The sequence below is a fragment of the Xanthomonas sacchari genome, from assembly GCF_040529065.1.
Lineage (GTDB): Bacteria > Pseudomonadota > Gammaproteobacteria > Xanthomonadales > Xanthomonadaceae > Xanthomonas_A > Xanthomonas_A sacchari.
The window spans coordinates 1,881,222-2,111,907 of sequence record NZ_CP132343.1 but is presented as its reverse complement, the minus strand read 5'-3'; the positions used below and the strand labels follow the sequence as shown (position 1 = coordinate 2,111,907).

General features: G+C 69.0%; 186 protein-coding genes, 1 tRNA gene and 1 pseudogene (1 of these 188 running past the window's edge). 88 read left to right on the top strand and 100 right to left on the bottom strand.

The features are described from left to right. The 4 genes from glk to RAB71_RS08855 form a co-directional block, all read left to right on the top strand. Positions 1-42 carry the 3' end of a glucokinase gene (gene glk / locus RAB71_RS08870; protein ID WP_010342662.1) on the top strand. 966 nt of this gene lie to the left of the window's left edge, so 42 of the gene's 1,008 nt are visible here — the last part of the coding sequence; its start codon lies off the left edge, out of view; its stop codon occupies positions 40-42. Further along, complete coding sequence (pgl, locus tag RAB71_RS08865) at positions 39-758, top strand: 6-phosphogluconolactonase (RefSeq protein WP_010342663.1); 720 nt, start codon at positions 39-41, stop codon at positions 756-758. The genes glk and pgl overlap by 4 nt, the downstream gene beginning before the upstream one ends. Before the next feature lie 141 nt (positions 759-899). Then, positions 900-2,816, top strand: coding sequence for a phosphogluconate dehydratase (edd, locus tag RAB71_RS08860; RefSeq protein ID WP_010342664.1), 1,917 nt, complete (start codon positions 900-902; stop codon positions 2,814-2,816). A gap of 72 nt (positions 2,817-2,888) precedes the next feature. After that, positions 2,889-3,569, top strand: a complete 681-nt coding sequence (locus RAB71_RS08855) for a bifunctional 4-hydroxy-2-oxoglutarate aldolase/2-dehydro-3-deoxy-phosphogluconate aldolase (RefSeq protein WP_010342665.1) — start codon at positions 2,889-2,891, stop codon at positions 3,567-3,569. 116 nt (positions 3,570-3,685) lie between these two features. Here the strand turns inward: RAB71_RS08855 and RAB71_RS08850 are convergent, their stop codons facing one another. From RAB71_RS08850 to RAB71_RS08810, 9 genes are all read right to left on the bottom strand, one after another. Continuing rightward, positions 3,686-6,802 carry a discoidin domain-containing protein gene (locus RAB71_RS08850; RefSeq protein WP_029562043.1) on the bottom strand — a complete coding sequence of 1,039 codons (3,117 nt, stop codon included), beginning with the start codon at positions 6,800-6,802 and terminating at the stop codon, positions 3,686-3,688. 376 nt (positions 6,803-7,178) lie between these two features. After that, the gene (locus RAB71_RS08845) at positions 7,179-8,015 is read right to left on the bottom strand and encodes a carbohydrate ABC transporter permease (protein WP_010342667.1); all 837 of its coding nucleotides are present in this window, start codon (positions 8,013-8,015) and stop codon (positions 7,179-7,181) included. Further along, on the bottom strand, positions 8,012-8,893 hold the full coding sequence (locus tag RAB71_RS08840; protein ID WP_010342668.1) for a carbohydrate ABC transporter permease: 882 nt from the start codon (positions 8,891-8,893) through the stop codon (positions 8,012-8,014). Before RAB71_RS08840 ends, RAB71_RS08845 begins: the two co-directional genes overlap by 4 nt. After that, complete coding sequence (locus tag RAB71_RS08835) at positions 8,890-10,152, bottom strand: sugar ABC transporter substrate-binding protein (protein WP_234006651.1); 1,263 nt, start codon at positions 10,150-10,152, stop codon at positions 8,890-8,892. Before RAB71_RS08835 ends, RAB71_RS08840 begins: the two co-directional genes overlap by 4 nt. 44 nt (positions 10,153-10,196) lie before the next feature. Beyond that, positions 10,197-11,822 (bottom strand): glucoamylase family protein, encoded by a 1,626-nt coding sequence (locus RAB71_RS08830; protein WP_010342670.1) that lies wholly within the window; start codon positions 11,820-11,822, stop codon positions 10,197-10,199. Positions 11,823-11,916: 94 nt separating this feature from the next. Continuing rightward, positions 11,917-14,889 (bottom strand): TonB-dependent receptor, encoded by a 2,973-nt coding sequence (locus RAB71_RS08825; RefSeq protein WP_010342671.1) that lies wholly within the window; start codon positions 14,887-14,889, stop codon positions 11,917-11,919. Positions 14,890-14,994: 105 nt separating this feature from the next. Next, positions 14,995-16,008 carry a LacI family DNA-binding transcriptional regulator gene (locus tag RAB71_RS08820; protein WP_010342672.1) on the bottom strand — a complete coding sequence of 338 codons (1,014 nt, stop codon included), beginning with the start codon at positions 16,006-16,008 and terminating at the stop codon, positions 14,995-14,997. A 236-nt stretch (positions 16,009-16,244) separates the two neighbouring features. Next, positions 16,245-16,529, bottom strand: coding sequence for a BolA family transcriptional regulator (locus RAB71_RS08815; RefSeq protein ID WP_010342674.1), 285 nt, complete (start codon positions 16,527-16,529; stop codon positions 16,245-16,247). Further along, positions 16,526-16,825: a YciI family protein gene (locus RAB71_RS08810; protein WP_010342675.1), complete on the bottom strand. Its 300-nt coding sequence runs from the start codon at positions 16,823-16,825 to the stop codon at positions 16,526-16,528. Before RAB71_RS08810 ends, RAB71_RS08815 begins: the two co-directional genes overlap by 4 nt. 373 nt (positions 16,826-17,198) lie before the next feature. Here RAB71_RS08810 and RAB71_RS08805 point away from each other — a divergent pair, with 373 nt between their 5' ends. Genes RAB71_RS08805 through RAB71_RS08795 form a run of 3 tightly spaced genes read left to right on the top strand, consistent with a single transcriptional unit; the run spans position 17,199 to position 20,672 of the window. Further along, positions 17,199-18,140: a ScpA family protein gene (locus RAB71_RS08805; protein ID WP_010342676.1), complete on the top strand. Its 942-nt coding sequence runs from the start codon at positions 17,199-17,201 to the stop codon at positions 18,138-18,140. Positions 18,141-18,163: 23 nt separating this feature from the next. Continuing rightward, entirely contained in the window at positions 18,164-19,135 is a 972-nt protein-coding gene (scpB, locus tag RAB71_RS08800) for an SMC-Scp complex subunit ScpB (RefSeq protein ID WP_010342677.1), read from the top strand. Beyond that, entirely contained in the window at positions 19,128-20,672 is a 1,545-nt protein-coding gene (locus tag RAB71_RS08795; protein WP_104609561.1) for a pseudouridine synthase, read from the top strand. Before scpB ends, RAB71_RS08795 begins: the two co-directional genes overlap by 8 nt. A gap of 175 nt (positions 20,673-20,847) precedes the next feature. Here RAB71_RS08795 and RAB71_RS08790 read toward each other — a convergent pair whose 3' ends face one another. Continuing rightward, complete coding sequence (locus RAB71_RS08790) at positions 20,848-21,294, bottom strand: pesticin immunity protein (protein ID WP_029562212.1); 447 nt, start codon at positions 21,292-21,294, stop codon at positions 20,848-20,850. A 259-nt stretch (positions 21,295-21,553) separates the two neighbouring features. Here RAB71_RS08790 and RAB71_RS08785 point away from each other — a divergent pair, with 259 nt between their 5' ends. Then, the gene (locus tag RAB71_RS08785) at positions 21,554-22,249 is read left to right on the top strand and encodes a hypothetical protein (protein WP_010343787.1); all 696 of its coding nucleotides are present in this window, start codon (positions 21,554-21,556) and stop codon (positions 22,247-22,249) included. 206 nt (positions 22,250-22,455) lie between these two features. Here RAB71_RS08785 and RAB71_RS08780 read toward each other — a convergent pair whose 3' ends face one another. The 4 genes from RAB71_RS08780 to RAB71_RS08765 form a co-directional block, all read right to left on the bottom strand. Then, the gene (locus tag RAB71_RS08780; protein WP_010343786.1) at positions 22,456-22,893 is read right to left on the bottom strand and encodes a hypothetical protein; all 438 of its coding nucleotides are present in this window, start codon (positions 22,891-22,893) and stop codon (positions 22,456-22,458) included. A 472-nt stretch (positions 22,894-23,365) separates the two neighbouring features. Next, positions 23,366-24,193, bottom strand: a complete 828-nt coding sequence (locus RAB71_RS08775; RefSeq protein ID WP_010343785.1) for an amidohydrolase — start codon at positions 24,191-24,193, stop codon at positions 23,366-23,368. Next, positions 24,190-24,498, bottom strand: coding sequence for a hypothetical protein (locus RAB71_RS08770; protein WP_010343783.1), 309 nt, complete (start codon positions 24,496-24,498; stop codon positions 24,190-24,192). Before RAB71_RS08770 ends, RAB71_RS08775 begins: the two co-directional genes overlap by 4 nt. Positions 24,499-24,566: 68 nt before the next feature. After that, positions 24,567-25,715 carry a pyridoxal phosphate-dependent aminotransferase gene (locus RAB71_RS08765; protein WP_010343782.1) on the bottom strand — a complete coding sequence of 383 codons (1,149 nt, stop codon included), beginning with the start codon at positions 25,713-25,715 and terminating at the stop codon, positions 24,567-24,569. A gap of 203 nt (positions 25,716-25,918) precedes the next feature. On the opposite strand from RAB71_RS08765, the gene ccmA reads away from it, so the two are divergent. From ccmA to RAB71_RS08715, 10 genes are all read left to right on the top strand, one after another. Then, the gene (ccmA, locus tag RAB71_RS08760; RefSeq protein WP_010343781.1) at positions 25,919-26,566 is read left to right on the top strand and encodes a heme ABC exporter ATP-binding protein CcmA; all 648 of its coding nucleotides are present in this window, start codon (positions 25,919-25,921) and stop codon (positions 26,564-26,566) included. Beyond that, complete coding sequence (ccmB, locus tag RAB71_RS08755; protein ID WP_041500134.1) at positions 26,563-27,258, top strand: heme exporter protein CcmB; 696 nt, start codon at positions 26,563-26,565, stop codon at positions 27,256-27,258. The genes ccmA and ccmB overlap by 4 nt, the downstream gene beginning before the upstream one ends. A gap of 128 nt (positions 27,259-27,386) precedes the next feature. After that, the gene (ccmC, locus tag RAB71_RS08750; protein WP_010343777.1) at positions 27,387-28,136 is read left to right on the top strand and encodes a heme ABC transporter permease CcmC; all 750 of its coding nucleotides are present in this window, start codon (positions 27,387-27,389) and stop codon (positions 28,134-28,136) included. Beyond that, the gene (locus RAB71_RS08745; RefSeq protein WP_010343776.1) at positions 28,133-28,309 is read left to right on the top strand and encodes a heme exporter protein CcmD; all 177 of its coding nucleotides are present in this window, start codon (positions 28,133-28,135) and stop codon (positions 28,307-28,309) included. Before ccmC ends, RAB71_RS08745 begins: the two co-directional genes overlap by 4 nt. Further along, the gene (gene ccmE / locus RAB71_RS08740) at positions 28,306-28,755 is read left to right on the top strand and encodes a cytochrome c maturation protein CcmE (protein ID WP_010343775.1); all 450 of its coding nucleotides are present in this window, start codon (positions 28,306-28,308) and stop codon (positions 28,753-28,755) included. Before RAB71_RS08745 ends, ccmE begins: the two co-directional genes overlap by 4 nt. A gap of 171 nt (positions 28,756-28,926) precedes the next feature. Continuing rightward, the gene (locus RAB71_RS08735) at positions 28,927-30,861 is read left to right on the top strand and encodes a heme lyase CcmF/NrfE family subunit (RefSeq protein WP_010343774.1); all 1,935 of its coding nucleotides are present in this window, start codon (positions 28,927-28,929) and stop codon (positions 30,859-30,861) included. Further along, on the top strand, positions 30,858-31,466 hold the full coding sequence (locus tag RAB71_RS08730) for a DsbE family thiol:disulfide interchange protein (RefSeq protein WP_175300610.1): 609 nt from the start codon (positions 30,858-30,860) through the stop codon (positions 31,464-31,466). Before RAB71_RS08735 ends, RAB71_RS08730 begins: the two co-directional genes overlap by 4 nt. Then, positions 31,463-31,921, top strand: coding sequence for a cytochrome c-type biogenesis protein (locus RAB71_RS08725; protein WP_017907310.1), 459 nt, complete (start codon positions 31,463-31,465; stop codon positions 31,919-31,921). Before RAB71_RS08730 ends, RAB71_RS08725 begins: the two co-directional genes overlap by 4 nt. Before the next feature lie 4 nt (positions 31,922-31,925). Further along, positions 31,926-32,945: a tetratricopeptide repeat protein gene (locus tag RAB71_RS08720; protein ID WP_010343771.1), complete on the top strand. Its 1,020-nt coding sequence runs from the start codon at positions 31,926-31,928 to the stop codon at positions 32,943-32,945. Between the two features lie 265 nt (positions 32,946-33,210). After that, positions 33,211-34,323: a homoserine O-acetyltransferase gene (locus tag RAB71_RS08715; protein WP_010343770.1), complete on the top strand. Its 1,113-nt coding sequence runs from the start codon at positions 33,211-33,213 to the stop codon at positions 34,321-34,323. 264 nt (positions 34,324-34,587) lie between these two features. Here RAB71_RS08715 and cydC read toward each other — a convergent pair whose 3' ends face one another. Both cydC and cydD read right to left on the bottom strand, forming a co-directional pair. Then, positions 34,588-36,264, bottom strand: coding sequence for a thiol reductant ABC exporter subunit CydC (gene cydC, locus RAB71_RS08710; RefSeq protein ID WP_104609560.1), 1,677 nt, complete (start codon positions 36,262-36,264; stop codon positions 34,588-34,590). After that, positions 36,261-38,003, bottom strand: a complete 1,743-nt coding sequence (gene cydD, locus RAB71_RS08705; protein WP_081481986.1) for a thiol reductant ABC exporter subunit CydD — start codon at positions 38,001-38,003, stop codon at positions 36,261-36,263. The genes cydC and cydD overlap by 4 nt, the downstream gene beginning before the upstream one ends. Positions 38,004-38,276: 273 nt before the next feature. Between cydD and RAB71_RS08700 the strand changes: the two genes are divergently transcribed. The 5 genes from RAB71_RS08700 to RAB71_RS08680 all read left to right on the top strand — a co-directional run bounded on the left by RAB71_RS08700 (position 38,277) and on the right by RAB71_RS08680 (position 41,915). Then, on the top strand, positions 38,277-39,866 hold the full coding sequence (locus RAB71_RS08700; protein ID WP_010343448.1) for a cytochrome ubiquinol oxidase subunit I: 1,590 nt from the start codon (positions 38,277-38,279) through the stop codon (positions 39,864-39,866). Between the two features lie 19 nt (positions 39,867-39,885). Beyond that, positions 39,886-41,037, top strand: a complete 1,152-nt coding sequence (cydB, locus tag RAB71_RS08695) for a cytochrome d ubiquinol oxidase subunit II (RefSeq protein ID WP_010343449.1) — start codon at positions 39,886-39,888, stop codon at positions 41,035-41,037. A 23-nt stretch (positions 41,038-41,060) separates the two neighbouring features. Continuing rightward, complete coding sequence (cydX, locus tag RAB71_RS08690) at positions 41,061-41,189, top strand: cytochrome bd-I oxidase subunit CydX (protein ID WP_010343450.1); 129 nt, start codon at positions 41,061-41,063, stop codon at positions 41,187-41,189. 60 nt (positions 41,190-41,249) lie between these two features. Continuing rightward, positions 41,250-41,326, top strand: a tRNA-Pro gene (locus RAB71_RS08685). A gap of 226 nt (positions 41,327-41,552) precedes the next feature. Further along, positions 41,553-41,915: a hypothetical protein gene (locus tag RAB71_RS08680; protein ID WP_232760350.1), complete on the top strand. Its 363-nt coding sequence runs from the start codon at positions 41,553-41,555 to the stop codon at positions 41,913-41,915. Positions 41,916-41,936: 21 nt separating this feature from the next. Here the strand turns inward: RAB71_RS08680 and RAB71_RS08675 are convergent, their stop codons facing one another. From RAB71_RS08675 to RAB71_RS08650, 6 genes are all read right to left on the bottom strand, one after another. Then, positions 41,937-43,121: an HlyD family efflux transporter periplasmic adaptor subunit gene (locus tag RAB71_RS08675; protein ID WP_010343452.1), complete on the bottom strand. Its 1,185-nt coding sequence runs from the start codon at positions 43,119-43,121 to the stop codon at positions 41,937-41,939. Next, positions 43,114-45,252, bottom strand: a complete 2,139-nt coding sequence (locus RAB71_RS08670) for a type I secretion system permease/ATPase (RefSeq protein ID WP_029562154.1) — start codon at positions 45,250-45,252, stop codon at positions 43,114-43,116. The genes RAB71_RS08675 and RAB71_RS08670 overlap by 8 nt, the downstream gene beginning before the upstream one ends. A 19-nt stretch (positions 45,253-45,271) precedes the next feature. Continuing rightward, positions 45,272-46,540 (bottom strand): TolC family protein, encoded by a 1,269-nt coding sequence (locus RAB71_RS08665; protein WP_010343454.1) that lies wholly within the window; start codon positions 46,538-46,540, stop codon positions 45,272-45,274. Further along, positions 46,540-51,750: an Ig-like domain-containing protein gene (locus RAB71_RS08660; RefSeq protein WP_010343455.1), complete on the bottom strand. Its 5,211-nt coding sequence runs from the start codon at positions 51,748-51,750 to the stop codon at positions 46,540-46,542. Before RAB71_RS08660 ends, RAB71_RS08665 begins: the two co-directional genes overlap by 1 nt. A gap of 890 nt (positions 51,751-52,640) precedes the next feature. Continuing rightward, on the bottom strand, positions 52,641-52,865 hold the full coding sequence (locus tag RAB71_RS08655; protein WP_138985763.1) for a hypothetical protein: 225 nt from the start codon (positions 52,863-52,865) through the stop codon (positions 52,641-52,643). 296 nt (positions 52,866-53,161) lie between these two features. Next, positions 53,162-55,078 carry a CocE/NonD family hydrolase gene (locus RAB71_RS08650; RefSeq protein WP_010343456.1) on the bottom strand — a complete coding sequence of 639 codons (1,917 nt, stop codon included), beginning with the start codon at positions 55,076-55,078 and terminating at the stop codon, positions 53,162-53,164. Positions 55,079-55,383: 305 nt separating this feature from the next. Between RAB71_RS08650 and RAB71_RS08645 the strand changes: the two genes are divergently transcribed. Continuing rightward, positions 55,384-57,792 carry a glycoside hydrolase N-terminal domain-containing protein gene (locus RAB71_RS08645; protein WP_010343457.1) on the top strand — a complete coding sequence of 803 codons (2,409 nt, stop codon included), beginning with the start codon at positions 55,384-55,386 and terminating at the stop codon, positions 57,790-57,792. Positions 57,793-57,834: 42 nt separating this feature from the next. On the opposite strand, the gene RAB71_RS08640 is transcribed toward RAB71_RS08645, so the two are convergent. The 14 genes from RAB71_RS08640 to RAB71_RS08575 all read right to left on the bottom strand — a co-directional run bounded on the left by RAB71_RS08640 (position 57,835) and on the right by RAB71_RS08575 (position 71,797). Then, entirely contained in the window at positions 57,835-58,806 is a 972-nt protein-coding gene (locus RAB71_RS08640; protein ID WP_353940057.1) for an IS110 family transposase, read from the bottom strand. A 457-nt stretch (positions 58,807-59,263) separates the two neighbouring features. Beyond that, positions 59,264-60,511 carry a glutamate-5-semialdehyde dehydrogenase gene (locus tag RAB71_RS08635; RefSeq protein ID WP_010343572.1) on the bottom strand — a complete coding sequence of 416 codons (1,248 nt, stop codon included), beginning with the start codon at positions 60,509-60,511 and terminating at the stop codon, positions 59,264-59,266. Between the two features lie 152 nt (positions 60,512-60,663). Next, positions 60,664-61,854 carry a glutamate 5-kinase gene (proB, locus tag RAB71_RS08630; protein ID WP_010343571.1) on the bottom strand — a complete coding sequence of 397 codons (1,191 nt, stop codon included), beginning with the start codon at positions 61,852-61,854 and terminating at the stop codon, positions 60,664-60,666. A 10-nt stretch (positions 61,855-61,864) separates the two neighbouring features. Next, a complete protein-coding gene (locus RAB71_RS08625; RefSeq protein ID WP_010343570.1) occupies positions 61,865-62,125 on the bottom strand; it encodes a YciI family protein in 261 nt (86 codons plus the stop codon). Further along, positions 62,122-62,481: a cupin domain-containing protein gene (locus RAB71_RS08620; protein ID WP_010343569.1), complete on the bottom strand. Its 360-nt coding sequence runs from the start codon at positions 62,479-62,481 to the stop codon at positions 62,122-62,124. The genes RAB71_RS08625 and RAB71_RS08620 overlap by 4 nt, the downstream gene beginning before the upstream one ends. Next, entirely contained in the window at positions 62,478-63,776 is a 1,299-nt protein-coding gene (gene argH, locus RAB71_RS08615; protein WP_010343568.1) for an argininosuccinate lyase, read from the bottom strand. Before argH ends, RAB71_RS08620 begins: the two co-directional genes overlap by 4 nt. Before the next feature lie 86 nt (positions 63,777-63,862). Next, positions 63,863-64,843 (bottom strand): N-acetyl-gamma-glutamyl-phosphate reductase, encoded by a 981-nt coding sequence (gene argC, locus RAB71_RS08610; RefSeq protein WP_029562173.1) that lies wholly within the window; start codon positions 64,841-64,843, stop codon positions 63,863-63,865. After that, positions 64,840-65,457 (bottom strand): GNAT family N-acetyltransferase, encoded by a 618-nt coding sequence (locus RAB71_RS08605; protein WP_010343566.1) that lies wholly within the window; start codon positions 65,455-65,457, stop codon positions 64,840-64,842. The genes argC and RAB71_RS08605 overlap by 4 nt, the downstream gene beginning before the upstream one ends. Positions 65,458-65,483: 26 nt before the next feature. Further along, positions 65,484-66,800, bottom strand: coding sequence for an acetylglutamate kinase (locus RAB71_RS08600; RefSeq protein ID WP_010343565.1), 1,317 nt, complete (start codon positions 66,798-66,800; stop codon positions 65,484-65,486). Positions 66,801-66,878: 78 nt separating this feature from the next. Then, complete coding sequence (locus RAB71_RS08595) at positions 66,879-67,976, bottom strand: acetylornithine deacetylase (protein WP_010343564.1); 1,098 nt, start codon at positions 67,974-67,976, stop codon at positions 66,879-66,881. Between the two features lie 11 nt (positions 67,977-67,987). Continuing rightward, positions 67,988-68,440, bottom strand: a complete 453-nt coding sequence (locus RAB71_RS08590) for a GNAT family N-acetyltransferase (protein ID WP_010343563.1) — start codon at positions 68,438-68,440, stop codon at positions 67,988-67,990. Positions 68,441-68,627: 187 nt separating this feature from the next. Next, entirely contained in the window at positions 68,628-69,869 is a 1,242-nt protein-coding gene (locus tag RAB71_RS08585) for an argininosuccinate synthase (RefSeq protein WP_010343562.1), read from the bottom strand. 73 nt (positions 69,870-69,942) lie between these two features. Then, a complete protein-coding gene (locus RAB71_RS08580; RefSeq protein ID WP_010343561.1) occupies positions 69,943-70,968 on the bottom strand; it encodes an N-acetylornithine carbamoyltransferase in 1,026 nt (341 codons plus the stop codon). 298 nt (positions 70,969-71,266) lie between these two features. After that, positions 71,267-71,797: a hypothetical protein gene (locus tag RAB71_RS08575; protein WP_010343560.1), complete on the bottom strand. Its 531-nt coding sequence runs from the start codon at positions 71,795-71,797 to the stop codon at positions 71,267-71,269. A gap of 142 nt (positions 71,798-71,939) precedes the next feature. Between RAB71_RS08575 and cysS the strand changes: the two genes are divergently transcribed. From cysS to RAB71_RS08560, 3 genes are all read left to right on the top strand, one after another. Beyond that, entirely contained in the window at positions 71,940-73,355 is a 1,416-nt protein-coding gene (cysS, locus tag RAB71_RS08570; RefSeq protein ID WP_010343558.1) for a cysteine--tRNA ligase, read from the top strand. A gap of 324 nt (positions 73,356-73,679) precedes the next feature. Then, a complete protein-coding gene (locus RAB71_RS08565; protein WP_010343556.1) occupies positions 73,680-74,120 on the top strand; it encodes a SufE family protein in 441 nt (146 codons plus the stop codon). Then, a complete protein-coding gene (locus RAB71_RS08560; protein ID WP_010343555.1) occupies positions 74,117-75,367 on the top strand; it encodes an MFS transporter in 1,251 nt (416 codons plus the stop codon). Before RAB71_RS08565 ends, RAB71_RS08560 begins: the two co-directional genes overlap by 4 nt. 134 nt (positions 75,368-75,501) lie before the next feature. Here RAB71_RS08560 and RAB71_RS08555 read toward each other — a convergent pair whose 3' ends face one another. After that, the gene (locus tag RAB71_RS08555; RefSeq protein WP_234006656.1) at positions 75,502-76,554 is read right to left on the bottom strand and encodes a carboxylesterase; all 1,053 of its coding nucleotides are present in this window, start codon (positions 76,552-76,554) and stop codon (positions 75,502-75,504) included. Positions 76,555-77,117: 563 nt separating this feature from the next. Here RAB71_RS08555 and RAB71_RS08550 point away from each other — a divergent pair. From RAB71_RS08550 to RAB71_RS08510, 9 genes are all read left to right on the top strand, one after another. Next, positions 77,118-78,275, top strand: a complete 1,158-nt coding sequence (locus RAB71_RS08550; RefSeq protein ID WP_010343553.1) for an HlyD family efflux transporter periplasmic adaptor subunit — start codon at positions 77,118-77,120, stop codon at positions 78,273-78,275. Further along, entirely contained in the window at positions 78,272-80,464 is a 2,193-nt protein-coding gene (locus RAB71_RS08545) for a peptidase domain-containing ABC transporter (RefSeq protein WP_010343552.1), read from the top strand. The genes RAB71_RS08550 and RAB71_RS08545 overlap by 4 nt, the downstream gene beginning before the upstream one ends. Before the next feature lie 80 nt (positions 80,465-80,544). Beyond that, entirely contained in the window at positions 80,545-81,120 is a 576-nt protein-coding gene (locus tag RAB71_RS08540) for a hypothetical protein (protein WP_010343551.1), read from the top strand. A 52-nt stretch (positions 81,121-81,172) separates the two neighbouring features. Continuing rightward, the gene (locus tag RAB71_RS08535; RefSeq protein ID WP_010343550.1) at positions 81,173-82,051 is read left to right on the top strand and encodes a dienelactone hydrolase family protein; all 879 of its coding nucleotides are present in this window, start codon (positions 81,173-81,175) and stop codon (positions 82,049-82,051) included. Beyond that, positions 81,978-83,759, top strand: coding sequence for a PQQ-binding-like beta-propeller repeat protein (locus RAB71_RS08530; protein WP_236614901.1), 1,782 nt, complete (start codon positions 81,978-81,980; stop codon positions 83,757-83,759). The genes RAB71_RS08535 and RAB71_RS08530 overlap by 74 nt, the downstream gene beginning before the upstream one ends. A gap of 111 nt (positions 83,760-83,870) precedes the next feature. Continuing rightward, positions 83,871-84,719 carry a hypothetical protein gene (locus tag RAB71_RS08525; protein ID WP_234006580.1) on the top strand — a complete coding sequence of 283 codons (849 nt, stop codon included), beginning with the start codon at positions 83,871-83,873 and terminating at the stop codon, positions 84,717-84,719. A gap of 70 nt (positions 84,720-84,789) precedes the next feature. Further along, positions 84,790-85,173, top strand: coding sequence for a hypothetical protein (locus RAB71_RS08520; RefSeq protein ID WP_010343546.1), 384 nt, complete (start codon positions 84,790-84,792; stop codon positions 85,171-85,173). 163 nt (positions 85,174-85,336) lie between these two features. Next, positions 85,337-86,344 carry a hypothetical protein gene (locus RAB71_RS08515; RefSeq protein ID WP_156148518.1) on the top strand — a complete coding sequence of 336 codons (1,008 nt, stop codon included), beginning with the start codon at positions 85,337-85,339 and terminating at the stop codon, positions 86,342-86,344. Between the two features lie 66 nt (positions 86,345-86,410). Continuing rightward, a complete protein-coding gene (locus tag RAB71_RS08510) occupies positions 86,411-87,085 on the top strand; it encodes a hypothetical protein (RefSeq protein WP_010343543.1) in 675 nt (224 codons plus the stop codon). Positions 87,086-87,321: 236 nt separating this feature from the next. Here RAB71_RS08510 and dksA read toward each other — a convergent pair whose 3' ends face one another. After that, positions 87,322-88,455: an RNA polymerase-binding protein DksA gene (gene dksA, locus RAB71_RS08505; RefSeq protein WP_081481989.1), complete on the bottom strand. Its 1,134-nt coding sequence runs from the start codon at positions 88,453-88,455 to the stop codon at positions 87,322-87,324. A gap of 114 nt (positions 88,456-88,569) precedes the next feature. Between dksA and yidD the strand changes: the two genes are divergently transcribed. Genes yidD through RAB71_RS08490 form a run of 3 tightly spaced genes read left to right on the top strand, consistent with a single transcriptional unit; the run spans position 88,570 to position 91,039 of the window. Beyond that, a complete protein-coding gene (yidD, locus tag RAB71_RS08500) occupies positions 88,570-88,842 on the top strand; it encodes a membrane protein insertion efficiency factor YidD (protein ID WP_010343540.1) in 273 nt (90 codons plus the stop codon). Continuing rightward, positions 88,842-90,176, top strand: a complete 1,335-nt coding sequence (locus tag RAB71_RS08495; protein ID WP_029562169.1) for a dihydroorotase — start codon at positions 88,842-88,844, stop codon at positions 90,174-90,176. Before yidD ends, RAB71_RS08495 begins: the two co-directional genes overlap by 1 nt. Beyond that, the gene (locus RAB71_RS08490; protein WP_041500299.1) at positions 90,176-91,039 is read left to right on the top strand and encodes a M23 family metallopeptidase; all 864 of its coding nucleotides are present in this window, start codon (positions 90,176-90,178) and stop codon (positions 91,037-91,039) included. The genes RAB71_RS08495 and RAB71_RS08490 overlap by 1 nt, the downstream gene beginning before the upstream one ends. Before the next feature lie 313 nt (positions 91,040-91,352). Here RAB71_RS08490 and RAB71_RS08485 read toward each other — a convergent pair whose 3' ends face one another. Next, entirely contained in the window at positions 91,353-92,309 is a 957-nt protein-coding gene (locus RAB71_RS08485; RefSeq protein WP_010343537.1) for a hypothetical protein, read from the bottom strand. Beyond that, a complete protein-coding gene (locus RAB71_RS08480; protein WP_010343536.1) occupies positions 92,306-93,988 on the bottom strand; it encodes a diguanylate cyclase in 1,683 nt (560 codons plus the stop codon). The genes RAB71_RS08485 and RAB71_RS08480 overlap by 4 nt, the downstream gene beginning before the upstream one ends. A 412-nt stretch (positions 93,989-94,400) precedes the next feature. Here RAB71_RS08480 and RAB71_RS08475 point away from each other — a divergent pair, with 412 nt between their 5' ends. After that, positions 94,401-95,582 carry a putative acyl-CoA thioester hydrolase gene (locus RAB71_RS08475; RefSeq protein ID WP_010343535.1) on the top strand — a complete coding sequence of 394 codons (1,182 nt, stop codon included), beginning with the start codon at positions 94,401-94,403 and terminating at the stop codon, positions 95,580-95,582. A gap of 31 nt (positions 95,583-95,613) precedes the next feature. Here RAB71_RS08475 and RAB71_RS08470 read toward each other — a convergent pair whose 3' ends face one another. The 6 genes from RAB71_RS08470 to efp form a co-directional block, all read right to left on the bottom strand. Then, on the bottom strand, positions 95,614-96,318 hold the full coding sequence (locus tag RAB71_RS08470; RefSeq protein WP_104609588.1) for a phytoene/squalene synthase family protein: 705 nt from the start codon (positions 96,316-96,318) through the stop codon (positions 95,614-95,616). A gap of 163 nt (positions 96,319-96,481) precedes the next feature. Then, positions 96,482-97,189, bottom strand: coding sequence for a phosphoglycolate phosphatase (locus RAB71_RS08465; protein ID WP_040902146.1), 708 nt, complete (start codon positions 97,187-97,189; stop codon positions 96,482-96,484). Continuing rightward, positions 97,179-97,916: a bifunctional 2-polyprenyl-6-hydroxyphenol methylase/3-demethylubiquinol 3-O-methyltransferase UbiG gene (gene ubiG / locus RAB71_RS08460; protein WP_010343531.1), complete on the bottom strand. Its 738-nt coding sequence runs from the start codon at positions 97,914-97,916 to the stop codon at positions 97,179-97,181. Before ubiG ends, RAB71_RS08465 begins: the two co-directional genes overlap by 11 nt. Before the next feature lie 53 nt (positions 97,917-97,969). Beyond that, a complete protein-coding gene (locus RAB71_RS08455) occupies positions 97,970-99,304 on the bottom strand; it encodes a TRZ/ATZ family hydrolase (protein ID WP_010343530.1) in 1,335 nt (444 codons plus the stop codon). Between the two features lie 25 nt (positions 99,305-99,329). Continuing rightward, entirely contained in the window at positions 99,330-99,989 is a 660-nt protein-coding gene (locus RAB71_RS08450) for a TMEM175 family protein (protein WP_010343529.1), read from the bottom strand. A gap of 125 nt (positions 99,990-100,114) precedes the next feature. Then, positions 100,115-100,681: an elongation factor P gene (gene efp, locus RAB71_RS08445; protein WP_010343528.1), complete on the bottom strand. Its 567-nt coding sequence runs from the start codon at positions 100,679-100,681 to the stop codon at positions 100,115-100,117. Positions 100,682-100,780: 99 nt separating this feature from the next. On the opposite strand from efp, the gene epmB reads away from it, so the two are divergent. After that, complete coding sequence (epmB, locus tag RAB71_RS08440) at positions 100,781-101,818, top strand: EF-P beta-lysylation protein EpmB (RefSeq protein ID WP_010343527.1); 1,038 nt, start codon at positions 100,781-100,783, stop codon at positions 101,816-101,818. Between the two features lie 60 nt (positions 101,819-101,878). Here epmB and RAB71_RS08435 read toward each other — a convergent pair whose 3' ends face one another. From RAB71_RS08435 to RAB71_RS08425, 3 genes are all read right to left on the bottom strand, one after another. After that, positions 101,879-104,023, bottom strand: coding sequence for a bifunctional diguanylate cyclase/phosphodiesterase (locus RAB71_RS08435; protein ID WP_019802257.1), 2,145 nt, complete (start codon positions 104,021-104,023; stop codon positions 101,879-101,881). Then, positions 104,020-104,910, bottom strand: a complete 891-nt coding sequence (locus RAB71_RS08430; RefSeq protein ID WP_029562164.1) for a phosphate/phosphite/phosphonate ABC transporter substrate-binding protein — start codon at positions 104,908-104,910, stop codon at positions 104,020-104,022. The genes RAB71_RS08435 and RAB71_RS08430 overlap by 4 nt, the downstream gene beginning before the upstream one ends. Before the next feature lie 178 nt (positions 104,911-105,088). After that, a complete protein-coding gene (locus RAB71_RS08425; protein ID WP_010343522.1) occupies positions 105,089-105,847 on the bottom strand; it encodes an RNA methyltransferase in 759 nt (252 codons plus the stop codon). A gap of 118 nt (positions 105,848-105,965) precedes the next feature. Between RAB71_RS08425 and RAB71_RS08420 the strand changes: the two genes are divergently transcribed. Together RAB71_RS08420 and RAB71_RS08415 are read left to right on the top strand one after the other, a co-directional pair. Beyond that, complete coding sequence (locus tag RAB71_RS08420; RefSeq protein ID WP_010343521.1) at positions 105,966-106,793, top strand: inositol monophosphatase family protein; 828 nt, start codon at positions 105,966-105,968, stop codon at positions 106,791-106,793. A 467-nt stretch (positions 106,794-107,260) separates the two neighbouring features. After that, positions 107,261-109,408 carry a methyl-accepting chemotaxis protein gene (locus RAB71_RS08415; protein ID WP_041500305.1) on the top strand — a complete coding sequence of 716 codons (2,148 nt, stop codon included), beginning with the start codon at positions 107,261-107,263 and terminating at the stop codon, positions 109,406-109,408. 291 nt (positions 109,409-109,699) lie between these two features. Here RAB71_RS08415 and secF read toward each other — a convergent pair whose 3' ends face one another. The 6 genes from secF to RAB71_RS08385 form a co-directional block, all read right to left on the bottom strand. Next, positions 109,700-110,665: a protein translocase subunit SecF gene (secF, locus tag RAB71_RS08410; protein WP_010343517.1), complete on the bottom strand. Its 966-nt coding sequence runs from the start codon at positions 110,663-110,665 to the stop codon at positions 109,700-109,702. A 73-nt stretch (positions 110,666-110,738) separates the two neighbouring features. Continuing rightward, positions 110,739-112,583: a protein translocase subunit SecD gene (secD, locus tag RAB71_RS08405; RefSeq protein WP_010343516.1), complete on the bottom strand. Its 1,845-nt coding sequence runs from the start codon at positions 112,581-112,583 to the stop codon at positions 110,739-110,741. 56 nt (positions 112,584-112,639) lie between these two features. Further along, positions 112,640-112,984, bottom strand: a complete 345-nt coding sequence (gene yajC, locus RAB71_RS08400; RefSeq protein ID WP_010343515.1) for a preprotein translocase subunit YajC — start codon at positions 112,982-112,984, stop codon at positions 112,640-112,642. 322 nt (positions 112,985-113,306) lie between these two features. Then, the gene (gene tgt / locus RAB71_RS08395) at positions 113,307-114,452 is read right to left on the bottom strand and encodes a tRNA guanosine(34) transglycosylase Tgt (protein WP_029562162.1); all 1,146 of its coding nucleotides are present in this window, start codon (positions 114,450-114,452) and stop codon (positions 113,307-113,309) included. Between the two features lie 151 nt (positions 114,453-114,603). Next, complete coding sequence (locus tag RAB71_RS08390; protein ID WP_010343513.1) at positions 114,604-116,433, bottom strand: ABC transporter ATP-binding protein; 1,830 nt, start codon at positions 116,431-116,433, stop codon at positions 114,604-114,606. A gap of 225 nt (positions 116,434-116,658) precedes the next feature. Beyond that, complete coding sequence (locus tag RAB71_RS08385) at positions 116,659-118,272, bottom strand: serine hydrolase (RefSeq protein ID WP_010343512.1); 1,614 nt, start codon at positions 118,270-118,272, stop codon at positions 116,659-116,661. A gap of 360 nt (positions 118,273-118,632) precedes the next feature. On the opposite strand from RAB71_RS08385, the gene RAB71_RS08380 reads away from it, so the two are divergent. The 3 genes from RAB71_RS08380 to RAB71_RS08370 all read left to right on the top strand — a co-directional run bounded on the left by RAB71_RS08380 (position 118,633) and on the right by RAB71_RS08370 (position 121,647). Continuing rightward, positions 118,633-119,472 carry a DUF72 domain-containing protein gene (locus tag RAB71_RS08380; RefSeq protein ID WP_010343510.1) on the top strand — a complete coding sequence of 280 codons (840 nt, stop codon included), beginning with the start codon at positions 118,633-118,635 and terminating at the stop codon, positions 119,470-119,472. A gap of 200 nt (positions 119,473-119,672) precedes the next feature. Continuing rightward, the gene (locus RAB71_RS08375; protein WP_010343509.1) at positions 119,673-120,647 is read left to right on the top strand and encodes a 2-keto-3-deoxygluconate permease; all 975 of its coding nucleotides are present in this window, start codon (positions 119,673-119,675) and stop codon (positions 120,645-120,647) included. 52 nt (positions 120,648-120,699) lie between these two features. Beyond that, positions 120,700-121,647 carry a DMT family transporter gene (locus RAB71_RS08370; protein ID WP_010343508.1) on the top strand — a complete coding sequence of 316 codons (948 nt, stop codon included), beginning with the start codon at positions 120,700-120,702 and terminating at the stop codon, positions 121,645-121,647. 198 nt (positions 121,648-121,845) lie between these two features. On the opposite strand, the gene RAB71_RS08365 is transcribed toward RAB71_RS08370, so the two are convergent. The 3 genes from RAB71_RS08365 to RAB71_RS08355 all read right to left on the bottom strand — a co-directional run bounded on the left by RAB71_RS08365 (position 121,846) and on the right by RAB71_RS08355 (position 125,871). After that, positions 121,846-122,913 carry a sensor domain-containing diguanylate cyclase gene (locus tag RAB71_RS08365; RefSeq protein WP_010343507.1) on the bottom strand — a complete coding sequence of 356 codons (1,068 nt, stop codon included), beginning with the start codon at positions 122,911-122,913 and terminating at the stop codon, positions 121,846-121,848. Between the two features lie 133 nt (positions 122,914-123,046). Beyond that, positions 123,047-123,766 (bottom strand): pseudouridine synthase, encoded by a 720-nt coding sequence (locus RAB71_RS08360; RefSeq protein ID WP_010343505.1) that lies wholly within the window; start codon positions 123,764-123,766, stop codon positions 123,047-123,049. A gap of 146 nt (positions 123,767-123,912) precedes the next feature. Further along, a complete protein-coding gene (locus tag RAB71_RS08355) occupies positions 123,913-125,871 on the bottom strand; it encodes a DEAD/DEAH box helicase (protein ID WP_104609589.1) in 1,959 nt (652 codons plus the stop codon). A 265-nt stretch (positions 125,872-126,136) separates the two neighbouring features. Between RAB71_RS08355 and RAB71_RS08350 the strand changes: the two genes are divergently transcribed. Further along, positions 126,137-126,358, top strand: a complete 222-nt coding sequence (locus RAB71_RS08350) for an RNA-binding S4 domain-containing protein (protein ID WP_010343502.1) — start codon at positions 126,137-126,139, stop codon at positions 126,356-126,358. A gap of 67 nt (positions 126,359-126,425) precedes the next feature. Further along, positions 126,426-126,749 carry a hypothetical protein gene (locus RAB71_RS08345; RefSeq protein WP_010343501.1) on the top strand — a complete coding sequence of 108 codons (324 nt, stop codon included), beginning with the start codon at positions 126,426-126,428 and terminating at the stop codon, positions 126,747-126,749. Between the two features lie 185 nt (positions 126,750-126,934). Here RAB71_RS08345 and ubiM read toward each other — a convergent pair whose 3' ends face one another. From ubiM to RAB71_RS08320, 5 genes are all read right to left on the bottom strand, one after another. Continuing rightward, positions 126,935-128,122 carry a 5-demethoxyubiquinol-8 5-hydroxylase UbiM gene (ubiM, locus tag RAB71_RS08340; RefSeq protein WP_010343500.1) on the bottom strand — a complete coding sequence of 396 codons (1,188 nt, stop codon included), beginning with the start codon at positions 128,120-128,122 and terminating at the stop codon, positions 126,935-126,937. Between the two features lie 99 nt (positions 128,123-128,221). Then, the gene (locus RAB71_RS08335; protein WP_010343499.1) at positions 128,222-128,611 is read right to left on the bottom strand and encodes an MAPEG family protein; all 390 of its coding nucleotides are present in this window, start codon (positions 128,609-128,611) and stop codon (positions 128,222-128,224) included. A gap of 43 nt (positions 128,612-128,654) precedes the next feature. Further along, entirely contained in the window at positions 128,655-129,242 is a 588-nt protein-coding gene (locus RAB71_RS08330) for a DUF4019 domain-containing protein (RefSeq protein ID WP_050946591.1), read from the bottom strand. Positions 129,243-129,305: 63 nt separating this feature from the next. Beyond that, a complete protein-coding gene (locus RAB71_RS08325; RefSeq protein WP_010343497.1) occupies positions 129,306-129,593 on the bottom strand; it encodes a hypothetical protein in 288 nt (95 codons plus the stop codon). An 86-nt stretch (positions 129,594-129,679) separates the two neighbouring features. Continuing rightward, positions 129,680-130,723, bottom strand: a complete 1,044-nt coding sequence (locus RAB71_RS08320; RefSeq protein WP_010343496.1) for a hypothetical protein — start codon at positions 130,721-130,723, stop codon at positions 129,680-129,682. 208 nt (positions 130,724-130,931) lie between these two features. Between RAB71_RS08320 and RAB71_RS08315 the strand changes: the two genes are divergently transcribed. From RAB71_RS08315 to RAB71_RS08305, 3 genes are all read left to right on the top strand, one after another. Then, a complete protein-coding gene (locus RAB71_RS08315; RefSeq protein WP_010343495.1) occupies positions 130,932-132,404 on the top strand; it encodes a DNA-3-methyladenine glycosylase 2 family protein in 1,473 nt (490 codons plus the stop codon). Further along, positions 132,401-132,928, top strand: coding sequence for a methylated-DNA--[protein]-cysteine S-methyltransferase (locus RAB71_RS08310; RefSeq protein ID WP_010343494.1), 528 nt, complete (start codon positions 132,401-132,403; stop codon positions 132,926-132,928). Before RAB71_RS08315 ends, RAB71_RS08310 begins: the two co-directional genes overlap by 4 nt. A 171-nt stretch (positions 132,929-133,099) precedes the next feature. After that, the gene (locus RAB71_RS08305; protein WP_010343493.1) at positions 133,100-134,536 is read left to right on the top strand and encodes a chloride channel protein; all 1,437 of its coding nucleotides are present in this window, start codon (positions 133,100-133,102) and stop codon (positions 134,534-134,536) included. Positions 134,537-134,699: 163 nt separating this feature from the next. Here RAB71_RS08305 and RAB71_RS08300 read toward each other — a convergent pair whose 3' ends face one another. Beyond that, a complete protein-coding gene (locus RAB71_RS08300; protein ID WP_010343492.1) occupies positions 134,700-134,885 on the bottom strand; it encodes a 30S ribosomal protein THX in 186 nt (61 codons plus the stop codon). Positions 134,886-134,996: 111 nt separating this feature from the next. Continuing rightward, complete coding sequence (locus RAB71_RS08295; RefSeq protein ID WP_010343491.1) at positions 134,997-135,410, bottom strand: MerC domain-containing protein; 414 nt, start codon at positions 135,408-135,410, stop codon at positions 134,997-134,999. Between the two features lie 154 nt (positions 135,411-135,564). Between RAB71_RS08295 and RAB71_RS08290 the strand changes: the two genes are divergently transcribed. Further along, the gene (locus RAB71_RS08290) at positions 135,565-137,637 is read left to right on the top strand and encodes a TonB-dependent receptor (protein ID WP_010343490.1); all 2,073 of its coding nucleotides are present in this window, start codon (positions 135,565-135,567) and stop codon (positions 137,635-137,637) included. 104 nt (positions 137,638-137,741) lie between these two features. Here RAB71_RS08290 and RAB71_RS08285 read toward each other — a convergent pair whose 3' ends face one another. Next, positions 137,742-138,926 (bottom strand): hypothetical protein, encoded by a 1,185-nt coding sequence (locus RAB71_RS08285; RefSeq protein WP_138985765.1) that lies wholly within the window; start codon positions 138,924-138,926, stop codon positions 137,742-137,744. Positions 138,927-139,133: 207 nt separating this feature from the next. After that, positions 139,134-139,466 carry a multidrug efflux SMR transporter gene (locus tag RAB71_RS08280; protein ID WP_010343489.1) on the bottom strand — a complete coding sequence of 111 codons (333 nt, stop codon included), beginning with the start codon at positions 139,464-139,466 and terminating at the stop codon, positions 139,134-139,136. 349 nt (positions 139,467-139,815) lie between these two features. Between RAB71_RS08280 and RAB71_RS08275 the strand changes: the two genes are divergently transcribed. From RAB71_RS08275 to RAB71_RS08260, 4 genes are all read left to right on the top strand, one after another. Then, complete coding sequence (locus RAB71_RS08275) at positions 139,816-142,206, top strand: TonB-dependent siderophore receptor (protein ID WP_010343488.1); 2,391 nt, start codon at positions 139,816-139,818, stop codon at positions 142,204-142,206. Positions 142,207-142,551: 345 nt separating this feature from the next. Further along, positions 142,552-143,385, top strand: a complete 834-nt coding sequence (locus tag RAB71_RS08270) for a 2Fe-2S iron-sulfur cluster-binding protein (RefSeq protein ID WP_010343487.1) — start codon at positions 142,552-142,554, stop codon at positions 143,383-143,385. Beyond that, the gene (locus RAB71_RS08265; protein ID WP_010343486.1) at positions 143,372-144,373 is read left to right on the top strand and encodes a xanthine dehydrogenase family protein subunit M; all 1,002 of its coding nucleotides are present in this window, start codon (positions 143,372-143,374) and stop codon (positions 144,371-144,373) included. Before RAB71_RS08270 ends, RAB71_RS08265 begins: the two co-directional genes overlap by 14 nt. A 22-nt stretch (positions 144,374-144,395) precedes the next feature. After that, positions 144,396-146,591, top strand: a complete 2,196-nt coding sequence (locus RAB71_RS08260) for a xanthine dehydrogenase family protein molybdopterin-binding subunit (RefSeq protein ID WP_010343485.1) — start codon at positions 144,396-144,398, stop codon at positions 146,589-146,591. A 143-nt stretch (positions 146,592-146,734) separates the two neighbouring features. Here the strand turns inward: RAB71_RS08260 and RAB71_RS08255 are convergent, their stop codons facing one another. The 7 genes from RAB71_RS08255 to RAB71_RS08225 form a co-directional block, all read right to left on the bottom strand. Next, positions 146,735-147,340 carry a nucleotidyltransferase family protein gene (locus RAB71_RS08255; protein WP_010343484.1) on the bottom strand — a complete coding sequence of 202 codons (606 nt, stop codon included), beginning with the start codon at positions 147,338-147,340 and terminating at the stop codon, positions 146,735-146,737. Then, complete coding sequence (locus RAB71_RS08250; RefSeq protein WP_010343483.1) at positions 147,340-148,395, bottom strand: XdhC family protein; 1,056 nt, start codon at positions 148,393-148,395, stop codon at positions 147,340-147,342. The genes RAB71_RS08255 and RAB71_RS08250 overlap by 1 nt, the downstream gene beginning before the upstream one ends. Positions 148,396-148,594: 199 nt before the next feature. Continuing rightward, complete coding sequence (locus RAB71_RS08245) at positions 148,595-149,743, bottom strand: winged helix-turn-helix domain-containing protein (RefSeq protein ID WP_010343482.1); 1,149 nt, start codon at positions 149,741-149,743, stop codon at positions 148,595-148,597. 167 nt (positions 149,744-149,910) lie between these two features. Next, the gene (locus RAB71_RS08240; protein WP_010343481.1) at positions 149,911-151,035 is read right to left on the bottom strand and encodes a hypothetical protein; all 1,125 of its coding nucleotides are present in this window, start codon (positions 151,033-151,035) and stop codon (positions 149,911-149,913) included. A 200-nt stretch (positions 151,036-151,235) separates the two neighbouring features. Beyond that, positions 151,236-152,255, bottom strand: coding sequence for an RNA 3'-terminal phosphate cyclase (rtcA, locus tag RAB71_RS08235; RefSeq protein WP_010343480.1), 1,020 nt, complete (start codon positions 152,253-152,255; stop codon positions 151,236-151,238). Between the two features lie 97 nt (positions 152,256-152,352). Next, positions 152,353-153,573, bottom strand: a complete 1,221-nt coding sequence (locus RAB71_RS08230) for an RtcB family protein (RefSeq protein WP_010343479.1) — start codon at positions 153,571-153,573, stop codon at positions 152,353-152,355. 806 nt (positions 153,574-154,379) lie between these two features. Continuing rightward, on the bottom strand, positions 154,380-155,927 hold the full coding sequence (locus RAB71_RS08225; RefSeq protein WP_010343478.1) for a VWA domain-containing protein: 1,548 nt from the start codon (positions 155,925-155,927) through the stop codon (positions 154,380-154,382). A gap of 184 nt (positions 155,928-156,111) precedes the next feature. On the opposite strand from RAB71_RS08225, the gene rtcR reads away from it, so the two are divergent. Continuing rightward, positions 156,112-157,722, top strand: a complete 1,611-nt coding sequence (rtcR, locus tag RAB71_RS08220) for an RNA repair transcriptional activator RtcR (protein WP_029562159.1) — start codon at positions 156,112-156,114, stop codon at positions 157,720-157,722. A 133-nt stretch (positions 157,723-157,855) separates the two neighbouring features. Here rtcR and RAB71_RS08215 read toward each other — a convergent pair whose 3' ends face one another. From RAB71_RS08215 to RAB71_RS08175, 9 genes are all read right to left on the bottom strand, one after another. Then, positions 157,856-158,344, bottom strand: coding sequence for a transcriptional repressor (locus RAB71_RS08215; protein ID WP_010343476.1), 489 nt, complete (start codon positions 158,342-158,344; stop codon positions 157,856-157,858). Positions 158,345-158,360: 16 nt separating this feature from the next. Next, entirely contained in the window at positions 158,361-159,767 is a 1,407-nt protein-coding gene (gene gltX / locus RAB71_RS08210) for a glutamate--tRNA ligase (protein ID WP_010343475.1), read from the bottom strand. Positions 159,768-159,930: 163 nt separating this feature from the next. Then, the gene (locus RAB71_RS08205) at positions 159,931-160,815 is read right to left on the bottom strand and encodes a carbon-nitrogen hydrolase family protein (protein ID WP_010343474.1); all 885 of its coding nucleotides are present in this window, start codon (positions 160,813-160,815) and stop codon (positions 159,931-159,933) included. Then, on the bottom strand, positions 160,812-161,417 hold the full coding sequence (locus tag RAB71_RS08200; protein WP_010343473.1) for a GNAT family acetyltransferase: 606 nt from the start codon (positions 161,415-161,417) through the stop codon (positions 160,812-160,814). The genes RAB71_RS08205 and RAB71_RS08200 overlap by 4 nt, the downstream gene beginning before the upstream one ends. A gap of 288 nt (positions 161,418-161,705) precedes the next feature. Next, entirely contained in the window at positions 161,706-162,137 is a 432-nt protein-coding gene (locus tag RAB71_RS08195) for a hypothetical protein (RefSeq protein WP_010343472.1), read from the bottom strand. 21 nt (positions 162,138-162,158) lie between these two features. Continuing rightward, the gene (creD, locus tag RAB71_RS08190; protein WP_041500348.1) at positions 162,159-163,478 is read right to left on the bottom strand and encodes a cell envelope integrity protein CreD; all 1,320 of its coding nucleotides are present in this window, start codon (positions 163,476-163,478) and stop codon (positions 162,159-162,161) included. Positions 163,479-163,706: 228 nt separating this feature from the next. Beyond that, positions 163,707-165,149 (bottom strand): two-component system sensor histidine kinase CreC, encoded by a 1,443-nt coding sequence (gene creC, locus RAB71_RS08185; RefSeq protein WP_010343468.1) that lies wholly within the window; start codon positions 165,147-165,149, stop codon positions 163,707-163,709. 1 nt (position 165,150) lies between these two features. Next, the gene (gene creB / locus RAB71_RS08180) at positions 165,151-165,861 is read right to left on the bottom strand and encodes a two-component system response regulator CreB (protein ID WP_081481987.1); all 711 of its coding nucleotides are present in this window, start codon (positions 165,859-165,861) and stop codon (positions 165,151-165,153) included. 88 nt (positions 165,862-165,949) lie between these two features. After that, on the bottom strand, positions 165,950-167,890 hold the full coding sequence (locus tag RAB71_RS08175; RefSeq protein ID WP_158255554.1) for a diguanylate cyclase: 1,941 nt from the start codon (positions 167,888-167,890) through the stop codon (positions 165,950-165,952). A gap of 241 nt (positions 167,891-168,131) precedes the next feature. Between RAB71_RS08175 and rlmJ the strand changes: the two genes are divergently transcribed. Beyond that, positions 168,132-168,989 carry a 23S rRNA (adenine(2030)-N(6))-methyltransferase RlmJ gene (rlmJ, locus tag RAB71_RS08170; protein WP_010343465.1) on the top strand — a complete coding sequence of 286 codons (858 nt, stop codon included), beginning with the start codon at positions 168,132-168,134 and terminating at the stop codon, positions 168,987-168,989. A 27-nt stretch (positions 168,990-169,016) separates the two neighbouring features. Here the strand turns inward: rlmJ and RAB71_RS08165 are convergent, their stop codons facing one another. After that, entirely contained in the window at positions 169,017-169,979 is a 963-nt protein-coding gene (locus RAB71_RS08165; RefSeq protein ID WP_010343464.1) for a YwqG family protein, read from the bottom strand. 132 nt (positions 169,980-170,111) lie between these two features. On the opposite strand from RAB71_RS08165, the gene RAB71_RS08160 reads away from it, so the two are divergent. The 11 genes from RAB71_RS08160 to RAB71_RS08110 all read left to right on the top strand — a co-directional run bounded on the left by RAB71_RS08160 (position 170,112) and on the right by RAB71_RS08110 (position 187,281). Beyond that, entirely contained in the window at positions 170,112-170,654 is a 543-nt protein-coding gene (locus RAB71_RS08160) for a GNAT family N-acetyltransferase (RefSeq protein ID WP_010343463.1), read from the top strand. Positions 170,655-170,772: 118 nt separating this feature from the next. Next, entirely contained in the window at positions 170,773-174,441 is a 3,669-nt protein-coding gene (mfd, locus tag RAB71_RS08155) for a transcription-repair coupling factor (protein ID WP_010343462.1), read from the top strand. A gap of 425 nt (positions 174,442-174,866) precedes the next feature. After that, complete coding sequence (locus tag RAB71_RS08150) at positions 174,867-175,187, top strand: lipid asymmetry maintenance protein MlaB (RefSeq protein ID WP_010343460.1); 321 nt, start codon at positions 174,867-174,869, stop codon at positions 175,185-175,187. 13 nt (positions 175,188-175,200) lie between these two features. Continuing rightward, positions 175,201-177,276 carry a chemotaxis protein CheA gene (locus RAB71_RS08145; protein WP_104609590.1) on the top strand — a complete coding sequence of 692 codons (2,076 nt, stop codon included), beginning with the start codon at positions 175,201-175,203 and terminating at the stop codon, positions 177,274-177,276. 57 nt (positions 177,277-177,333) lie between these two features. Then, positions 177,334-179,472, top strand: coding sequence for a methyl-accepting chemotaxis protein (locus RAB71_RS08140; protein WP_104609591.1), 2,139 nt, complete (start codon positions 177,334-177,336; stop codon positions 179,470-179,472). A gap of 58 nt (positions 179,473-179,530) precedes the next feature. Further along, positions 179,531-181,528: a methyl-accepting chemotaxis protein gene (locus RAB71_RS08135; RefSeq protein WP_010341208.1), complete on the top strand. Its 1,998-nt coding sequence runs from the start codon at positions 179,531-179,533 to the stop codon at positions 181,526-181,528. A gap of 48 nt (positions 181,529-181,576) precedes the next feature. Beyond that, on the top strand, positions 181,577-183,493 hold the full coding sequence (locus tag RAB71_RS08130) for a methyl-accepting chemotaxis protein (RefSeq protein ID WP_010341209.1): 1,917 nt from the start codon (positions 181,577-181,579) through the stop codon (positions 183,491-183,493). A gap of 9 nt (positions 183,494-183,502) precedes the next feature. Further along, positions 183,503-184,036, top strand: a complete 534-nt coding sequence (locus tag RAB71_RS08125; protein ID WP_026143817.1) for a chemotaxis protein CheW — start codon at positions 183,503-183,505, stop codon at positions 184,034-184,036. A 49-nt stretch (positions 184,037-184,085) separates the two neighbouring features. Beyond that, on the top strand, positions 184,086-185,357 hold the full coding sequence (locus tag RAB71_RS08120) for an EAL domain-containing response regulator (protein ID WP_010341211.1): 1,272 nt from the start codon (positions 184,086-184,088) through the stop codon (positions 185,355-185,357). 12 nt (positions 185,358-185,369) lie between these two features. Next, complete coding sequence (locus RAB71_RS08115; protein WP_010341212.1) at positions 185,370-186,176, top strand: protein-glutamate O-methyltransferase CheR; 807 nt, start codon at positions 185,370-185,372, stop codon at positions 186,174-186,176. A 28-nt stretch (positions 186,177-186,204) separates the two neighbouring features. Continuing rightward, the gene (locus tag RAB71_RS08110) at positions 186,205-187,281 is read left to right on the top strand and encodes a chemotaxis response regulator protein-glutamate methylesterase (protein WP_010341213.1); all 1,077 of its coding nucleotides are present in this window, start codon (positions 186,205-186,207) and stop codon (positions 187,279-187,281) included. 236 nt (positions 187,282-187,517) lie between these two features. Here the strand turns inward: RAB71_RS08110 and RAB71_RS08105 are convergent, their stop codons facing one another. Then, complete coding sequence (locus tag RAB71_RS08105) at positions 187,518-188,336, bottom strand: AraC family transcriptional regulator (protein WP_010341214.1); 819 nt, start codon at positions 188,334-188,336, stop codon at positions 187,518-187,520. Positions 188,337-188,524: 188 nt separating this feature from the next. Between RAB71_RS08105 and RAB71_RS08100 the strand changes: the two genes are divergently transcribed. After that, positions 188,525-189,928 carry an MFS transporter gene (locus RAB71_RS08100; RefSeq protein WP_010341215.1) on the top strand — a complete coding sequence of 468 codons (1,404 nt, stop codon included), beginning with the start codon at positions 188,525-188,527 and terminating at the stop codon, positions 189,926-189,928. A gap of 29 nt (positions 189,929-189,957) precedes the next feature. Next, positions 189,958-191,940, top strand: coding sequence for a glycoside hydrolase family 127 protein (locus RAB71_RS08095; RefSeq protein WP_010341216.1), 1,983 nt, complete (start codon positions 189,958-189,960; stop codon positions 191,938-191,940). Between the two features lie 43 nt (positions 191,941-191,983). Here the strand turns inward: RAB71_RS08095 and RAB71_RS08090 are convergent, their stop codons facing one another. Then, on the bottom strand, positions 191,984-192,955 hold the full coding sequence (locus tag RAB71_RS08090) for an IS110 family transposase (protein ID WP_353940057.1): 972 nt from the start codon (positions 192,953-192,955) through the stop codon (positions 191,984-191,986). Between the two features lie 439 nt (positions 192,956-193,394). Between RAB71_RS08090 and RAB71_RS08085 the strand changes: the two genes are divergently transcribed. Then, positions 193,395-194,117, top strand: a complete 723-nt coding sequence (locus RAB71_RS08085) for a 4'-phosphopantetheinyl transferase (protein ID WP_010342086.1) — start codon at positions 193,395-193,397, stop codon at positions 194,115-194,117. 146 nt (positions 194,118-194,263) lie between these two features. Here the strand turns inward: RAB71_RS08085 and RAB71_RS08080 are convergent, their stop codons facing one another. Next, on the bottom strand, positions 194,264-194,515 hold the full coding sequence (locus RAB71_RS08080; protein WP_010342085.1) for an SHOCT domain-containing protein: 252 nt from the start codon (positions 194,513-194,515) through the stop codon (positions 194,264-194,266). Positions 194,516-194,551: 36 nt separating this feature from the next. Next, a complete protein-coding gene (gene gpmA, locus RAB71_RS08075; protein WP_010342084.1) occupies positions 194,552-195,301 on the bottom strand; it encodes a 2,3-diphosphoglycerate-dependent phosphoglycerate mutase in 750 nt (249 codons plus the stop codon). Between the two features lie 224 nt (positions 195,302-195,525). On the opposite strand from gpmA, the gene nfi reads away from it, so the two are divergent. The 3 genes from nfi (at position 195,526) to RAB71_RS08060 (ending at position 198,265) form a co-directional block, all read left to right on the top strand. Then, positions 195,526-196,242: a deoxyribonuclease V gene (nfi, locus tag RAB71_RS08070; protein WP_029561970.1), complete on the top strand. Its 717-nt coding sequence runs from the start codon at positions 195,526-195,528 to the stop codon at positions 196,240-196,242. Positions 196,243-196,563: 321 nt separating this feature from the next. Beyond that, positions 196,564-197,433 carry a pirin family protein gene (locus RAB71_RS08065; RefSeq protein ID WP_010342082.1) on the top strand — a complete coding sequence of 290 codons (870 nt, stop codon included), beginning with the start codon at positions 196,564-196,566 and terminating at the stop codon, positions 197,431-197,433. A 364-nt stretch (positions 197,434-197,797) separates the two neighbouring features. Then, complete coding sequence (locus tag RAB71_RS08060; protein WP_010342081.1) at positions 197,798-198,265, top strand: hypothetical protein; 468 nt, start codon at positions 197,798-197,800, stop codon at positions 198,263-198,265. A gap of 110 nt (positions 198,266-198,375) precedes the next feature. Here RAB71_RS08060 and RAB71_RS08055 read toward each other — a convergent pair. Further along, positions 198,376-198,564: pseudogene (locus tag RAB71_RS08055) on the bottom strand (hypothetical protein); the annotation flags it as partial. 746 nt (positions 198,565-199,310) lie between these two features. Here RAB71_RS08055 and RAB71_RS08050 point away from each other — a divergent pair. Both RAB71_RS08050 and RAB71_RS08045 read left to right on the top strand, forming a co-directional pair. Continuing rightward, on the top strand, positions 199,311-201,392 hold the full coding sequence (locus RAB71_RS08050; RefSeq protein WP_010341968.1) for a carbon starvation CstA family protein: 2,082 nt from the start codon (positions 199,311-199,313) through the stop codon (positions 201,390-201,392). Next, positions 201,392-201,616, top strand: a complete 225-nt coding sequence (locus RAB71_RS08045) for a YbdD/YjiX family protein (protein WP_010341969.1) — start codon at positions 201,392-201,394, stop codon at positions 201,614-201,616. The genes RAB71_RS08050 and RAB71_RS08045 overlap by 1 nt, the downstream gene beginning before the upstream one ends. A 272-nt stretch (positions 201,617-201,888) precedes the next feature. Here RAB71_RS08045 and RAB71_RS08040 read toward each other — a convergent pair whose 3' ends face one another. Further along, complete coding sequence (locus RAB71_RS08040; RefSeq protein WP_010341970.1) at positions 201,889-202,575, bottom strand: HAD-IA family hydrolase; 687 nt, start codon at positions 202,573-202,575, stop codon at positions 201,889-201,891. 371 nt (positions 202,576-202,946) lie between these two features. On the opposite strand from RAB71_RS08040, the gene RAB71_RS08035 reads away from it, so the two are divergent. Continuing rightward, positions 202,947-203,714, top strand: a complete 768-nt coding sequence (locus tag RAB71_RS08035) for an ankyrin repeat domain-containing protein (protein WP_040901509.1) — start codon at positions 202,947-202,949, stop codon at positions 203,712-203,714. A 34-nt stretch (positions 203,715-203,748) separates the two neighbouring features. Then, positions 203,749-204,942, top strand: coding sequence for an XVIPCD domain-containing protein (locus tag RAB71_RS08030; protein WP_010341972.1), 1,194 nt, complete (start codon positions 203,749-203,751; stop codon positions 204,940-204,942). A gap of 210 nt (positions 204,943-205,152) precedes the next feature. Here RAB71_RS08030 and RAB71_RS08025 read toward each other — a convergent pair whose 3' ends face one another. From RAB71_RS08025 to RAB71_RS08015, 3 genes are all read right to left on the bottom strand, one after another. Continuing rightward, the gene (locus tag RAB71_RS08025; protein WP_010341973.1) at positions 205,153-206,397 is read right to left on the bottom strand and encodes a DUF819 domain-containing protein; all 1,245 of its coding nucleotides are present in this window, start codon (positions 206,395-206,397) and stop codon (positions 205,153-205,155) included. Between the two features lie 321 nt (positions 206,398-206,718). Further along, the gene (locus RAB71_RS08020) at positions 206,719-208,788 is read right to left on the bottom strand and encodes a S9 family peptidase (protein WP_010341974.1); all 2,070 of its coding nucleotides are present in this window, start codon (positions 208,786-208,788) and stop codon (positions 206,719-206,721) included. 471 nt (positions 208,789-209,259) lie between these two features. Then, positions 209,260-211,218 carry an OPT family oligopeptide transporter gene (locus tag RAB71_RS08015; RefSeq protein WP_010341975.1) on the bottom strand — a complete coding sequence of 653 codons (1,959 nt, stop codon included), beginning with the start codon at positions 211,216-211,218 and terminating at the stop codon, positions 209,260-209,262. A gap of 598 nt (positions 211,219-211,816) precedes the next feature. Here RAB71_RS08015 and RAB71_RS08010 point away from each other — a divergent pair. The 3 genes from RAB71_RS08010 to RAB71_RS08000 all read left to right on the top strand — a co-directional run bounded on the left by RAB71_RS08010 (position 211,817) and on the right by RAB71_RS08000 (position 215,928). Continuing rightward, complete coding sequence (locus RAB71_RS08010; RefSeq protein WP_029561952.1) at positions 211,817-213,577, top strand: peptide MFS transporter; 1,761 nt, start codon at positions 211,817-211,819, stop codon at positions 213,575-213,577. Positions 213,578-214,084: 507 nt separating this feature from the next. After that, positions 214,085-214,249, top strand: a complete 165-nt coding sequence (locus RAB71_RS08005; RefSeq protein ID WP_153751906.1) for a hypothetical protein — start codon at positions 214,085-214,087, stop codon at positions 214,247-214,249. Positions 214,250-214,362: 113 nt separating this feature from the next. After that, on the top strand, positions 214,363-215,928 hold the full coding sequence (locus tag RAB71_RS08000; protein ID WP_040901514.1) for an asparagine synthase-related protein: 1,566 nt from the start codon (positions 214,363-214,365) through the stop codon (positions 215,926-215,928). 320 nt (positions 215,929-216,248) lie between these two features. Here the strand turns inward: RAB71_RS08000 and RAB71_RS07995 are convergent, their stop codons facing one another. Both RAB71_RS07995 and RAB71_RS07990 read right to left on the bottom strand, forming a co-directional pair. Further along, positions 216,249-218,231, bottom strand: coding sequence for a S9 family peptidase (locus tag RAB71_RS07995; protein ID WP_029561954.1), 1,983 nt, complete (start codon positions 218,229-218,231; stop codon positions 216,249-216,251). A 97-nt stretch (positions 218,232-218,328) separates the two neighbouring features. Continuing rightward, on the bottom strand, positions 218,329-219,336 hold the full coding sequence (locus RAB71_RS07990; RefSeq protein ID WP_010341979.1) for a LacI family DNA-binding transcriptional regulator: 1,008 nt from the start codon (positions 219,334-219,336) through the stop codon (positions 218,329-218,331). A 99-nt stretch (positions 219,337-219,435) separates the two neighbouring features. Here RAB71_RS07990 and RAB71_RS07985 point away from each other — a divergent pair, with 99 nt between their 5' ends. Genes RAB71_RS07985 through RAB71_RS07965 form a run of 5 tightly spaced genes read left to right on the top strand, consistent with a single transcriptional unit; the run spans position 219,436 to position 224,058 of the window. Continuing rightward, positions 219,436-220,488, top strand: coding sequence for a sugar phosphate isomerase/epimerase (locus RAB71_RS07985; protein WP_010341980.1), 1,053 nt, complete (start codon positions 219,436-219,438; stop codon positions 220,486-220,488). Between the two features lie 27 nt (positions 220,489-220,515). Continuing rightward, complete coding sequence (locus RAB71_RS07980) at positions 220,516-221,733, top strand: nucleoside permease (protein ID WP_010341981.1); 1,218 nt, start codon at positions 220,516-220,518, stop codon at positions 221,731-221,733. Positions 221,734-221,744: 11 nt separating this feature from the next. Beyond that, the gene (locus RAB71_RS07975) at positions 221,745-222,869 is read left to right on the top strand and encodes a Gfo/Idh/MocA family protein (protein ID WP_010341982.1); all 1,125 of its coding nucleotides are present in this window, start codon (positions 221,745-221,747) and stop codon (positions 222,867-222,869) included. 19 nt (positions 222,870-222,888) lie between these two features. Continuing rightward, positions 222,889-223,743 (top strand): sugar phosphate isomerase/epimerase, encoded by an 855-nt coding sequence (locus tag RAB71_RS07970; RefSeq protein WP_029561955.1) that lies wholly within the window; start codon positions 222,889-222,891, stop codon positions 223,741-223,743. A 36-nt stretch (positions 223,744-223,779) separates the two neighbouring features. Then, complete coding sequence (locus RAB71_RS07965; protein WP_029561956.1) at positions 223,780-224,058, top strand: cytochrome c; 279 nt, start codon at positions 223,780-223,782, stop codon at positions 224,056-224,058. 27 nt (positions 224,059-224,085) lie between these two features. Here the strand turns inward: RAB71_RS07965 and RAB71_RS07960 are convergent, their stop codons facing one another. The 5 genes from RAB71_RS07960 to RAB71_RS07940 form a co-directional block, all read right to left on the bottom strand. Beyond that, entirely contained in the window at positions 224,086-224,829 is a 744-nt protein-coding gene (locus tag RAB71_RS07960) for a DUF1080 domain-containing protein (RefSeq protein WP_010341986.1), read from the bottom strand. 43 nt (positions 224,830-224,872) lie between these two features. Then, positions 224,873-225,445, bottom strand: a complete 573-nt coding sequence (locus RAB71_RS07955; RefSeq protein WP_010341987.1) for a gluconate 2-dehydrogenase subunit 3 family protein — start codon at positions 225,443-225,445, stop codon at positions 224,873-224,875. Beyond that, a complete protein-coding gene (locus RAB71_RS07950) occupies positions 225,445-227,130 on the bottom strand; it encodes a GMC oxidoreductase (protein WP_010341988.1) in 1,686 nt (561 codons plus the stop codon). Before RAB71_RS07950 ends, RAB71_RS07955 begins: the two co-directional genes overlap by 1 nt. A gap of 30 nt (positions 227,131-227,160) precedes the next feature. Continuing rightward, complete coding sequence (locus RAB71_RS07945) at positions 227,161-228,057, bottom strand: hydroxypyruvate isomerase family protein (RefSeq protein ID WP_029561957.1); 897 nt, start codon at positions 228,055-228,057, stop codon at positions 227,161-227,163. Between the two features lie 810 nt (positions 228,058-228,867). Further along, a complete protein-coding gene (locus RAB71_RS07940; protein WP_010341990.1) occupies positions 228,868-229,392 on the bottom strand; it encodes a single-stranded DNA-binding protein in 525 nt (174 codons plus the stop codon). Positions 229,393-229,673: 281 nt separating this feature from the next. On the opposite strand from RAB71_RS07940, the gene RAB71_RS07935 reads away from it, so the two are divergent. Next, entirely contained in the window at positions 229,674-230,672 is a 999-nt protein-coding gene (locus RAB71_RS07935) for a polyprenyl synthetase family protein (protein WP_041500070.1), read from the top strand. Positions 230,673-230,686: the final 14 nt, after the last annotated feature.

Below are 230,686 nucleotides of genomic sequence, written 5' to 3'. Positions count from 1 at the left end.
GCGGTGGACGCCGCGCGGCAATCCCCAGGAGCCATCGCATGAGCCCCACGCTGTCCGACCGCATCACGCTGATCCGCTACGACGATCCGGACGAATGGATCGACGCGGCGGCGGCCGAGATCGGCACCGCGCTGCGCGAGGAGATCCAGCGCCGCGGCGGCGCGCGCCTGCTGCTGTCCGGCGGCACCACCCCGGCGCCGGTGTACCAGGCACTGGCCGAGTTGCCGCTGGACTGGTCGAAGCTGGAAGTCGGCCTGGTCGACGAGCGCTGGCTGTCGCCGCAGGACAGCGACAGCAACGCCTACCTGGTCCGGCACAGCCTGCTGGACCGCGCCGAGGAGGCGCGTTTCGAACCGCTGGTGCGGGTCGGCAAGCCGCTGCAGGAGAGCGTGCACGCCGCCAACCTGCACGCGCAGCACGCCCCGGCCGCGTGCATGGCGGTGCTGGGCATGGGCGGCGACGGCCACACCGCCTCGCTGTTCCCCGGCGCCACCGACCTGAACAAGGCGCTGACCAACCCGCTGCCCTACGCCGCGCTCGACGCCACCGGTTGCCCCGGCGCCAACACCTGGCCGCTGCGCATCACCCTGACCCCGGCCGGCCTGGCGCCGATCGGCCAGCGCATGCTGCTGTTGCGCGGCAAGCAGAAGCTGGAGGTGCTGGAGCGCGCGCTGGCCGGCACCGATCCGCACGAGTATCCGATCCGCGTCGCCTTCGATACGCCGGGTGCGCGCCTGCGCGTGCATTGGTGCGAGTGATGAGGCCGGGATTGGGGATTGGGGATTGGGGATTCGCAACAGCTGCGCGCTGATGCGTTCCTGCTCTTCCGATTTCCGATTCCCGCTCTTTCGATTCCCGATTCCCGATTCCCGATTCCCCCTTCATAGCCATTTCCGCCAATGAGCCTGCATCCGACCCTCCACGCGATCACCGAACGCATCCGCCAGCGCAGTGCGCCGTCGCGGCGCGCCTACCTGGCCGGCATCGACGCCGCGCTGCGCGACGGTCCGTTCCGTAGCCGCCTGAGCTGCGGCAACCTCGCCCACGGCTTCGCCGCCTGCGGCCCCACCGACAAGAGCCGGCTGGAAGGCGGGATCACCCCCAACCTCGGCATCATCACCGCCTACAACGACATGCTCTCGGCGCACCAGCCGTTCGAGCACTACCCAGAGATCATCCGCAGCACCGCGCGCGCGCTCGGCGCCACCGCGCAGGTGGCCGGCGGCGTGCCGGCGATGTGCGACGGCGTGACCCAGGGCCGGCCTGGCATGGAACTGTCGCTGTTCTCCCGCGACGTGATCGCCCAGGCCACCGCGATCGGCCTCAGCCACGACATGTTCGACACCAGCCTGTACCTGGGCGTGTGCGACAAGATCGTGCCGGGCCTGCTGATCGGCGCGCTGGCCTTCGGCCACCTGCCGGCGGTGTTCGTGCCGGCCGGGCCGATGACCCCGGGCATCCCCAACAAGCAGAAGGCCGAGGTGCGCGAGCGCTACGCCGCCGGCCAGGCCACCCGCGAGGAACTGCTGGCCGCCGAATCGGCGTCCTACCACGCTCCCGGCACCTGCACCTTCTACGGCACCGCCAACTCCAACCAGGTCCTGCTGGAAGCGATGGGCGTGCAGTTGCCGGGCGCCTCCTTCGTCAACCCCGGCACCCCGCTGCGCGAGGCGCTGACCCAGCAGGCGACCGAGCGCGCGCTGCGCATTACCGCCCTGGGCAACGACTTCCGCCCGCTGGGCCGCTTGATCGACGAGCGCGCCATCGTCAACGCGGTGGTCGCGCTGATGGCCACCGGCGGCTCCACCAACCACACCATCCACTGGCTGGCGGTGGCGCGCGCGGCCGGCATCGTGCTGACCTGGGACGACCTGGACGCGCTGTCGCAGCTGGTGCCGCTGCTGGCGCGGGTGTATCCGAACGGCGAGGCCGACGTGAACCACTTCGCCGCCGCCGGTGGCATCGGCTTCGTGTTCCGCGAGCTGATGGACGCCGGGCTGATGCACGACGACCTGGCCACCATCGTCCCCGGCGGCATGCGCGCCTACGGCGACGAGCCGTGCCTGCAGGACGGCAAGCTGAGCTACGTGCCGAGCCCGGCCAAGAGCGCCGACGAGGCGGTGGTGCGCCCGGCGTCCAACCCGTTCGAGGCGCAGGGCGGCCTGCGCCTGCTGCGCGGCAACCTCGGCCGCTCGCTGATCAAGCTGTCGGCGGTGAAGCCGCAGTTCCGCACTATCGAAGCGCCGGCCGTGGTGATCGACGCGCCGCAGGCGCTGAACAAGCTGCACGCCGCCGGCGCGCTGCCGCACGACTTCGTGGTGGTGCTGCGCTACCAGGGCCCGCAGGCCAACGGCATGCCGGAACTGCATTCGCTGGCGCCGTTGCTGGGCCTGCTGCAGAACCAGGGCCGGCGCGTGGCGCTGGTCACCGACGGACGCCTGTCCGGTGCATCCGGCAAGTTCCCCGCGGCCATCCACGTGACCCCGGAAGCGGCACGCGGCGGCCCCCTGGCGCGGGTGCGCGAAGGCGACATCGTGCGCCTGGACGGCGAGGCCGGCACCCTGGAAGTGCTGGTGGACGCCGCCGAGTGGGCCGCGCGCCCGCTGGCGCCGAACACCGCGCCGGCCGCGCACGACCTGGGCCGCAACCTGTTCGGACTCAACCGCCGCATGGTCGGCCCCGCCGACCAGGGCGCGCTGTCGATCTCCTGCGGCCCGCCGGCCGCCGACGGCGACCTGTGGAACTACGACGCCGAGTACGACCTGGGCCGCGACGCCGAGGCCGCCGCCGCGCCGCACGAATCCAAGGACGCCTGAGCCGCCGCCTGCCTCACCCTGCCCTGGCCGTGCGCGGCCGGGGCCTCGCCCTCCTTCGCAACCGAGACGCCCATGACCATCGCCGAACACCAGACCAAGGCCGAGCAGCTGCTGCGCGCGGCCGGCATCCTGCCCGTCGTCACCGTCCACACCCTGGAAGAAGCGCGCCGCGTGTCGGCCGCGCTGCTCGAAGGCGGCCTGCCGGCGATCGAGTTGACCCTGCGCACGCCGGTGGCGATGGAAGCGCTGGCGATGCTCAAGCGCGAACTGCCGGACATCGTGATCGGCGCCGGCACCGTGCTCAACGCCACCCAGCTGCAGCAGTCGATCGACGCCGGCGCCGACTTCATCGTCACCCCTGGCACCACCCCGACCCTGGCCGACGCCCTGGCGCAGGCGCCGCTGCCGGTGGTGCCGGGCGCGGCCACCCCCAGCGAGCTGCTGGCGCTGATGGAGCGCGGCTTCCGCGTGTGCAAGCTGTTCCCCGCCTCCGCCGTCGGCGGCCTGGCGATGCTCAAGGGCCTGGCCGGCCCCCTGGCCGAGCTCAAGCTGTGCCCCACCGGCGGCATCGGCGAAAGCACCGCCGCCGAGTACCTGGCCCAGCCCAACGTGGTCTGCATCGGCGGCTCGTGGATGGTGCCCAAGGACTGGCTGGCCGACGGCGCCTGGGACAAGGTGCGCGAGAGCTCGGCGAAGGCGGCCGCGATCGTGCGTGAAGCCGGGAATCGGGAGTCGGGAATCGGGAATCGGTAAAAGCCCGAACCTCGGCTCTCACAGCTCAGGACTCCAGAAGCAAAAAAAGCGCCGGCATGCCGGCGCTTTTTCTTTTGCTGTTGCGATTCCCTATTCCCGACTCCCGATTCCCAGCTTCAACGCACCTCAATCTGCACATCCGCCGGCAACGCGTGGATGCGCAGTTCGCCGTGCTCCCACTGCGCGGTTTCGCCGTTGACCAGGGTGCGGCCCGGTTCGCCCGGGTATGGCCACGGCAGCACCAGGCCGCCGCTGGGCATGTGCAGGCCGTCGGGAATGTTCAGCAGCAGGCGGTTCTTCTGCCGCCGCAGCTGGTAGCTCAGCGGGCCCTGCGGGGTGCGCAACTGCTCGATCGCCACGCCCTTGCCGTCGAGCCAGTCGGCGGGGATGCCAGCGGCCAGCACCAGGCTGTCGTCGACGTCGCGGGCGTAGGCGAACATGTCCAGCACCGAGCGCACGAAGTCCGAGGCGACCCAGGCATGCGGCAGGTCGCCCAGGAAGAACGGCTTGCGCGGCGTGCGCGAGACCACCTCGGCCCACTGGTTCCATGGCTGCGGGGTGCGGTCCTTGAAGAAGAACTGCGTCGCCTCCCAGGCGCGCTCGCGCCAGCCCAGGCGCACGAACGCGGACACGTTGCGCCACTCGTAGGGGGTGTAGTCCTTCCACTCGCGGGTGCCGTCGCGGCGGCCGACGAATTCGCTCCAGTAGCGCTCGAAGGTGTTGTCGAGCAGCGCCTGCGGCAGCCGGCCCTGCTCGCCGCCCGGCGCCAGCGCGATGGTGGTCGAGGTCGGATCGAAATCGCCCAACTCCGCCGAGCCCGGCAGGAAATTGATGTGGTGCTGCTGGGTGGCCGCGTCCAGCGAGGCGTACAGGTCCTGGCGGAACTGATCGCGCGAGGCGGCGAAACGCGCGGCATCGTCGATGCGGCCCAGTTCGGCGGCGATGCTCACCGCGTCCTTGTAGCCGCGCAGCGCCCAGAAGTTGTCCCAGTAAGAGTGCATCGGCTTGGCCGAATAGCCCTCGTGGCTGATCGACACCGGCATCATCCCGTAGAAGGCCGCATTGCGGGCGCGGTTCTCGTCGGTGCGCTCGCTCAGCCGCAACTGCTCCATGTAGGTGTACGCACCGAGGACGTGCGGCCACATCTGTTCCAGGAAAGCGCGGTCGCCGCTGTAGCGGTAGTAATCGGCGACGCTGTAGATCAGTTCGCCATGGCTGTCGTTCTCCGGCACCGGGTCGCTGCCGCGGTCGTCGACGCAGCACGGCACCATGCCGTTGGCGAACTGGTAAGGCGCGTACCACTCCACATACTCGCGGACCACGTCGGCGCGGCCCAGCCGTAGCAGGCCTTCGGAGATCATCGCGCCGTCGCGGATCCAGCTGCGCGAATACGAGCGCGTGCCCGGCTGCAGGCGCGGGCCGATCCGCGAGATCAGCATGTGCGCCAGCGCTGTGCGCAGCGTGTCGGTGACCGCCTTGCCCTGCGCCGGCACATGCAACTGCACGCGGTCCAGCTTCTCGTGCCACTGCGCGGCGACCTGCTGCTGCGCGCGTGCCGCATCGAACCCGGCTGGCAGCGCGGCGTTGCCGGTCTGCGGGATCACCAGCGCCACCTCGCGCACCTCGCCCGGGGCCAGCCGCCCGCGGTACAGCAAGGCGCCGGAGGCCAATCCGTCCGGATCCTGCGCCTGCTGCGGCAGGCCGCTGGCGTCGGTGCTTAGCCGTTCGACATCGATGCCGGCATCGAACGCGCTGGCGTAGGCGGCATCCGGCTTCTGCACCGCGAACACCCGCGGCTGGCCGTTGACCTGCACCTGTGTCCCGGCGAAGGCCAGCGAGCGGATCGGGCTGACCCCGCCGACGGTGTTGAGGAACTGGCTGGGCGGATTGACCTGGAACGGACGCACCGCCAGCGCCAGGGTGTAGTCGTGCGGCTGCTTGCTCGGATTGCTGAGCCGGTAGCGCGCCACCAGTTGCGCCTGCTCCGGCTCGCCCTGCACGAACGCGGTCACGCGCAGCGCGGCGTTGTCGTGGCTCCAGTCCACGCTGGGAATCGGCAGGTAGTCGTCCTGCAGGCTTTGCGCGGTCTTGACGTCGGCCCAGCTCAGGCGCTTGCCGTCCAGCAGCAGGAACGGCTCGATGCTGAAGCCGCCCTTGCCCACCTCGATCGCGCCATCCTCGCCGACCAGGCCCTGCTCGCGGCCGCCGTCCAGGCCGATGATGGTCCAGTACGGCTGCTCGCCGCTGAAGCCGCGCGGGAACCAGCCACGGGTGGACTGCGCCGCCACCGACTTGATGAAGTCGTTCTGGGTCGCGGCGAAGGCCAGCGGCTGCAACGCGATGTCGGCGATGCCGTAGCGGAAGCTGGGGCCGTCCTGCAGGTCGAAGCGCACGTAGCGCGCCTCGGTCTCCGGCAGCGCCAGCCAGTCGGTGCCGCCGTTGCCGGCGGTCACGGTACGCAACTCGCGCCAGCTACGGCCGTCGGCCGAGCCCTGCACGGTGTAGCGCGAGGCGTACACGCCCGGCGCCCACTGCACCTTGGCGCCGCCGAACTCGCGCACCTTGCCCAGGTCCAGCATGATCGTCTGGTTCTTGGCGTTGCCGCTGTACCAGACCGTGTCCGGCTTGCCGTCGGCGATGCGCTGCTCCAACGCCGGCGCGGTATCGGCGCTGACCTTGACCGTCAGCGGCGAGGTGTCCTGCGGCGGCAACGGGGTCAGGGTCAGCTGGTCGAAGCACACCGTGCCGGCGCCGCCCACCTGGTTGTAGATGGTGAACTCGATCTGCGCGCTGCGGGTCAGCTCCTTTTCCGGGCTCGGCCCCCAGGCCTTGTCGATCTGCCGCTTCTTGTAGGTGACCGTGCTCCACTGCGTGGGGAAGTCGTAGCGCGGACGGTTGACCCACCACACGTTGTCGCCGCTGGCGTCGACCAGCTTGAACTGCAGGTCGTTGCTCGGCGAATCGCCGCGCAGCTGGAACGCGAACTGGTAGTTGTCCGGGTAGTCGATCGGCACGCTGCGGCGGATCCCGGCGTAGCCGGACACGCCGTTGAAGTCGTAGTCCAGGCACAGCGCCTTGGCGCGGCCGCCGCTGGGCGCCTGCACCAGCCGGGTGGAGGCTGTGACCTGGTTGGAGACGACGATCTGCCACTTGTCCAGATCGTTGAAGCTGTCCAGCGTCACCGTGGAGGTCGGCGGCGCGGCGACGGCCTGGGCGGCCGCCAGTCCCAGCATCGCCAGCATTGCGCGTGCGCACGTCGTCGCCATCCCGTCCCTCATCGTGTTCCCCGTTCGTTGCCTTGCGTGTTTGCTGCTGCGTCTCTGCTGGTGCCAAGGTCGGTAGCCCGACTGCGGTCGCGGCTGAAGCCGCTCCTACGCTTCAGGACCCGCCATCCCTGGCGTAAACAATCCCACACCAGATCGTCCGGCCTGACCATCCATGGCCACGCGTTCGCGAACGCGCGAGCCCGTGGCCCGCAAGCGCGTCGCCGCACTCGCCTCTTTCCCATGCCGTCCCTGGCGCAACCGATCGGCTCCGGACGACCCGGCCCGGCCATCCATGGCCGGGCGTTCGGCGCAACGCGCGCCAGTGGCGCGCAAGCGTTGCGCCTCACCCCTTCACGCTGCCGAGCAGCAGGCCCTGGATGTAGTAGCGCTGCAGCGCCAGGAACAGCGCCAGCACCGGGATCACCGTGACCACCGCGCCGGCCATCATCATCTCCACGTCCATGATGTGCTCGCGCGACAGCGCCGCCAGCGCCACCGGCAAGGTGTAGTGCTCCTGATCGGTCAGCACGATCAGCGGCCACATGAAGTCGTTCCACGCCGCCATGAAGGTGAAGATGGTCAGCGTCACCAGCACCGGCTTGAGCATCGGCAGCACGATCTGGAAGAAGATCCGCAGCTCGCCGGCACCGTCGATACGGGCGGCCTCCAGCAGCTCGTCCGGGATCGAACGCGCGTACTGGCGCACCAGGAAGATGCCGAACACCGTCGCCAGCGCCGGCACGACCACCCCGCCGAAGTTGTTGACCAGATGCAGCTGCTTCATCAGCAGGAACAGCGGCAGCATCGCCACCTGCGCCGGGATCACCAGCGCCGCCAGCAGGATCTGGAAGATCCGTTCCTTGCCGACGAAGCGCAGCTTGGCGAAGGCATAGCCGGCCATGGTGTTGATCAGCAGCGAGCCGAAGGTGATCGCGCACGACACCAGCAGGCTGTTGGCGAAGTTGCGGGCCATGCCGGTGCGCGAGAAAAGCTCGCCGTAGTTGGCCAGGGTGGCGCCGGTGGGCAGCATCGGCGGCGGGAAGCGGCTGGCCTGCCCCGCCGGCATGAACGACACCGACACCATCCACAACAGCGGCGCCAGGCTGATCACGGCGAGCAGCAGCAGCCCGCCGTTGACCAGCAGCGTGTTCCAGCGCGAGGCGCCGATCTCCCGGCTCATACCAGGTCCCTCTTGCGGCCGAAGCGCAGCATCACCGTCGTCACTCCCAGGATGATCAGGAACAGCAGGAACGCCACCGCCGAGGCACGGCCGAGGTTCCACCACTTGAAGCCTTCCTCGAACATGTAATACAGCACGCTGACCGTGCTCTGCAGGGGGTCGCCACGGGTCATCACGTAGGGTTCGGCGAACAGCTGGAAGTAGCCGGACACGGTGATCACCCCGACCACCAGCAGCACCGGTCCCAGCATCGGCAGGGTGATGTGCAGGAACTGCCGCCACTTGGAGGCGCCGTCGATGCGCGCGGCCTCGTACAGGTCCTGCGGGATCGCCTGCAGGCCGGCGAGGAAGATCACCATGTTGTAGCCGAAGTTCTTCCACACCGCGAACAGCATGATGGTCGGCATCGCCCAGTGCGGGTCGCCGAGCCAGTCGATCGGGCCGATGCCCAGGTGCGCCAGCCCGTAGTTGACCAGGCCGTAGCTGGTGTGGAACAGGTAGCGCCAGATCACCGCCACCGCCACCAGCGTGGTCACCACCGGCGCGAACAGCGCGGTGCGGAACAGCGCCTTGAAGCGCGCCACCGGCGCGTTCAGCAGCAGCGCCGCGCCCAGCGAGGCGCCGATGGACAGCGGCACGCCGACGATCACGAAGTACGTGGTGTTCCACAGCGACTTCCAGAACATCGGCGTCTGCAGCAATTCGATGTAGTTGCCGAAGCCGACGAAGCGCAGATTGTGGCGGTCGGCCAGCGAATACAGGTCGAAGTCGGTGACGCTCAGCGCCAGCGCCGACAGCACCGGCAGGCCGAAGAACACGCCGATCACGATCAGCGCCGGGCCGGCGAACAGCCAGCCGATCAGGGAACCGCGCTTCATGGCGCCGCTCCCGCGGCCGGCGCCGCCGTGCCTTCGCGGTGCTGCTGGTGGATCCAGCGACGTTTCTCCAGGATCTCGTCGACCCGCTTGTCCAGTTCCCGCATCGCCTTCTCCTGCGGCTCACCGCCGCGCACCACGCGCTCGGTGGCCAGCCGCATCTCCTGCACGATGCGCTCCCACTCCAGCACCTTCGGTGCCGGCTTGACCCGTTCCAGCTGATCGCGGAACGCATGCGCCAGCGGATCCTCGGCCAGCGACGGATACGCCCAGGTGCTGCGCCGCGGCGGCATGTCGCCGATCAGCGCGTGGAAGCGCGCCTGGATCTGCGGCCGCGACAGGAACTCGATCAGCTTCCACGCCGCGTCCTTGTGCTCGGACTTGCGGAAGATCACCAGGCTGGTGCCGCCGGCGATGCCGGCGCCGGGGCCGTCCGGGCCGGGCAGCGGCATGGTACCCCACTGGTCCTTGAGCGCGGCCGGCTGCACCTTGCGGAACTCGCGGATGTTCCACGGGCCGGAGATGTAGAACGCGTAGAAGCCGTTGAAGAACTCGTCCCAGACGTTGGAGATCTGCGTCTCCGACATCTTCGGCGCCCAGCCCTGGTCGAACATGTTGGCGTAGAACGCCAGCGCCTTGCGGAAGCCGGGGCTGTTGAAGTTGCCGTAGTTGTCGTGGTCGCGCAGCAGCGGATCGGGCATCTGCAGGCCCAGCGACAACTGCTGCTCGAACTCGTTGAGCGGCATCAGGATGGCGTAGCGCTTCGGCCCGACGTGCTTCTTCACCGCCGCCATCGCCTGCTCCCACTCGGCCCAGGTCTGCGGCAGCTTGGTCACCCCGGCGTCGCGCAGCATGTCCTTGCGATAGAACAGCAGGCGCGTGTCCACGTACCAGGGGATGCCGTAGAGGTGGCCATCGATGACGCTGGTGTCCCAGATGCCCGGGAAGTAGTCCTTCGGATCGACCACCTTGGAGCGGTCGACGTAGGGCTGCAGCGGCTGCAGCGTGCCCAGTTCGGCGAATTCCGGGATCCAGGTGTTGCCCAACTGGCACACGTCCGGCAGGCCGTCGGCGGCGAAGGCGGTGAGCAGCTTCTCGTGCGCGGCGGTCCACGGGATGTTCTGGATGTCCACGTGGATGCCGGGATTCTCCTTCTCGAACTGCGGGATCAGCTCGGCCACCACCTCGGCCTCGCGGCCCATCGCCCAGAACCGCACCACCTCGCCCTGCGGCGCGCGTGCGCAGCCGCACACAACCAACATCAGCACACCCAGCGAAAGCCAACGACCGATCATGCGTGCTGTGCTCATTCCGGTTGCTGCGGCTGGCGCTGGGCGGGGTTGGACTGCGCCTCGGCGGCGGCGGCACGCGACTCGGCGATGCCCAGCGCACGTGCATTGGCCGCCTGCTCGTCCTTCTTGGGCAGCGGCTGGGCCTCGCCCTCCGGGGTCAGCCAGCCGCCGGTGAAGCCGGCGCGTTCCAACCCGGTGCGCAGGTACTTGTTTTTCTTCATCACGTTCCAGACGAACTCGTTGCGGTAGTTGGCGATCATGGTGACGATCGCACCCTGGTCGATGCCGATGTAGTCGCCGGCCACCCAGCCGCGGTTGGGAATCATGCGGCCGGTCTTGAGCGGAATATCGTAGTTGAAGCTGGGGTTGAACGAATCCAGGAAGCCGTAGCTCGAATACAGGAAGTCGCCGAAGCGCTTGTGCATTTCCTGGGTCGCCGGAATCACCACCTCCGGCGCGAACACGATCGAGGACACTGCCGCGGTCGGCGCGATGGTGCCGTCGTCGAAGGCCTCGAACAGGCCGGCGCCGCGGGTGCGGTAGTGGAAGAACTGGCGCTGCTCGCCGCGGTACTCCTGGGTGGTGTTCTGCGGACCGTCGCTGGCGGTCAGGCCCCACACGTTCTCGCCGTACTCCTTCCACTTCATCGGATTGTCGATGGCGTACTCGCGCTGCGCCAGTGTGGCGCGGCGGCTGTTGAGGAAGTAGTCGATGCCATGCTCGCGCATGTACTGGTCCTGGATGTCGCGGAAGTCGATCCAGACGTGGTTGTACTGGTGCGCGAACAGCGGACCGAACGCCAGGTATTCCTGGCCGTAGTACACGCCCCAGTCCTTGTTGTAGGTGCGGGTCCATTCCTGCCACGCGTCCGGCTCGATCGGATGGGTGGGCGAACCCAACGCCAGCAGATACACCATCATGCCTTCGTTGTAGCCCATCCAGTCGTGCTGGATGAAGCCGCGCTCGGGATACCAGCCCATCGTGATCAGCGGCTTGCGCTGCTGCATCCACGGCCAGTCCACCCGCCGGTACAGGGTGTCGGCGATCTGGCGGATCTCCTTCTCGTCGGCGGTGTCGCCGTCGTAGTAGGACTGGGCGAACAGCACGCCCATCATCAGCAGCGCGGTATCGATGGTCGACAACTCCACCCACTGGTCGTAGCGCAGCCCCTTCTGCATGTCCAGGAAGTGGTAATAGAAGCCCTTGTAGCCGGCGCGGCCGGAACGCTGCGGGCCGACCGGCACGTCGCGCAGGAAGCGCAGCGTGGTCAGGGTGCGCTGCACCGCCTGCTCGCGGCTGATCCAGCCGTTTTCATAACCGATCGGATACACGGTCAGGGCGAAGCCGATCGAGGCGATGGAGGCGAACGGGCGCGACGGATAGCGGTCCACCGCCATGCCGTTCTGCTCGTTGGTGGTGTCCCAGAAGAACTGGAAGGTACGGCGTTCGATGTCCTCGAACAGCGGGGGCAGTTCCGGCTTCAGCAGCTTCGGCGGCAACTCGGCCTCCACCAGGATGACCTTGACCGGCTTCTTCTCCACCGCCTTCGGCTCCTCGTCGGTCTTCTTGCACGCCGTCAGCAGCACCCCTGCTGCCATCAGCATCAGCGAAAACCTGATGAAACTGCGCTGCTTCTTCATCCTGCCCCCCGTGAAATCGTTTACACGCCCGCAAAAAATAACCCACTTCCGCATCGCCGCGGCCCCCGTCCGAGGGGAGCCGCGGCGACCTTGCTTACCAGTTCAAGCCGAACGACAGCTTGAACGTCCGCATCGGCGAGGCCAGCACGCCGCTCGGCGAACCAAACGCCGTATTCAGGTCGGCATAGGTGCCGGTATCGGTGTTGTAGTCCGCGTAGTTGGTCCAGTTGAACAGGTTGATGACATCGGCGCGCACATTGAACTTGATGCCCGACCCGGTGTCCCATTCCTTGTTCGCCGCCAGGCTGAATTCCTTGTAGCCCAGCGTGGCGTCCGGCTTGTACTGGATGATATAGCACTGGTCGTTGCCCGCCAGGCAGTTGGTGCCGTAGCGCGGGGTCTGGCTGGCCAGCGACAGCTTGGCCGACAGGGTGATGTCGTACGGCAGGTCGTAGATGCCGGTGACCACCAGGCGGTTCTTCGGAATGCCGCCGGCCTCACGCCAGCCGTAGCCGGCCATCGACGGCTGGTCCAGCGCGTAATGCTCGCCGTACTGACGGTTCTCCTTCGCATCGGAGAAGGTGTAGGCCACGGTCAGGCCCCAGCCCGATTCCTTGTCGTAGGGCTTGTCCAGCTTCAGCGCCAGCTGGTTGTTGCGCGTCTTCAGGCCGTTGGTGCCGAGCACGATCGCGCTGTAGCCGTTGGGCGAGTCGGTGGGCACGCCGGAGGTGGTGCCGGGCAGGAAGAACGAACCGTCGGCACGGCGATTGCCGCGCAGGAACACGAAGCCGTCCTCGCTGACGATGCGGCTCAGGGTCACGTCCGTGTACCAGTCGTTGCCCCAGAAATGCACCATGTTGCGCATGCCCAGGCTGAACTGGTCGGAGTACGGCACCTTGATGTTGTTGTCGATCAGGTACACCTCGCGGCCGCCGCCGGTGCCGGCGCTGGTGGAGGCGGCCAGCCCGTTCAGGCCGGCCTGGGTCGCATAGCTCGGGTCCCAGGCCACGCACGGCTGGCCGAGGCACGGCGTGTTGGCGCTGCTGAAGTAGTAGCTGTAGGAGCGGAAGTTGTTGTTGAGCTGCTCCAGCGCCAGGTAGTCGAACAGGTTGCGGTCGTAGGCGCGGCCGGCACCGCCGTAGATCACGTGCGCCTGGTCGCCGAACAGGTCGTAGGAGAAGCCCAGGCGCGGCTGCCAGGCGTCCTTGAACGCCTTGCGGTTGTTGCCGGTGCTGATGTAGTTGGCGATGTCGTAGTTGGCGTTGTCCAGGTTGCGCCAGGTCAGCAGCGCGCTGGCGACGTCGGCCGGGGTGACGAAGTCGAGGAACGACGGGGTCTTCTCGTAGTCGTAGCGCACGCCCAGGTTCAGGGTCAGGTGCTCGTTGACCTCCCAGTCGTCCTGCAGGTAGATGCCGTACTGCTTGTTCTGCGACTGCACCGAACCGCCATCGCCGGTGTCGCCGAAGCGCACCCGGTACGGCGTGTCGACGTCGCTGAGGATGTTGTAGTAGTACTGCGGATTGGCCGGATTGATCTGGGTCGAATCGAGCTGGATGTCCTTGTACTTCACACCCATCTTGATGGTGTGGCTGCCGTGCCACTCGAGGCTGTTGAGGGTCAGGTCGTCCTGCAGGGTCCAGCCCTTCTGGCCCTTGTTCTGGAAGCTGCTGCCGGCGCCGGCGCTGAGGATGGTGGTCTCGTTGCCGGCCTGCGGCACGTAGGACAGCACGTAGCCGTTGCCGTCGTTGAGCGGGGTCTGGGTCCAGAACGCGCTCTCGTAGCTCAGGTTCAGATCGTTGAGGAAGGCCTCGCCGCTGTACTGCCAGCGCAGGTTGGCGCGCTTTTCCTTCTGCCCGTTGCTGCTGCCGTGCTGGTAGGTGGTGGTTTCACCGATGTCCGACAGCTCGTCTTCCTTGCGGTACTTGCCGGTCAGCTCGAACAGGTTGTTGTCGCCCAGGGTCCAGTCGATCTTGCCGAAGTACAGGTCTTCCTTGAACGGGGTGCTGTAGGTGGCGACCAGCGGCTGCAGCTGCGCCGGCAACTGGTCGACGCGGTCGGCGTAGATGCCGCCCGGGATCACCGTGTTCGGCGTGGTGTATTCCTTGGCCTCGTAGGCCACGAAGAAGTGCGCGCGGTCCTTGAGGATCGGGCCGCTGAAGGTGGCGCCGTACTGGGTCTCGGAGAAGTCGTCGCGCTGGCCGGCCTTGCGCTCAAGCGGGCTTTCGGCGCGCCAGTCGTCGTTGGTCGTATCCCAGAAGAAGCTGCCGTGGAAATCGTTGGTGCCGGACTTGGTCGAGGCCACGATCGCCGCGCTGCTGACCTGGTCGAACTCGGCCTTGTAGTTGGAGGTGATGACCTTGTACTCGCCGATCGCCGACTGCGGGAACGGGTTGCCGCGGCTGGAATCCTGGCCGCTGACGCCACCGGTCAGCACGTAGTTCTTCTGGCTGATGCCGTCGATGTAGACGTTGGTGCCGTTGGCCGAGGTCGCGCCGGAGCGAACCGTGGTGTTGCCCTTGGCGTCGCGCTGGAACTGCACGCTCGGCACGCTGTCGGCCAGCTCCAGGAAGTTGCGCGTGGCCTGCGGCAGCTTCTCGATCTGCACGTTGGAAATATAGGTGGCGTTCTCCGAGGTGCGGGTTTCCACCAGCACCGGCGGCGCCTGCACCTGCACCGCGTCCAGCGTGGTCGCGCCCTGCCCGTTGGCGGTGGCCGCTTCGCCGCCCACGCCCAGATCCAGGGTCGCGGTCTGGCCGACCTGCACGGTGACGTTCTGCGAGGTGGTCTTGCCGTCGGCGGTGACGTCGATGCGGTAGGAGCCCGGCGGCAGGCCGCCGACCGAGTACACGCCGTTGTTGGCCTGCACGCTGCGGCTCAGACCGGTGGCCAGGTTGGTGGCGGTGACCTGCGCGGACACGGCCAGCGCCGAATCGACCTTGACCTGGCCGCGGATAGTGGCGCCGGTGCTTTGCGCGAACGCCGGCGCGGCGCCCAGCAGCAGGCAACTGGCGAGGGCGCAGCTCAACAGCTTGCGCGTGGGCCGGGCGGAGTGCGGGGTGTGTTGCATGTGGGGTTTTCCCTCCAGGAAGACGTGATGCTCGTTATGGGTGGTGCGTGGTGCTTCGATGGAACGAAGTGGAACAAGCGATGCGGCGCGGAACACCGCGTCGCATCAGGAACGGGCCGTGCTGGAATCGCGCACGACCAACGTAGGAACCAGGGTCTGCCGCTGCCGGTCGTCGGCGTCGGGCCGATCGATCAGTTGCAGCAGGCGATGCATCGCCTGCTCACCAAGCCCGGCGATGCTGACGCGCATGGTGGTGAGAGACGGGTGAACGAAACGCGCCAGCGGAATGTCGTCGAAGCCGGCCAGCGCGATGTCGTCGGGCACGCGCACGCCGCTCTGGGTGAAGGCGTAAAGGCAGCCGAGCGCGGTCATGTCGTTGGCAGCGAACACCGCATCGGGCAGCGTGCCGGCCTGCAGCATCGCCTGCCCCGCGCGATAGCCGGAGGCTTCGTCGAAGTCGCCCGGAAACTCCTGGCCGTGCGCTTCGCCGGAATGACGTGCGATGGCGTCGCGGAAGCCGCGCAGGCGTTCGCGCGCATCGAAGTTCAATTCCGGGCCGCCGATGAAGGCGATGCGGCGATGCCCCATCTCCAGCAGGTGTTCGGTCATCGCCACCGCGCCGGCATGGTCGTCGATGCTCAGCACCGGGTACTCGGTGCCCGGCAGGTGGGTGTTGATCAACACCGTCGGCAACGCCTGCGGCAGGTTGTCGGTGAGGAAGCCAGGGCGCTCGGCGTACGGCGACAGCACCAGCAGGCCGTCGACGCGGCCGCGCATCGCCCGCAGCGCCCGCCCCTGCTCTTCCGGGTCGCCGTGGTAGCTGGACACCAGCAGGTGCTGGCGGCGCGCGCGGGCGGCGCCGTCGATGCCGCGGATCAGTTCGGAGAAGAATTCGCCGTACAGGTCGGGCAGCACCACCCCCAGGGTCTGGGTGCGGCGGCTGCTGAGGCTGCGCGCGGCCGCATGCGGGCTGTAGCGCAGGCGCTCGGCCACTTCCAGGACCAGGGTCCGGACCGGCGCGGCCACGTTCTCGTGGCCGTTGAGCGCACGCGACACGGTGGCCACGGAGACCCGGGCCTCGCGTGCGACATCTTTGATGGTGACCGCGCTCTTCGCCATCGTGCCGCCCTCCGCGGCAGAGACCTTGAGAAACTGGCGCGGACTGTAATCGTTTTCAGCGCAAGGCAGAAGCCTTTTGTTATTTTCCCAATAAAATCATTGCTTTTCAGTCACTTGGATAATGCGAAAGCGGCCGGAATCGTACCGCAGTGCAACATAATCCAGGTGCAGATTCCGGTTCTGCACGGGGTGCCCACCCCGTTTTCGGGCCAGCGGCACCCCACCCGCCGCGCGCGTCAGCCGCCCGTGCCCGGCACCTCGGCGCGGATCGACAGCGCATGAATATCGGTCTGCATCATCTCGCCCAGCGCCGCGTAGACGGCGCGGTGTCGGGCGAGCGGCCCCATGCCGGCAAAGGCCGCACTGACCACGCGGACATTGAAATGTCCGCGGCCATCGCGCGCGCCGGCGTGGCCGGCATGACGATGGCTGTCGTCCTCCACCTCCAGCGCCTGCGGCGCGAACGCCGCCTCCAGCGCGGCGCGGATCCGCGCCACCCGCTCGGCGCCGACCTGGCTCATGGCAGCACCTTGCGGAACGGCCGCACCTCGACCCGCGCATAGACGCCGGCGTCGACATACGGGTCGGCCTCGGCCCAGGCCCACGCATCGGCCAGCGAGTCGAATGCAGCCACCACCAGGCTGCCGCTGAAGCCGGCCGGACCCGGATCCTCGGCGTCGATCGCCGGGCACGGCCCGGCCAGCAACAGCCGTCCGGCCTCCTGCAACTGGGTCAGCCGCTGCAGATGCGCCGGCCGCGCCGCCGCCCGCCGCGGCAGCGCATCGGCCACGTCGTACCCCTCGATCACGTACCACATCGCGTCTCCGCCCTCATACCTTATCTATGGACATGGCATTGTAGGACCTGGCCCGGCACGGCGGCGCTGGACACCGACCCCGCCGGCGCATTACCCTTGGATCCATTGCACGCGGCCGGATGCAGCGGCCCGTCGGTGATCGGCGACCCCAAGCCCCTTCCGACGACCGATTCGCTGCCTGACACCGCCCGCGCAGACGTCCTCCTCCGTAGGTCCCGCCGCCGCGACACGCGTGGCGTGCGTCGTGTGTCTTGTTGAAGTACCGAGCGCGTTGCGGGGACGACGCGCCCTTGAACCGCAGCACTGTCGGCAAGGAGCCGCGCCGGGTCGCGCCTGCCCGGCCCTTCGCCACCGCAACACCGATGTCCAACCGATGACTTCCGAACTCGCGCTCGACGCGAACCCGCCAACCCAGACGACCCCGCCACAGCAGCAGGAAATGCCGCTGGCGGTCGTGCATGGGCAGCCGGTGCTGCAGATCCCGCAGGATCTTTACATCCCGCCGGATGCGCTGGAAGTGATCCTGGACGCGTTCGAAGGCCCGCTGGACCTGCTGCTGTACCTGATCCGCCGGCAGAACCTGGACATCCTGGACATCCCCGTCGCCGAGATCACCCGGCAGTACGTGGACTACATCAACGTGATGCAGGAGCTGCGCTTCGAACTGGCGGCCGAATACCTGGTGATGGCCGCGATCCTGGCCGAGATCAAGTCGCGGATGCTGCTGCCGCGGCCGCCGGCCGAAGACGGCGAGGAAGTGGACCCGCGCGCGGAACTGGTCCGCCGCTTGCAGGAGTACGAGCGCTTCAAGCAAGCGGCCGAAGACATCGACGCGCTGCCGCGGCAGGACCGCGACACCACCCCGGTGCACGCCCACGTGCCGGACCGTGCCGCGGTCAAGCTGCCGCCGCCGGTGGAGCTCAAGGAAATGCTGCTGGCGCTGTACGACGTGCTCAAGCGCGCCGAACTGTTCAGCGGCCACGCGATCAAGCGCGAGGCGCTGAGCGTGCGCCAGCGCATGGGCGATGTGCTGGGCCGTCTGGACGATGGCAAGTTCCACCGTTTCGAATCGCTGTTCAGTGCCGAGGAAGGCAAGCTCGGCGTGCTGGTCACCTTCCTGGCACTGCTGGAACTGGCCAAGGAGCAGTTGCTGGACATCGTCCAGGAGCCGCTGGCGCACGTCCCCGCCGAGGCCACCGAGCGGCCGCCGATGCCACCGATCTACGTCAAATCGCTGGCGCTGGGCAACACCAACGCGCCGCTGCAGTTCAACAGCGAGTTCGACGACAGCGACGCCGCCGACGCCACCACCTGAGTCCACCGAGAACCCGCCCCCGCATGGATCAAGCGCTGATCAACCGCATCGTCGAGGCCGCCCTGCTCGCCGCCAACCAGCCGTTGCCGCTGGCGCAGTTGCACGGCCTGTTCCCGGAGGAGGAACCCGCGCCGCCGGGCAGCATCGAGCGCGCGCTGGAACTACTGCGCGAGGCCTGCGAGGGCCGCGGTGTGGAACTGGTCGAAGTGGCCTCCGGGTTCCGCTACCAGGTGCGCAGCGACGTGCACGCCTGGGTGGCGCGGCTGTGGACCGAGCGCAAGACCCGCTACACCCGCGCCACGCTGGAGACCCTGGCGCTGATCGCCTACCGGCAGCCGATCACCCGCGGCGAGATCGAACAGGTGCGCGGCGTGGCGGTCAGCAGCAACATCATTCAGGCGCTGGAAGAGCGCGAGTGGATCCGCGTGGTCGGGCACCGCGACGTGCCGGGCAAGCCGGCGCTGTTCGGCACCACCAAGACCTTCCTGGACTATTTCGGGCTCAAGCGCCTGGACGAACTGCCGCCGCTGTCCGAACTTAAGGACATCGGCGAACTGGAACCGCAGCTGCCGCTGGACCGCGACGCGCTGCCGGTCGGCGACATGGCCCAGGCCGACGCCGCACCGGGCGAGGCCGCCGATCAGGGCGACCCGGGCGACACCACGGCGCAGGCCGCAGCCGCTGGCGACGCCGCCGAGCCTGCCGCGATGGCGCAGGCAGACGCGGCCGTGGCCACAGACACCGACACCGCCACCGCCACCAGCGACACCGCAACACCGCACACCCCCGCGACCGACGACGCCCACGCGCCGACGGCCACGGATTCCACGACCGCCCCGACGGGCGAACCCGAAGCCGCGCCGGGAGAGCGCGCGGCGGATGCGAACGAAGCCGAAGACAACGCCGTCGCGACGACGACCGTGGCTGTTGACGATGCCGATTCCGAACCACAGGCCGACGCGCAACGCGCCGGCCGGAGCCAAGTAAATGAGTGACACCTCCCGCAAGCTGTCGTTGAACAAGCTCTCGCTCAAGCGCGACGCCGCTGCCGCCGAGCAGCCGAAACTGGAAGAACGCCTGCACAAGGTCCTGGCCCAGGCCGGACTGGGCTCGCGCCGGGCGCTGGAACAGCGCATCGCCGACGGCCTGGTCAAGGTCAACGGCGAGGTCGCGCAGACCGGCATGTCGATCCGCAGCGGCGACAAGATCGAGCTGGACGGCCGCAGCTTCGTCGCCAGCGCGCTGACCGAGCCCTCGCGCGTGCTGATCTACAACAAGCCCGAAGGCGAAGTGACCACGCGCGAAGATCCCGAAGGCCGCCCGACCATCTTCGAGGCACTGCCGGCGCTGAAGGGCGCGCGCTGGATCGCGATCGGCCGCCTGGACATCAACACCACCGGCCTGCTGCTGCTCACCACCGACGGCGAGCTGGCCAACGCGATGATGCATCCCTCCTACGAGATCGAGCGCGAGTACGTGGTGCGCGTGCGCGCCCCGGAAGGCGAAGAGACCGTGCCCGACAGCATGATCGAGCGGCTCTCGCGCGGCGTGCTGCTGGAGGACGGCGGCGCCAAGTTCGACGAGATCGAACGCATCGGCGGCACCGACTCGCACGACTGGTTCCGGGTGGTGGTCAAGGAAGGCCGCAACCGCGAAGTGCGGCGCCTGTGGGAATCGCAGGGCTGCCAGGTCAGCCGGCTCAAGCGCACCCGCTACGGCAAGATCGCGCTGCCGCGCGAACTGCTGCGCGGGCATTCGGTCGAGCTGGCGCAGGACAAGGTCGAGGCGCTGCGCGCCGAACTGAAGCTGGAGGAAGGCACCCCGTCGGCGCTGACCCTGCAGCCGGTGATCGGCCAGCGCAAGGCGGCCAAGGCCACCGTGCAGGTCGGCCGCGGCGGCAACGCCTACGTCAACGGCCACAACACCGCCGACGAAGGCCGCGAGCTGCGTCGCTTCGACACCTTCAGCGAGGACCGCGGCCGCGGCCGCGGCGGCAAGAAGCCGCATGGCGGCCTGACCGTGAGCGGCGAAATGGCCGCCAAGCAATCGCAGAAGCCGTTCAAGCAGCGCACGCCGAAGGGCCCCAAGCCGCTGCCGGACGGCAACCCGGCCGCGTTCCGCACCTGGTACGTGCCCGATGGCGTCAGCACCGGCCCGACCGGCCACCGCAACGCCGGTCCCGGCGGTCGTGGCCAGGGTCAGGGCCAGGGACGTCCCTACGCCAAGCCGCGTCCGGCCGGCGCCGGCGCCGGTGCGGGCGCCGGCCAGGGCCGCGGTCCGGGCCAGGGCCAGCAGCGCAAGGCGCATCCCTACGGGCATCCGGGCAACGCGCCGAGCTTCCCCTCCGACCACGCCACCCCGGGCTTCAACCCCTACGGCGCCGCGCCGCGCGCCGCGCGCCCGGCCGGCGGCCAGAAGCGCGGCCCGGGTCCGGGTGGACGTCCCGGCGGCGGCAATCGCCCGGCCGGTGGCCGCCCGGGTGGCGGTGGCCGTCCCGGTGGCGGCGGCAACCGCGGTCCGCGCGGCGGCTGAGTCGCGGCGCCGGCGCATCGCGCGTCGGCGCGCACCGTACCCGACAGGGCGCCTGCGCAAGGGGCGCCCTGTTTTTTTAGGGACGCTATCGACAACGGGGACCGCTTGCGCCGTCAGGCTGCGGCAGCCCCCTCACGCAGGTGGTGCGACGGCCCGCATCGCGGCCGCCGTGCACTCACGCGCCGGCGGGCGCGTTCTTGCAGTCCGCAAACCCCGCAGGGACCTGCCTGGCGGTCCACATGCCCTGAGACGCTGTCGAAACCAGCAACGCCGAGGTTGCGTTGTAGCTGGGCGCGCGTGGCTCGCCGGGCTTGGCCAATCCCGTGTCATGGAAGCACAGGCGCACGGACGTGGCATCGGCCGACAGCACCTCGAAGCGCATCATCCAGCCCTTGTCGGTCTGGAGCAGGCGCGCGCCATCGGCGGTTTTCGTGACATCCACGAAGCCATAGTCCGCGAACGTCGTCTTCCCCGGCAGGCGGCGCGGGCCGAGCGAGTTGGGAAACGAGGTCAGGTCCAGATGCTGGATGACCGCGTCCGTGATGCCCGCCTGCGGCGGCGCGGCCGGGGACGAAGCGCCGAGGCCAAGCGCGACAAGGCCAACAAGCATTCCGGAGTTCATGCGGACGATCTCGCGTGCAGAGGCAGGATCGGATGATAGGCGCCGGGAACGCCGGCACTCAATGGAAAGGGCCGTGACGGCTGCAGCCGAAGCGGCCCCCGACGGTGTCCCCGCCATTTGCACGGAATGCGTGTGGCGATACCAGGGCGACCGGCATCGCGCCGTTCGCCCTGCGCGAACGAAGCCGATATCCTGACGCATCCGGCGGCCGCCGCGGGTGGCCGCCCCTCACCGACCAGGAATCCCGATGACACGGAAGATGAAGATCGCCCTGCCGCTGCTGATCGCCGGCGTGCTGAGCCTCGGCGCCTGCCAGAAGGCGCAGCAGAAGGCCCAGGAAGAGATCGCCGCGGCGCAGAACCCCTACCCTGCCAGTTCGCCGCTGCACGCACCGTTCGATCGCATGCTGCGCAAGCTGGCCAACGATCCGCGCTACGTGGCGCTGCTCAAGCAGAGCGGCCCGCAGGCGCAGCAGGCCGGGTTCCAACTGGCGCAGAACGGCATCGCGCGGCTGGACCACGCCACGCTGGAACAGCGCCTGGAGATCCTGTCGCAGGTCAGCGACAAGGTCGACGTGCCGCAGTGCGCGGTGCTGGCCCGCGGCGGCAATCCCAACGACGCGCAGGCGTTGAGCGCAGCGATGCTGTCGGGCCTGGAAAAGCTGCCGCAGGCGCAGATCGACCGCTGGTTCGACGTCTCGCTGAAGGCCACCGATGCGGAGTTGAACAAGACCCCGGCCCAGCCGGTGGCGCCGCAGCAGATCCAGGCGGCGATGGGCACCCTGGTGAAATCGCTGCCCGCCGACCAGCAGCAACGCCTGATGCGGGTGTTGCCGCAGATCGCCACGGCCAACGACGAGGACGCCTGCTGGACCGCACGTACCCTGTATCGCCAAGCACTGGCGACGCCGGAGCCGGTGCGCGGCCAGTTGGCCTGGGTGTTCGCGCAGCAGTAAGCGCGCAGCGCGCGCGAAGCGCGTCCTCGTCCAGGGCGCGCTTTGCCGGGTCGCATCGCACATCTGCCCCACGGCCGGCATCGGCGCGCGGCTGCGGAACCCGTTGACCTAAAAAAAGAATCCAGGCGCGATGCGCCTGGATTCTTTGCTTTCTTCGCCTTTTTGTCGGTTCTGCCTGCGCCGCAGCGCAAGCAGAACGTGGCGCCTTACCGACGGCGCTCGATCACGAAGTTGCCGACGTTGACGCCGAGGTCGACGCCCTCGCCGGTGCCGGCCAGGGCCAGCGAGATGTCTCCCTTGGTGACGACCTGCGCGGTGCTGGACTTCACCACGCCCGCATGGGCTTCGGCGGCGGCATAGGTGCCGAACAGGTCGTTGAGGCTGTAGGCGCCGCTGAAGGTGCCGCGGCCGCCGACGATCTTCGACTTGCCGACCGTCAGGCCACCGCCCTTGCTGCTGATCTTGACTGGGATCACCGCGCCGTCGTTGCAGGTGATGGTGCCGGTGCCCTTGGCGGTCTTGTAGAACACCGACCAGCCGGACAGGTTGAAGGACAGCTTGCAATCGATGTTGCCGGCGGCCTGGGCCTGCGGCGCCAGGGCGGCCGCGCCCAGCAGTGCGAGCAGAGAAAGCGACTTGATCATGTGGGCATTACCGGTGGGAGGACGAGGCGCGAGCGTAGCAACGGGGGTGTGGTGGCCGCGACAAGGCTGCCAGGGCGCCGCGGGTGCGTTCAGCAGGCATTGCCACTCGCGGCGGGCACGGCCGGCCCCGGTCTGGTGCGAGCACAGGCAGGACGCGAGGCCGGCGCCAAGCATCCCCAGCACTCGTCTGCGGCGGCGTGGTCTCACTGGCTTGGTGCTTTGTGAGCATCAACGCGCATGCAGCGGCGACGTGCGAGGTGTTTTCTGATGGCGCAATGCGTCGGGACTGAAGTCCCTCCCACAGTGCACCCGCCACGCTTGCCGCAACATGCTGCGGGAGGGGGTCTTGCCGCGTTTTCGAATCAGCCGCAACAGGGGTGCCGGGAACGCCCGTCGCGGCTGAAGCCGCTCCTACAACAGGGGCCTTCAGCGGTAGCAAAGGTGAGCCTTCCGGCGTCACTGGAGCCGCAGGCTAGTCATCCAGGCTGAAGGCGTCCGCGTCGAGCATGGCCGGGAAGCGCGCGCGATGCGCCGCCAGCGCCGCGGCGGAGATGGTGGTGGTGGCGACCTGCTCGCGCTCGCGGATTTCCAGTTGCGGCTGGCCGAGGAAATCGATCACCGCGCTGTCGCCGGCATAGTGCAGGTCGTTGCCGTCCACGCCGACACGGTTGACCGCGGCCACGAAGCACAGGTTCTCGATCGCGCGGGCGCGCAGCAGCGTGCGCCAGGCGTAGGCGCGCGCCGACGGCCAATTGGCGACGAACAGCTGCAGGTCGAAATCCAGCTGACCCGGGCGTTCGACGTCGTAGCGGTTGCGGCAGAACACCGGAAAGCGCAGGTCGTAGCAGACCTGCGGATTGATCCGCCAGCCCTTCCACTCCACGCACAGGCGCGCGCGCCCGGCGGCATAGCGCAGGTGCTCGTTGCCATAGCGGAACAGATGCCGCTTGTCGTAATGCTGCAATGCGCCGTCCGGCGTGGCCCACAGCAGGCGGTTGAACACCTTGGCCTCGCCAGCGGCGTCGGGCACGCGCAACTGCACGCTGCCGGTCACCGCCGCACCCAGCCGCGCCGCCTGCTCGCGGATCCACGCCACCGTCGGCCCGTCCATGTCCTCGGCCTGCGCCAGCGCATCGTTGGAGAAGCCGCTGGTGAAGGTCTCCGGCAGGACCACCAGGTCGGTGACGCCGGCCAGCGGCGCCAGCAATTCGGCGTAATGCGCGCGGTTGCCGGCCGGATCGTGCCAGCGGGTATCGCCCTGGACCAACGAGATCCTCAGATCCTGTGCCACCTGTGTCATCCCCAACGTACTCCGATGCAGATCGTGCCGACCAGGCACAGCAGGCCCAGTGTAGGCGTTACCCATGGCAGGTGCCGCACCAGCCGGTTGGCGAGCGTGCCCCGCTCCTGCGGCGTCAGCAGCGCGAGGTAGCGGTCCACATAGGCCTGCCGCCGGAACGGCACCACGCTGAAATCCATCCCCACCCGCTGGCCGCGATCAGCCAGACCGGTCAGCACATGCCCGTAGAACAGCGCCCCGTCGACCACCGCGCAGACCGCCGCCAGCCCAAACGTCACGCCGAAATAGATGCCTGCCACCGACATGCCCCACCCCACACCAGGAACCCGCTTCTACGAATCCCAAATCCCGAATCCCCAATCCCGGCGGCTCGTCAGAGCCGCTGCAAGCGCTCGATCGCCGCATCCAGCGTCGCCTCGTTCTTGGCGAAGCACAGCCGCGCAAGGCGCTGGGTGGGCGGCGGGTCCTGGTAGAACGGCGACAGCGGGATCGCCGCCACGCCCTTCTCGATGGTCAGCCACTTCACGAACTCGGTGTCGGGCAGGTCGCTGACCGCCGAATAGTCCACGAGCTGGAAATAGCCGCCCGGCACCGGCAGCGGCTTCAGCCGGGTACCCAGCAATTGTTCGCGGAAGCGGTCGCGCTTGGCCTGGTAGAACGCGCCGAGTTGCTCGTCGTGCTCCGGCTCCTCGCGGATCATCGCGGCGAAGGCGTGCTGGGCCGGGCCGAAGCTGGCGAAGGTGTTGTACTGGTGGACCTTGCGAAACTCGGCGCTGAGCGCCGGTGGCGCGATCGCGTAGCCGATCTTCCAGCCGGTGCAGTGGTAGGTCTTGCCGAAGCTGGAGACGACGAAGGCGCGCGCGCGCAGTTCCGGCCAGCGCAGCACCGACTCGTGGCGGCGGCCGTCGAACACGATGTGCTCGTAGACCTCGTCGGAGATCAGGAAGATGTCGCTGCCGCGCAGCAGCTCGGTCACCGCCTGCAGGTCGTCGGCACCGAACATCGCCCCGGACGGGTTGTGCGGGCTGTTGAGCATCAGCAGGCGGGTGCGCGGGGTGATCGCCGCGCGCACGCGCTCCCAGTCCACCGCGAACGTCTGCGGGTCCAGCGGCACGTGCACCGCGCGTGCGCCGGCCAGGTCGATCGCCGGCTCGTAGCTGTCGTAGGCCGGATCCAGCACGATCACTTCCTCGCCCGGGCGCACCACCGCGTGGATGGCGTTGAACAGGGCCTCGGTGGCGCCGCTGGTGACGGTGACCTCGGTGTCGGCGTCGACCTGGGCGCCGTAGCAGCGCAGCGCCTTCTCGGCGATCGCCTGGCGCAGCGCCGGCACGCCGGTCATCGGCGGGTACTGGTTGTGGCCGTCGCGCATCGCCCGGTCCAGCGCCTCGATCAGCCGCGGCGGCACCGGGAAGTCGGGAAAGCCCTGACCCAGGTTGACCGCGCCGTGCTCGGCGGCCAGTTGCGACATCACGGTGAAGATGGTGGTGCCCACCTTGGGCAGCTTGGTCTGCGGATGCATGCGGGGATCTGCGGGCAGCGGGAAAACGCCGAGTGTACGCAAAGCCGCTTGCCGGCGATGCGGCAACGGCCCGCTGCCCTTGCCGCAGTGCGCGCACATCGCCGCACATGGCCGCCGCCGGCATCCGCCGGACGCCCGCATGCCGATACAATGCGCGCCTTCCCTTGCCGCCCGCCGCCGCGCCATCGCCGCGGCCTTCGCCGATGACCGATCCGCTGTACACCCCGCCGCCGCTGCTGGCCGCGCACGGGCTCACGTTCGCCCGCGACGACGCCGCGGTGTTCGGTCCGCTGGACTTCCACCTGGATGCCGGCGAGGCGCTGCTGGTGCAGGGCGACAACGGCGCCGGCAAGACCACCCTGCTGCGGGTGCTGGTCGGCCTGCTGCGCGCCGAGGCCGGGCGCATCGAGATCGACGGCCACCCGGTGCGGCGCGGCGACCGCGCCCGTTTCATGGCCTACCTGGGCCACCTGGGCGCGCTGAAGGCCGACCTGAGCACCCTGGAGAACCTGCACTATCTGTGCGGGTTGCAGGGGCGCCGCGCCAAGCAGATGCCCGGCAGCGCCCTGGCCATCGTCGGCCTGGCCGGCTACGAGGACACCCTGGTGCGGCAGTTGTCGGCCGGGCAGAAGAAGCGCCTGGCACTGGCGCGGATGTGGCTCTCGCCGGCGCCGCTGTGGCTGCTCGACGAGCCCTACGCCAACCTCGACCTGGACGGCATCACCCTGGTCAACCGCATGATCGCCGCGCACCTGCGCAGCGGCGGCGCGGCCCTGGTCACCACCCATGGCGCCTACGCCGCCCCACCCGTGCGCACGCGCATGCTGACCCTGAGCGGAGTCGCCGCATGAGCCTGGCCACGCCCGTTCCCTCGCTGTGGCAGGCCACCCGGGCGCTGCTGCTGCGCGACCTGCGCCTGCTGTGGCGTCGCCGCGGCGACGCGCTGCAGCCGGCGCTGTTCGCCCTGCTGATCGTGGCCCTGTTCGCGCTGGCGCTGGGCAACCAGCCGCGCCTGCTCGGCGAGGTGGCCGGTGCCGCGCTGTGGCTGGCGGTGCTGCTGGCCGGCCTGCTGGCGCTGGACAGCCTGTTCCGCAGCGATGCCGAGGACGGTTCACTGGAGCAATGGCTGCTGGCACCGGTGCCGCTGGCCTGGCTGGTGCTGGTGCGGGTGCTGCTGCACTGGGCCACCACCGCCTTGCCGCTGATCGTAGCCGCGCCGCTGCTCGGCGAATTGCTGCACCTGCCGCATGACCGCATGCCGGTGCTGCTGGCATCGTTGGCGCTGGGGACCCCGCTGCTGAGCTTGCTCGGCGCGGTGGTCGCGGCGCTGACGGTGGGCATGAAGCGCGCCGGCATCCTGGTCGCGCTGCTGGCCTTGCCGCTGTACGTGCCGGTGCTGGTGTTCGGCGCCGGCAGCGTGGCCGCGGCGGCGCAGGGCCTGGATCCGGCCGGCGGCCTGCTGTTGCTGGCCGCGGGCCTGGTGGCGGGGCTGGTGCTGGCGCCATTGGCGGCGGCGGCGGCGATCCGCATCTCGCTGAGCTGAGCCATTGGCGCAGCGCGGGCGCGGCGGCGGACGTACCATGCAAGCGCAGTGCTCCCTCGCCGTTCCGTCGTTGTCGCATCGAAAGTTGTCGCATCGAAGCCCGCCTTCCGCCAGCTAGAATCGTCCGCATGGCCTCTCTCGTCCGCTGGTTCCACCAACTCGGTTCGCCGCCGACCTTCGATCGCTTCGCGGCGCGCTGGACCCCGTGGTGCTACCTGGCGGCGCTGCTGCTGGCCGGGGTGGGCATCTGGCAGGCGCTGTTCGTGGTGCCGGCCGACCGCCTGCAGAGCGACGCCTTCCGCATCCTCTACATCCATGTGCCCAGCGCCTGGATGAGCCTGTTCGTGTTCGGCCTGATGGCCGTATACGCCGCCATCGCCCAGGTGTGGCGGATCAAGCTGTGCGAGATCCTGGCGATGGCCTGCGCGCCGATCGGCGCCGCCTTCACCCTGATCACCCTGCTGACCGGCAGCATCTGGGGCAAGCCGATGTGGGGCGCCTGGTGGGACTGGGACCCGCGCCTGACCACCGAACTGATCCTGCTGTTCCTGTACATCGGCGTGATGGGCCTGTACCTGGCCATCGAGGACCGACGCACCGCCGCACGCGCGGCCGGGCTGCTGGCCATCGTCGGCGTGGTGCTGCTGCCGGTGATCCGCTATTCGGTGGTGTGGTGGAACTCGCTGCACCAGGGCCAGACCATCCGCCTGTTCGGCCAGTCCAGCATGGACCCGAGCATGCTGCCGCCGCTGTGGCTGATGGTGGCCGCGACCAAGTTCTGGTTCGCCGGCTCGCTGCTGGCGCGCGCGCGCGCCGACAATCTGCGCCGCGAGGCCGGCAAGGACTGGGTGACGCAACTGGCGGAGGCGCGCGGATGAACTACCTGCCGTATGTGGTCGGCGCGTATGCGGTATTCGCCGGGGTGCTGCTGGCCGATTTCGTGCTGGCGCGGCTGCAGGTGCGCAACGCCCTGCGCGCGGCGCGGCTGCGCGCGCAACGCAAGCGCCAGGCCAAGGCCGAGCCGGCGCCGCCGCTGGAGCTGAGCCGATGAACCCGCAGCGCAAGCGCCGCCTGCTGTGGCTGATGCTGCTGGTGCTGGCCGCCGGCCTGACCACCACCCTGGTGGCGATGGCGCTGCAGCGCAATGCCGCCTACCTGTACACGCCGGCCGAGGTGCTGGCCGGCAAGACCGGCGCGCACGCGCGCTTCCGCCTCGGCGGCATGGTCGAGAAAGGCTCGTTCCAGCGCGCGCCCGGTTCGCTGCAGTCGCACTTCCGGGTCACCGACGGCGATGCGCAACTGACCGTGCGCTACGACCGGATCCTGCCCGACCTGTTCCGCGAGGGCCAGGCGGTGGTGGCCACCGGCAGCATGCACGACGGCGTGTTCGTCGCCGAGGACGTGCTGGCCAAGCACGACGAGACCTACATGCCGAAGGAACTGGCGGACAAGATGGGCAGCGCGCATCGCAAGCACGATGTGGGGGCGATGCAGTGAGGGGCGGGAACCGGGATTGGGGAATGGGGAATCGTCGAAGCAACAGCGCTGGCACGATCATTGGCACCACCAAGCAGCGGCGACGGAACCCCGGGGAGCAATCTCGCGCCACGTGTATCCCGCAATCCGCTGCGCGTCCCGCCCTACCCGCTCGCGCGTTCCGCAAGCGCCATGCTGCCTGAGGTCGGTCAGCTTCTGCTGATCCTCGCCCTGCTCACCGCGGTGTTGCAGGCGGCGCTGCCGCTGGCCGGCGCGCAGCGCGGCGATGCGCGCTGGATGGGCGTGGCGCGGCCGGCCGCGTTCGCGCAACTGGCGCTGGTCGCCGGCGCGTTCGCGATCCTTACCCACGCCTTCGTGGCCCAGGATTTCTCGGTGGCCTACGTCGCCGAGAACTCCAACTCGCTGCTGCCGCTGGTGTACCGCTACTCCGCGGTGTGGGGCGCGCACGAGGGCTCGCTGCTGCTGTGGACGCTGATCCTGGCGCTGTGGACCGGCGCGGTGGCACTGTACTCGCGGCGCCTGCCGGCGCACGTCGTCGCGCGGGTGATCGGCACCCTGGCGCTGGTCAGCATCGGCTTCCTGGCGTTCCTGCTGTTCACCTCCAACCCGTTCGCGCGGCTGCTGCCGGCGCCGCTGGAAGGGCGCGATCTCAATCCGCTGCTGCAGGATCCCGGCCTGGTGATCCATCCGCCGCTGCTGTACGCCGGCTATGTCGGCTTCGCGGTGCCGTTCGCCTTCGCCATCGCCGCGCTGCTGGACGGCCAGGTGGATGCGCGCTGGTTGCGCTGGACGCGGCCGTGGACCAACGTGGCCTGGGGCTTTTTGACCATCGGCATCGCGCTGGGCAGTTGGTGGGCGTACTACGAACTGGGCTGGGGCGGCTGGTGGTTCTGGGACCCGGTGGAGAACGCCAGCTTCATGCCCTGGCTGGCCGGCGCGGCGCTGCTGCATTCGCAGGCGGTCACCGAGAAACGCGGCAGCTTCGGCGCCTGGACCCTGCTGCTGGCGATCGCCGCGTTCTCGCTGTCGCTGCTCGGCACCTTCCTGGTGCGCTCGGGCGTGCTGACCAGCGTGCACTCGTTTGCCGCCGACCCGGCCCGCGGCCTGTTCATCCTGGTGTTCCTGAGCCTGCTGTGCGGCGGCGCGCTGCTGCTGTACGCACTGCGCGGCGGCCGCGTGGCGGCGGCGGCCGACGAGGCGCGGCAACGTTTCGCCCCGGCCTCGCGCGAGACCTTGCTGCTGGCCAACAACCTGCTGCTGACCTGCGCCTGCGCCATGGTGCTGCTGGGCACGCTGTATCCGCTGCTGGCCGATGCGCTGGACCTGGGCAAGCTGTCGGTGGGGCCGCCCTACTTCGGCACCTTGTTCATCGTGCTGATGGCGCCGCTGGTCGCGTTGCTGCCGTTCGGTCCGCTGACCCGCTGGCAGCGCGAACAGGCGTCGCGGCCGCTGGCGCTGCTGGCGCCGTGGGCAGGCCTGGCGCTGCTGGCCGGGGCGATCGGCTTCTTCCTGGCGCCGCAGGGTGCGTGGAAGACCGCTGCCGGCGTCGCCGCCGCGACCTGGGTGCTGCTGGGCACCGCGCGCTTCGTGTGGAGCCGGCGCCAGCTCAAGGGCAGCCGCTTCACCGCCGAGATGCTGGGCATGACCCTGGCCCACACCGGCATCGCGGTGTTCCTGGCCGGCGCGCTGCTGGTCGAGGCGCTGGAACAGCAGCGCGAAGTGGCGCTGGCGCCGGGGCAGCATCTGGACCTGGGCCGCTACCGCTTCGAGCTGCAGGGCCTGGACCAGCGCAAGGGACCCAACTACGTGGCCGAGCGCGCGCACGTGCAGGTGCTGCGCGACGATCGCCCGCTGGCGCTGCTGCACCCGGAAAAGCGCCTGTACGCCAGCGGCGGCCAGAACATGACCGAGGCCGGCATCCACCCCGGCCTGTTCGGCGATGTGTACGTCGCCCTCGGTGAGCCGCTGGGCGGCAACGCCTGGGCGATGCGCGTGCACGTCAAACCTTTCGTGCGCTGGATCTGGCTTGGCGCGGCGCTGATGGCGCTGGGCGGTTTCGTCACCGCCGCCGACCGGCGCTTCCGTCGTTCTCCGGAGACCCCCTGATGTCCGCTCCCGCTCCACGTCGCCTGCCGCTGCCCGCCATCGTCCTGGGCGCGCTGTTCTTCCTCGGCCTGCTGGCGTTGATGGTGTATGCGGTGCAACGCTCCGGCAGCGCCGATCGCGACGCGCTGCCGTCGGCGCTGATCGGCAAGCCGGCACCGGCGTTCGCACTGCCGTTGCTGCACGATGCCTCGATCCGCGTGCGCAGCAGCGAGCTGCTCGGCGCGCCGTACGTGCTCAACGTGTGGGGCAGTTGGTGCCCGGCCTGCCGCGAGGAGCACCCGGTGTTGACCCGCTTCGCGCTGAGCAAGCGCGTGCGGGTGATCGGCTACGACTGGAAGGACAGCCGCGAGGACGCGTTGCGCTGGCTGGAGCAGTTGGGCAATCCGTTCCTGGCGGTGCTGTTCGATCCCGACGGGCGCACCGCGATCGACTGGGGCGTGGCCGCGGCGCCGGAGACCTTCCTGGTCGATGCGCGCGGCGTGGTGCGCTGGAAGCACGCCGGCCCGCTGACCGACGCGATCATCCGCGACGAACTGCTGCCGGCGTTGGAAAAGGCTGAGCGCGACGCCCCGCCGACGCGCGCCCAGGGCAAGGCCACGCCATGAGCCAGCACCGCCGGCCTGCGCTGCGGCTGGGCCTGCTGGCGCTGCTGGCGTGGTCCACGCTGGCCGGCGCCGAACCGGTGTCCGATCCGACGCCGCTGGCCTACCGCTCCGCCGCCGAGGAGGCGCGCTTCCATGCGCTGACCGCGGAACTGCGCTGCGTGCAATGCCAGAACCAGTCGCTGGCCGACTCGCACGCACAGATCGCCATGGACCTGCGCCGCGAAGTGCTGGAACTGATGCACCAGGGCAAGTCGGATGCGCAGATCAAGCAGTTCCTGGTCGATCGCTACGGCGAGTTCGTGCTGTACCGGCCGCAGTTGGAAGCGCGCACCTGGCTGCTGTGGTTCGGCCCCTTGTTGCTGCTGGCCGGCGGCGCCGTGGTGCTGATCCGGATGGTGCGGCGACGCGCGCCGGCAGCGACCGCGCTGCCGCTGCAGGACGAACAGGAATGGTGAGGCGATGCTGAGTTGGGGCATGTCGGCCGCGGCGGTGGCGCTGGCGGCGCTGGTGTTCGCGGTGGTGCTGTGGCCGCTGCGCAGCCGCGGCCGCAAGGGCGCGGTGCTGGCGGTGGCGATCCTGGCGCTGGGCGTGGCGACGGCGGCGCTGTATGCGTTGGTCGGCACCCCGCGCGCGCTGCAGGCGCAGAACCGCGAGGCACCACGCACGCTCGAGGACGGCGTGAAGCAATTGCAGGCGGCACTGGCGAAGGATCCCAACCGGGCCGACGGCTGGGCCTTGCTCGGCCGCAGCCAGATGTCGCTGGGTCACCACGCCGAGGCCGCGGCCGCATTCGCGCGAGCGGTGCGCCTGGCGCCGGAGCAGGCGCCGCTGCTGATCGAAGCAGCCGAGGCGCGGGCGATGGCCAACCCGCAACGGCAGTTCGACGACCAGGCGCTGGCCTGGCTGCAGCACGCCCTGCAATTGGCGCCGGGCAGCGAACGTGGCGCCTGGTTCCTGGGCATCGCCCAGCGCCAACGCGGCCAGGACGCCGCCGCAGCAGCCACCTGGGAAGCGCTGTTGCCGCGCGTGGACGCGGCCACCGCCGCGGCGCTGCGGCCACAGATCGATGCGGCGCGCAGCGCGGCCGGCCTGCCGGCGCTGCCCGCGGCGCAGGATGCGCAGGCGCCGGCGAGCACCGGCCTGACCGTGGCCGTGTCGCTGGACCCGGCTTTCGCCGCTCGCGTGCGCCTGCGCGGCGACGCCAGCGTGTTCGTGATCGCGCGCGTGCCGGGCGGCCCGCCGATGCCGGTGGCGGTGCAGAAGCATCCGCTGCAGGCGCTGCCGTTGCGGGTGACGCTGAGCGACGCGGACAGCCCGATGCCGACGCAGAAACTCTCGCAACTGCAGCAGGTGCAGGTGGTCGCGCGGCTGTCGGCCAGCGGCAACGCGATGCGCCAGGAGGGCGATCTGGAATCGGCACCGGTGACGGTGAACCTGCCGGCGACCGCGCCGGTGGAGCTGGTGATCGGCAAGCCCTGACCACTGCGACCTCGTGCAGACGCGGTGGATGTCGACCGCCGCCAGAGGCGCCTCCCGCAACGGCGGGAGCGTCGCGTAGGAGCGGCTTCAGCCGCGACGCGCGCTACCTGCAATGCCGTCGCGGCTGAAGCAGCTCCTACGCGGCATAAACGGTTCGTACAAGCCGGGCCAGCGTCTGCGCACCAGCGGCGGCCATCGCCATCGGCATGCTGCATCTCGCACCACGCATACGCCGGATGCGCGATGGCGCGGCTAGAATCGGCGCATGACCGAATTCATCCCGCCCGGCAGCCGCTTCCACGCCCTGCCCTCGCCGTTCCCGATGAAGCGTGGCGGCCAATTGCACGGCGCGCGGGTCGCCTACGAGACCTGGGGCACGCTGTCGGCCGCACGCGACAACGCGATCCTGATCGTCACCGGGCTCTCGCCCGACGCGCATGCCGCGGCCAATGCCGACGATCCCACGCCCGGCTGGTGGGAAGGCATGCTCGGACCGGACAAGCCGATCGACACGCAGCGCTGGTTCGTGATCTGCGTGAACTCGCTGGGCAGTTGCAAGGGCTCGACCGGCCCGGCCTCGCCGCATCCGGACGACGGCCAGCCGTACCGGCTGCGCTTCCCGGAGTTGTCGATCGAGGACGGCGCCGACGCCGCCGCGCAGGTGGTGCGGGCACTGGACATCGCGCAACTGGCCTGCGTGATCGGCAACTCGATGGGCGGCATGACCGCACTGGCGCTGCTGCACCGGCATCCCGGTCTGGCGCGCAGCCACATCAACATCTCCGGCAGTGCGCAGGCGCTGCCGTTCTCGATCGCGATCCGCTCGCTGCAACGCGAGGCGATCCGGCTGGACCCGAACTGGAACGGCGGCGACTACGACGAGGCCACCTATCCCGAGTCGGGCATGCGCATGGCGCGCAAGCTCGGCGTGATCACCTACCGTTCGGCGCTGGAGTGGGACGGCCGCTTCGGCCGCGTGCGCCTGGATTCGGACCAGACCGACGACGATCCGTTCGGCCTGGAATTCCAGGTCGAGAGCTACCTGGAAGGCCATGCCCGCCGCTTCGTGCGCCGCTTCGATCCGAACTGCTATCTGTACCTGAGCCGCTCGATGGACTGGTTCGACCTGGCCGAACCTGCCGGCGGCGACGTGCTCGCCGGTATCGCCACGATCCGCATCGAGCGCGCCCTGGCGATGGGCGCCAACACCGACATCCTGTTCCCGGTGCAACAGCAGCAACAGATCGCCGACGGCCTGCGCGCCGGCGGCGCACAGGCGCAGTTCCTGGGGCTGGATTCGCCGCAGGGCCACGATGCGTTCCTGGTGGATTTCGCGCGGTTCGGACCGGCGGTGCGGGCATTTCTGGACGCGCTGTAGCGGCTGCGCGCAATTGTACGTCCGCCATGGCGCGAGAGTGATGACGCATTTCGCTCGCCGTGGCTGATTCCACGCAAGGGAACACGCTCCGCTCCTGCACGCGCAATGGTGCGAAAAGCCAGGGGCGTGCATCCCTGATTCCATCTCAGACCTCGGCCTGAAAGGCGCCAGATGGCGCTGTAGGAGCGGCTTCAGCCGCGACCGGCGTTCCCGGTCAGGCGGGTCGCGGCTGAAGCCGCTCCTACAAAGCGCTGCGCAGTAGCGCTAGGTTTCGACCTGCAGCCGCCCCTCCTGCAACCGATAACGCACATGCACCACGCCCTCGGGCAGCGCGTCGTGGCTGATCAGCAGCAGACTGCGCGGGCCCAGCGCCTGCGCCAGGTCGCGCAGCAACGCTTGCGCGGTGTCCACGTCCAGGCCTTCGGTGGGTTCGTCCAGCACCAGCAGCGGCGCCTCGCGCAGCAGGGCGCGGGCCAGGGCCAGGCGCCGCGCCTGGCCGGCGGACATGGTGGCGCCGTTCTCGCCGAGCCAGGCGTCGAGGCCGCCGACTTCGTGCAGCCAGGCGTCGAGCCGCACGTCGGCCAGCACCCGCTGCAGGCGCGCATCGTCGGCCGCGGGATCGCCCAGGCGCAAGTTGTCGCGCACGCTGCCGGCGAACACCGGCGCGCCCTGCGGCAACCAGGCGATGCGGCGGTGCCACTGCGCCTCGGCGACCTCGCGCAGGTCGACGCCGGCGTAGCGGACGCTGCCCTGTTGCGGATCCCACAGCCGCAGCAGCAAGGCCGACAGGGTGGTCTTGCCGCTGCCGCTGTCGCCGGAGAGGGCGATGCGCTCGCCCGGCGCGATGCGCAGGGTCACACCGTCGAGCACGCGCCGGGTCTCGCCCGGCCAGGCGAAGACGACGTGGTCGAACTGCACCTCGCCCGTGGCCGGCAGCGCCTGCGGCTGCGCCGGGTCGAGCACCGGCGGCGCCTGCCCGGCGATCGCCTGCAGGCGCCGCGCGGCGACGCGGCCGGACTGCAGCGCCTGCCAGGCCAGGCCGGCGCCGGCCCAGACCTCGAGCAGGGCCACGGTCAGGAACACCAGGCCCGCGGCCTGTTCGGCGCTGATCGCATCGGCGCGCGCCGCACCCAGCGCCACCCACAGCATCGCCAGCAAGCCCAGCGCCGCGCACAGCGCGTGCAGCGCGTTGCCGCCGATCAACCGCTGCCGCTGGCGCCGATCTTCGCTGCGCAGCGCCTGCGCGCTGGCGTCCACGCGCGCGATCCAGGCGGCCTGCGCCTCGAGCGCGGCCAGGTCAGCGGCGCCTTCCAGGCCTTCGTAGGCCAGCGTGCGCAGGGCTTCGCGCTGCTGCGCGCGTGCGCGTTCGCGGGCTTCGCCGCCGCGCGCCACCACCCACGGCACGCCGACGCCGATCGCCAGCGCCAGCGCGGCCAGCACCAGCGCCGCCGGCCAGTGGATCGCCGCCGCCGCGGCGATGCCGATCGCGCCGACGCCGAGCAGCGCCGCCAGCGGCGCCAGCGCGCGCACCACCAGGCCGTCGACCTCGCCGATGTCCGACATCAGCCGCGCCAGCAACTCGCCGGTGCGGCTGGCGCCGAGCCGCGCCGGCGCCAGCGGCAGCGCGCGGCGGAAGAACCACACGCGCAGGTCGCGGGCGATGCGCAGGGTGGCGTCGTGCCCGACCAGCTTTTCGCCATAGCGCGAGGCGATGCGGGCAAAGGTCAGTGCGCGGATGCCCGCCGAGGGCGAGAAGAAATTGAACCCGCTGCCCATGCCGACCGCGCCGGCCAGCGCCGCGGCGGTGAGGAAGCCGCCGGACAGGCCGAGCAGCCCGACGCCGGCCAGCATCGTGCACAGCACCAGCAGTGCGGTCAGCAGCAGCCGGCCGAGATGGCGGCCGAACACGCCGCGCAAGGTGTCGCGAGTGCCGCCGCTCATGACAGCGTCTCCTGCGTCGCGGTGGACGCGTCGCGCGCCGGCAGCCGCAGCACCGCATCGGCCCAGCGCATCGCCGCTTCGCTGTGGGTGGCGACGATCACGCTGCGGCCGCGGGCGAACTCCGCCAACGTGCGCAGCAGGTCCGCTTCGGTGTCCGCATCCAGGAACGCGGTCGGTTCGTCCAGCAACAGCAGTTCCGGATCGCGCAGCAACAGCCGGGCCAGGCCGATACGGCGCGCTTCGCCGCCGGACAGGCCGAAACCGCGCTCACCGATCGGCGTGTCCAGGCCCTGCGGCAGGCGTGCGGCGAAACGCAGCACCTGCGCCGCCTCGGCCGCCGCACGCACCTGCGCATCGCTGGCCTGCGGATCGGCCAGGCGCAGGTTGTCGGCGATGCTGCCGTGGAACAGATACGGGCGCTGCCCCGCGTAGCCGATGCGCAGCCCTGCGCGCACCTGCAAGGCGCCGGCACGCGGCGGCAACCACCCCGCCAACGCTTCCAGCAGCGTGCTCTTGCCGCTGCCGCTGGGCCCGACCAGGGCCAGGCGCTGGCCAGCGTGCAATGCGAAGTTCAGCTCTTGCACCGCATCGCAGCGCGCGCCCAGCGGGCGCAGATGCAGCGCGCGTGCACGCAGCAATGGCTCGGTACGCGCTGCGCCCGCTGCGGGCACGGAAAACGTCGCTGCAGTGGTATCGGTCTCGATGGGCGTCACCGCGGCAACATCGTTCGGTACGGCCACGCCCGCGTCGCGCGCGACCGGCGTATCCGCATCCTGCGGCAGCCCCTCCAGCAGGCGCTCCACCTCCGCCGCCGCGGCCAAGGCATTGGCGCGGTCGTGGTAATGCGCGGCCAGGCGCCGCAGCGGCGCATAGAACTCCGGCGCCAGCAGCAGGCAGAACACGCCGGTACCCAGGGTCGGCACGCTGCCGTGCAGGGCGATCATGCCGAGGTAGCTCAGGCCCAGGTACAACGCGACGATCGCCACGCTGACCGAGGCGAAGAACTCCAGCACGGTGGACGACAGGAACGCGATGCGCAGCACTTTCAGCGTGCGCTCGCGCACGCCTTCGGCGGCGGCGGCGATGCCGCGCAGTTCGTCCTCGCCACGCCCGTACAGGCGCAACAGGCCCAGGCCCTTGAGGCGGTCGGCGAAGTGTCCGCCCATCCGCGCCAGTTCGCGCAACTGGCGGCGGCCGGCGGCCTCGGCGCCCCAGCCCACCAGCATCATGAAGATCGGCACCAGCGGTGCGGTGAACAGCAGGATCAGGCCGACCACCCAGTCGCTCCACGCCACCGCCAGCACGATCAGCAGCGGCACCACGCTCACTTCCCAGCGCGCGGGCCGGTAGCCGGCGTAGTAACCGTCCAGCGCATCGCCATGCGCCAGCAGCAGCTCGCCCAGTTCGCCGTTGCGCTGCCCGCGCAGCCACAGCGGCCCGCGCTGCAGAAGTTGCCGGTACACGCGCCGACGCAGCGCGAGTTTGGCCGCATCGGCGACATCGCCGGCGGCACGCTGCGCGGCGGCGCCGAGCCCGGCGCGCAGGACCAGCATCAGCGCCAGCAGGCCGAAGGCCGGCAGCGCCTGCGCCAGCTCGCGCCGCTCGACCAGCAGCGCCTGTACCAGCCAGGCGATGGCGCCGGCCTGCACGATCAGCAGCGCGCCGGACACGCTGATCGCCGCCGCGGCCAGGCGCTGGCGGCCACGCGCCGCGGCAGCCAGGGTCTCCAGCCAACGCATGCGCTGCTGCCGCTGCTGCGGCGTGTCGGCGGGCAGTGCGGCGGACGGCTCGGCGGAATCGGTCAAAACGGGCTCGGCGCGGCGAACGAAGCCGCCAGTTTAGCGGGGAAGGCGCTTCCGGGCCGGAACCACCGTGGCCGCCACGATGCCGGGCACGCCGGTTTCGCACATTGATCTGAATCAAGGTCGAACGCGCCACAGCGGCGGAAGATCGCCTCCAATCTCCCGCCACTCGGCCACCCAGATGCACATTTTCCACGAGGTAGCACAGCCATGATCGACACCACTGTCGTAGAGCTGTCGCGGCTGCAGTTCGCCATGACCGCGATGTACCACTTCCTGTTCGTCCCGCTCACCCTGGGCCTGTCCTTCATGATCGCGATCATGGAGAGCGTATACGTCATGACCCGCAAGGACGTGTGGCGGCGCATGACCCTGTTCTGGGGCGTGCTGTTCGGCATCAACTTCGCGATGGGCGTGGCCACCGGCATCGTGATGGAGTTCCAGTTCGGCATGAACTGGTCCTACTACAGCCACTACGTCGGCGACATCTTCGGCGCGCCGCTGGCGATCGAAGGGCTGATGGCGTTCTTCCTGGAAGCGACCTTCATCGGCCTGTTCTTCTTCGGCTGGAGCAAGCTCACGCCGGTCAAGCACCTGATGGTGACCTGGCTGATGGCGCTGGGCACCAACCTGTCGGCGGTGTGGATCCTGATCGCCAACGGCTGGATGCAGAACCCGACCGGCGCGGTGTTCAATCCGGACACCATGCGCATGGAAGTGGTCGACTTCATGGCGGTGGTATTCAACCCGGTGGCGCAGGCCAAGTTCGTGCACACCGTCAGCGCCGGCTACGTGACCGGCGCGGTGTTCGTGATGTCGATCAGCGCGCTGTACCTTCTGCGCGGCAAGCACCGCGACATCGCGCGGCGCTCGTTCGCGGTGGCCGCCGCGTTCGGCCTGGCGTCCTCGCTGTCGGTGGTGGTGCTGGGCGACGAGAGCGGCTACGCCGCCAACGAACACCAGAAGATGAAGCTGGCCGCGATCGAGGCGATGTGGGAAACCGAGCAGGCGCCGGCCGACTTCACCGCCTTCGGCATCCCCAACCAGGCCACGGGCAAGAACGACTACGCGATCAAGGTGCCGTACCTGATGGGCCTGATCGCCACGCGCTCGCTGCACACGCCGGTGCCGGGCATCCTGGAGCTGGTCAAGCGCGCCGAGCACCGCGTGCGTGGCGGGCAGATCGCCTACGGCGCGCTGCAGCGGCTCAAGGCCAACCGCAACGACGCCGAGGCGCGCGCGGTGTTCGACCGCCACTGGCAGGACCTGGGCCACGGCCTGCTGCTCAAGCGCTACCGCGAGGACATCCTCAACGCCACCCCGGAGGAAATCGCCAAGGCCGCGCTGGACACCGTGCCGCGCGTACTGCCGCTGTTCTGGACGTTCCGGGTGATGGCCGGCCTGGGCTTCTACCTGATCGCCTTCTTCGCCGCCGCACTGTGGTTCTCGTGCAAGCACAACTTCGAGGACAAGCGCTGGTTCCTGAAGCTGACGGTATGGACTCTGCCGGCGCCGTGGATCGCGATCGAGTGCGGCTGGTTCGTCGCCGAGTACGGCCGCCAGCCGTGGGCGGTGGAAGGCGTGCTGCCGACCTTCTATGCCGCCTCCGGCCTGGCCCTGCACGACATCCTGATCACCCTCGCCGGCTTCGTGGCGATCTACACCACGCTGCTGATCATCGAGATCAAGCTGATGCTCAAGGCGATCCGCAAGGGGCCGGACGACCTGCCCGCCCTGCTGCAACCCGCCCCGCGTCCCGTCACCCCGATCGCCGCACCTGCGGCCGCCGGCCACCTCTGATTCCGGCAGGAGACACACCATGGACTTCATTGCATTGGACTACACCACGCTGCGCGTGATCTGGTGGCTGCTGCTGGGCATCCTGCTGATCGGCTTCGCGGTGATGGACGGATTCGACCTGGGCGTCGGCGCGCTGCTGCCGTTCGTGGCCAGGAACGACGCCGAACGCCGGCTGGTGGTCAACACCATCGGCCCGGTCTGGGAGGGCAACCAGGTCTGGTTGATCCTGGGCGGCGGCGCGATCTTCGCTGCTTTCCCGCCGCTGTACGCTGTCAGCTTCTCCGGCTTCTACCTGGCCATGTTCGTGATCCTGTTCGCGCTGATCCTGCGCCCGGTCGGGTTCAAGTTTCGCGGCAAGCTGCCCGGCCAGCGCTGGCGCAACGGCTGGGACTGGGCGCTGTTCCTCGGCGGCTTCATCCCGGCGCTGATCATGGGCGTGGCGGTGGGCAACGTGCTGCTGGGCGTGCCGTTCCACTTCGACGACACCCTGCGGGTGTTCTACACCGGCAGCTTCTTCGGCCTGCTGATGCCGTTCGCCCTGCTCGCCGGCCTGCTCAGCGTGAGCATGCTGGTGGCGCACGGCGCGGCGATGCTGGTGCTGAAGACCGACGGCCCGGTGGCCGAGCGCGCGGCGCGCTACGGCAGCGTCGCCGCCCTGGTGGCCTGTGCACTGTTCGCCGGCGCCGGGGTGTGGGTGGCCACCGGCCTGCCCGGCTACGCGGTCACCTCGCAGGTGGTCACCGACGGCGCCACCAACCCGCTGCTGAAGACCGCCGTGCTCGGCGAGGTCGGCGGCTGGATGCACAACTACCAGACCATGCCGCTGACCGCCCTGGCCCCGGCCGCCGGCCTGCTCGGCCTGCTGCTCAGCGCGGTGCTGCTGCGCAAGCGCCGCGGCGGCCTGGCCTTCATCGCCTCCGGTGCGGCCATCGCCGGCATCATCCTGACCGTGGGCTTTGCGATCTTCCCGTTCCTGCTGCCGTCCTCCAGCCAGCCGGGCTCCAGCCTGACCGTGTGGGACGCCTCCAGCAGCCACCTGACCCTGTGGATCATGCTGCTGGCCACCGTGGTGTTCCTGCCCATCATCCTCGGCTACACCACCTGGGTGTACCGCGTGCTGAAGGGCAAGGTCACCGCCGCTTCCCTGGACGACAACCCCAACGCGTACTGACGCGCCCGCAAGGAGAAACGATCATGTGGTACTTCGCCTGGATTCTCGGTGTGGGCCTGGCCTCCACCGCCGCCATCCTCAACGGCATGTGGTTCGAGGCGCGCGAGCGCAACGCGGCGGATGCCGCGGACGCGGCCGCCGCGGGGGACTGAAATTTTTTTGCAAAGGCGCTTGCCGAATGCGGAAGACCTCCGTATCATGTGCGGCTCCTTCGGGGTGTAGCTCAGTCTGGTAGAGCGCTACGTTCGGGACGTAGAGGTCGCAGGTTCGAATCCTGTCTCCCCGACCAGTTTCAAGGTCACAAGAAGCCTGGAAAACCATCGTTTTCCGGGTTTTTTTGTGCCCGCAATCCGGCAGCGGCCGCGCCCGTTCGCGCCGGCCTGCACCCATTTTCTCCAGCAGCCGGTCCTTGACGCCGTGGCCTGGCGTCTCGCCACAATGGCGACGGGGGAACCGGCGCATTCATCACGACCTGCGTCTTCGGCAACGATACGTGCCGAAGCAAGGCGGCGGGCATGTCCGTTTCGACGCTCACCACTCAGACAAACGGACACGACACCATGAAACTGCAAGCGACGCTCTGTCTCTCATTGATCGCGCTCTACTGCGCGCCGGCGGCCGCGGTGACCGAAACCGACAAGTCGGTGGACCGCCTCGGCGTGCAGGGCGGCACCGCCTACTTCAGCATCAAGGATCCGTTTTCCACCAACTGCAAGTTCGACGTCGTCTATTTCAGCATCGGCGACGATTTCGGCAAGGCCGCCTATGCGAGCCTGCTCGCCGCACAGACCTCGGGCAAGAAGCTTTCGCGCTTCGACTACGCGCAATCCGCTCCCGGCGAAACCTGCACCCTCTCGCTGGTCGAATCGCGCAGCTGAGCGGCGCCACCGCGGTTGCGTTCAGCGCAACCGCGCCTTCAACAGCGGCCGCAGCAGGTAGTTCAGCACGCTGCGCTTGCCGGTCAGGATGTCGACCTCGGCGACCATGCCGGGAATGATCGGCAGCGTGTCGCCGTTGCGGCGCAACTGGCTGCCGTCGGTGCGGATCAGCACCTGGTAGAACGACTCCTTGCCGTGCGCGGTCTGCTCCTCGATGGTGTCGGCGCTGATCTGCTCGACGGTGCCGTTCAACTCGCCGTAGATGGTGTAGTCGTAGGCGGTGATCTTGACCCGGGCCTGCATGCCCGGCACCAGGAACGCCACGTCGCGCGGCTTGATCCGCGCCTCCACCAGCAACCGCTCCTCCACCGGGATGATCTCCATGATCGGCTCGCCCGGCGGGATCACCCCGCCGCGGGTATTGATCAGCACCGTGTTCACCCGCCCGCGCACCGGCGACAGGATCTCGGTGCGGCGCAGCTGGTCGTGGCGCTGTTGCACGATCGGCTCCAGCGCGCTGAGATCGGCCTTGCGCTTGGCCAGTTCGGTGTAGGCCTCCTGGAAATAGCTGTTGCGCAGTTCGCCCAGGCGCCCACGCAGGGTGGCGATGTCCTGGCTGAGCTTGAGCGCCTCGACCTGGCTGACCGCGCCCTTGGCCACCAGCGGGCGCACGATGTTCAACTGGTCCTGGGCCAGGCCGATCTGGTGCTGGATCGCCTGGGTGCCTTCGGCCAGCTTGCTGCGCCGCGAGTCGAACAGGTCGCGCTCGGACCGCAGCAGGGCGCTCTCGCCGGCGATCTGCGCCGGGAAGACGATGCTGGTCTTGCCCAGCACTTCCGCCTCCAGCCGCGCGATCGCCGCATGCAGCACCTGCGCCTGGTTGACCGATTCCTGGTAGTTGGTCAGGAAGTGGGTGCGCTCCAGCCGCACCAGCGGCTGCCCCGGCTTGACCAGTTCGCCCTCCTGCACCAGCAACCGATCGAGGATGCCGCCCTCCAGGCTCTGGATCTTCTGAATGCGGCTGTACGGCACCACCCGGCCGTCGCCGCGGGTGACTTCGTCCAGCTCGGCCCAGACCGCCCAGCCCAGGAACAGCGCCACCGTCGCCAGCACCGTCCACAGCAGCGGCCGGTACCAGGGATGGGTGGACGCCAGCAGCGGGTCGCCCAGCCGCCGCCGCACCGCCACTGCCGCGCGCTCAGCCATGGCTGCCCGCCAATGCCGTCGCCGGCACCTGCACCCGGTTGCCCTGCAGCACCTGCTCCACCGGCCCGTCCACCACCACCCGCCCCTGCCGCAGCACCACCGCGCGCTGCGCCAGTTCCAGCATGCTGCGCTTGTGTGTGCTGACGATCAGCGTGCGCGTGCCCAGCCAGCGCTGCAGGTAGGCGATGAACACGTGTTCGCTGTGCTGATCGAAGGCCGCGGTGGGCTCGTCGAGCAGCACAACGCTGGGGTCCTGCAGCAACAGCCGCGCCAGTCCCAGCGCCTGGCGCTGTCCGCCGGACAGGCTGGCATTGCCCTGGATCGGCAGGTCCAGCCCGAACGGATGCGCGCGCACGAACGTGCCCAGCCCGACCCCGTCCAGCGCCGCATACAGTTCCTCGTCGCCGAGCGCGGCGCCGTGCAGGTTGAGGTTGTCGCGCAAGCTGCCATGGAAAAGCGCCACGTCCTGCGGCAGGTAGCCGATGTTGCGCATGCGGTCGGCCGGGTCGATCTGCGCGATCGCCACGTCGTCCAGCAACAGCCGCCCCGCGTGCGGATCCAGCAGGCCGGCCAGCACCCGCAGCAGCGTGGACTTGCCGGCGCCGTTGCCTCCCAGCAGCGCCACGCGCTCGCCGGCGCCGATGCGCAGCGCCTGCACGTCCAGCACCGGCGGCTGCTCGCCGTAGCGCAGGCTCAGCGCCTCCAGGCGGTAGTCGCCGCGCACGCGCAGCTTGTGCACGAAGCGCTTGCCCGGCGGCCGCTCCTGTTCGGCCCCCAGCAACTGGTCCAGGCCCTCCATGGCCACGCGGGTGTGCTGCCAGCGCCCCAGCACCGCCGCGGCCTGCCCCAGCGGCGCGATCGCGCGGGAGGCCAGCAGCGAACAGGCCACCAGCGCACCCACGCTCATCTCGCCCTGCTGGATGCGGTAGACGCCGAACACCACCACCCCGACATAGGCCAGTTGCTGCACCACCGATGCGGCATAGCTGAGCGCGGTGGTCAGCGCGTAGGTCCGCATCGCCGAGGCGGACAACTGCGCGGTCAGCGCTTCCCACAGCCCCTGGCAGCGGCCTTCGCCGCGCGCGGCCTTGATCGACTCCAGATGCTCGAAGGCCTCCAGCAGCAGGCCGTTCTTCATCGCCCCCTCGCGCAGGTTCTGTCGCGACAACTCGCCCAGCAGTCGCTGCGCCAGCAGCCCCGGCAACACCATCAGCACGCAGGCGACCAGCGGCACCCAGACCACATGGCCGCCGATCAGGGCGATGATCCCCAGGAAGATCGCCACGAACGGCAGGTCGCTGATCAGCGCCGCGCTGGAACTGGTGAAGAACTCGCGCACCGATTCGAACTCGCGCACCTGGGTGCTGAACGCGCCCATCGAGGCCGGCTTGGCGGCCATGCGCATGGCCAGCACGCGCGAGAACAGCAGTGTGGACAGTTGCAGGTCCAGGCGCTTGCCCAGCACCGCCAGCAACTGCCCGCGCAGGGTGCGCAGCACGCCTTCCATCACGATCGCCAGGACCACGCCGCTGGCCAGGATCCACAGCGTGTCGAAGGCGGCGTTGGGCACCACGCGGTCGTAGACCTGCATGGCGAACAGCGCGGTGGCGATGGCCAGCAGGTTGGCGACCATCGCCGCCAGCGCCACTTCCGCATAGGAGCGCCACAGCTTCTTCAGCGGCCCGTAGAACCAATGCTCCGACGCGCTGCCGGCGTACCCGCCGATGCGCCCGTCGTCGCGGAAGCGCGGTTTGGCGAAGACCGCCGATCCGCTGTACAGCGCCTCCAGCTCCGCCACCGGCACCGCCTGCTCGCCACCGCCGGCATGCGGCAGCAGCAGCCGCGCCTGCCCCGCCTCGACCGCCTCCAGCAGCACCGTGCGCCCATCGTGCAACAGCAGCAGCGCCGGCAGCAGGTAGCGGTCCATGCCGTCCAGCGGATACGCCAGCACCTCGGCCGTGAGCTCGGCACGGCGCAGCGCGCGCGGCACCAGGTGCAGCGGCAGGCGTCCCTGCACCAGGGCGATGCCGTCCACCAGTTCGGCATCGCTCAACGGCCGTCCCAGGCGCTGGCACAACAGCAGCAGGCCTTCGCGCAGTCCGTCCGCGGCGCCAGCCCGCGGCGTCGCCACGGATGCCTCGATCCCCCCTTCACCCTGCATGCGTCGTCTCCTGGAACAGCGCGTGCAATGCGCCGATCTGTGCCGCCGCGCGGTAGCGCAGGCGCTTGCGTTCGATCCGCAGGCTGATCAATTGCCGCTCGGCTTCCAGGCGTTCGCGCTGCACGTTCAGCAGCTCGATCACCTCGCGCCGGCCCACGCTCAACTGCTCGCGGTACAACTCGGCCACTTCCACCGCCTGCTGCGCCTGCCGCAGCAGCGCCTGCTCGCGCCCGCGCAAGGCCTCGCCGCTGTCGGCGAGGGTCTGTACGGTGCGCCGCACCTCGCGGCGCATCGCCTCCAGGTTCCACTGCGCCGCTTCCAGGCGCTGGCGCGCGGCCTGCGGGCGCAGGAACGTGGACATGCCCTGGAACACGTCCATGCTCAGCCGCAGCGAAATGGTCGAATCGTTCTGCAGGCGGCCGCCGACGTCGCGACGCAGCGCGGCGGCCTCCAGATTGAGTTGCGGCTTCATCGCCGCGCGCGCCTCGCGTACTTCGGCCTCGGCCGCGCGTACCTGTTCGCCAGCCTTGCGCAGCAGCGGCGAGGCGTCCACCGCCTGCGCCAGCAACGGCGGCGCCAGTTGCGGCAATTCCAGCGTCTCCGGTTCGACCAGATCCTCGGCCTCGACCCCGACCAGCAGCAGGAACTGGTTGCGCAACTCCTGCAGCGCGCCCTGCTCGGTCGCCAACTGGTCCTGGCCGCGGGCCAGTTCCAGCCGCGTACGCTCCAGTTCGCTGCGATCGGCATAGCCGCCGCTGCGCGCCTCGCTGAGGTCGGCGATCACCTGCAGGCGTTGCAGATGCGCCTGCACCGCCTGCAGCCGCTGCTGCGCCGCCAACACGTCCAGATACACCTCCACGATCTGCAGCGCGGCGTCGTCGGCGGCCACCTCCACCGCCGCGTCCTGCCCGCGCTGCTGCGCGCGTGCATTCGCCACCCGGCTCGACACGCGCCCCCAGTCGTACAGCATCTGCGAGAGATTGACGTCGTAGACCATCTCGCCCGGGTCCAGCGCCTTGGGCCCGGCGGCGACCGATAACGCCGGGTAGTAGCCGCTGCGGGCGATGCGCACGTCGGTGGCGGCGCGCGCCGCGTCCGCCATCGCCGCGCGCAACTGCGGCTCGATCGCCAATCCGCGCTGCACGGCCTGCGTCAGCGACATCGCGCAGGCGCACGCCGGCAGCGCCAGCCACAGCCCGACGGCCAGCGCCGGGCCGGACCGGCGCGTGCGCCGGTCCCCATCCCCCTTCCTCGCCATCAGGCCGTCACCACCGCGAGCGTGTTGTCCTCCACCAGCAAGGTCGCGGTGCCGAAGCTGTAGACGTGATAGGTGATGCCGTCGATCGCCTGGGTGGTGCCGCTGTCCACCGCGCCGATCACGTTGAGCACATCCGCCCCGTCGCCGGTGATCTGCAGGGTGTCGTTGCTGTCGGTGATCGCCAGCACTTCCGACGCGGTCAAGGTCAGCGTGCTGCCGGAATCGCCCTTGCCGAGGTCCACGCGCTCGATGTTGCTCAGGGTGCCGATGCCCGCGGCGTTGTAGTCCAGATCGATGCCGTTGGCGAACAGCAGCGTGTCGAAGCCGGCGCCACCGTCGATGCTGACGAACGTGTTGCCGGTGATCTGGATGGTGTCGTCGCCGTTGCCGGCCGACACCTGATCGCCGCTACCGACGTTGAAGATCAAGTCGCTACCGTCGCCGGCGAGGATGCGTTCGCTGCTGCCGTCGGCGCCGGACAGGATGTCGTTGGCGGCGGTGCCGAACACGCTGATCTCGCCGATGCCGAGGCTGGCCCCGCTGTTGGACAGGGTGATGCCGTAGCGGGCGCTGTCGTTGCCCTGGGTATCGGTGCCCACCACCTCGAACGACACCTGGGTTCCCAGGTTGAGCAGGCCCGAGGCGGTGAGCCCGAGCTGGTTCAGCACGCTGGAACTGAGCAGGTTCAGGGCGAAGTCGCCGCTGGCATCGGCCTGGATCGGCGTGAGTTCGACATTGAGCGTAGGCGTGATGACCCGGATCGCCAGGCTCGCGTTCGGCTCGGCCTGCCCGCTGAAGCCGAACGTCGCCGGCAGCAGCGAGAAGTTCACGCCGAAGTCGCCGAGCGTCAGCGGCTGCGCGATGTTGGTGCCCACGCCCAGCGAGACGACAGGGCTGGGATTGCCGGCCGGGTCGGCGCCGACCACCGAGACCTGTGCGTTCAACAGCTGCGCCCAGCTCAGATCGATGTTCAGGCCGGTCAGCAGGTCCAGCGAGGCCAGGCCGCTGTTGTCGGCGGCGAGCGTGGCGGTCGCCTGCACGCCGCCGACGTCGACGTTGACCGTCAGCGCCAGGCCCGGCTCGCTGGAAATCGTCAGCAGGCTGCCGACCAGCGACAGCACCGGCGTCGCCGGCGCGACCGTGTCGATGGTGAAGCCGACCGAGGACGACAGCGGGCCGCCGTTGAGGTCGGCCGTGACTGTCGCCGCCCCTTGCGGCAATGCCGCGCCGCCGCTCGGCGGCAGCACCGACACCAACACGTTGCCGGCGCTCAGGTCGGCGCTGGTCAAGGTGTGGCTGACGTCGACCTCGTAACCGTTCTGGCCGGCGAAGTGCACGGTGACCACCTGCCCGACCAGCATGTTCGGCCGCAGTTGCACCGCCACCTGGATGCCGTCGCCGATTTCCGCGGCGTTGATCCAGGTATCGCTCGCCTCCGCCACGCTGAGCAGCGGCGGCGACAGGTCCGGCGCAGTGAGTAGCGAAGGCGCGCTGACATTGCCGGCGGCGTCGACCGCCACCACCGACAGCGCCTGACCGATCACCAGTGGCGGCGACAGCGGCAAGCTGAAGCTGCCGTTGCCATCCACCTGGATCAGCAGCGGATTGGCGGTATCACCGTTCACCACCACGCGCAGTTGCGCATTGGCCTCGGCGGTGCCACTGAGCAAGGTGCCATCCAGGCTGATCGACACCACCGGCGCCGCCGGCGCCAGCGCATCCACGGTCAAGGTCGCCGGCGGGCTGGCGTTGCCGGCCGCGTCGGTGGCGATGGCGCTGATCACGGTGCCGTTCGGCAATGCGGCCCCCGGCGTCACGCTCCAGTTGCCGGAGGCGTCGGCCGTGGCTTGGCCGATCAGCGTACCGTTGCCGTCGCTGACGGTAATGGTGGCACCGGCTTCGGCGGTGCCGACGATGGCCACGCCATTGCTCGCCTGCAGGATCGGGGCGGCCGGGGCCACGGCATCGACGATCAGCGTCGCCGGCGCACTGGCATTGCCGGCCGCATCGGTCGCGATGGCCGTCACCACGGTACCGTTCGGCAATGCGGCCCCCGGGGTGACGCTCCAGTTGCCGGACGCATCGGCAGTGGCCTGGCCGATCAGCGTGCCGTTGCCGTCGGTGACGGTGATCGTCGCACCCGCTTCCGCGCTGCCGACGATGGCCACGCCATTGCTCGCCTGAAGGATCGGCGCCGCCGGCGCCAGCGCATCCACGATCAACGTCGCCGGCGCGCTGGCGTTGCCGGCGGCATCGGTGGCGATGGCCGTCACCACGGTGCCGTCGGGCAACGCCGCCCCCGGCGTGATGCTCCAGTTGCCCGACGCATCGGCCGTGGCCTGGCCGATCAGTGTGCCGTTGCCATCGGTGACGGTGATGGCCGCACCCGCTTCGGCGGTGCCGACAATCGCCACGCCATTGCTGACCTGCAGGATCGGGGCGGCCGGGGCCACGGCATCGACGATCAGCGTCGCCGGCGCACTGGCGTTGCCGGCGGCATCAGTGGCGATGGCCGTCACCACGGTGCCGTCAGGCAACGCGGCGCCCGGCGTGACGCTCCAGTTGCCGGACGCATCCGCCGTGGCCTGGCCGATCAGCGTGCCGTTGCCATCGGTCACGGTAATGGTCGTACCGGCCTCCGCCGTGCCGACGATCGCGCTGCCATTGCTCGGCTGCAACACCGGCGCCGCCGGCGCCAGCGCGTCGATGGTCGTCGTCGCCGGCGCGCTGGCATTGCCGGCCACGTCGGTGGCGATGGCGCTGATCACGCTGCCGTCGGGCAATGCCGCCCCCGGGGTGATGCTCCAGTTGCCGGACGCATCGGCCGTGGCCTGGCCGATCAGCGTGCCGTTGCCGTCGGTCACGGTGACCGTCGCCCCGGCTTCCGCCGAGCCGACGATCGTCAGGCCATTGCTCGGCTGCAAGATCGGCGCCGACGGTGCCGTCGCATCCACGGTGGTGGTGGCCGGCGCACTGACGTTGCCGGTCGCGTCGGTGGCCACGGCGTTGATCACCGTGCCATCGGGCAGCGGGGTTCCGGGGGTCACGCTCCAGTTGCCGGATGCATCGGCCGTGGTCTGGCCGATCAGCGTGCCATTGCCGTCGGTCACGGTGACGGTCGCCCCGGCTTCGGCGGCGCCGACGATCGCGGTGCCGTTGCTCGGCTGCAGCACCGGCGCCGCCGGCGCCACGGCATCGACGGTCAGCGTGGCCGCTGCGCTGGCGTTGCCAGCCGCGTCGGCGGCCACGGCGTTGACCACCGTGCCGTCGGGCAGCGCCGTGCCGGGCGTGATGCTCCAGTTGCCGGACGCATCGGCGGTGGTCTGGCCGATCAGCGTGCCGTTGCCGTCGGTGACGGTGACCGTCGCGCCGGCTTCGGCGGTGCCGACGATCGCACTGCCGTTGCTCGGCTGCAGTACCGGGGTGGCCGGTGCCACGGCGTCCACCGTGGTCGTCGCCGGCGCACTGGCATTGCCGGCCGCGTCGGTGGCGATGGCGCTCAGCACGGTGCCGTCGGGCAGCGGAGTGGCTGGGGTCAGGCTCCAGGTGCCGGAGGCATCGGCGGTCGCCTGGCCGATCAACGTGCCGTTGCTGTCGGTGACGGTGACGGTCGCGCCGGCCTCGGCGTTTCCGGCGACGACGCTCCCGTTGCTCGGCTGCAGCACCGGCGCCGCCGGCGCCACCGCGTCCACGGTGGTGGTCGCCGGCGGACTGACCGTGCCTGCGGCATTGCTGGCGACTGCGGTGATCACCGTGCCGTCCGGCAGCGGCGTGGCCGGGGTAAAGCTCCAGTTGCCGGCGGCATCGACGACGGCCTGGCCAATCGGCGCGCCATTGCCGTCGCTCAGCGTGATGGTGGCGCCCGCTTCGGAGGTGCCGGCGATCACGCTGCCGTTGGTCGCCTGGATGATCGGTGCCGCCAGCAGATCCGGCGCCTGCACGCTGGTCGGTGGGCTGTTGTTGCCGGCCGGATCGGTCACCACCACGGTCAGCGTCTGGCCGTCGGTCAGCGGCGGCTGTAGCGGCACGCTGAAGCTGCCGTCGCCGCCCACCACGACGGTGAAGTCGGGCACGCCGTCGCCATTCGCATCGACACCCACCGTCGCGCCCGCCTCGGCGGTGCCGGTGAGGGTGCCGCCATCGGCCGAGACCTGCAGATTGCCGGCCGCCGCCGGCGGCGTGGTGTCGGGCGCGTTGACGCTGGCGCCGGGGCCGGTGTTGCCGGCGGGATCGGTCACCACCACGGTCACGGTCTCGCCGTTGGTCAGCGGCGGCTGCAGCGGCACGCTGAAGCTGCCGTCGCTGCCGACCACGGCGGTCACGTCCGGCACGCCATCGCCATTGGTGTCCACACCGACCGTCGCACCCGCCTCCGCGGTGCCGATGAGGCTGCTGCCGTCCGCCGCGACCTGCAGGTTGCCGGCCGCGCCAGGCGGCGTGACGTCCGGCGCCTGCACCATGGCCGGTGGGCTGGACAACCCATCGGGGCTGGTGACCACCACGCCCACCATCTGGCCACCGAGCACCGGCGCCGGCAGCGTCACGGTGAAGCTGCCGTCGTTGCCGACCACGACCACCGTGTCCACCTGTCCGTCCCCATCGACATCGATGCCGACCGAGTGGCCGGGAGGCGCGTTACCGGTGATCTGGGTGCCGTCCGGGGAGATTTGCAGATTGCTCGCCACGGCTGGCGCCGACGGCTGCGGTTGCGGTTGTTGCGGCTGCGGCTGCACGATCTGGTTGCGCTCGTCCTCGCTGCCCATGCTGGCCAGCGCACCCGCGCCGAGTGCGACGCCACCCGCCATCAGCCAGGGCGCAGCCAGCCCACCGGCCGCGCCACCCGCGCCGGCCGCGGTCAAGGATTCGAATCCGGCCTCGCTCCCGACCGGCGCATAGCTGGCCAGCAACACCGCCCCTTCGCCGGCGCCGGCGAACTGCACCGCCAGCAGGTGCTCCTCCTGCGTCAGGAACAACGCGCTCGGCTCTGGCACAGCATCGAAGAAATGGACGATGCGAACCGTCTCGCCGTTCTTCATCCGCACCAGCAGATCGTCGCCTTCGCGGGCGTAGGCGGCGACCCTGTCGGGCGGCACATCCAGCACGACCTGGCTGGCCTGGGTCAGTCGGACCACGCCGTCGGCCGGCAGCGGAACGGCATGGGCACGGGCGATGTCGGTACCGTGCGGGACAACCTTGACCTGGATACTCATGGCGAACACTCCTATCGCGAAATGGGACGGCAGCGTGCGAGCGCAAGCCAAAGGCGTTGGGCGGTCGGCGCGACAGCACGCCGTGCCGGCCGCTGCGCAGGCAAGACCTCACCTGCGCGGCCCGATTGGTCCACGACAAGCATTGGGATTGACGATCAGGCGACGCGGGAGGCGACGAATGCGCTACCGCGACACGTCTGCAGGCAGAACGCGCCTAGCGTCGACAGCGTGGGGATGCCCGATCAGGCGGGCGGCGGCAGTGCAATGCAAGGCAGCGCAGACGGGACCAACCGGCGGTATCGATAGACATCACGAACCCTCCTTCCTTGAGACGCACACAGTTCGAACAGCGGTGCAGCAACACGCGTGCAAAAGCATTGCGCCTGGCTCCCCCTGGCCGCCTTGGCAGAACCGCAGATGATGCCGGCCCCGCCTTTCACTACTGAAGCGATCACGCACATATGGATGCTGGCAACAGCGCCGACGTCGTGTGCGATGCACCTCCGTCTGCACGCGGCGATCTTTGCCAACGACGCCACACGATGGCAAGAAACCGTTACGCGCTGTTTCTGAAAATGTGTTGATGACCAACAAAGACGACGGATTTTTCACCAAGTCGTCTACGCGATCTGCGGCGTGTTTGCGCAAGTCAGCGCGGCGTTGACGCAATGACGACGCACGCGGTGCGCGGCGGGCAACGCAGTATCCGCGCGCCGCACCATCGCCATCGACGCAAGCTACAAACGATTGCACGCGTGTCGAAGCGGCGCCGTACCTGTGCGTACGCAGCCCGTGCATTCGATGAGGCCCGCGACCGGCCATCGCCTTGGTCGAACAGGTGACCCGACATTCGATCGAGGTTGCGCCCGTCGACAGCATGGCGGTGATCTTCATCGGCCTGACTTCCAGCGTCGGCATGACGCCTTCATCGCCGGCGACAACGCGACCGGGATGGTGCCGGAAAAGCTGTTGCGGATCTTCCGCAGCGTCGTCTTCGACCCGATCGAGGCGGTCGCACTCGACGCGCTCGCGCTGAGCAGCCGCAGCACGCTTCGGGTCTCTCTCGGTCCGACAATGCCGAGCACGCCCGCATCGCGCGGACGACCCTCGCCCATGCCAGCGCACAGAGCGATGTGGAATGGTCGCGAGAGCGATGCGAACGGGTGCACCGCCTGCCCGCCCCCAGCAGCGAGTTCCTGCGGTTCATTTGGTCGGCCATCGTCACTGGCATGAATACGCGTTTCGCGCCATCCCGGCGATCGCCCGCCATCCTGGCCACGGCCAGGCGCCGCTCGACGCGCGCAGTCCCGACGAGGACCTGCACGCGCCGGCGTGGCTTGTGGCGCTGTCCCGCCTGCGCCAGGCGATGGCAACGGCAGCCGCGACGGCGCATGCAGCACCAGTCGCGCGTTCAGTCCACCGGCAAACTGATGTAGCTCGCCTGCTGCGGCGTGTGCCAGATCCGCTGCGTCGCCTTCTGGTAGTCGCCCGGCTTGGCGAAGTAGATGTTCGGCACGTAGGTCTGCGGGTTGCGGTCGTACAGCGGGAACAGCGTGGACTGCACCTGCACCATGATCCGGTGGCCGCGTTCGAAGGTGTGGTTGGCCGTCGGCAGGCCGAAGCGGTAGGCCAGCGGCTGGTTCGGGGTCAGCGGTGCCGGATGCTCGAAGCTTTCGCGGTAGCGGCCGCGGAAGATCGCCAGCGACACCGGCAGCTCGTAGCCGCCCAGCTTCGGCTCGGAGGCCATCTGGTCCGGGTACACATCGATCAGCTTCACCACCCAGTCGCTGTCGCTGCCGCTGGTGGACGCCTGCAGGTGCACTTCCGGCGCGCCGGCGATGCGCAGCGGCGCCTGCAGCGGTTCGCTGACGAAGGTCAGCACGTCCGGGCGGCCGTCGACGAAGCGCTGGTCGTGCACCAGCCAGGTGGTCCACATGTCGCGGTCGCCGAACACCACCGGGCGCGGCACGAACGGCACCGGCTTGGCCGGGTCGGACACGTACTCGGTGTACTCGCCCTGCCCGGCCTTGGGCGCCTCGAACGAGACGCGGCCGCCGGCCTCCAGGTACAACGGCTTGCTCTGCGCCGGGCAGCCCTGCGCGCAGCTCAGCGGCCAGCGCTGCAGGCGGTCCCAGTGGTTGGCGCCGGTGTCGTAGATCAGCACCGGCGGCGTGTCGGCCTTGGGCGCGCCATCGACCAGGTACTGGTCGAAGAACGGCTTGAGCACGTCGCGACGGAACTGCAGCGCGGTGTCGCCGTCGAACTGCAGGGCGCCCAGCGAGGCACCCTCGTAGTTCACCTGGCTGTGCCGCCACGGCCCCATCACCAGGTAGTTCTTGTCGTTGCCGGTGTCGCGCGGCTCCATCGCCTCGTAGCTGTGGATCGCGCCCCACATGTCTTCCTGGTCCCACAGCCCCTGCAGCCACATCGTCGGCACCTTCAGCGGAGTGCGCGCCATCACCTTGTCCAGCGCCTGCTCCTGCCAGAACGCATCGTAGGCCGGGTGCTCGGTGAGCTTGCGCCACCACGGCAGCTGCTCCAGCCCGGCGGCCTTGGCATAGTCGCCGGCCGAGCCGGCGCGCAGGAAGTTGCTGTAGTCGTCGTAGCCCTGGCGCGGGATGCCCTCACCCTTGCCGCGCCGGGTCATCTGCCCGGTGAAGTAGTCCAGGTTGACCTGGCGGAAGGCGCCGTAGTTGAGCCAGTCGTCGCCCATCCAGCCGTCGATCATCGGGCTCTCCGGCGCGGCTACCTTCAGCGCCGGATGCGGATCGGCCAGCGCCATCACCACGGTGAAGCCCTCGTAGGACGAACCGATCATGCCGACCTTGCCGTTGGATTCGGGCACGTGCTTGACCAGCCAGTCGATGGTGTCCCAGGCGTCGGTGGCGTGGTCGACCTTGGTCGGGTTGAGCGGCCCGCGCAGCGGTCGGGTCACCACATAGTCGCCCTCCGAGCCGTACTTGCCGCGGATGTCCTGGAACACGCGGATGTAGCCGCCGTCGACGAACACCTCGTCGCCCTGCGGCAGCAGATCGCGCATGTGCGGCGAGGCCAGCCGGCTGGCGCGGCCGCTGGCGTCGTAGGGCGTACGGGTCAGCAGCATCGGCGCGCCGTGCGCGCCCTTGGGCAGCACGATCACGGTGTGCAGCTTGACCCCGTCGCGCATCGGGATCATCACCTCGCGCTTGACGTAGTCGTTGGCCGCCGTCGGCGCGACGAACGGCTTGCCGGTGATGTCCGGGGTCATCGGCGCGGTCTGCGCGTGGGCGGCCGTGGCCAGCACGGTGGCGACGACGGTGGCGAGCAAACGGGTGGCGATGGGGCGCATGAAACCTCCGGGCAGTCAGACCCCGACTGTAGGCGCAACCGCGGCCCGGGCGGAAGTGTCGCCGAGCGGCGGTATCCGCACGCCGTCGCCGTGCGGCTGCATCCAGGACAGGACGCGGAGGAATCGGAGCGCGCAACGGCCAGGCGGCCGCCAAGGTTGCGCAGGTTTGCGGACACGCCGAACGCCATCTGCGGAAACGCGCCGGACACTGCACGCAACGCCTTCCCTGCAACACGCACGGCAGGTACAACGGTGCTTCTGCCCATCGCCGCGGCCACGCGCGGGGCGCCGTCGAGACCCGCCCGATGACCAGCTCCGATCACCCGCCTGGCGATGCCGGCCGCCGCGCATTCCTGAAGCAAGGCGGCGCCCTGGCCGCCATGCTGCCGTTGCTCGGCCTGCCGGCGTTCGGCCGCGCGCTGGCCGCGCCGCTGCGTCCGGCCAGCTCGCCGCTGGTGCCGCCGGCCCAGGCGCTGCGGATGCGGTACGCCAACGTGGCGAGCGAGGCCGAGGTGTTGCGGCAAGGTCTGCCGATCGGCAACGGCCGGCTCGGCGCCCTGGTCGGCGGCGCGCCCGATCGCGACTTCCTGTACCTCTCCGACGCCAGCCTGTGGACCGGAGGACGCAACGACACGCTCGACGCGCAGGGCCAGTTCGGCTACGAAAAGGACAGCTTCGGCAGCTTCGTGCTGCTCGCCAGGCTGTATCTGGAACTGGACGGCCATGCGCCGGCGCAACTGCGCGACTACACGCGCGAGCTGGACCTGAGCAACGGCTGCGTGCACGTGCGCTACGCGCTGGGCGCTGCGCAGTTCACCCGCACCATCTTCGCCAGCCACCCCGATGATGCCATCGTGATCCACCTGGAGCAGCGCGGTGGCGGTCTGCACAGCGGCCGGCTGCGCCTGGTCAGCGCACACGGTGCGCCCGTGCACGGCGATGCGGACGGCGGACTTGGCTGTTCCGGCGCACTGGCCAACGGCCTGCGCCACGGGGCGCACGTGCGGCTGATCGCCTCCGACGGCAGTGTGGAACTGCAGGGCGATACGCTGCACTTCCGTGACTGCCGCGCGCTGCGCATCGTGATCTGCGGCGGCAGCAACTACGTGCCCGACCTGGCCAGGAACTACCGCGATCCGGCACTGGATCCGCAGGCGCTGGCCAGGCAGCGCTGCGCGGCGGCGGCGCAACTACCGCCCGAGACGCTGCTGTACACGCACGTGGCCGACCACCGCACGCTGTTCGACACCATGCAGGTGGCGTTGGGCCGCTCCAGCCCGGCGCAACGCCGGCTCGCCATCGCCGAGCGGCTGCAGGCGCGCGCCGCGACGGACACCCCCGACCCGGAACTGGAAGCGCTGTACCTGCAGTTCGGCCGCTACCTGACCATCGCCGCCTCGCGCGACGCGCTGCCGATCAATCTGCAGGGGCTCTGGCTGGAGAACAACGATCCGCCGTGGATGAGCGATTACCACAGCGACGTCAATGTGCAGATGAACTATTGGCTGACCGACGCGGCCGGGCTGGGGCCGTGCTTCGACGCCCTCGCCCGCTACTGTCTGGCGCAACTGCCATCGTGGACGCAGATCACCCAGGCGCACTTCAACGACCCGCGCAACCGCTTCCGCAACACCTCCGGCAAGGTCGCCGGCTGGGCCGTGGCGTTCTCGACCAATCCGTTCGGCGGCTGCGGCTGGTACTGGCATCCGGCCGGCAACGCCTGGCTGTGCGACAGCCTGTTCCAGCACTACGAATACAGCCAGGACCGTGCCTACCTGCAACGGATCCATCCGCTGCTCAAGGGCGCCTGCGAGTTCTGGGAGGCCCGGCTGATCGAACTGGAGGTCGTGGCTGCCGACGGATCTCGGCAGACGCGCCTGGTCGACGACCACGACTGGTCGCCCGAACACGGCCCCGAGAACGCGCGTGGCATCGCCTATGCGCAGGAACTGGTGTGGAATCTGTTCGGGCAGTATTGCCAGGCCTGCGCGCTGCTCGATGTCGATGCGGCCCATGCCGCGACCGTCGCCGGACTGCGGCAGCGCCTGTACCTGCCGCAGATCAGCCCGCGCAGCGGGCAATTGCAGGAATGGATGTCGCCCGACGAGCTGGGCGAGGCGCACCACCGCCACCTGTCGCCGCTGATGGGCCTGTATCCGGGCCATCGCCTGCATCCCGACCTGGCCCCGCCCGCGCAGGTCGCCGCCGCGCGCGCGCTGCTGGAGGCGCGCGGCATGCACAGCTTCGGCTGGGCCTGCGCCTGGCGCGCGCTGTGCTGGGCGCGGCTGGGCGAGGCCGAGCGCGCCTATGCGCTGATCGCAACCAACCTCAAACCGTCGATCGTGCACAGCAACGGCACCGCGCCGAACTTCTTCGACATCTACGACCTCAGCCAGCACGGCGACCCCACGCTGGGCGGCGTGTTCCAGATCGACGCCAACTTCGGCACGCCCACCGCGATGCTGGAAATGCTGCTGTATTCGCGGCCCGGCCACATCGCAGTGCTACCGGCGCTGCCCAAGGCCTGGGCTGCACGCGGCAAGGTCAGCGGCATCGGCGCGCGCGGCGGCTTCGTGGTGGACCTGGCATGGCGCGACGGCAAGGCGACGCGGATCGTGCTGCGCAGCGTCGGCGGCACGCGTACCGAGCTCGCCTTCAACGGCACGCGGCGCACGCTGGAGCTGGCACCCGGCGAGCGTGTGCGGGTGCGGTGAGCGTCGAGACGACGGCAGACCTCGTAGATACCGTCTTACCCCCTAGCAGGCAAGTCCCCTTTTCGGATCGAACGCCGTACCCGATTTGAGAACCCCGTAGGCCAGGTGCAGGAGCTTGCGCATGGCGGCGCACACGATCTGCTTGCCGGCTTTGCCGCGTTCGCTCAGCCGCTGTTTCAGCGTCCGGATGATCGGGTTGTGGGTCATGGCCACCAGGGCCGGCATGAACAGGCCCGCACGCAGGCGGGGCGAGCCGGTGCGCGAGATGCAGACGTGGCCTTTGCGGTCGCCCGACTGCTGCAGGCACGGATTCAGGCCCGCGAAGGCGGTCACCGCCGCGGCATCGGCGAAGCGCCTCACATCGCCAAGCTCGGCCAGCATCAAGGCCGCGCTGGTGTCGGCAATCCCCTGGATGCTCACCAGCAGCTCGCGCTGCCCACGCAAGGTCGGATCCTGGTCGATGTGGTCATCGATGGCCTGCTCGATCTGGGCGATGTGGTGTTGCAGATCGGCCAAATGGACCTGGATCGAGTCCTTCACCTGGGCCGGAGCGACGTCCAGCCGGTTGCGCTCCATCTGCAGCATCTGTTGCAGATCCTGGCGCCGGCGCACCAGCGCTTTGAGCTGCTTGAGCGCCGGCGGATCAGGGTGCCAACGGCGTAACTGCTCGCGGTGACGCAGGGCATAACTGGCGATCAGCTTGGCATCGCTGCGATCGGTCTTGACCCGGCTGAGCTGGCTGCGTGCGTACGCGGCCGTCTGCGCAGGGTTGAGCACGCACACCTGATAGCCTCGTGCGTGGAGGAACTCGGCCAGCGCCTGGTGATATGTGCCGGTGGCCTCCATGGCGATCCAGCTATCGGGCTGCGCATGCGTCTGCAGCCATGCCTGCAGGGCCTGGAAGCCCTTGGCATCGTTGGACAACTTGGCCTTGGTACGGTGCTTGCCATTGGTCAGATCGATGGCCGCATCGAAACTGCGTTTGGCGACGTCGATGCCGATGACGGGAGACATACGCGATTCCTCCATCGTGTCAGGGTCATGATCGGCGCTGGGCCCGGTCCTGCCTTGTCGATGCGAGTTCACGCCCGGGAGCGGACTCTGGATACCGTTCGGACACACAAGGGCCAGCATGTGGAGGGCGGAGCCGATCTACGATGCAAGCTCGAAGCTTTAGGAGCGACTGGGCCTCCCACACCTCCTCCGATGATCAGTCGGAAGACATGACGCCTGTTTAGGGGCGACATGTCCAGATACAAGGAGCGGCTTCAGCCGCGACGGGCGATACCGGGAAGGCGCGTCGCGGCTGAAGCCGCTCCTACAGGAACTAGCGGCGAGCTCGCCGGGTGCCGGATGCACTGTGGGAGGGACTTCAGTCCCGACGCATTATCCGGTCAGAAAGTACGCCACTTCGTGCGTCGCGGCTGCATGCCAGTTCACTCCCACAGGAACATCGCCGGGATCGGCGGGATCAGTGCCGCACCTGCCCCTCGCCGCGCACCACGAAGCGCTCGACGGTCAGCGCTTCCAGGCCCATCGGGCCGTAGGCGTGCAGGCGCGTGGTGGAGATGCCGATCTCCGCGCCCAGGCCCAGTTCGCCGCCGTCGGAGAAGCGCGAGGAGGCGTTGACCATCACCACCGCCGCGCGCAGCGCCTGCACGAACGCCTCCGCGTTGGCCGCATCCGCGGTGGCGATGACTTCGGTGTGGTCCGAGCCGTAGCGGCGGATGTGCGCGATCGCCGCGTCCAGGTCGGGCACCACCGCGACTGCCAGGATCAGGTCCAGGTACTCGGCGGCGTAGTCGTCGTCGCTGGCACTGTCGATGTCCGGCAGCACGGCGCGGGTAGCGGCATCGCCGCGCAGGGCGACACCGCGTTCGCGCAGCGCCTGCGCGGCCAGCGGCAGGAAGCGCGCGGCGACGTCGGCGTGCACCAGCAGCGTTTCCAGGGAATTGCAGGCGGCAGGCCGCGTGGTCTTGCCGTCGAGGAGCAGCTTCACCGCCAGGTCCAGGTCCGCCGAGGCGTCCACGAACAGATGGCACACGCCCTTGTAGTGCTTGATCACCGGCACCCGCGCGTGTTCGGCGACGAAACGGATCAGACCTTCGCCGCCGCGCGGGATCGCCAGGTCGACGATGTCGTGGAGCTGCAGCAGTTCCAGCATGGTCTCGCGGCGCAGATCCTCGACCAGGGTCAACGCGGCCTCGCCGATGCAGGCTTCGCGCAACGCACGGCGTAGCGCCGCGGCGATGGCGGTGTTGGAGTGGATCGCCTCGGAACCGCCGCGCAGGATCACCCCGTTGCCGGCCTTGATGCACAGCGCCGCGGCGTCGGCGGTGACGTTGGGGCGCGCCTCGTAGATCATCGCCACCACGCCCAGCGGCACGCGGATCTTCTGCACGCGGATGCCGTTGGGGCGCACGTCGTCGCGGGTGACCTGCCCCACCGGGTCGGGTAGGCCCGCCACCTCGCGTAGCGCCGCGGCGATGCCGTCCAGGCGCTTGCGGTCCAGCGCCAGCCGATCGAGCATCGCGCTGCCGACGTCCTTGGCCCGCGCCGCCTCCAGATCGCGCGCATTGGCGGCGAGGATCGCTTCGGCATCCGCCTCCAGCGCCGCCGCCATCGCCTCCAGCAGCGCCTGTTTGGCCGGCGACGACAACTGCGCCAGCGCTTGCGCGGCATCGCGGCAGTGCAGGGCCTGGGTGCGGATGGAGGTCATTGGGCGGCTCCGGTGGATTCGGGATTCGGGATTCGGGATTCGGGATTCGAAAAGGCTACGCGCAGCATCGGGAAATCAGAAGCGGCGAGCGCGAGGCGCGATGCAGGTGCCGGCCTTGCGCCGCCTTCGTGGCCGGCGCGGGGCTGGCGCGCTTACGCCGATTCCCCATTGCCGACTCCCGATTCCCGCACCACCACCAGATCGTCGCGATGGATCACGTTCTCGCCGTAGTTGTAGCCCAGGATCGCCTCGATGTCGCGCGAGTGGCGGCCGGCGATGCGGCGGATGTCCACCGCCGCGTACTGGCTGACCCCGCGCGCCAGGCAGCGTTCCCCGGCCGCGTCGCGCAGACGCACCTCCACCATGTCGCCGCGGCGGAACTCGCCCACGGCGCCGGCGACGCCGCCCGGCAGCAGCGAGGCACCCTTGTCGAGCAGTGCGGCGGCAGCGCCAGCATCGATCAGGATCGCCCCCGGTTCCACCGGCACGTGGCGCAGCCAGTACTTGCGCGCGGCGATGCGGGTGCGCGCGGCATGGATGCGGGTGCCGCGCAGGCTGTCCTGGGCCAGGCCGCGCACCACCTCGGCACTGCGGCCGTTGAACAGATAGGTCTCGATGCCGGCGGCGCCGGCCTTGGCCGCGGCCTCCAGCTTGGTGCGCATGCCGCCGGTGCCCACGCCGCTGCCGCTGCCGCCGGCCATGGCCAGCACCGCCGCGCTCAGTTCCTGCACCTCGTGCAGCGGCTGTGCCTGCGGGTCGCGGCGCGGGTCGGCGGTGTACAGGCCATCGATGTCGGTGGCGATGAACAGCGCATCGGCGTCGACCAGGGCGGCGACGATCGCGGCGAGATTGTCGTTGTCGCCGAGCTTGAGCTCGTCCACCGACACGGTGTCGTTCTCGTTCACCACGGGCAGCGCGCCCAGCCGCAACAGTTCGCCAAGGGTGGCGCGCGCGTTGAGATAGCGGCGGCGGTTGCGCAGGTCGTCGTGGGTCAGCAGCACCTGCGCCACCGGCCGCTCGAAGAAGCGCTGCCACAGCGCGATCAGCTGCGCCTGGCCGAGCGCGGCCAGCGCCTGCCGCGCGGCCAGCGCCGCACCGGCCTCGGCGGCCTTGGGCACGATGGCACGGCCGGCGGCGACCGCGCCGGAGGACACGATCACCAGTTCGCGCCCGGCCGCCAGGTTGGCCGAGACGAACTGCGCCAGGCCCAGCGCGAAGCGCGGCGTGAGGCCACCGCCGTCGGCGGCCAGCAGGCTGCTGCCGACCTTGAGCACCGCGCGCCGCCACGGCGGCAGCGGTTGCTCGGGGAACGGCGACGCTGGGATGGTGACATGCGAGGTCATCCGGACGGCCTCAGCGCACGTTCCATTCGTGCACGGTCAGCTCGGACGCCTGCATCGTCACCAACGGATCGGTGGCGACGATGGCCTGGGCCTCGGCCAGGCTCGCGACATTGCAAAGCACGTAGGCGCCGCCGCTGCCGTCGGCGAATCCGCCGGTCAGCTGCAGCCGGCCCTGCGCACGCAGCGCATCGAGGAAGGCAAGATGCGGCTGCACGGCCGCAGCATCGAAATCGGGCCGGCGCATGGCCAGCACCAGGTAGACGGTCGTCATTGCGGGGTCTCCAATGCAGCGGGTTCGCGGTCGCCGTGGCTGTGCGGGGCCGATATCACCAGGAAGCGGACGTCGGCGTTGGAGGCATTACGCAGTTGGTGCGCGGCGCCCGGCGGCACGTGCAAGCCCTCGCCGGCATGCAGCACATGCACGACGCCCTCCATCTCCAGCGCCGCCTCGCCTTCCAGCACCCGGAAGAACTGGCGCGCACGCAGGTGCAGGTGGCGCGCCTCGGCGGTACCGGGCGGCATGCGCTCTTCGATCACACTCAGGTCCGCCATGTCCAGCAGATGCCAGCCATCGCAGTTCCCGCCCCAGACGTAATGCCGCGCCGAGGCGATGTTGACCGTGCTCATCCGGCCAGCGCCTGCCAGCGCGCCTGCAGCTCGTCCAGGCGCAGATCGGCGGCGGCGCCGGGCGAGACCCGCGCGGCGAGGCTGCCTTCCGGCGTGCGCCCCTGCCCTGCGCTGTCGGCGGACGCGGCGGCGGCCTGGTAGGCCTCGCGGAACGGCACACCGGCCACTGCGGCTTCCACCGCCACGTCGGTGGCGTACATGCCCGAATCGATCGCCGCGCGCAGCCTGTCTTCGCGCCACTCCAGGTTGGCCAGCAGCGCCGGCAGCAGCTCCAGCGCGGCCAGACCGCGGCCGAAGCCATGGAAGATCGCACCCTTGCTGCTCTGCAGGTCGCGGTGATAGCCCGACGGCAACGACAGCAACTGCTCGATCTCGGTGCGCGCGGCGGCCACGCTGGCGTGGGTGGCGCGCATCAGCTCGATCACGTCCGGGTTGCGCTTGTTGGGCATGATCGAGCTGCCGGTGGTGTACTGCGCCGGCAACGCGACGAAGCCGAATTCGCCGCTGGTGAACAGCGACAGGTCCCAGGCCAGGCGGCGCAGGTCCAGGGTGGCGCTGCCCAGCGCTTCCAGCGCGGCCATCTCGAACTTGCCGCGCGAGAGCTGCGCGTAGATCGGGCTGACCTGCAGCCGCGCGAAGCCCAGCGCGGCGGTGGTGTGGGCGCGGTCCAGCGGCAGGTTGACGCCGTAGCCGGCGGCGGTGCCGAGCGGATTGCAGTCGACCAGGCGCAGGGTGTCGCGGGCGCGCACGGCATCGTCGAGGAAGGCCTCGGCCCAGCCGGCCCACCACATGCCGGCCGAGGACACCACGGCACGCTGGATGTGGGTGTAGCCGGGCACCGGCAGGTCGCGCTCGGCCTGCGCACGGTCCAGCGCCACCTTGGCGATCTCCGCGCTGAGCTGCGCCAGCCGCGCCAGCCTGTCCTTCAGCCACAGCCGGGTCGCGACCAGGATCTGGTCGTTGCGGCTGCGTCCGGTGTGGATCTTGCGCCCGGCATCGCCCAGGCGTTCGGTCAGCCGCGCCTCGATCGCCGAGTGGCCGTCCTCGAAGCGCGCATCCAGCACGAACGCGCCGCCGCGGAAATCCTCGGCCAGCACCGCCAGCTCGCGCTGCAGCCCGGCCAGTTCGTCGGCGGACAGGATGCCGATGCGATGCAGGCCCTCGGCGTGCGCGCCGCTGGCGGCGATGTCGTGCAGGAAGAACTCGCGGTCCAGGAGCACGTCGTCGCCGGCCAGGAAGGCCTGGATCTGCGTGTCGACGGCGACGCCGGGTTTCTGCCAGAGGAGGTTGGTCATTGGGGAGCCGGGAATGGGGAATGGGGAATGGGGATTCGGAAAGCGGTGCGCTGCGGCGGTGATGGATGCCGTGCTGACATGGCGCTCTAGTCCGGGGTGTCCATCCGTGGGATCGAGGTCAGTTCGTCCACGCCCAGCGCCAAGTTGAGGTTCTGCATCGCCTGGGTCGCCGCGCCCTTGAGCAGGTTGTCCAGCGTCGCCACCAGCACCAGCCGCTTGTTGCCCGGGGCCAGGGTGAAGCCGCCGAGCTGCACGCCGTGGCGGCCGGCGATGCGGCTGACCCACGGCGCCTCGTCGACTACCTCGATCAGCGGCTCATCCGCATAGCGGGCGCGATACAACTGCTGCACCGCCTCCAACTTCAGCGGCTGCTGCAGCCACAGGTTCACGGTCATGGTGATGCCGCGGAAATGCGGCGCCACGTGCGGCATGAACTCCACCGGCACGCCGAGCTGCGCGGACACCTCGCGCTCGTGCATGTGGTCGGTCAACGCGTACGGCATCAGGTTGTCGAGCAGAAGCGCCGGGTTGTTCTTGTCCGACGGCGTGGTGCCGGCACCGGAATAGCCGGACACGCCGAAGCACTGCGGCGGCCCGGCGAGCTGCTCGCGCAGCGGCGCGATCGCCAGCTGCATCGCGGTGGCGTAGCAGCCCGGGTTGCTGATGCGGCGCTGCCCGGCATAGCCGGCGCGGGTCAGTTCCGGCAGGCCGTAATACCAGGCCGGGTCGAAGCGGTAGTCCGCGGACAGATCGACCACGATCGGGTCGGGCGCGCCGGCGGCGACCGCCGCATCCAGCGCCGCCACGTAGGGCGCGGCCTTGCCGTTGGGCAGCGCCAGCACCACCACGTCGGCACGCTTGGCCGCCACCGCCTCCGGGTCGAGATTCTCGTAGCGCAGTTCGCCCTGGTAAGCGTCGTGGTGGGCGTCGACGCGCTGCCCGTCCAGTTCGCGCGAAGACAGGAAGGCCAGCCGCAACTGCGGATGCGCGGCGATCAGGCGGATCAGTTCGGCGCCGGTATGGCCACGGGCGCCAACGATGCCGATGGAATACATGGGAGTGTTCATGCGTGCGAATCCAGGCGGAACTGCAGGTGGCGTTTCACCCCGGCCCATTCCGTATCGATGATGGAGAAGATGACGGTGTCGCGTGGGGTGCCGTCGGCGTGGCGCTTGTGGTTGCGCAGCACACCGTCCTGCTTGGCCCCCAGCCGCGCGATCGCGGTGCGCGAGGCGTGGTTGAACCAACTGGTCTCGAACACCACGCTGAGGCAGCCGAGCGTCTCGAAGGCATGCCCGAGCAGCAGCAGCTTGGCCTCGGTGTTCAGGCCGCTGCGCTGCACCCGCGGCGCATACCAGGTGTAGCCGATCGACAGCGTCGGCACCTGCGGATCCAGGCCGTAGAAGCGCGTGCTGCCGACGATCTCGCCCTGCGCATCGCGCACCACGAACGGCAGCACCCGGCCCAGCGCCTGCACCTCCAGCGCGGCGGCGACGTAGACGTCCACCCGCTCCGGCGCTGGCACGTTGGTGTACCACAGCGCCTCCAGGCCGCTGCCGCGTACGGCGTTGCGCAAGCCCTCGGCGTGCGCCGACTGCAGCGGCTCCAGGCTGACGTGGCGGCCGCGCAGCGTCGGCACCTGGCGCCAGGATTCGGGAAGCTCGGGATCGATGCTGGACATGGCCTGGGTTCTCTGAACGATTCCGCTCAACCCTGCAGGGTCGGCGTGCGCGTCGCGCAATGCGCCACGCAGTGCTGGATCTGCTCGAAGGTCTCCAGGCCGTACCAGAACACCTTCCACTTCTCCTGCTTGAAGCAGCCGTCGGATTCGGCGTAGTAGAAGATGTTGACCTGGTTGTTGTGGCGCGAGCGCCAGAACAGTTGCGGTGTCTCCTCGCGCATCACGTTCCACACCGCGCGGCCCAGGCCCTCGCCCTGCGCGTCGTCGAGCACCGCGAACTTGTCCAGGTAGGTGTAGCCACCCTCGTCGGTCAGGATCACCGCGGTGCGGTAGTTCTCGCTGACGTAGGCGCGCAGCAGCTTGGTGGTGTCGAAATAGTCGGGCACCAGAGTGCGGCCGAAACTGGATTCGATCAGGGTCTTCAGCCGCGGCAGGTCCAGTTCGCTCCACGCCGTGGCGCGCAGCACCTTCTCGCCGCGCCGCACCAGGGTGCCCGAGCCCTTGTGGGTGAACAGTTCCTTGGCCAAGTCGGCCGGACGCGTGATCGACACCGACGACTCCAGCGGCAGCCGGTCCAGCAGGTCCTTGATCTGCTCGATCTTCACCTTCATGCCGCCATGGATCCACGGCTGCGCGATCAGGTGGTCGTACTCGGTGGACAGGTTGATCGAATCGATCACCCGGCCCTGTTCGTCGAGCAGGCCGCCGGTGCCGGTGAGGAAGATGATCTTGTACGGCTGCAGTTCCTGCACCAGTTCGTTGGCGGCGAAGTCGGCGTTGATGTTGAGGATCTGCCCGCTGGGGGTCTCGCCCAGGCTGGTGATGACCGGGATCGAGCCCGCCTGCAGGCTGGCCTCGATCGGCGCCAGATTCACCGCGGTGACCTCGCCGACCAGCCCGTAGGTGTCGCGGTCCAGGTACTGCGCTTCGAACACGCCGCCGGTGATCGAGGTGGCGCGCGCGCCGTTCTGCTGCAGCGCCTCGACCAGCTTGAGGTTGGAGGCCTGGAACACCCGGCGCACGATCGCCAGCGCTTCCGGCGAGGTCACCCGCAGGCCGTTGACGGTCTGCTTCTCGATGCCGGCGGCGGACAGTTCCGTATCCAGCTGCGGGCCGGCGCCGTGCAGCACGATCGGGGTCAGGCCCACTTCCTGCAGGAACGACAGCGAGGAGGTCAGCGCCTCCAGGTCGTCGCGCAACACCGCGCCGCCGACCTTGACCACGGCGAAGCGCTTGGCGTCCAGTTGCGAGAAGCGCTTGAGGTACTGGCTGATCTCCTTCGCGCTGGCCATGCTCGAGAGCAGGCGCACGATGGTCTGGCGGGTTTGGCGATTGGCGTGCATGGCGTGGGGCGGTGTCCGAAGGAATCCAGGGTGAGCCGATCGCGGGATCGGTCCGGGCGACGTGGGAAGGCGCGCGGCTCAGCGCGCGCCGTTGATGATGCGGTGCACCGAGTCGGCGTAGCGCTGCAGTTGCTCCAGCGTCACGAACTCGTCGGCGGTATGCGCCTGGGCGATGTCGCCCGGGCCGTAGACCAGCGCGGTGTAGCCGCCGGCAGAGAACAGCGAGGCCTCGGTCCAGAAGTCCACCGCGTTGCCGATCGGCAGCTCCAGCGCATCGGCGACGTCGCGGGCGGCCAGGCGCTTGTCCTCGGCGCGCGCGATGTCGCCCGACGGCAAGCTAGGACCACGGAACGTCTCTTCGAAATGCGCCGCGGCCGGCTCGGCGAAGCCAGCGAAGGTCGCCAGCAAGGCATCCACGTCCATCGACGGCAGCGGCCGGAAGCCGAAGCGCAGCTCCGCCGCCGGCGCGATCATGTTGGCCTTGATCCCGCCCTCGACCCGACCGATATTGAAGCGCAGCCCGGTCAACCCGCCGAAGCGCGCGTGCGCCAGCGACTCCACATGGTCCAGTGCACGGCCGCCCCAGCGCATCGCCTGGTGCAGCGCGCTGGCCGCGGCGTCCTGCTTGCCGGAGGCATGCCCGGCACGGCCGGCGAAACGCATCAGCACCGAACTGATGCCGCGATGCGCCAGCACCGCCTCGCTCATGGTCGGCTCGGCCACCAGCACCGCCTCGTAGGCGATACCGCGGGCCAGGAACGCGGCGATGCAGCGCGGGTCGTTCGCTTCCTCGTCGCTGGAGAACAGGAACGCGGCATCGCCGTCGCCGGCATTGGCCGCGGCCAGCAGCGCCGCCGCCGCGCCCTTGATGTCGCACACGCCCAGGCCGACCACGCGATCGTCCAGGCGCCGCATGACGTGCGGATCGGCGCTCCAGTGCGGCGAATCCGGCACCGTGTCCAGGTGCACGTTGAACAGGTACTTCGGCGCGCCGCGCACCGCATACAGGCTGACCGCGCCGGCGCCGTGGTCGATCACCTCCACCGCGAAGCCAGGCAGCTGCGCGCGGATGTAGTCGAAGATGCCATCGGTACCGATCGCCCGCGGCGGATTGCGGGTGTCGAAGGACACCAGTTCTTTCAGGTGGGTCAGGGTGGATTCGAGCAGGTCGGTCATGGCGGATCGGATCAGGCGGCCGTCGCCGCGGCCTGGTAGATGTCGGGACGCAGCACTTCCATCAGCGTCTGCGGCCGCGCCGGCGCGGCGAAGCCGTACTGCGCATACAGCGCATGCGCATCGGAAGTGGCGAGCATGAAGCGACGCAGGCCTTGCAGCTGCGGGTGGGACATCACCGCCGCCACCAACTGCTTGCCGTAGCCGCGGCCGCGATAGGCGTCGAGCACGAACACGTCGGCGAGATAGGCGAAGGTCGCGCCGTCGGTGATCACCCGGGCAAACGCCACCTGCCCGACGCCGTCGAGATGGCCGCCGAAGCACAGCGAACCGGCGATCGCCCGCTGCACCGTGTCCAGCGGCATGCCCAGGCTCCAGTAGGCCTGCTCGCTGAGGAAGCGATGGATCAACGGCAGATCCAGTTCCTGCTTGTCGGTGCTGATGCGCAGTGCGTGCATGGGGTCCATCAGACAGTTCCTTCTCCCTTCGGGAGAAGGTGCCCCGCAGGGGCGGATGAGGGTACGGGCGAAGCCTGGTGAAGCCAATCGCGCTAGCAGGTGAAGATCCTGGCGAAGCTCGCGCAACCAACGATTGCGAGGCTTCGCCCGGACCCTCACCCCAACCCCTCTCCCGGGGGGAGAGGGGCTTTGCTCTTCAGCGATTCACTTGCGCGTACAGCGTCGAGCTCATCCCGAACAGCTTGATGAAGCCCTCCGCCTCGGCCACGCCCCAATCCGCCGACTGCGCATAGGTCGCGCCCTTGGCGTTGAGCAGGTGCGGCGACTTCACCGCCACCGCATCGACGCGGCCGCCGCGGGTCTCCAGCGTCACTTCGCCGTTGACCATCGCCTGCGACGACTTCAGGAACGCCTCCAGGTCGGTCTTCAGCGGGTCGTGGTAGAACCCCTCGTACACCAGCTCCACCCACTTGCGCGCCACGTCCGGCTTGAAGCGGTTCTGCTGCTTGGTCAGCACCGCGTCCTCCAGCGCGCGGTGCGCGGCCAGCAGCGACACCAGGCCCGGCGCCTCGAACACGATGCGGCCCTTCAGGCCGATCACGGTGTCGCCGGTATACACGCCACGGCCCACGCCGTAGGGCGCGAACAGCTTGTTGAGCTTGGCCAGGATCTGTTCGCCCGGCAGCGCCTTGCCGTCGAGTTCGACCGCCTCGCCCTGCACGAACTTCAGCTTCACCGTCAGCGGCTCGGTCGGCCACGCGCTGCGCGGCGCGCACCAGCCGCGGGCGCCCTCGCCCGGCGCTTCCCAGCGGTCGATCTCGCCGCCGGACATGGTCAGGCCGAGCAGGTTCTCGTTGATGGTGTAGGCCTGCTGCTTGGCGCGCACGCCGAAGCCACGCTCCTCCAGGTACTTCTGCTCGTAGGCGCGGGTCTGGGTGTGTTCCTTCTGGATCTCGCGGATCGGCGCGACGATCTCGTAGTCGCCCAGCGCCTTGACCGCCAGGTCGAAGCGCACCTGGTCGTTGCCCATGCCGGTGCAGCCGTGCGCGATAGTCTTGGTGCCCAACTCCTCGGCGCGCTTGAGCGCGGCATCGACGATCAGGTAGCGGTCGGACACCAGCAGCGGGTACTGGCCCTGGTAGCCCTCGCCGGCCCACACGAACGGCTTGACGAAGCCGGCCCAGATCGCCGGGCCACCGTCCACGGTGACGTGGCTGGCCGCGCCCAGTTCCGCGGCGCGCTTCTCGATGAAATCGCGCTCCTCGGCATCCACGCCGCCGGTGTCGGCGAACACGGTGTGCACCGCATAGCCCTTGGCCTGCAGGTAGGGAATGCAGAAGCTGGTGTCGAGGCCGCCGGAGAAGGCGAGGACGATGTCCTTGAGGCCGGGATTCGGGATTGGGGAGTCGGGATTCGTGGAAGCGGATTGCTGCGACATGGGGGAGTCTCTCTGCGGTTGACTAAAGTAAGAACGGATAGGGAAGCCGATGTTGCGAATCCCCAATCCCGAATCACGAATCCCGGCGGCCCTGGCCCACCAGCGCCGCCATGATCGCCTTCTGCACATGCAGGCGGTTCTCGGCCTCGTCGATGGCGATGCAGTTGGGCGAATCCATCACCGCGTCGGTGGCCTTGACGTTGCGGCGCAGCGGCAGGCAGTGCGAGAACACGCCGTTGTTGGTCAGCGCCATCTTGCGTTCGTCGACGATGAAGTGCTGGTACTGGTCGCGGATCGGCTTTTCCGGGCCCCAGTTGCCGAAGAACGGCAGCGCGCCCCAGCTCTTGGCGTAGACCACGTCGGCGCCGGCGTAGGCGCTGTCGATGTCGTGGCTGACGGTCAGCGAGCCGCCGCTCTCCTGCACGTTCTGCGCTGCCCAGCCCATATAGCGCTCGTCGAGCACGTAGTCCGGGGTCGGGCACAGCAGGGTCACGTCCATGCCCAGGCGGGTGGCGATGGTCAGCGCGGAATTGGCCACCGCGGTGTTCAGCGGCTTGGGATGGTAGGTCCAGGTCAGCACGTACTTCTTGCCGCGCAGGTCGCGGGTGCCGAAGTGCTCCTGCAGGGCCAGCGCGTGCGCCAGTTCCTGGCACGGATGGGTGATGGTCTCCATGTTGATCACCGGCACCGGCGAATATTTGGCGAAGCTCTTCAGCACCACGTCCTCGCGGTCCTTGGCCCAGTCGACGAACTTCGGGAAGGCACGCACGCCGATCAGGTCCACATAGCGGCCCAGCACCCGCGCCACCTCGGCGATGTGCTCTTCGGTGTCGCCGTCCATCACCGTGCCCAGGTCGAACTCGATCGGCCACGCGTCCTTGCCCGGCTGCAGCACCACCGCGTGGCCGCCCAACTGGAACGCGCCCAGCTCGAAGCTGGTGCGGGTACGCATGGACGGGTTGAAGAACACCAGCGCGATCGACTTGCCCTTCAGCTCGCTGCCGAGGCGGTTGCGCTTGAACAGCGCCGCCTGGGTCAGCAGCGCGTCGAGCTCGGCGCGGCTCCAGTCCTGGGTGTTCAAGAAGTGCTTCAGAGACATCGATCGATCCTTTGCAGCGGTGGGGACGCGGGACGCGCGGGAGGTGCTGTGGGGTTGTTCTTTACGGGTGAAACTTTTCCGGCCGATGAAAACGAAAAAACCCAGCCTCGGGCTGGGTTTTCAGAACGAACGGCACGACGCTCCGGTTACCCAGCGAGAATGTGGGATTCCGGTCGACGCGCGCGCGACGTCATGCCCGAGGCCATGCGTGCGGCGCTGAGATCGTGCTGGGGCAGGTTCGCTTTCATCGGCGCGCATCCTCGCACGCGCACGCCACAGGCGCAAGCGCACGCGGCGCTCAGCGCGGCGGCACCACCACCGCGTCGGGCACGTACGGAGCCACCGAGACGCGGATGCGCAGCCGGTTGCCCGGATCTTCCGGCAGCCGCGAGCGGTACTTGGTGCCCTTGTAGACATAGTCCACGTCATAGGCGATGGGCCGGCGGAACTCGCGGCCGACCTCGACCATGCGGCAGTTGCGTCCGCCGTTCGGCGCCGTGGCCGGCGCAGCGGCCGGGGCCGGCTCCTCGTGGCGGCGGCTGAAGATGTCCTTCACCGAATCCATCAACCGGTTCAAGCGGCTGTCGTCCTCGGCCGGCTTGGGCGCCGGCGCCGCCGGGGCCGGCGCGGGGGCCGGGTCGCATTGCTGCTCGGTGCGGGTGGCGCGCAGGGTCTGGTACACCGGCTCCACGTTCAGGACCTGGGCGTAGTCCAGCTTGACGTTTTCGATCACCACCACCCGGTTGCGCGCCTCGGAGTCCTGCGCCCAGGCCGGCGCCGCGGCGCAGGCAAGGAGGCCGACCAGCGGCAACAACGGGTTCAGGCGCATCGGCAGCAGCTTCGCAAGGGCAGACCCACGAGTGTAGGCATGGCGGCTTGCGTCGGGCTGAACGCGAGCCGAAAGGCGCTCCCCGCGCCCGCCCCGGGACGGCTGCCGGTAGAATCGGGCGGTTTCCCCACCGCCGATGCCGATGAGCCTGCGCCTGCACAACAACCTGACCCGCCGGGTCGACGCCTTCGAACCGCTCGATCCGGCGGCCGGCCCGACGCTCTACGTCTGCGGCCCCACCGTCTACAACTACGCGCACATCGGCAACGCCCGCGGCCCGGTGGTGTTCGACGTGCTGGCGGCGTTGCTGCGGCGCCGCTACGGCAAGCTGCGCTACGCCCGCAACATCACCGACGTGGACGACAAGATCAACGCCGCCGCGCAGGCGCAGGGCGTGCCGATCTCGGCCATCACCGATCGCTTCGCCGCCATCTACCGCCAGGACATGGCCGCGCTGGGCGTGACTCCGCCGGATATCGAGCCGGCGGCCACCGCACACATCCCGCACATCGTGGCGATGATCGAGCGGCTGATCGCCAGCGGCCACGCCTACGCGGCCGAAGGCCACGTGCTGTTCGCGGTGGCCAGCTTCGCCGACTACGGCAAGCTGTCGCGGCGCGATCCCGAGGAAATGCTGGCCGGTGCCCGCGTCGAGGTGGCCCCGTACAAGCGCGACCCGGGCGACTTCGTGCTGTGGAAGCCCTCCAGCGACGATCTGCCCGGCTGGGACTCGCCGTGGGGCCGCGGCCGCCCCGGCTGGCACATCGAGTGCTCGGCGATGGCCGCCGCGCATCTGGGCGAGACCATCGACATCCACGCCGGCGGCGTCGACCTGCAGTTCCCGCACCACGAGAACGAGATCGCACAGAGCGAATGCGCCCACGGCGGCGCGACCTTCGCCCGCGTGTGGCTGCACAACGGCATGCTGACCTTCAGCGGCGCCAAGATGAGCAAGTCGCTTGGCAACATCGAGACCGTGCACGACCTGATCGAGCGGCATCGGCCGGAGGCCCTGCGCTGCGCGCTGCTGAGCGCGCACTACCGGCAGCCGCTGGACTGGTCCGACGCCCTGATCCAGGCCCAGGTCGCCCGGCTCGACGGCCTCTATGGCACGCTGCGCGATCTGCAGGCCATCGACGCCGAGGCCATCATTCCGGCCGAGATCGAAGAAGCACTGGACGACGACCTCAACACGCCGCTGGCGCTGTCGGTGCTGTCGAGCCTGGCCACGCAGGCGCGGCAGGCACTGCGCGAGGCGGCGCCGGCGGGCGGCCCCGATCCGGCCGATGCCGCGCAACGTGCCGACGCACTGCGCCAGGCCAAGGCCCGCCTGCTCGGCGCCGGCCTCGCCCTGGGCCTGCTGCAGCAGGATCCGCAGGTCTGGTTCCAGGGCGCCGGCAGCGACGACGACGCCCGCATCCAGGCGCTGATCGACGCCCGCAGCGACGCCAAGCAGGCCCGCGACTTCGCCCGCGCCGACGCCATCCGCCAGGAACTGGCCGACGCCGGCATTGTCCTGGAGGACACGCCGCAGGGCGTACGTTGGAAGCGTGGGTGATTGAGCCCTAGTAGAAAAAGGGCGCACGGCTGTTCCCTTCTCCCTCCGGGAGAAGGTGCCCCGAAGGGGCGGATGAGGGTACGGGCGCCGGATGAGGGCACGACGCGAAGCGACTCGCATGGACAAGTTCACGAGGCTGCGCCCGGACCCTCACCCCAACCCCTCTCCCGGGGGGAGAGGGGCTTTACAAGATGCCCGAAGGGGCGGATGAGGGTACGGCGCGAAGCGACTCGCATGGACAAGTCACGAAGCTGCGCCCGTACCCTCACCCCAACCCCTCTCCCGGAGGGAGAGGGGCTTTACATCGCTTGATCTTGGATTGCTATGACCGATACCGACTTTCCGCTCGAACCCACGCCCGCCGACGCCCAGGCCGCCATCGCCGAGGAATTCGGCTTCTTCGGCGACTGGTCCGAGCGCTACCAGTACCTGATCGACCTCGGCCGCAAGCTGCCCGCCTTCCCCGAGCACTGGAAGACCGAAGAGCATCGCCTGCACGGCTGCCAGTCGATGGTGTGGATCGTGCCCGAGGGCAATGCCGAACGCCTGGTGTTCCATGCGATCAGCGACTCGGCGATCGTCTCCGGGCTGATCTACCTGGCGCTGCGGGTCTATTCCGGACGCAGCGCCGCGGACATCCTCGCCACCGCGCCGGACTTCGTCACCGCCATCGGCCTGGGCAAGCATCTGTCGCCGACCCGCAGCAACGGCCTGGCCGCGCTGCTGGCCTTCATCCAGGACACCGCACGCGCCCAGCAGGCATGAGCGCGCCGCTGCCCACCCCACCGCAGACCTTGCGCACGCTGCTGGCGCACCCCGGCTTCGCCTTGGTGCTGGCCTACCGCATCCTGGCGATGCTGTCCTACCAGGTCGTCGCGGTCACGGTCGGCTGGCACATCTACGAGATCACCCGCGATCCGTTCTCGCTGGGCCTGATCGGACTGGCCGAGATCCTGCCGTTCTTCTGCATTGCCCCGTTCGCCGGCTACCTGGTCGACCACCTGCCGCGACGCTACCTGGGCATGCTCGCCAGCGTCGGCCTGGTCGCCACCGCCGCGGTACTGCTGGCGGTGAGCCGCGGCTGGCTGGCGGCGCAGGGCGTGTGGCCGATCTACGCGGCGATCGCGCTGACCGGCGCCGCGCGCGCGTTCCTGTCGCCGGTGTACAACGCGCTGTTCGCCCGCGTCCTGCCCCGCGAGGCCTATGCGCGCGGCGCCAGCGTCGGCAGCGTCGCGTTCCAGGCCGGCATGGTGATCGGCCCGGCGCTGGGCGGCCTGCTGGTCGGCTGGGGCGGCAAGAGCCTGGCCTACGGCACTGCCATCGGCGCCTCGAGCGCGGCGCTGCTGGCGCTGTGGCTGCTGCGCGTGTCCGAGCCGGTGCACGACGGCCCGCGCGCACCGATCTTCCGCAGCATCGCCGAAGGTGCGCAGTTCGTGTTCTCCAACCAGATCATGCTCGGCGCGATGGCCCTGGACATGTTCTCGGTGCTGCTGGGCGGCGCGGTGTCGATGCTGCCGGCCTTCATCCACGACATCCTGCATTACGGCCCCGAGGGGCTGGGCATCCTGCGCGGCGCGCCGGCGCTGGGTTCGATCCTGGTCGGCGTGTGGCTGGCGCGGCACCCGCTGCAGCGCAATGCCGGACGCGTGCTGCTGCTGGCAGTGGCCGGCTTCGGCCTGTGCACCATCGCCTTCGGCCTGTCGCGGCATTTCTGGCTGTCGGCGGCGATCCTGCTGGCCTACGGCATGTGCGACGGCGTCTCGGTGATCGTGCGTTCGACCATCCTGCAGTTGGCCACGCCGGACGCGATGCGCGGCCGCGTGTCCTCGATCAACGGCATCTTCATCGGCTCGTCGAACGAACTGGGCGCGTTCTACGACGGCGTCATGGCGCGACTGATCGGACTGGTGCCGGCGGTGGTGCTCGGTGGCTGCGTGACGCTAGGCGTGGTCGGCGTTACCAGTTGGAAAGCGCCCAAGTTGCGCAACCTGGATCTGCGCGACCTGCAGTAGGCCCGGCCGACGGCGCGCGTGCGCGTCGTCGCCTCTTGGGCGCGAAACGACTCGGCCCCTGATGCATCACGCGCCCTGGCGCCGATGCATGATCCCCACCGCGCTGCTCCCTCGATTCGCCACAACGACCACGCTCAGCGCGCGGCCGCCACCGCGCGCGCCTGCGCCTCGTCGTCGGCCCAGGCATGCGCACAATCCGGCACGCCGGCCGGCTGCACCAGGCCGCCCTTCCCCGCCAGGAACCGGCAGGTGGCGGCGAACACGGCCGGCACGGCGTGCGAGCGGATCGGCGAGGCCAGCACGTGATTGTCCGCCCCAGGAAAGTCCACTGCCTGACGCAAGGCCGGTGGCGTTCCCAGCTGCTTGAACATCGCCTGCAGCGCCGCTACCGACACCGTACGGTCCTGATGCTGCGGATCGCGATAGTAGTAGCCCAGGAACACCGGCACATGGATGCGCGCATAGGTCGCCGACTGCATGCCGCCGCGGGTCAGCGCTGCCAGCGCGCGGTAGCCGTCCAGGTGCGTGGCGTCGGCCCAGTAGGCGCTGTCGACCGGATAGCGCAGGATCGGATCGCCGCCGTTGTGCGTCCACGCCAACAGTTGCGCGCCCCACGGCCACAGCATCGGCTGCAACTGATCGCCATACTCGCGTACCAGCGGCGACCACAGCACCAGCGCCTGCACCTGGCGCGGATTCGCCGCCACCGCCTGCACCGCCAGCGCGCCGCCCATCGAATTGCCGATCACCACCACTCGATCGCCGAGCACCCGCGCCACCGCCAGCGCCTCGGCCGCACCGGCGAGCAGGCGCCCGGCATCGACCCCACGCAGCGCATCGGCCGCGACCAAACCGTGCCCTGGCAGGCGCGGCAGATACAGATTGCAGCCGAAGCTGCGCGCCAGCCGCTCATGCGTGGGCGCGCCCTCGCCCTGGCTGGCGGTAAAGCCGTGCAGATAGACCATGGCGCACGCGCGGCGCCCCGGATGCGCCGGATCGGCCCAGACGATCCGCGCCTGGTTGTCAGGGCGCAGCCCCGGCGTGGCGCGCTCGCGCGCATCGATCCAGGCCTGCAGCGCCAGCGGATCCTGCGGCACCGCCGGCGCCGCCACCTGCGGCAGGGCCACGCTGACCCGTGGACCCAGCGCAATGACCGCGAGCAACAACAAGGCGATCAGGATCGGCAAGCGCCAGCGACGGCGGCGCGTGGGCACGGATGACTCGGCCAGGTCGGCATTGCGGTTCAAGGACGGCACTCCATTATCGACGCAACCCCGGATACATGATTGAAATAATTTGCACGCAATGACATTGATTGCCAGCATCGACACGGCGACATACCACTTGCCGCATTATGCGACACCGTCATGACAGGCACATTTAAAACCTTTCTACCGCTATCGAAGACGCTGCAATTCCTGCACTAAACAGCTGAATTTCAAGATCAAATCAGCAACCCGCCAACACCACGATAGCGCAATTTGTAGACAAGATAAAAAGCCATCAAATACGGAAAGGATGACGAAAGAAGCCGCCGAAATTATCTCCCACGAATTAAGTTTCAACCCGCTTTTCGGAATGGACGCGCATCGAACGCGCGACTCCTATATGAAACACGGATGGAATCAGCCGAATGGAACATTCGCTTTTTCGTGACGAGGCAGTGGACGCCCGGAGCCAGGCATGGCTGGGGACGGTACGACTGGCAACGCCGCTTTCGACCCGGGCCTGGACCTTCGTCGCCCTCGTCATGGCCACCGCCATTGTGCTGTGGCTGTTCTTTGGCCATTACACCCAGCGCGTCCATGTCACCGGACTCCTGGTCCCGCGCGCGGGCTTGATCAGCCTGACCGCCAATACGCTCGGCGTGATCGATCACGTCGGCGTCGCCGAAGGCGATCGGGTCGCGAGCGGACAGGTCCTGGTCTCGCTGTCGGGCGAGCACACCAGCAAGGCGCTCGGCAACACGGCGGCCAGCGTCAGCGCGCAGCTGCAACGCCAGGCCGGCAGCCTGCGCCAGGACATCGGCGATACCCAGCAGTTGCAGGACAAGCAGGCGGAAGACAACCGCACGCAGCAATCCGCGCTGAAGGAGCAACTGGTTCAAATCGATGCGCAGATCGCGATCGAGAAGAAGCAGATGCAGTTGGTGCAGGAGCTGGTGGACAAGTGGTCGGGCCTGGTCGCCGGTGGCTACATCCCGGCGTTGCAAGTCGAGCAGGAGCAATCGGCGTTGCTCGCCGACGAGTCGCAGCTGCGTTCGTTGCAGCAGCAACGCGCCAGTACGCAGCAGCAACTGAGCGTGCTCAACGATCAACTGACCCAACTGCCACTGGCCGTTTCCGCCAAGCTTAACGACTTGCGCCGGCAACTCGCGCAGGTCGAACAGACCCTTGCGCAGAACGAAGCGGCACGCGCCAGCGAACTGCGTGCGCCGGCCAGCGGCACCGTCTCCACCTTGCTGGTCAAACCCGGCGCTTCGGTCGCACTTGGCCAACCGCTGCTCGCCATCGTCCCGGACGGTTCGACCCTGCAGGCGCAGATCCTGGTTCCCAGTCAGGCGGTCGGCTTCGTCCATCCGGGCATCCAGGTCACCCTGCATTACCAGGCATTCCCTTACCAGAAATTCGGCCTGCACCACGGCGTGGTGCGCAGCGTCTCGCGCAGCGCACTGACGCCGGGCGAAGTCACCTTGCTGCTCGGCGGCGGCAATCCGCCCTCCTCCGATCCCCTGTACCTGGCCCGCGTGGACCTGGCGGATCAGAACGTCGAAGCATACGGACGCAAGGAACCCTTGCGCCCGGGCATGGCGCTGGACGCGGACATGTTGCTGGACCGGCGCCGGATCGTCGAATGGATCTTCGAGCCGCTGTACGGCATGGGTCATCGCTGGAGCAGTGGCGCATGAACGCGGCCCCCACGCATCACGGCACGACGGCACAGACTGCGAGCGCGCAGGACGCGCGCACCGCGAAACTGCGCTTCTGGCGTACGCGCGTCCTGCCGAACGTGCTGCAGGCCGAAGCCGCAGAGTGCGGCCTGGCCTGCATCGCGATGATCGCCGGTTATCACGGTCACCATACCGATCTGCCCGCGCTGCGGCGCCGCTTCAGTCTCTCGCTGAAGGGCATGACCGCGCGACGCCTGATCGAGATCGCGCATGCGCTTGGGCTGCAATGCCGGCCACTTCGGCTGGACCTGGAAGAGCTCGGTCAGTTACAGACGCCCTGCGTGCTGCACTGGGACATGGATCACTTCGTGGTGCTGCGCAGCGTCGGCAAGCACGGGATCGTCGTGCACGACCCAGCGGTGGGCGTGCGCAACTTGAGCATGAGCGACGTCGGCAGGCACTTCACCGGCGTGGCGATCGAGTTTTCCAGAGGGCCGACCTTCCAGCGCCAGCGCGAGACGCCGCCGGTGTCGCTGCGCGCGCTCGCCGGCTCGGTGCAGGGCCTGGGCCGCGGACTGGCGCAGATCTTCGGGCTGGCCCTGGTCCTGGAAGTCTTCGCGCTCCTGGCGCCCTTGTTCATGCAACTTGTGGTGGATCAGGTGATCGCCGATGGCGACCACGATCTGCTCACGTTCCTCGGCCTGAGCTTCGCACTGCTGATCGTGCTCGAAACACTCGTCTCGGCCTTGCGCAGCTGGACCGTGATGTGGCTCAGCACGCACTTCAACCTCGGCTGGACCGGCAACGTGTTCCAGCATCTGATGCGCCTGCCGCATTCCTACTTCGGCACGCGCCATCTCGGCGACATCGTGTCCCGCTTCGGTGCGATCGACACGATCCAGCAGACGCTCACCACCCGCTTCGTCGAGATCCTGCTCGACGGGCTGCTCGCCAGCGTCACCCTGGTCGTGCTGTTCGTCTACAGCCCCTTGCTGTCGGCCATCGTCCTCGGCGCGGTCGCCGTGTATGCGGCACTTCGGCTGCTGTACTTCCGCGTCTACCGCGAGGCCAACCTCAGCCAGATCACCGTCACCGCCAAGCAGCACAGCCGATTCCTGGAGGCGGTACGCGGCGTGCAGACGATCCGCCTGAACAACCAGGAGGCCGAGCAGACCGCGCGCTACCTCAACGCTGCGACCGACACGCTGAACACGTCCATCGCCGTGCAACGCCTGGACATGCTGTTCACCGCATTGCAGAACCTGGCGGCAGGGGCCCAGCGCCTGGGCGTGCTCTGGCTGGGTGCGTGGCTGGGATTGAAAGGCCAGTTCACCGTCGGCATGTTGACCGCCTTCGTGGCCTACGGAGACCAGTTCAGCAGCCGCGTCGCCAGCCTGGTCGACTATGCGATCGAACTGCGCATGCTGCGTCTGCAGGCCGAAAGACTGGCCGACATCGTACTGACACCACCCGAGGCGCACACCACCAGCGAACACGCGGGTCCGTTGCCACAGCCCAGCATCACCTTCAACAAGGTCAGCTTCCGCTATGCCGAAGGCGAGCCCTGGATCCTGCGCGAGTGCAGCTTTGCGGTGCAAGCGGGCGAATCTGTCGCCATCGTCGGCCCATCGGGGTGCGGCAAGAGCACCCTGGTGAGGGTGCTGCTCGGCCTGCTCGACCCGCAGCAGGGCGCGATCGAGATCGGCGGACTCGATCTGCGCCGCCTCGGCAAGTCCCGCTACCGCGCGATCACCGGCAGCGTGATGCAGGACGACCACCTGTTCACCGGGTCGATCGCCGAGAACATCAGCATGTTCGACGTCCTCGCCACACCGCAGGACATCGAGGACGCGGCCAGCCTGGCCGGCATACACGAGGACATCATGGCCATGCCGATGGGCTACCACAGCCTGGTCGGCGACATGGGATCCTCGCTCTCCGGAGGCCAGCAGCAACGCCTGTTCCTGGCGCGCGCACTGTACCGGCGCCCGCACATCCTGGTGCTCGACGAGGCGACCAGCCATCTCGATCTCGCGCTGGAGCGCCAGCTCAACCAGGCGATCAAGGCCCTGAACATCACGCGCATCGTCATCGCGCACCGCCCCGAAACGATCGCGCATGCCGATCGCGTCATCGAATTGCACGAAGGAGCAGTCCGCACGCGCCAGCCTGCGGCGCATGCGCCAGCCGTCCCCGTCACCTCCTAGCTCGCCGCCGGCGCGACAGCCAGCTCGTCGCGTCGCCTGGTCCCCGTCCCATCCCGTATCGCCAACGTGAGGTCGCCATCGTGTCAGCGTCGGAAGCGTCGTCCCTGCAAGTCGTCAACAACTTCGTCGAAGTCCAGCATCTGCCGGAACTGCTGCGCGGCCGCGGCGGCTGGTCCTACGGCCTCTATCCAGGATTGCTCGGCGACGCAGCGCCGTCCTGGCATATCCATCTGTGCGGCAGCCGCAAAGCGCACGAGCGTGCGATCCACGACGACGTCCTCGCCGCAACCCCGGGCATGGAACCGCTGCATGAACTCTGGACGCAGATCAAGGACAACCTGGCGCAGGACTACGGCCTGGTCCGCGCCTACGTCACCGGTCACACGCATGGACAGGACGGCGTGGCGCACCACTACGCCAAGCCGTCGGATCAGGAGCGTGTCGCCCTGCTCTACGCCAGCACCGAATGGAAGGACGACTGGGCCGGCGAAACCGTGTTCTACGACACCGCGCGCGAGTGCATCTCGATCCGCCCGCGTCCTGGCCGGCTGGTGTTGTTCGACGGCGCCGTCACCCGTGCCTCGCGTGCCCCGGCACGGGAGTGCCCGACGTTGTGCTCGACCATCACCTTCCACATGCGGCGCGTCCGTCGCTGAGACCGACGAACTGGGGAACTCCACCATGTCATCCGCCTGCCGACGTTGCCTGTTGGCCTCGACTGTCCTGCTGCTCTTCTGCGGCATGGCGCCCTGCATCGCCTCGGCGCGCGGCTTCGGCGGCACGCATGCCGACCTCGGCGAGCCACTGCAGATTCCCATCGCCGATCCGGACGGACACCCCTGGACCTTACAGGGACGGCTGTGCCGCCCTGCCGGTGTCAGCCGCCCACGTGTGGTGGTGATCGCGCACGGCTCACCGGCGAAGGCCTCCGACCGACCCGGCATGACCCTGGAAACCTGCGATGGCGAATCGGCACGCTGGTTCCTGCGACACCACTATGCGGTGGCATTGGTCCTGCGCCTCGGCTACGGCGCCACCGGCGGCCCCTGGAGCGAGGGCTACGACGGCTGCGACCGCGCCGACTATGTCAAGGCCGGATTGGAGACCGCACGCCAACTCAAGCGTATCGTGGACGCCCTGACCGCACTGCCCGACTACAGTCCGACCGGCGCCATCGTGGTCGGACAGTCGGCCGGCGGCTGGGGCACGCTGGCATACGACAGCCTGCCGCATCCCAACGTCAGCGCATTCGTCAACATGGCCGGCGGCCGCGGCGGCCACTTCCACGATCGGCCCAACAGCAATTGCCATGCCGACAGGTTGATCGCGGCAGCCGCCACCTTCGGCCGACAGGCCACCACCCCGATGCTGTGGATCTATACGGCCAACGACAGCTTCTTCGGACCTGACCTTGCAGCGTCGTTGCATCGCGCCTTTACCGACGCAGGCGGCCACGCGGTTCTGGTGACGCCGGCCGCTTTCGGCGACGACGGTCACCATCTGTTCTTCGGCCATGGCGGTTCCGCGATCTGGGGACCGGCCGTGGACCGCTATCTCGGCTCGATGGACGCCCCGGCGTCTCCTTGACCCACCGTCACCCACCTCCTCCCATTCCCAGCAGGGCTGCACGATGACCATGCAATCGCTTCGGGACCTGATCCAGACCGTCGGCCTGCACACCAGCGCCGAGAACATCCCCCTCATCACCAAGAAGGGCGGCTCCTACCTCTGGCTGTTCGATCTGCGCCGGGTGTTCATGCGCCGCGCTGCGCTCGAGCAGATCGCCGCAGCGTTCTGGGAGCGCAATGCCGCACGCCCGCCTTTCCAGCTCGGCGGCCTGGAAACCGCGGCGATCCCGCTACTCACCGCGTTGCTGTTGACCGCCCCGAAAGAACGCGGTCCGGTCAACGGCTTCATCATTCGCAAGGATCGCAAGACCACGGGGATGGGCAACGCCATCGAGGGCGATGTGCTCGACCTGCCCATCGTGCTGGTCGACGACTCGCTCAATTCCGGCAATAGCGCCGAGAAGGCGCGTGCGGTGATTGCCGCGGCCGGACACGCGCTCGACGAGGTGTTCGTGGTGGTCGATTTTCTGTCCAAGGCCGGCATGCAGTGGCGCAAGACGCACGCGATCTCGGTGCAAACGCTGTTCACGCTCAAGGACTTCGACCTGCCGCCGGAACAAAGCGCGCCGCCTCCCACCCAGGCGTATCGCGAACTGTGGCGGACGGCGACGCCGGGAGGCTTCGCCTTCCACGTGGTCCCCAAGTCCGCGCCGCTGCTGGTCGGCGACATGATCTACCGCGGCTGCGACGCCGCCAAGATGCAGGCGTTCTCCGCCGAGACCGGCGGACTGGTCTGGGAATACCCGGTGACCGGTGCGGCGTACACCAAGAAGGGCATCTGGTCATGCCCGGCGTACCACGACGGACGCCTGTACTTCGGCGCATACAACGGCACCGTCTACTGCCTGGATGCGGCCAGCGGCGAGGAGATCTGGACACATCCGGATGGCGACTGGGTCGGGGCTTCGCCGCTGCTGGTGCCGCGCCACAAGCTGATGTACGTGGGCATCGAATATGTCCGCCCATGGGCGCAGGGCAGCCTCGCCGCCTATGCGATGGATACCGGCGAAAAGATCTGGGAGCACCAGGTGCAGAAGCTGCAGCACGGATCGCCTGGTTACTGGGAAGGCGGCGACCTGGTGATCTGGGGCAGCGCGGACCATGAGACGCTCGCGCTCGACGCCAGGACAGGACGCATCGCCTGGCGCTTCAAGACGCGGCGCTCGGTGAAGTACGCGCCCGCAGTGGACGAGCGTCGCGGGCTCACCGCCTTTGCCTCGTTCGACAAGTCCATCTACGTGCTGGATGTCGCCACCGGCGAAAAGCGTGGCGAGTGGCAGACAGACGAAATCTGCTACACCACGCCGCTGTTCGCCGGCAACAAGCTGTTCTGTGGCTCGGGCGATCGCCATCTGTACGTGATCGACATCGACACGATGCAACTGATCAAGAAGATCAACCTGCGCTCGCGCGTGTACGCCTCGCCCAAGCGGATCGGCAACCGGGTGATCGTCGGCAGCAACGGCGGCCGCGTCGTCGAGATCGACATCGACACGCTCGAAACCGTGGGCGTGCTGCAGTTGCCCGACGCGGTGACCAACGGTGTCGCGATCTCGCCTGACGAACGGCGCATCTACGTGTCCACCTACATGAACCATCTCTATGCCTTCGAGCGCCTGAGCGACGCGCACGCGCAGTCCGCGCGCCCCGCCCTCGTCGCATCCTGACGTGCGGCACGCGTGAACGGGATCGGTCCACGCCTGCGGCGCCTTCGTCGCATGCGCGGATCAGCCGAAGCGAGGACGGCCTCTTCCCCGCATACCTGTTCGAGGATCACCATGAGAACGCTCGATATCATCGAAATCGATCTGGTCGCAGGCGGAACGCGCACATCGATCGGCGCACACCCGCTGTCCAGTTCGATCCACCATGCCAAGGCGCACAACAAGACGCATCACGCCAAAGCCAAGCTCCATCACCACCACGCCGCGATGCACAAGTCCGCGGCCGCGCAGATGGCGCGGATGGAAGAGGTCGAACCGATCGGTGAAGGCGGTGAGGGGGGCGAAGGCGGTGAGGGCGGTGAAGGTGGTGAGGGAGGAGAAGGTGGTGAGGGCGGCGAAGGCGGTGAGGGCGGTGAGGGCGGCGAAGGGGGCGAAGGAGGAGAAGGAGGAGAAGGAGGAGAAGGTGACGGCAGCGGCGGTTACGACGACGGCAACGATGCCGACGGCAACGGCCCGGCCGATACCTCGATAGGCAGCAGCCATACCACGTCCGATGGCAGGACGGTCTCGATCACCTACCAGAACACCCAGGACGGTGCGAGCAGCAACAACCCGGTCACGTCCAAGATGGCCTCGACCCTGGGCTCGGTGCTCGACGGCGATCAGAGCGTCGACAGCATCGACATCTCGGCCACGACCAACGGCAGCCACAACCCCAATTCCGCCCACTACACGGGCAACGCCGTCGACATCAACATCATCAACGACGTCCATGTCGGGACGAGCGGCGAAGGCTTCCAGAACGCCCAGGCGCTGGAGAATGCGGCGATGGCCAATCCCAACGTCAGCTACGTGGAAGGACCCGCCGGCAATTTCATCCGGTCCAGTCCCACCGCGGACTGGACCCAGGCCAGCCGGGAAAGCGGCGATACCACCCACGTCCACATCAGCGTCTTCAAGTAACACGCACCCCACCCTCTCCCGGGCCGGCGCACGCCAGCCCGGGAGATACTCGCCTATCGGAGCTCTCCGCATGACGTCTTTCTGGTTACCGCGCATCTGCACGGCCTTGGCGCTCACCGTCGCCGCGCAAGGATCGTCGCAGGCGAAGCAAGTCCCTTCCCAAGCCGGCGGAGAACAGGCGATCGCCTATGTGCTGAAGAACGACATCGCCCTGTCGAGGTTGTTCGGCGACTGTCCTGCGCTGAAATTCACCCGCACCGGCGCCGAAGCCGGCAAGGCCTTTCTGATCGAAGGCAACTGCGACATCAAGAACAACCCGGAGGAAGACGCGGACTGCCCCGCCTACCACGTCCATGCGACCGGGACGATGGACACGCCGTCGCATTGGACGGTCCGTCGCCTGGACCTGACCTTGGTGTGCTCCAGCGAGGGGGCGACGACGCAGCGGATGTAGCCACCGGATCGGCGCTTGCGCCATTGCTGCGGGACGCAGTGCGGGAAACCGCACGGTGCCTGCTCACGCGGTTCGACCCCGTGTGCGCAGTCCACGCGCAGCGCAGCGTGCGACATGGCGGTGCTGTCCGTGTCGCTTGGCGCAGCAGCATGCCCCAAGTTCCATGCGTTCGAACACGTCGCCACGCGCGGCACCGGGGCCGTACGCCCTGCCCGCGCCCTGGGACGTGCCGCACGCAGCCCGAACCGATCCGATCGTCGGCCACGCCGCGCGCACCGGATCAGCCGAAGCGGGGACGGCGCTTTTCCCGCACCTCTGTTCAAGGATCAACATGAGAACGCTCGATATCATCGAAATCGATATGGTTGCAGGCGGTACGCGCACATCCATCGGCGCGCATCCGTTGTCCAGTTCGATTCACCACGCCAAGGCGCACAAGAAGACCCACCACGCCAAAACCAAGACCCATCACCATCACCACATGGCGATGCACAAGACTGCGACGGCCCAGATGGCCATCAGCGACGAAATCGCACCGGTCGAATCGGAGGGCGGTGGCGAGGGCGGTGAGGGAGGTGAAGGCGGTGAAGGTGGTGAGGGAGGCGAAGGCGGTGAAGGTGGCGAAGGCGGTGAGGGCGACGGTGGAGAGGGCGACGGTGGTGATGGTGACGGCGGCGACGGCGACGGTGGCGACGGTGATGGCAGCGATGGCGACGGTGCCGGCAGCAACGACAAGCCCGCGACGTCCGCGTCGGCCAGCGGCACCACGGTGACCTATACCGCGGCCGATGGCACCACGCAGGAAGTCACCGGCACACACCCCAACCGCGACAACAACCCGCTCGACATCCGCTCCGGCACGTTCGCGGACAATCACGGCACGCTCGGCGACGACCGCGGCTTTGCGATCTTCTCCAGCCCGCAAGCCGGTCTGGACGCCGCGGCGGCCAACATGGACCGCCTCAACAACAACGCCGGTGGCACCGCCACGCTGAGTGACCTCATCACCAGCTGGTCGCCGCCGAGCGAAAATCCGACCTCGGAGATGATCACCACGATCACCACCAATTCGGGCCTGAATCCGTCCGATCAGTGGTCATCGTTGAACAGCGACCAGCGCAACGCGTTCATCACCGCCTACGGGCACCGCGAAGGCTGGCACGGCAACTAACTCACGTTGTGGCGAGGACGGGAGCGCTCCCGTCCTCGCCACGCACTACCGTCACGGAGATTTCTCATGGCATCCCGGCTCTTTCCGCTGTTCGGCCTGCTCGCTCTCTGCATGGCCTACCCGCAGGCGCATGCCGCCGGCAGCGATGCGGCGGCCTGCACGCATGCGCTGCATCAGGCCCTTGCAGGCACCAGCAGCGCCGCCACCCTGCCCCCGCCGTGCGCGCGTCTCGGACCCGTCGCGCTCGGCATGCGCAGACAACAGGTGCTGGCCGCACTGGGCCAGCCGGACATCACCCGCAGCGATGCGGCACATCCGGACACGCTCAGTGTGGTGTATCTGTACCCGCGCGGGTTCAATGCGCAACTGGCGCAGCAACCGCAGCCGGCAACCGCTCTCCGCTACAGCCAGTTGGCGGTGCGCTTTCGCAACGACCGGGTCACCAACCTGATCGCCTTCGCCAATGCAGATGCCCCGTTGCCGTTCGATCTGCTCGGCCAGCCAGCCGGCACGCACATCGACCGGGTCTTGCAGGCCATCGGCGGGCAGCCGCAATGGAACGCCAGCCGCGACTACGTGCAGTTCGCCGCGATGCCGCTGGGCCTGGAGGTCGATCCGGAGACGTCGGCGATCGTCGGGCTGGACCTCGCAGCCACCAAGCAGGACCTGGACAGTTTCGCCCTCCCCGGCTTGCAGATCAGCAAGGACGCGCAAAGCGGGTTGGTCAACGGCGTGCGCTAAAGGGCGCCGTCGCTCACGCCGCGGTGTAGCCACCACGCGACGCCCCATTCACGCAGAGGAAGGCGGCTCGTCGCGCAGGATCGGCCCGCGGCCGAGCATCACGTCGATGCCGCGGCGCCGGTTTCCACAGGCGGCATCGCCGACAGGCGAACGGCCTGGACCGGCGATGAGGTGACCAAAACGCAAAGCCCCGCGCGAGCGGGGCCTTGCCTTGACGCATTGAAGGCGGTGATCGCTCAGTCGCCCTGCTGCTTCTGCAGGTGCTCCCAGCGCTCCTGCGCGTCGATGGTGCGCTCGGCGGTCAGGCGCGCCTCCAGGCGCTCCAGGCCGATCTCTTCGCCGGTATCGACGCAATAGCCGTAATCGCCGGCGTCCAGGCGCTTGAGCGTGCTGTCGATCTTGCCGATCAGCTTGCGGTAGCGGTCGCGGGTCCGCAGTTCCAGCGAGTTCTCGGTCTCGCGAGTCGCACGCTCGGCTTCGTCGCCGATGTCGCGGACTTCGTCGCGCAGGTTCTCGATGGTCTGCTTGGATTCCTCGACCAGGTCGGCGCGCCAGGTGAGCAGGCGCTGGCGGAAGTACTCCTGCTGCAGCGCGCTCATGTACTCCTCGTCCGCTGCCGGCTTGTAGCCCTTGGGCAGGATCGGGCGGCCGGTGGCGTCGTCGGTCTTGTACTCGACCACCTTGTACTTGGCCGGCTTGGCCGGCGCATTCGACTTGGCGGTCACGGCCACGGCGACCTTGCCGGTGGGCTTGGCGACCGGCGCCTTCGGGGTGGATTCGGACTTGGTGGGGGTTTTCGCGGAGGATTTCGAAACGGACACGGGATTCTTTTGTGGCGGGGTCGACGGCGCGGCGGACTTGGCGGCAACGGGCTTGGGGGCCGGTGCTGCGGCAGGCGCGGCGGGCTTGACCGGGACAGGCTTGGCCGCAGCCGGCTTGGGCGCCGACTTCGGTACGGAGGTGGTCACCGCGGGTACAACGGGGGCGGTGGCCGGTTTGGATTTGGCAGGAGCGGTCGAGGCCTTGGCCACGGGCTTGGGCGCCGGTGTTTTCTTCGCTGCCGGCTTGGCGGCGGACGCGGGCTTGGCCGAGGCCTTGGCCACTGCAACCGGCTTGGCGGGCGCCTTCTTGGCCGGGGCTTTCTTGGCGGGAGCGGACTTGGCCGGCGCCGCCGCTACCGGCTTGGCCGCCGGCTTCTTGGCCACGGCCTTGCTGGCCGACTTGGCCGGGGCGACCTTGGCCGCCGGCTTCGCAGGCGCGGCTTTCTTCGGCGGTTTGCTGGCGGCGGACACCGTCGCTTTCTTGGCGACGGGCTTGGCAGGCTTCTTGGCGGCCTGGACGGCCTTCTTTGCAGGTTTTTTAGCAGCCACGAACGCTCTTCCTTGGTCTTCCCGGGGCCCGGGAAAGCGGGCCTTTATAGCCTACCCTACCCCCCGCGGCAACAACGCGGCGTATACGCCGAGCGACCCGCCTAGTCGAGCACAGTGGCATATCATGGTGGCGTGATCGCCCGCGCTCTCATCGCCCTGCTGCGCCTGTACCAGCGCTTCATCAGCCCGCTGCTCGGGCCACGCTGCCGTTTCGTGCCCAGTTGCTCGGCGTACGCGGTAACCGCCATCGCCCGTTTCGGCGCAGTGCGCGGCGGCTGGATGGCCGCCCGTCGCGTCGGCCGCTGCCACCCCTTCCATCCTGGCGGGTTCGACCCGGTGCCCGACCCCACGGCGCCGCCACCCTGCCGCTGCCAAGGAAAACACTGATGTCCGCTTCCACATTGATCGTCAACGCGCGCCTGGTCAACGAAGGCCGCGAAACCCAGGGCGACCTGCGCATCGCCAACGGCCGCATCGCCGCGATCGCCCCGCAACTGGCCGCGCGCGAGGGCGAGACCGTGGTCGACGCCGCCGGGCGCTGGCTGCTGCCCGGGATGATCGACGACCAGGTGCACTTCCGCGAACCCGGCCTGACCCACAAGGGCGACATCGCCACCGAATCGGCCGCGGCGGTGGCCGGCGGCCTGACCAGCTTCATGGACATGCCCAACACCAACCCGCCGACGCTCGACGCCGTCGCGCTGCAGGCCAAGTACGACGCCGCGCACGGTCGCGCCTGGGGCAACTACGGCTTCTACCTGGGCGCCAGCAACGACAACCTGGCCGCGATCCAGACCCTGGACCCGAAGACCGCGCCCGGCATCAAGGTGTTCATGGGCGCCTCCACCGGCAACATGCTGGTCGACAACCCACAGACCCTGGATGCGATCTTCCGCGACGCGCCGACACCCATCATCACCCACTGCGAAGACACCCCGACCATCGACGCGACCCTGGCCGCGTTCAAGGAAAAGTATGGCGAGGCGCTGACCCCGGACATGCACCCGGACATCCGTTCGCGCGAGGCCTGCCTGAAATCCTCGCAGCTGGCGGTGTCGCTGGCGAAGAAGCACGGCACCCGCCTGCACGTGTTGCACATCTCCACCGCCGACGAGCTGGCGCTGTTCGCGCCCGGCCCGATCCAGGGCAAGCGCATCACCGCCGAGACCTGCATCCATTTCCTGCGCTTCGACCGCGCCGACTACGCCACGCTCGGCAACCTGATCAAGTGCAACCCGGCGATCAAGGACGCCAGCGACCGCGAGGCACTGATCCGCGCGATCGCCGAGGACGTGATCGACGTGCTCGCCACCGACCACGCCCCGCACACCTGGGAAGAGAAGAGCAAGCCGTACGCGCAGGCGCCGTCCGGCCTGCCGCTGGTGCAGTACGCGCTGGTCGCGGCGCTGGAACTGGTCCATGAAGGCCGGCTCAGCGTGGCCCAGGTGGTGCACAAGTTCGCGCACGCGCCCGCGCTGCTGTTCGACGTGCACGAGCGCGGCTTCCTGCGCGAGGGCTACCACGCTGACCTGGTGCTGATCGACGACACCACGTTCACCGTGCGCCGCGAGGACGTGCTGTCCAAGTGCGGCTGGTCGCCGTTCGAAGGCCGCAGCTTCCGCTCCAGGATCGCCGCGACCTGGGTCAACGGCGTGCTGGCCTGGGACGGCACCCGCCTGGTCGGCAGCCCCAACGGGCAGCGCCTGGCTTTCGACCGCTGATGCGCGGCGCCCTGGTGTCCGGCGCCGCACTGGCGCTGGTCCTGCTGACCGCACCGCTCGCCCCGGCGTTGCATGCCCAGACGCCGGCCGTGGCCGGCGCCGAGGCGCGCAGCGTGTTCCCGCAAAGCGCCTCGCAGGGCGCGCTGGTGATCGGCAAGGTGGCGCCGGGCAGCCGCGTGCAGTATGCCGGCCGCACCCTGCGGGTCAGCGATTACGGCAGCGTGGTGTTCGGCATCGGCCGCGACGAGCGCGGACCGCTGCGCATCGCCGTGCAGCGCCCGGATGGCAGCAGCGAGACCATCGAGATCGCGGTGACGCCGCGCGACTGGCCGCTGGAACAGGTCAACGGCGTGCCGCCGAAGACGGTGAACCCGCCACCGGCGATCGCCGAGCGGATCAAGCGCGAACAGGCCCAGGTCACCGCCGCACGCGACCGCGACGACCCGCGCACCGATTTCGCCGCACCGTTCATCTGGCCGGTGCAGGGCCGCATCAGCGGCCGCTTCGGCAACGCCCGCGTCTACAACGGCCAGCCCGGCGCCGGGCATTCGGGCATGGACATCGCCGTGCCGACCGGCACCCCGGTCAAGGCCCCGGCCGCCGGCGTCGTCACCTTCGCCGCTCCCGACCTGTACCTGACCGGCGGCACCGTGCTGCTGGATCACGGCTACGGCGTCAGTTCCAACTTCCTGCATTTGTCGCGAATCGACGTGAAGGTCGGCGATCGCATCGCCCAGGGCCAGGTCATCGGCGCGGTCGGCGCCACCGGGCGCGCGACCGGGCCGCATCTGCATTGGGGGATGAATTGGTTCGATGTGCGCATCGATCCGTTGTTGGTGCTGGAGCGCACGAAGCAGCCGTAGAGCGCTGGTGGGTCAGGTGCGTTGGCGCGCGGCGGCGCGTTCCTCATCAGGGTGGCCGATGCGTTCGCCTGGCGCGGTTCGATGTGCGCATCGATCCGTTGTTGGTGCTGGAGCGCACGAAGCAGCAGTAAAGCGCTGGTGGGTCAGGTGCGTTGGCGCGCGTGGCCGGGAGGCCGCACCCTCACCCCCGCCCCCTCTCCCAATGGGAGAGGGGCAAGCGCTCTCCCTTCTCCCCTCGGGAGAAGGTGCCCCGAAGGGGCGGATGAGGGTACGGGCGCAGCCTCGCGCACTGCGGTGGCGCGCAGCCTTTCAGCTACGCTGACGTGGGCACCTCCAACAAGCGCCCCAGCACCACGTGCGAGGGGCTGTTGGCCAGGTCCAGCGGCATCACCAGCTTGGGATTGGGCTTCGGCAAGGGCGTTCCCGGCGCTTCTTCGCCGGCTTCGCGCAGCAGACTGCCGTTGTCTTTCACCTGATCGGTAACCGGAGCCAGCGGCGGCAGGCCCAGGCCGGCGCGGACCGCGTTGGCGCGGCTGAGCAAGTCGTCGTCGGCGACCGTGGTCAGCGCCGAGGCCGCCAGGCTGGCCGGTGCGCCCTCCACCGCCGCCAGGCGCTGCGCAATATCGCCCAGCGCCTGCTGCCGCTGCGGATGCAGCAGTTGCCACACTTCCTGCCACAGCGCCTTCCAGTCCAGGTGCGGGAACGGCATGTGGGTCGGCCCGCTGAGCACGATCTGCGGCGCCAGCCGGCCCGGCGGCGTCGCATCGCATTCGGCCAGCGCGCGGTACACCACTTCGCTGCACACCATGTGCGAGGGGTTGTCGCGGACCAGATGGTCCAGCGCCTCGCGCACCACGATCCGCGCCAGCCAGTGCTGCGGCCACTTGCCGCGTATGGCGACCAGCAGACCGAGCGTGGCCAGGCTGTCCAGCGGGTACGGGACGCCCAGCAGCGACTGCGCCTTGGCCAGCACGCTGGCGCGATCGGCATCGTCCAGCGCCACGCAGGCGTAGCTGAGCGGCCGGTAGGCGTCGATGATCAGGTAGTTGGTGGTGTCGGTCAGCCGCTGCGACAGCGGATAGCGGCGCACACCGCTGGCCGCCGCCTCGATCAGGTCGCCCTGATCGGCGACGATGGCGGCATGGCTGTAGATGCTGTCGCCGCACCAGGCGATCAGTTCGGAGACCGGGCCGCAGCCCAGTTGCAACAGGATGTCGCCGACCTGCAACTGATCGGGAGCGAACGCGGGCAAAGCGGGCTGTGCAGTCATGGCTGAGGCTCCTTGGTGGGTGACGCGGTGGATGCGGAAACGCTGACGCGGTTGCGGCCGGCGGCCTTGCTGGCGTAGAGCGCGGCATCGGCCCGCTGCAACAGCGCCGCGGCGCTCTCGCCGCGCTGCCATTGCGCCACGCCGACGCTCAGCGTGCATGACAGCGCCTGGCCCTCGCGCGGCAGCGGCTGCGCGGCGATGTGCTGGCGGATGTCCTCGGCCACGCGCCGCGCGGCCTCCAGGGTGGCGCCGGGCATCAGCAGCAGCATCTCGTCGCCGCCCTGGCGGCCGAGCGTGTCGCTGCTGCGCAGGCGCGCCCGCGCGCAGGCGGCGACCCAGCGCAGGCAGGCGTCGCCGCCGGCGTGGCCATGGAGGTCGTTGATGCGCTTGAAATCGTCGATGTCGATGTAGGCCAGCGCCAGCGGCTGCGCGTGGCGCGCGGCGTCCTCCAGCGCCTCGGCCAGGCGCTGCTGCAGCGCCGCGCGGGTCAGCAGGCCGGTGAGTTCGTCCACCATCGCCAGGCGGCTGGCGCGGTCGCGGTCGCGCCGCAGTTCCAGGATCTGCTCGGCCAGACCGAAGGTCACCAGCAGGCAGGAGATCGCCAGCGCCAGGCTGATGCCGTGCGCCAGTACCGGCGCGGCCAGGTCCAGGCGCAACCACCCGGTCAGCTCCAGGCAGCGCAGCACGCACAGCATCCACAGCGGCGTCCACGAGGCCAGCAATGGCCAGGCGTAGCGCTGCCCGCGCAAGGCCAGCAACAGGCAGCACGGGAGCAGCAGTGCGGCGCCGACGATCAGCCCGAGGTTGCCGAGCACGCTCAGCACCGCCGCATCCGACAGCAGGCAGGCCACGGCGATGCCGAGCAGGAACAGCGCGCACAGCCGCAGCACCCAGTCCAACCGCGGCAGTTGCCGCTGCATTTCCAGTTGCCGGCGCTGGAAGGTGATGATGAAGAAGCCGCCGAGCGCGGCAACGATGCGCATCGGCGTCGGCGAGGATGCGAACACACTGGCCAGGCCCGGCACCGCGCGCGCCTCGCCGCCGAGGCCGAGCAGGTACAGCAGCACGCACATCACGTTGGCGGTGAAGTAGCCGTAGATCGGCTCGCGCAGGCGCGCCCACAGCGCGATCGCCAGGATCGCCAGCACCGCGGTCGAGCCGAGGATGAAGGCACGCCAGCCGACGTAGCGCAGGTCCTCGCGCTGCACCTGGGCCAGCGGCACGATGCCCACCGGCATCGGCATCGCCGCCGGCGCATGCACCCGCAGCCAGATCGAGGCGCCGGCCGGCAGTCCGCGCGGCAAGGCGATCACCAGGGCGCGGGTCGAGTAGCGCAGGTCCGCGTCGGCGCCGTAGATCGCGTGCCGGGTCGGCGCGGTGCGGCCCGGCACCCAGGCCTCGACCCGGGTCAGGTAGGGCGCCTGCAGCACCAGTTGCGGCTGGCCTTCGCTGCCGATCGCGCGATCGGCGCGAATGCGCCACCAGGTCGGTCGCTTGCTGCGCTCGTACAGGGTCGCGCCGTGGCCGGCATCGGCGAACGCGGCATCGTGGCGCCCGGCCACCACCTCCGGCGCCGGCGGGTCGGCGGCCAGCCGTTGCAACAGCAGCTCCTGCCCCAATGCCGACCCGACCATCCCCAGGCACAGCAGCAGGCAGCACCAACGGCACAGGCGCTTCAATCGATGGGCTTCCAAATGAGATCCGCATCGAGCGTAGCGCACGCCGCGGCGGCGCTCGTATCCAAATTCACGGTGCCATCACGCACGCAACACGCTCGCGAAGGTTTGCGCAGGTGCATGCCGCAGTGCCGCGAAGGCGTGGCCGCCAAGGTCCTGAAGCGTCGCATCCTTGGCCCTTTCGCCCCTGGAATGAGCGTGTACGCCCCCGTCGCCACGCGCTCGGCAGCGGCGGAGGATCCGTGATCGTGATGGAAACGACACAACCGCCCTCTGGCTGCAAGGTCGGCCGACATCGGCACGCGAACGCCCCTACTATCGCCGGTCCGCGAACGGCACCGGATCGCACGAGCGAATGACACCGGTATCATACCAAGCGCCGCCGCGGATCCCTATCCTTGAGCGGAGGCTTCCCATGACCGTATCGCGCTGGTTGCTGCTTTCCTCCACCCTCGCCCTGGCCGGCGGGGTCGTCGCCGATGCCCCGGCCCTGACCGGCACTGCGTCGCGCCCGCAACTGACCAGCAGCGAGGCGGCCAACCAGACCGTCGCCCGCCACCTGGCCCAGGCCGGCCCGATCGGCGCGCTGGTCACCGACAACTGGGATCCGAGCGCCGGCGTCGCGTTGCTGCAGGCCGATTACGCGGTGGCGGCCGACGGCAGCACCCGCTACCGCACCGTGCAGGCGGCGGTGGACGCGGCGGTCGCCGCCGGCGGCAGCATGCGCCGCTACATCAGCGTGGCGCCGGGCACCTACACCGAAGTGGTCTGCGTTCCCGCCGCGGCGCCGCCGCTGACCCTGTTCGGCCTGGGCGGCAGCCCGGCCAGCACCACGATCCGCTTCGGCAACGCCAACCCGACGCCCAAGCCCACCGGCAGCGCCACCCACCCCTGCGCCAGCAACGCCGCCAGCAGCACCGTCGGCACCTCCGACAGCGGCACCGTGACCGTGCGCGCCGCGCAGTTCCAGGCGCGCAACCTGGCGATCGTCAACAGCTACGTCGAGGGCACCTACAGCGGCAGCAACCAGTCGGCGGTGGCGCTGGCGTTGCGCGGCGACAAGGCGGTGCTGGAGAACGTGGTGCTGACCGGCAACCAGGACACCCTGCTGGTCAGCGCCGGCAGCGCCAACACGGTGATCCGCGCCTATTTCAAGGGCGGCACCATCGAGGGCGACACCGACTTCATCTTCGGCTCGGGCGTGGCGGTGTTCGCCGGCAGCACCATCCGCTATACCGCCGCGCGCCGCGGCGCCAACGACGGCGGGGTGATCTTCGCACCCAGCACCCGCCCAGGCAGCAGCTACGGCTTCCTGGCCATCGGCAGCACCTTCGATGCGATCGGCAGTCCCGGCAGCGGCACGGTGTGGCTGGGGCGGGCCTGGGACGAGAGCGTGGGCAGCCTGTCCAACTACGTCGACGGCACCTCGCCCAACGGCAAGGTGGTGATCCGCGACTCGGCGCTGGGCGGGCACATCCGCAAGAGCGCGCCGTGGAACGCCTCGACCATCGGCCGGCCGTACTGCAGCAGCAACTGCAGCAATTCGGCCAATCGCTTCTACGAGTACGCCAACAGCGGCGCCGGCAGCGCGCCCTGAGGCATGCCCGCGCGGTGGGCGAACGGGCTCATCAGCCCAACCCGGCCCACCAAGCGCGCCACAGCGTCGCCATCTGTCCCGGTGGCTTCGGTGTGGCGGCGGCCTGCTGCACGGTCCGCGCACGCGCCAGCGCCGACAGGATGCGCCGCGGACGCGGGCCACGCACACGGCGCGGCCACGCCTTCAGCAGCGCCTGCGCCCAGCGCTGGCGCTGCTGTGGCTCCTCGCCGCCGCGCAGCGCCAGCGGCGCGGTCGCGGCGCCGCCCTCGGCCAAGCGCTGCGCCAGCACCTGCAGCGCGACCGGCACTGCGGCGCCCTCGGCCGGAGCCTCGAACAGTGCGCGCTCGACCGCGACCACCGCCTGCGCGAACGGCTCCAGCCGCTCCAGCGCATGCGCCGTGTCCGCCGCCGCCGCGCGCGCCAGCGGCAGGCTCGGCAGGGCCTCGGCCAGTTGCGTCCACGGCGCGGCCACCGGCTCCAGCACCCGGCCCAGCGGATGCCGCGAGCGCTGCCCGGCCCAACTGCGCAGTTCCTCGCCCCACCACGCCAGCTTGGCGTCGGCCGGCAGCGGATCGCCGGCGATGTTGAGGATGTCGTCGAACTCCTGCAGCAGGGCGAACCAGGCGACGGTGCGGGCGCGCTGCGGCGCCGGCACGAAGGCCTCGGCCACGGCCCATTCCGGCCAGCGGCGGCGCCATTTGTCGAGGAAGGCATCCAGGGCGGACGAACTGCTCATGCGATCGGTGGATCCGGATTCAGGCGCGCGCAACAGAGAGGTCGCGCAACGCGGGAGTGAGCGCGTTGTCGCGCAGAACGCGCAGTTTACGTGCGTGATAGATAGATGCCGAGCGGTGTCGGCGCGTCGGCAGCGACATGGCGGTCGCGGCTTCCGTGCGGCGTCAGGGAACGGCGACGCTGACCGGCCAGGCCGCAGCGGGATACAGCTCGGCCGGCGCGGCGACCATCGCATCGGCGCGCCAGGCCAGCGGATCGTCCTCGTCCAGCCGGTAGCCCCACAGCACCGCCACCGAGGCCATGCCGGCGGCGCGCGCGGCGAGGATGTCGCGTTCGTCGTCGCCGACGTAGGCCACCTCGTGCGGCGCCACGCCCAGCCGCTGCACGGCGACCTGCAGCGGCAACGGATGCGGCTTGCGCTCGGGCAGCGTGTCGCCGCCGATCAGCACCGCGCAGCGCCGTTCCCACTGCAGCTGCGGCAGGATCAACCGGGCCAGCGCCTCGGGCTTGTTGGTGACGATGCCCCACACGCTGCCGGCGTCTTCCAGGCGTTGCAGCAGTTCCGGGATGCCGTCGAACGGCTGCGAATGGCGGCCGATCAGCGCCTCGTAGTGGCGCAGGAACGCCGGGATCAGCGCATCGCGCTCGGTCGCGGGCAGATCCGGGAAAGCGACGCCGAGCATCGCCCGCGAGCCCTTGGACACCACCGGCCGCAACTGCGCCAGGTCGAGCGCAGGACGCCCGTGCTCGGCCAGCAGCGCATTGGCCGCGGCCAGCAGATCCGGCGCACTGTCCAGCAACGTGCCATCCAGATCGAACAGCACCACCCGCGGATACCCTCGCCGCGGCAGCGGCGCTTCCCTATTCCCCATTCCCGATTCCCGGCTTTGCCGCACACGCCAGGTAATTCACCTCGGTCCGCGACGACAACCGCGCACGATTGCGCCACGGCTCGTAGGCCAGGCCGCTGACGTCGCGCAACTGCAGTTCGGCCTGACGCAACCAGGCGGCCAGTTCCGCCGGCTTGATGAAATCCTGGTAGCGGTGGGTGCCGGTGGGCAGCAGCCGCGCCACGTATTCGGCGCCGACGATGGCCAGGGCGAACGCGGCCGGGGTGCGGTTGAGGGTGGACAGAAACAACTGTCCGCCCGGCTTGAGCAGGGTTGCGCAGGCCCGCACGATCGCCGCCGGATCGGGCACGTGCTCGAGCATCTCCATGCAGGTGATGGCGTCGAAACTGCCCGGCTGCGCCGCCGCCAGGTCCTCGACCGACTGCACGCGGTAGTCGACCTCGACCCCGGATTCGAACTGGTGCAGGCGCGCGACCTTGATCAGTTCCGGCGACAGGTCGATGGCGGTGACCTGCGCGCCCTCCTTGGCCAGCGCCTCGCTGAGCAGGCCGCCGCCGCAGCCCACGTCCAGCACCGTCGCCCCGCGCAGCGGCAGGCGCTCGGCGACGTAGCGCAGGCGCACTGGGTTGAGCGCGTGCAGCGGCTTCTGCGGGCCGTCGGCATCCCACCAGCGGGTGGCCAGGGCGCCGAACTTGTCCAGTTCGGCCTGATCGAAATTGGCGGAGGCGTTGGCGGCGGAAGCAGTCATGGCGAATTCTCGTTAGGGCCGCGCGTACGGCGCGACACGGCGAACATAGCGGATCAGGCGTGGACGCTGCGGATACGTTCGCGCCATTCGCGCGCATTGGCGACCAGCGCGTCGACATCCATGTCCACCAGCACGCGCTGGCTGAGCTTGGGCTGGCCGGCGATCCACACATCGCTGACCTGCTGCCGGCCGGTGGCGTACACCAGTTGCGACAGCACGTTGTGCAGCGGCTGGGTCTCCAGCGCCGACAGATCCACGCAGATCAGGTCGGCCTGCTTGCCTGGCTCGATCGAGCCGATCGTCTCGCCGAAGCCAAGCGCGCGCGCGCCGCCCAGGGTGGCCGCGCGCAGCGTGCTGGCCGCGTCCAGCGCGGTGGCGTCGTTGGCCACCGCCTTGGCCAGGATCGCCGCGGTGCGGTTCTCGCTGAACATGTCCAGGTCGTTGTTGCTGGCGCAGCCGTCGGTGCCGATCGCCAGGTTCACTCCTGCCCTCTGCAGCGCGCAGGCCGGGCAGAACCCGGAAGCGAGCTTGAGGTTGGATTCGGGGCAATGCACCACGCTGACCCCGCGCTCGGCGCACAGGTGGATCTCCGCGTCGGTGAGCTGGGTCATGTGCACCGCGATCAGGCGGTCGTTGACCAGGCCCAGCCGGTCCAGCCGCGCAAGCGGGCGCTGCCCGTACTGCTTGAGCGAATCGGCGATTTCCTGCGCGGTCTCGTGGGTGTGCAGGTGCACCGGCACCTCGAGCTGGTCGGACAGCATCCGCACCCGCTCGAAGTTGGCGTCGTTGACCGTGTACGGCGCATGCGGAGCGAAGGCGATGCCGACCAGCGGATCGTCGCGCCACTGGTCGTGCACCTCGCAGGCGCGGGCGAAGTATTCGTCGGAGGTCTTGGCCCAGGCGGTCGGGAAATCGATGATCACCGTGCCGACCCGCGCGCGGAAGCCGTGCTGCTTGTACACCGCGGCCTGCACGTCGGCGAAGAAGTAGTTCTCGTTGGCACAGGTGGTGCCGCCGCGCAGCATCTCGGCGATGGCCAGCGCGGTGCCGTCGGCGACGAACTCCGGGCCGATCACCGCGGTCTCCACCGGCCAGATGTGCTGCTGCAGCCACACCATCAGCGGCAGGTCGTCGGCGATGCCGCGCAGCAGGGTCATCGGGTTGTGCGTGTGCGCGTTGACCAGGCCTGGCAGCAGCGCCGCGTCCGGGCGCGAGACGGTGCGCGCGGCGGCGAAACGCGTGCGCGCCTCGGCGGTCGGTAGCACCGCGACGATCTCGCTGCCGCGCACCGCCACCGCGTGGTCTTCCAGCACCACCGCATGCGGCTCGATCGGGACCACGTAGCCGGCTTCGATCAGCAGGTCGCAGGATTCGGGAATGGAGGTCATCGCAGGGACTCTGGAAAAGAAAGGATCACGGTGCCGGTGCCGCCTGGGCCTGGCGGATGCGCCGCTGGTACACACGCAGCACCAGCCACTGCAGCAGGAAGATCGCCAGGAAGCCGAAGCGGCCCAGCCAGGGCGCGACCATGCCCACCGGAATGCACAACGCGAACACAACCGGCGACACCGCCGCGCGCAGCTTCATCGCCTGCGCCTGCAGCGGGCCCAGCCGCTGCGCCAGGCCTTCCTTGCGCACCGCATAGGCATGCAGCCAGTACCCGGCCAGGCCGATCGCGGCCAGGTGCGCGCAGTACACCGAGAAGGCCTCGTGGCTGCCGAAATAGTCCGAATACAGCGCAGTGGAGAACGGCAGCAGGCCGATCAGCAGCAACTGCAGCACGTTGAGCCAGATCAATCGGTCGTCGAACTGGCGGATGTGCCGGCACAGCTGCAGGTGCGATTTCCAGAACAACGCGGTGACCAGGAAGCTGACCGCGAAGCCGATGAACAGCGGCAGCATCCGGTGCAGCGCGGCCAGGATGCCGCCGGCGGCCTCGACCTCGGCATGCCCCGGCACCTTGATCTCCACCGCCAGCAAGGTGATGGCGATGGCGAACACCGCATCGCTGAAGAACACGACGCGGTCGTGCGGATACTTGCTGTCGACGCTGTCGGCGTGGCTGGTCGTCACGGGAATTCCTGGGAGCGAGGTGGTCCTTCACCGCCGCGCGGCGCTCCGGCGCTTGGCGCTGCCTGGCCGCCGCACGCCAGCGCGTGCGCATGCCCGCGGCCGGCGGCGGCCGCGGGCGTGCCGGCTTACTTGACGCGCGAGACGTATTCGCCCGAACGTGTGTCGACGCGGATCACTTCTTCCTGGCCGACGAACAGCGGCACGCGCACCACTGCACCGGTCTCCAGGGTGGCCGGCTTGCCGCCGCCGCCGGAGGTATCGCCACGCACGCCCGGGTCGGTCTCGACGATCTTCAGTTCGACGAAGTTCGGCGGGGTGACCTGGATCGGCGTGCCGTTCCACAGCGTCACCACGCAATCTTCCTCGCCCTTGATCCACTTGGCGGCGTCGCCGACGCCGGCCTTGTCGGCCTGCACCTGCTCGAAGGTTTCCTGCTGCATGAAGTGCCAGTACTCGCCGTCGCTGTACAGGTACTGCATGTCGGTGTCGACCACATCGGCCGCTTCCACGCTGTCGGTCGCCTTCATGGTCATTTCGACCACGCGCCCGGACTTGATGAAGCGGTACTTGACGCGGGTGAACGCCTGGCCCTTGCCGGGCTTGACGTATTCGGTATCGGTGATGATCGCAGGCTCGCTGTTGACCAGGATCTTCATCCCGTTCTTGACGTCGTTCATGCCGTAGCTGGCCATCTGAAACTCCTCGGGTAAGGCAAACCCGCCGCGTTCGGCGGCCGGCCGGATAGAATGGAAGCTCCGCCGCAACGGCGGGCGCTCGTGTGATGACCGCCTATGATAACCGCAGCCCCCCGCCCGATGCAGCCGTCCCCGCCCCTGCCCGCCGCCGCGCCGCCGCGCTGGCAGCAGGCCTGGCGCGATGCCGTGCGCGATCCGCGCGAACTGCTGGCCTTGCTGGACCTGGATCCGCAGGCGCTGGGCGTCTCCGAACAGGCTGCGACGCAGTTCGCGCTGCGCGTGCCGCGCAGCTTCGTCGCCCGCATGCGTCCGGGCGACCCGCACGATCCGCTGCTGCGCCAGGTGCTGCCGATCGACGACGAGCAGCGCCTGGTCGCCGGCTTTGCCCTGGATGCGGTTGGCGACACCGCGGCCAAGAAGGCCGACGGGGTGATCCACAAATACCGCGGCCGCGCCTTGCTGGTGGCCACCGGCAGTTGCGCCGTGCACTGCCGCTACTGCTTCCGCCGGCATTTCCCGTATGCCGACGAGACCGCGGCGCGCGATGGCTGGCGCACGGCGGTGGCGGCGATCGCGGCCGACCCCAGCATCGAGGAAGTGATCCTGTCCGGCGGCGATCCGCTGTCGCTGGCCACGCCGAAACTGGTCGAACTCACCGAGGCGCTTGCGGCGCTGCCGCAGCTCAAGCGCCTGCGCATCCACAGCCGCCTGCCGGTGGTGCTGCCCGAACGCGTCGACGCGCCGTTGCTGGCCTGGCTGCGCACACTGCCGTGGCCGCTGGCGTTCGTGATCCACGCCAACCACGCCAACGAATTCGATGCCGGCGTCGATGCCGCGCTGGCGCGCCTGCGCGAGGCCGGTGCGCACCTGCTCAACCAGGCGGTGCTGCTGCGCGGGGTCAACGACAGCGTGGAGGCGCTGGCCGCACTGAGCGAGCGCAGCTTCGCCGCCGGCGTGCTGCCCTACTACCTGCACCAGTTGGACCGGGTACAGGGCGTGGCCCATTTCGAAGTGGACGATGCCACGGCGCTGGCGCTGCACCAGGCGCTGGCCGCGCGCCTGTCCGGTTATCTCGTGCCGAAGCTGGTGCGCGAGATCGCCGGCGACACCGGCAAGCGTCCATTGATGCCCTGACCCGCGCGATGGCGACCGCCACGCGAGCGGCGGCCGCAGGCCGCGGCGCCGCGGCAACCCTCAGGCATCGGCCGGCGACGCATCCTCGCTGGCCAGCAACTGGCGGAACTCCTCGGCGCTGAGCGGGCGGCTGAGCCAGAAGCCCTGCCCCAGTTCGCAGCCGCGCTCGCGCAACAGCTCGAACTGCGCCTCCTGCTCGATGCCCTCGGCGACCACGGTGATGTCCAGCGAATGCGCCATCGCGATGATCGCGGTGGTCAGCGCCAGATCGTCCGGATCGCGCTGCAGGTCGGCGACGAAACTCTTGTCGATCTTGACCCCGTCCACCGGCACCTGGCGCAGGTGGCTCAGGCCGGAGAAGCCGGTACCGAAGTCGTCCAGCCAGACCTTGACCCCGGTGCGGTGCAGCCGCGCCAGCATGCTTGCCGCCTGCAGCTCATCGCCGATCACCGCGGTCTCGGTCAGCTCCAGGTGCAGTTGCGCTGCCGGCAGCCCGGACTCGCGCAGGCAGTCGGCCACCACTTCGGGCAGATCGCCGCTGCGCAACTGCCGCGGCGAGACGTTGACCGAGACGAACAGGTCGGCGCTGCCGTCGGCGCGGCGCCACTGGGTGGCCTCGCTGCAGGCCGCGCGCAGCACCTTCGGGCCGATGCTTTCGATCAGCCCGCTCTGTTCGGCCACGTCGATGAACACCGTCGGCGAGATCGTGCCCATCGCCGGATGCTGCCAGCGCAACAACACTTCCACGCCGACCATGCGCCGGTCTTGGGTGCGGAAGATCGGCTGATAGGCCAGCTTCAGCTCGTCGCGCTCCCAGGCGCCGCGCAGCTCGTGCTCCATGTGCACGCGCCGCTCCACCGCATAGTCCATCGCGCGGCTGTAGAAGCGGTGGCAGTTCTTGCCGGCCAGCTTGGCCTGGTACATGGCGATGTCGCCATTCTTCAACAGCGCCGACGCATCCTCGGCATCGCCCGGATAGACGGTGATGCCGATCGAGGTGCCCATGAATACCTCGCGGCCCTGGATCCGCAGTGGCTCGCGCAGTTCCTGCACCAGCCGCTGCGCCAGGGCGGTGGCGACCTTGGCCGCCTGCGCGTCCTCCACCAGGATCACGAACTCGTCGCCACCGAAGCGCGCCAGCAGCGCGTCGTCGCCGCCCAGTTGCTCGACGGCCAACTGGATGCGCCGCGCGAACTGCAGCAGGGCTTCGTCGCCGGCCTCGTGACCGAGGGTGTCGTTGATCCGCTTGAAGTCGTCGATGTCGGCGAACAGCAGCGCCAGCCGGCGTTGCGAGGCGCGTGCCGACAGCATGCGGTGGTCCAGCGCCTCGCGGAACGCGAGCCGGTTGGTCAGCCCGGTCAACGCATCGGTGTAGGCCATGTGGCGCACGTCGCGATCGTGGCGGGCGATCGCCTCGCTCATCCGCCCGAACGCGCGCAGCAATTCGCTGACCTCGTCGTGGCGGCCGCTGTCGCGGCGCTCCACCGCGTAGTTGCCGGCCTCGATCTGGCGCGCGGCCGCCGCCATCCAGCGCAACGGCGCCACCAACGTGCGCTGCACGTAGACCGTCACCATCGCCGCAGTCAGGCCCAGGGCCGCCAGCAACAGCAGCAACCAGCCGAGATGGCGCTTGCCCAGTTCGCCCAGGCGCTGGTCGAGGTTCTGCCCGGCCTTGCGCTCGTATTCCTGCGCACGCGTCCAGGACATGCCCACCCGGACCCCGCCCACGCGCTGGTCGCCGATCATGATCGGCATCGACACGTCGAGGAACTCCGGCGACTCCTGGGCCAGCAGCCCCTTTGCGCGGATCGCGGCCTCGGCCATCGGCCCGCGCATGCGCTGTCCGTACCCCGCCATGCCCTCGCTGCCGTCGTGGATCAGCCGCCCATCGGCGTCGTAGACCAGCACATAGGCCACCGCGACATAGCCCAGCGCGCCGCGCACCTGCGTGCCGATCGCGTCCAGGTCGGAGTAGTACACCGGATTGGCGAGCGAATCGGCCAGCTGCCGCGCCAGCGACTCGCCGCGGGTGCGCATGCTGCTGTCGAACAGGCTGTGGATGGCGTTGCCGCTGAGCGTGCGCACCTCGCGCTGCATCGCCGCCTGGCGTTCCAGCAGCAAAGCCAGGATCGCCATCACCAGCAGCGCAGCCACGCCCATGGCCAGCAGGAACCTGGCCTGCAACCCGAAACGCATGCTCTTCATTCCACTTCCAGCCTCACCCGCGCCACGCCGGCGCGCAGGGTGTCCAGGCGCTTTTGCGACGCCGGATCGATCGGATAGAACCCGGAGGTCCCGAAGAACTGGCGCAGCGCCGCGCGCCCCTGGGGATCGTCGGCGGCATGCAGCAGGACCTCGCGCAAGCGCGTCTCCACCTCCGTGGGCAGGTCGCTGCGCACCATCTCCACCGCGCGCGGATACGGCTCGCTGCGGTAGATCACCCGGAAATCGCGCAGGAACGCCGGCGGAATGCGGCGCTCGTCGTCCCAGTCGAGGTTGCTGAACGCCCCCGCATCCACCAGATGCTTGTGCACGAAGGCAGCGATGTTCAGCTCCGAGCGCGCGAACACATAGCCGACCGTGTCCGCCGAGGGCTGGTCCTTGGTCGAGAGCAGGATCTCCGGGTGCAGATCGTGCTCGAACAGCGTCATCATCGGCACCAGATAGGCGCTGGTGGACAGCGCGCTCTGCAGGGCCAGCGTATGTCCCTTCAGGTCCGAAAGGTCATGCACGGGCCCGTCGCGGCGCACGAAGAACACGGTGTGGTACTGGCGCACACCGTTGCGCTCGGTCAGCAGCAGCGGCTTGGCGCCGCCGCGCTGTTCCAGCGCCATGGCGGTGGCGGCGGTCTCGGTGACCCAGTCGACCCGGCCACGGCGCAGGTAACTGCTCATCTGCTGGCTGTCGCGGGCCATCAGGATCTGGCCGGAAGTGATGCCGACCTCGCGCATGCGCGGCACCACGTAGTCCAGCAGCGGCTTGAGTTGCTCGTAATGGGCCTTGGGGTTGTCGCTGATGCGCCCCAGCACCAGGACCGAGGGCCGCGCGTGCACGGACGCGGGCCAGCAGATCGCCAGCGCCAGCCACACCACGACCACCCGCCAACGCGAACTGGACAAACCGCGATCCCCAAATAGACCTTGCAAAGCCTAGCCGAAAGCGCATGCCGGTGACAGCGTCACAGAATGGCGCCCGCCGCGACCGCGCCCCTCGCCCGGCCCGTGCCTCGCGACAGGTGCCGCGCTCGTCGCCTTCGCGCCTTGACGGGCCTCAGTTTCCAGCCTGTCCGGCCAGCCGCGCCATGCGCTGCGCATCGGACAGCACGCCGCGCAGCAGGCGCACCTCCTGTTCGGTCAGCTCGGTGCGCAGGAACAGCCGGCGCAGCTTGCGCATCGCCGAATCCGGGGCGCGCCCCTTGTGGAAGTCGATGTCGTCCAGGGTCTCGGCCAACTGCCCGAACAGGCCTTCCACCTGCGCATGACTGGCCGGCGCCTCGCGGAAGCCCGGTGCCGGCGCAGGCGCCGGGGCGACGCCGCGCAAGTGCGCTAGGCGCAGCTCGTAGGCCAGCACCTGCACCGCCGCGGCCAGATTGAGCGAGCTGAACGCCGGATCGGAAGGAATGTGCACGGCCGCATGGCACAGTTGCAGTTCCTCGTTGGTCAGGCCGGTGCGCTCGCGGCCGAACACCAGCGCCACTTCCGCCGGCTCGGCGCTGGTCGCGGTCAGGCGCTGCGCGGCATCGGCCGGCAGCAGTTCCTCCAGCGACACGCGGCGGCTGCGTGCGGTGCAGCCCAGCACCAGCCGGCAATCGGCCACCGCATCGCTGAGCGCGGGCAACACCGGCGCCTGCTGCAGCAGGTCCTCGGCCCCGGCAGAACGCCGGTAGGCCTCGGTCTCGAGTTCGCACTCCGGCGCCACCAGCACCAGCCGCGACAGCCCCATGGTCTTCATCGCGCGCGCGGCCGCACCAATGTTGCCGGGATGCTGGGTCCCGACCAGGACGAAGCGGATACGGGTGGAATCGGTCATGGCAGCACGGCAGGCGAAGCGAACGGGGGCGTAGATGGTAAACTGTGCGGCCGGCCTTGGCGCCGGACTGCTCTTTTCCTCCTCCAGACCCACCTCCGCCTTCTCGGGAGCGCTTGCCATGCAAAAACCCGCCGTCACCGTCATGGTCAAGGCCGCCCGCCTCGCCGGCAACGTCCTGTTGCGCCACATCAACCGCCTGGAAGCGCTGAACGTGGTGCAGAAGGACCGCATGGACTACGCCAGCGAAGTCGATGCCGATGCGGAAAAGGTGATCGTCAAGGAGCTGCGCCGCGCCTATCCCGACTACGGCGTGATGGGCGAGGAAGGCGGCGTGCAGGGCGGCGGCCGCTACATGTGGGTGATCGACCCGCTCGACGGCACCAGCAACTACCTGCGCGGCTTCCCGCACTACTGCGTGTCGATCGCCCTGGTCGAGAACGGCGAGCCGGTCGACGCGGTGATCTTCGATCCGCTCCGCAACGAACTGTTCACCGCCAGCCGCGGCAACGGCGCGGTGCTCAACGACCGCCGCATCCGCGTCAGCGAGCGCAAGGAACTCAACGGCGCCATGGTCCACACCGGCTTCGCCCCGCGCGAGCGCAAGCGTGCCAGCCCGCAGCTCAAGTGCGTGGATGCGCTGCTGGTGCAGGCCGAGGACATCCGCCGCACCGGCTCGGCGGCGCTGGATCTGGCCTATGTCGCCTGCGGCCGCAGCGACGCCTACTTCGAAGCCGGGGTGAAGGCCTGGGACATCGCCGCCGGCGTGCTGCTGGTGCGCGAGGCCGGCGGCCGCGTCACCGATTTCAAGGGCGGCACCCTGGGCCGCATCGACGACCGCGGCCCACAGCAGTTCCAGGTGGTGGCCGGCAACCTCAAGGTCGGCGACGCGCTGCAGAAGCTGATCGTCAACACCGGCTTCGCCGGCGAGTTCGACGCGAAGTTCTGAGCGAAGCGACCGGCGCTGCGCCGGCGCAGCGACATCGACACAGCAGAAAGCCGCGCACTTGCGCGGCTTTTTTTGTGCCCGGCATTCGCAGATCACGCACCCGGGCATTCCCGGCGATCGCCGCGCGCAATGCCGGCCGCGTCCTGCGAGAAAGGCATCTCCACCGAGGCGGCACACGGCGCGCCAGACGCCTCACGCCATGCTCACGCACTGCACGTCGTTCGCTTCACCGCTGCTTGATTGGCGCTTGCGTAGAAGAACGCGTTACGACGTGCGCCATGCAGGCACCGCGGCCTGGGGCGATGCGCACGCTGAGATCGGCAAAAAACCCCTAAAGATCCCGAAGACGCGGCCGATAAAGATGCGGGTTTCTGCCCGAATTTCCCCCGCTGATCCGTGCCTGCGTTGCCGCCCCTGCGGCAATGGAGCCGGTAGCGCCGCTCTCTCGCATCTATCGGAGATCTCGCGTGTCCTTCCATCATCTCACCGTCACCAAGCGCCTGGCAATCGGCTTCTGCGGCGTGATCGCCATGTTGTTGCTGGTGGGCATCACCAGCCTGATCGGGTTCCGCAAGTTCACCAGCGCCGCCGCGCTGGACGCACATACCTACAAGGTCATCACCCTCGGCGACCGCATGCTGGTGAGCCTGCTCAACATCGAAAGCGGCGCACGCGGCTTCGCGCTGACCCGCGATAAGTCCTACCTGGAGCCGTTCGAGCTCGGCGAACGCGAGTTCCAGGCGCAATGGCAGGAGTCCAAGCAACTGACCGCCGACAACGCGTCGCAACAGGCGCGCCTGCAGACCCTGATGCAGGACTACACGCAGTTCATGGCCACCAAGCGCAAGGCGGTGGAGCATATGCGCAACACCGTCGCCGACAGCGACGACGCCCAACTGGAAGCGTTCCGGACCGTCGGCAAGCAGCAGATGGACGGGCTGCGCGCCACCATCGGCCAGTACGAGAACGCCGAACGCGCACTGCTGCAGGTGCGCAAGGCCGAGAGCGAGGCGCGCGCGCAGTCCGGCGAATGGACCAGCCTGGGCGGCATGCTGGTCGGCATCGTCGCCGCGATCCTGCTCGGCCTGCTGGTACGCAACAGCCTGATGCGCCAACTCGGCGGCGAGCCCGCCTACGCGGCCGACGTGGTCCGCCGCATCGCCAGCGGCGACCTGTCGCAGGACGTGCGCCTGCGCACCCAGGCGCCATCGCTGCTCAACGACATGCGGCAGATGCAGGAGGAACTGCGCACGGTGATCCAGGCGCAGACCGAGATGGCCCGGCAGCACGCCGCCGGCCAGATCAGCTTCCGCATGGACGAAGCGCGTTTCCCCGGCGACTATGGGCGCATGGTGCGCGACACCAATGCCCTGGTGCACAGCCACATCGCGGTCAACCAGCGGGTGATCGCACTGATGGGCGAGTACGCCGAAGGCGACCTCAGCCGCGACCTGGAGCAGTTTCCCGGCGAGATGGCGATCCTGACCGAGACCATGGCCAAGGTGAAGCGCAACCTCGGCGCGATCAATCACGAAATCGACCTGCTGGTGCGCGCCGCCGCGCAGGGCGACTTCTCGCGCCGCGGCGAAGCGCAGCGCTTCCGCCACGCCTTCCACGACATGGTCGCCAACCTCAACACGATGATGACCGGCACCGAGACCAACCTGGCGGCGCTGTCGCAGTTGCTGCGCGCCATCGCCGCCGGCGACCTGACCCAGACCATGCAGGGCGAGTTCCACGGCGTGTTCGCACGGATGCGCGACGACGCCAACGCCACCGTCGCGCAGCTGACCGACATGGTCGGCCGCATCCAGCAGGCCGCGGCCAGCATCGACACCGCCGCCGGCGAGATCGCCAGCGGCAACGACGACCTGTCGCGCCGCACCGAGCAGCAGGCCGCCAGCCTGGAGGAAACCGCCGCCTCGATGGAGGAACTGACCGCCACGGTGAAGCAGAACGCCGAACACGCGCGCCAGGCCAATCAACTCGCCGCCGGCGCCGCCGCGGTCGCCTCGCAGGGCGGCAGCGTGGTCGGCCAGGTGGTCACCACCATGGACGGCATCGAGGTCGCCTCCAAGAAGATCGCCGACATCATCGGCGTCATCGACGGCATCGCCTTCCAGACCAACATCCTGGCCTTGAATGCCGCGGTGGAAGCGGCCCGTGCGGGCGAACAGGGCCGCGGCTTCGCCGTGGTCGCCAGCGAGGTCCGCACCCTCGCCCAGCGCTCGGCCAGCGCCGCCAAGGAAATCAAGACGCTGATCGACGACTCGGTCGAGCGCGTGAGCGCGGGATCGGCACTGGTCGCCCAGGCCGGCACGACGATGCAGGACATCGTGGCCTCGGTGCAGCGCGTCACCGACATCATGGGCGAGATCGCCGCCGCCTCGCAGGAGCAGTCGGCGGGCATCGAGCAGGTCAACCAGACCGTCACCCAGATGGACGAGACCACCCAGCAGAACGCCGCCTTGGTCGAGGAAGCCACCGCCGCGGCACGCGCGATGGAGCAGCAGGCCGGCGACCTGGTGGAGATCGTCGGCCAGTTCCAGGTGCGCAGCGAGACCTACCCGATGGTGGCGCAACTGGTCGCCCGTGCGACTGCCAACGCGGCCTAGTCGGAACGCCCCACGCGGCACGAACGCTGCAGAGGGACTGGGCCGTCACGCGCTGCAACCCTGCAGACGTTCCTGTAGGAGCGGCTTCAGCCGCGATGCCTTACCGGTAACGCGTCGCGGCTGAAGCCGCTCCTACAAAAAGCGGAAATCGCCCCCCACTAAAGCCCCGGCATCCACACAAAGAAAAAGCCGCGCATCCGCGCGGCTTTTTTGTCACAGAAGGAGGTGCTTCAGGCCCAGGAAATCACGCTTCTACGAATCCCCAATCCCGAATCCCCACTCCCAGCCCCATCACGGCCGACGCGCCAGCGCCTCCACATCCTTGGCCTTCGGCAGCAGGTCCTGCTTGGTGACCTGGAACGGACCGATCGACAGCAGCGGCACCGCCACGATCACCGAGGAGACCACCACGATCACCGCACCGATCATGTGGGTCAGCGCCAGGCCTTCCATCGACTCGCCGCCGTACAGGTACAGCGCCAGCGCCGACAGGAAGAACATCACCGCGGTGATCACCGTACGCGACAGGGTCTGGTTGATCGAACGGTTCAGCACCTCGATCGGCTCCACGCGCAGGCTGCGGAAGTTCTCGCGCACGCGGTCGAACACCACGATGATGTCGTTGATCGCAAAGCCCATCACCGACAGCAGGCCGGCCAGCACGGTGAGGTCGAACTCGCGGCCGGTCACCGACACGTAGGCCACCGTCACCAGCAGGTCGAACAGCGCGGTCAGGCTGGCCACCACAGCAAACTTCCACTCGAAGCGGAAGGCGATGTAGATCAGGAAGCCGACCAGCATGAACACCGTGGCGTAGACGCCGTTCAGCGCCAGGTCCTTGCCGACCTGCGGGCCGACGAACTCGCCCGGCTTGACCGTGGCCGGGTTCTGCGGCGTGCTCACCGCCTTGCGCACCTGCTCGGCGAGGTTCTTGGTGATGTCCTCGTTGTTGTGCTCGCCCTGCGGCTGCAGGCGGATCACCACCTCGTTGCCGCTGCCGACGTTCTGCACCTGCGCGTTCTCGAAGCCGGCCTTGGCCAGCTGCTCGCGCACCTGGTCCACGTCGACCGGCTTCTGGAAGCTGGTCTGCACCAGTGCGCCGCCGGTGAACTCCAGCGCGTAGTTGAAGCCCTTGGCGAAGATCACCGCGAACGAGGCCAGCGCCAGGACCAGCATCAGCACCAGGGTCGGGTGCCGCCAGCGCATGAAGTCGATCTTGGTGTCGTTGGGGATCAGGTGAAGCGGGAAGATTTTCATTGGAGACCGCTCTGCGATTTTTTGGACCCCGCGCCTGCCGGCGCGGAGACGTGCGGAAGGTGGCGTGCGTGGCTCAGATCGCCACGGACTTGATCTTCTTGCGACGGCCGTAGATCAGCACCGCCAGCGCGCGCGACACGGTGATCGCGGTGAACATCGAGGCGAAGATGCCGATGATCATGGTCAGCGCGAAGCCCTTCAGCGGACCGGTGCCGAACGCGTACAGCGCCACGCCGACGATCAGACCGGTGAGGTTGGCGTCGAGGATGGTGCCGCCGGCCTTCTCGTAACCGGCCGCGATCGCCGACTTGGGCGGCACGCCCAGGCGCAACTCTTCGCGGATACGCTCGTTGATCAGCACGTTGGCGTCCACCGATAGGCCCACCGACAGCGCCAGGCCGGCGAAACCCGGCAGGGTCATGGTGGCGCCGAACAGCGACATCACCGAGACCACGATCAGCAGGTTCATCAGCAGCGCGACCGAGGTGATCAGGCCGAACATGCGGTAGTACACGCTGAAGAACACCAGGGTGAACAGGAACGCGTAGACCACCGCGGTGATGCCGCGCTCCACGTTTTCCGCGCCCAGACTCGGGCCGATCACGTATTCCTCGACGAAGTCCATCGGCGCGGCCAGCGAACCGGCGCGCAGCAGCTTGGCCAGGTTCTCGGCCTCGGTCTTCTCCAGGCCGGTGGTCTGGAAGTTCTTGCCGAACACGCCGGCGATGCGGGTCGGCGCCAGCGCCTCCTCGTTGACGCGCACGCTGCGCACTTCCTTGCCGTCGACCATGGTCACGGTGGGGATGCGCTCGATGTAGACCACCGACATCAGCTTGCCGGTATTGGCGCTGGTGTAGTCGAACATGCGCTGGCCGGCGGCGTTGTTGAGCGTCACCGCCACGGCCGGCATGCCGTTCTGGTCGGTGCTGACGGTGGCGTTGACCATCTGGTCGCCGGACACCAGCACGCGCTTGCTCAGCAGCACCGGGGCGCCGCTGTCGCGCAGGCGGTAGACCTTGGCGTCGGGCGGGATGTTGCCGCTGCGCACCGCGTCCTCGGCATTGCCGTCGACCACGCCGCGGAACTCCAGCGTGGCGGTGGCGCCGATCATGCGCTTGGCCTCGGCGGTGTCCTGCACGCCCGGCAGCTCGACCACGATGCGGTCGTCGCCCTGGCGCTGGATGATCGGCTCGGCCACGCCCAGCTGGTTGACGCGGTTACGCAGCGTGGTGAGGTTCTGCTCGATGGCGCCGGCGGCGATCTGCTTCAGCTCCGCCTCCGGCACGGTGACGGTGATGGTCTGCCCGGACACCGCGTAGCTCAGGGTCGGCTGCGCCTTGGCGATGGCGGCGCGCGCGGCGCTGGCGTCGACGCCCTCGCCCAGGCTGACCTGGATGCTGTTGTCCGGACGGCGCTCGACCGAACGGTAGGCCAGACGGCCGTCGCGCAAGGTGGTGCGGATGTCCTCGGCGAAGGCGTCCAGGCGCTTTTCCAGCGCCGCCTTCTGGTCGACCTGCAGCGCGAAGTGCACGCCGCCGACCAGGTCAAGGCCCAGCACCATCGGCTTGCCGCCCAGCCGCGACAGCCAGTCCGGCACGGTCGAGGCCAGGTTCAGCGCCACCGTGTAGTTCTCGCCCGCCTGCTGGCGCAGCACGTCGTTGGCACGGGTCTGCGCCTGCAGATTCGGCAGGCGCACCATCAGGCTGTCGCCTTCCTTGTCGACCCGCTTCGGGGTGATCCCGGCCGTCTTGAGGTCGGCGAGAACACGCTCGCGCAGGGCGTCGTCGATCTTGCCGCCACGGCTGGCGGTGATCTGGACCGACGGATCCTTCTGGTACACGTTGGGCAGCGCGTACAACGCGCTCAACGCCAGCACGATCAGGATGAGGACATACTTCCAGCGCGGAAACTCGAGCATTGCGGGACCCCGCACGACGCCACGCCGGCGTCGCGCCTAGCAGTAGGAGAAATGGATCAGGCGGACTTCAGCGTGCCCTTCGGCAGGACATTGCCGACGGCGCCCTTCTGCACGCGGATGCGCACGTTGTCGGCCACTTCGATGGTGATGAAGTTGTCGCCGATGTCGGTGACCACGCCGGCCACGCCGCCGGAGGTGATGACCTCGTCGCCACGGCCGAGCTTGTCCAGCATCGACTTGTGTTCCTTCTGGCGCTTCATCTGCGGCCGGATCATCACGAAATACATCACCGCGATCAGGATGATGGGCAGCAGGAACATCTGCAGGCCGCCACCGGCTGGGGCGGTGCCGCCGGCGGTCTGGGCCTGGGCGACGGGGATCAGGAAATCGAGCGGATTCATCGGGTGCGTCCTATGGTTTGGGCAGCCCGCCGCCCTGGGGGGGCACGGACCGCTGGTTTGCCTTGAGGCGGCAAGCAGCCGCCGATTATGCCACGATCTTCCCCTTGCCCCCGGAACGGCCGCGACGCCCCTCCCTTCTCCCTTCGGGACCCACGGCCCCCTTCTCGGGGGAAGGTGCCGCGCAGCGGCGGATGAGGGGACGGGCGAAGCCTCGCGTCCTTTCGACTGCATGAGGCTGCGCCCGGACCCTCGTGTCACTTGGACTGCACGAGGCTGCGCCCGGACCCTCACCCCCAACCCCTCTCCCAATGGGAGAGGGGCTTCAGCCTTGCTCCGAGGGGAGTGGCGTGGCTTCGACGCCGCGCGCCGCATAGAAGGACCGCCGGAACTGGGCAAAGGTTCCCGCGGCGATCGCCGCGCGCATGTCGGCCATCAGCTTCTGGTAGTACCAGAGGTTGTGCAGGGTGCCGAGCATCGGCGCCAGCATCTCGTTGCAGCGGTCCAGGTGGCGCAGGTAGGCGCGGGTATAGCCGCTGCTGCAGGCGTGGCAGCCGCAGCCCGGCTCGATCGGGTCGAGGTCGCGCTCATACTTGGCGTTGCGGATGCGCACCGTGCCGAACGAGGTGAAATAGTGGCCGTTGCGCGCGTTGCGGGTCGGCATCACGCAGTCGAACATGTCCACGCCGCGGGCCACGCCCTCGACCAGGTCCTCCGGCCGGCCCACGCCCATCAGGTAGCGCGGGCGGTCGCCGGGCAGGCGCGGATGCAGGTGCTCGAGCATCGCGTTGCGCTCGTGCTCCCGCTCGCCCACCGCCAGGCCGCCGATCGCGTAGCCGTCGAAGCCGATCGCCTGCAGCCCCTCGATCGAGCGGCTGCGCAGGTCCGCATGCACGCCGCCCTGGACGATGCCGAACAGCGCCGCATCGTTGCCCAGCGCGTCGTGCGCGTCGCGCGAGCGCTGCGCCCAGCGCAGGCTCAGTTCCATCGAGCGCCGCGCCACGTCCTCGGTGGCCGGGTATGGGGTGCACTCGTCGAAGATCATCACGATGTCCGAATCGAGCACCCGCTGGATCTTCATGCTCTCCTCCGGCCCCAGGAACACCTTGGCGCCGTCGGTCGGCGAGGCGAAGGTGACGCCCTGCTCGCTGATCTTGCGCCGGTGCGCCAGCGAGAACACCTGGAAACCGCCGGAATCGGTGAGGATCGGCCCGTCCCAGCGGGCAAAGCCGTGCAGGCCGCCATGGTCGCCGATCACATCCAGGCCCGGACGCAGGTACAGGTGGAAGGTGTTGCCGAGGATGATCTGCGCGCCCAGCGCCTTGATCTGCTCGGGCAGCACGCCCTTGACCGAGCCGTAGGTGCCCACCGGCATGAACGCGGGGGTCTCGACCGTCCCGCGCGGGAAGGTCAGGCGGCCGCGACGGGCGGCGCCGTCGGTGGTGTAGAGCTGGAACTGCAATCGGGACATGGTCTGGCGAACGTCGGTAAGCCGCACATTGTCGCATTGCCGGGCGGCGGGCGCCGCCCCTGGGCCAGGCACGGCGTCTCGCCGCCCGCCGGGAGCGCCGCCAGGCGCGCCCTGCCCCGCTGCGCCGCAGCCGCCTGGCGCGGCGCCGTCTTCAGTCCGCCGCGACGAAGCCGCCGGTCTGGCGCGCCCACAGCCGCGCGTACAGGCCGCCGCGGGCGACCAGCTCGGCGTGGGTGCCGGTCTCGACGATGGCGCCGCGGTCCATCACCACCAGCCGATCCATCCGCGCGATGGTCGAGAGCCGGTGGGCGATCGCGATCACCGTCTTGCCCGCCATCAGTTCGTCCAGGCTGTCCTGGATCGCCGCCTCCACTTCCGAATCCAGCGCCGAGGTGGCCTCGTCCAGGATCAGGATCGGCGCGTCCTTGAGCAGCACGCGGGCGATGGCGATGCGCTGGCGCTGGCCGCCGGACAGCTTGACCCCGCGCTCGCCCACCTGCGCGTCGTAGCCGCGCTGGCCCTCGCCGTCCTGCAACTGCTCGATGAACTCGTCGGCGCGCGCCTTGGCCACGGCGGCGCGCAATTGCGCCTCGCTGGCATCGGGGCGGCCGTACAGCAGGTTGTCGCGGATCGAGCGATGCAGCAGCGAAGTGTCCTGGGTGACCAGGCCGATCTGCTGGCGCAGGCTCTCCTGGGTGACGCCGGCGATGTCCTGCCCGTCGATCAGGATGCGGCCCTGCTCCAGGTCGTACAGCCGCAGCAGCACGTTGACCAGGGTCGACTTGCCGGCACCGGATGGCCCGACCAGGCCGATCTTCTCGCCCGCGCGCACCTGCAGGTCGAGCCCGGCGATGACCCCGCCGCGCTTGCCGTAGTGGAAGTGGATGTGCTCGAAGCGCACCTCGCCCCGCTCCACGCGCAGCGGCACCGCGTCGGCGCGGTCCTGCACCTGCGCCGGCTGCGCGATGGTCTCCATGCCGTCCTGCACCGCGCCGATGTCCTCGAAGATGCCGTTGACGGTCCACATGATCCAGCCGGACATGTTGTGGATGCGGATCACCAGGCCGGTGGCCAGGGTGATCGCGCCGACGCTGATCTGGCCGCGGCTCCACAGCCACAGCGCCAGCCCGCAGGTCACCGCGATCAGGAAGCCGTTGACGATGGCGATGGCGCTGTCCATCGCCGTGGTCATGCGGGTCTGCCCGCGGTGCTTGACCGCCAGCTCGTCGATCGCCTCGCGCACGTAGGCCTGCTCGCGCCCGGCGTGCGAGAACAGCTTGAGCGTGGCGATGTTGGTGTAGCCGTCGACGATGCGGCCCATCGCCTTGGAGCGCGCGTCCGAGGCGATCCAGGCGCGCTGCTTCATCCGCGGCACGAAGTAGACCATCAGCCCCACGTAGACCAGCACCCACACCAGCAGCGGCGCCATCAGCCAGGGATCGGCCTGCGCGAACAGGTACAGCGCGCTGCCGGTATAGACCACGATGTACCAGAGCGCATCGACCATCTGCACCGCCGACTCGCGCAGCGAGGTGCCGGTCTGCATCACCCGGTTGGCGATGCGCCCGGCGAAATCGTTCTGGAAGAAGCCCAGACTCTGCCGCACCACGTAGTTGTGCATCAGCCAGCGCGCGCGGTTGCTCAGGCCAGGCACGATCGCCTGGTTCACCAGCAGGTTGTGCAGGGCCACAAACAGCGGCCGCGCCACCAGCACGATGAAGGCCATCCACAGCAGCTCGCCGGCATGGCGCTGGAAGAAGTCCGGCCCCGGCTGCTCGGCGACCATGTCGACGATGCGGCCGAGGAAGTCGAACATCGCCACTTCCACCAGCGCCAGCGCCAGACCGGCCAGCAGCGTGGCCAGCAGCAGCGGCCACAGCGGACGCAGGTAATGCAGATAGAAGCGCACCACCCCACGCGGCGGCATCTGCGTCTCGATCTTCGGGAAGACCTCGATCAGGGACTCGAACCAGCGGAACATCGCCACGTCATGCCTGAAAAGGGGCGTCAGGGTAGCGTATCTGGCGTCACGGACCGTGACGCTGGGATTGGGGATTCGGGATTGGGGATTCGCAAAAGCGGCTCCCTGCGCGCTTCATCCACCTGTAGGAGCGGCTTCAGCCGCGACCGGGCCTTCTCGGTAAAGCCCGGTCGCGGCTGAAGCCGCTCCTACGAATCCCGAATCCCCACTCCCCAATCCCGGCCTTCACTCTGGCGTCAGCACCAGATCCTGGAAATCGAAGCTGAAATCGGTCAGCGGCGAGATCGCCTGCATGCGCGCCTCGCGCACCTTGCTGTCGGGCGTGAGCGCGAAATTGATGAAGGCGTCGGCGTTGAGCGAGCGGTCGCGCCAGCGGACGATGAAGGTGTCGTGCTGCCAGTGCTCCAGGGTGCCGACCAGTTGCGCGGTCTTGCTGAACTGCAGTTCCAGGCGCTTGCCCTGCTGGCGCACCACCACGTCGCCGTACCACGGGTCGCGGTAGGTGCCGGCATAGCCGGACAGCGGCAGCGACGGGGTGGACTTGGCGTCCCGGGCCGCGACGTGCTTGGCCCAGTCCTCGTCGGCGTTGGCGTCGGCCTTGGCCACGGCCTTGGCGTAGGCGGCGGTCCAGTCGGTCGCCGGCGCGCCCAGGTAGGCGTCCAGCACGCGCAGGGTGATCGCGTTGAAGGCGGCGCCGACTTCCTGGTTGGTCAGCACGATCACACCGAGCTTGCGCTCCGGCACCAGGGTCAGCCGCGAGACCATGCCCGGCCAGCCGCCGGTGTGCCAGACCAGCTTGGCGCCGCGGTAGTCGCTCAGGCTCCAGCCCTCGCCGTAACCGGCGAAGTTGGGCCTGGCCGGCAGCAATTCCGGCACGCTCGGCTCGGAGATCGCGATCGGCGTGATCATCTGCCACATCTCCTGCTGGCGCTGCGCACTGAACAACTGCCGCGTCTGGCTGTCGGCCGCCGGCAGGCGGCCGCCGTCGAGCTGCACCTGCATCCACTTGGCCATGTCGTGCACGTTGGCGTAGATGCCGCCGGCGCCGGAATTGTTGGACCAGGTCAGCGGCGCCACCGTGCGCAGCTCGCGGAAATCGAACTTCGCATGGCCGACCGCAGTTGCATCGCCCGGCTGAAGATGGTCGCTGTTGATGCGTGCGCCGGTCATGCCCACCGGCACGAAGATGCGCTGGCGCACGAACTCGGCGTAGCTCTGCCCGGACACCTGCTCGATCAGCTTCTGCGCCACTGCGTACAGAATGTTGTCGTAGGCGTAGCGGTCGCGGAAACCGCCCTTCAGCGGCACGTGCGCCAGGCGCCGCACCACTTCCTCGTTGCTGTAACTGGTGGCCGGCCAGAACAGCAGGTCACCCGCCCCCAGGCTCAGGCCGCTGCGGTGGCTGAGCAGGTCGCGCACGCGCATCTCGCGGGTGACGTAGGCATCGGACATCTGGAACCACGGCAGGTGATCCACCACCCGGTCCTCCAGCTTGAGCTTGCCCTCGTCGGCCAGGATCGACAGCGCCGCGGCGGTGAAGGCCTTGGTGTTGGAGGCGATGGCGAACAGGGTCTGCGCATCCACCGGTTCCGGCTTGCCGAGTTCGCGCACGCCATAGCCGCGCTCCAGCACCACCTGCCCGTCCTTGACGATGGCGATGGCGATGCCCGGCACGTCGAACTGCTTGCGCACGCGCTCCACCTGCGCGTCCAGATCCTGCAGCCCCGGCGGCAATGCGGCCGGCGCCGGTGCGGGAACCGCGGTGGGGGCCGGCGCCTGCGCCTGCACGGTGGCGCTCATCGCCAGCAACAGGCCGCAGCCCATCGAGATGCTCTTCAACTGCGTCGCTCCTGAAGAAGGGAAACCGAAGCCGCACGTTACCGCGCGCGCACCTGGCGAGTGTAGAGCCTGCCAGGCACTTGCGGCAGGCCCACAAGGACGGCGGCGAGCGCCGTCGTGGCGGCTGCCGCTCCGACCGGTGCCTGCGCTACGGCCCACGTCGAAAAACCGGGCAGCGCAACGCCACAACCACGTCCCATCTTCGTCCGCGCAGGACACCACACGCCAGCGCGCACGCCTCGCCCCTCATACAGGCCATCGCCGCCGTCATGACGCGCCCAGCCCCTGCGTCCCGCGACGACACCCCGCAACGCCACGCTGCGGCACAATCGCCCCCCGCCCGCAGCCGGACACGCCCGCATGAACGACCTCTTCGACTCCGCCCCGGCCACGCCGGAGGGCATCCGCGTCGGCATCGGCGGCTGGACCTACGCGCCATGGCGTGGCGGCATGTTCTATCCGCAGGGCCTGGTGCAGCGACGCGAGCTGGAATACGCCAGCCGCCACGTCACCAGCATCGAGATCAACGGCACCTACTACGGCGCGCAGAAGCCGGAGACCTATGCGCGCTGGCGCGACGAGACGCCGCCGGGCTTCCTGTTCTCGGCCAAGGCGCCCAAGCGCATCACCGCCTTGCGGCGGCTGGCCGGCGCCGGCACGCAGATCGAGGACTTCGTCGGCGGCATCGCCAGCCTCGGCGACCGCCTCGGCCCGCTGCTGTGGCAATTCGAACACGGCTATCGCCTGGACCTGGACGACCTGGCCGCGTTCCTCGACCTGCTGCCGCGCAAGGTCGGCGGACACCGGCTGCGCCACGTGCTTGAAGTGCGCGATCCGGCTTGCGTCGGTCCGGAACTGCTGCACCTGACCCGGCGGCACGGCGTGGCCACGGTGTTCACCGATTCGCCCGAATTCCCCTCCTTCGCCGACCTGAGTACCGACTTCGTCTATGCACGGCTGATGCGCAGCCGCGCCGACCTCGCCCATGGCTACCCGCCCAAGGAACTGCAGGCCTGGGCCGCGCACGCGCAAGCCTGGCGCCGCGGCGAGGATCCGCAGGCGCTGCCGCACGCGGATACGACGGTGGCCAAGACCACGCCGCGCGAGGTCTTCGTCTACTTCATCAGCGCCGCCAAGGAACACAATCCCGCCGCGGCGATGGCCTTGCTGAAGCTGCTGGGGTCCGCCGCACAGGCGTGACGCGTTCGGCCGCGCCCACGCGACGTGGCGCACGGCGCAAGCGCGACCGGCGACGCCACGGCCGCAACACGACTGAACCGAGCCTCGCGCGCGCACGCCCGGCGACACCCGCCGGTCGCCGCGCTGCGGTACAACACCGCCCGTCCGGCGCCGTCGCCGGGCCGCGGCCGCGCGCCGCGCCTCCACACGCGGAGCCCTCGATGCGCATCAAGCACACGCTCGAACGTCTTCCCGGCGGCATGATGCTGGCACCGCTGCTGCTCGGCGCCCTCTGCCACACGCTGTGGCCGCAGGCCGGCGCCTGGTTCGGCTCGTTCACCCAGGGCCTGATCGGCGGGTTGGTGCCGATCCTGGCGGTGTGGTGCTTCTGCCTGGGCGCCTCGATCCGGCTGCGCAGCGGCGGCCGCGTGCTGCGCGCCTCCGGCGTGCTGGTGCTGACCAAGATCGCGGTGGCGTGGCTGACCGCGGTGATTGCCGCGCGCCTGTTGCCGCCAGGCGGCATCGTCGCCGGCCTGTGGAGTGGCATGTCGGTGCTGGCGCTGGTCGCGGCGATGGACATGACCAACGCCGGCCTGTTCGCCGCGCTGATGCAGCAGTACGGCCGCCGCGGCGAGGCCGGGGCGATGGCGCTGATGTCGCTGGAATCCGGGCCGCTGGTGACCATGCTGATCCTCGGCACTGCCGGCGTCGCCAGCTTCGAGCCACGCCTTCTGCTGGGCGCGGTGCTGCCGCTGCTGGCCGGTTTCGCGCTCGGCAACCTGGACCCCGCGCTGCGCGCGCTGTTCGCGCGGGCGGTGCCGGCACTGATCCCGTTCTTCGCCTTCGCCCTTGGCAACACCCTGGACCTGCGCATGGTCGCCCATGCCGGCGTGGCCGGGATCGCACTCGGCCTGGGGGTGATCGTGGCGACCGGGATCCCGCTGCTGCTGGCCGATCGCTGGCTGGCCGGCGGCAACGGCAGCGCCGGCCTCGCCGCCTCCAGTACCGCTGGCGCGGCGGTGGCCACGCCCGCACTGGTGGCCGCGGTGGCGCCGCAGTTCCGGGCCACTGCGCCGGCCGCGACCGCGCTGGTGGCGACCTCGGTGGTGGTGACGGCACTGCTGGTGCCGCCGCTCACCGCCGCGTATGCGCGCAGGATGGCGCGGGCCGGATCGCCACCGGCGCCAGACGCCTGACCCGCGTGCCGATCCGCGACCGTCGCGGCGCGCTTTGCGCGACAATACGCGGATGCCGATGCACCCCGCCACCAAAGCCCAGCTGCAAATCCATTTCTGCGTCCTGCTGTGGGGGATCACCGCTATTCTCGGCAAGCTGATCACCCTGCCCGCGCTGCCGCTGGTGTGGTGGCGCATGCTGATGGTGGTGGCGGCGCTGGCGCTGCTGCCGCGAGTGTGGCGCGGACTGGCGGCGCTGACGCCGAAACTGGCGCTGGGCTATGCCATCGTCGGCGCCCTGGTCGGCCTGCACTGGCTCACGTTCTACGGCGCGATCAAGCTGGCCAATGCCTCGGTGGCGGCGACCTGCATCGCGCTGGCGCCGGTGTTCACCGCAGTGATCGAACCTTGGGTGGCGAAGCGGCCATTCCGCCCCAGCGAACTGGCCTTCGGCCTGGCGGTGCTGCCCGGCGTGGCGCTGGTGGTCGGCGGGGTACCGCACGGCATGCGCGCCGGCGTAGCGGTCGGCGCGGTGTCGGCGTTGCTGGTGGCGGCGTTCGGCTCGCTCAACAAGCGCCTGGTCGACCATGCCGATCCGCTGACCGTGACCGCGCTGGAACTGGGCGCCGGCACCCTAACCCTGACCGCGCTGGCACCATTGCTGCCATTCGTGCTGCCGGCGCTGAGCGGGCCCTTGCTGGTGCTGCCCAGCCTGCACGACACCGCGCTGCTGCTGGCGCTGGCGCTGCTGTGCACGCTGCTGCCGTTCGCCCTGGCCCTGGTCGCGCTGCGCCGGCTCAGCGCCTATGCGGTGCAACTGGTCACCAACCTGGAACCGGTCTACGCGATCGTGTTCGCGATCGTGCTGCTGGACGAGCAACGCCAGCTCACCGGGCTGTTCTACCTCGGCGTGGCGGTGATCCTGGGCGCGGTGTTCCTGCATCCGCTGCTGACCCGCACGCGGCCGGTCCAGCACCCGGAACTGCTGGCGACCTGCGAGGCGAAGAACGTGGTGGAGTGAGCGCTGGGGCGTTCACTCCGGGATTGGGGATCGGGGAGTCGGGATTGGCCCCGCCCCGTGCAGTTGCGGCATCACCGCAGGCCAGCGCGAAGGGCGCGGCATGCTCGGGAAGTAGCCCCTCTCCCCCCGGGAGAGGGGTCGGGGTGAGGGTACGGCGCGAAGGCGTCTTGCTTCGTCCGAGTTCGCGAGGTGGCGTGCCTACGCCGCCAGCGACACGCAATCACGGCCGGCACGCTTGGCCTGGAACAGGCCCTGGTCGGCACGCTTGAGCAGGTCTTCGGCGCTCTCGTGGTCCTGCAGCGTGGCCACGCCGATGCTGGCGGTCAGCGGGATGCCGAGTTGCAGCAGGCTGGTGTCCTGGCGCAGGCGCTCGCAGGTGCGCATGGCCTGTACCGCATCCATACCGGGCAGCAACAGCGCGAATTCGCCGCCGCCGTAACGCGCCACGACGCTGTCCGGCGGCAGGCGCGCGCGCAGCATGTCGGCCAGCGCCAACAGCGCCTCGTCGCCCTTGTCGTGGCCGTGCAGGTCGTTGACGCTCTTGAAGTAGTCCAGATCCAAGATCGCCACGCTCAGCGGCGCCGAACCCGGCTGCGCCGCCTCGGCGTGGATCATCAACGCGGTGGCGAAGGCACGGCGATTGAGCAGGCCGGTCAGCGGATCGGTGCGTGCCTGCTCCAGCAACTCGGCGTTGAGCGATTCCAGCGACTCCTGGTACTGCAGCAGCTGTTGCTCGTACCAGGCGCGTTCGCGCAGCTGCAGCGCCAGCGCATGGCTGCTGCGGCGCAGTTCGATCAGTTGCATCACCTGCCGCGACAGCGCCTGCAATGCCGCCAGTTGTTCCGGCTCCAGGGTGCGCGGACGATTGTCGAGCACGCACACCGTGCCGACCGGCAGGCCCTCGCGGGTCAGCAGCGGCGCGCCGGCGTAGAACCGCACCCCGCCCTCGGTGACCAGCGGATTGTGCTGGAAGCGCGCATCGGCGGTGGCGTCGGCGACCACCATGACCTGCTCCGGGGTCAGGATGGTGTGCCCGCAGAACGACTCGTCGCGCGCATTGCTCAACAGGCAGACGTTGCGCTGCGCCTTCAGCCATTGGCGTTCGGCGTCCACCAGCGAGATCAGCGCCGAGGGCGTGTCGCACAGCTTGGCGGCGATGCCGACCAGATCGTCGTAGGACGCTTCCGGTTCGGTATCGAGGATCTGCAACGCATGCAGCGCCTGCAGGCGTGCGGCTTCGTTGGCGGGCTTGCGAGGCTTGATCACGGAGTACCCGGTGGAAGCGACGGTTGGCGTTGCGCAGTATGGCCAAATCCGTGGCGGACGCCAGCCCCGGCAGGTACGGCGCCCGTGCCGCCAGCCCGCGCGGCGGCGGCCGGCCGCCGGTACCGGGACGCGGTTACCACTCCTGCCGCTGCGGCAGCAGGCCGCGCAGTTCCTGCTCGGTGAGATTGCGCCATTGGCCCGGCTTCAGCGCGCCGAGCTTGATGTTGTCGATACGCACGCGGCGCAACTGGGTGACCCGGTAGTCGAACGCGGCGGCCATCAAGCGGATCTGCCGGTTGAGGCCCTGCTCCAACACGATGCGAAAGCCGAACTTGGCGATGCGCGCGGTGCGGCACGGCAGGGTCATCTGGTCGTGCACGCGCACCCCGCGCGCCATGCCGCGCAGGAATTCGTCGGTGACCGGCTTGTTCACCGCCACCAGATATTCCTTCTGGTGGCGGTTCTCGGCGCGCAGGATCTCGTTAACGATGTCGCCGTTGCTGGTCATCAGGATCAGCCCCTCGGACTCCTTGTCCAGGCGCCCGATCGGGAAGATGCGCTGCTCGTGGCCGACGAAGTCGACGATGTTGCCCTTGACCGCGCTCTCGGTGGTACAGGTCACCCCGACCGGCTTGTTCAGCGCGATATAGACGTGGCGGCGCCCGCTCTTGGCCTTGGCCCGCGCGCGCAGCGGCTGTCCGTCGACCTTGACCTCGTCGCCCTCGCCCACCACCGAACCGACCCCGCCCGGCTGGCCGTTGACGGTCACACGGCGCGCGGCGATCAGCCGATCGGCCTCGCGGCGCGAGCAAAACCCGGTCTCGGCGATGTGCTTGTTGAGGCGGACTGACATGAGCTGGGAATGGGGAAACGGGAATGGGGAATGGCAACAGCGGGCTGCTGCCAGCTTGGCCAATGGCTAGCTTCGGAAAAGAAGGCAGGTATCGGCAGCGGGGAAGCCCCCCCATTCCCGATTCCCTACTCCCTGTTCCCAGCCTCTCAGCGCTTCGGCGGCCCCTTGCGCGGCGGGCGGTCGGCGGCGAAGCGGCCGGCCGGGCGCGGGCCGGCGGCGTTGGGCTTGCCGCCGGGCTTGCCGGTACGGGCGAACTTCGGCTTGAACGGTGCGCCGCCGGCATCGTCGCCGTCGAGCTTGCGCATCTGCAGTTGCTGGCCGGACACCCAGACCTTCTTCAGGTGCGTCAGCAACTCGCGCGGCATGTCTGCCGGCAGGTCCAGCACCGAATGGTCGTCGTGGATGTCGATGCGGCCGATGTACTTGCTCTCCAGCCCAGCCTCGTTGGCGATCGCGCCGACGATGTTGGCCGGCTTGACCCCGTGCTGGTGGCCGACCTCGATGCGGTAGGTCTCCATGCCCACTTCCGGCGCGCCGCGCGGCGCTTTCGGCGCCTTGTCGCGGCGCGGTGCCTCGAAGCTGCCGACGTCGCGGTGGTAGTCGAAATCCTCGCCGCGCGCAGCCGGCGCCGGACGCGCGGGCCGCTCGCCATCGTCGCGGCGCGGCGCACGCGGTTCGCGCTCGAACTTCGGCTCGAAGCGGGGGCGCTCGGGGCGCTCGCCACGCTCGGGCCGCTCGCGCCGCTCGAAGCGCTCGCCCTGCGGCGGGCGCGGACGGTCCGGGGCCAGCAGCAGCGGCGTCTCGCCCTGCAGCAGACGCGCCAGCGCCGCGGCCACTTCCACCATCGGCACGTTCTTCTCGGCCTCGAACTTCTGCAGCAGGTCGCGGTACATGTCGATGCCGCCGCCGGCGATGGTCTCGCTGATCTTCTCCATGAAGCGGCTCACGCGCTGGTCGTTGACCGCGTCGACGCTCGGCAGCTGCATTTCCTCGATCGGCTGGCGGGTGGCGCGCTCGATCGCGCGCAGCATGCCGCGCTCGCGCGGGCTGACGAACAGGATCGCCTCGCCGCTGCGCCCGGCCCGGCCGGTGCGGCCGATGCGGTGCACGTAGCTTTCGGTGTCGTACGGGATGTCGTAGTTCAGCACGTGGCTGATCCGCTCCACGTCCAGGCCGCGCGCGGCCACGTCGGTGGCGACCAGGACGTCGAGCTTGCCGTCCTTGAGCTGCTGGATCACCCGCTCGCGCTGCGCCTGCTGGATGTCGCCGTTGATCGCCGCCGCGGCCAGGCCGCGCGCCTGCAGCTTCTGCGCCAGCTCGTCGGTGCCAGCCTTGGTACGGGCGAAGATGATCATCGCGTCGAACGGCTCGACCTCCAGGATCCGGGTCAGCGCGTCGAGCTTGTGCAGCCCGCTCACCGCCCAGTAGCGCTGGCGGATGTTGGCCGAGGTGGTGGTCTTGGAGGCGATGATCACCTCGGCCGGGTCGTTCAGATAGGTCTGCGCGATGCGCTTGATCGCCGGCGGCATGGTCGCCGAGAACAGCGCCACCTGGCGCGATTCCGGCAGCTTCTTCAGCACCGCCTCGACGTCGTCGATGAAGCCCATGCGCAGCATTTCGTCCGCTTCGTCGAGCACCAGCGTCTTCAGTTCGGACAGGTCCAGGGTGCCGCGGTCCAGGTGATCGATCACCCGCCCCGGGGTACCCACCACCACGTGCACGCCGCGCTTGAGCGCCGACAGCTGCTGCACGTACGGCTGGCCGCCGTACACCGGCAGCACCTGGAAGCCGGGGATCGCCGCGGCATAGCGATGGAACGCCTCGGCCACCTGGATCGCCAGTTCGCGGGTGGGGGCCAGCACCAGCGCCTGCGGCTTGCGCTGGGCGAAATCCAGCCGCGACAGGATCGGCAGCGCGAACGCGGCGGTCTTGCCGGTGCCGGTCTGCGCCTGGCCGAGCAGGTCGCGGCCGGTCAGCAGCGCCGGGATGGTGGCGGCCTGGATCGGCGACGGCGACTCGTAGCCGACGTCGGCGACCGCCTTCATCACAGCAGGGGAGAGGCCGAGATCTGCGAACAGCAGCGGCGCGGGGGTATCTTGGGACATGGGAGACTCCGGGGGCGCCGCAGAGAACCGGCAGGCGCAAAGAAGCCCCTATTGTGCGCCCTGACGGGCCGCATGTCGAAAGCAGGTGAAGGGCACCGTTCAGGCGTGACCCGCTCCGCACTGCCCGGAGGACGGCCTTGGCGCGGTGTCCACAAGGCCCAACGCAGCGGCCCGCCGCGGCGGCAGCAGCCTGCGGTCAGCGACACGTCGGGCGTTTTGTCCGCGAATGACCGACAATGGGCGCCGATTTCCGAGCAAGCCCCCAATGCAGACCATCGATCTCCAGCTAGAAAGCGACTATGTGGAACTCAAGCACCTGTTGAAACTGACCGGCCTGTGCGACAGCGGCGGCGCGGCCAAGGCCGTGATCAGCGAAGGCCAGGTGCGCGTGGACGGCGAGGTCGAACTGCGCAAGGCCTGCAAGGTGCGCGCGGGCCAGGTGGTGCAACTGGGCGATGTGCAGGTGCAGGTGCTCGGCAAGCTGTGACCGCCCTCGGTGCGCCCGACCTGCCACGCAACGGCCTACGGTGGCGGGCAACGCGGGCTGCCGAACGATGCTGATCGAACTCGGCGCCCGCAACATCGCGCCGTCCGCGGAACATGCGCGCCACGACGTGTACATCGTGCAGCTCGATCCGGACGCGGCGCGTCCGTTCTGTCTCGGCCAGTCCATCTGCGGCGGGCATGCCGAGCGCGGCGGCTCCATCCACCTGGCGCTGGACGAACTGGAGGCCTGGCCCGGCGACTGGCGCCAGCACCTGCGCCACGCCGGCTGCGCGTGGGCCATCGCCCCGATCGAAGCGGCGCAGCGCGGCGGCGACCTGCAAGCCGCCCTCGCCGAGCTCGTCGCCGGTGCGGCGCAACCGCGCTCACCCTGAGGTTGCAGGCCCGCAGATGCATGCCCTCCGCCCCTCGTAGGAGCGGCTTCAGCCGCGACCACGCCTTACCAGGAAAGCCGGGTCGCGGCTGAAGCCGCTCCTACGAGGAAGCGCACAACAGGCTCAGCCCCGGCGACAACCACCACAGCGCACGCGCCGCCCGTCGCTCCTCCGCTGCCGGAACCTCAGCGCCCCATCGCCGCCACGCGCTGGGTCAGGTGCGCGGCGATCGCACGCTTGAACGGCGCCACCCGGTCGGCCACGCGCAGCGCCGCGCTGCGCAGGGCGCGCGCAGGCAGGCGGTCGTCGGTGTACAGCGCGGCGATCGCATTGGTCGCCTCGTACAGCGGCCGCGTGGCCAGGCGGTGTCCGCGCTGGTAGCCGGCCAGCAAGGCCGGCGCGGCGATGTCGCCGCCGCGCGCGACCGCGTCGTGCAGCGCGCGCGCCAGCCGCGCCTGGCTCTGCAGGCCGAAGTTGAAGCCGTGCGCGGTCACCGGATGCATGCCCACCGCGGCGTCGCCGATCAAGGCATAGCGCTCGGCAACGAAGCGCTGCGCGTACACCGCCACCAGCGGATACGCCTGCGGCCGCACCAGCGGCGTCATCGCCCCGAGGCGATGCTCGAAGCAGGCGCCGATCTCCGCTCCCAACGCTGCCTCGTCCATCTGCAGCAGCGCCTGCGCGCGCTCCGGCGGCAGGGTCAGCACCGCCGAGGCCTCGTTGCCTTGCAGCGGCAGCAGCGCCATGGTGCGGCCGTAGCCGAACCACTCCCAAGCCGTTTGATGGTGCGGACGTTCGTGGCGCACCCGGCACACCAGCATGGTGCGGCCGAAATCGCGCAGCTGCGCGCCGATCCCGCTCATGCGCCGCGTGCTGGAAAAACGGCTGTCGGCCGCCACCACCAGCCGCGCGGCCACGCTACGGCCGTCGGAGAGCTGCACCTGCGCCTGGCGCGCATCGCGGCGCAGCGCCTGCACCGACACGCCGTCGAGCAGGGTCAGGCCGGGCTGGTCCTGCACCGCGGCGAACGCGGCGCGGCGGAGCAGGTGATTGGGCACGAGCCAGCCCAGGTCGCCATGATCGCCCTCGCCCGCAGCGAAGGTCAGCGCGAACGGCGAGGAACCGTTCATCACCCGCGCATCGCGCAGCGGCGCGATCGCCTGCGGATCGATCCGCGCCCACAGGTCCAGCTGTTCCAGCAACGCCCGCGAGGCATGGGTCAGGGCGATTTCGCGGCCATCGAAGGCGGCCTCGGCCAAAGCCGCGCGCGGCTGCGGCTCGATCAGCGCCAGCGACAGGCCGCTGCCGGCCAGCGAGCGGGCGAAGCACAGGCCGGCAGGGCCGGCCCCGACGATGGCGATATCCACTTGCATGCGGCGACTCTGTGATCGGACCCGGCCAGGATACGACCGCCGCGCACCGCGTCCTTGATCTGGATCAGCGCTGCGACGATCGGTCGCAGTACACCGCGCTCAGAACAGCGCCCACACCAGTTGCAGGATCGCCCACAGCGACACCACCCACACCAGGCTGCGCACGTACGGCACGCCGGCCGCGTACAGCGGCACATAGGCCACCCGCGCCCACAGATAGATTTGCGCCGACAGCGCAGTGTGCGCATCGCCCCTGCCCAACGCGGCCACCGCCACCGCGGCGGCGGCGAAGAACGGGAAGGTCTCCAAAAAATTGCGCAGCGCGCGATCCAGGCGCCCGGCCACGCCGGCCGGCGGCGGTTGCGGCGCATCGCGCGCGCCGGCGTTCCACTTCAAGCCGCGTTGTGCGGTGACGAAGGCGGAGGCGAGCAGCAGTTGCGCGATCCCGAGCAGGATCGCCCAGGCCAGCATGCGGATTTCGGTGGGCATCGGAGCCTCGTCGGGAACGGGAAGATGGCGCGCAGCATGCCGCTCAATCGGGCATGGCGACGTGATAACCGACCAGGCGCCAGGTCTTGTCCTCGTCCAGCCGCAACGACACCAGCTCGCGCACCGGCTGCGGCGCATTGGCGAAGCGGCTGGGGAAGCTGATGTTGACGTAGGTGCCCGGCGGCACCTGCGAGCCGGCGGCGTACTGCACCCGCGCCACGCTGGCGACGCCGCGGCCGAGCAGCGTACCCAACCGCGCACGCGCGGCGTCGATTTCGCGCACGAACACCGCGCGCGTCACCGCCTTCTTCGCCACCGCCGAGGCGCCGTCCCACAACTCGCCGGTGCGCCCGGCATCCACAAGTTGCGCGGCGCGCAGGCCGGCCTGTGCCATCTGTGCGTCCTGCTTGGCCAGCGGTCCAGGCGCTGGCGCGGCGGGGCCGGCATGGCGCGGCGCCGGTTTGGGTGCCGCAGCGGGCGCGGCAGCAGGTGCGGCGGGTGCCGCTGGCGGGGCAGTCGTCGGCGCGGGCGCAGGCGATGCCGGGGGCGCGTTCTGCGCGGAAGCGACGCCAGCGACGAGCGCCAGCAGGACGAGCGTGAGGCGGAACGGGACGGAGATGGACAAGGACATCGCTCGGCAGCGGCGGTGGCAAGGGCCGCAGTCTACGCGGCCTGTGCGGACCAGCGCAGCGGCCTACGGCGTCTCTTCGCCCGCCACGACCGCAGTCTCGCTCGCCACTGCCGCAGCCGCGGTCGGGGCGGCGTAGCGCTGCCGGTGCCAGGCGCGCCAGCTGGCCCACAGCGCCCAGGCGGTCGCCGCCAGCAGGGCGAGCAGACTCAGCAGCGAGCCGGTCCGCGCCAGCCAGGGCGCGTGCAGGCCGTTGGCGAGGTGCAGCAGCACTTCGGCGATCACGAAGCCGCCCAACGCCAGCAACGCCGGGGGCAGATACAGCCGCAGCATCAAGCGGGTTCCGGCGGCCATGCGCGCGCTCCGGGATGGAATGTGGCGACGCTAGCCCCGCGTCCATGCCCGCCACGTGAATGGGCAGCACGCGCACCAGCAGCCGTTCAGGCGCCGGGCGAGGCCAGCGGCAGCGTCGCCACGTCGATCTCCGACAGCGGACTTTCCGCCGGACAGGCCTGGTCCGGGAACCCGAAGCGCTGCTTCAGCGCCTGGCCGCAGGCGGTCAGGCTCTCCAGATCCACGTCTTTTTTGGTCTTGCACTCCTGGTCGAAGGCGACCAGGAACGCATCCTTGCGCCGCACGAAATCGTCGCCGCACTTGCGCAACTGCTTGATCCGCTCCAGGTCGTCCTGTACCGCGTTGGTGCCGTCGAGCCCGTACTGCTTGAGTTCGTCGCTGCTGAGCAGGCGCAGGCTGCGGTTGGGCACGGTCATCATCAGATCGGCCACCGCCACCGCCACACCGTTGCGCTCCAGGTAGTCCTTGACGTTGCCATAGACCTCCTGCAACTCGCGGTTGAGTTCGGCGCGCGAGGTCGCAGTGGAGCTGATCCGCATCATCCGGTGGATGCCGACCTTGCCGGAGATCAGCCGGTTGTCGCCGGCGGCCAGCACGAACACGCAGGCGCTGTGGCAGACCGAACCTTCGCGCACCCACACGGTCCAGCCGGATTCGCCGATCGCATCGCCGGCGCGGATCGCCGCCTCGACCTGGCCGCCGCTGGAATCGAGGTCGAGCACGCGCTTGCCGATGCCGGTCTGCCTGGCCACCTCGGCCAGGCGCCGCACCATCTCGGCGAAGCCGGCGTTGATCTTGCCGACATAGCGCACCCGCATCAGCCCGCGCTCGCGGCACTGCGCCAGCGCCGCTTCCACCGCTGGCCGATCCAGCCCGGCCAGCGGCTGGCCGTCGCCTGCCTCGGCGGCGTAGTCGGTGTCGCAACTGACGAAGGCCTCGCCGTTCTCCAGGGTGGCCTCATCCCAGGCCTGCGGGTCGCGCTTGGGCGCGACCGCGTGCGGTGGCGGCGTCGGCGGCGCGCCGATCGAGACCATGTGCTCGCCGTCGGCGGAGGGGCTGTCGGCGACGGTGCGCGGTGCCGACGCCGGCTGCTGCCCGCAGGCCAACAGACCCAGGCAACACAGCGACAACCAGCAGAGTCTGAACGAAGCAGCCAAGCGCAGGATCCACGGCGAACACGGAACGCAGGCGCCAGGCGCCCGCCGACCTAGTCTAGTGCCGCAGCGCGGAGCGTCCCCAACTGCGCCTAAACCGCGGGCGTCGCGGCCACGCGAGTGCGACGGCATAGCTGTCCGAAAACGGCCAGTGCGCCGCGCCGGAGCCGACTAGACTGGCGCCATGCCTGCCCTCGCCGCCACCGATCACGCCCTCTACGACCGCGCCCGCCAGTCGCGCGATGCGCGCTTCGACGGTGTGTTCTTCACTGCGGTGCGCAGCACCGGCATCTACTGCCGGCCGGTCTGCCCGGCACCGCCGCCCAAGCGCAGCAACGTGCGCTACTACCCCAGCGCCGCGGCCGCCGCGGCGGCCGGTTACCGGCCGTGCCTGCGCTGCCGTCCCGAACTGTCGCCGGAAGCGCAGCAGCAGGTGGGCGAAGAGGTGGTGCGGCGCGCGCTGGCGCTGATCGCCGAGGGCGCGCTGCAAGACGCCAGCGTCGCCACGCTGGCCACCGAACTGGGGATCAGCGCGCGCCAGTTGCAGCGCCTGTTCGTGGCCCAGCTCGGCGCCACCCCGGCGGCGGTGCACGCCACCCGGCGTCTGTTGCTGGCCAAGCAACTGCTCACCGAGACCGCGCTGCCGATCACCCAGGTGGCGCTGGCGGCCGGCTTCAACAGCCTGCGCCGCTTCAACGCCGCGTTCCTTGACGGCTGCGGCATGCCGCCCTCTGCGATCCGCAAGCAGCGCACCGAGAGTCCCGGCGGCGACCTGGTGCTGCGCCTGGGCTACCGGCCGCCGCTGGACTTCCCGGCGATGCTGGCGTTCCTGCGCAAACGCGCGATCCCCGGCATCGAACGCATCGGCGAGGCCAGCTACGAGCGCGTGCTCGGCCCCTGCGAGGCCTCCACCCGCATCCGGGTCGAGGCCGATCCGCAGCGCCACGAACTGCGCCTGCACATCGCCGCGGCCGATCCGCGCGCCATTCCCGACATCGTGCGGCGGGTACGCCGGGTGTTCGACCTGGATGCCGACCTGCGCGCGGTACACGCCACGCTCGGCGAGGATCCGCTGCTGGCGCGCGCCATCGCCCGGCGTCCCGGATTACGTGTGCCAGGCGGTTGGGACGGGTTCGAAGTGGCGGTGCGCGCGGTGCTCGGCCAACAGGTCAGCGTCGCCGGCGCCGCGACCCTGGCCGCGCGCCTGGTCGATCGCCATGGCGCGGCGCGGCCCGGCCAGCCGCCGGGACTGGACCGCGCCTTCCCGACGCCGCAGGCGCTGCGCGACGCGCCGCTGGAGGCGATCGGCCTGCCGCGCTCGCGGGCGGCGACGATCCGTGCGCTGGCGCAGGCGGTGCTGGACGGCCGCCTGTCCTTCCGCGCCGGCCAGCGCCTGGACGACTTCGTCGCCCACGCCATCACCTTGCCCGGCATCGGCGCCTGGACCGCGCAGTACATCGCCCTGCGTGCGCTCGGCCAGCCCGACGCCTTCCCCGCCGGCGACCTGGTGCTGCAACGCATGCTCGGCGAAGGCGGCGCACGCCTGAGCGAACGCGCCACCGAGGCGCGCGCGCAGGCCTGGCGCCCCTGGCGCGCCTACGCGGTGCTGCACCTGTGGCACCTGGCCAACGATCCTCCCGAGGAGACCCGCGCATGACCGCGTCCCCGCTGTCCTACGACCGTTTCGACACCCCGATCGGCATGCTCACCGTCGCCGTCGGCGCCGATGGCGTGCGCCACATCCTGTTCCCGGAGAACCGCTACGACGCCCGCGGCCGCGCCGACTGGGTGCACGATCCGGCGCCGGTGCGCGCCGCGCGCGAGCAACTGCTGGCCTACTTCGCCGGCGAGCGCGACCATTTCGACCTGCCGCTGGCGCCGCACGGCACCGACTTCCAGAAGCGGGTGTGGCTGGCGCTGGCCGAGATCCCGTTCGGCGCGACCTGGAGCTACGCGCAACTGGCGCAGCATCTCGGCCAGCCGCGCGCGGTGCGCGCCGTGGGCGCCGCCAACGGGCGCAACCCGCTGCCGATCGTGCTGCCCTGCCATCGGGTGATCGGCGCCAACGGCGCGCTCACCGGCTTCGGTGGTGGCCTGCCGACCAAGGCCGCACTGCTGGCGCTGGAGCAGCGCGAGGGTGGCGCGGCCGCCGCCGGCACCATGGCGCCGCTGTTCGGCTGAGCGTGTCGGCCATGCGGCGGCGCAGATCGACGTCCATTCCTCGCTTGAACCACCTACTCGGTCTCCCTGCCGCGCCCGACGACGTCGATCCGCCAGCGCTGCGCTGAGCGCCACGGCAACGGCCGCGGCGCGCCGGCGTCCTGCCAAGGCAACGCGTGCGACAATAGGCCGATGCACTCGCCCGATTCCGCGCAACCGCCGCGCCTGCGCCATCGTCTGCGCCCGCTGATCTCGCAGGAGAGCTGGAAGCAGCGCGCCGTGCTGTGGGGCGGCGCGGTGGCGGTGGCGCTGGTCTCCATCGTCTTCGCCAAGGCCAGCGACGCCGCCTTCCATCTGTTCCAGCGGATCATCGGGCATTCGCCGTGGTGGGCGCTGCTGCTGACCCCGAGCGTGTTCGCCCTGCTGGCCTGGCTGACCAACGGCGCACTTCGCCCCACACGCGGCAGCGGCATCCCGCAGGTGATCGCCGCGCTGGAACGTCCCGACGACGGCTTTCGCCAGGCCAATCTGTCGCTGCGCGTGTCCGCGGGCAAGCTGATGCTGACCACCATGGCCCTGTTCGGCGGCGCCTCGATCGGCCGCGAAGGCCCGACCGTGCACGTCGGCGCCAGCCTGATGTACGTGTTCGGGCGCTGGTTCGGCTTTCGCGATGCGCGCCAGGCCAGCCATTTCCTGCTGGCCGGCGGCGCCGCCGGCATCGCCGCGGCGTTCAACACACCGCTGGCCGGCGTGGTGTTCGCCATCGAGGAACTGAGCGGACGCTTCGAGCACCACTTCTCCGGCACCTTGCTGACCGCGGTGATCGTCGGCGGCGTGATTTCGCTGGGCCTGCTCGGCGACTACACCTACTTCGGCCGGGTCGCCACCGCCGGCCTGCCGCTGGGCAAGGCGTGGCTGGCGATCCTGCTGTGCGGCGTGGTCGCCGGCCTGCTCGGCGGCGCCTTCGCGCGCATGGTGCTGCTCACCGTCGCCGGCAAGCCGCGCTGGCTGGGCGAGCTGCGCCGGCGCCAGCCGGTGCTGCTGGCCGCGCTGTGCGGCCTGGCGCTGGTGCTGCTGGGCCTGATCTTCGGCACCGGCGCGTTCGGCACCGGCTACGAGCAGGCGCGCAGCCTGGTGCAGGGGCACGCCAGCGTCGGCCACGAATTCGGCCTAATGAAGCTGCTGGCGAACCTGGTGTCCTACGTCGCCGGCATCCCTGGCGGCCTGTTCTCGCCGGCCCTGGCGGTCGGCGCCGGGCTGGGCCACAACCTGGCCGTGCTGATGCCGGGCGTGGACCCGCGCATCTTCGTGCTGCTGGGCATGTGCGCCTATCTCACCGGCGTCACCCAGGCACCGCTGACCTCGGCGGTGATCTCGCTGGAACTCACCGACAGCAGCGACATGCTGCTGCCGATCCTGGCGACGGTGCTGATCGCCCGCGGCGCTTCGGCGCTGGTCTGCCGCACGCCGATCTACCGCGGCCTGGCCGAGCTGTTGCTGGTGGCGCCGCCGCCGGCGCCCACGCCGCCCGCGGAAGAGGAAACGCCGACCTCGCTGGTGGCCGACCTGGCCGGCAGCGACCACGACGACGATCGCGACGACCACCCCACCGCGCCACGCCCGCACTGACTGGCGGCGCGTGCCCGGCGCTGGTGCGATCGGAAAGCGCTCTGCCACTGCCGCTTCCGCGGCAAGACCGCCACCGGCCGCCTGGCGGCGACGGTCAGGGATCACACGGACATAAAAAAACGCGGCGCAAGCGCCGCGTTCTTCGTCGCACCCGGTGGCTGGCTCAGCCAGCCTTGGCGACCGTCTTCTTGGCCACGGCCTTCTTCACCGCCGGCGCCTTGACCACCGACTTCTTCGCGGCCGGCGCGGCAGCGCCCACGGCCACCTTGCTCACGCTGTGCGAGCGCGAATTGCCGTAGCTGGCGTTGTAGCGCTTGCCCTTGGCGGTCTTGCGGTCACCCTTACCCATGCTCATCGACTCCTGAATGTATGTGCGAAAACCCCCGCGCGATGCACGGGGTTTGGCGAGGCCAACGCGGTCGGCGCCCTCGCGCAAGGGCGGCAAGCCTACCACGTGCGCTCAATGGACGCAGCTTGCGTCGTGCACGTGGCCGTGGTTCAGGCGCAGGTTGAGCAGGTGGGCCAGGCCCACCAGGGTGCCGCCGAAGGTCATGATCGCCGCGTGCGGCGCCACGGCATGATGCAGCGCCGGCACCAGCAGGCCGGCCCACAGTGCCAGCAAGCCGAGGATGAGCAATCCCAGCGCCTGCCACACGCGATGCCGGCGATAGCCAAGCACCAGGCTGAACAGGCCCAGGCAGGTCACGAACAGCACCAGGGTGCGCTCCACGCCCTCGCCCAACCACATCGCCAGGCCCAGCGAGGGCAACACCGCCAAGGCCAACGGCAGCACCGCGCAATGCACCGCGCACAGCAGCGAACCGGTGGCGCCAAGGCGGTCGAGCGCGGCGCGCAGATCGAACGGTGAGGACATGACGGTCGCCACGGGTTGAAAGTGTTACGGAATAATATAACATTCGGCCGCCGGCGACCAGCGCGTCCCGTGCCTCTTCCTCGACCGTCCGCCGCCATTGCGCGGCGCCGGTGGTGCGCGCGTCGCCCCGAATGTCCCTCCTGATGGAATGCCCATGCCCGCTCCCCGTCCTGCCCTGCTCCGCCGTTCCGCCCTGTCCCTGGCCCTGCTTGGCCTGCTGAGTCCGTCGCTGGCCCTGGCTGCCGACCCTACCGCCACGACGACCGCGGCCGATGCCACGCCGCCGGCCAGCGACAGCCGCCACGGCGCCGGCCACACGCAGGACCGGCACGTGAAGGACATGGACCAGGTGGTGGTGACCGCCAGCCCGCTGCGCGATGCCGCCGGCGCGCTGAGCCAGCCGGTGGACGTGCTGGCCGGCGAGCGCCTTGACGAGAGCCGCGGCGCCAGCATCGGCGAGACCGTGGCCAGTCTGCCGGGCGTGCAGAGCTCCAATTTCGGCCCCGGCGTGGGCCGGCCGATCATCCGCGGCCTCGACGGCCCGCGCGTGGCGGTGCTCAACGACGGCCTGTCCTCGCAGGACGTGTCCACCGTCAGCCAGGACCATTCGCCGGCGGTGGAGTCGTTCCTGGCCGACCAGATCGAAGTACTGAAAGGTCCGTCCACCCTGCTGTACGGCTCCGGCGCCATCGGCGGCGTGGTCAACGTGGTCGACGGGCGCATCGCCGAGACCCCGGTCGACGGCGTGCACGGCCGTGCCGAGGCGCGCTGGGAAGGCGGCGACAAGAGCGGCAACACCGACATGTTCCGCGTCGATGCCGGCAACGGCAGCGGCCTGTCGATCCACGCCGACGGCGTGTACCGCAACCTGAAGGACTACGACACGCCGGAAGGCCCGCAGCTCAACTCGTTCGTCAAGTCCAAGGTCGGCTCGATCGGCAGCTCGCTGGCCGGCGACTGGGGCTTCGTCGGCGTGTCGGTCTCGCGCTTCCGCGACAACTACGGCAACCCAGGCGAACCCGGCGACCCGGCTGCCGGCGAGCGCGGCGTGTCGCTGCAGCTGCACCAGGACCGTTTCGAGCTCAAGGGCGCGCTGAACGACCCGTGGGGCGACGGCAGCGCGCTGCGCTACAGCTTCGGCCACACCGCCTACACCCACACCGAATTCGAGGGCGCGGAGGTCGGCACCAAGTTCGACAAGCGCGCCAACGAAGGCCGCGTGGAGGCCTCCTTCGGCCTGGGCGGCGGCTGGCAGACCGCGGTCGGCGTGCAGGGCAGCGACTCGACCTTCCAGGCTATCGGCGAAGAAGCTTTCGTGCCGAAGACCGATACCCGCGCCATCGGCGTGTTCGCGCTGGCGCGCAACAGCTGGGACCGCGTGCAGGCCGAAGTCGGCGCGCGCGTGGACAAGACCAAGTACGAGACCGACACCGGCGTGGACCGCGACTTCACCCCGAAGAGCCTGTCGCTGAGCGGCGGTTTCCGCTTCAACGAGCAGTGGCGCCTGACCGCCAACCTCGACCACGCCGAGCGCGCCCCGGCCGAGGAAGAACTGTTCGCCAACGGCCCGCACATCGCCACCCTCGCCTACGAGATCGGCAACCCCGACCTGAAGACCGAGAAGGCCAACCAGGCCGAGCTGGGGCTGATCTTCAAGAACGACTGGGTGGATGCGAAGGTCTCCGGCTACTACAACCGCTACGACGACTTCATCTACATCGTCGACACCGGCGGCCAGTGGTACCACGAGGAAGACAACGACTTCCTGCCGATCCGCCAGTGGACCCAGGCCGATGCGATCTTCCATGGCTTCGAAGGCGAGGCCACCTTCCACCTGGCCGACAACGACAGCGGTGCCTGGGACCTGCGCGTGTTCGGCGACACCGTGCGCGCGCGGCTGAAGGACGGCGGCAACCTGCCGCGCATCGCGCCGGCGCGCTACGGCGCGCAGCTGCGCTGGGACGCCAGCCACTGGCGCGCCGCGCTGGGCGCCACCCGCTACCAGAAGCAGGACAAGGTGGCGGTCAACGAGACCCCGACCGCCGGCTACACCCTGGTCGATGCGCACCTGGCGTATCACGTCGATGCCGGCAGCACCGCCTGGGAAGTGTTCCTGGACGGCAACAACCTGACCAACCAGGACGCGCGCGTGCACACCTCGTTCCTCAAGGACGAGGTCATGCTGCCCGGCCGCAGCGCCTCGTTCGGCGTGCGCCTGTTCTTCTGATCGGCACGTTTGCCGCAGCGTGAGGAGGCCGCCTTCGGGCGGCTTTTTTTTTGGCTGATCGCCATGAGGCGCAATTGCCCTTCCCGGCCCAGCCAACTCTCTGTCTAGGCCTCGACATTCAATGAGAGCGGGTTCAAAAAATTGAGCTCAGCCAGCAAAAGAAGTGTCGTCTCTTGCCGTGGCCCACCATGTTGGCAAAGACACCCAAGGGTATTCATTGATCGAAACGGTTCCGTTAGAAATGGCAGAACACGCCTCACAATACGGTCAAGCTCTGCAAGCTTCCAAGGATCTTGACTCGGAGGTACAAGCTGATGAAGGTAGTTATTTCGCATCGTGTTTACCTCAAACATCATCGAGAGGAACTCCTTAAATTCCGCGCCTTGCAATTCAGGCTCCGTTTCAGCTGAAACTATTTTCCCGATCAATTCGAGGTGCTGTCGGTGTCCCTGCGCTTGGACCTTATTTTCAGCGATGGGATCAATCGCAACGGCAAGCACAAGATAACGCTCAACCACGACTTCAAAGGCTGCGTTTGCGAGAACTAAAGCCTCCATCGCAAACCCCGATTGGAAAAGCCTCTCAATCCGCGAAGAAACGAATTGAAGATTGACCGCTTTACGGCGCTGTTCATCGGACACAATTGCCAGAGCCACTCCGCCTTCCCAATGCCCTTGAACCTGAAACGAATGATCACTTTGGCGCTTAAATTGCCAAAGTCTTATCGCGCCGTCGTCATGTCGTGCAAAGGTGAGATGAGCTCGTAAAAGTGCATCCTCGGTCACGTGTCCAGGAGCGTTGCCTCCATATTCGAGCGCGAACGCTTGAAGCGCAACATTGGCGGTGTCGGCCACGACGTAAGTCAGGTAATTAGGAGCCATTTGGATGAGCCAATCGATTGATGGCCCTCTGGATTTACTTCTACCTGATCGAATCAAATGCCGCTCCAGCTGATCAGTTACGAAGGATGCAATCCGCTCGTCAATGCGCGCAATTTCACCTCTAAAAATCTTTAATAAATGCATCACAGAAATCTCGACCTCGATCATCGCCACCCTTAGGTATTCCAGCGAAATCGGATGCTGCGGCGGCTCGGCTGCCAAGGCTTCGCAGATCAAGGGAAATACATCACCCCCTTCGGCCGGAAGATTTTGAAGCCGTACCTGCAAAGCCACTGGAGCACTGTCAGGATTGGCTCGATACTCAAACGATCTCTCTAGCCGACCTGCTAGATGCTGCCAACCCCGATCCAGAACTATGCAAAAAATAAGGCTATTGATCTTCGACATACCCTCGCCAATTCCTCTCGAGTTCCTCGACCTGAAAAATTTCAGATTCGATTACGGCGCGAAGTAGCCGAAGCAAACGACTCTGAAGGGCATGAAGAGTAAAGCAACACTCCCAGTCACATCCGCCAAGTCGCTCTTGCTTGCATGACCCCACCGTATCTCAGCACCTATCGGATTTCCTTGGGCAAGTGCGCTCTCATGGCGTGGCTAATGCGGCGCGCTGCGCGAGAACACGTTGATCACCACCACGCCGGCGACGATCAGTGCCATGCCGACGATCGCCGGCGGATCCAGCGCCTGGCCGAACCGCCACCACGCCAGCAGCGAGATCAACACGATGCCGATGCCCGACCAGAGCGCATAGGCCACCCCCACCGGCACGCTGCGCAGGGTCAGCGACAGCAGATAGAAGGCGATGCCATAGCCGCACAGTGCCAGCAGCGTCGGCCACAGCCGGGTGAAGCCTTCGCTGGCCTTCAGCGCCGAGGTCGCGACCACCTCGGCGAGGATGGCCACCAGCAGGAACAGCCAGTTTTTCATTGCAACACGCTCTTGCATACACGCGCGCCACGATAGCAAGTGGCGCGTGGTGACGATGGCGACGGCGTTCTCCCGATTGCCCACGTGCAACCGTGCATGCACAGGCAACGCCACGCTGCGCAGCGCACGCCATGCATGGCAGTGCGATGGCGGCCTGCGTGGGCAACCTGTCACGCAAACTTCGCCCTTACCGCGCTGCACAACAGCCCAAGCGCTGGACGGCGTTACAAAGGGCGCCGCGCGTCGCCCCCTGCTTCGCGCCGTACCGGCCGATACGACGCGGCCGCGCGCTGCACGCGCGTGCCGCATCCCGGCCGATCGTTCCGAATGAAGAAAGGAGAGATTCTTCATGCATCTTGCGCCGCTTCGTCATCTGCTGCCCCTGTCCATCGCCGCCGCCCTGCTCGCGTCCCCCGCGCTGGCGCAGACCGCCGACGCACCCGCTGCGCCGGCCACGCAACCCGACGCCACCACCCTGGATACCGTGGTCGTCAGCGGCACTGCGCGCTTCAGCGGCTTGCGCAAGCGCGATGCGAGCTTCTCGATCACCACCGCCACACCCGAACAGATCCAGCAGGCGGTGCCGCAGAGCAGCGCCGACCTGCTGAAGATCGTGCCGGGCGTGTGGGCCGAGCCCAGCGGCGGCGGCACCGGCGCCAACATCTTCGTGCGCGGCATGCCGTCGGAAGGCGATGCGCCGTTCGTCACCTTCCAGCTCGATGGCGCGCCGCTGTTCCCGCCGCCGACCCTGTCGTTCCTGGAAAACTCCACGCTGTTCCGCACCGACGACACCATCGAACGCATGGAAGTGCTGCGCGGCGGTTCCAGCCCGATCTTCTCCAACGGCCAGGCCGGCATCACCGTCAACTTCATCCAGAAGAAGGGCCAGGACGAGCCGGAGGGCAGCGTGCGCCTCACCGGCGGCAGCGACGCCCTGCGCCGCATCGATCTGTTCAACAGCGGGCCGATGGGCAACGGCTGGTACTACAGCATCGGCGGCTTCTTCCGCGAGACCGACGGCGTGCGCGACCCGCAGTTCCCCGCCGACAAGGGCGGCCAGTTCAGCGCCACCCTGAGCAAGCGCTGGGACAGCGGCGAACTGTCGTTCTATGCGCGCCATACCGACGACAACAACGCCTTCTACACCGCGATCCCGCTGCTGTCGCGCAACAACGGCAGCGACCTGTCCAGCTTTCCCGGCCTCGACGCGCAGCACGGCACGCTGCTGAGCAACGACTTCCGCACCGTCACCCTGCCGGTCGGCCCCAACGGCCAGACCATCCGGCGCGACCTCGGCGACGGCCGCGGCGTCAACATCGACGTGTTCGGCGGCGAGCTGAACTGGCAGCTGGGCGACTGGACCCTGGCCGACCGTTTCAACGTGATGGGTGGCACCGCGCCGACCTATGCGTTGTTCACCGGCGACGCGCCGCAGCGGCTGGGCGACTTCATCGCCGGCTACGGCAGCACCGGCAGCGCACGCTATACCAATGGCGGCGGCGCGGTCGATCCGGACCAGCAGGTGCTGGAAGCCGGCTGGTGGTCGGTGGACAAGCGCCTGAACTCCTTCACCAACGACCTGCGCCTGAGCCGCACGCTGTTCGCCGGCAACACGCTCACCGTGGGCAGCTACTACGCCAGGTACACCTCCAACGACACCTGGTACCTCGGCAACACCATGCTGCTGACCGCGCGGAACCATGCGCGGCGCATCGACGTGACGCTGGACGACGGCCGCCAGCCGACGCGCGATGGCTTCACCAGCACCGCCTTCCTGGCGCTGCGCGCGCATTACGAAGGCGAGAACGCTGCGGTGTTCGTCGCCGACGAATGGGAACTGGACGAGCGCCTGCGCCTGGACCTGGGCGTGCGCTACGAGCGCCAACGCGTCACCGGCACCGTGCACGACACCGCCACCGTGGACCTGGACGGCAATCCGTCCACGCTCTACGACAACGCCACCTCGATCTCGCTGCCGAGCGCGCGGCGCATCGACCAGGACGACAACGCGCTGTCGTGGACGGCCGGACTGAACGTCAAGCTCGACGCGCACAACAGCGTGTTCGCGCGGGTAAATTCCGGGGTCAAGTTTCCCGGCTTCGACAACCTGCGCGACGGCCAGACCAAGGTGCAGGACATCCGGCAATACGAACTGGGGTTGAAGTCGGGTGCGGCCAACTACGATCTGTACCTCACGGCGTTCTACAACACCTTCAAGAATTCGCCGTTCCAGGCCTTCCTGGCCAACGGCAGCAACTTCACCACGGTCGGCGATTCGCGCGCCTACGGCCTGGAGGTGGAAGGCGCGATCCGCCCGTTCGGCGGCTTCGAACTGGCCGGGACGGGGGTGTGGCTGGACGCGAAGTACCGCAATTACCGCGAATACACCGGCAACCAGGTCATGCGCCAGCCCAAGCGCCAGTTCCGGCTGACGCCGAGCTACTACTGGATGTTGCCGTTCGGCGACCTGCGCGTGTTCGCGACCTATTCCTACATCGGCGAACGCTACGCCGACCTGGCCAACAGCCAGCGCCTGCCGTCCTACGACATGCTCGACGTCGGTGCCAGCCTGCACAGCGGCGAGCACTGGGAGTTCACCGTCAGCGGCAGCAACGTGACCGACACCCTGGGCCTGACCGAAGGCAATGTGCGCGTACCCGGCGCGGCCACCGGCGGCGTGTTCATGGGCCGCCCGATCGCCGGCCGCCAGTATCAGGTGTCGGTGGCGTATCGCTGGTAGCGCCTGCCGCACCGCAGGCGCACGCGACGCCATCGCTGCACCGGCATCGCGTGGCGCCGGCCACGACAGGCGCAATCGGGCGCCTGTCGCGGCGGCAATCGCATCGGCAGGAGCGCATGCACGCGCATCCCGATCCGGCACGCCCACCCGTCCGCATCACTGCCCCGACACCCTCCCTTCGCGTTCTCTTCGCAGTCCCTTCGCGGTCCCGCCGCGATGCTCGCGCTCGGGTGCCGATGCGTGCCCGCACGTCGGCGTCGCGATGGCGGCGCCGCTACCCAGGTCGATTCGCTCCATGCTGCGCCACGGCGCGCGCGGTGGCGGTCCCCCAGGCAGGAGAGACCGATGCAGCATGACCCTCACCATTCCGAGGCCGCGTCCGGCGCTGCCGACAGCGCGCGCGACACCCCATTGAGCGCGGACGAGGCCGCGCTGGCGCGCCGGCTCGGCATCAACGGCCTCTCGCGCCGCGAATTCCTCGCCCTGCTCTCGGCCGCCGGCCTCAGCAGCGCCGGTGGGCAGATCCTCTTCAGCGAGGCCGCGTTCGCCGCCCCCGTCGCCAAGGCCGCGCCGCCACAGAACGCGTTGCCGGTGGTCCTCGAGGTCAATGGCCAGCGCCACGCGCTGCAGCTGGATCCGCGGACCACCTTGCTGGATGCGCTGCGCGAACACCTGGCGCTGACCGGCACCAAGAAGGGCTGCGACCACGGCCAGTGCGGTGCCTGCACGGTGATCGTCGATGGCGAGCGCCGGCTGTCCTGCCTGACTCTGGCGGCGCAGGCCGAAGACACGCAGATCACCACCATCGAGGGCCTGGCCGACGGCGAGCGACTGCATCCGATGCAGGCCGCGTTCGTGCAGCACGACGGGTTCCAGTGCGGCTACTGCACGCCTGGGCAGATCTGCTCGGCGGTGGCGTTATTGAACGAGATCAAGCGCGGCGATGCCAGCCACGTCAGCACCGACGTCAGCCGGCCGGTCACCGAACTCAGCGACGCCGAGGTGCGTGAGCGCATGAGCGGCAACATCTGCCGCTGCGGCGCCTACCCGAAGATCGTCGCCGCCATCCAGGACGTGCACAGCGGCGGTGCGCCGCGGCCGCTGAGCTGGCGCTATGTCGACCAGTCCGAACTGACCGCCCTGAAGATGGCGAAGGAGGTGGCCGATGACGCCGTTTAAGTACCAGCGCGCGACCTCGGCGGAGGACGCGGTGCGCCGCGTCGCCGCCAACCCGAACGCACGCTTCCTCGGCGGTGGTACCAACCTGCTCGACCTGATGAAGGAAGGGGTGACCGGTGCCGACGAGATCGTCGACCTGACCCGGCTCAAGGGCCTGGCCGAGATCGCCGAGACCGCCGACGGCGGCCTGCGCCTGGGCGCGCTCGCCAATAACACGCAGACCGCCAACCATCCGCTGGTGCGCCAGCGCTATCCGCTGCTGAGCCAGGCGATCCTGGCCGGGGCCACGATGCAGCTGCGCAACATGGCCAGCAACGGCGGCAACCTGCTGCAGCGCACGCGCTGCGGCTATTTCTACGACACCGCCCTGCCCTGCAACAAGCGCGAACCAGGCAGCGGTTGCGGCGCCCGCGAGGGGCTCAACCGCACCCACGCGATCTTCGGTCACAGCCCGCACTGCGTGGCCGTGCACCCGTCGGACATGTGCGTGGCGCTGGCCGCACTGGACGCGACGGTGCAGGTGCGTACGCCGACCGGCACCCAGCGCGAGATCCCGTTCGCCGAATTCCACCTGCTGCCCGAGACACGCGCCGATGTCGACAACCAGCTCGCGCACGGCGAATTGATCGAGTCGATCACCCTGCCGGCGCCGGGGTTCGCCGCGCACAGCCATTACCTGAAGGTGCGCGACCGGGCCAGCTACGCGTTCGCCCTGATTTCGGTAGCCGCGGCGCTGGCGCTGGAACCGGACGGGCGCATCCGCGAAGCGCGCATCGCCATGGGCGGGGTGGCGCACAAACCCTGGCGCGCGCGCGCCGCCGAACGCGCGCTGGCGGGCCATCACGTCGGCGAGGCCGCCTTCGCCGCCGCCGCGCAGGCGGAGATGGCCGCGGCGCAGCCGCTGGCGCACAACGCCTACAAGATCCCGATGGGCACGCACGCGATGATCCGCGCCCTGCACCGTGCCAGCGGCAGCGATGCCGCGTGAGCGGCCAACCGGAGAACCGGCAATGAACTACATCGGCAAGGAAATGCGCCGCGTCGACGGCTTCGCCAAGGTCACCGGCAAAGCGCGCTATGCGGCGGAGTTCCAGATCCCGCATCTGGTCCACGGCTACATCCTCACCAGCACCATCGCCAAGGGCCGCATCGTACGCATCGACACCCGCGCCGCCGAGACCGCGCCGGGCGTGATCAAGGTGCTGACGCACCTCAACGCGATCAAGCCGGTCTCCGACGCGGTCAAGAAGAAGGGCGAAGACCTGTCGTTCCGCGCCCTGGTCGACGACCGCATCCACTTCAATGCGCAACCGATCGCGGTGGTGGTGGCCGCCACCTTCGAGCAGGCGCGGCATGCGTCGCGGCTGATCCAGGTGGAGTACGCCACCGAGGCCGCGCAGACCGATTTCGACGCGCTGCTCGGCCAGGCGCACGATCCGACCCCGGAAGAGTCGCCGAAGCCGCGCGGCAACCCGGCTGCCGCGTTCGCCGCCGCGCCGGTGAAGCTGGAAGCCGCGTACACGATGCCGGTGGAGCACCACAACCCGATGGAACCGCACGGCGGCATCGGCTACTGGATCGGCGACACCCTGACCGTGGTCAACAAGAGCCAGAACGTCTACCAGGACCGCGAACAGTTGGCCGGCTACTTCGGCATTCCGATGGACAAGGTCAACGTGGTCTCGCTGTTCGTCGGCGGCGCGTTCGGCTCGTGCCTGCGTCCCAACTACTACACCTTCCTGCTCGGTGCGGTGTCCAAGGCGGTCGGCCTGCCGGTGAAGATCGTCTACACCCGGCGGCAGATGTTCAGCGGCCATGGCTACCGCCCCTACTACCGCGTGGAACTGGGGCTGGGCGCCGACGCCGCCGGCGCGCTGCAGGCGATACGCTACCGGCACGTGCTCAACACCTCGCGCATCGAGGCGTTCAACGAGGCCTTCTTCCGCAATGCGCGCTCGCTGTACGCCTGCCCCAACGTGGAGGATCGCTTCGAGGTGGTGGAGACCGACCTGCCGACGCCGCAGGCGATGCGCGCGCCCGGCACCATCAGCCAGATGTTCGGCATCGAGTGCGCGATGGACGAACTGGCCTATGCGCTGAAGATGGACCCGTTGCAACTGCGCCTGGCCAACTACGCCGAGACCGATCCGGAAACCGGCAAGCCGTTTTCGAGCAAGGCGCTGCGCGAGTGCTACGCGCTCGCCGCCGAGACCTTCGGCTGGAGCAAGCGCACGCCCGAGCCGCGTTCCATGCGCGACGGCCGCCTGCTGGTCGGCTGGGGCATGGCCACCGGCACCTGGGCGTCGATGCAGATGCCGGCGCTGGCGCGGGTGGTGCTGAAGGCCGACGGCAGCGCCCGGGTCGGCAGTGCCACCTCCGACATCGGCCCCGGCACCTACACGGTGATGACCCTGATCGCCGCCGAGTATCTGGGCATCGACGCCAAGCGCGTGCAGTTCGAACTGGGCGACACGCGCCTGCCGAAGGCGCCGGCGCAGGGCGGCTCGTGGACCACCGCCAGCGTCGGCAGCGCGATTCACGGCGCGGCGCGCGAGATCCGCGGCAAGCTACTGGAACTGGCCAGACAGGATGGGCAGGCCGCATTCAGCGGGCTGGACATGGATGCGGTGGAACTGGTTGATGGCCAGCTGCGCCCGACCGGTAAGCCCGAGGCCGGCCTGGAGGTCGCCAAGTTGATGCGCCAGCACGGCCTGCAGGAACTGGAGGTGGTGCACGAATCCAAGCCCTCGGCCGAGCGCAAGCAGTACGCCACCGCCGCGCACGGCGCGCAGTTCATCGAGGTCAAGGTCGATCCCGACACGGGCATGGTGCAGGTGACGCGGGTCATCGAAGCCACCGCCTGCGGCAAGATCATGAATCCGCTGACCTCACACAGCCAGGAAATCGGCGGCGTGGTGATGGGCATCGGCATGGCGCTCAGCGAAGGCACCGAGATCGACCACCGCTACAGGCGCATGCTCAACGCCTCGCTGGCCGACTATCACGTGCCGGTCAACGCCGACGTGCACGAGATCCAGACCATGTTCGTCGAAGAGGACGACACCATCGTCAACCCGCTCGGGGTCAAGGGCATGGGCGAGCTGGGCATGGTCGGCATCCCCGCGGCCATCGCCAATGCCGTGTTCCACGCCACCGGCAAGCGCATCCGCGACCTGCCGATCACCCCGGACAAGTTGATCGGCTGAGTGCGATCGCCGCGTTTGCGCGCAGTTTGCTCTCGTAGGAGCGGCTTCAGCCGCGACAGGCATTCCCGATAACGCCTGTCGCGGCTGAAGCCGCTCCTACAAGGCGAGCGTCGGTCGCCGCAACACCGCGCCCGACGCAACCGCTACGGATCCAGCCACCCCTTCGCCACCGCCGCCTGCACGTCCTCCGGCGTGTCCAGGTCCAGCGCCAACGCCGGCGCGACGATGCAACCCAGGCTGTCCGGCGCCAGCGTCGCGAACAGCGCGCGCAAGCCCTGGTCGCCGCCCAATGGCAGCGTGCGCCAGCGCTGTTGCGCCACCACCGCTGGCATGCCGCGCACGCCGGCGTAGGCACTGACCGCACAACCGGAGGTCGCCCGCGCGGCCGCCGCCAACAGGTCCTGCAGATGCACTGATGTCAGGGCCGGCTGGTCGCAGCCGAGCACCAGGCTGCGGGCGATCGACGCATCGTCGCGTACCGCCGCGCGCAGGCAGTCGAGACTGCCGCCCATGCCGGTGTCCCATTGCGGATTGCGCACGCACTCCACCGAAAGCCCCTCCAGCAGCGGCTGCAGCGCTTCGGCCTGCGCGCCCAGCACCACCACGCAGCGCGCCGGTGCCGTGGACAGCGCCAGACGCACGACCCGACGCAGCAGCGGCTCGCCATCGCTGGTCAGCGTCTGCTTGGCGCGGCCCAGGCGGCGGCTGGCGCCGGCGGCCAGGATCAACGCCGCGTGCGCCTGCGCCATCAGCTGCTGCCTTCGGCCAGCAATGGCCGCACCATCGCCACCGCATCGCGCGGCGATCGCCGCAGCGACCTGTCGCCTGCCTGCGCGACCGCACCTAACCGTGGCGGCGCCGCCCGGCTGGCCTGCAATTGCGCGGCGATGCTCAACGCGATCGCCTCCGCACCATTCCCTCCCAGGCGCAGCCCGATCGGCGAATGCAGGCGCGGCAAGAGCTGCGCGCGTTGCGTCGGGCCCAACAGGCGGAACAGGTCCTCGCGCCGCCGTACCGGTCCCAGCAGGCCGAGGAACGGGATGGCGCTGCCGGCCAGCGCATCCAGCGCTTCGCGATCCAGTTCGAAATGGTGGTGCATCACCAGCGCCGCGTCGCTGTCGGCGCAGTCGGCCAGCCCGCGCGTCGGCGTGCAGGCGAGCGCGCGGTCGGCCAGCGCCGCCAATGCGACCCAGCGCGGCCGCTGCTCGACCAGGGTGGTCATCCAGCCCAACTGCCGCAGCAAGGGCAGCAGCACGGTGGTTTCCGGACCGGCGCCGAAGACGCTGACCCGCGGCGGCGGCGGCACGTGCACCTCGCCAAAGCGCGGCGACGTCGCGGACACCATGCGCCACGGCAGGCGCCACCGCAACGTCTGCCCGGCCACACTGGCGACAAAATCGCCATCGGCCTCCAGCGCCAGGGTCAAGCCACCGCGTCCCTGCAGCCAGGCCTGAGCCAATGCGTCGAAACCGGGCAAGGCGTGCAGCGGCAACAAGGCCAGGTACAAGCGCCCTCGGCAGCCCGCTGCCGAGCCGGACAGCAGGTCTTCGTCCTCGCGCGTATCGATCTCCATCCACGCCGGCGTCGCGGCGTCGGCGGCCTCCGCGGCGCAGCGCGCGATCTCCGGCTCCAGGCAACCGCCGCTCAGCCAGCCCTGCTGCGCACCATCGGCGCCGAACAAGGCTATCGCGCCGGCATGCGCGTAGGTGGAGCCTTCGCGGGCCATCGCCACGGCCAACACCGCGGGCGCACCGCGGCGGCAGGCGTCGAGCGCATCTTGCAGACAGTGACGGGCAGCGGACATACGGCGGCCAGGCTAAGGGGAATCCGGAGCCTAAGCGGCTGCCTGTGGTCGCGAGGTGACCCCGACGATTGTTCGCGGCGCCGGCAGCGCAAGGAAATCGGGGATGCCCAACACAATGCCTGCAACCGACGCTGTTTGGCGGACGCAGGTGCGGCCGGCATGCGCCGTCCGCAGGCGACACGTCCGCGACGACGAGCCGCTACGCCAGATGAAAGCGCTCGAAGCGCTGCAAGGCCGCGTCGATCGTCGCCTGCAGCGCCGCGCGACGCGGCACCAGCCAGGTCCATTGCTGGATCAGCAGGCGGCCGGCGCGACGGTCCATCTTCAGGTCGAGCGCGGCGACGATGCGGTCGCCGACCAGCACCGGCAACGCGAAGTAGCCCAGCACCCGCTGCGGCGCCGGCACATAGGCTTCGAAGCGGTGGGTGTAGCTGAAGAACTGCTGCAGCCGCTTGCGCTGGATCACCAGCGGATCGAACGGCGACAGCAGCAGCGCCCGCGTCGGATCCGGCGGTGGCGGCACACTGTCCAGCAGCTCCGGCTCGGCCCACAGGGCCACGCCTTCCTGCCCCTGCAGATGCACCGGGATCAGGCGCTTGCGCGCCACTTCCGCGGCGATCAACGCCCGCACCGCCGGCTTGGCGGCGGTCTCGCCATAGCAGATCGACTCCACGCCGACGATGCCCTGCGCACGCAGCGCACGCTGCAGCAGGTAGCGCGCGTACTGCGCGTCGCTGACCGGGCGCGGCCGCTGCCGCCAGCCGAAATGCCGCGCCGCCAGCTCGTAGGTCTTGAGCATGCCGCTGCGCTGGCTGATCACCAGGTCGCCACTGAAGAAACCGTACTGCAACGCAGCCCGCGACGGCTTGCGGCTGCCCCACGGGTGGGTCTTCTCGACCAGCACGTCGTCGTCGATGTCGCGGATCGACAACGGCCCCTCGCTGCGGATGCGGCGCAACAGCCGCGCATAGTCCTGCGCATCCACCGCGCCCCTGGCGTCGGCCTGCGCCCGTCGGCGCGCCATCTGCGCCACGTACATGCGGTAGTCGGCGACCGGCACGTAGGCCAAGGCATGGGTCCAGTACTCGAACAGCGACTTGTCCTGCGACTGCGCCTGTTCCAGATCCCGTTCGCGGTACTCGGGAATGCGCGTATACAGCACGTGGTGGTGGCTGCGCGCGATCACGTGGATGGTGTCGATCTGCACATAGCCCAGGTGCGCGGTGGCCTGCCGCACGGCCTCGGCACCGCTGCCGAACGGCGCCGGCGTGGTCAAGCGCTGCGCATGCAGCCACAGCGCACGCGCCCGGTCGGGCGCGATCGGGACGGAAGCGACGGGAGTGCGCATCGGAACGACCTTCCTGGCAATGCGGTAGCGCCGGTCAGGATAGCAACCCTGGGCGCGCAACGCGGCTTGCAGGCACCCGCTGTGCCGGGGACTCTGCTACCCCATCGCTCCGATCGCCAGCGCGACAACGCCGCGCCGGAACGCGCGCAGCACGCTGCCGCTGCGCGTCATGGCGGACAGGACGTGCCCGCATTGCGGTGATAGCAGGCATTGCCGACAGCGACCCATCCCGCGCCAAGCTGGGTCGCATCCTGCGCGCTCATGTTGCAGGTGTATTGGGTCAGCGTGCCCGCCGCACTGCAGAAGGTGCCACCCGGCCAGGTCCTGACGCTGGGGTCGTACCAGATCGTGGTGCTGATGGTCTTGCCCTGGGTGATATGGCCCATGTACACCGACGTCAGCGTCCAGTGGCTCGGATCGCGATCCAGGCTGATGGGATTGCCCTGCTTGTCGCGCACCGGCTTGGTGTGGCCCTTGCCGATGACCTGCAGCAGCCTGGGCAGGAAATCGACGTCGTTGGACATCGCCGTGCCGGCGAGATTCCACTGCCCGCCCATGTTGCGGATGTCGTCGTCCAGGCAGAAGTCCAGACTCTGCGTGTCTTCGTACCCATGCGGGCACCAAGGCGTGGACGGATCCTGCGCGGGAGTCGCGCCGGTATGACCCAGGTCGATCTGGTAGAACAAGGTCTGCCCCTGCGTATTGCCGAGGATGAAACTGAAGGCATAGCCGGTGCCGCTGGGCGCCGTCCCGCCGCAGCGGACATCGTCTTCGTAGGTCCTGCTCAACCCGACGCGCACGCGAATGGCGCCAAGACTGGACAGCGGCGCGCTGGGCGTGAAACCAAGCAGTGCGTTACTGCCCCAGAACCTCGAATCGGCGGTCACCAGGAACAGATCCTTCTCGCCGTCGTATGGATTTGGATTGCCCGGATCCGAACCGGCGCACTTGTTGTCGGCCTGCGCCAATTCGTAGGCGTTGGCGTGACCAGCGTAGACCGGGTAGTACTTCACCCGCGCACGCACGCTCTCGGCCTGCCAGCCCTGCGCCGAACCGCCGATCACAGGCTGCAAGGTATCCGAACTGTCCGGATTGGCGCCCCATTGCGCCAGGGCATACGCGGTGGGCTGCTGCGGCCCGGACGTCCCGAGGATCTTGCCGTTGTCGTTGTTGAAGATCAGCGACGCGGGCAGCGGCTGCATGAGTTCGGTGGGGGGATCGGCCATTGCCTGCGCGATCGGCAGCAGCGTCGATGACAACATCCAGCACAGCACGCGCACGTTCTTGTCCATGTGCATCCTCCATTGCGCCTGATCCTGCGGCAGGAAGCCGGCACACCGCCGGCACCGCGCGGGACCGCGCCCGCGCCGCGTCATTATGGTCCTGCATCCGGCATCAAACGGCGCCGAGCGTAGACAGCACCGCTGTGGGCATCTCACATCCTGCAGCCTGCAGGCGCCGGCACGGTGGCACTACCCGCCGGTGGCTGCCATCAGCTGGACACGACCACCCGCCACTGCCGCGCATCCACCTGCTCCCAGGTGATTTCCACCGGCAGGAACTTCTCGATCAGGCGGGCATTGCTGGACAGGTGCGCGCTGACCGTGTCGGTGGTGAAGGCGCCGCCACCGGCCAATGCCATCGGCAGCAGCAACTGGTCGGCGAGGTGTTCACCGACGCAGGCGCCGCTGTCCAGGTAGTGGCGCACCTGCGCCGCCAGGCGTTCGCCGACCTGCTCGGCGGACACCCCGCGCTCGCCGTGGCCGGCGAAGACCTCCACGTGCGCCGCATGCCGCACCCGCACCAGCGCGGTGTTGCCCGGTCCCTGCGCCGGGCGCACGCTGTGCACGTGGCGCGGATTGGCGTCCACGCCAAGTCGCTCGGCCAGCACCGCCAGCTCGCGCCGGCCGATCTTGCCGGACAGGCCCGAGACCAGCACCTGCGCCTGGATCGCCTGCAGTTCGCCTCGCGCACCGAAGCAGACCTGCTGCAACTGCGCACAGGGCGCGATGCTGGCCCGCAGCGCGCCGCCGCCGGCCGGATAGAAGCCATGCCGGTCCAGCGTCAACGTCGCAGCCACGCCCAGGCGCTGCAGCGCCGGCAGCCAGGTCTCGACCAGGAAATCGGCGCAGGGCGCCAGCGGGTTATGGGTGCCACCCTCCAGGGTCAGGCGCGACGGCGCAGCGGCGCGCCACAGCGCCGGCAGCACCGTCTGCAGCACCAGCGTGGTCGAGCCGGCACTGCCGGTGGCGAACTGATAGTCGCCGGGCACCACCGCTCCTGGCTCGAAGCGCAGCGTGGTCGCGCCGATCTGCGCCCCGTGCGTGCGCGCCTGGCCGATCGTGGCGGCCGCCACGACCGCGGTCAGGTGCTGGCGCATCAGGCCCGGACGCGGACGCGCGCCACGGATGTTGCTGAAGGTGAAGCCGGTCCCGGTGCACAGGCTCAGCGTCAGCGCGGTGCGCAGCAGTTGCCCGCCGCCCGCCGCACCATCGAGTTCGATCATGTCCATTGCAAAGCAATCCATCGTTGAAAAACGCCCGTGCGGGCCAACCCGCGCGGACGGTCGGCGCCGACCGACCGCAGTGCGTGCCGGCCGGCACCTGTGACTAGCCCTTGACGCACACCACCTGCCGCAGCGTGTGCACGATCTCCACCAGGTCGCGCTGCGCGGCCATCACCGCCTCGATCGGCTTGTAGGCCGCCGGCGACTCGTCCACCACGTCCTGGTCCTTGCGACACTCCACATGCGCGGTGGCCTTGACGTGCTCGTCGACACTGATGCGGCGACGCGCCTCGGTGCGGCTCATCACCCGGCCGGCGCCATGGCTGCAGCTGTGGAAGCTGTCGGCATTGCCCAGCCCGCGCACGATGAAGCTCTTGGCGCCCATGCTGCCCGGAATGATACCCAGCTCGCCCTTGCGCGCGCTCACCGCGCCCTTACGGGTCACGAACACGTCCTTTCCGAAGTGGTGCTCGCGGCTGACGTAGTTGTGGTGGCAGTTCACCGCCTCGGCCTGCGCCTCGAACGGCTTGGCGATCACCGTGCGGACCGCCTCGACCACGCTGCGCATCATGATCTCGCGGTTGATCCGCGCATAGCGCTGCGCCCAGTCCACCGCGAACACATAGTCGCCGTAGTACTGGCTGCCTTCCGGCAGATAGGCCAGGTCCTGGTCCGGCAGGTTGATCATCCAGCGCCGCATTTCCTCCTTGGCGAGCTGGATGAAGTGGTTGCCGATCGCATTGCCGACGCCGCGCGAACCGGAGTGCAGCATGAACCAGACCCGCTGCGCCTCGTCCAGGCACATCTCCACGAAGTGGTTGCCGGTGCCGAGGGTGCCGAGATGCTGCAGGTTGTTGGTCTTGCGCAGGCGCGGATGACGCTCGCAGATCAGCGCGAAGTCGCTGGCCAGCTGCGCCCAGCCGTCCACCGCCACGCCCGGCGGCGTCTGCCACGCACCCTTGTCGCGCGCGCCGGGCGTGCGCCCGTGCGGCACCGCACGCTCGATCGCGCTGCGGATCGGCGCCAGGTTGTCCGGCAGGTCGCTGGCGACCAGCGAGGTGCGCGCGGCGATCATCCCGCAGCCGATGTCCACACCCACCGCGGCCGGCACGATCGCGCCGATGGTCGGCACCACCGAGCCGACGGTCGCGCCCTTGCCCAGGTGCACGTCCGGCATCACCGCAATCCAGCGATGGATGAAGGGCAGCTTGGCGATGTTCTGCAGCTGCTGGCGTGCCTCGTCCTCCAGCGGCACGCCGCGGGTCCACAGCTTGATCGGCGCCGCTCCCGGCTGCGCGATGACCTCGTACTGCTCGGTGTTCATGGTGTTGCTCCTTGTGTAACGCAGTTCAAAGAAAAAAAAGCGCGGTGACGAGGGAGGGTGGAACCTTCCGCATGGCGTCACTGACGCCGTGCGGCCGGGGCTCGAACCCGACCCATGAAGGGCTACCAGATGGAGTTCCACCTGCATTCACCGCAAAACCAACGCATCGCCTCACGCGGCAAGTCCATACGCGGAACGATCGCTCTACCGCTGAGCTACCGCCATAGAGCGGGCGGGATTCGAACCCGCGACCGATGGAGTTCCGCCTGCATCCGCCAGGCAACGCGTACAACAGGACCGACGACGGCCACGACAAGAGAGATGGAACGTTCCCGCTCTGTCCAACTGAGCTACCACCCCATCGCAGGGTGGGCGGGACTCGAACCCGCGACCTGGAGCTTAAGAGGCTGTAGTTCCATCGGCATTCGTGGACGCCGGCGGCGAAACCGGAAAGCGGCAACTGCCGCCTCCATCAACTGAATTCCTGCGTCTCCTGCAGCCCGGCGGGCCCCATTGCCCGCCGGGTCCAGTGCTTCCATGCAACGCACACAACAAGACCGACGACGTCCGCGACAAGAGAGATGGAACATTCCCGCTTTACCAACTGAGCTACCGACCCCATCCCTGGAGTGGGCGGGATTCGAACCCGCGACCTGGAGCTTCGGAGGCTGTAGTTCCATCGGCATTCGTGGACGCCGGCGGCGAAACATGGAGGCCGCCATCGCCGCCTCCGTCAACGCGAATCTTGGTTCTCCCGCAGCCCGGCGGGCCCCATTGCCCGCCGGGTAACACCTTCCTTCAAGGCCTCACACCACGATCGAGCCGATCCGCTCGACCCAGCGCTTGGTGCCGGCGCCTTCGGCCGCGAACGTGGCCAGCAGGTCGAACACTGCATCGCTGAAGCCGCCGACATGCAGGATGTCGTCGCGTTCGACCGTCTGGCTGGTGGCCACCGGCTGCAGGTCGATGCAGACCATGCGCGCCTGCGGGCACCGCGCCTTCAATTCGGCCCAGGCCTGCATGGTCGCGGTCGCACCGCTACGGGTGTCGCGCCAACTCTCGTTGTCCGACACCAGCACCAGCAGATCGACCGGCGCACGTTGCGCGTTCAACTGCAGCAGCGGCGCGCTGACGCTGGTCCCGCCACCGCACAACGCGGCCAGTTGCTGCGCCTGCGCGATCACGTCCTGGCGCTGCCGCAACCGCAGCGACCGCACCTCGGTGTCGAACGGCAACACCGTGGCGCGCGGATTGACCCGCTGCACGCAGGCCGCAATCAGCGCGGCCACATCCACGCAGCGCACGCTGCTGCTGGCGCCACGACGGAAACCGGTCACCGGCGCCGCCATCGAGCCGGACACATCCACCGCCACCACCACGTTGCCGTCCAGCCGCGGCACCTGCCGCGTCGCGATCTCCATCGCCTCGCGCAGCGCCTGGCCGATCGGCGGCGGCAACTGACTGGCCGCGGTGCTGGCCACCAGCAACTGGTACGGGAACACCCGGGCGCGCTGGATCTGCGCCGGATCGCGCAGGCGTGCCGCCACCTGCGCCACCATCGCCGGATCCTCGAACACCCCATGCCGCGCGAAGGTGTTGAGGTTCATGCGCAGGGTCTGCCACGAGGCGTTGCGGGCCAGCGCCGCCCAATGCGCCGTGGTCAGCGGCAAGGCCGTGTAGTACTGGAACGGCAACGCCGGCAATGGGCCGGACGGTGCGCGCTTGAATGCTTCGTACGCCTGCAGCAATGCCGGCAGCGCCTCCTCGCGGTACGGCTTGCCGACCACCCACGCATACAGCGCCTCGCGCTCGGCGTCGGCCGGCTTCGGGTGGACCATGCGGATCACGTCGGCCAGCGACGGCTGCTGGCCGATCGCCGCCTGCACGATGGTCTGCGCCGAGGCCTGCTGCAGCCACTGCCGCACCAGGCGCTTGGGCCGCGACCCCAGCGACTTGCGCCCGAGTTGCCCGCTGCGCACGATCTGCACGAAGTTGCGCAGCAGGCGGCCGTTGTCGATCACGCGCGGGAAGGCCCGTGCGAACAGGTCCGGATCCCGGGTGGTCAGCGTGGCCAACAACAATGCCGGCATGTCCTTCATGTGCGCGACCTGGCGTGCGTAGATCGCGGTCTGCGCGACGAAGGCCGGATCGACCTGCGCGCACAGCCCGAGCACCCGCTGCAGTTGCACCTCGGCACCCGCATAGAAGGTGCCGTTCAAGCAGCCGGTGGCCGCGTACAGCGCCAGCGCCGCCTGCGGCGAGCGCGCATAGGCGGCGCCACCGGCGTCGTTGCGCACGGTCGCCGGCGGCAGCAGCGCGCCACGCGATGACGAGAACAGAGAGAGGTTGGCCATGTCAGGCTCCTGGCGGGAACGGCCCGCGCTGGTGATGCCCAGATATCGCAATGGCCGTGCCAACTTTTTGGAGAACACCTCAACACATTGATTAAAAACAGAAAATTGAGAAACTAGATGCGGCACCCGCTTGTTCGACGCCGAACATTCCTATAACTTCAGCGACACTCTTATAAGGATGGATATGGACAGGCCACAGGTGGTGTTCGGCATGCTCGGCACCCAACTGGATTCTGGCAGCGGCCCCGGGCGCTGGGAGAAGTGGCGCCCGACGGTGGCGCTGGGCATGCACGAGGACTTTCTGCTCAGCCGCCTGGAGCTGCTGACCGACCTGCGCCGCTACCAGAAGCTGGCGCAGCTAGTGAGCGAGGACCTGGGCCAGGTCTCGCCCGACACACAGGTGCAGTTGCACGACACCTACCTGGCCGATCCCTGGGATTTCGAAGGGGTGTACGCCACCCTGCACGACTTCTTCGCCGGCTACACGTTCCGCCCGGACGAAGAGGACTACTACCTGCACATCACCACCGGCAGCCACGTCAGCCAGATCTGCGGCTTCCTGCTGACCGAGAGCCGGCACTTCCCCGGGCGCCTGCTGCAGACCTCGCCGCCGCGCAAACAGGGCAGCGGCGAGGCCGGCGCCTACACCGTGATCGACCTGGACCTGTCGCGCTACGACCGCATCGCGCAGCGCTTCCAGCAGCAGCAACTGCAGGACCGCGCATTGCTGAAGAGCGGCATCGCCACGCGCAATGCGGCGTTCAACCGCATGATCGAGCAGATCGAGACCGTGGCCACGCGCTCCAGGGCGCCGATGCTGCTGATGGGGCCGACCGGCGCCGGCAAGAGCCAGTTGGCCAAGCGCGTGTTCGAACTGAAGAAACTCAAGCACCAGTTGCCGGGGCGTTTCGTCGAGGTCAATTGCGCCACCCTGCGCGGCGACGGCGCCATGAGCGCGCTGTTCGGCCATACCAAGGGCGCCTACACCGGCGCGGTCAGCGACCGCCCGGGGCTGCTGCGCTCGGCCCACCAGGGCCTGCTGTTCCTCGACGAGATTGGCGAGCTGGGCCTGGACGAGCAGGCCATGCTGCTGCGGGCGCTGGAGGAGAAGCGCTTCCTGCCGGTCGGCAGCGACCGCGAGGTGGAGAGCGAGTTTCAGCTGATCGCCGGCACCAACCGCGACCTGCACCAGCACGTCGCGCAGGGCCGCTTCCGCGAGGACCTGCTGGCGCGCCTGAACCTGTGGACCTACCACCTGCCCGGCCTGGCCGAGCGCCGCGAGGACATCGAGCCGAACCTGGACTTCGAACTGGAGCGCTGGTCGCGCGAGCAGCACCAGCGGGTGACCTTCAATCGCGAGGCGCGCAGCCGCTATCTCGCCTTCGCCACCGGCGCGGAGGCGCGCTGGCACGGCAACTTCCGCGACCTCAGCGCCTCGGTGATGCGCCTGGCGACACTGGCCAATGCCGGGCGCATCCAGCGCGAGCTGGTGGAAGAAGAAATCGAGCGCCTGCGTCGGCAATGGCGCGACGGCACCCCGCCCTCGCCGCTGGACGCACTGCTCGGCGAGGCGGCGGCCCAGCTGGACCGTTTCGACCGCGTGCAACTGGAAGACGTGGTGCGGGTCTGCGCGACGGCGAAGTCGCTATCGCAGGCCGGACGCGAACTGTTCGCCGTGTCCCGCACGCAGCGCGCCAGCACCAACGACGCCGACCGCCTGCGCAAATACCTGGCGCGGTTCGGACTGGACTGGGAGCAGGTGCGCGAGGGCGGGCGCGCCGCGGCACAGGACTGAGCCAGGCGGGCACGCCTGTGCCTTGCGCCCGGTCGCGCGGCGCGGCCGACTGGCCGGCCGGAAGCGGATCAGGAATCAGTTGGACCGGCGTCGCACCGGGCGCCAGCACCCTGCCCTGCGGCGCGCGCCAGGCTCAACCCGCGCACTTCGCGCACAGCCCGTGCACTTCCAGAGTTTGCGCCTGCGGCTGGAAGCCCAGCGCCTTGGCGCGCTGCTCCAGTTGCGCGACCACGTCGCGGTCTTCCAGTTCCACTGCGCTGTGGCAGCGGTCGCAAATCAGGAACGGCACCGAATGCTGGGCGCTGCTCGGGTGGTGACAGGCGACGAAGGCGTTGACCGACTCGAGCTTGTGCACGAAGCCGTTGGCCATCAGGAAATCCAGCGCGCGGTACACCGTGGGCGGCGCGTCGGCGCCCACGCCCTTGCCCTCACGCACCCATTCCAGCAGGTCGTAGGCCTTGACCGGGCGCCCGGCCTCGGCGATCAGCCGCAGCACGTTGGCGCGGATCGGGGTCAGGCGCAGACCGCGCTCGCGGCTGACCCGCTCCACCACCTTGACGAAGTCGGCAGCGTCGTGGACGTGGTGGTGCGGCTCGGTGCAGGCGGTCTTCTTGCTGGACATGGCGGTCTCCCGGGAATCAGCTTCCCGCTGGGATCTTGATGAGCGCGGCGTCGATGCGTTTCAAGGCCTCCTCGCGCCCCGCCAGGTAGACGGTCTGCGAGATGTCCGGGCTGACCTGGGTGCCGGTGATGGCCACGCGCAGCGGCTGCGCCACCTTGCCCATGCCGATCTCCAGGGCGGCGGCGGTGTCGTGCAGCGCGGCGGCGACGCCGTCCAGGCTCCACTGCGGCAGCGCCGCCAGCAGTTCGCGGGCCTTGCCCAGCGCCAGTTCGGCGCCCGGCTTGAAATGCTTGGCCACCGCCGCGTCGTCGTAGCTGGTCAGCGGGCGATACCAGACCTCGGCCTTCTCGGCCATTTCCTTCAGGGTCTGCACGCGCTCGCGCAGCGCCACCACCACCTCGGCTGCGGCCGGGCCGGCGGCCGGGTCGATGCCGAGCTTGCGCAACTGGAATTCCAGCTGCGGCGCGATCGTCGCCGGGTCGTCGCTCTTGAGGTAGTGCTGGTTGACCCAGCCGAGCTTGGCCATGTCCAGGCGCGCGGCCTTGGAATTGACGTCCTTGACGTCGAACAGGTCGATCAACTCCTGCCGCCCGAACAGTTCCTGGTCGCCGTGTGACCAACCCAGCCGCGCCAGGTAGTTGATCAGCGCGTGCGGCAGGTAGCCGGCGTCCTTGTACTGCATCACGTCGGCCGCGCCGGTGCGCTTGGACAGCTTGGCGCCCTGCTCGTCAAGGATCATCGGCATGTGCGCGAACTTCGGCACCGGCGCGCCCAGCGCCTGGTAGATGTTGATCTGGCGCGGGGTGTTGTTGATGTGGTCGTCGCCGCGGATGACCTCGGTGATGCCCATGTCCCAGTCGTCCACCACCACCGCGAAGTTGTAGGTGGGGTAGCCGTCGGGACGGAAGATCACCATGTCGTCCAGTTCGCTGTTGGCGATCTCGATGCGGCCCTTGATCAGGTCGTCGAACGCCACCACGCCCTCGGTCGGGTTCTTGAAGCGGATCACCCGGTTGGGATCGTCGCGGTACGGCAGGTTCAGCTCGCGCGCGGCGCCGTTGTAGCGCGGCTTTTCCTGCCGCGCCATCGCCGCTTCGCGCATGGCGTCCAGTTCCTCGCGGGTCTCGTAGGCGTAGTAGGCCTTGCCCTGCACCAGCAACTGCTCGGCAACCTCGCGATAGCGGTCCAGGCGCCGGGTCTGGTAGATCGGGCCTTCGTCGTAGTCCAGGCCCAGCCACTCCATCGCCTCCAGGATCGCGTCGATCGCCGCCTGGGTGCTGCGCTCGCGGTCGGTGTCCTCGATCCGCAGCACGAATTCGCCGCCGCGGTGGCGCGCCTCCAGCCAGCAGTACAGCGCGGTGCGCGCGCCGCCGATGTGCAGGTAACCGGTGGGACTGGGGGCAAAACGGGTGCGGCAGGCCATGGAACGCTCGAAACGACGGGAATCGGGCGATTTTACCTTGCTGTTGCGGCGCCTGCTGGCGCCGCGGGATTGGGGATTGGAGATTCGGGATTGGTAAAGCAGCGTCTCACCGCGGAAACAGGGCATGGCGCGCCGAGGCGCGGCACTTTGGCAGGAAACGCTCCTACGCGAAATGGCTCAGTTCCGCGCGCACCACGGCGGGCGCCAGTTGCCCGCGCCAGTCGCGGTCGTTGGCCACTTGCGCATTGGCGCGGCTGGCCTCGAACGCGGCGAAATCCAGTTCGGCGATCGCCCAGACCTGCTCGCCGCGGGTCTGCGCGACGATGCCGTCGGCGGGGAAGCCGGCGTCCATCGGCGCGTACAGCGTGGCCTCGCCGGTGTTCACGTCCAGCGCCGGGCTCCACTCGGCGACGCCGGCGGTCACCGACTGGGCCACGAAGATGCGGTTCTCCAGCGCCCGCGCCAGGCAACCCACGCGCACGCGGGTGGCGCCGGCCTCGGTGTCGGTGCAACTGGGCACCACCAGCAGACGCGCCCCGGCCTCGTACTGGGCGCGGACCGGCAGCGGGAACTCGCTGTCGTAGCAGACCGCCACGCCGGCGCGCACGCCCTCGGCCTCGAACACCTTCAGCGCCTCGCCGCCGTCGATCAGGCCGGTGGCCTTCTCGAAGCCGGTCAGTTGCAGCTTGTCCTGCCAGCCGTGGCCGCCGTCCGGGGTGAACCAGTAGGCGCGATTGCGGTAGCGCCCCTGGCCGTCGCCGAGCAGGAAGCTGCCGGCGACCACGTGCAGGCGATGGCGCCGTGCCAGGTCGGCGAACAAGGCCAGGTACGGCGCATGCAGCGCCTGGATCGCCGCCAGCGAGGCCGGCAGCCGCGCCGACACGTCGGCGCCGAAGATGGCGGCCAGTTCCAGCGACAGGTACTCGGGCATCACCGCCAGTTGCGCGCCAGCCTGCGCGGCCTCGCCCAGCAGCGCGGCCTGCTTGTCGGCGAAGGCGGTGAAGTCGGCGGGCGCGCCGATCGGGTACTTGGCGACGGCGACTTTCATGCGACAGGCTCCAGCGCGCGGGTCCAGAAACCCAGGGTATGCGGCATTTCGCCGCGATCGACCTCGTTCCATGGCAGGTGCATGCGCAAGGCCGGCTGCGGCTGGTAGCCGCGCTTGCGCCAGAACGCGTCGTTGCCGCGGTAATCCGGCGGCCGCCGCGGATCGTCGGACGCCCGCTCCACCGAACAGAACGCGGTCAGGCGGAAGCGGCCGAGCGCGCGCGCATGCGCCTCGCGCTCGTCGAAGAAGGCATGGCCGACGCCGTGGCCGCGGTACTGCAGCAACAACACCGACTCGCCGAAATAGAACACCTCGGCGGGGTCGATCTCACTGCCGGCGAAGGCCGCCGCGAACGCCTCGGCATCGTCGAGCAGCGGCAGCCCGGTGGAAGCGCCTATCACCTGGTCGCCGTCGCGTGCCAGCACGAACACGCTGTCCGGCGAGGCGGCGTAGGCGGCCAGGTAATCGCGTTCGTAGCCCAGATCGCCGTCGTAGAGGTACGGCCAGTCGCGGAACACCGTGATGCGCAACTGCGCGACCGCGTCCAGGAACGGCACGATCCCGGCGCCGCGCAGGCGCTGAATGGAGAGCGGAGAGTGCATCCGTGCACTCTACCTCAAGCGTTTCCCTGGCGCTGCCTGCCTGGCGGTGCCCTGGCGCGTGCGTCCTTGCCGCTTCCTTGCGGGGGCGTCCTGCCCGTCCTGTGATGCCTGCGCGTCCTTGCACTGCCTGGCGATGTCCTTGCGTGCATGTCCCTGCCGCATCCCTGCATGAGCGTCCTGCCCGTCCTGTGACCGGCGGTGGGGTCCTGCCACCGCCGGTGTTCCTGTCGTCGATGGCCGATGTCGGTCCGGCCCCGCTGCAGCGGCGATCGGCACGGCCACCGAACCTCATCGCCACCAGCGGCACAGCAGCGCCGCCTGTGCCGGCAAGACCAGCAGGCGCGCGCGGCCTTGCGCCTCCCAGGTGATGAAACCCGCGGAGGACGCGCCGCTCACGCCATCCGCGTCCGCTGTTCGGACCGGATCGCGGCGCACCGCGCGCCACGGGCAGTAGCGCCACGGCGCGGCATCGCCCGGCAAGGCCGCACGCGCCTGCAGTGCGCTGCCCAGGAACGTCGCCGCGTCGTTGGCCAGGGCCGCGCGGCTGCGTTCGCTCAGGCGCAGCCACAGGGCGCCGCCGCGGTCGGCGGCGGTGACCAGGGCCGCCTGCGCGCTACGCGCCAGCGTCGCCGGCAGGTTGCCGGGGTGCAGGCCATGGGTTTCCAGGGCGGCGGGCAGCAGCGCCTGCAGACGCCGATGCAGATGACGGTGCGCGACCATGTCCGATCTCCTCGCGACGGCTCAGCGCAGCGACGCGCCGAGTTCGTACCAGTCGATCCGGCGGGTGATCCACATGATCGCGCCGAGGATGCCGAACAGCAGCAGCGAGCCCATCAGCAAGGCGTTGTCTTCCGAGGCGAGCAGGCCGTACAGCGCGCCGTACAGCACGGTGAGCATGCTGGCGAAGCCGGCCGCGCGCAGGCGGCTGCGCAAGACCCCGGACAGGTAGAAGAACTGCAATCCGATACAGGCCACCGCCGAGACCAGATAGGCCTGCCAGAACGGGATGTGCTCGGACAGGCTGAGCAGCAGCAGGAAGAAGATCGCCAGCGCCAGGCCGACCAGCAGGTACTGCAGCGGATGGATCGGCAGGCGCTTGATCAGTTCGAACAGGCCGAAGGCGACGAAGGTCAGCACCACGAACAGCAGACCATATTTGCTGGCGCGCTCGGCCTGCGTATACACGTCCACCGGGTCGACCAGATCCACGCGCAGCGCATCCAGGTCCTCGCCCCCGGCGCTCACCTGCGCCTGCGCACCCGTCGCCAGCGACGACAACGCCCAGCTCGCCTGGAAGCCCTGCGCGCTGATGCGGCGCTCGTTGGGCAGGAAGCGCCCGCCGAACAGCGGATGCGGCCACGGCGAACTCAGCGCGATCTGGTTGTCGTCGCCCACCGGCACGATCGACAGCGCCTGGGTACCGTCGAGCACGAACTCCATCTGCACATCGTGCAGATCGGTCAATCGACCCTGCTGCGGATCGGGCAACGCCGGCAGCACGGCATGCACGCCCTTGGAGACGCCGGCCAGGCCCATCGACCCCGGCTGCAGCGGCAGCGCGCGGCCGTCGGCGCGCAGGTTGGGCGTGCCGACCAGGCCGCGCACGTCCTGCAGGCCGATCGCCAGGTACGGCGTGCCGTAGCGGCGGCCGTCGGCAGCGGCATAGTCGAGATCCTCGAATTCGGCCTTGAGCCGCGCATGCCAGCTGTACACCTGCACCTTGAACAGACCGATATGGCGCTGCGAGGGCTTCAGTTCGCCCTCCACCTGCAGCCGCCGCGGCGCCTGCAGCACGTAGCCGGTCTCGGTCTCGCGCTTGGTCACGCGCTTGCCGTCGGCGTCGAGCACCGCGACGTCGCGCTCCTGGGTCCACGGGATCACCCGCAGCGGCCCGAGCAGGCGCTGCTCGCCGGCCTTGCTCTGCGACACCCGTTCCACCGCCTCGTCGCGGTAGTGCTGGCGGTCCTGCACGGTGCCGCGAATCATCATCAGCGGGATCAGCAACAACAGGATCAATCCGCCGATGGTGGCGAATCGCAACAGCAGCTTCAGGGATTTCATGGCGGCCTCTGGGTTTGGGAGGGCGCCAGGATGCGACCACTGCGTGGGCGGGGTTTGAGGCGAATTTGAAGTGGGTGTGAAGTGGGAGGAGCCGGGATTGGGGATTGGGGAATCGGGATTGGTGTCCGGCAGCCCGTCGACGCGGCGCCCCACTGTGGGAGGGACTTCAGACCCGACGCGGGAACACCGGCACCGCGCTTCACGCGCTCTCGCGCGAATCGATCCGACTCAGGTCATCGGCAACGCCAGGCAGGCCACCGCGCCGCCACCGTCGCGGTTGCGCAGGTTGGCGTCGCCGCCGTGCAGGCGCGCCACCTCGCGCACGAACGGCAGACCGAGGCCGGAGCTGCGCTGGCCGGTGGCCGGCCGCGCCAGCGAATAGAAACGCTCGAACACCCGCTCCTGCGCGTAGTCGGGAACGCCCGGACCGGCGTCCTCCACCACCAGCAGCACGCGCGCATCGGTGCCACGTTCGGCGCGCAGCACGATGCTCGCGCCCTCCGGGGAGAAGGCGATGGCGTTGTCGAGCAGGTTGTGCAGCGCCTGCCGCAGCAGATAGGGATCGCCCGATACCACCAGGGTCGGATCCAGCGCCTGCACCTGCAGCTGCAGTCCGCGCGCCTGCAGCTGCGGCGCCAGCGCTTCGACCAGGTCGGCGCACAGCGGCGCCAGCGCCACCGGTTCGCGGCGCTGCAGCCAGCCGTGCTGCTCGACCTCGGCCAGCGCCAGCAGCTTGTCGATGGTCTCGGTGAGGCGCTGCTGCTGCTCGGCGATGTTGCGCACGAAGCGCTGCCGTTCCGGCTCCGGCAGCGGCTCCTGCAGCAGCTCCGCGGCGCCGCGGATCGCCGCCAGCGGGCTCTTCATCTCATGGGTCAGCGACTGCACGTACTGCTCGACGTATTGCTTGCCCTCCAGCTTGCGGCGCATGGTCTCCAGCGCACGGCCGAGATCGCCGATCTCGTCGCGGCGCGGCGGCGGCGGCGGCACCGGCGCACCGGCACTGACCGCCTGCGCATAGCGGTTGAGCCGGCCGATGCCGCGCAGCAGGCCCCAGGTCATCAGGATCCCGATCAGCGCCGAGATGCCGATCAGCCAGGCGCCGCGCAACAGGATGCTGCGCTGGCTGGCGACGATGAACGGCTCGATGCTGCGGTTGGGCTGGGACAGGGTCAGCACGCCGATCAGCCGCTGCGGCTCGGCCGGATCGTAGACCGGCGCGGCCACGTGCATCACCGTGTGGTTGGGGTCGCCGTCGGCCTCGGGACTGGAGCGGGCGCCGTACTCGCCGCGCAGGGTGCGGTACACGTCGTTCCAGCGCGCGTTGTCGCGGCCGATGTCCTGACCCCGCGAATCGAACACCACCACGCCCGCCGCATCGGTGAGGGTGACGCGGTAGTCGACACTGTGCTTGGGGAAACGCCAGACCATCGCGCGCGGATCGCGCCGCTGCGCCGCGGCCAGGTCGCGGGCGAAGCGGCCGCTGGCGATGCGCCCGTCCTTCAGGTCCTGCGCGGCCATCTGCGCCAGCACGTTGGCCGCGTCCACCAGGGTCGATTCCATCGCCTGGCGCACGCCCGGCTTGACCTCGTTGACGAACACCCGCATTACGAAGAAAGCGGCCACGCCGACGATCAGGAAGAAGCCCAGGAACAGCTTCAGCCCCAGCCGCATCTCAGGCCTCCAGCGCGTAGCCGAGGCCGCGGTGGGTGCGGATCGGGTCGTGGGCGGCGCCGGCCGCGCGCAACTTGGCGCGCAGGGTCTTGATATGGGTGTCGACCGTGCGGTCGGCGCTGTCGGCGCTGCTGTCCCAACCGCGGTCCATCAGTTGCGCGCGGCTGAGGATGGCACCGGGCCGCTGCAGCAGTGCCGCCAGCAGCGCGTACTCGTAGCGGGTCAGGTCCAGCACCACGCCTTGCCAGCGGATGCGGCGGCCGTCGCGGTCGATGGCGAAATCGCCGTGCTGCTGCCAGCCGGCGTCGGCATCGCCGACCACCACCGCCGGGCGCCGCAGCCGCGCCCGCACCCGTGCGACCAGTTCGCGCGGCGAGAACGGCTTGGCCATGTAGTCGTCGGCGCCCAGTTCCAGGCCGAGCACGCGGTCGATCTCCTCGTTGCGCGCGGTCAGGAACAGCACCGGCACCTGGCTGAAGCCGCGCAGCGTGCGACACACCTCGAACCCGCTCAGGTCCGGCAGGCCCACGTCCAGCACCACCACGTCGATGCCGCCCTCGCGCAGCTGCGCCAGCGCCTCGCGGCCGAGCTGGCAATGCCGCACCGCATAGCCCTCGCTGCGCAGCGCGTACAGCACGGTATCGGCGATGGCGGATTCGTCCTCGACCACGAGGACACAGGCGGCGGCAGGCGTGGACATGGCGCGCAGCATAGCCGCCGCGCGGGCGCCGCGGCAGCCTGTGCGGCCGTCGCCGGCGTCGACCTTGGTCGGCGCGGCCTGCGACGCGTGCAGGCCCGCGTCAGCGATCGCTGCCGCCGCGCAGGTGGGCCGCGCCCGGCGGCGCCGCCAGCTCCACCCGGTTGCGACCACCATGCTTGGCCCGGTACAGCGCCGCATCGGCGCGCGCCAGCAGCGCCTGGCTGCTCTCGCCGGCGCCGGCCTCGGCGACGCCGATGCTGACGGTCAGGCGCAGGCCCGGCACGATCGTGTCGAACGCCTGCCGTTCCAGCACCTCGCGCAGCTGCCCGGCCAGTTGGCTTGCCTCGGCGCAGGTGGCACCGGGCAGCAACGCCAGGAACTCCTCGCCGCCGGTCCGGCCGAAGCTGTCGTTCCTGCGCAGGCGCTGGCGCAGGGTCGTGGCGACCAGCCGCAGCACCTGGTCGCCCGCAGCGTGGCCGTGCTCGTCGTTGATCCGCTTGAAGTGGTCCACGTCCAGCGCCAGCACCGACAGCGGCATGCGCCCGCCGCGCGGCAACACAGTCAGCGCAGTGTCGAGTTCGGCCAGCACCTGGCGCCGCGAGGCGACTCCGGTGAGGCTGTCGATGCGCACTTCGCGGCGGGCGCCGCGCAGGCGCCCGAGGGTCAGGAACAGCACGCCGCCCAGCACGGCCAGCAACAGCAGCGCCGCGCCGAGCAACACGCGCCGCAGGGTCGCCTCGCGCTCCATCGCCTGCAGCCGGTTGCGCTGGGTTTCGGCCTTCTGCGCCAGTTGCAGCGCCGCCAGGTCGCGCTCGCGGCTTTCCGATTCGGCGATCAGGAACTGCGATTGCTCGCGCTGCATGCGCGTGTCCAGTTCCTGCTGCACGCGCATCTGCGCCTCGCGCGCATCCAGCGCCTGGCGCCAGGCGCCCAGCGCGCGCAAGGCCGTGGCCTTGAGGTCGAGCACGTCGCTGAGGCTGCGCAGGTCGCCGTTGGCGCGGTAGCCCTGCTCGGCCCGCTCGACCAGCGCCAGCGCGGCCCGCGCATCGCCGCTGCGCTCGGCGATCAGCGCGTCCACGTAGTCACGCCGCGCGCGCATCAGCCGCGTGGCGCCCATCGCGACCAGTTGCGCCTCGGCCTGCTGCCGCTGCGCGCGTGCCTGCGGCAGGTTGCCCAGCAGCGCGTTGACCCGGGCCGCGCGCAGCAGCAACGACGCCTGCGAGCCTTCCTGCGGATGCCGGCCATGCAGTTCCGCTGCGCGCAGATAGGCGGCCAGCGCCGCCGGCAGGTCGCCACGCTGCTCGGCGATGGCGCCTTCGCGCTCCACCGCCAGCGCCTGCATGTAGCCGCCATCGCCCTGCCTGGCCCGCTGCAGGACCTCGGCGACGACCTGCTGCGACAGGTCCGGCAGGCCCATGTCCAGGTAGGCGTCGGCAATGCCGATCAGGGTCAGCAGCGCCACCCAGCCGCCATCGCGCCGTGCGTCGAGCGCGCGCAGTTCCTGCAGGGTGCGCAGCGACTGCGCGTAGTGGCCGGCGTCGCGCTCGGCGAAGGCACGCATGCGCAGGGCCGCCGCGCGCAGGCGCGGGAACCGCTGCGCGTCGGTCAGCGCCAGGATCGTGGTGGCGGGCCGCAGATAGGCCGGGCGCTGGCCGTCGTTGTACAGCGCATAGGTTTCGCACAGCAGATACTCCAGCCGGACCTGCACATGGGTGCGCGCGACCGCGCCGCGCGCGCCGCGCCGCGCCTGCTCCACCGCCGCGGCCGGACCCTGCGGAAAATGCTGGCAGTCGAAGGCGTCCAGGCGCGCGCGCCGCACCGGGTCGCTCGCAGGCAGCAGCGCCTGCAGCCGGGCATGCGCGACACGGTAGGCCTGCTCGTCGGCGGCCATGTCCTTGCCGTGCGCACCGACATCCTCGATCAGCGCATCGAACGCCGCAGTCTGTGCCGCGCGGGGGCTGGATGGCTCGGCACGGGCGGCGCCGAATGCGGCGAACGGCAGTGCCAGTGCAAGAACACCGAGCAACAGGGAAGAAGGCATCGACATGCAGACCGTGGCACTCGCCGACCGCCCATCTGGCATCGGCACTGCGCACCCGAACGCTGCGACGACGCCTGCGCCCGGGTGCACAGGCCCAATCGTCCACGCCGTCCGGCCCCAGGTCCGGAAAGCGCCGCGGCCGCGAGCGGCCGCCCGCCTAGTGTACCGCGGCGGCGGAGACGCCCTGCCCGGCATCGCGGCAGGCGTGGCCGGCCGACGTGGCGCCCCGTACACTGCGCGGATGAATTACCGCCACGCCTTCCACGCCGGCAACCATGCCGACGTCCTCAAGCACATCGTGCTGCTGGCGCTGCTCGATGCGTTCAAGCGCAAGGACAGCCCGTTCTTCGTGCTCGATACCCACGCCGGGCGTGGCCGCTACCTGTTTGCGGCCAACGAAGCGCGCAAGACCGGCGAGGCGGTCGCCGGCGTGCTGCGGCTGATGGGCCAGCCGACCCTGCCGGAGGTGGTGGAGCGCTACCTGCGCGCAGTGCAGGCCGACAATCCCGTAGGAGCGCTGGTCGCCTATCCCGGCTCGCCGCTGCTGGTGGCGCAGGCGCTGCGCACGCAGGACCGGCTGGCAGCCTGCGAGCTGCAGCCCGAGGAAGCCGCCGAACTGAAGGCGTTGTTCGCCCACGACCGCCGCGTGCAGGTGCACGCCGGCGATGGCTATGCGGCGATCAAGGCATTCCTGCCGCCGAAGTCCGGGGCCAACCGGATCGGTCGCGGGCTGGTGCTGATCGATCCGCCCTACGAGGCGCAGGACGCCGAGTACCCGCTGATCGTGGCCGCGCTGCGCGAGACCCTGAGCCGCTGGCCGCAGGCGGTGTGCGCGGTGTGGTATCCGATCAAGCAGCGCCGCAGCCTGCAGCCGTTCTTCCGCAAGGCCGCGTCGTTGCCGGTGGCGTCGGCGCTGGTCGCCGAACTGCAGGTGCGCCCGGACGATTCGCCGCTGCGGCTCAACGGCAGCGGCATGCTGCTGCTCAATCCGCCCTGGCAGTTCGAGCAGGCGCTGGCGCAGGCGCTGCCGCCACTGAAGGCGCACCTGGGCGAGGCCGGCGCCAGCACGCGCCTGGAGTGGCTCAAGCGCGAGGCGTGAGGTACCGGCGCCGCGGCGTGCGCGCGCTCAGAAGCAGTCCCAGTGATAGGCGACCCGGCTGAAATCGCCGCGCCGCAGGTCGTCCGGATCGATGAAGAAATTGGCGACGCCGCTGTCGCCCCACATCATCTCCTCGTCGCTGTCCAACTGCAGCAGCAGGACCTGCTTGTCCTGCAGGGTACGCGGGTCTTCCTGGGTGAACTCCGGGTAGCCGCCGAGCTTGTTGCCGCCACGGCTCAGCGCATCGAACAGCGCGTCGTCCACCGCATCTTGCGACACCGCGTGGCGCTTGGCGTAGGCGGCGGCCACCTGCTCCAGCGGCGTGCCCAGCACCTGCTCGAAGCGCACATCGCTGCTGCCGATGGTTTCCTCGCCTGCGTCGAACCGCATCGCCCGCGGCCGCGCCGGATCGAACGGCAGCGTGTCGGCCGCCAACAACGGCACCTCGGCCTGCCGCGCCGACGCCTTCGGCTGCGGCCAGTACACCACGCGGAAATTGCGTTGTTCGCTCAGCGCGGCCAGGTCGCTGCGCGCGCCACCGAAGTTGGCCCCGTAGAAATCGTCGCCGCCGATGAAGAACTGCAGCATGCCCTGGCGCGGGTAGCCGGGCAGCGGCGGCATTCGCGCCAGATTGATCTGCGCCAGCAGCGCCAGCGGCTGGCCGTCGGCCGCGTGCGGATACGGCCTGTCCGCGGTCCAGTAAGGGCGGCCGCCGACCTTGCTGGCCAGGCGATCGTCCTGCGTCATCGGCTGCAGTCGCACCTGCAGCACCGGCCGGCGCGTGGCCTGCAGGCGCGCCTGGTAAGGAGCCAATGCCTGCGTCGCCAGTTGCTCCGCATCGGCGACTGGAGCGGCGGTGGTGGCGGTCGGCGTGTCGTGGAGCTGCGCGCGCAGCAGCCACCTGCCACCGCCCACCAGCAGCCCCACCAGCAGCGCGGCCAGGCCCAGCCCGATCGCCGCGGAGACGGCCACGGCATGCAAAGTCTTCATCGTCGTGCATTCCCTTGAACGAAGCGCCACTCTAGCAAGACCACCCGAACGGCACATCGGCAGGACGCTGCGTTCACGGGCGTAAGGTTTTGGTAATGCGAGAATCCAGGCTTCGTCGAGGATCATACGGCCATGGCTACCCGCAACCGCATGCCTCCGTGGCATGAAACCTTCACCCTGCCCAGTGGACGCGAATTGCTGATCCGGCCGATCCGGCCGGAGGACAGCGCGCCGCTGCAGGGTGCCTTCGGCCTGCTCGGGCCGACCGAGATCCGCGAGCGCTTCCTGCATTCGACGCAGGAACTGACCGAGGACATGGCGCAACGCCTCACCCATCCCAATCCGAAGTCGGAACTGATCCTGGTGGCGGCCGAGCCGCTGCCGCCGGGCGAGGCCGTGGTCGGCGCGGTGGCGCGCGCGGCGATCAACCCCGGCACCCGCGAGGCGCAGTACGCGATCCTGGTCAGCAGCTTCGTCTCCGGGCAAGGACTGGGCCGGCAGCTGATGCGCAAGCTGGTCAAGTGGGCGCGCCGCAAGTACCTGGACCGGCTCTACGGCGACGTGCTCGAACGCAACGTGCCGATGCTGCAACTGGCCGAGTCGCTGGGCTTCCAGCGCATGCCGCATCCGGACAATCCGGACCTGGTGCGGGTGGTGCTGGAACTGGGTAACTGAGTTCTCGCGCACGGAACCACTCTCCGCCATTCCCGCCCGCGCAGCCAACCGGCGCGCGGCGTTTCCCGGGTTGCGCCGCGCCGGTCGCGGCACCCGGCTTTGCTAAACTCCACGGTCCATGCCGCCCCTTCCCTTCCCCGTTCCGCCGCTGCCCAAGTCCGGCCAGCTCCGCGCGCACTGGCGCGCTCCCGCGTCCTCCACCGCACTGGCCTGGCACATCGCCTGCGCCGCGTCCGCGCATCGCGGGCCGTTGCTGGTGGTCGCACGCGACAACCAGAGCGCGCATCAGCTCGAAGCCGACCTGCACAGCCTGCTCGGCGACGATCCGAGCCTGCCGGTGGTGCCGTTTCCGGACTGGGAAACCCTGCCCTACGACCAGTTCAGTCCGCACCCGGACATCGTCAGCCAGCGCCTGGCCGCGCTGCACCGGCTGCCGACGCTGACCCAGGGCATCGTGGTGGTGCCGGTGCAGACGCTGATGCAGCGGGTGGCGCCGCTGCGCTACATCGTCGGCGGCAGTTTCGACTTGCGCGTGGGCCAGCGCCTGGACCTGGATGCGGAGAAGCGGCGGCTGGAAAGCGCCGGCTACCGCAACGTGCCGCAGGTGATGGACCCGGGCGATTTCGCCGTGCGCGGCGGCCTGCTCGACGTGTACCCGATGGGCACCGACGCACCGTTGCGCATCGAACTGCTGGACGAGGACATCGATTCGATCCGCGCCTTCGACCCGGAGTCGCAGCGTTCGCTGGACCATGTGCAGGCGGTGCGCATGCTGCCCGGGCGCGAAGTGCCGATGGACGATGCGAGCGTGGAGCGGGTGTTGACCGCGCTGCGCGAACGTTTCGACGTGGACACCCGGCGCAGCGCGCTGTACCAGGATCTGAAGGCCGGGCTGGCGCCGTCGGGCATCGAGTACTACCTGCCGCTGTTCTTCCAGGAGACCCGTGGCAGCGGCGCGCGCGAGGCCACCGCCACCCTGTTCGATTACCTGGGCGAGCACGTGCTGCCGTTGATCGCCCCGGGCGTGGGCGCCGCCGCCGATGCGTTCTGGGCGCAGACCCAGGCCCGCTACGAGCAACGCCGCCACGACGTGGAGCGCCCGCTGCTGGCGCCGGAAGAGCTGTACCAGGCGCCGGACGCGCTGCGCGAACGCCTCAACGGGCTGCCGCGCATCGACGTGTGGGCCGCCGACCACCCGCGCATCGACGAGGCGCAGGCGCTGGGCGACCAGCCGCTGCCGCCGCTGCCGGTGGCGGCCAAGGACGCTGCGCCAGGCGCGGCGCTGAAGAGCTTCCTCGATCACTACCCGGGCCGGGTGCTGATCGCGGCCGATTCACCGGGCCGCCGCGAGGCGCTGCTGGAAGTGTTGGCGGCCGCGGAGTTGAAGCCGGAGGTGCTGCCGAATTTCGCGGCATTTGTTCCTTCTCCCACCGGGAGAAGGTGGCGCGAAGCGCCGGATGAGGGTGCGGCGCTCGCGCGGTCGGAAACGAAGAAGGCCGGGTCGGCGGCAGCTTCCAAAGCTGCGCAGACACAAAACTCTAGCGGTCGTACCCTCACCCCAACCCCTCTCCCGGAGGGAGAGGGGCTGGACTCCGGCGCGATCGCTGCACGTTTCGCCATTGCCGTGGCGCCGCTCGACGACGGCTTCGCGCTGGAGGAGCCGCGCATCGCGGTGCTGACCGAGCGCCAGTTGTTCCCCGAGCGCGCCAGCCAGCCGCGGCGCAGCCGCCGCGTGGGACGCGAGCCGGAAGCGATCATCCGCGACCTGGGCGAGCTGTCCGAGGGCGCGCCGATCGTGCACGAGGACCATGGCGTCGGCCGCTACCGCGGGCTGATCGTGCTCGATGCCGGCGGCATGCCCGGCGAGTTCCTGGAAATCGAATACGCCAAGGGCGACCGGCTGTACGTGCCGGTCGCGCAGTTGCACCTGATCAGCCGCTACTCCGGCGCCTCGGCCGAGACCGCGCCGCTGCATTCGCTGGGCGGCGAGCAATGGACCAAGGCCAAGCGCAAGGCCGCCGAGAAGGTGCGCGACGTGGCCGCGGAGCTGCTGGAGATCCAGGCGCGTCGCCAGGCCCGCGCCGGGCTGGCGTTGCAGGTGGACCGGGCGATGTACGAGCCGTTCGCCGCCGGCTTCCCGTTCGAGGAAACCCCCGACCAGCTGGCCGCGATCGACGCCACCCTGCGCGACTTGGCCAGCAGCCAGCCGATGGACCGCGTGGTGTGCGGCGACGTCGGCTTCGGCAAGACCGAGGTCGCGGTGCGCGCGGCCTTCGCCGCGGCCAGCGCCGGCAAGCAGGTGGCGGTGCTGGTGCCGACCACGCTGCTGGCCGAACAGCACTACCGCAACTTCCGCGACCGCTTCGCCGACTACCCGCTCAAGGTCGAGGTGCTGTCGCGCTTCAAGAGCAGCAAGGAGATCAAGGCCGAACTGGAGAAGGTCGCCGCCGGCAGCATCGACGTGATCGTCGGCACCCATCGCCTGCTGCAGCCGGACGTGAAGTTCAAGGACCTGGGCATGGTCATCGTCGACGAGGAGCAGCGCTTCGGTGTGCGCCAGAAGGAAGCACTGAAGGCGCTGCGCGCCAACGTGCACCTGCTGACCCTCACCGCCACGCCGATCCCGCGCACCTTGAACATGGCCATGGCCGGCCTGCGCGACCTGTCGATCATCGCCACGCCGCCGCCGAACCGGCTGGCGGTGCAGACCTTCGTCACCCAGTGGGACAACGCGCTGCTGCGCGAGGCCTTCCAGCGCGAACTGGCGCGCGGCGGCCAGCTGTACTTCTTGCACAACGACGTGGAGAGCATCGGCCGCATGCAGCGCGAGCTGAGCGAACTGGTGCCGGAGGCGCGCATCGGCATCGCCCACGGGCAGATGCCCGAGCGCGAGCTGGAAAAGGTGATGCTGGATTTCCAGAAGCAGCGCTTCAACGTGCTGCTGTCGACCACGATCATCGAATCGGGCATCGACATCCCCAACGCCAACACCATCGTCATCAACCGCGCCGACCGCTTCGGCCTGGCGCAGCTGCACCAGTTGCGCGGCCGTGTCGGCCGCTCACACCATCGCGCCTACGCCTACCTGCTGGTACCGGACCGGCGCAGCATCACCCCCGATGCGCAGAAGCGCCTGGATGCAATCGCCTCGATGGACGAGCTGGGCGCCGGCTTCACGCTCGCCACCCACGACCTGGAAATCCGCGGCGCCGGCGAACTGCTCGGCGAGGACCAGAGCGGGCAGATGGCCGAGGTCGGCTTCAGCCTGTACACCGAACTGCTGGAACGCGCGGTGCGCAGCATCCGCCAGGGCAAGCTGCCTGACCTGGACGCCGGCGAGGAAGTGCGCGGCGCCGAAGTGGAACTGCATGTGCCCGCCCTGATCCCCGACGACTACCTGCCCGACGTGCATACGCGCCTGACCCTGTACAAGCGCATTTCCAGCGCCCGCGACAGCGATGGCCTGCGCGAACTGCAGGTGGAGATGATCGACCGCTTCGGCCTGCTGCCGGATCCGGTGAAGCACCTGTTCGCGATCGCCGAACTGAAGCTGCAGGCCAATGCGCTGGGCATCCGCAAGCTGGAACTGGGCGAACACGGCGGGCGCCTGGTGTTCGAGGCCAAGCCCAACGTGGATCCGATGACCATCATCCAGATGATCCAGAAGCAGCCCAAGCTGTACGCGATGGATGGCCCGGACAAGCTGAAGCTCAAGCTGCCGCTGCCGGAAGCGGCCGACCGTTTCAATGCCGCGCGCGGCCTGCTGACCGCGCTGTCGCCACGCTGAGCGACGCGGGCGACCCTCTGCCCGCACTGCGCCCACGAGCGGCCACCGTACAGGGGCCGCAGCTGTCTTGCGCAGACACGCCATCGCGACATGCGGCGGCGTACGGCTCGCCTGCAACTCGCAACACGCGAATGCAACGGTCTTCACGTGAAGACCGACGGCGACGCGTCGCGCGGCTTTTTTGACGTCTTCACACGCCGTCGCGTTTGGCACGGCACGTGCAACAGACCTTGAAGCACACCGCGCCCAAGTCTTTATGGGATGCGCATCTTGCGTTGTTCTGAACCACTCAGGCTCGCGTGCGGTGTGGGAGACAAATGCTTCACGCGCGCTAAATATTTCTAAATATTTCCTGTCCGCGCCGATATCGCTCTTACCGAAGCCGGCGACACCGGCTTTTCCCACTTCCCTGCCGGAGACCCGCCATGCGCTCGACGCCCCCCGACGAACAGGATCCGCCGCTGCAACTGATCGTGGACGGCGACATGACCATCCGCCGCGCGGCCGAACTCAAGCCGCTGCTGCTGCCCGCGCTGGAACATCCCGGCGGGTTGCGCCTGCAGTTGCAGGAGGTGACCGACATCGACGCCACCGGCGTGCAGCTGCTGCTGGCCACCCAGGCGGCACTGCGCGCACTGGGACGCCCATTCCAGCTCGAGGGCTGCAGCACCGCGGTCGGCGATGCGCTGGCCCTGCTCGGCCTGGACGACGCGTTCGAGCGCGTCGGCGACGACACCCTTCACTAATCGGCAGCACGACATGAACATGGATCAATTGCTGCAGACCTTCATCGCCGAGAGCCGCGACCTGCTCGAGGACATGGAGCGCAATCTGTTGGAAGCCGAGCGCGGCGAAGCCGGTCCGGATGCGGTCAACGCGATCTTTCGCGCCGCCCACACCATCAAGGGCTCCGGCGGCCTGTTCGACCTGGCGCAACTGGTCGGCTTCACCCACGTGGTGGAGAGCGTGCTGGACCTGGTGCGCGAGCATGCCGTCGCTCTGGATTCGGAGCTGATCCAACTGATGCTGGCCTGCTGCGACCACATCCGCGCGCTGGTGGAAGCCGCGGCCGGCGGCAAGGCCGACGAAGCCACGCTCACCGCCGACGGCGCGCCGCTGCTGCAACGTCTGCAGACCTACCTGCAACCCGCCGCCACGCCGGCGGCCAAGGCGAGCGCCGCCGCGGCAGCGCCGGCCGCGCCCGCGCACACCGGCTACTGGCGGATCTCGCTGCAGCTGTTCACCGATGCGCTGCGCTTCGGCAACTCGCCGCTGCACCTGATCCGCTGCCTGCGCAGCCTCGGCAGCCTGGAAGCGGTACGCACCCGCCACGACCGCGTGCCGGCGTTGCCGGACCTGGATCCGGAGGCCTGCTACCTGGGCTTCGACATCCTGCTGCGCAGCGACGCGCAACAGGCGGCGATCGAGGACATCTTCGAATTCGTGCGCGACGACTGCGACCTGCAGGTGCTGGCGGTGGACCCGCAGGGCGACGCCGCCAACCTGGATCTGCCGCTGCTGGTGGCCGAGGCCGGCAGCCAGGCCAGTGCCGACGATTTCGCCGGGTTCGACAACGCCGACGCGCCGGTTGCGGCCGCGCCCGCCGCGGCCAGCACGCCGGCGGCAGCGGCCACCACTGCCGCCAGCGCCGGCCCGGCCAAGGCCGCGGGCGCGCGCGGCGAAGGCGGCTCGATCCGCGTCGACGCCGACAAGCTGGACCGCATGATCGACCTGGTCGGCGAACTGATCATCGCCGTCGCCAGCACCGGCGCCAACGCCCAGCGCACCGGCGATGCGCAATTGCTGGAATCCACCTCGATCCTGGCCGGGCTGGTCGAAGAGGTGCGCGAAAGCGCGCTGCAGCTGCGCATGGTCAAGATCGGCGGCACCTTCAGCCGCTTCCACCGCGTGGTCCACGACGTCGCCCGCGAGTTGGGCAAGGACATCGCGCTGGTGGTCAATGGCGAGGACACCGAGCTGGACAAGTCGGTGGTGGAGAAGATCGCCGATCCGCTGACCCACCTGGTGCGCAACGCCATGGATCACGGCATCGAACCGGCCGAGGTGCGCCAGGCGCGTGGCAAGCCGGTGCGCGGCACCGTGCGCCTCAACGCCTTCCACGATTCCGGCAGCATCGTCATCCAGATCAGCGACGACGGCGGCGGCCTCAACCGCGACCGGATCCTGGCCAAGGCGTTGGAACGCGGCCTGATCGAACCCGGCCGCCAGCTCTCCGACCGCGAAGTGTTCGCGCTGATCTTCGAGCCGGGCTTCTCCACCGCCGAGAAGGTCACCAATCTGTCCGGCCGCGGGGTCGGCATGGACGTGGTCAAGCGCAACATCGCCGCGCTGCGCGGCAGCGTGGACATCAGCAGCCAGCAGGACGTCGGCACCACCATCTCGGTGCGGCTGCCGCTGACCCTGGCGATCATCAACGGCTTTCAGGTCGGGGTCGGCAAGTCGGTGTTCGTGGTGCCGCTGGACGTGGTCGAGGAATGCGTGGAGTTCGCGCCGAACTACCAGAGCGAGTACATCGACCTGCGCGGCAACGTGCTGCCCTACGTACGCCTGCGCTCGCTGTTCGCCATCGCCGGCGCGCCGCCGGCGCGCGAGAGCATCGTGGTGATCCGCCAGGGCGCGCAGCGGTTCGGCCTGGTGGTCGACACCCTGCTCGGCGAGTGGCAGACCGTGATCAAGCCGCTCTCCAAGGTCTTCGCCCAGGTCAAGGGCATCAGTGGCTCCAGCATTCTCGGCAGCGGTGGGGTCGCGTTGATACTGGACGTGCCGTCGCTGCTCGGCCAGTTGCAACCCGGCGCCGAATCGCTGGCGGCCTGAGCCGCCGCGTCGCCCGCCGTCATTCCTACGTCGCGCCATCAACCAGGAATCGCCGCCATGTCCCAGAACCGGACGCCCCTTACCACCCTGCCGACGGCCGCCGTCGTCGCCGTCGCCCTGCCCGCCGCCGCCGCTGTCGCCGCGCTGGCGCTGCCGCTGGCCAGCGGCCTCGCCTGGACCCTGGTCGCCGTGGCCACGCTGGTCGCCGGCCTGCTGCTGGGCCGCAGCGTGCACGCGGCACAGCAGGCGGCCGCTGCCGCGCAGCGCGAGCTGGAGCTGGCCCGCACCGGTCTGCAGGCGCTGGCGCAGGGCGAACTGGACCGCGTGGACGCAGCCACCGGCGGCAGCGAGATCGGCCAGGCCTTGCTCGCCGCGCAGCGTCCGCTGCGGCAGTTGCAGGCCGACGTCACGCACATGACCCACGCACACGCCGCCGGCGACTGCGACGTGATGCTGGATGCCGCGCAGTCCAGCGGCGCCTACCGCACCGTGGCCGGCGATATCAACCAGCTGGTCGGCGCCCACATCGGCGTCTGCAAGCAGGCGATCGACTGCGTGGGCGAGTTCGGCCGCGGCAACTTCGCCGCGCCGCTGGCCGCGTTGCCGGGCAAGAAGGCCTACATCAACGACACCATCGAGCAGGTGCGGCGCAACATGCTCGGCCTGATCGCCGAGATGCGCCGCGTTGCCGAGGAGCACGATGCCGGCGAGATCGACGCCAGCATCGACAGCGCGCACTTCCAGGGCGACTTCCGCAGCATGGCCGACGGCATCAACCGCATGGTCGGCAGCCACATCGCGGTCAAGAAGCAGGCGATGGGCGTGGTCGCCGAGTTCGGCCGCGGCAACTTCGACGCGGACATGCCGCAGCTGCCGGGCAAGAAGGCCTTCATCAACGACACCATCGAGCAGGTGCGCGGCAACTTCAGGCGCCTGATCGGCGAGATCGCACGCATGTCCGAGGAGCACGACCTGGGCGACATCGACGTGCAGATCGACTGCGCGCACCTGGACGGGCAGTTCTGCGCGATCGGCAAGGCCATCAACCGCATGGTTGCCGCGCACATCGCCGTCAAGAAGCAGGCGCTGAGCGTGGTAGCCGAGTTCGGCCGCGGCAATTTCGACGCGCCGATGCCGCAACTGCCCGGCAAGAAGGCCTTCATCAACGAGATCATCGAACAGACCCGCGGCAACCTGCGCAGCGTCGGCGACGTGATCAAGGTGATGGGCGCGATGGCCGAGGGCGACCTCAGCCGCCAGGTGCAGGGCCATTACGAGGGCGCCTTCGCCGACATGCAGCGCTACGTCAACGCCACCATCGACAAGCTCACCAGCATCGTCAACGAGGTCAACGGCAACGCCGTCACCCTGGCCAGCGCCGCCGAAGAACTGTCGTCCACCGCGCAATCGCTGAGCCAGGCGGCCAGCGAGCAGGCCGCCGGCGTGGAGGAGACCAGCGCCTCGCTGGAGCAGATGACCGGCTCCATCGCGCAGAACGCGGAGAACGCCAAGGTCACCGACGGCATGGCCGCCAAGGCCTCGCGCGAGGCCGCCGAGAGCGGCGAGGCGGTCCGCGCCACCGTCTCGGCGATGAAGGAGATCGCACGCAAGATCGGCATCATCGACGACATCGCCTACCAGACCAACCTGCTGGCGCTGAACGCGGCGATCGAGGCCGCACGCGCCGGCGAGCATGGCAAGGGCTTCGCCGTGGTCGCTGCCGAGGTGCGCAAGCTGGCCGAGCGCAGCCAGGTGGCTGCGCATGAGATCGGCGACGTCGCCAGCACCAGCGTGAACCTGGCCGAGACCACCGGGCGCCTGCTCGGCGAGATGGAGCCGTCGATCCGCCGCACCTCCGACCTGGTGCAGGAAATCACCGCCGCCTCCGAGGAACAGAGCACGGGCGTCGGCCAGATCAACGCCGCGGTCGTTCAGCTCAGCCAGACAACGCAGCAATCCGCTGCCAACGCTGAAGAATTGGCCGCCACGGCCGAAGAAGTAAGCAGCCAGGCAGAACAGCTGCAGACCATCATGAGCTTCTTCACCACCAGCACCGCCACGACGTCGGCACCGGCCCCGCAACCGCGGCGCCTGCCGTCGCCGATGCAGCGTGCGCCACGCGCCCGCAGCTTCGGCGGACCGGCGGCCACGGCCCAGGCCGCGCGCCTGGAAGAAGCGGCGTTCGTTTCGTTCTGATCTCTCCGTCCCGGCCGATCAGGCTGGGACCTCTCCGCACCCGCATAGGTACCATGGCATGTCCAACTCTCTCTCGCTGTCCTCCAAGCTGTGGACCGGCTCGGCCATCGCCGTCGTGCTGCCATTGGCTGCTGCGGCGGGCGGGTTCGCCCTCGGCTTGAGGCCCGGGCAAACCCTGGCGCTGGGCATCGGCGCCACGGTGCTGGCCGCCGCGGTGCTGGCCTATACCGTCCACGCCATCACCCGCTCGCTGCGGATCGCCACCACCACCCTGGCGCGCTTCGCCACCGGCAATTTCGAGGTGGTGATGCCGACCATCCGCAACGACCAGGCCTGCGAGGTGCTGCTGGCGCTGCGGCAGGTGCAGACCGGGGTGCGCCAGATCAACGACGAGATCGTGCGCATGTCCGCACAGCACGACGCCGGCGACATCGACGTGATGATCGACGCCCATCGCTTCGATGGCGAGTTCAAGGTCATCGCCGAGGGCATCAACCGCATGGTCGGCGAGCACATCGCCACCAAGAAGAAGGCGCTGGCCTGCGTGGCCGAGTTCGGCCGCGGCAATTTCGATGCGCCGCTGGAGACGTTCCCGGGCAAGAAGGTCTTCATCAACGAGATCATCGAGCAGGTGCGCCGCAACATGCAGGGGCTGATCGCGCAGATGCAGCACATGTCCGCGCAGCATGACGCCGGCGACATCGACGTGGTGATCGAGAGCCACCGTTTCGAAGGCGACTTCCGCAGCATGGCCGACGGCATCAACCGCATGGTCGGCGACCACATCGCCACCAAGAAGAAGGCGATGACCTGCATCGCCGAGTTCGGACGCGGCAACTTCGACGCGCCGCTGGACGTCTTCCCGGGCAAGAAGGCGTTCATCAACGATACCGTTGAGCAAGTGCGCGCCAACCTGCGCGCGCTGATCCGCGACACCAGCCTGCTCGCCGACGCGGCCGCGGCCGGCCGCCTGGACGTGCGCGCCGACGGCAGCCTGCACCATGGCGATTTCCGCCGCATCGTCGATGGCATCAACCTGACCCTGGATACGGTGATCGGACCGATCAACGATGTCGGCGCCGTGCTCAAGGCGATCGAGGGCGGCGACCTGACCCGGGTGGCGGACGTGCAGTGCCAGGGCAAGCTGAAGGAACTGTGCGACAGCATCAATGCCACCGTTGCGCGCCTCGCGCAGGTGGTCGGCGAGGTCAACATCAACGCCGACGCCCTGGCCAGCGCCTCCGAGCAGGTCAGCGCCACCGCGCAGTCGCTGAGCCAGGCGGCCAGCGAACAGGCCGCCGGCGTGGAGGAAACCAGTGCGTCGCTGGAGCAGATGACCGCCTCAATCGCGCAGAACACCGAGAACGCCAAGGTCACCGACAGCATGGCCGCCAAGGCCGCACGCGAAGCCAACGAAGGCGGCGATGCGGTGCGCTCGACGGTGGTGGCGATGAAGCAGATCGCGCAGAAGATCGGCATCATCGACGACATCGCCTACCAGACCAACCTGCTGGCGCTGAACGCGGCGATCGAGGCCGCGCGTGCCGGCGAACACGGCAAGGGCTTCGCGGTGGTCGCCGCGGAAGTGCGCAAGCTGGCCGAGCGCAGCCAGGTCGCCGCGCAGGAGATCGGCCAGGTGGCCGAATCCAGCGTGGAACTGGCCGAGAACGCCGGCAAGCTGCTGGAGCAGATGGTGCCCTCGATCCGCCGCACCTCCGACCTGGTGCAGGAAATCACCGCCGCCTCCGAGGAACAGACCTCGGGCGTCGGCCAGATCAACGCCGCGGTCGGCCAGCTCAACCAGACCACCCAGCAGGCCGCGGCCAACTCCGAGGAACTGGCCGCCACCGCCGAGGAAATGAGCGGTCAGGCGGAGCAGTTGCAGCAGTTGATGAGCTTCTTCCGTACCAATCAGGTGGTGGCGCCGCGGCGCCCCGCCGCTCCGCAAGCCCTGGCGCGCAAGTCGGCACCGGTGCGCAAACGCAGTTTCGGCTTTGGCGAGACCGGCCTGGCGTTGGTGCCGGCGCCGGACGAAGCGCAGTTCGACACGTTCTGACAACCACACTTCCGTACATCCAACAGGGGGATCACGGTGTTTAATCAAATGAAGATCGCTACCAGAATCGGGCTCGGCTTCGCCGCCGTCCTGCTGCTCATGGTGGGCATGGGCGTGTTCACGGTGGACAAGCTGGCCAAGGTCAACCAGGCCTCCACCGACATCGCCACCAACTGGATGCCCAGCATCCATTACGTGCAGGCGATGAACACCAACCTGTCCGACCTGCGCGTGGCCGAACTGCAACACGTGGTCACCGAGAACCCGCAGGAAATGCGCGCCTTCGACCAGCAGATGGAGCAGATCCTGGCCGAGTACGCGAGTAACCGCGACCATTACGTCAAGCTCATTTCCTCGGATGAGGAAAAAGGCATCTATACGAACTTCAATGGCGAGTTCGACAAGTACCTGGCCCTGCACAAGCAGGTCCTCGACCTGTCGCGAACGCTGAAGACCAGCGAGGCGCTGGCCTTGTTCAACGGCGACCAGCGCAAGCTGTACGACGACGCGTCGACCATTCTCGACAGCCTGGTCGTGCTGAACACCAAGGGCGGCGAAGCCGCCAGCGCAGAGGGCGATGTGCTCTATGCCAGCTCGCGCCAGTGGATCATCGCCGTGATCGTGGTGTGCGTGCTGCTGGGCGCCGGCATTTCGGTCTTCATCGTGCGCGGCCTGATGCGCCTGCTCGGCGGCGAGCCGGCCTACGTGGCCGAGATCGCCAACAAGGTGGCGCAGGGCGACCTCAACCTGGAGGTGGCGGTGCGCGCCAACGACAGGGGCAGCGCGTTGTATGCGATGCGGACCATGGTCGAGCGGCTGAAGCTGGTGATCGACGGCCAGCGCCGCGTGGTCCAGGCCGCCAACCGTGGCGACTTCTCCGAGCGCATCGCCCTGGACGGCCTGTCCGGGTTCCAGCGCGACATGGGCCAGGGCCTGAACGAGTTGACCACCACCACCGGCGACAGCATCCAGGACGTGGTGCGGGTGATGGGCGGCCTGGCCGAGGGCGACCTGACCCGCAGCATCGACAAGTCCTACGACGGCGCCTACGCCGAAATGAAGAACTACGTCAACGACACCATCGCGCGCCTGTCGCAGGTGGTCAGCGAGGTCAACAGCAATGCCGAGGCGCTGGCCAGCGCCTCGGAGGAAGTCAGCGCCACCGCGCAGTCGCTGAGCCAGGCGGCCAGCGAACAGGCCGCCGGCGTGGAAGAGACCAGCGCCTCGCTGGAGCAGATGACCGCCTCGATCTCGCAGAACACCGAGAACGCCAAGATCACCGACGGCATGGCCAGCAAGGCGTCCAGCCAGGCGCTGGACGGCGGCGAGTCGGTGCGTGCGACCGTGCAGGCGATGAAGCAGATCGCGCAGAAGATCAGCATCATCGACGACATTGCCTACCAGACCAACCTGCTGGCGCTGAACGCGGCGATCGAGGCCGCCCGTGCCGGCGAGCACGGCAAGGGTTTCGCCGTGGTCGCCGCGGAAGTGCGCAAGCTGGCCGAGCGCAGCCAGGTGGCCGCGCAGGAGATCGGCGATGTGGCCAGTTCCAGCGTCGAGCTGGCCGAGAACGCCGGCAAGCTGCTGGACGAGATGGTGCCGTCGATCAAGCGCACTTCCGACCTGGTGCAGGAGATCACCGCCGCCTCCGAGGAACAGACCTCCGGCGTCGGCCAGATCAATGCCGCAGTCGGCCAGCTCAACCAGACCACGCAGCAGGCCGCGTCCAACTCCGAGGAGCTGGCGGCCACCGCCGAGGAAATGAGCGCGCAGGCCGAACAGCTGCAGCAACTGATGAGTTTCTTCAAGCTGGAAGTTGCAGCCGCATCCAGGACCGCGACGCGGCGTCCGGCCGCGGCGCGCGGCCGCAGCGGGCAGGCCGGGGCCAAGCCGATCGCGCGCGTGGCCGGCGGCAAGCTGGTGCTGGCCGACACGCTGGACGGAACCCACTTCGAAACCTTCTGAGGCATGGCCATGAACGCTCCCGCTTCGCTCTCACCCTCCGATGCCGGCGACCTGGCGACGGACCAGTTCCTGACTTTCCTGCTCGGCAAGGAAATGTTCGGCGTCGGCATTCTCGGCATCAAGGAGATCATCGAGTACCGCACGCCGACCGACGTGCCGATGATGCCGCCCGCGCTGCGTGGGGTGATCAACCTGCGTGGCGCGGTGGTGCCGGTGGTGGATCTGCAGCAACGCTTCGGCCGCGCGCCCAGCGAGATCAGCAAGCGCACCTGCATCGTCATCATCGAGGTCGCCAGCGGCGAGGAGCGCCAGGTGCTTGGCCTGCTGGTGGACGCGGTCAGCGAGGTGCTGGAGATCGCCACCGCCGACATCGCCCCGCCGCCGGCGTTCGGCACCGGCATCCGCCGCGATTTCATCCACGGCATGGGCAAGGTCGGCGAGCGCTTCGTCATCCTGCTCGCCGCCGATGCGGTGCTGGCGCCCCAGGAGTTCGCCAGCATGACCGCCCTCGACGCCCACCTGGAAGAAGGCATCGCCGCCTGAGCGGCCTTGGCCGCGCAGCACCCTGCCTCTCTCTCGAAACGGATTTCGCATGCCCACGCCCCCCGACACCGCCGCCCTGCACCACTTCGGCACGGTCCTGGTGGTCGACGACAGCCAGGTCCAGCGCGAACACGCGCTGGCCCTGTGCCTGCGGATGGGCGCCGTAGCGGTGGAAGGCGCGGCCGACGGCCATGCGGCGCTGGCACGGGTGACCGAGGGTTCGCCGCTGGGGCTGCTGATCGTGGACCTGGAAATGCCCGGCATGGACGGCGTGCAGTTGCTCGAGGCGCTGGCCCGCAGCGACGTGCGCGTGCCGATCGTGGTCGCCTCGCAGCGTGGTGCGGCCCTGATCGACTCGGTGCTGCAGGTCGGCCGCAGCAACGGCCTGCAGGTGCTGGCGGGCCTGGAGAAGCCACTGCGCGCCGCCCAGATCGCGGCCGCGCTGCGCGCCCATGCGCCGCCGACGCCGGCGCCGCGGAACGAGGCCGAAGCGCCGGGCGAGGCGACCATGGCGGCGATGCTGCGCGAGGCACTGCAGCGCGGCGAGATCGAGGTCGCCTACCAGCCCAAGGTGGACATGCGCAGCGGCCGGGTCGGTGGCGTGGAAGCGCTGGCGCGCTGGCGCCATCCCAGCGCCGGGCCGATCGCGCCGGACCGCTTCATCGCCGTGGCCGAGCGCGAAGGCCTGATCCATGCGCTCACCGCCTGCGTCGCCGACCAGGCGCTGGCGCGGTTGGCTGCCTGGAAGCAGGACGGGTTCCAACTGACCCTTGCCTTGAATCTGTCGCCGAGCATGCTGCAGGACCCGAACCTGCTCGACGAACTGCTGGGACTGCTGCGCAAGCATGGCCTGGCGCCGTCCGACCTTGTGCTGGAAATCACCGAAAGCTCGCTGGTGTGCGGCAGCGCGCTGGGCATGCTGGCGCGGCTGCGGCTGCAGGGCTTCGGCCTGTCGCTGGACGACTACGGCACCGGCTTCTCCTCGCTGCAGCAACTCACCCGCATTCCCTTCACCGAGTTGAAGATCGACCGCATCTTCGTCCACGACGCGCACCGCAGCCGCAATCTGCGCACGGTTCTGGAATCGGCACTGGGCATGGCACAGCGGCTGGGCCTGAGCACCGTCGCCGAGGGCATCGAGACGGTGGAGGACTGGACCCTGCTGCAGGAGCTGGGCTGCGACTTCGGCCAGGGCTACCTGCTGGCGCGCCCGCTGGGGGGCGGCGCGCTGCACGCCTGGCTGCTGGAGCACCAGCGCCTGCTGCAGGAGCACGGCCCCACCGGCAACGCCAGCGCCCCCGCTGCTGCCTCCACCCACTGACCGGCCACATCCATGACCAGCCACGACACCATCACCGAGCAGGAATTCGGCCGGTTCCAGCGTTTCATCTTCGACGCCGCCGGCATCACCATCTCGCCGGCCAAGAAGGCCATGCTGTGCGGGCGCCTGGGCAAGCGCCTGAAGGCGCATTCGCTGCAGACCTACACCCAGTACCTCAAGCTGCTGGAAAGCCGCGAAGGCAGCGGCGAGGTGCAGACCGCGATCGACCTGCTGACCACCAACGAAACCTACTTCTTCCGCGAGCCCAAGCACTTCGACCTGCTGCGCAGCGTCGCCGCCGCGCATACCGGCAGCGCGCCGTTCCGCTGCTGGAGCGCGGCCAGTTCCAGCGGCGAGGAGGCCTACAGCATGGCCATGGTGCTGGACGACACCCTGCAGGGACGCCCGTACGAAGTGGTCGGCACCGACATCAGCACGCGCGTGCTGGCCAAGGCGCGCACCGGCCACTACCCGCTGCTGCGCATCGAGCACATGCCGCCGGCCATGCTCAAGCGCTACTGCCTCAAGGGCCGCGGCGAGTACGAAGGCAGCATGCTGATCGATCGCCGCATCCGCGACCACGTGCGCTTCCTGCACGCCAACCTCAACGCGACGCTGCCCAACCTGGGCCAGTTCGATGTGGTGTTCCTGCGCAACGTGATGATCTACTTCAACGGCCAGACCAAGCGCGAAGTGGTGGCGCGGGTGCTCGGCACGCTCAAGCGCGGCGGCATCTTCTGCATCGGCCACTCCGAGAGTCTCAACGACGTCAACGGCGACGTGGTGCAGATCGCGCCGTCGGTGTACCGCAAACCATGAAGGCCGACGTGCCAGGAGGGAACCCCGCATGACCACGATCAAGGCCATGGTGATCGACGATTCGGCGGTGGTGCGCCAGGTGCTGGTCGCCGTGCTCAACGACGCGCCCGGCATCGAGGTCATCGCCGCCGCGGCCGACCCGCTGCTGGCGATGGACAAGATGCGCCAGCAATGGCCGGACGTGATCGTGCTCGACGTGGAGATGCCGAAGATGGACGGCATCACCTTCCTGCGCAAGATCATGAGCGAGCGCCCGACCCCGGTGGTGATCTGCTCCACGCTCACCGAGAAGGGCGCGCGGGTGACCATGGACGCGCTGGCCGCCGGCGCGGTGGCGGTGGTGACCAAGCCCAAGCTCGGCCTCAAGCAGTTCCTCACCGATTCGGCCGAGGAAATGATCGCCACGGTGAAAAGCGCCGCGCGCGCCAACGTCAAGCGCCTGTCGGTGCGTGCGGCACCGGCGCCGGCGGAGCCGGAGATCAAGCACACCGCCGACGTGATCCTGCCGGCACAGGGCAATCGCCCGCTGTCGCAGACCACCGAACGGGTGGTGGCGATCGGCACTTCCACCGGCGGCACCCAGGCGCTGGAGGAAGTGCTGACCGCGCTGCCGCGGGTCAGCCCCGGCATCGTCATCGTCCAGCACATGCCGGAGAAGTTCACCGCCGCCTTCGCCGCGCGCCTGGACACGCTGTGCCAGATCTCGGTGAAGGAAGCGGCCAACAACGACCGCGTGGTGCCGGGACGCGCGCTGATCGCGCCGGGCGGCAAGCACATGCTGCTGCGTCGCAGCGGCGCGCAGTATTTCGTCGAGGTGCTGGACGGGCCGCCGGTGAACCGGCACCGGCCGTCGGTGGACGTGTTGTTCCGTTCCGCCGCGCGCGCCGCCGGCGGCAACGCGCTGGGCATCATCATGACCGGCATGGGCGACGATGGCGCGGTGGGCCTGCTGGAAATGCGCCAGGCCGGCGCGCGCACCGTGGCCCAGGACGAACACAGCAGCGTCGTCTTCGGCATGCCCAAGGAAGCGATCAAGCGCGGCGGCGCCGAAAAGATCCTGCCACTAAGCGCGATGGCGCGCGAGATCGGCCAGCAGCTGAGCTAGCGCAGCCGACGCGGCGTTGCCCGAACCGTAGGCGCGGCTTCAGCCGCGACCGGGCCTTTCCATGAAAGCCCTGCGTTAGAGCCGAAAGCCGCCTTTATCGTAGGAGCGGCTTCAGCCGCGACGAAGCGTCCCCATGAAAGCGCGTCGCGGCTGAAGCCGCTCCTACAGCACAGCCAAGCGATACGCGCGCACCTGCAATCAAAATGCGCGGCGTGCGCCTCAGATCCGCAACACCCTCACCCCGAATTGATGTGCTCCTTGCAGTACAGGCGCCGGTAGGCGCTGGGGGTCATCCCCAGGCGCTGGCGGAACACGCGTCGGAAGTAGCCGCTGTCGCTGAAGCCGGCGCGCTGCGCGACATCGTCGACCGCGCAAGTGTTGACCAGCAGCAGCTTCTCGGCGAAGGCGATGCGCTGGCGGTGGATCGCCTCGGTCAGCGTGGTGCCGAAGCTGCGCCGGTAGATGCGGCCCAGATAATCCGGATTGCAGTGCAGTTGCGCAGCCAGCGACGAGGCGGTAAGCGCGGTATGGAACTGCGTGCCGATCAGTTGCTTGGCGCGGTACGCCAGCGCCACGCCCGCGCGCTCGGAGTCGTGCGGATCCGGCCAGGCGCCGGCCACGCATTGCAGCATCGACAGCACGATCGGCTCCAGCATCGGCAGCGTGCGCCGTTCCTCCTGCTCGGCCAGGAACCAGCGGAACAGGCCGACGAAACGCTCCGGATCGCGGATCGCGGTGCGCTGCGGCATCGACAGCGCCACCGCGTTGTCCGCCTGCGCCGCGCCCGGTTCCAGTTCGAAATGCACCCAATAGAAGCGCAGGTCGTCCGGGAACTGGCCCAGGCCGGCATGCGCACGGCCAGGCCACAGCAGCAGCGTCTCGCCGGGGCCGACGTGGAAGTCGCTGTCCTGTTCGCGAATCGACAGCATGCCGCGCTCGACGAAGATCAACTCGTAGGACTGGATCACCCGCGCCGGGTGCGCGCCCACCCCGCGGGAAATGAACAGGCCCCCGTTCTGGACCCGGATCGGGTAGGCGACGGTCAATTCAAGCATGTCGGAAACGTCTCCCCGTGCGCGCAGCACGCTGCACTGCAGCAATCCAATGAACGTCACCACGCGCGCGCAGCCCGGCGACCATGGTCGGAATCGTACCGGTTTTATACCGCACAGACTCTTGTCGCGGTTACGCGGCCGTGCGACTTTGCGCTGGCGCCGGACCGCGCGCGCCAGGAGCCGCCCCGTTGACTGCGACCGCCATCGGCCATGCCGCCGCAGACGCCGCGCCGGCCGCGACCACGCCGCGGCTGTCGCGCCTGGAAAAGTTCGGCTACGGCCTCGGCGATGCCGGCGGCACGGTGGTCACCTGCCTGATCGCCAATTTCCTCACCTTCTTCTACACCGACGTGTTCGGCCTGACTCCGGCGGTGGTCGGCACCCTGTTCACCGTGCTGCGCGTGGCCGACGCGGTGTCCGACCCGGTGATGGGCCTGATCGCCGACCGCACCCGCAGCCGCTGGGGCCGCTTCCGTGCCTGGCAACTGTGGGTCGCCCTGCCGATCGGCATCGCCTGCGTGCTGACCTTCAGCGCGCCGCAACTGAGCGCCGGTGCCAAGATCGCCTACGCCTTCGCCAGCTATTTCCTGCTGTCGCTGTGCTACACCGCGATCAACGTGCCCTACTGCGCGCTGATCAACAGCATGACCGGCGACCACCGCGACGTGGTCTCGGCGCAATCCTGGCGCTTCGTGCTGTGCGGCATCGCCGGCTTCCTGGTGTCGGTCGGGCTGCCGTGGCTGGTGCGGGAACTGGGCAACGGCGACGCCGCGCGCGGCTACCAGCTCGGCGTGTGCGTGCTGGCGGCGCTGGCGGTGGCGATGTTCCTGTGCTGTTTCTTCGCCGTGCGCGAGCGCGTGCCGGTCAGCCTGCTCGGCGGCGCCGGCATCGCCGAACACCTGCGCGGCCTGCTGCGCAACGACCAGCTGCGGCTGGTGCTGCTGATGTCGTTCCTGCTGATCAACGTCTACAACATCCGCGGCGGCGCCTATCTGTACTTCATCACCTACGTGCTCGGCGGCAGCAGCGGCTACGCCTCGCTGTTCTTCGCGATGGTGGCGCTGGCCACGGTGCTCGGCGCGATCGTGGTCAACGCGCTGTGCCGCCGCTTCGACCCGCTGGCGCTGTACCTGCACACCAACCTGGCGCTGGCCGCGTTCGGCGTGGCGCAATGGTGGCTGCCCACCGGGCCGGCGCAGCAGACCCTGTGGCTGGGCGTGATCTTCGTGCATTGCCTGGTGCTGGGCTTCGCGCTGCCGCTGCACTTCTCGCTGATGGCCTTCGCCGACGACTACGGCGCCTGGAAGAACCGGGTGCGCTCCTCCGGCATCAACTTCGCCTTCAACCTGTTCTGCATCAAGCTGGCCTGGGCCTCGAGCGCGGTGGTGATCAGCGCTCTGTTCGTCTACGCCGGCTACCGCGCCGGCGCCGCGCAGCAGAGCCCCGCCTCGCTGCAGGCCATCACCCTGCTGGAAACCCTGATCCCCGCCGGCCTGCACCTGCTGCTGGCGGCGGTGATCCTGCGCTGCCGGCTGCGCCGGCCGCTGCTGGCGAGCATCGCCGACGACCTGGCCGCACGCCCGGTGCACTGACCTTCCCCACTCTTCAGGATCTCCGCTCCATGCCGCATTCGCCCGTGCCGTCCCCGGAACTGCCGCTCGCCCACCTGCGCATCGCCGATCCGTTCTGGCAGCGCTACCAGCGCCTGGTGCAGGAGGTGGTGCTGCCCTACCAGTGGGATGCGCTCAACGACAACGTCGCCGATGCCGAACCCAGCCACGCCATCGAGAACTTCCGCATCGCCGCCGGCCGCAGCGACGGCACGTTCTACGGCATGGTGTTCCAGGACAGCGACGTGGCCAAGTGGCTGGAAGCGGTGGCCTACCTGCTGGCGCAGCATCCCGACCCGGCGCTGGAGCGCGATGCCGACGCCACCATCGAACTGATCGGCGCCGCGCAGCAGGCCGACGGCTATCTCAACACCTATTTCACGGTGAAGGCGCCGCAGGAGCGCTGGACCAACCTGGCCGAGTGCCACGAGCTGTACTGCGCCGGGCACATGATCGAGGCCGGCGTGGCCTACTACCAGGCCACCGGCAAGCGCGCCCTGCTCGACATCGTGTGCCGGCTCGCCGACCACATCGACGCCACCTTCGGCCCCGGCCCGACGCAGTTGCACGGCTACCCGGGACATCCGGAGATCGAACTGGCGCTGATGCGCCTGTACGAGGCCACCGGCGAGGCGCGCTACCTGGCGCTGGCGCGCTACTTCGTCGAACAGCGCGGCACCACGCCGCACTACTACGACGAGGAGTACGCCAGGCGCGGCCACACCTTTTTCTGGGGCGGGCATGGCCCGGCCTGGATGATCCAGGACAAGGCCTACAGCCAGGCGCACCTGCCGGTGGCACTGCAGGACACCGCCGTCGGCCATGCCGTGCGCTTCGTCTACCTGTACGCCGGCGTGGCGCACCTGGCCCGGCACAGCGGCGACGCCACCCTGCGTGCGGCCTGCGCGCGGCTGTGGGACAACGCCACGCAGCGGCAGATGTATCTGACCGGCGCGATCGGCGCACAGAGCTACGGCGAGGCCTTCAGCGTCGACTACGACCTGCCCAACGACACCGCCTACAACGAGAGCTGCGCCTCGATCGGGCTGATGATGTTCGCCAACCGCATGCTGCAGTTGGCACCGGACGGCCGCTACGCCGACGTGATGGAACGCGCGCTGTACAACACCGTGCTGGGCGGCATGGCCCTGGACGGACGGCACTTCTTCTACGTCAATCCGCTGGAAGTGCACCCGCCCACCTTGCACGGCAACCACACTTTCGATCATGTGAAGCCCGTGCGCCAACGCTGGTTCGGCTGCGCCTGCTGCCCGCCCAACATCGCCCGCGTGCTGACCTCGCTGGGCCACTACCTCTACACCCGCCACGACGACACCCTGTACGTGAACCTCTACGTCGGCAGCGACGCGCGGTTCGAGGTCGGCGGGCAGATCCTGACCCTGCGCCAGCGCGGCGAGTACCCGTGGCAGGACACGATCGACTTCGACGTGGCGTGCAGCGCCCCGATGGACGCGGCGCTGGCGCTGCGCCTGCCGGACTGGTGCCAGGCGCCGCAGTTGCTGCTCAACGGCGAGCCGGTTGCGATCGAGGCGCACCGCCAGCATGGCTACTGCGTGCTGCGCCGGCGCTGGCAGTCCGGCGACACCCTGCAACTGCGCCTGCCGATGCCACCGATGCGGGTCAGCGGGCATCCGCGAGTGCGTCACCTGGCCGGCAAGGTCGCGGTGCAGCGCGGGCCGCTGGTGTACTGCCTGGAGCAGGCCGACAACGGCGCCGACCTGCATCAGCTGCGCCTGCCCGCCAGCGCGGCGCTGCAGGCCGTGCCCGGCAGCGGCGCGCTGGACGGCCAGGTGCTGCTGCAGGCCACCGGCGAACGCCTGCATGGCGATGTCGACGCAGCCGCGCCGCTGTACCGCTACGACGCGCCGCCGCCGGCGCGGCAGCCGCAGACCCTGACCTTCGTGCCCTACTTCGCCTGGGCCAACCGCGGCGAGGGCGAGATGCGGGTGTGGGTGGACGCCAGCGACGGTTGAAGGCAATGCTGCGGCACACATCCTGTAGATACCGTCTTACCCCCTAGCAGGCAAGTCCCCTTTTCGGATCGAACGCCGTACCCGATTTGAGAACCCCGTAGGCCAGGTGCAGGAGCTTGCGCATGGCGGCGCACACGATCTGCTTGCCGGCTTTGCCGCGTTCGCTCAGCCGCTGTTTCAGCGTCCGGATGATCGGGTTGTGGGTCATGGCCACCAGGGCCGGCATGAACAGGCCCGCACGCAGGCGGGGCGAGCCGGTGCGCGAGATGCAGACGTGGCCTTTGCGGTCGCCCGACTGCTGCAGGCACGGATTCAGGCCCGCGAAGGCGGTCACCGCCGCGGCATCGGCGAAGCGCCTCACATCGCCAAGCTCGGCCAGCATCAAGGCCGCGCTGGTGTCGGCAATCCCCTGGATGCTCACCAGCAGCTCGCGCTGCCCACGCAAGGTCGGATCCTGGTCGATGTGGTCATCGATGGCCTGCTCGATCTGGGCGATGTGGTGTTGCAGATCGGCCAAATGGACCTGGATCGAGTCCTTCACCTGGGCCGGAGCGACGTCCAGCCGGTTGCGCTCCATCTGCAGCATCTGTTGCAGATCCTGGCGCCGGCGCACCAGCGCTTTGAGCTGCTTGAGCGCCGGCGGATCAGGGTGCCAACGGCGTAACTGCTCGCGGTGACGCAGGGCATAACTGGCGATCAGCTTGGCATCGCTGCGATCGGTCTTGACCCGGCTGAGCTGGCTGCGTGCGTACGCGGCCGTCTGCGCAGGGTTGAGCACGCACACCTGATAGCCTCGTGCGTGGAGGAACTCGGCCAGCGCCTGGTGATAGGTGCCGGTGGCCTCCATGGCGATCCAGCTATCGGGCTGCGCATGCGTCTGCAGCCATGCCTGCAGGGCCTGGAAGCCCTTGGCATCGTTGGACAACTTGGCCTTGGTACGGTGCTTGCCATTGGTCAGATCGATGGCCGCATCGAAACTGCGTTTGGCGACGTCGATGCCGATGACGGGAGACATACGCGATTCCTCCATCGTGTCAGGGTCATGATCGGCGCTGGGCCCGGTCCTGCCTTGTCGATGCGAGTTCACGCCCGGGAGCGGACTCTGGATACCGTTCGGACACACAAGGGCCAGCATGTGGAGGGCGGAGCCGATCTACGATGCAAGCTCGAAGCTTTAGGAGCGACTGGGCCTCCCACACCTCCTCCGATGATCAGTCGGAAGACATGACGCCTGTTTAGGGGCGACATGTCCAGATACAAGGAGCGGCTTTAGCCGCGACGGGCGTTATCGCGCACGTCGCGGCCGATCCCGCAAAAAGGGGACAAGAGCCGCTCCTACCAGGCAAGCTGCATCCGGGTTGATCGTTGCGGAAACAGGTCAACGAAGCGATGCCTGCACTGCGGCGCCCCACGAGCCACGTCGCAACGGCCAACGCAGGCTCTAAGCTAGGGCCATGGATGCCCTGGCCCTCGCCGCCCCGCCGTTCGCCCGCCTCGCCCTCGGCGCGCATCGCATCGCCGTGCCGGATGCCTGGCTGCTGGCGTTCGAGGTCGATGCCTTCGACAACGACGATTTCCAGCGCCATGGCCTGCAGCGGCCGCCGTCGATCGCGCGCAGCGTGCGCAAGCGCCAGGCCGAGTACCTGGCCGGACGGCGCGCGGCGCTTGCTGCACTGCGCGCCGCAGGCAGTACCGCAACAGACCTGCCGATCGGCGCCGACCGCGCGCCGCTCTGGCCCGCCGGCTTCCTCGGCAGCCTCTCGCATACCGATGGCCTGGCGGTGGCCATCGCCCTGCCGACATCCGCCGGCGCCAACGGCATCGGCCTGGATGTCGAACGTGTGGTGGCAGAAGACCAGCTCGAGGCGATCCGCAACGTGGCCCTGGACACCAGCGACTGCGACGCGCTGGCCGCGCTCGCCCGCGTCCGCGGCTGGCCGTACGCGCTGACCCTGGGCTTTTCTGCGAAAGAGAGTTTCTACAAGGCCGCGGCGGCGACCGTCGGCCGCTTCTTCGATTTCGACGCCTTGCGCATCGAAGGCTGCGACCCGGACAGTGGCCACGTGGACACGCGCATCGCCACGCCGCTGGCGCCGGCGTTGACGGTGGGACAGCGGCATCGCCTGCGCTGGGTGGACGTGCAGCCGGGCCTGCTGCTCAGCAGTTGCGTCTGGTAGCGCGTCCGGCGCGATCGCATCGCCGCGCGGATGCGGCGAGACGCGGCAAGACGCGCCAGGTGCGCCGCGCCGCGCAATGCACGTCACCGCACTGCGCGATGTATCGGCAGGCGCGGCGATGCGCCGCCTGCCGCTGGGTCATGCCCTCACAGCGCGGCCAGGATCTGCTCGCGCCGGCGTGCGTACTCGGCCGCGTCGATCAGTCCCTGCGCTTTCAACTGTTCCAGCGCGCGCAGGCGCTGCTCCACCGAGGCGGCAGGCGGCAACGGCGGCGCCGCCACGGCCGCCGGCCGGCGCCGCTGCGCGCGGATCGCCATCCACACCACCACGCCGATCAGCAGCGGAATGCCGAGCATGACCATCAGCACCAACCAGTGCCAGATGCTGAATCCACCCATCGCGTCCTCCTGCCGGTTGCGCGCCGCTCCTGGCGCTTACTTCGCCTTGCCCTGGTTGGCCACCGCCTCGGCGGCCTTCTTCGCCGCTTCCGGATCGCCCAGGTAGCGGTAGGACTGCACCTGCAGGCTGTCGTCCAGTTCGAACAGCAGCGGGATGCCGGTGGGGATGTTGAGTTCGAGGATCTCTTCGCGCGACACGTCGTTCAAATATTTGTACAGCGCGCGCAGCGAATTGCCGTGGGCGGTGACCAGCACGGTCTGCCCGGCCTTGAGCTGCGGCGCGATGGCGTCGTGCCAGTACGGCAGCACGCGCTCGAGCGTGGTCGCCAGCGACTCGGTGGCAGGCAGCGCATTGCGGTCCAGGGTGGCGTAGCGGCGGTCGTGCAGCGGATGGCCCGGATCCTCGGCATCCATCGGCGGCGGCGGGATGTCGTAGGAGCGGCGCCAGATCTTGACCTGGTCCTCGCCGTGCTTGGCCGCGGTCTCGGCCTTGTCCAGGCCCTGCAGGCCGCCGTAGTGGCGCTCGTTGAGACGCCAGCTCTTGTGCACCGGCAGCCAATCCTGGTCCAGTTCCTTCAGCGCGCCCTGCAGGGTGTGGATGGCGCGCTTGAGCACCGAGGTATGGGCGACGTCGAACTGCAGGCCCTCCTCGCGCATCAGCCGGCCGGCAGCCACGGCTTCCTGGCGGCCCTGCTCGGTCAGGTCGACATCGACCCAGCCGGTGAAGCGGTTATCCAGGTTCCACTGGCTCTGGCCATGGCGCAACAGTACGAGTTTGCGGGTCACTGCGACGGTCTCCGTTGGGGGATGCGTGGATGGTGCAGCCCTGGATTGTAGCTCTTGGCTGGGAATGGGGAATCGGGAATGGGGAATCGTTGAAGCGGACTTCCGTGCGGCTCTGACCAGCAGGCGGCGCTTGGCCGTTCGGCTTGCTGGAGAACCAAGCCGTCGCGATTCCCGATTCCCGCCCCTCCACACGCCAACCACGAACACGGCGCGATCATCAGCGCATGGAACCTTCCTCGCACCCCGTGTTCGGCGACTGGGACGGCAGCATCGTGCAGGCGCGCGCGCTGCAGGCGACGCTGGCGCACCAGGTCAGCCTGCAGGACGAGGTGCCCGACCCGCCGCGCTGGCTGGCCGGCTTCGATGTCGGCTTCGAGGACGATGGCCAGGTCACCCGCGCCGCGGCGGTGCTGCTCGATGCGCAGACCCTGCAGTTGCAGCAGGCCGAGATCGCCCGCGTGCCTACCTCGATGGCCTACGTGCCCGGCCTGCTCAGCTTCCGCGAACTGCCGGCGCTGCTGGCCGCATTGGACCTGCTGCGGCAGCGCCCGGACCTGGTGTTCGTCGATGGCCAGGGCATCGCGCATCCGCGCCGGCTCGGCATCGCCGCGCACTTCGGCGTGGTGACCGGGCTGCCCAGCATCGGCGTGGCCAAGACCCTGCTGGCCGGCCGCTTCGACGAACCCGGTCCGCAAGCCGGCGACCACAGCCCCATCGTGCATCGCGGCGAGGTGGTCGGCTGGGCGCTGCGCAGCAAGCTGCGTTGCAATCCGCTGATCGTCTCGCCCGGGCACCGCGTGGCGGTGGACAGCGCGCTGCACTGGACCCAGCGCTACCTGCGCGGCTATCGCCTGCCGGAACCGACCCGGCTGGCCGACCGGCTGGCCTCGCGCCGCGGCGAGATGCCGGCGCCGGCCGTGGAAACCCCGTCGCTGTTCTGAACCAGACGCGGTGGCCGGCGGCTGCGCAGATCATCGAAGGATCGATGCTGCGCCACCCGCCATGCGCTCGCGCGTGCGACCGGCCGCGATGCGGCGCCGATGATGCACAGGCCCGCCGCCACGTCGCAGACAAGAAGCGCACGCACTTCGCACTATGCGATTCCGGCACGCCGGCATCACCGCGCGACATGGCGCGAACGCGTCGCGGCTCGGCCCGCCGCGCATGACCGCATGCGGGACAGTCCGTCTTGCCATGGCGCCGCACCGCGACCGTCCGCGCATGCGAAGCTTCGCTTCCGTTTTTCGACTGCGAGCGTCCGCATGCCCACCCTCATCGCCCCCCGCGTCCACGATATCGGCGGCTTCGAAGTGCGTCGCGCCGTTCCCAGCGTGCAGGCGCGCAGCGTCGGCCCGTTCGTCTTCATCGACCACATGGGGCCGGCGGTGTTCGAGCCGGGCCATGGCGTGGACGTGCGCCCGCATCCGCACATCGGCCTGGCCACGGTCACCTTCCTGTGGTCCGGCGAGATCGGCCACCGCGATTCGCTCGGCTCGGACCAGGTGATCCGCGCCGGCGACGTCAACTGGATGACCGCCGGCCGCGGCATCTCCCACTCCGAACGTACGCCGACCGCGTTGCGCGAGCACGCGCACCCGCTGCACGGCATGCAGACCTGGGTGGCGCTGCCGAAATCGGCGGAAGAGACCGCACCCGCGTTCTACCACCATGCCGCCGCCAGCCTGCCGCAGCAGCGCCTCGACGGCGTGTGGCTGCGGGTGATCGCCGGCCGCGCCTACGGCGAGGAATCGCCGGTGACGGTGTTCGCCGACACCCTCAACGTGGCCCTGGACCTGGAGGCGGACGCGGAACTCGACCTGGATGCCCGGCACGCCGAGCGCTCGCTGTACATCCTGGAGGGCGATGCGCAGCTGGACGGCGTGGACATCCCGGCGCGGCACCTGGTCCTGCCCGAGCCGGGCGCGCGCGGGCGGCTGCGCGCCAAGACCCCGCTCAAGGCGATGCTGATGGGCGGCGAACCGCTGGATGGCCCGCGCCACCTGTGGTGGAACTTCGTCTCCAGTTCGGTGGAACGCATCGAGCAGGCCAAGCAGGACTGGCGCGAGGGCCGCTTCGGGACGATCCCGGGCGACGACCAGGAATTCATCCCGTTGCCCGAACCGGGCCGCTGACACACCGGTCGCCGCCACATCGGGCGGACAGGGCGAGCGGTCTGAGCGGCCGCTCGCCCCCTCTTGCGCCCCTGTCACCGTCGCCGCCGCCCCGTAACGACCTGCGTGGCGGCGCAGCCGGGCGGGTGCTGCCATGCCATACCACGCGTACGGATATTCCGGAATCCGCATCCCAATTGTCAGCGCGGCCACGCTGGGCTATGGTGCAGGCGCGGCCGCGTGCGCGTGGCCGCACACGGGACACGCACTGCGTCGGGGGATGCACTGCCGGGATCCCGCACAGGATGGGCGCTCCCGCAGACGACGCCGCAGGCGTGCGTATGGAACGAACGCGTCGCATCGCGGCGTATGGGGAACATCGCGAATGAAGACACTCTTGCGCAAGGCGCTGCTGACCGCTGCGGCGGCGTTGCCCGCCGCTGCCGCCACCGCGCAGCAGGCACAGAACTGCCCACCGCTGCCGCCGCAGAGCAAGCTGCAATGGAGCGAGCGCAGCGACAAGGGCTTCATCGTCTGCCGCGCCAGCGATGCCGACGGACGTCAGGTGCTGGGCATGATGCTCACCGCGCGCGACCCGAACATTCCGCTGCAGCGCACGCTGCGCGAGGAAAAGGGCGCCATCGCCGGCGAAGCGGTGTATTGGTACCGGCCGGATGTGGGCGGCGTCGAGTTGCCGAACCAGGCCACACGCCGCATCACGGTTGCGGAACTGAAGAAGGACCAGTACGCACAGGTGTGGATCGATGCCGCCGACGCCCAGGAACTGCAGACCCTGCAGTCGCTGGTGCAGGGCCTGGACATGCGCCAGTCGAGCCTGGCGTTGGAGCGCTGAAGCCCGCAGGTTCGAGACATGACGTAGGAGCGGTTTCAGCCGCGACAGATGTTTCCGGGAACGCCCGTTGCGGCTGAAGCCGCTCCTGCGACGGACGGCACGACGCCGCAGAGAAGGCGCGCGCCCTGCGCACCGGCCTGCAGTTGCAGCAGGTCGCCGCCGCCGAGCACCGCCAGCGTCTGCGCCGGCAACCGGCGCTGGCTGCGCCACCGGATGCGTTCGGGCGCGAACTCCTGGTAGCGCGTCGCGGTCATCTTGTCGCGCGCCGGCAGGTTCACCCACGGTTGGAAGCCGCACATTCCGACAGCACGGGGTGACTTTGCGAGGGCTTCGCTCCGGACCCTCACCCCAACCCCTCTCCCGGAGGGAGAGGGCTAAAGCGCGCTTCGACGGCTCATTATCTATTCGAAGCCATGCCCTCCCTTCTCCCCTCGGGAGAAGGTGCCCCGAAGGGGCGGATGAGGGTACGGGCGCAGCCTCGTGCAGCGTCCGAAAGCCCAGGCTGGATTCGCGAGGGCTTCGCTCCGGACCCTCACCCCAACCCCTCTCCCGGAGGGAGAGGGGCTAAAGCGCGATGCGACGGCTCCTTATCTATTCGAAGCCATGACTGCCCTTCTCCCCTCGGGAGAAGGTGCCCCGAAGGGGCGGATGAGGGTACGGGCGCAGCCTCATGCAGCGTCCGAAAGCCCAGGCTGGATTCGCGAGGGCTTCGCCCCGGACCCTCACCGCAACCCCTCTCCCGGAGGGAGAGGGGCTAAAGCGCGCTTCGACGGCTCCTTATCTATTCGAAGCCATGACATCCCTTCTCCCCCCGGGAGAAGGTGCCCCGAAGGGGCGGATGAGGGTACGGATGCAGCCTCGTGCAGCGTCCGAAAGCCCAGGCTGGATTCGCGAGGGCTTCGCCCCGTACCCTCACCCCAACCCCTCTCCCCGAGGGAGAGGGGCTTCTTCTACGACCAAAGTACTAGGCCCCTGGCCGCCCCCGCCATTGACCCTCCAGGCCATCGGGGCGACCCTTGCGGCAATCTTTGGGGGAGCGTTCTGCATGAAAGGGTTTTCCAAGCTGGCCTGGGCCGCACTCGCCATCCTGGCGGCGTTCTGCCTCGGCACCATCGCCCTGCGCCGCGGCGAACACATCAATGCGCTGTGGATCGTGGTGGCCGCGGTGTCGATCTACCTGATCGCCTATCGCTTCTACAGCCTGTTCATCGCCGACAAGGTGATGCAGCTCGACCCCACCCGGGCCACGCCGGCCGTGCTCAACAACGACGGCCTGGACTACGTGCCGACCAACAAGCACGTGCTGTTCGGCCACCACTTCGCCGCCATCGCCGGCGCCGGGCCGCTGGTCGGGCCGGTGCTGGCCGCGCAGATGGGCTACCTGCCCGGCCTGCTGTGGCTGGTGGTCGGCGTGGTGGTCGCCGGTGCGGTGCAGGACTTCATGGTGCTGTTCCTGTCCAGCCGCCGCAACGGCCGCTCGCTCGGCGACCTGGTGCGCGAGGAAATGGGCCAGGTGCCCGGCACCATCGCGCTGTTCGGCGCGTTCCTGATCATGATCATCATCCTGGCGGTGCTGGCGATGGTGGTGGTCAAGGCGCTGGCGGAAAGCCCCTGGGGCATGTTCACGGTGATCGCGACCATGCCCATCGCGATCCTGATGGGCGTGTACATGCGCTACATCCGCCCCGGCAAGATCGGCGAGATCTCGGTGGTCGGGCTGATCCTGCTGCTGGCGGCGATCTGGTTCGGCGGCAAGGTCGCCGCCGATCCCACCTGGGGCCCGGCCTTCACCTTCACCGGCACGCAGATCACCTGGATGCTGATCGGCTACGGCTTCGTCGCCTCGGTGCTGCCGGTGTGGCTGCTGCTGGCGCCGCGCGACTACCTGTCCACCTTCCTCAAGATCGGCACCATCATCGCCCTGGCGATCGGCATCTTGGTGGTGATGCCGGAACTGAAGATGCCGGCGCTGACCCAGTTCGCCGCCAGCGGCGACGGCCCGGTGTGGAAGGGCGGCCTGTTCCCGTTCCTGTTCATCACCATCGCCTGCGGCGCGGTGTCCGGCTTCCACGCGCTGATCTCCTCGGGCACCACGCCCAAGCTGCTCGCCAACGAGTCGCACATGCGCTACATCGGCTACGGCGGCATGCTGATGGAATCGTTCGTGGCGGTGATGGCGCTGGTGGCGGCCTCGATCATCGACCCGGGCGTGTACTTCGCGATGAACAGCCCGGCCGCGGTGATCGGCGCCGACGTCGCCGCCGCCGCGCACCACATCAGCACCACCTGGGGCTTCGCCATCACGCCGGAGCAACTGACCGCCACCGCCGCGGCGATCGGCGAACCGACCATCCTGCATCGCGCCGGCGGCGCGCCGACGCTGGCGGTGGGCATCGCGCAGATCCTGCACCAGGCCATCCCCAACAGCAGCGACGCGATGATGGCCTTCTGGTACCACTTCGCAATCCTGTTCGAGGCGCTGTTCATCCTCACCGCGGTGGATGCCGGCACCCGCGCCGGCCGCTTCATGCTGCAGGACCTGCTCGGCAACTTCATCCCCGCGTTGAAGAAGACCGAGTCGTGGACCGCCAACATCATCGGCACCGCCGGCTGCGTGGCGCTGTGGGGCTACCTGCTGTACACCGGCGTGGTCGATCCGTTCGGCGGCATCCAGACGCTGTGGCCGCTGTTCGGCATCTCCAACCAGATGCTGGCCGGCATCGCGCTGATGCTGGGCACGGTGGTGCTGTTCAAGATGAAGCGCGACCGCTACGCGTGGGTGACCGCGGTGCCGGCGGTGTGGCTGCTGATCTGCACCACCTATGCCGGCCTGATCAAGATCTTCGACGCCAACCCCTCGCAGGGCTTCCTGGCGCAGGCGCACAAGTTCCAGGACGCCATCGCCAGCGGCACCGTCACCGCACCGGCCAAGTCGGTGGCGCAGATGCAGCAGATCGTCACCAACGCCTACGTCAACACCGGGCTGACCGTGCTGTTCCTGTGCGTGGTGTTCGCGGTGCTGGTGTACGCGATCAAGACCATCCTCGTCGCCCGCCGCACTCCGCAGCGCAGCGACCGCGAGACCGCGTACGTGGCCCTGCAGCCGCACCAGATGGCGGACCTGTAATGGGTGGCGCACTGGTTCCGGTCGGCCAGTACCAGGCGCACCGCCGGCTGTGGCGGCGCCTGGTGCAGACCGCGCGGCTGTGCTGCGGCATCCCCGACTACGACAACTACGTGCGGCACATGCTGGAAAAGCACCCGGACCGCGAGCCGATGGACTACAAGACCTTCTTCCGCGAGCGCCAGGAAGCGCGGTATGGCGGCAAGAGCGGGTTTCGCTGTTGTTGAAAGGCTGGGATTGGGGAGTCGGGATTGGGGATTGGTGGCGGGGCGCCTGAGGGCGCCTGACCATTCGACCGGATCACACGGCGGCTCTCGTTCTGAACGCGGCGATGCCCGGCAATGGCATCGCCGCGTTGCTGTTGTAGGAGCGGCTTCAGCCGCGAGGCCTTACCGATAGCGCGTCGCGGCTGAAGCCGCTCCTACGGAAAAGCACGCGGATGCCATGCACTCGCGAGGCTGCTCCCAATCCCCAATCCCGATTCCCCAATCCCAGCTCTTCAAGCCGCCGCGTCACGCGCCAATGCCGCATAGGTCTGCGGCAACTCGCGCATGTGTTCCATCACCGCGGCCACGCCGAGCTGGCGCAGGGTCGCGGCGTGCCCGGCGGGAATGTGCGCGGCGCCGGTAAAGCCGATCACGGTCATGCCCGCGGCCAGCGCGGCGCTCGCGCCGGTGGCGCTGTCCTCGATCACCAGGCAGCGTTCCGGCGCAACGCCCAGCGTATTCGCCGCCAGCAGATACACGTCCGGCGCGGGCTTGGGCCGCGCCACCATGTCCGCGCTGAAGATGCGCTCGCCCACGTGATCGGCCAGGCCGGCGCGCGCCACCGAGGCGACCACGCTCTCGCACATGCTGTTGGAGGCGACGGCCAGCGGCAGTGGCAACGCCAGCAAGGCCTCGCGCACGCCGTCGATCGGCTGCACTTCGGCCGCGATCAGCGCTTCGGAGCGCGTGCGGATCTCCTGGCACAACCCAGGCGGCAGGTCCAGCGCGTACTGCCGTTGCACGCGTTGCACGATCTCCTGCGCGGTGAGGCCGAAGCTGCCGGCGAGAAACTGTTCCAGTTCGACCCGCGGCACATAGGCGCCCAGCGCATCGAGCATCACCCGGTCGGCCAGCACTTCGCTGTCGACGAGCACGCCGTCGCAATCGCTGATCAACAGGTCGAAGGGGGTCGCCGTCATCGCGCGCTCCTTGGGGAAAACCGCCATTATGCCGCCGTGCGCATGTCCCTCGCCTGTGCGGCGTCGACAGCGGCGGCACACAGGCCGACCACGTACGCGCGCGACGCGGGGACGCAGGCGCACGCGCGTGTGCGCATTGGCGGCGCCTGTACGCCCTGCCCGTTCGCGACGGCAACGCTGCCGTGGCGACATTCGGACTGGCAAGCGTTTGTTTCCGGTTAAACCACCCGGCACCGAACGGAACACCGCCCAAGATCCGCAGACAACGTCACAAAACTGCCGCGAAACTCCGGCAAACCACTGCTAGGATCGACAGCGGCGCCAGGACGTGCGCCGTCATCCCAGGACCGCGAACAGGAAAGGAGCCTTGCATGCGTACGCCCGTCCCCGCCCTGATCGCACTCGCGACCTCGCTGTTCTTCTCGGTCAGTTGCGCCGCACAGTCCGGCGCCAAGGAGCATTCCGCCATGTCAGCCTCGCTGCAGGATCATTCCGTCGCGTTCCGCGACCCCGCACTCGCCGACATCGCCGCTGCCATCGCGCGCGGCGACGCCGCCCGCATCGCCGCCCTGGCGCCGAGCACGGACCTGTCCGCGCACGGCGACCAGAACGTCACCCTGCTCGAATGGGCGATCTGGAACGAGCAACCGCGCGCGCTGGCGGCGCTGCTCGACGCCGGTGCCGACCCGTCGCTGCCGGGCATGGACCAGGAAACCGTGGTGCACATGGCGGCCATGGCCAAGGATCCGCAATACCTGCAGATCCTGCTGCAGCATGGCGCCCCGGTCGACCCGGTGAGTGCGCGCGCGAACTGGACGCCGCTGTTCCGCGCCGTGCAGAGCAAGCGCGACGCGCAGATCGAAATGCTGCTCAAGGCCGGCGCCGATCCGAAACGGGTCGACGCCACCGGCAACTCGTTGCTGCATCTGGCCGCGCAGAGCAGCGCCGGCAACCCGTGGGTGCCCAAGCTGCTGCAGGCCGGGGTCGATCCGAGCCTGCGCAACGCCCAGGGCAAGACCTTCCAGGCGTATTTCTTCAACACGCCAGAGCGCCTGCTCAACGCCAACGCGCAGCAGGTCCGCAACGACGTGCGCGCCTGGCTGAGCGCCCACGCCATCCCGTTGGAAGCGAGCCGCTGACGCGGTCGGTCGCCACATTCGCACGGAGCCGCGCATGAACCAGAACGAGCTTTCCCCGTCCGATCCGTCCACCTCCTTCTCCGACGCCGTCCGCGGCCAGCAGCCGCAGGCCGTGGACCGGCAGCTGCCGCCACTGCTGCAGGACCTCTACCACACCGCCGCCGAGCGCCGCGCCGGCGGCGCCGAGACCTTCGCCGCCTTGCCCGATGGCTGGACGCGGATGGACGACGCCGCGCTGCAGCGCGCCGGCATCGACCCCAGCCTGCAGCACGACGCCAAGAGCGGCTTCGACGCCGCGTTCTACCGCAACCCACAGGGCAACGTGGTGCTGGGGTTCTGCGGCACCGACGAACTGAAGGATTGGAAGCACAACATCGGCCAGGGCCTGGGCTTCTCCGACGCGCAGTACGCCTCGGCGATCCAGCTCGGCAGCCAGGCCAAACAGGCCTTCGGCGACAATCTGCTGATCTCCGGGCACTCGCTGGGCGGCGGCCTGGCCGCGGCCTCGTCGATGGTCAACGACGTGCCCGCGGTGACCTTCAATGCCGCCGGGGTCAACAACAAGACCCTGGAGCGCGAAGGCCTGGACGCAGACGCCGCCAAGGCCTATGCCGCCGACGGCCTGATCCGCGGCTATCACGTCAAGAACGAACTGCTGACCTATCTGCAGGAGGACAACCTGCTCACCCGCGGCCTGATGCCCGACGCCGCCGGCCACCAGATCCAGTTGCCGGAACCGGACCCGCTGTCGTTCGGCCAGCGCCTGGTCCCCGGCATGATGCTCAAGCATCGCCTGGACCTGCACGGCATCGACTCGGTGATGAAGGCCGAGGACCTGCAGGCGCAAAGCCAGGGGCAAGCGCAATCGGCCGGCCTGTCGACCGGCAGCCGCCTGTTCAACGACGCAGTGGTGCAACTGGACGGGCAGCGCGACCGGCTCGGCCTGCACGACGATGCGGCCTTCCTCAACACCGCTGCCAGCGTGGCCGCGCGTGCCGGCCAGGACGGCCTGCAACGCATCGACCAGGTGCTGCCGAGCCGCGATGGCGACCGCCTGTTCGCGGTCCAGGGGCAGCCGGAAAACCCGGCGCACCTGCGCAGCCAGGTGCAGACCGCCGCCGCGGCCCACGAGCCGTCGCAGGCCAACGTCGGCCAGTTGCAGCAGCAGAACCTGCAGGCGCCGCCGCAACAGCAGGAAGAACGGCAGCGCAGCGTGGCGATGCAGTAGTCGCCGCCACGGGCTCGGTCATGGCAGGCGTCCGCGAGGGCGCCTGCCGAATCAGACCAGGACGGCGAAAGCGACAGGCGTGCTGCGAGCCAAGGTCATCCGACAGGAAGCCTTGGAGGTGCGAGGCGCAGCACGCGGAACCCCAGCGCAACGCTTGCCTGAAGCGGTCGGCGCGAACGCTTACCTCCTGCGGTGGCGCGCCCGCGTGACTCAGCCGGCGCCGGCCATCGCGCGCAGCACGATGCCGACCACGTAGGCCAGATAGGTGCCGGTGGCATAGCCCATCGTGCCCAGCAGCACGCCGACCGGGGCCAGCGCCGGATGGAACGCGGCCGCCACCACCGGCGCCGAGGCCGGGCCGCCGACGTTGCTCTGCGAGCCGATCGCGAAATAGAAGAACGGCACCCGCAGCAGCTTGCCCAGCGCCAGCAACAGCAGGACGTGCACGATGAGCCAGATCAGGCCGAGCGCGAAGATCCAGGGGCGGTCGAACAGCGCCAGCAGGTCCATCTGCATGCCGATGCAGGCGATCAGGAAGTACAGCAGCAGCGTGCCGATGCGCGAGGCGCCGGCGCCCTCGAGGGTGCGCGCGCGGGTGAAGCTGAGCAGCAGGCCGAAGGTGGTGGCCAGCACCACCACCCACACGAATGGCGAGCCGAGGCTGAACTGCTTGGCCCAGCTGACGTTCGCGTCGAACCACGCCGCCGTGGGGGTGGCGATCGCATGCGCCAGGCCGACCGCGCCGAAGGCCACGCCGACGATCAGCATCAGGTCGGTGAGGCTGGCCACGCGTTCGTGCTGGGCCTGGAAGTGGGCGATACGCTGCTTGAGGTCGTCGATGCCGCGGGTATCGGCGCCCGTGCGCGCGTCGATGGCCGGCGCACGCTGTGCCAGGAAGATCAGTAGCGCCATCCACACGTAGCCGACGCCGACGTCGACCACTGCGAACTGGCCGAAGGTGGTGGCATCGACCTGAAACACCTCGCGCATCGCCAGCATGTTGGCGCCACCGCCGATCCAACTGCCGGCCAGCGCCGCCATGCCGGCCCAGGTGTCGCCGGCCACGGTGACCGGGTGCAGCCACTTCATGATCTGGAACGCCACCACCGCGCCCAGCATGATGCTGAAGGACGCGCCCAGGTACATCGCCACCAATTTGGGCCCCAGCCGCAGGATGCCCTTGAGATCGACGGTGAGGGTAAGCAGGACGAGCGCCGCCGGCAGCAGCACGTCGCGCGCGACCGGGTTGTAGAGCGAATTGTGTTGTCCGTCGATCAGGCCGACGGTGTTGTAGATGCCCGGAATCAGATAGCACAGCAACAGCGCCGGCACGAAGCCGTAGAAGCGCTTCCAGAATCCCGACGGCCGCGCCGCGGTCCAGAACACCGCCCCCAGGGTGGCGGCGATCAGGCCGAAGATGACGATGTCGTTGGTGATCAGGGGCGTCGAGGGCATCGGGCGGTGGGGCGGGGATTCGGGAGTGGGGATTCGGGATTCGTGCGCCGCGGCTGTAGGTTTGGAGGTGTAAACAAAGATCGAAAGAAGCACTGGAGGGCGGGTGAATTCGCAGGAGCGACGCGCTGCAAGCGTCCTGTTGTTTTTGTGGGAGGGGCTTCAGCCCCGACGCTTTAGCGGTAAGGCGTCGGGGCTGAAGCCCCTCCCACAAGGGCTACCGGATTACTGGGGTCGCGGAAAAATCCGAATCCCGAATCCCGAATCCCCGGACCTGGGCCATGACCCAGGACGGGGCCCGGAAAACCCGAGCCCCAGGTCCCCTCACTCCCCGATATGCTGCTTCAGCCAGCCGTTGACCGTGTCGTGCCAGAGGATGCTGTTCTGCGGCTTCAGCACCCAGTGGTTCTCGTCCGGGAAGTACAGGAACTTGGACTCGATGCCCTTGCGCTGCAGCGCGCCGAACGCGGCCAGGCCCTGCTCCATCGGGATGCGGAAATCCTGCTGGCCGTGGATCACCAGCATCGGCACCTTCCACTTGTCCACGTGCAGGATCGGGTTGAACTTCTCGTAGCCGGCCGGGTTCTGCCACGGCGTACCGCCGTTCTCCCACTCGCTGAACCACAGTTCCTCGGTGGCGTAGCCCATCATGCGGTTGTCGAACACGCCGTCGTGGTCGACCAGGCACTTCCACGGCTTGTTCCAGTTGCCGGCCATCCAGTAGACCATGTAACCGCCGTAGCTGGCGCCGAGCGCGCAGGCCTTGTCGCCGTTGAGGAAGCCGTACTGCTTCTGCGCCGCGTCCCAGCCCTTCTGCAGGTCTTCCAGCGGGCGGTCGCCCCAGTGCTGGCTGATCGCATCGGTGAAGGCCTGGCCGTAGCCGGTGGAACCGTGGAAGTCGATCATCACTACCGCGTAGCCCTGCCCCGCATAGGTCTGCGGGTTCCAGCGATAGCTCCAGCCGTTGCCGAAGCTGCCCTGCGGGCCGCCGTGGATCAGGAACGCGACCGGATAGTTCTTGCCTTCCTGGTAGTTGTACGGCTTGACCACGTAGCCGTGCACGGTGTCGTTGTTCCAGCCCTTGAACGAGAACTGCTCGTAGTCGCCGAACTTCACGTCCGGCAGCATCTTGCCGGCGCTGGGGGTGATGGCGCGCGGCTGCTGGCCGTCGGCATCGGCGACCACGATCTGGTCGCCGCTCTTGAGGCTGTTGCGGGTGAAGGCCAGCGTATTGCCGGCCAGCACCGGCGCGCCGACACTGCCGTCGGCCGCCACGGTGCGCACCTTGCCATCGGCCACGTCCACCGCGAACAGCGGGTGCTGGCCCATGTCGTCGGCGGTGGTGTAGACGGTCTTGCCGTCGGCCGACAGCACGATCTCGCCGGCCGAACGATCCCACTGCGGGGCGATCTCGCGGGTCTTGCCGCTGGCCACGTCCATCGCCATCAGGCCGAAGCGGTCGGCTTCGAAGCCGGGGCGCTTCATCGCGCGATAGAACAGCGTCTTGCCGTCGGCGGAGAACACCGGGCCGGCGTCCCACGCGGGGTTGGCCGCGGTCAGGTTGACCGGCGCGGCCTTGCCGGCGGCGTCCAGCCGGTACAGGTCGAAGTTGGTCGACCACGGTTCCTCGCGGCCGGCCACGCGCACGCTGGCGACCAGCGACTGCCCGTCCGGCGCCCAGGTGTAGTCCTCGCTGCCGCCGAACGGCTTGGAGGGGATGTCGCCGGCCAGGGTCACACTGACCGCCGAGGCGCCGGCCACCGGCTTGGCCTTGGCGCCGGCCGGCAGCGGCGCGACGAACAGGCTGTTGCGACGGCCGTCGTTCCAAGTATCCCAGTGGCGCACGAACAACTGGTCGAACACCACGCCGGTGGCCTTGGACTGCTTCTTGGCGTCCAGGCGCTTCTGCGTGCAGGCCAGGTCCGAGCCGCAGTCCTGGAACACGCCGGCGCTGAAGGCCACGCGGTCGCCCTGCGGGGCGATGCGGTAGCTGTCCACGTCCAGCGCGAAATCGGTGAGCTGGCGCGGCGCGCCACCGGCCAGCGGCAGCGCGTACAGCTGCTGGCGGCCGGACTTGGCGCTGAGGAAGTACACGGTCTTGCCGTCGGCCGACAGTTGCGGCGAGTTGACGTTCCAGCCTTCCGGGGTCAGCCGCTTCGGCGGCGCCGCATCGCGGGTGCGCAGGTCGCGCAGCCACAGGCTGGTGCTGGACTTCTCCAGCGCCTTGTCCATCTGCCGCTTGGCGAAGATCACCGTGCCGCCGTCGGGCGTCAGCAGCGGCGAGGACACCCGGTCCAGCGCGACCATGTCGCGAACTTCGAAACCGCGGGTGGCGGCCAGCGCGGGCAGCGCAGTCAGCAGGGCCAGGGGCAACAAGGCGTAGCGCAGGGTCATCGAGTGTCTCCGGAGCACGGCAAAACGTCGATGGTAGGGGTCGCGGTGGGCGTGGCGCAAAGGACTGAAGTCATGGAGGGGCTGGGATTGGGGAATCGGGATTGGGGATTGGGAAAAGCGAGGCGCTGGCTCGGCTGTGATTACGAAGACCCGCACTGACCCGGTTTCGGATAGCAAGTGGACCGTGGCCATACCGCGGCCGGATGAGCGTGGTGGATCGGGAGTGGCCGCGAGGCACTGATACGGCGAAGTGCAGCAGGCCGGTGCCGAAGCTGGCCTTGGTGGTGAGGCGGACCGCGGGAGGCGCACGCGGCCGCGGCAAGATTCGGTCTTTACGACACACGCGGCGCGGAGCAGCCATCGAGAAGCTGATGGGATCGGCACGTGCGGCGCGCGGGCCCGGCCGGAAAAAGCGAAGCCCGGCGCGGGGCCGGGCTTCGGATGTTGCGTTGCGGGAGGCGGTTGCGCCGGTTACGCGCGCGGCGCGGCCGCGGCTTCGCCCTTGCGGCCGGTGCGGTACAGCAGCCAGCCGACGAAGGCCAGCAGGGACAGGCCGGCCCACTGGTTGAGGTGGAACGCCTCCGGCAGTGCCAGCACATCGGCGCGGCCCGAGGCCACGATCGGCACCGCGATGGCGATGCCCATCAGCGCCTCGCCGGTGATCAGGCCCGCGGCGAACAGCGTGCCCGGACGGTGCACGCGATCGCGGCCCTCTTCGTCGTCGGCGCGGATCTTGTGGAAGCGCTCGACCAGATGGGTCAGCAGGCCGCCGAGGAAGATCGGCACCATCAGTTCGAGCGGCAAGTAGATGCCGATCGCCGCGGCCAGCACCGGCACGCGGAAGCGCTTGCCGGTCTTCTTCAGCCACTCGTCCAGCGCGATGATCGCCGCGCCGACGCCGGCACCGATGCCGATCATGGTCCACGGCAGTTCGCCGCCGAACAGGCCCTTGGCCACCGAGGCCATCAGCGTGGCCTGCGGCGCCGCCAGCGCATTGGGATGCTGTGGCGTGGCCGCGCCGATGCCGTAGGCCTGGGCCAGCAGATTCAGCACCGGCGCCATGATCAGCGCGCACGAGAACGCACCGATCGCCAGCATCAGCTGCTGCTTCCACGGCGTGGCGCCGACCAGGTAGCCGGCCTTCAGATCCTGCAGGTTGTCGCCGCCGACCGCGGCGGCGCAGCACACCACAGCGCCGATCATGATCGCGGCGACCGCGCCGATCGGCGAATCGCGCCCGAGCAGCAGCACCAGCACCGCCGAGGCGAACAGGATGGTGGAGATGGTGATGCCGGAGACCGGATTGTTCGACGAGCCGATCAGGCCGGCCAGGTAGCCGGACACCGACACGAACAGGAAGCCGGCGACGATCATGATGATGGTCATCGGCACGCTGACATGCCACTGGCCGACGATGGCCTGGTACAGGCCCAGCAGCGGCAGCGTGCACAGCAGCAGCGCCACCAGCATCCACTTCATCGGCAGGTCGCGATCGGTCTCGGCCACCGCGGCGCCGCCGGTGCTCTTGCGCGCCGCGGCGAAGCCGCTCTTGACGCCCGACAGCAGCGACTTGCGCAGCGAGAACAACGTCCACACGCCACCGATCAGCATCGCCCCCACGCCCAGGTAGCGCACCTTGGCCGACCAGATGCCGAACGCGGCCTCGGCCGCCGGCGCATTGGCCAGGCTCTGCGCCAGCGCCGGATCGGAGCCCATGAAGAACTGCTGGTACAGCGGAATGGCGATGTGCCACGACAGGATCGAGCCGGACAGCACCACGATGCCGACGTTGAGTCCGACGATGTAGCCCACGCCCAGCAGCGCCGGCGACAGATTGGTGCCGACGTAGCCGACCATCTTGCTGCTGCCGATGTACGCGGCCTGCGCCCAGGTATCCGGAATCACCTTCAGGCCGCTGGCCGCACCGAGCTTGACCAGCCCGCCGATCGCCGCCGACAGGCCGAGGATCTTCAGCCCCGGCCCGGGGTTCTCGCCGGCCTTGAGCACTTCCGCGGCGGCCTTGCCTTCCGGGAACGGCAGCGGATCCTCGACGATCATCGAGCGCCGCAGCGGCACCGAGAACAGCACCCCGAGCAGGCCGCCCATGCCGGCGATGCCGAGCACCCACCAGTACTTGAAGTCCGGCCAGTAGCCCATGATCACCAGCGCCGGGATGGTGAAGATCACCCCCGCCGCGATCGAGGAACCGGCCGACGCGCCGGTCTGCACGATGTTGTTCTCGAGGATGGAGCCGCCACCGAGCAGGCGCAGCACGCCCATCGACACCACCGCCGCCGGAATCGCGGTGGCGATGGTCAGGCCGGCGAACAGACCGAGGTAGGCATTGGCGGCGGACAGCACCACGGCCAGCACGATCGCCAGCACCACGGCACGGAACGTGAGCTGGCGCGGCGCGGCAGCGTTGTTCATGGTTACCCCTGAAACGACAAAAACGCTTTGCACGCTAGCGTCTGGGGCCGGGCAAGTCCAGCCTCGCGGCGCCCAGCTTGTGGCACATGCCTGGGGGCCGGGATTGGGGATTCGGGATTGGGGATTTGCAGAAGCTGAGGCAGCAAGTAGCCCCTCTCCCGCCGGGAGAGGGGTTGGGGTGAGGGTACGGCGTTACGCACCGCGCCCCAGCCGTGCAGGCGCTGCCCGCCCCTCATCCGCCCCTGCGGGGCACCTTCCCCCCGAAAAGGGGGCCGTGGTCCCGACGGGAGAAGGAACAGCAAGAGCCCCTCTCCCACCGGGAGAGGGGTTGGGGTGAGGGTACGGCGGCACGCAGCTCGCCCCAGGCATGCAGGCCCTGCCCGACCCTCATCCGCCCCTTCGGGGCATCTTCCCCCCGAAAAGGGGGCCGTGGTCCCGAGGGGAGAAGGAACGGCGCTAGCCCCTCTCCCACCGGGAGAGGGGTTGGGGTGAGGGTACGCCCGCCGCCGAACCGCCCATGCCGCGCGCCGCCACTCGCGCGGGCGCAGGCGCGCCTATACTCCGCCGCTGGCTTCCTGCGCCGAGAGTCGCCGTGTCCGTGTCCTCCCTGCCGCTGCGCGACGCGCACGACGATTTCCTCGGCCATCCCAAGGGCGTTTACGTCTGCTTCTTCACCGAGATGTGGGAACGCTTCTCCTTCTACGGCATGAAGGCGCTGCTGTTGCTGTATCTCACCAAGTACCACCTGTTCGGCGACGACGCCGGGCTCGACCTGCTCGGCGCCTACGGCGGCCTGGTGTACTGCGTGCCGGTGCTCGGCGGGCTGCTCGCCGACCGCTGGCTGGGCATGCGCAAGGCGGTGGTGTTCGGCGGCCTGCTGCTGGTGCTCGGCCACATCGGCATGGCCTTCGAAGGCCACGCCGCCACCCGGATCAACGGCGAGGTGGTGCGCGATACCGCATCCCTGGGCGTGACCTACCTGTCGCTGGCGCTGATCATCATGGGCGTGGGCTTCCTCAAGCCCAACATTTCCACCATCGTCGGCAAGCTGTACCCGGCCGACGACCCGCGCCGCGATGCCGGCTTCTCGCTGTTCTATGCCGGCATCAACCTCGGCGCCCTGTTCGCCTCGCTGGTCTGCGGCTTCCTCGGCGAGGCCTACGGCTGGCGCTACGGCTTCGGCGCGGCCGGCATCGGCATGCTGCTCGGCCTGGGCATGTTCCTGTGGGGCCAGAAATACCTGCACGGCCACGCCGAACCGGCGCAGCCGGCGCTGCTGCGCGAGCGCGTGCTCGGCGTGCCGCGCGAATGGGCGATCTACCTGTGCGCCGTGCTGGGCGTGCTGCCGGTGGCCGCTTTGATGTGGGCCGCGGCCAACGGCGCCTTCAGCCTGGGCGGGGAAATTTCCCTGGCCCTACTGCTGATGCTGCTGGTGCTCGGCGCGGTGCTGCTGTGGTTCGCCTGGTTCACCGGCACCCAGTGCACGCCGGTGCAGCGCCAGCAGATGATCGCGCTGATGGTGCTGATCGCGATGGCGCTGGTGTATTTCACCCTGTACGAGCAGACCTACGGCTCGTGGGTCACCTTCACCGACCGGCTGATGACCAAGGACATCGTGCCGTCGCTGGTGATCCGAGGCGGTACGCCCCTGCCCTGGTCGATCGCCTCGCTGCTGCTGGCGCCGCTGGGCTTCGTACTGGCGGCCTCGCTGTCCGACCGCCGTCCTGGCTCGTCGGCGCCGCGGCGGCTGTTCGTCGCGGTCAGCGCGCTGATGCTGCTGTTCCTGATCCGCGACTGCCTGGTGCTGCCGCAGACCGCCGGCTCGCTGACCTACCTGGGCGCGCTGTTCCTGGTGCTGCTGGCGCCGCTGTTCGCCGCGCTGTGGGCATGGCTGGCGCAACGCGGACGCGAGCCGTCCAAGCCGACCAAGTCCGCGCTGGGATTGCTGCTGGCCGGGCTGTCCTTCGTGCCGCTGGCGCTGGCCGCGCAACAGGTGGGCGCCAGCGGACAGATGGCCAGCGTATGGTGGTTGGTGCTGGCCTACTTCGTGCTGGAGGCCGGCGAAATGTGCCTGTCGCCGGTCGGCCTGTCGGCGGTGACCCAACTCGCGGTGCCGCGCGTGGTCAGCCTGATGATGGGCACATGGTTCCTGGCCACGGCGTTCTCCGAGGCGCTGGCGGCGCTGTTCGGCAAGCTCGCCGCGATCGAGGTGCCGGATGGCCAGACCCTCAACGTCGCCGACGCCGCGGCCAAGTACGCGCACCTGTTCTGGCTGCTGCTGTGGATCGGCGTGGGTTGCGCGGTATTGGCCTTCCTCGCCGCGCCGCTGCTGCGGCGGATGATGCATGGGGTGCGTTGAGGGGTTGCGTCGCCCGAGCGGCGACGCAACCGTTTCACATCGACACAGCGCATTTCGCATGGTCAAGGACGACCTAGGCGATAAGTCCTGATAGTCGTGCTGCGCCACAGATCCAACCAGAGCCAGTGCAACAGCGATGCGGCCGCCTGGAGCGCACATGGTCAGGCGCAAGCGCTCACGGTTTGGCCGACGCCGGCACCGCCTACGTAGCTGCACAGCGAGCACTCAGCAATTCCAGCGCGCGAGTGTAGAACTCGCAGCGATGCGCTTCGGCATGGAATCCATGCCCCCCGCCGGGGCGTACATCCTCCCCACCGGCACACAGCCCCCCAGCGTCGCCTCAATGCGGATTAGTTGTGCATGGACAACGCAGATCGGCATTTGAACCTCTCAACCCAATACATTTCATATGAAACTATTGAAATCTTAAAGATCTTGTCTTGCTACAGGCGCGGTGCTAGGTTCTGCTCGTCGCCGCATGACGACATCTAGAAAAGGAGCTTTGTGATGAAAATCCAAGATGGCAAGCTTGAGAAACAAGATTCTCTATCCAATCCTTTTGCTATCCAGCTCGACGAGCCCATGCAAACTATCGCGGCGCCTGGCGTCTGCGAGATGAAGCCTTATCTTGGCGAGGATTCTCGCGGGTACTCCACGCAACCGGGTGGTTGAAACGACGGCAATTCCATCAAGATATCGCGATAAAGAACGCCGCCATCAGGCGGCGTTCTTCTGTTCGAAAGCGCGATAACCACACGACGCCGATCGCAGGCAGCCGAGTCGCCATGATCAAAGCCAACGTCGCTTTTTCCGACCTCGAACATTCCCCGGTGTGGCAGGACAATATCCTGTGCCTCGGGAACAGCCAGATCGCGCCCTACCGCCACCCTGCGCTGGAAACCGTCGTGGTTCGCACGCAGGGACAGTGGTTCGCGGCGGTACGCGAGCGCTGCACCGATGTCGAATGGAAAAAAGACGATGCGGGCGTGCTGGTCGATGCCGATCAATTCAACCGGCTATACAAAGAGGCTCTGCTATGGCCGCTTGATTATCTCATGATCGAAGTGGCCCAGGCCGGATCCCGACTGAAATTGCGCGCAGGCCTTCTCGCATCGGTGCCGGTCTATTGCCGGGTCACCGATGACGCAGTAGAACTCTCCTACGATCTGGCCGACTTTTTTTCCCGACCCACCACCATCGACCTGGAGATGGCCAGTCGGCGTCTCGCACTTAACGCGGACTACTCCGCCAGACAGTTGTGTTCGGGTGTCGTAATGCTGACAGAACGCGCCACGCTTTACGCCGAGCCGGGCAAGACACGTTACGTCTATCCTTCGCCTGCTGAAATCGGATCGCCTTCCGAAGAAGCACTGATCGACTACGGCGTAGAGCGATTCGAGCAGCTGTTGCATCGTGCCATTTCGATTCGACCGACTTCGCGGGGGGTGGCCACGGAATTGAGTGGGGGCATGGATTCGGCGACCGTTGCATGCGCTCTGACGCGATCGCATGAAAACATCCTGAGCTTTGGAATCTTGCTCGACGAGGCAGACAGTCAAAACCAGGCACAACGCCGCCGCATGCTTGTTGAAAAGCTCGGCCTTCGCGACACGAGCGTCCCCATCGTTTCATTTCCACCAACGCTCGATCTGCAACCGAGTGCGGCTCGACCGGACTATCCCCTTGTCGAGTTCTATCTCGAAGCATTTGAACATTTGTGGGACTGCGCTCAAGCACAGGAAAGCGAATGGCTTTTCACCGGTATTGGCGGAGACCAGCTGTTCCCAATGTACCGGAACGAGGAACATCCCACCGCAGGCCCCGGCAGCGGGGTGGCTGCAGAAGCCAAGCGCCGCGCGAACCTGTTGTTGACGCCCCGAGCGCTCACTGCATCGCGTTCAATCAGTGGATTTGATGCCCCCACCGGTCTGTTGTCTGCATCCGTATTGGCGTCGAACGCGTGCCAGGCTCCCCATCTGCTTCGGCGAGGCCTCTGGCCGGTCAATCCCTTAAGCGATCCACATCTGGTGGCTTTCTGTCGGGGCCTCCCCCTCGAGTGCCGTAAAGATCGAGAAACGATGTGGCGCTATTTACGGGCCAACGTAGACGACATATTTCCGCGGAATTATTGCAAGGAAACATTCGCGCATGTTCTCCCCGAGTTGATCGCACGTCACGCCAAGACGATCGCCATGCAGCTGCGCGAATGCGCCCTCGCCGACTTGGGCCTGGTCGACCGAGACGCCGCATTGCAATTGCTGGACGAGTTGGTGGCGACGCGCGCGCGTCCGCTGACGGCACCGTTGATCTCGTTCCTTTGGCTGGAGCGCTTCGTTCGGCAGTTTGCCTGACAGTCGCATTCAACAGGTCTCGAAGCCGCCGTCCCGGCAGACCCGGAAGTGGCTGCACGACGGTGTCGAAGTGGTGGTCGGCACTTGATGCAGCGCCAGTTTTCACCTCGCAGATAACCCCGCGGTACACGCTGAGCAGGGGCAGACTCAGCCTCGCGCCATCCACGACGATGACGGCGACAAGACCTCCAAGCGCCCCTTGCTCACACTGAGCGAGGGAATTCACCCCGCATCAGTGCGATCCGAAAGCACCGGACCGCACTGATGCCGCACAGCTGCGGCGCATGGAACCTCGGCGCGCCTGATCAGGCGCCGGCCACTTACTGCTTCGCTGCCGCCGGCGCCGCCTGCGCACCGCCCAGCGACCTGCTCAGGAACGCCAGCAGCCGGGTGTAGAACTCGCGACGATGCGCTTCGGTGTAGAAGCCATGGCCCTCGGTCGGGACGTACAGCGTCTCCACCGGCACGCCCGCCTTCTTCAGGGCGGCTTCCATCTTCTTGGAGTGCTGGATGGGCGCGCGCTCGTCCTCGCCGCCAGCGGCCAGGAACACGGGTACCTTGATCTTGTCGGCCAGATTGACCGGCGACACCGCAGCCAGTTCGCTGGTCGACCCCAGCCACTCGCGCAGATAGGTCTGACCCCCATCGCGTTGCTGGACATCGCCTCTTGCGTACATCATCGGCAGGTCGTAGACACCGACATAGCCTGCAGCGCAGCGATACAGCGTCGGCTCCTTGGCCACACCCATCAACGACGCATAGGCGCCATAGCTGGCACCGTACATGCAGATGCGCTGCGGGTCGGCGATGCCTTGATCGATCGCCCAGCGCGTGGCGTCGGTGAGATCGTCCTGCATCTTGCCGCCCCACTGGCCGGCGCCCGCCAACTGGAACGCACGCCCGTAGTTGCTGGAGCCGCGATAATTGACCTGCAGCACCGCGTAACCGGCGCTGGCCAGGATCTGCGCATCCTCATCGAACATACCGTTGTCGAAGACCAAGACCGGGCCGCCATGCGGCATCACCACCATCGGCACCTTGCCGGACTTGGCCGCCGCCGGCAGCGTCACGAACCCATGCAGCGGCAGGCCATCTCGCGCCTGCAACGCAATCGGCCGCACCTCCGCCAGCTTCGGCACCTGCAGTGCGGCACGGCGCGCGAACACGAAGTCGGCCTTCTTGGCGACGGTATCGAACAAATAGAACTCGCCCGGATTGCGACCGGACTGCACGTTGACCAGGTTGAGCCGGCCGTCGCGAGTGCTGGAAGTGACGTAGACCGCCTGTCCCGGAAAGGCTGCTTCGAGCGAACGCTGGGTCTTGGCTTCGGGAGAATTCGCATCGAAGAACACGCTGCGTGGCGTGTCGCCAAGTACCTCGATCCCGACGGGGACGCGGGTGCCATGGCGATACATGATCTGGTGGGGATCGGCCAGCAAATCGCGCGCGACTACCTTGCGCTCGCCGCTGTCGGTATTCCACGACTCGATGACGTCACTTCCCTTCGCCTGCTGTACCTGCAGGTACGCGACATGCCCGTCTTCGGAGAAACCGATTGGCGTTTCCACATGATGACTGACGTTTTCGTCATTGATCAGCTTCCAGTCGCTGCCCTGCGCATCCCGATAGAACAACTTCGCGGCATTGTCGGCATCCGCGCCCAAGGCGAAGCGCACCTTGCCTTGCTCATCGCTGTAGAAATGGGCACCTCGCACCTTGGGCGAACCGGTCAACAAACGCCGGCGGCCGCTGTAGACGTCCATCACTTCGGTGCGGCTGTAAGGGTCCTGACTGGTACTGAACGGCTCCGCCTGGATGATGTAGTTGCGATCGTCGCCGGGTAGCGGCCCCACCCAGTGGGCGATGACCTTCTCCACCTTCTTGGTCTGGATCAGCGTGCCCGGCCCGTTACCGGTTACGCGCTGGCCCACCAACAGTTCCGCCGCGCCGCCGTCGGCGTTGATCGCGAACAGTTCTCCGGTCCCCCACGGCTGATCCCGCTGCCCGATCTTCTGGACCATGTTGAACAGCACGCGTGTGTCGTTGACCCACACGAAATCGAAGACGTGCGTGTTCTTCTCCATCGAGAAGCTGCCGACGATCTTATTGTCGGAGCGGCGCATGATCGCCAGCGCGGTCCGATCCTCCAGCGGCACTGTCGCCGCGTAATACTCGCCGGTGGGCGACAGCTTCAGTGTCTCGACCTGCTCCTTGACCAGATAAGGCGCCAGATCCACCTGCGCCCATGCATTCCCCGCTCCCAGCAGACACAACAACGCGACTGCGCGCAGTCCCCTCTTCATTCCCTGTTCCCCTGTTCCTGTTGGCGTGACGTTCGCGTGAAGTCTAATCCAGACGCTTGTCGATGGCGTACCGGAAGGTGGCGTGGCCCCGGGCGACCTACCTCCTCGGCGCGCCTGTCGACCCGCGCACCATCAAGCTGAAATCCAGCGTCTGCTGCAGCGGCACGTCCCCCCGCTCGATGATGGCGAGCAGCAGGTTGACCGCGCGCACGCCGATCTCGCGCATGGGCTGCCTGATCGTCGTCAACGGGGGAGTGAGGTAACTGGACGACGCCAAGTCGTCGAAGCCGACGATGGACAGGTCGTCCGGCACGCGGATGCCCAGGTCCCGGCAGGCCGCCAGGGCCCCCAGCGCCATCTGGTCGCTGAAGCAGAAGATCGCGGTCGGCGCAGGCGTACGGCCCAGCAGCGCCAGCGCCGCCGCATGGCCGGATTCGACGGAGAAATCGCCCGGCACGACGGTCAGGCTGCGCAGGCGGCGGTGCGCCTTGGCGCAGGCCCGGACCCCTTCCAGTCGCTGCTGATGCAGGGGATTGTCGGGCGGGCCGCCGACCACGGCGATCCGCGCGTGCCCCAGCCCATACAGGTGGTCCATCACGGCGCGCGCGGCGGCCGCGTTGTCGATGTGCACGCTGGGAATGCCCAGCGCCGGGTCGAACTCGCAGCCGTTGACCACCGGCGCAGCGGCGCCCTGCTGCTTGACGATGGCACGCGCCGTCGGCGGCAGGCGGTGGCCGAGCACGATCAGGCCGTCGGCCTCGTTGCGCCGGAGCATCTGCGCGTAGCGCTCCTCGCGGTCGGGCTGGTGCTGGGTATCGCCCAGCAGCACGGCGTAGCCGACCGCCTGCGCGGCGTCCTCCGCGCCCTGCAGGATCTGCGCAAAGAAAGGATTGGCGATGTCCGGGACGGTGACCAGGAGCTTGCCGCTGCGCTGGGTCTTGAGCGTCCTGGCCACCGTGTTGGGCACATAGCCCAGCGCGGCGGCGGCCTGCTCGATGCGCGCGCGCGTGGCGGGCAGGACCTTTTCCGGCCGGGACAGCGCCCGCGACACCGTGCCCGCAGTGACGCCGACGTGCTTTGCGATGTCGTAGATGGTTGTGGCCATGAATCTGAGCTCTTCTTCTTTCTGCTGTGCAGTGCACAACGGGTCTTGCGGGGGGCCCATGCTAGGATGATTCAATCGATTGCATGAGGGCGAATCACGTTGAAGACGCTCAAGGGTCCGGCGCTGTTCCTGGCACAGTTCATCGCCGACACACCTCCCTTCAATCGCTTGGACACGCTGGCCGAATGGGCCGCGGGCCTGGGCTATTCTGGCCTACAAGTCCCGACCAGCGCGCCCCACCTGTTCGATCTGGCCCAGGCCGCGCACAGCCAGGCGTATTGCGACGACCTGATCGGCATGCTGGCCGGGCACGGCCTGCAGATCACCGAGCTGTCCACCCACCTGCAGGGACAACTGGTCGCGGTGCACCCCGCCTACGACGGCCTGTTCGACGGATTCGCACCGCCGGACAAGCGCGGCAACCCCGCCGCCCGCCAGGCCTGGGCCGTGGAGCAGCTGCAGTTGGCCGCCAAGGTCAGCCAGCGCCTGGGGCTGACGGCGCATGCCACGTTTTCCGGCGCGCTGGCCTGGCCTTATTTCTATCCCTGGCCGCAACGCCCGCCCGGGCTGGTGGAAGAAGCCTTCGCCGAACTCGGCCGGCGCTGGCGCCCCATCCTGGATGCCTTCGACGCCTGCGGCGTGGACCTGTGCTTCGAGATCCACCCGGGCGAGGACCTGCACGACGGCGCCACCTTCGAGCGCTTCCTCGACGTGGTCGACCAGCACCCACGCGCCAAGATCCTGTACGACCCCAGCCACCTGCTGCTGCAGCAGATGGACTACCTGGGCTTCATCGATCGCTACCACGCGCGCATCGGCATCTTCCACGTCAAGGACGCGGAGTACCGGGCCAGTGCGCGCAGTGGCGTCTACGGCGGTTACCAGGACTGGATCGATCGTCCGGGGCGGTTCCGCTCGCTCGGCGATGGCCAGGTCGATTTCAAGGCGATCTTCTCGAAGTTCGCGCAGTACGATTTCCCGGGCTGGGCGGTGCTGGAGTGGGAGTGCTGCCTGAAGCATCCGGAAGACGGGGCGCGGGAGGGCGCCGCGTTCATTCGCGACCACATCATCCGCGTGACCGAACGCGCCTTCGACGACTTCGCCGGCAGCGGCGCCGACCGGGAATCGCTGCGCCGCATGTTGGGGACCTGAGCCATTGCCGCCCTGGGAGGGGACGCCATGACGCACACCATGTCGCGCTTGGGCGCGATGATGTTTCTGCAGTTCTTCATCTGGGGAGCCTGGTTCGTGACCCTGGGAACCTACCTGGTGCAGGGGCCGCTGCACGCCAGCGCAAGCCAAGTGGCGACGGCGTTCCTCAGCCAGTCCATCGGCGCCATCGTCGCGCCGTTCCTGGTCGGCCTGATCGCCGATCGCTACTTCGCGGCGCAGCGCATCCTGGGGGTGCTGCATCTCGCCGGTGCGGTGCTGATGTGGCTGGCATCCACGGCGACCGACTTCAGCGTGTTCTTCGCCTGCGTCATGGGCTACATGCTGCTGTTCATGCCGACGCTGGCACTGGCCAACAGCGTGGCGATGCGGCACATGCAGTCGCCTGAGAAGCAATTTCCGCCAGTACGGGTCGCCGGCAGCGTCGGCTGGATCGTGGCCGGCGTGCTGATCGGCTGGCTGGGCTGGGAGCAGGCGCATCGGCTCGAGCTGACCTTCCGGATGGCGGCGATGGCCTCGCTGGCCCTTGGCCTGTATGCCTTCACCCTGCCGCACACGCCGCCGCTGGCGCGACAGCGCGACGCCGGGCTGGGGCAGATCCTGGGGTTGGATTCGCTGCGGCTGCTCAAGTCGCGCTCCTATCTGGTGTTCTTCCTGGCCTCCATCGCCATCTGCATCCCGCTGGCGTTCTACTACAACTTCACCAACCCCTACCTCAACGATCTCGGCGTGCGCGGCGCGGCCGGCCTGCAGTCGCTGGGCCAGGTGTCCGAAGTGCTGCTGATGCTGGCCATGCCGTTCCTGTTCGTGCGGCTGGGGGTCAAGACGATGCTGGCGGTGGGCATGGCGGCGTGGGTGGTGCGCTATGCGATGTTCGCCTTCGGCGATGCGGGCGGCGGCTTCTCGCTGCTGGTGATCGGCATCGTGCTGCACGGCATCTGCTACGACTTCTTCTTCGTCACCGGCCAGATCTACACCGATGCGCATGCCGGCCCCGCTGCGCGCAGCAGCGCGCAGGGCTTCATCACCCTCGCCACGTACGGCGTGGGCATGCTGATCGGCACCTTCCTGTCCGGCGCCGTGGTGGAGCACTACACCACCGCGGCGGGCCCGGACTGGCGGCAGATCTGGCTGTTCCCGGCCGGCGTAGCGCTGGTGGTGCTGGTCGCCTTCCTGCTGCTGTTCCGCGACCGGCCCGCCGTCGCGGCTGCCCCTTCCGCGTCTTGAGGATCCCACCGATGCCCAAGCTTGGAATCGCCATCGTCGGCACCGGCATGATCGGCGCCGTGCACCGTCGCGCGGCACTGCTAGCCGGCGCCTCGGTCCGCGGCGTCGCCGCCTCGTCCCCGCAGCGCGCACGCGAGGTGGTGCAATCGTGGGATGTCCCGCATGCCTATCGCGATATCGAGGAGGTGGTCGCCGATCCGCAGGTGCAGGTCGTGCACGTCTGCACACCCAACCATCTGCATCGCGCCATGGCGCAGGCGGCGCTGGACGCCGGCAAGCACGTGATCTGCGAGAAGCCGCTGGCCACGACGCTGGAGGATGCGCGGGCGCTGGCGGCCTTGGCCCGCGCGACCGGGCTGGTCGCCACGGTGCCCTTCGTCTACCGCTACCACCCGGTGGTCCGCGAGGCACGCGCCCGCATCGCCCAGGGCGAACTGGGGCCGCTGCGCCTGATCCACGGCAGCTACCTGCAGGACTGGCTGCTGGACCCGGCCAGCAACAACTGGCGCGTGGACCCGGCCCTGGGCGGCACGTCGCGCGTGTTCGCCGACATCGGCTCGCACTGGTGCGACCTGGTGGAATGGGTGAGCGGCGAGCGCTTCTCCGAGGTCAGTGCGGCATTCGCGACGGTGATCGCCGAGCGCGGCACCAACACCGGACAGAGCTTCACCACGCCGGCCGCGGGCGGCGCGATGCAGGCGGTCGCGAGCGAAGACGTGGCCATGGCGATGCTCAGAACCGGTGCGGGCACGCTGGCCTCGTTGACGGTCAGCCAGGTCTCGGCAGGGCGCCGCAATCGCCTCTGGTTCGAGATCGATGGCGCCAGCGCCAGCGTGGCGTTCGACCAGGAGGACGCAGAGCGTCTTTGGATCGGCCGGCCGGACCAGCGCGAGGAGATCTTCGTGCGCGGGCCGGGTGCCGGCAGTACCGAACAACGCCGGCTGGCGACGCTGCCGGCCGGGCACGCGCAGGGCTACGGCGATTGCTTCGAGGCGTTCGTCGCCGACACCTACCGCGCCATCGCAGGCGAGCGGCCGGACGGCCTGCCCACCTTCGAGGACGGGCTGCGCTCGGCGCTGATCGTCGATCGCGTCATCGCATCGGCCAGGACACGCGGCTGGACATCCATCGACTGACTCCCGGGAGGACTTCCTGATGAACACACCGACACGCAGAACCGCAACCCTCGCACTGCTGCTCCTCGTGGCCCTGCCCGCCTTCGCACACGACGTCGCCGGTCCGCAGGCCCCCATCGCGGTGCAGATGTACACGCTGCGCAACGCCGGCTCGCTCGACCAGCAGTTGAAGATCGTCCACGACGCGGGTGTGGGCGCGGTGGAAACGGTCGGCACGCAGAACGTGAGCGCGGTGGAACTCAAGCAATTGCTGGACAAGTATGCGATCAAGGCGATCTCCTCGCACGTCCAGCTGGCCGACCTGCGCAAGGACCTCGACGGGGCGGTGGCTTTCAACCGCTCGATCGGCAACACGACGCTGGTGGTGCCTTACCTGGACCAGAAGGAGCGCCCCACCGATGCCGCAGGCTGGACCGCACTGGGCAAGGAACTGGGCCAGCTCGCGAAACAGGTGCGCGCCAAGGGCATGCGCCTGGCCTATCACAACCACGATTTCGAGCTGGTCGACTTCAATGGCAAGACCGGCCTGGAACTGCTGTTCGCCGCGGCGGGCCCCGACCTCCAGAGCGAGCTGGACCTGGCCTGGGTCGCGCGTGCGGGCTACGACCCGGCGGCGATGCTGGGCAAGTTCAAGGGCCGCATGTTCGCGGTCCATGCCAAGGACAACGCACCTAAAGGCCAGGCCGCAGACGAAGGCGGCTTCGCCGCGGTCGGCAAGGGCGTCCTGAACTGGAGCGCGATCCTGCCTGCCGCGGCGGGGAGCGGCGTGCAGTGGTACATCATCGAGCACGACCAGCCACGCGACCCGGCCACCGTCATCAAGACCGGGGCCGAGTACCTGCGTGAACACCTGCCCGCCGCCAAGCCGCGTTAGTCAGCAGAGGAGTCCCGCTTGAACAGGATCCTGACGATGGCCGTGGTGCTGATGGGGACGACGCTGGCGAGCACGGCGTGGGCCAAGGGCGACCCGACGGCCGGCGCGCAGCTCTACGCGAACCACTGCACGGCCTGCCACGGTGCGAATCGCGGCGGCGTCCCGCCCACCTTCCCTGCGCTGACCGACGTGGGCAAGCGACTGCAGCCCGCGCAGATCAAGGAGAAGATCCGCAACGGCGGCGGATTGATGCCGCCGTTCTCGCAGCTGTCGCAGCAGGACGTGGACGACCTTGCCAGCTTCCTGGCGCAGTAGGCGACCCGTGCCGACTGGGCGCGGGCCCTACAGTTCGCGCACCCAGATATTGCGGTAGCTGACCTTGGAGTCGTGCTCCTGCAGCAGGATCGGTGCGCAGGCATGCGGCGCATACGACGGCGCGCCGATGTACTCGGTCTTGCCCGACAGCACGGTGTCGTTCTGCACCAGCACGCCGTTGTGCAGGACGGTGATGCGGGCGGGCGACGTGAGTCCGCCGCCCTGCGAGAAGCGCGGCGCCTTCCAGATGATGTCGTACGCCTGCCACTGGCCCGGCGCACGCGAGGCATTCACCAGCGGAATGGCCTGCTTGTAGATGGCACCGGCCTGGCCATTGGCATAGGTGGGGTTGTCGTAGCTGTCGAGCACCTGCAACTCATAGCGTTCCTGCAGGAAGATGCCGCTGTTCCCGCGCTGCTGGCCGTCGAATCCGCGCGTCGCGGTGGGCGTACGCCATTCCACGTGCAACTGGATGTCGCAGAAGCCTTGCTTGGTGCGGATGCCGTTGCTGCCCGGCACCACGGTCATTGCGCCGTCGGCGACGCTCCAGGGCACGCGTCCGCCCTGCTCCGACTCCCAGGCCGACAGATCCTTGCCATCGAACAGCACGATCGCGTCGGAGGGCGCGCGGCCCGCAGGCGTGGCCACCATCGCGGGCACGGGCTTCCACACTTCGGTCTTGGTCGGATCGCGCGCGGGGTCGGCGTCGGCCTGCGCGAACGCAGGCGCGGTGGCCAGCAGGCAGGCCGCCATCAGCAGGGATCTGGTCATCGTGTTTCCAGGCAAGGAGGGGATGGCGAAGCGTGGCGGTGCATCAACTGGTTGCCCAGGCAGGCGTGCCGGGGACATAGGTGATGTCCTCGTAGCGGCCCGGCACGGCAACGTAGCGCAGCACGTCGGTCGCACCGATCTCGGAAGTGAAGAAACCGAAGATGGTCAGCTGCTTGAGCATCGTGAAGGGATGCGGCATCGCGTCCGCCGCTTCGGCGGTACCGGTATCGGTCACGTCGACGGCGTGCGTCCTGGCTTCCGCATCCAGGGCGCGCAGCAACTCGGTGCGCGCCTGCGGCGTGAGCGAGACGAAGCGGCCGCCGGCACGTTTGTCGATCTCGGCCAGACCGGCGCGGAACGTCGCCTGCTGCCGGGCGGTGTAGCAGTCGGTGACGAATTTCGCCATGAACGCGCCCGCAGCGGCGTCCTTCGCCCCCGGCGTCTTGGTCCGCGGCAGGATGGTCTCGGCGATCTCGTCCAGGGTGCCGATATCCGCGGCGGTGAACAGCGCCTTCGCCCCCGCGGCCGGTGCCTGGCCATGGACGAGCGCGGGCAGGCCGACCATGGCCGCGCCCGTGGCGGCGAAGATCATCTTCAGCAGTTCGCGACGTTCCATCACAGGTTCCCCGCTTTCAATTCGCGCACCGCATGATCGGCGGCACGGGCGGTCAGCGCCATGTAGGTCAGCGAAGGGTTCACGCAGGCGCTGGAGGTCATGCAGGCGCCGTCGGTCACGTAGACGTTCGGCGCGTCCCACACCTGGTTGTACTGGTTCAGCACGGAGTTCTTGCGGTCCCGGCCCATGCGCGCGGTGCCCATCTCGTGGATGCCCTTGCCAGGCGCGTAGTCGGAATCGTGCATCTTCACGTCCTTGACGCCGGCCGCCTCCAGCATCTCGGCGGCGTCGGCAGCCATGTCCTTGCGCATGGCCTTTTCGTTCTCGCGCATGGCCACGTCCATCGCCAGCACCGGCAGCCCCCATTTGTCCTTGCGCTGCGGATCCAGGCGAATCGCGTTGTCGTGGTGGGGCAGCATTTCGCCGAAGCCGGTCATGCCGATGCGCCAGTCGCCCGGCAGGGTCAGCGCCTCCTTCAGGTCGGCGCCGATGTTCAGTTCGGCGATCTCGCGCGACCAGCCGGTGCGGCTGGCGCCACCCTGGTAGCCGAAGCCGCGCAGGTAGCCGCGCTTGTCCGCGGCGATGTTGCGGAACCGCGGAATGTAGAAGCCGCAGGGACGACGGCCGAAGTAGTACTTGTCCTCGTAGCCCTCGACCCGGCCGGAAGCACCGGCGCCGAAATGATGGTCCATCACGTTGTGCCCGAGCTCGCCGGACGACGACCCCAGTCCGCCGTCCCACACGTCGGTGGCCGAGTTCATCAGCAGCCAGGTCGAGTTGAACGAGGACGCGTTGAGGAAGACGACCTTGGCCGTGTACTGGTAGGTCTGTCCGCTCTCGGCGTCGATGATCTCCACGCCGCGCGCGCGCTTGCGGTCCTTGTCGTAGAGCACTTCCTTGACGATCGAGAACGGCCGCAGGGTCAGGTTGCCCGTCTTCATCGCCGCCGGCAGCGTGGCCGACTGGGTCGAGAAATAGGCGCCGAAGGGACAGCCCAGGATGCACTTGTTGCGGTACTGGCAGTTGACGCGGCCCTGCTCGACCTTGGGCTGGGTGATGTTGGCGGTGCGCGAGTGGATCAGGTGCCGGGTGCCGCCGAAGGCCTTCTGGATCCGCGCAGCGACGTCCTTCTCGACGATGTTCAGCGGGATCGGCGGCAGGAACTCGCCGTCCGGCAACACGTCCAGTCCCTCGCGCGTGCCGGCGATGCCGGCGAACTTCTCCACGTGGTCGTACCAGGGCGCGATGTCGGCGTAGCGGATCGGCCAATCGGTGGCGATGCCGTCCTTGAGGTTCGCCTCGAAATCCAGGTCCGACAGGCGATAGCTCTGCCGTCCCCACATCAGCGAGCGGCCGCCGACGTGGTAGCCGCGGAACCAGTCGAATCGCTTGATCTCGGTATAGGGCGATTCCTGTTCGTCGGCCCACATCCCCTGCAGGTTCTCGACCAGGCCGTAGTCGCGCATCAGCACCGGATGAGCGGCCTTCATCGCCTGGGTGGGTCGGTTGCGGTGCGGGAAGTCCCACGCCTCCTTCATCGCGTTGACGTAGTCCTTGACGTGCTCGATGTTGCGTCCGCGTTCCAGCATCAGGACCTTGAGTCCCTTCTCGGTCAGCTCCTTCGCCGCCCAACCGCCACTGATTCCCGAGCCAACGACGATGGCGTCGTAATGATTGTCTGCCATGGGTTCTACTTCACCTGGGTGGATAGCGTTTCAGACGTCGCAGAGGCGGATCGCCTCGCGCAGCGAGCCGACGGGATCCGGCGCCGTGGGAACGAATTCCTGGGCCAGATAACCATCGAAACCGGTGTCGCGGATCGCGCGACAGATGGCGGGATAGTGGAGCTCCTGAGCGTCCCCGATCTCGTGCCGGCCCGGAACGCCGGCGGTGTGGTAATGCTTGAAGCACGCGTGATGCTTGCCGATGGTGGCGATGATGTCGCCCTCCATGATCTGCATGTGGTAGATGTCGTACAGCAGGCCGAAATGGTCCGAGCCGATCCGCTGGCACAGCTCCATGCCCCAGGCCGAGTGATCGCACAGATAGTCGTGATGATCGACCTTGGAGTTCAGCAGCTCCATCACCAGCACGACATCGCGCTTCTCGGCATGGCCGAGAATGCGCTTGAGCCCGGCTTCGGCGTGGGCCATGCCTTCCTGCGGATCCATGCCATTCCGATTTCCGGAAAAACAGATGAGGTTGCGATAGCCGGCATCGGCCACCAGGTCGATGTGCCGCGTGTAGCGCGCGACCAACTCGTCGTGGAACTGGCTGCCGGCGAAGCCCTTGTCCAGGCCGAGTTCCGCGCCGTTGCACATCGCGCTGTGCACGCCATGCGCCTTCAGGGTGGGCCAATCCGCCGGCCCTACCAGATCGATGGCGGCAAACCCGAGGCCCTTCACCACCTGGCAAAGCTGGGCGACCGACAGCTGCGGAAACGTCCAGCGGGCGACGGACTGCTTCAGGTTGCCCTTGAGCGGCGTGTCGGCAGCGAGTGCCGGCAACACGCCCGCTGCCCCCAGGCCAAGGCTCCCGGCAACCGCCATGCGCAGCGCCTCGCGCCGCGTGAACCCCGAGGCCGGCGCCGGTCCGATCGAATGGATAGACATCCACCTTCCGGCCTCCCAACCGGTTCAAACGCTGACGAATCGCCGCGATTCAATCGATTGAACCATACGGGAGGAAATGCGTTTTTTGCAAGACGCGGTGCACGAAAACCCATGCTGCAGAGCACAACAACTGTCGCGTCGATCGCCGCGTGACGAAGATGGAGCCCGGCGTTGCACGAGGAGGTAGCCGAGCGGATATGCAGCGAAGAGCTGGCTGACACGCGCGTGACATCGTCACGTGGTGAAGCATGGTGACAGCCGGTGAAACCGCACTCCCATGGCGTTCGACTGCCTGCAAGGTGGCTGGGATGGCGGATTCGACCGACTGGGCGTCTCAGGCATCCCTACCACGCCGCCACGCGCATTCATTGAGCGCGGATCGTGGCGTAGCGGCAAGCGCCGCCAATGTGCTTTTCCGTAGGAGCGGCTTTAGCCGCAACAGACTTTCCCGGAAAGCCGTCGCGGCTGAAAGCCGCTCCTACGACGCCTGGTCCGTCCGGCCACGCCGGCCTGCACGAGCGACAGCATGCATTCGGCACGAGACACCGCGCCAAGGTGTTGCGCGAGGCGACGGCAAGCGAAGCCGCGCTCGGCGATCAATCCGGTTCAGCGAAGGCGAGAACAGCGGGACACTCGCCGCGTGCACGCACGCTTGGGCCCACCCCGATGCCCATCGCCCTTCGTTTACACCCTCTCCGCGAAGAACACAGGGCCCAGGCCGGCAGAAAGGAAACCATCTCGTGCAAAAAGAAAACCCCGGCAAGCACACTGGCTTGCCGGGGTTTGTCTGCATCGCAGAACCACCAGGAATCAGAACGGGATGTCGTCGTCCGCAAAGTCGTCCATCGGCGCGGACTGCTGCGGGGCCGGCTGCTGCCGGCGCGGGGCGTAATCCTGCCCGCCGCCACCGCCGCCACCGCCCATGCCGGAGCGTTCCTGGCGCGGCGGTGCCGAGCGCTGCGGACGGTCGCCGCCGCCCATGCCGCCACCACCGCCCTCGCCGCGGCCGCCGAGCATCTGCATCTCGTCGGCGACGATGTCGGTGGAGTACTTCTCCACGCCGTCCTGCCCGGTGTACTTGTCGTAGCGGATCGAGCCTTCGACATAGACCGAGCTGCCCTTGCGCAGGTACTCGCCGGCGATCTCACCGAGCTTTCCGAAAAACACCACGCGATGCCACTCGGTGCGTTCCTGCTGGTTGCCGTCGCGGTCCTTGCGCACGCTGGTGGTGGCCAGGCTGATCCGGGTGATGGCCATGCCGGCCTGGGTGTACTTGGTGTCGGGATCGTTGCCGAGGTTGCCGACGAGGATGACTTTGTTGATGCCGCGGGCCATGAGCTGCTTCCGTCTGGGGTCTCCGCGGGCCGGGGGCGCGCAGAGCGGTAAAGAAGATTTCGGGAAGCAATCCTAACATCGCCGGGCTGGGCCGGCCTGCGCCAGGCGCCCGCCGGTGCCCCGGAAAACGCCGCATCGGCCTGTCGGAATCCTGCCCGCGCGCGCCCTGCAGGGCGCTGCAAAGCCAGCTGGGGCAAGCCTTCGGGCCCCGGCGGCGGCCAACCGCGGGACGGATGTGGCCGCGCACCCTATACTTTGCGCACGTTTCCAGTCCTGTCCGCATGAGCATCGCCGAATCCCCCAGCTCCGCCCTGGGCCTGCCCCAGATCCAGATGCTCGCCGCGCCGGACATGGCCGAGGTGGACGCCCTGATCCGCCGCCGCCTGGCTTCGGACGTCGTGCTGATCAACCAGATCGCCGACCACATCGTCTCCGCCGGCGGCAAGCGCCTGCGGCCGATGCTGGTGGTGCTGGCCGGCCGCGCCTGCGGCGCCGGCGGGCCGATGCAGCACCAGTTGGCGGCGATCATCGAATTCATCCACACCTCGACCCTGCTGCACGACGACGTGGTCGACGAATCGGACCTGCGCCGCGGCCGCAGCACCGCCAACGCGCTGTGGGGCAATGCGCCCAGCGTGCTGGTCGGCGACTTCCTGTACTCGCGCAGCTTCCAGCTGATGGTGGAACTGGACAGCATGGCGGTGATGCGCCTGCTCGCCGACACCACCAACCGCATCGCCGAGGGCGAGGTGCTGCAACTGCTGCACGTGCACAACCCGGACACCGACGAAGCCGCCTACCTGCGCGTGATCGAGCGCAAGACCGCGGTGCTGTTCGCCGCCGGCACCCGGCTTGGCGCGCTGGCCTCCGGCGCCAGCGAGGACGTGCAGCAGCGGCTGTACGACTACGGCATGCAGTTGGGTTACGCGTTCCAGATCGCCGACGACGTGCTCGACTACACCGCCGACGCCGCCGACCTCGGCAAGAACCTGGGCGACGACCTGGCCGAGGGCAAGGCCACGCTGCCGCTGATCCACGCCATGGCGCATGCCGACGACGCCACCCGCGCGCGCCTGCGCCAGATCGTCGAACAGGGCGACGCCAGCGCGATGCCGGAGGTGCTGGCGGCGATCGAAGCCAGCGGCGGCATCGACTACAGCCGCCGCCGCGCGGCCGACTACGCCGCCGCCGCCGAGCGCACCCTGGACGGCCTGCCCGAGAACGAGGCCGTGGCCGCCCTGCGCGGGCTGGCGCGGTACGCGGTGTCGCGGAAGCATTGATCCGGCGCGCTTTG

What these genes read in the sequence shown, in the direction of transcription:
- RAB71_RS08830 (WP_010342670.1), bottom strand. Translation starts at nt 11,822, where the DNA reads ATGAAGAAGCAGCGCAGTTTCATCAGGTTTTCGCTGATGCTGATGGCA.
- RAB71_RS07980 (WP_010341981.1), top strand. Translation starts at nt 220,516, where the DNA reads ATGACGCACACCATGTCGCGCTTGGGCGCGATGATGTTTCTGCAGTTC.
- RAB71_RS08080 (WP_010342085.1), bottom strand. Translation starts at nt 194,515, where the DNA reads ATGGGTGGATTCAGCATCTGGCACTGGTTGGTGCTGATGGTCATGCTC.
- RAB71_RS08015 (WP_010341975.1), bottom strand. Translation starts at nt 211,218, where the DNA reads ATGAACAACGCTGCCGCGCCGCGCCAGCTCACGTTCCGTGCCGTGGTG.
- RAB71_RS08520 (WP_010343546.1), top strand. Translation starts at nt 84,790, where the DNA reads ATGACGTCTTTCTGGTTACCGCGCATCTGCACGGCCTTGGCGCTCACC.
- RAB71_RS08045 (WP_010341969.1), top strand. Translation starts at nt 201,392, where the DNA reads ATGGGTGGCGCACTGGTTCCGGTCGGCCAGTACCAGGCGCACCGCCGG.
- RAB71_RS08110 (WP_010341213.1), top strand. Translation starts at nt 186,205, where the DNA reads ATGACCACGATCAAGGCCATGGTGATCGACGATTCGGCGGTGGTGCGC.
- RAB71_RS08140 (WP_104609591.1), top strand. Translation starts at nt 177,334, where the DNA reads ATGTCCCAGAACCGGACGCCCCTTACCACCCTGCCGACGGCCGCCGTC.
- RAB71_RS08720 (WP_010343771.1), top strand. Translation starts at nt 31,926, where the DNA reads ATGCTGAGTTGGGGCATGTCGGCCGCGGCGGTGGCGCTGGCGGCGCTG.
- RAB71_RS08255 (WP_010343484.1), bottom strand. Translation starts at nt 147,340, where the DNA reads ATGGCGCAGGCGCACGCGGCGTTGATCCTGGCCGCCGGCGCCAGCCGC.
- RAB71_RS08345 (WP_010343501.1), top strand. Translation starts at nt 126,426, where the DNA reads ATGCTGATCGAACTCGGCGCCCGCAACATCGCGCCGTCCGCGGAACAT.
- RAB71_RS08095 (WP_010341216.1), top strand. Translation starts at nt 189,958, where the DNA reads ATGCCGCATTCGCCCGTGCCGTCCCCGGAACTGCCGCTCGCCCACCTG.
- RAB71_RS08205 (WP_010343474.1), bottom strand. Translation starts at nt 160,815, where the DNA reads ATGAAAGTCGCCGTCGCCAAGTACCCGATCGGCGCGCCCGCCGACTTC.
- RAB71_RS08315 (WP_010343495.1), top strand. Translation starts at nt 130,932, where the DNA reads ATGCCTGCCCTCGCCGCCACCGATCACGCCCTCTACGACCGCGCCCGC.
- RAB71_RS08600 (WP_010343565.1), bottom strand. Translation starts at nt 66,800, where the DNA reads ATGCACGCCAATCGCCAAACCCGCCAGACCATCGTGCGCCTGCTCTCG.
- RAB71_RS08465 (WP_040902146.1), bottom strand. Translation starts at nt 97,189, where the DNA reads ATGGGGAATAGGGAAGCGCCGCTGCCGCGGCGAGGGTATCCGCGGGTG.
- RAB71_RS08650 (WP_010343456.1), bottom strand. Translation starts at nt 55,078, where the DNA reads ATGCGCCCCATCGCCACCCGTTTGCTCGCCACCGTCGTCGCCACCGTG.
- RAB71_RS07995 (WP_029561954.1), bottom strand. Translation starts at nt 218,231, where the DNA reads ATGAAGAGGGGACTGCGCGCAGTCGCGTTGTTGTGTCTGCTGGGAGCG.
- ubiM (WP_010343500.1), bottom strand. Translation starts at nt 128,122, where the DNA reads ATGCAAGTGGATATCGCCATCGTCGGGGCCGGCCCTGCCGGCCTGTGC.
- RAB71_RS08040 (WP_010341970.1), bottom strand. Translation starts at nt 202,575, where the DNA reads ATGACGGCGACCCCCTTCGACCTGTTGATCAGCGATTGCGACGGCGTG.
- RAB71_RS08285 (WP_138985765.1), bottom strand. Translation starts at nt 138,926, where the DNA reads ATGTCGAAGATCAATAGCCTTATTTTTTGCATAGTTCTGGATCGGGGT.
- RAB71_RS08825 (WP_010342671.1), bottom strand. Translation starts at nt 14,889, where the DNA reads ATGCAACACACCCCGCACTCCGCCCGGCCCACGCGCAAGCTGTTGAGC.
- RAB71_RS08120 (WP_010341211.1), top strand. Translation starts at nt 184,086, where the DNA reads ATGCCCACGCCCCCCGACACCGCCGCCCTGCACCACTTCGGCACGGTC.
- RAB71_RS07990 (WP_010341979.1), bottom strand. Translation starts at nt 219,336, where the DNA reads ATGGCCACAACCATCTACGACATCGCAAAGCACGTCGGCGTCACTGCG.
- RAB71_RS08455 (WP_010343530.1), bottom strand. Translation starts at nt 99,304, where the DNA reads ATGACCTCCATTCCCGAATCCTGCGACCTGCTGATCGAAGCCGGCTAC.
- RAB71_RS08575 (WP_010343560.1), bottom strand. Translation starts at nt 71,797, where the DNA reads ATGCGCCTGAACCCGTTGTTGCCGCTGGTCGGCCTCCTTGCCTGCGCC.
- RAB71_RS08420 (WP_010343521.1), top strand. Translation starts at nt 105,966, where the DNA reads ATGCAAAAACCCGCCGTCACCGTCATGGTCAAGGCCGCCCGCCTCGCC.
- RAB71_RS08530 (WP_236614901.1), top strand. Translation starts at nt 81,978, where the DNA reads ATGGCGGTTCCGCGATCTGGGGACCGGCCGTGGACCGCTATCTCGGCT.
- RAB71_RS08725 (WP_017907310.1), top strand. Translation starts at nt 31,463, where the DNA reads ATGAGCCAGCACCGCCGGCCTGCGCTGCGGCTGGGCCTGCTGGCGCTG.
- RAB71_RS08215 (WP_010343476.1), bottom strand. Translation starts at nt 158,344, where the DNA reads ATGTCCAGCAAGAAGACCGCCTGCACCGAGCCGCACCACCACGTCCAC.
- RAB71_RS08770 (WP_010343783.1), bottom strand. Translation starts at nt 24,498, where the DNA reads ATGTCGGTGGCAGGCATCTATTTCGGCGTGACGTTTGGGCTGGCGGCG.
- RAB71_RS08590 (WP_010343563.1), bottom strand. Translation starts at nt 68,440, where the DNA reads ATGGACCCCATGCACGCACTGCGCATCAGCACCGACAAGCAGGAACTG.
- RAB71_RS07970 (WP_029561955.1), top strand. Translation starts at nt 222,889, where the DNA reads ATGAACACACCGACACGCAGAACCGCAACCCTCGCACTGCTGCTCCTC.
- RAB71_RS08665 (WP_010343454.1), bottom strand. Translation starts at nt 46,540, where the DNA reads ATGGCGAGGAAGGGGGATGGGGACCGGCGCACGCGCCGGTCCGGCCCG.
- RAB71_RS07965 (WP_029561956.1), top strand. Translation starts at nt 223,780, where the DNA reads ATGGCCGTGGTGCTGATGGGGACGACGCTGGCGAGCACGGCGTGGGCC.
- RAB71_RS08635 (WP_010343572.1), bottom strand. Translation starts at nt 60,511, where the DNA reads ATGACCTCCATCCGCACCCAGGCCCTGCACTGCCGCGATGCCGCGCAA.
- RAB71_RS08325 (WP_010343497.1), bottom strand. Translation starts at nt 129,593, where the DNA reads ATGGCCGCCGGAACCCGCTTGATGCTGCGGCTGTATCTGCCCCCGGCG.
- RAB71_RS08200 (WP_010343473.1), bottom strand. Translation starts at nt 161,417, where the DNA reads ATGCACTCTCCGCTCTCCATTCAGCGCCTGCGCGGCGCCGGGATCGTG.
- argH (WP_010343568.1), bottom strand. Translation starts at nt 63,776, where the DNA reads ATGACCAACCTCCTCTGGCAGAAACCCGGCGTCGCCGTCGACACGCAG.
- RAB71_RS08840 (WP_010342668.1), bottom strand. Translation starts at nt 8,893, where the DNA reads ATGAAGCGCGGTTCCCTGATCGGCTGGCTGTTCGCCGGCCCGGCGCTG.
- RAB71_RS08640 (WP_353940057.1), bottom strand. Translation starts at nt 58,806, where the DNA reads ATGTCTCCCGTCATCGGCATCGACGTCGCCAAACGCAGTTTCGATGCG.
- nfi (WP_029561970.1), top strand. Translation starts at nt 195,526, where the DNA reads ATGGAACCTTCCTCGCACCCCGTGTTCGGCGACTGGGACGGCAGCATC.
- cydX (WP_010343450.1), top strand. Translation starts at nt 41,061, where the DNA reads ATGTGGTACTTCGCCTGGATTCTCGGTGTGGGCCTGGCCTCCACCGCC.
- RAB71_RS08735 (WP_010343774.1), top strand. Translation starts at nt 28,927, where the DNA reads ATGCTGCCTGAGGTCGGTCAGCTTCTGCTGATCCTCGCCCTGCTCACC.
- RAB71_RS08005 (WP_153751906.1), top strand. Translation starts at nt 214,085, where the DNA reads ATGAAAATCCAAGATGGCAAGCTTGAGAAACAAGATTCTCTATCCAAT.
- RAB71_RS08300 (WP_010343492.1), bottom strand. Translation starts at nt 134,885, where the DNA reads ATGGGTAAGGGTGACCGCAAGACCGCCAAGGGCAAGCGCTACAACGCC.
- RAB71_RS08050 (WP_010341968.1), top strand. Translation starts at nt 199,311, where the DNA reads ATGAAAGGGTTTTCCAAGCTGGCCTGGGCCGCACTCGCCATCCTGGCG.
- RAB71_RS08545 (WP_010343552.1), top strand. Translation starts at nt 78,272, where the DNA reads ATGAACGCGGCCCCCACGCATCACGGCACGACGGCACAGACTGCGAGC.
- RAB71_RS08810 (WP_010342675.1), bottom strand. Translation starts at nt 16,825, where the DNA reads ATGTGGTACGTGATCGAGGGGTACGACGTGGCCGATGCGCTGCCGCGG.
- RAB71_RS08775 (WP_010343785.1), bottom strand. Translation starts at nt 24,193, where the DNA reads ATGACACAGGTGGCACAGGATCTGAGGATCTCGTTGGTCCAGGGCGAT.
- RAB71_RS08790 (WP_029562212.1), bottom strand. Translation starts at nt 21,294, where the DNA reads ATGAACTCCGGAATGCTTGTTGGCCTTGTCGCGCTTGGCCTCGGCGCT.
- RAB71_RS08780 (WP_010343786.1), bottom strand. Translation starts at nt 22,893, where the DNA reads ATGATCAAGTCGCTTTCTCTGCTCGCACTGCTGGGCGCGGCCGCCCTG.
- RAB71_RS08085 (WP_010342086.1), top strand. Translation starts at nt 193,395, where the DNA reads ATGGATGCCCTGGCCCTCGCCGCCCCGCCGTTCGCCCGCCTCGCCCTC.
- RAB71_RS07960 (WP_010341986.1), bottom strand. Translation starts at nt 224,829, where the DNA reads ATGACCAGATCCCTGCTGATGGCGGCCTGCCTGCTGGCCACCGCGCCT.
- RAB71_RS08815 (WP_010342674.1), bottom strand. Translation starts at nt 16,529, where the DNA reads ATGAGCCAGGTCGGCGCCGAGCGGGTGGCGCGGATCCGCGCCGCGCTG.
- RAB71_RS08150 (WP_010343460.1), top strand. Translation starts at nt 174,867, where the DNA reads ATGCGCTCGACGCCCCCCGACGAACAGGATCCGCCGCTGCAACTGATC.
- RAB71_RS07955 (WP_010341987.1), bottom strand. Translation starts at nt 225,445, where the DNA reads ATGGAACGTCGCGAACTGCTGAAGATGATCTTCGCCGCCACGGGCGCG.
- RAB71_RS08295 (WP_010343491.1), bottom strand. Translation starts at nt 135,410, where the DNA reads ATGTCCTCACCGTTCGATCTGCGCGCCGCGCTCGACCGCCTTGGCGCC.
- RAB71_RS08000 (WP_040901514.1), top strand. Translation starts at nt 214,363, where the DNA reads ATGATCAAAGCCAACGTCGCTTTTTCCGACCTCGAACATTCCCCGGTG.
- tgt (WP_029562162.1), bottom strand. Translation starts at nt 114,452, where the DNA reads ATGTCCCGATTGCAGTTCCAGCTCTACACCACCGACGGCGCCGCCCGT.
- RAB71_RS08835 (WP_234006651.1), bottom strand. Translation starts at nt 10,152, where the DNA reads ATGTTGGTTGTGTGCGGCTGCGCACGCGCGCCGCAGGGCGAGGTGGTG.
- RAB71_RS08560 (WP_010343555.1), top strand. Translation starts at nt 74,117, where the DNA reads ATGAGCGCGCCGCTGCCCACCCCACCGCAGACCTTGCGCACGCTGCTG.
- RAB71_RS08275 (WP_010343488.1), top strand. Translation starts at nt 139,816, where the DNA reads ATGCATCTTGCGCCGCTTCGTCATCTGCTGCCCCTGTCCATCGCCGCC.
- RAB71_RS08605 (WP_010343566.1), bottom strand. Translation starts at nt 65,457, where the DNA reads ATGTCCAGCATCGATCCCGAGCTTCCCGAATCCTGGCGCCAGGTGCCG.
- pgl (WP_010342663.1), top strand. Translation starts at nt 39, where the DNA reads ATGAGCCCCACGCTGTCCGACCGCATCACGCTGATCCGCTACGACGAT.
- RAB71_RS08550 (WP_010343553.1), top strand. Translation starts at nt 77,118, where the DNA reads ATGGCCACCGCCATTGTGCTGTGGCTGTTCTTTGGCCATTACACCCAG.
- RAB71_RS08845 (WP_010342667.1), bottom strand. Translation starts at nt 8,015, where the DNA reads ATGAGCCGGGAGATCGGCGCCTCGCGCTGGAACACGCTGCTGGTCAAC.
- RAB71_RS08370 (WP_010343508.1), top strand. Translation starts at nt 120,700, where the DNA reads ATGCCGATGCACCCCGCCACCAAAGCCCAGCTGCAAATCCATTTCTGC.
- RAB71_RS08510 (WP_010343543.1), top strand. Translation starts at nt 86,411, where the DNA reads ATGGCATCCCGGCTCTTTCCGCTGTTCGGCCTGCTCGCTCTCTGCATG.
- RAB71_RS08625 (WP_010343570.1), bottom strand. Translation starts at nt 62,125, where the DNA reads ATGACGACCGTCTACCTGGTGCTGGCCATGCGCCGGCCCGATTTCGAT.
- rtcR (WP_029562159.1), top strand. Translation starts at nt 156,112, where the DNA reads ATGGACAGGCCACAGGTGGTGTTCGGCATGCTCGGCACCCAACTGGAT.
- RAB71_RS08310 (WP_010343494.1), top strand. Translation starts at nt 132,401, where the DNA reads ATGACCGCGTCCCCGCTGTCCTACGACCGTTTCGACACCCCGATCGGC.
- RAB71_RS08165 (WP_010343464.1), bottom strand. Translation starts at nt 169,979, where the DNA reads ATGAAGACTTTGCATGCCGTGGCCGTCTCCGCGGCGATCGGGCTGGGC.
- RAB71_RS08245 (WP_010343482.1), bottom strand. Translation starts at nt 149,743, where the DNA reads ATGCGCACTCCCGTCGCTTCCGTCCCGATCGCGCCCGACCGGGCGCGT.
- RAB71_RS08680 (WP_232760350.1), top strand. Translation starts at nt 41,553, where the DNA reads ATGTCCGTTTCGACGCTCACCACTCAGACAAACGGACACGACACCATG.
- RAB71_RS07945 (WP_029561957.1), bottom strand. Translation starts at nt 228,057, where the DNA reads ATGTCTATCCATTCGATCGGACCGGCGCCGGCCTCGGGGTTCACGCGG.
- ccmB (WP_041500134.1), top strand. Translation starts at nt 26,563, where the DNA reads ATGAGCCTGGCCACGCCCGTTCCCTCGCTGTGGCAGGCCACCCGGGCG.
- RAB71_RS07950 (WP_010341988.1), bottom strand. Translation starts at nt 227,130, where the DNA reads ATGGCAGACAATCATTACGACGCCATCGTCGTTGGCTCGGGAATCAGT.
- RAB71_RS08350 (WP_010343502.1), top strand. Translation starts at nt 126,137, where the DNA reads ATGCAGACCATCGATCTCCAGCTAGAAAGCGACTATGTGGAACTCAAG.
- scpB (WP_010342677.1), top strand. Translation starts at nt 18,164, where the DNA reads ATGGATCAAGCGCTGATCAACCGCATCGTCGAGGCCGCCCTGCTCGCC.
- RAB71_RS08035 (WP_040901509.1), top strand. Translation starts at nt 202,947, where the DNA reads ATGCGTACGCCCGTCCCCGCCCTGATCGCACTCGCGACCTCGCTGTTC.
- efp (WP_010343528.1), bottom strand. Translation starts at nt 100,681, where the DNA reads ATGGCCAGCTACGGCATGAACGACGTCAAGAACGGGATGAAGATCCTG.
- ccmA (WP_010343781.1), top strand. Translation starts at nt 25,919, where the DNA reads ATGACCGATCCGCTGTACACCCCGCCGCCGCTGCTGGCCGCGCACGGG.
- RAB71_RS08585 (WP_010343562.1), bottom strand. Translation starts at nt 69,869, where the DNA reads ATGTCGCAGCAATCCGCTTCCACGAATCCCGACTCCCCAATCCCGAAT.
- RAB71_RS08225 (WP_010343478.1), bottom strand. Translation starts at nt 155,927, where the DNA reads ATGGCCAACCTCTCTCTGTTCTCGTCATCGCGTGGCGCGCTGCTGCCG.
- RAB71_RS08850 (WP_029562043.1), bottom strand. Translation starts at nt 6,802, where the DNA reads ATGCTGGGACTGGCGGCCGCCCAGGCCGTCGCCGCGCCGCCGACCTCC.
- RAB71_RS08230 (WP_010343479.1), bottom strand. Translation starts at nt 153,573, where the DNA reads ATGAACACCGAGCAGTACGAGGTCATCGCGCAGCCGGGAGCGGCGCCG.
- RAB71_RS08475 (WP_010343535.1), top strand. Translation starts at nt 94,401, where the DNA reads ATGACCGTATCGCGCTGGTTGCTGCTTTCCTCCACCCTCGCCCTGGCC.
- edd (WP_010342664.1), top strand. Translation starts at nt 900, where the DNA reads ATGAGCCTGCATCCGACCCTCCACGCGATCACCGAACGCATCCGCCAG.
- RAB71_RS08700 (WP_010343448.1), top strand. Translation starts at nt 38,277, where the DNA reads ATGATCGACACCACTGTCGTAGAGCTGTCGCGGCTGCAGTTCGCCATG.
- RAB71_RS08580 (WP_010343561.1), bottom strand. Translation starts at nt 70,968, where the DNA reads ATGTCTCTGAAGCACTTCTTGAACACCCAGGACTGGAGCCGCGCCGAG.
- mfd (WP_010343462.1), top strand. Translation starts at nt 170,773, where the DNA reads ATGCCGCCCCTTCCCTTCCCCGTTCCGCCGCTGCCCAAGTCCGGCCAG.
- RAB71_RS08280 (WP_010343489.1), bottom strand. Translation starts at nt 139,466, where the DNA reads ATGAAAAACTGGCTGTTCCTGCTGGTGGCCATCCTCGCCGAGGTGGTC.
- RAB71_RS08495 (WP_029562169.1), top strand. Translation starts at nt 88,842, where the DNA reads ATGTCCGCTTCCACATTGATCGTCAACGCGCGCCTGGTCAACGAAGGC.
- RAB71_RS08270 (WP_010343487.1), top strand. Translation starts at nt 142,552, where the DNA reads ATGCAGCATGACCCTCACCATTCCGAGGCCGCGTCCGGCGCTGCCGAC.
- ccmC (WP_010343777.1), top strand. Translation starts at nt 27,387, where the DNA reads ATGGCCTCTCTCGTCCGCTGGTTCCACCAACTCGGTTCGCCGCCGACC.
- RAB71_RS08655 (WP_138985763.1), bottom strand. Translation starts at nt 52,865, where the DNA reads ATGGGCGAGGGTCGTCCGCGCGATGCGGGCGTGCTCGGCATTGTCGGA.
- secD (WP_010343516.1), bottom strand. Translation starts at nt 112,583, where the DNA reads ATGCTCGAGTTTCCGCGCTGGAAGTATGTCCTCATCCTGATCGTGCTG.
- RAB71_RS08130 (WP_010341209.1), top strand. Translation starts at nt 181,577, where the DNA reads ATGAAGATCGCTACCAGAATCGGGCTCGGCTTCGCCGCCGTCCTGCTG.
- RAB71_RS08620 (WP_010343569.1), bottom strand. Translation starts at nt 62,481, where the DNA reads ATGAGCACGGTCAACATCGCCTCGGCGCGGCATTACGTCTGGGGCGGG.
- RAB71_RS08175 (WP_158255554.1), bottom strand. Translation starts at nt 167,890, where the DNA reads ATGCCTTCTTCCCTGTTGCTCGGTGTTCTTGCACTGGCACTGCCGTTC.
- RAB71_RS08335 (WP_010343499.1), bottom strand. Translation starts at nt 128,611, where the DNA reads ATGCCCACCGAAATCCGCATGCTGGCCTGGGCGATCCTGCTCGGGATC.
- RAB71_RS08305 (WP_010343493.1), top strand. Translation starts at nt 133,100, where the DNA reads ATGCACTCGCCCGATTCCGCGCAACCGCCGCGCCTGCGCCATCGTCTG.
- RAB71_RS08125 (WP_026143817.1), top strand. Translation starts at nt 183,503, where the DNA reads ATGAACGCTCCCGCTTCGCTCTCACCCTCCGATGCCGGCGACCTGGCG.
- cydB (WP_010343449.1), top strand. Translation starts at nt 39,886, where the DNA reads ATGGACTTCATTGCATTGGACTACACCACGCTGCGCGTGATCTGGTGG.
- RAB71_RS08390 (WP_010343513.1), bottom strand. Translation starts at nt 116,433, where the DNA reads ATGTTCCGCTGGTTCGAGTCCCTGATCGAGGTCTTCCCGAAGATCGAG.
- RAB71_RS08435 (WP_019802257.1), bottom strand. Translation starts at nt 104,023, where the DNA reads ATGAAGAGCATGCGTTTCGGGTTGCAGGCCAGGTTCCTGCTGGCCATG.
- RAB71_RS07975 (WP_010341982.1), top strand. Translation starts at nt 221,745, where the DNA reads ATGCCCAAGCTTGGAATCGCCATCGTCGGCACCGGCATGATCGGCGCC.
- RAB71_RS07935 (WP_041500070.1), top strand. Translation starts at nt 229,674, where the DNA reads ATGAGCATCGCCGAATCCCCCAGCTCCGCCCTGGGCCTGCCCCAGATC.
- RAB71_RS08565 (WP_010343556.1), top strand. Translation starts at nt 73,680, where the DNA reads ATGACCGATACCGACTTTCCGCTCGAACCCACGCCCGCCGACGCCCAG.
- ccmE (WP_010343775.1), top strand. Translation starts at nt 28,306, where the DNA reads ATGAACCCGCAGCGCAAGCGCCGCCTGCTGTGGCTGATGCTGCTGGTG.
- gltX (WP_010343475.1), bottom strand. Translation starts at nt 159,767, where the DNA reads ATGGCCTGCCGCACCCGTTTTGCCCCCAGTCCCACCGGTTACCTGCAC.
- RAB71_RS08645 (WP_010343457.1), top strand. Translation starts at nt 55,384, where the DNA reads ATGACCAGCTCCGATCACCCGCCTGGCGATGCCGGCCGCCGCGCATTC.
- rtcA (WP_010343480.1), bottom strand. Translation starts at nt 152,255, where the DNA reads ATGGACATGATCGAACTCGATGGTGCGGCGGGCGGCGGGCAACTGCTG.
- RAB71_RS08855 (WP_010342665.1), top strand. Translation starts at nt 2,889, where the DNA reads ATGACCATCGCCGAACACCAGACCAAGGCCGAGCAGCTGCTGCGCGCG.
- RAB71_RS08330 (WP_050946591.1), bottom strand. Translation starts at nt 129,242, where the DNA reads ATGTCCTTGTCCATCTCCGTCCCGTTCCGCCTCACGCTCGTCCTGCTG.
- RAB71_RS08525 (WP_234006580.1), top strand. Translation starts at nt 83,871, where the DNA reads ATGAGAACGCTCGATATCATCGAAATCGATCTGGTCGCAGGCGGAACG.
- rlmJ (WP_010343465.1), top strand. Translation starts at nt 168,132, where the DNA reads ATGAATTACCGCCACGCCTTCCACGCCGGCAACCATGCCGACGTCCTC.
- proB (WP_010343571.1), bottom strand. Translation starts at nt 61,854, where the DNA reads ATGACCTCGCATGTCACCATCCCAGCGTCGCCGTTCCCCGAGCAACCG.
- RAB71_RS07940 (WP_010341990.1), bottom strand. Translation starts at nt 229,392, where the DNA reads ATGGCCCGCGGCATCAACAAAGTCATCCTCGTCGGCAACCTCGGCAAC.
- RAB71_RS08485 (WP_010343537.1), bottom strand. Translation starts at nt 92,309, where the DNA reads ATGACTGCACAGCCCGCTTTGCCCGCGTTCGCTCCCGATCAGTTGCAG.
- RAB71_RS08595 (WP_010343564.1), bottom strand. Translation starts at nt 67,976, where the DNA reads ATGACCGACCTGCTCGAATCCACCCTGACCCACCTGAAAGAACTGGTG.
- cydC (WP_104609560.1), bottom strand. Translation starts at nt 36,264, where the DNA reads ATGAGCGGCGGCACTCGCGACACCTTGCGCGGCGTGTTCGGCCGCCAT.
- RAB71_RS08250 (WP_010343483.1), bottom strand. Translation starts at nt 148,395, where the DNA reads ATGTCCGCTGCCCGTCACTGTCTGCAAGATGCGCTCGACGCCTGCCGC.
- RAB71_RS08290 (WP_010343490.1), top strand. Translation starts at nt 135,565, where the DNA reads ATGCCCGCTCCCCGTCCTGCCCTGCTCCGCCGTTCCGCCCTGTCCCTG.
- RAB71_RS08660 (WP_010343455.1), bottom strand. Translation starts at nt 51,750, where the DNA reads ATGAGTATCCAGGTCAAGGTTGTCCCGCACGGTACCGACATCGCCCGT.
- RAB71_RS08105 (WP_010341214.1), bottom strand. Translation starts at nt 188,336, where the DNA reads ATGCTTGAATTGACCGTCGCCTACCCGATCCGGGTCCAGAACGGGGGC.
- RAB71_RS08745 (WP_010343776.1), top strand. Translation starts at nt 28,133, where the DNA reads ATGAACTACCTGCCGTATGTGGTCGGCGCGTATGCGGTATTCGCCGGG.
- RAB71_RS08360 (WP_010343505.1), bottom strand. Translation starts at nt 123,766, where the DNA reads ATGTCAGTCCGCCTCAACAAGCACATCGCCGAGACCGGGTTTTGCTCG.
- argC (WP_029562173.1), bottom strand. Translation starts at nt 64,843, where the DNA reads ATGAACACTCCCATGTATTCCATCGGCATCGTTGGCGCCCGTGGCCAT.
- RAB71_RS08060 (WP_010342081.1), top strand. Translation starts at nt 197,798, where the DNA reads ATGAAGACACTCTTGCGCAAGGCGCTGCTGACCGCTGCGGCGGCGTTG.
- RAB71_RS08820 (WP_010342672.1), bottom strand. Translation starts at nt 16,008, where the DNA reads ATGGCGAAGAGCGCGGTCACCATCAAAGATGTCGCACGCGAGGCCCGG.
- RAB71_RS08715 (WP_010343770.1), top strand. Translation starts at nt 33,211, where the DNA reads ATGACCGAATTCATCCCGCCCGGCAGCCGCTTCCACGCCCTGCCCTCG.
- RAB71_RS08515 (WP_156148518.1), top strand. Translation starts at nt 85,337, where the DNA reads ATGCGTTCGAACACGTCGCCACGCGCGGCACCGGGGCCGTACGCCCTG.
- RAB71_RS08375 (WP_010343509.1), top strand. Translation starts at nt 119,673, where the DNA reads ATGCGCATCAAGCACACGCTCGAACGTCTTCCCGGCGGCATGATGCTG.
- RAB71_RS08795 (WP_104609561.1), top strand. Translation starts at nt 19,128, where the DNA reads ATGAGTGACACCTCCCGCAAGCTGTCGTTGAACAAGCTCTCGCTCAAG.
- RAB71_RS08135 (WP_010341208.1), top strand. Translation starts at nt 179,531, where the DNA reads ATGTCCAACTCTCTCTCGCTGTCCTCCAAGCTGTGGACCGGCTCGGCC.
- RAB71_RS08805 (WP_010342676.1), top strand. Translation starts at nt 17,199, where the DNA reads ATGACTTCCGAACTCGCGCTCGACGCGAACCCGCCAACCCAGACGACC.
- RAB71_RS08260 (WP_010343485.1), top strand. Translation starts at nt 144,396, where the DNA reads ATGAACTACATCGGCAAGGAAATGCGCCGCGTCGACGGCTTCGCCAAG.
- RAB71_RS08020 (WP_010341974.1), bottom strand. Translation starts at nt 208,788, where the DNA reads ATGACCCTGCGCTACGCCTTGTTGCCCCTGGCCCTGCTGACTGCGCTG.
- RAB71_RS08030 (WP_010341972.1), top strand. Translation starts at nt 203,749, where the DNA reads ATGAACCAGAACGAGCTTTCCCCGTCCGATCCGTCCACCTCCTTCTCC.
- RAB71_RS08765 (WP_010343782.1), bottom strand. Translation starts at nt 25,715, where the DNA reads ATGCATCCGCAGACCAAGCTGCCCAAGGTGGGCACCACCATCTTCACC.
- RAB71_RS08355 (WP_104609589.1), bottom strand. Translation starts at nt 125,871, where the DNA reads ATGTCCCAAGATACCCCCGCGCCGCTGCTGTTCGCAGATCTCGGCCTC.
- RAB71_RS08785 (WP_010343787.1), top strand. Translation starts at nt 21,554, where the DNA reads ATGAAGATCGCCCTGCCGCTGCTGATCGCCGGCGTGCTGAGCCTCGGC.
- RAB71_RS08675 (WP_010343452.1), bottom strand. Translation starts at nt 43,121, where the DNA reads ATGGCTGAGCGCGCGGCAGTGGCGGTGCGGCGGCGGCTGGGCGACCCG.
- RAB71_RS08240 (WP_010343481.1), bottom strand. Translation starts at nt 151,035, where the DNA reads ATGGACAAGAACGTGCGCGTGCTGTGCTGGATGTTGTCATCGACGCTG.
- epmB (WP_010343527.1), top strand. Translation starts at nt 100,781, where the DNA reads ATGATAACCGCAGCCCCCCGCCCGATGCAGCCGTCCCCGCCCCTGCCC.
- RAB71_RS08425 (WP_010343522.1), bottom strand. Translation starts at nt 105,847, where the DNA reads ATGACCGATTCCACCCGTATCCGCTTCGTCCTGGTCGGGACCCAGCAT.
- RAB71_RS08090 (WP_353940057.1), bottom strand. Translation starts at nt 192,955, where the DNA reads ATGTCTCCCGTCATCGGCATCGACGTCGCCAAACGCAGTTTCGATGCG.
- secF (WP_010343517.1), bottom strand. Translation starts at nt 110,665, where the DNA reads ATGAAAATCTTCCCGCTTCACCTGATCCCCAACGACACCAAGATCGAC.
- RAB71_RS08025 (WP_010341973.1), bottom strand. Translation starts at nt 206,397, where the DNA reads ATGCCCTCGACGCCCCTGATCACCAACGACATCGTCATCTTCGGCCTG.
- ubiG (WP_010343531.1), bottom strand. Translation starts at nt 97,916, where the DNA reads ATGACTGCTTCCGCCGCCAACGCCTCCGCCAATTTCGATCAGGCCGAA.
- creB (WP_081481987.1), bottom strand. Translation starts at nt 165,861, where the DNA reads ATGCTGCGCGCCATGTCCACGCCTGCCGCCGCCTGTGTCCTCGTGGTC.
- creD (WP_041500348.1), bottom strand. Translation starts at nt 163,478, where the DNA reads ATGAAATCCCTGAAGCTGCTGTTGCGATTCGCCACCATCGGCGGATTG.
- RAB71_RS08470 (WP_104609588.1), bottom strand. Translation starts at nt 96,318, where the DNA reads ATGAGCAGTTCGTCCGCCCTGGATGCCTTCCTCGACAAATGGCGCCGC.
- RAB71_RS08380 (WP_010343510.1), top strand. Translation starts at nt 118,633, where the DNA reads ATGAACGACCTCTTCGACTCCGCCCCGGCCACGCCGGAGGGCATCCGC.
- cysS (WP_010343558.1), top strand. Translation starts at nt 71,940, where the DNA reads ATGAGCCTGCGCCTGCACAACAACCTGACCCGCCGGGTCGACGCCTTC.
- RAB71_RS08115 (WP_010341212.1), top strand. Translation starts at nt 185,370, where the DNA reads ATGACCAGCCACGACACCATCACCGAGCAGGAATTCGGCCGGTTCCAG.
- RAB71_RS08490 (WP_041500299.1), top strand. Translation starts at nt 90,176, where the DNA reads ATGCGCGGCGCCCTGGTGTCCGGCGCCGCACTGGCGCTGGTCCTGCTG.
- RAB71_RS08195 (WP_010343472.1), bottom strand. Translation starts at nt 162,137, where the DNA reads ATGGTCGCGCACCGTCATCTGCATCGGCGTCTGCAGGCGCTGCTGCCC.
- cydD (WP_081481986.1), bottom strand. Translation starts at nt 38,003, where the DNA reads ATGCGTTGGCTGGAGACCCTGGCTGCCGCGGCGCGTGGCCGCCAGCGC.
- RAB71_RS08160 (WP_010343463.1), top strand. Translation starts at nt 170,112, where the DNA reads ATGGCTACCCGCAACCGCATGCCTCCGTGGCATGAAACCTTCACCCTG.
- yajC (WP_010343515.1), bottom strand. Translation starts at nt 112,984, where the DNA reads ATGAATCCGCTCGATTTCCTGATCCCCGTCGCCCAGGCCCAGACCGCC.
- RAB71_RS08265 (WP_010343486.1), top strand. Translation starts at nt 143,372, where the DNA reads ATGACGCCGTTTAAGTACCAGCGCGCGACCTCGGCGGAGGACGCGGTG.
- RAB71_RS08145 (WP_104609590.1), top strand. Translation starts at nt 175,201, where the DNA reads ATGAACATGGATCAATTGCTGCAGACCTTCATCGCCGAGAGCCGCGAC.
- creC (WP_010343468.1), bottom strand. Translation starts at nt 165,149, where the DNA reads ATGCGGCTGGGGCTGAAGCTGTTCCTGGGCTTCTTCCTGATCGTCGGC.
- RAB71_RS08065 (WP_010342082.1), top strand. Translation starts at nt 196,564, where the DNA reads ATGCCCACCCTCATCGCCCCCCGCGTCCACGATATCGGCGGCTTCGAA.